Origin of the sequence: Streptomyces sp. NBC_01171, assembly GCF_045039805.1 — a bacterium.
GTDB lineage: Bacteria > Actinomycetota > Actinomycetes > Streptomycetales > Streptomycetaceae > Streptomyces.
In genome coordinates this window covers 1,305,671-1,536,356 of record NZ_CP108609.1, presented here as the reverse complement: position 1 = coordinate 1,536,356, position 230,686 = coordinate 1,305,671, and the positions used below count along the sequence as shown (strand labels likewise).

The window sequence follows — 230,686 nt, the reverse complement described above, 5'->3', positions numbered from 1 at the left end:
CCGTGCCAGGACGGGTGGCGGTTGGCCGCCGCGTAGGAGGCGAGGATCGGATCGCCCTGGGGGATGACCTGGCCGTCCGGGAGGGGGATGTCCCGGACCGCGTAGCGGAGAGGGAGGTGTTTCACCGCCGGCTCGTGGCGCAGGGTCTCCTCGACCACGTCGGCCCAGCTCGCGCGGCCCGCGCGGACGTGGGCGAGTTGGGTCGGGTCCGTCAGGAGGGTGGTGATCGCCTGGTCGATGACGTTCACCGTCGTCTCGTAGCCCGCGCTGATCACCAGGAGCAGGGTGTCGCGCAGTTCCTCGTGGGTCAGGGCGTCGCCGGCGCCTTCCTCGTCGCGGGCCATGATGAGGGCGGAGGTCAGGTCGTCGGCCGGAGTCACCCGTTTCGCCTCGATCAGCGAGTCCAGCCACTTGTACAGCGCCCTCGTGTTCCCGGTCGCCTGCTCCACGGTCAGCGTCGTGTCGAACACGCCGTCCACGGCCGCTCGGAACTCCGGCGTGTGCACCTCCGGTACGCCCATCAGCCTGCTGATCACCGTGATGGGCAACGGGTACGCGAGGTGCTCGCGCAGGTCCACGGCGTCGCCCGGAGGGCGGGCCGCCAGGGCATCCAGCAGGTCCGCCACGATCGACTCGATCACCGGCTCGAGCGCGGCGATCCGGCGGGCGCTGAACGCAGGGGCGACCATGCGGCGCAGCCTGCGGTGGTCGCCACCGTACGCCGTGAACATGTTGGTCACCGCCACCCAGAGCGCCAGCGGCCACGTCGGTGCCGTCTCGGCGAAGGCGGGCCAGTGGGCGCGGGGGTCCTTCGAGACGTCCGGGCTGGTCAGGAGGGATTTCAACAGGGCCGGGTCGCTCACCGACCAGGCCGTGACACCGAGGATGTCCACCCGCGTGGCCGGGCCCCGGGCGTGCAGCGCCCGGTGCTCGGCGTGGTGATCGGCGCCGGTGGGATCGAGGACCAGGGGCGGAGGCTGCTCGGACACGAAGGCTCCTTGGCGACGGGAGGACGGCGTTTTCAACGGTATGAGCGGCACTCCCGGTTGAACAGGCCACCTCACCAGCCCAGCACCCCCGCCCCCTGCTGGAACGTCCCGCTCACCCCCTCCTCGCACGCCAGCCGCACGATCACCTCCGCCCCCTCCTCCACACTCTGCGTCCCGGTGTTGTGATTCAGATCCGTCGCCGTGAACCCCGGGTCCGCCGCGTTGATGCGCAGGTTCGGGAACGCCTTCGCGTACTGCACGGTGAGCATGTTCAGGGCGGCCTTGGAGGCGGGGTAGGCGAGGTCCGGGTAGAAGTGCTCCGGGGCGGCCGGGTCGGCGAGGGCACGGGTGAGGGCGAGGCCGCTGCTGACGTTGACCACCACCGGGGCGGGGGAGCGGAGGAGGAGGGGGAGGAAGGCTTGCAGGACGCGAACCGGGCCGAAGACGTTCGTCTCGAAGACCGCCCGGACGTCGTCCGCCGTGACCGCCGCCGGGTCGACGAAGCCGCCGTCCGGGCGGCGCGGCTCGATGCCGGCGTTGTTGACCAGGACGTCCAGGCCGCCCGCCGCCTCCAGCGTGCGGACCGCCGCCAGTACGGACGCGTCGTCGGTCACGTCGAGCCGCACGAAGGTCGCGCCCAGCTCCTCGGCCGCCCGCCTCCCCCGCTCCGGATCGCGGGCGCCGACGTAGACGGTGTGGCCCTCGGCCAGCAGGCGGCGGGCGGTCTCGAAGCCGAGGCCCTTGTTCGCTCCGGTGATCAGTGTGTTCGTCATGGTTCCAGCGTCCGCCGAACGCCCGCCCGCAGCCAGAGGACCGGTTTTCCTGGGACTGGCGGTACCAGGCGGGCGCACGCCCCGCGCGGCACACTGGACCGTATGGCGAGCGCGGAACTCGGGACGGCGATCCACCGCTGGCGGGACCGGCTCCCGCCCGGCGCGGTGGGGCTGCCCCTGGGGGGCCGCAGGCGGGCCTCGGGGCTGCGCCGGGAGGAGCTGGCCCAGCTCGCCGGGATCTCCGTCGACTACGTGACGCGGCTGGAGCAGGGACGGGCCACCAACCCCTCCTCCCAGGTCGTGGAGGCGCTCACCCGGGCGCTACGCCTGTCGGCGGCCGAGCGGGACCATCTGTACCGGCTCGCCGGGCTCGCCCCGCCCGCCCCGAGGGCCGTGCCCACCTTCATCCCGCCCAGCGTGCACCGGCTGCTGGACCGGCTCGGCCGCACCCCGGTCGCCGTCTACGACGCCACCTGGACCCTGCTCACCGCCAACCCGCCCTACACGGCCCTCATGGGCGACTCCACCCATTGGAAGGGGCGCCAACTCAACGGCGTATGGCGGCACTTCGCCGGACCCGGCTCCGGTGTACGGCACACCCCCGAGTCGCTCGCCGCCTTCGAGTCCGCCCTCGTCGCCGACCTGCGCGCGGCCGCCGGACGCTACCCGGACGACCGCGCCCTGGGTGAGCTGATCGCAGAACTGCGCGGGGAGAGCGGCCGGTTCGCGGAACTGTGGGACAGCGGCACGGTCGGCGTCCATGACGCGGCGCGCAAGACCATCGACCATCCGGTGGTCGGCCCGCTGACCCTCGACTGCGACATCCTGTCCGTCGCGGGCAGCGATCTGCGGGTCATGGTCTACACCGCGGAGCCCGGCACCGAGGACGCCGAACGGCTTGCCCTGCTCATGGTGCTGGGGACGCAGGAGGTGACCGTCTGAGTCCGCCTGGGTACCCGTAACCGCATCCCGCCGAACGGAAGGGAAGCACCATGGCCTCCACCACACGCCCCCGCTCGGGCCGGCTTCGGGCCTGGCTGACCCTCGCCACCGACAACTGGCTCTCGCGCGGCTACCTCGTGGTGGCCGGTTCCGCGCTCGGGTTCTTCCTCTATGCCGTCTACCTCTCGCCCGACCCCGGCTTCGCCGCCATCTGGCCCTTCGCCGCCACCCTGCCGCTCAGCGTCGTCGCCTTCCTCGCGCCGTCGCCCGGACTGGACCCCTCTGTGGACTGGCTCAGCCCACTGCTCTTCGCCGCCTGGGTGACGCTGTGCGCGCTGGTCAACGCGGGGCTGCTCGGGATGGCGGTACGTGCGTTCCGTACCCGCTCGACGGCCTAGGGGGTGTCTCCCACCGGATACCGGTGCACCGGCGGCAGCCCCGTGAGCAGACCCGGCCACACCGTGTCGATGACGTGCGCGCTCGGCGTGAAGAGCGGCCGGGGCAGTACCGCCGGGTCGTGCCACTCCCAGCGGTCGATCAACTCAGGCTCACGCACGCTCGGTTCACCCTTGTACGCGCTCACCCGCACCGCGGCCGTAACCCGCGGAATGCCGTGCACGGAGTCCATCAGCAGCGCCAGCAGCCGGGCGTCCTCCGCCTCGGCCCGCAGCCCCGTCTCCTCCGCCAACTCCCGTACGGCCGCCTCCGCGAAGCCCTCACCGGCGTCGTTCTTGCCGCCCGGCAGCTCCCACACCCCGCGCTTCTTCGACCAGCCGAGCAGCACCCGGCCCGCCGCGTCGGTCACGGCGACCCCGGCACCGGTGAGCGCGTGCGGCGAGGGCCGCCCCTTGTCGGCGTAGGCGATGTCCTCCACCACTTCCCCTTCCGATCGGGCGGAAGGCCCCGTCACTCCTCCTTCCGCCATGCCTGGACCCCCAGTCTGCCCGTCGTCCCCAGGTCCAGTTCCGGCGTCACCATCACGGGCGCGGCGCCCGCCCTGGCACGGACGCGGAGGTAGGGGGCGTTCACGGCGCCGTCGAAGGCTTCCACCGTGTTGCGCCAGACGATGCCGGACAGCGCGCGCTCGCCGGGCCGCAGGGTGAGCGGGCGGGCCACGTCGGGCGGACCGCCGAGCTGGGCGACCTCGGCGGAGGGCAGCACCTTCACCCCCTCGACGCGCTCGTGCTCGGCGTCGATGATCTCCAACTCCGGGCGCCCCTCCACCGCGTACGGCTCCTTGCCGCAGTTCTCCAGATGCAGGCCCACCACCCGCAGCCCCATCGCCGCGTCCCCCTCGTCGGCGTACACCCGCACCCCGGACGCGGGGCAGGGACCGCCGGGGGCCGGGGCCTCGGCGCTCGGGATGCTGCGGACGGACATGAGCGACACGCTGGTGCCGCCCGCTACGTCCCCGTAGCTCCGGCTCATCCCCACCCGGCCGCGCAGGGTCTTGCCCGGCCCGACCGGGCCCACCACCCGGCTCGCCCCGGTGTACCCCTTGGCGTCGAAAAGGACGGTGTACGTCATGTCGTGCGGGGCCGGATTGGTCACCTCGAACTCCGCCGTCAGGGAACTCGACCGGCACACCCCGTCGTCGTCGATCGCACCGGCGTACAGGCGGGTGATCCGTACGCCGTCCTGGGCGGTCCCCGTGGTGGACGGCACCGGGGTGGGCGTGCCCGGCGGGCGCGGGGCGTCGGCGGTGGCCGTGGGGCGGCCACGCGGAGCCTCGCCGTAGCGCGGGGCCTTCGAGGGGCACAGGGCCTCCGCGCGCACTCCGCCCCCGCCCGGCTCGACGGTTCCGCACCCGGCGAGGACCAGGGCGGCGAGCGCCCACACACCTGCGAATGATCTGCGCATCAGGCGAGTCGATCAGGAGCGGCCCCCACCGGCTGTGGTGGAAGCCACACCTCCGGTCACAGGGCTGTCACAGCGTCCCGTCCCGCTTCTCGAACGCCCGCAGAATCCGGTCCGCCGCCAGCGTCGCCGTCAACGAGCCGTCCCTGACCTCCTGTTCGAGATCCGGCGCCAGCCGCCTGACCCCGGGGTCGGCATGCAGCTTGCCCAGCAGTTCGTCGCGCACCATCGCCCAGGTCCAACGCACCTGCTGGTCACGCCTCTTGGCGCTCAGCCGGCCCGTGGAGTCCAGCAGGGTGCGGTGCTGCTCCAGGCGCTCCCACACCGTGTCCAGACCGCTCGTCTCACGGGCACTGCAATGCAGCACGGGCGGCGTCCAGAAGGCGTCCTTGCCGTGCATCAACCGCAGTGCGCCCGCCAGTTCACGGGCCGCGGCCCGCGCGTCCTTCTCGTGCGGGCCGTCCGCCTTGTTGACGGCGATCACGTCGGCCAGTTCCAGCACGCCCTTCTTGATGCCCTGGAGCTGGTCGCCGGTGCGGGCCAGGGTGAGCAGCAGGAAGGAGTCCACCATGTCGGCGACCGCGGTCTCCGACTGGCCGACGCCGACCGTCTCCACCAGGACCACGTCGTAGCCGGCCGCCTCCATGACCACCATGGACTCGCGGGTCGCCTTCGCCACCCCGCCCAGCGTGCCCGCGCTGGGGGAGGGGCGGACGAACGCGTGCGGGTCCACGGCGAGGCGCTCCATCCGGGTCTTGTCGCCCAGGATCGAGCCGCCGGTGCGCGTCGAGGACGGGTCCACGGCGAGCACCGCCACCCGGTGCCCCTGCTCGGTCAGCATGGTGCCGAACGCGTCGATGAACGTGGACTTGCCCACGCCCGGCACCCCGCTCACCCCGATCCGCCGCGCCCGCCCGCTGTGCGGGAGCAGCTCGGTCAGCAACTCCTGTGCCAGCGCCCGATGTTGGGGACGGGTGGACTCGACCAGGGTAATGGCGCGGGCCACCAGGGCGCGCTTGCCGTCCAGCACGCCCTTCACATAGGTGTCGAGATCGATCGCGGCCATGCCGGGCTCAGAGGTCGTGGCCGAGGTCGGCGGCGAGCCGCATCACCAGGTCGTGCGCCGCGTCCGGGATGACCGTGCCGGGCGGGAACACCGCCGTCGCGCCCATCTCCAGCAACGTCGGCACGTCCTGCGGCGGGATCACTCCGCCCACCACGACCATGATGTCCTCGCGTCCCTCCTCGGCCAGCTTCTCCCGCAGCGCCGGGACCAGCGTGAGGTGACCGGCGGCCAGCGAGGACACCCCGACCACGTGCACGTCCGCCTCCACCGCCTGCCGGGCGACCTCGTCCGGCGTCTGAAACAGCGGGCCGACGTCGACGTCGAAACCGAGGTCGGCGAACGCGGTGGCGATCACCTTCTGGCCCCGGTCGTGCCCGTCCTGGCCCATCTTGGCGACCAGGATGCGCGGCCGGCGCCCCTCGGCCTCCTCGAAGGCGTCCACCAGCGCACGGGTGCGGTCCACCGAGGGGGACTCGCCTGCTTCGTTGCGGTACACCCCGGAGATGGTACGGATCTGGCTCGCGTGCCGGCCGTACACCTTCTCCAGCGCGTCCGAGATCTCGCCCACCGTGGCCTTGGCGCGGGCCGCGTTCACCGCCAGCTCCAGCAGGTTGCCCTCGCCGTCCGCCGCGCGGGTCAGCGCGTCCAGCGCGTCCCGGCACGCCGTGTCGTCCCGCTCCGCGCGCAGCCGCCGCAGCTTCTCGATCTGCTGGGCGCGCACCGAGGAGTTGTCGACCTTGAGCACGTCGATCTGCTCGTCGGTGTCCACGCGGTACTTGTTGACGCCGATCACCGGCTGCCGCCCAGAGTCGATACGGGCCTGGGTGCGCGCCGCCGCCTCCTCCACCCGGAGCTTCGGGATGCCCGCGTCGATGGCCTGCGCCATGCCGCCCGCCGCCTCGACCTCCTGGATGTGCTGCCACGCCTTGCGCGCCAGGTCGTACGTCAGCCGCTCCACGTACGCGCTGCCGCCCCACGGGTCGATGACCCGCGTGGTGCCCGACTCCTGCTGGATCAGCAACTGGGTGTTGCGGGCGATGCGCGCCGAGAAGTCGGTGGGCAACGCCAGCGCCTCGTCCAGGGCGTTGGTGTGCAGCGACTGGGTGTGGCCCTGGGTCGCCGCCATCGCCTCCACGCAGGTACGCGTGACGTTGTTGAACACGTCCTGAGCGGTCAGCGACCAGCCCGAGGTCTGCGAATGGGTGCGCAGGGAGAGGGACTTGGCGTTCTTCGGCTCGAACTGCTGGACCAGCTTGGCCCAGAGCAGCCGGGCCGCGCGCAACTTGGCGACCTCCATGAAGAAGTTCATGCCGATCGCCCAGAAGAACGACAGCCGGGGCGCGAACGCGTCCACGTCCAGCCCCGCCTCCCGGCCCGCCCGGATGTACTCCACGCCGTCCGCGAGGGTGTACGCCAGCTCCAGGTCGGCCGTCGCCCCCGCCTCTTGGATGTGGTACCCCGAGATGGAGATGGAGTTGTAGCGCGGCATCCGCTGCGACGTGTAGGCGAAGATGTCGGAGATGATCCGCATCGACGGCTTCGGCGGATAGATGTAGGTGTTGCGGACCATGAACTCCTTGAGGATGTCGTTCTGGATGGTCCCGGCCAGCTTCTCGGGCGGTACGCCCTGCTCCTCCGCGGCCACGATGTACAGCGCCAGCACCGGCAGCACGGCGCCGTTCATCGTCATCGACACGGTCATCTTGTCCAGCGGGATGCCGTCGAAGAGCTGCCGCATGTCGAGGATCGAGTCGATGGCCACGCCCGCCATGCCGACGTCGCCCATCACCCGCGGGTGGTCGCTGTCGTAACCCCGGTGGGTGGGAAGGTCGAAGGCGACCGACAGGCCCTTCTGGCCGGCGGCCAGATTGCGCCGGTAGAACGCGTTGGACTCCTCGGCCGTGGAGAAGCCCGCGTACTGCCGGATCGTCCAGGGCTGGTTGACGTACATCGTCGGGTAGGGGCCGCGCAGATACGGCGCCATGCCTGGATACGTGTCCAGGAAGTCCAGTCCCTCCAGGTCACGGCCGGTGTACAGCGCCTTGACCTCGATGCCCTCGGGGGTCTCCCACAGCGGCTCGGCACCTCCGGTGTCCCGCTTGACGGCGGCACGCCACTCCTCGGCGCCGCCGTCCACGGCCGGGGTGCCCAGCTCGATGCCGGAGAAGTCGGGGATTCCCATCAGGACACTCCCATGCGGTCGAGAGTCGCGGACAGGACGGCGACGGCGTCGCAGCCCGCGAAGACGTAACGGTCGACGCCCGCGAACTCGGCGGGGCGGCCCGCCAGGTGCACCTGCCGGGCGCCGGCCGTGCGCAGGGCCTCGGCGGCCTGTTCGGCCTCCTCGGCGTAGCGGGCGTCGCTGGAGCAGAGCACGGCCTCGGTGGCGCCGCTCTCCTCGAAGTTCCCGCCGGTGACCGCCTCGATGCCGCCCGCCTGGAAGAGGTTGGCGGCGAAGGAGGCGCGGGCGGTGTGCTCGGCGGCCGGTCCGAGCGTGGCGAGGAAGATGCGGGGACGGGTGCCGGTCGCCGCCAGGTGGGCGTCGGAGCGGGCCCGCAGCGCCTCGTACGCCTCGTCCCGGCGCACGCGCGGCAGACCGCCGGACGGGGGCTCGGGGGCGGGCTCGCGGCGCACCGGCTTCTCGTCCAGGAAGGGGAACTCGCTGACCCCGGTGATGGGTTCGCGGCGCTTGGCGAGCTTCGCGGACCGCTCCTCCCAGGTGCGCGCGAGGTCGTCGCGGAGCCGGCCGGAGCGCAACACGGCTGCCTGACCGCCGTCCTGCTCGATCGACCGGAAGAACTCCCAGGCAGCGTGCGCGAGTTCGTCGGTGAGCCGCTCCACGTACCAGGAGCCGCCCGCCGGGTCGACGACCCGCGCGAGGTGCGACTCCTCGACCAGGATCGTGGAGGTGTTGCGGGCGATACGGCGGGCGAACGCGTCGGGGAGGCCCAGCGCGTGGTCGAACGGCAGCACCGTCACGGAGTCGGCGCCGGCCACTCCGGCGGCCAGCGTGGCGACCGTCGTACGCAGCATGTTCACCCACGGGTCGCGCCGGGACATCATCACCGGCGAGGTCACCGCGTGCTGCACCTGCGCGCCCGCGCCCGGCGCCCCGCACACCTCGGCGACCCGCGCCCAGAGGCGGCGCGCCGCGCGGAGCTTGGCGATGGTGAGGAACTGGTCGGCGGTCGCCGCGTACCGGAACTCAAGTTGGGCGGCGGCCTGTTCGGCGCTCAGCCCGGCCTCGGTCAGCTCCCGCAGATACGCCACGGCGGTGGCCAGGGAGGCGCCCAGCTCCTGCGCGGCCGAGCCGCCCGCCTCGTGGTACGGCAGCGCGTCCACGGTCAGCGTGCGCAGCCCCGGGTATGCGGCGGCACGGGCCGCGAGCGCGGCCACGGGGACGAAGGCCGGTGGGGTACCGGTGCGGGCCTCGTACCCCAGCGGGTCGGCGCCCAGGCTGCCGCGCACGTCCTCGGGGGCGACGCCGCGCTCCTCGTACAGCTTCAGCAGCGCGTGCGCGGCCGCCTCCGTGTCCGCGCCCGCGTCCAGGACCACGGGGGCCAGGTCCAGGTAGACGCCGTCGAGCGCGCGGCCCAGGTCCGCGACCGGGATGCCGCCCTCGCCGAGCACCAGCCAGAGCGAGGTGACGCCGTTCTCCAGGTCGGCCAGCACCGAGCCGTCGGAGAGCGCCGCGTGCCGCTGCCGTACGTCCCAGCCGCCGGGCGTGTTGCCGACCGGGCGGCCGCCGCGGGTGAACGGCGCGAAGCCGGGCAGGCCGGGGTCGGGCGCGGCGTCGCGCGCGGTGTACAGCGGCCGGGTGCGCAGCCCGTCCTCCAGCGTCGTGGACAGGGCGTCCTCGACTGCCTCGCCGGAGACTTCCTTGCCGGACTTGCGCAGGACACCCTCGACCAGGCGTTGCCACTGCTCATGCGTCGCGTCAGGGAACTCGGCGGCCAGTGAGAGCCCGTCGTCAGGCAGGACCGTCATGCTCGGATGTTAGGACAGGGTGCTCAGGTGACAGCAGAACGATGGCCTGTGACGTTCCCCTCGTTGCGGTTGTGAGCCGGGCCTCCCGCGGGCCCTCCCGGCGCCGTGTGCACGGCAGATGGGCCGAACGCCGGATCAGGGCTGTGTCGCACAGTGTGTCGTTGTTGGGCCGAACGGGTGACTTGGCGTAAGAATTGGCTGGTGCAGGCATCGAAAGCGAGTCAGGTCAGGGGGAGCCGGTGAGCCGTTACGACGTCACCGATGAACAGTGGGAAGGGCTCGCCCAGGTCGTGCCGCTGCGGGGCCGGGACGCGTGGCCGTCCGCGGTCAGCCACCGGACGCTCCCGGACGCGGACACCGAGACGCGCCGCCGGTTCGTCGTCCTGCGGGTCAACATCTTCGCGGACGCCCGCGACGTCGCCGAGACCCTGATGGCGGGGGTGCCGGTGCTGCTGGACCTGTCCGGCGCGGAGGGCGATGTCGCGAAGCGGGTGCTGGACTTCAGTACCGGCGTGGTGTTCGGGCTGGCCAGCGGGATGCACCGGGTGGACCGCAACGTCTTCCTGCTGACGCCGCCGGGGACCGAGGTCAGCGGGCTGATGGGCATGGAGGCGTCGGGCTGAGAGCCGCTCTCCCGGCGTGCCGCCGCTCGTAGGTTCTTAGGACGGTTCGGCCGAGCGGGTGGCGCGCCGGGGGCCGCGGTGGTCGCCCGATCGTAGGAAGGTCCGGGGAGAAAACGGTTCGCCCCGCCAGGGCGGTCCTACGGTCCGCTCATGTCGGTCACCTCGCTCCCCACAGCCCCTCCGGCCCCGTTCCCCGACGGGTACGACGTGCGCGCCCGGATCACCGAGCTGCGGCTGTCCGCGTTCGCCGGGCACCGCCGGGCCCTATTTCCGCTGGGCGCCGTCACCCTGTTCGCCGGGCCCAGCGGCTCCGGCAAGTCCACCGCGCTCGCCGCCTACGAGGCGCTCGCCCGGCTGGGCGGCGGGGCCGCGCTGGAGGAGGTGTTCCCCGATCCGTCGGCCTGGGTGCCCGACCGGGCCCGGCCGGACGCCGAGGGGCGGCGCGGGTTCCGGATCGGCTGCACGGCCGACGGCGCCGGGGGCCCGGTCCAGCTCGACGTGGCGGTGCAGGCCGAACCCCGGCTGCGCATCGTGGGCGAGCGGCTCAGCGCGGACGGGGTCGTTCTGCTGGAGACCGCGCTGCGCGATCCGGGCCGCCGTACCGTGCAGGCCGCCTGGCACACCGCGGGCGCCGCACCGGTGACCCGCGCGCCGCTCCCGGACGACGTACTGGGTACGACGCTGCTGCCGCTGCGGGTGGCCGGGAAGACGGACGGGCAGCGCCGGGTGCTGGCGGCCGCCGAGCAGATGGTCGTCGCGCTGCGCTCGGTCTTCCCCTGCGACCCCGCGCCCGCCCGCATGCGCGTCCCGGTGCCGACCGGTTCGGGCCGGCTGCTGCCGGGCTGCGACAACCTGGCCGACGTGCTGAGCCGTACCCGCACCGAATGCGGGCGCAGACACGCCCAGTTGGTCGAGGTGGTGCGCGCCGGGTGCGCGGGCCCGGTGACCGACCTGACCGCCGAACGGCTGCGGGACGGCACGGTACGGGCGCTGCTCGACCGGGGCGACGGCCACCGCACCGAGCTGGCCCGGCTGGGCGACGGCGAGCTGCGGTACGTCGCGCTGGCCCTGGTCCTGCTGACCGGGCCGGGGGTGCTGGAGGTGGACGCGCCGGGGGAGGTGCCGGACGCGCTGCGCACCCTCACCGTGCTGGCCGACGGCTTCGACCGCTGCCTCGACCCCGGCCAGCGGTCCCAACTCCTCGCCACGGCGGGCCGGATGGGCGAGCGGGGTCACATCCGCTGGGTGGGCGCGATCAGCGATCCGGCCTGGGCCGCGGGGACACCGGGCGTCACGGTGGTACACCTGAGGCCGTGACCGAACACCCCGATCTGGCCGGACTCCAGCGCAGGCTCACCGAGTTCGCCGCCGCCCGCGACTGGCAGCCGTACCACACCCCCAAGAACCTCGCCTCCGCCCTCAGTGTGGAGGCGGCCGAACTGGTCGAGATCTTCCAGTGGTTGACCCCGGAGCAGTCCTCCGCCGTCATGGGCGATCCGGACACCGCGCACCGCGTCACGGACGAGGTGGCCGACGTCCTCGCCTACCTCCTCCAGTTCTGCGAGGTACTGGGCATCGACCCGCTGGCGGCTCTCGCGGCGAAGATCGAGCGGAACGAGGGGCGGTTCCCGGTGCCGGGAAGTGGGAAGCACCCTGAAGCATGAGGCCGAGGCCCTGGGCCGGGAGCGCGTCCTTCCGGTACCGGTGCCCGGCAGGGGACTCATCAACCGGGGGTAGTCGTGGAGCAGTTCGCGCTGGCGGCGGCAGCACTTATGGTCAAGGCCGTCGTGGAGGGGCTCGTCGAGGGCGCCGGCCGGGAACTGGTCGACCTGTTCCGGAACCGGGGCGGCCGCAACGGCCCCGTATTGACAGCCGCTCTCGATCAGTTGGCCCAGGACCCACGGTCCGTGGACCAGAGCGTGCTGGCCGCGCTGATCGACCGCGAGACCCAGAGCGACGCGGCTTTGGCGGCCGTGGTGCGCGACCTTGTCGCCGACTCGCAGGAGGAGACGGCCCGGCCGGGCACCGTACGGGAGACGGGCACGGCCAAGGCGCAGCAACGCGGCATGTTCTCCTTCCGCACCGTTTTCGGCTCCAACCGGAACTCCACCAGCGCCACGGCGGGTGACACGTCCGGGGACGAGGACGAGGGCGAAGGGCGGCGATTTCGCCGGCGCCGCGACTGAGCCGGGCCCGGCGAGGGCAGAAGCGTCGCTGACGGGCACAGTCAGTCAGCGGACGGTCTTCGGTTCGAACATCGTCCGTGTCACCGGGGTGAACATGGCGCTGTATCAGGACCGGGGAGCCGAACGGGCGGACCCTGCCAGGCAACGCGTACGCCGGTACACCCGGCGCGTGTGGGTCGACGGAGGGCTGCACCACCGCCTCGACGGGACGGTCAGCCTGGCCACCCCGCTGCGCGAGCGCCCTTATGCCGTGGACCGGGGCTGGCTCTCCGACGGAGGCGGGCGCGGGGCCGGACCCGAGGAGACCGGGCCGTCGCGCGGCATAGCCGAGTGGCACGAGGAGTTCGGAGGCAGGCTGCTGATCCTCGGCGAGCCGGGAGCCGGTAAGAGCACCCAGCTCCTGCATCTGGCCGAGGCCCTGCTGGACAGCGAGGCCCCCGAGGACACGGCACGATGCCCCGTCGTTCTGCTGCTGTCCACCTGGCAGCCGCGCACGGGCCCCTTCGACCAGTGGGTCGTCGCCGAACTCCGCGAGCACTATCAGGTCGCCGCCGCGCTCACCGAACGCTGGCTATGCGACGGTACGCTCACCCTGCTCCTCGACGGGCTCGACGAGGTGCCCGAGGAGGGGCGCCCCCAATGCCTCGCAGCCCTCAACGCCTTCCTCCGGGACCCGGCCCACGCCGACGTCCGGGTCGCCATGACCTGCCGCTCGACCGAGTACGACCGGCTGCCCGCCCGGCTGGCCCTCGACGGCGCGGTCTCCCTGGCCCCCGTCGATGTGGCGGAGGCGCAGCGGGCCTTCCGGGCGGCCGGTGAGACGCTGGACCCGCTGCTGCGGCTGACCGAGCGGAACGCCGAGGTGGCGGCCGTCTTCCGGACCCCGCTGATGGTGGTGCTGGCTGTTCTGGCCTACCGCGACGGCACCACCTCGTTGCCCCTGCCCGACGGCGACGCCGCGCAGGTGCGGCAGGAGATCCTGCGGCTCTACGTCGTGAGCATGCTCTACCGGCACCGCGTCCTCGCCCGCGCCGAACCGGGCTCACCCGCGATCGGCGAGCGGGGTTTCTCGCCCTCCGAGACCTACCGTTATCTGGCCTACCTGGCCCGGCTGATGACGCGGCGCGGGAGCCGTCTGCGCACGCTGCTCTATGTGGACGAGCTGACCCCCGAGTGGCTTCCCCGCAAGGGCGAAGAGAGGTATCTGCCGCAGGGCAGGCCCACCGGGTGGTTCGGCCGGTTCACCGCGCGCGTCGGGTTGGATCACGCCAGCACCGGATCGACCGGCGGCGTCCTCGCCACCTGCTTCTTCACGGTCTTCGTGGCGCCCTTGTCCGTCTATGCCTGGGGGCCGTTGCCGGGGCTGCTGAGCGCGGTCCCGCTGAGTCTGGCGGTCGGTCTGCTGGTATTCACACTGTTCGGCGTGACCCGGATGAAGCCCTTCGGCCGGGAGATCTCGTTCTTCCTCGACGACGAGGGGAGTGTTCCGCGAGCGGCCACCCGGTGGACCTGGGTGGCCTCCCGTGCCGCCCGCTGGGTCGTCCCGGCGGCCACGGGAGCCGCGGCCTGCGGGGCCGTGGTCGGGGTGAGCACGACAGCCGTCGCCGGACTGGTGGTCGCGCTCACCATCCTCGTGGGCGGCCTGCTGGGGCTCGGCCTGATCCCCGACTACCGCCGTGAGCCGGACTATCCGGGTGAGGCGCTCTCCGTCTCCGGCCGAGTGCTGCGGACCCTGTTGCTGGCCGCCCTGGCACTCGGCGGGGCGGAGAGCGCCGCCTACGCGCTCGCAGGCTGGCCCTGGCAGGCATGTCTGGCCGCCGTGCCGATGTCCACCTGCCTCTTCATGATCACGGGCCCCGGCCGTGCCTGGCTGCGGACCCGCGCCCTCGCATTCGGCGGCAGCAGGTCGGGCCTGCTGCCGAGTCGGCTCGGTCCCTTCCTGGAACATGCCACGGAACGCGCCCTGTTGCGCCGCGCGGGCGGTGGCTACGCCTACGCGCACGACGCGTTGCAGGAGTTCTTCGAGCGCGCCGACCCCCGGACGGTGCCCGAGGAGCCCTCCCGCTGATCCGGCCCGGAAGAATCCGCTCCACTATCACTCTATGGAGTCAATTCCCCTGTCGATTCCGAATTGTTGTCCACAGATTTCCGTCTTCCTCTGGCTTTTCGCACCAAGTGGCGTCACTCTGGGTAGTGAAGACATATGTGCGGTCGAACGGACGGACGGGGACGGGGCGGCGGATGGACGCGTTACGGCTCATCGAGGTCAGCAGAGAAGCGTTGGTGGCGGCTGCCGACGCGGCGGGGACTCTGAGGGAGGTGTGGCAGGCGCAGGCACTGTCGCAGGCGATCGGCAGCAGGCTGGCGGTGTCCGGGCCGCCGGAGCTGCGCGGGGAGGCGCTGGGGCTGATGGAGCTGGCGGGGCGTGGGTGCGGGGTGCTGGACCCGCCCGAGCTGGACACCGGGGACCTGCTCGCCGCCCGGCTCACCGAGCTGGCCGACGCGCGCCGGACCCTGCTGGGCCTGTGCGGGTTGCTCGGGGAGGTGGGCATGGCTCTGGTCGGCATAGCCAGCGGGGCCTCCGACGAGGCGGTGTACTGGCAGTGCATGGAGGCCATCGACGCGGCGGACGAGTCCCGCGACCGGGTGCTGGAGATGCTGCGCAAACTGGCGGCCAGGGAGGAGCTGCTGCCGGAGCGGGAGCGGGGCTGACCGGGCCAGGGTGTCCTGTCCGGGACCAGGCCCGCAGTGGTGCCGATGCGGCTCGCCGGGCCGATGGCGGGCAGGATGGAGGGCATGGACCTCCGTATCTTCACCGAGCCCCAGCAGGGGGCCACCTACGACACCTTGCTCACCGTGGCGAAGGCCACCGAGGATCTCGGGTTCGACGCGTTCTTCCGCTCGGACCACTATCTGCGCATGGGCGGCGCGAGTGGCCTGCCCGGACCCACCGACGCCTGGATCACGCTCGCCGGGCTCGCCCGTGAGACCAGCCGCATCCGGCTCGGCACCCTCATGACCGCCGGTACCTTCCGGCTGCCCGGCGTGCTCGCCATCCAGGTCGCGCAGGTCGACCAGATGTCCGGCGGCCGGGTCGAACTCGGCCTCGGCGCGGGCTGGTTCGAGGAGGAGCACAAGGCGTACGGCATCCCCTTCCCGAAGGAGAAGTTCGCCCGCCTGGAGGAGCAGCTCGAGGTCGTCACCGGTCTGTGGGCCACCGAGGCCGGCAAGACCTACGACTTCCACGGCACCTACTACGACCTCACCGAGTCCCCCGCGCTGCCCAAGCCCGCCCAGCACAAGATCCCGGTGCTCATCGGCGGCCACGGCGCCAAGCGCACCCCGCGCCTCGCGGCCCGCTACGCCGACGAGTTCAACATCCCCTTCGCGTCCCTGGAGGACACCGAGCGCCAGTTCGGCCGGGTCCGCGCCGCCGCCGAGGAGGCCGGCCGCGCACCTGACTCCCTCGTCTACTCCAACGCCCTGGTCGCCTGCGTCGGCCGGGACGACGCCGAGGTGGCCCGCCGCGCCGCCGTCATCGGCCGCGAGGTCGACGAGCTGAAGGCCAACGGTCTGGCCGGCACCCCGGCCGAGGTGGTCGAGAAGATCGGCCGGTACCAGGAGGTCGGCTCCGAGCGGATCTACTTCCAGATGCTCGACCTCGACGACCTGGACCAGCTCGAGCTGATCTCCGCCGAGGTCATGCCCCAGCTCTCCTGACGCCCGCCGCCGGGGCCCGCCGTCAAGCGTGCGGCGGGCCCCAACTCCTGAAAACCTGTGGTCAACGCGCCCGAGGACCGCGAGACTCGGACACGTGTTCCTGACGATCTCCACACGCGGCACCGCCGCCACCCCCGCCACCGACCTCGGGTTCCTGCTGCACAAGAACCCCGGCAACGCGCAGACGTTCAGCACGTCCCACGGGACCGCGCACGTCTTCTACCCCGAGGCGGAGGTCGAGCGCTGCACGGCCGCGCTGCTGCTGGAGGTCGATCCCATCGCGCTGATCCGGCGCGGCAAGGGCAAGGGCCGGGGCGGCGCCCCCGACGCCGCCCTCGGCCAGTACGTCAACGACCGCCCGTACGCGGCCTCATCGCTCCTCGCCGTCGCGCTCAGCGCCGTCTTCTCCACCGCCCTGCGCGGGGTGTGCAAGGCCCGCCCGGAGCGCGCCGCCGCCCCGCTGCCGCTGCGCATCGAGGTGCCCGCCGTCGCCGCGAAGGGCGGCCCGGACCTGGTGCGCGCCCTGTTCGCCCCGCTCGGCTGGGACGTCACCGCCGAACCGGTCGCGCTGGACCCCGAGTTCCCCGACTGGGGCGACTCCCGCTACGTCCGCCTGGTGCTGGAGTCCGAGAAGCTCACCCTCGCCGAGGCGCTGCGCCACCTCTACGTCCTGCTGCCGGTGCTGGACGACGCCAAGCACTACTGGGTCTCGCCCGACGAGGTCGACAAGCTGCTGCGCGCCGGTGAGGGCTGGCTCCCCGGCCACCCCGAACACCGGCTGATCACCAACCGTTACCTCTCCCGCCGCTGGTCACTGACCCGGCAGGCGATGGAGCGGCTGGAGCTGGTGCGCCTGGCCGAGACCGACGACAGCGAGGTCGAGGACATCGACAACGCCGTCGAGGCGGAGACCGAGGCCGAACCCCGGCCCACCCCGCTCGCCGTCCAGCGCCGGGAGGCCATCCTCGCCGGGCTGCGCGAGGCGGACGCCGCGCGGGTGCTCGACCTCGGCTGCGGCGAGGGCCACCTCGTACGGGAGCTGCTGCGGGACACCCGGTTCACCGGGATCACCGGCGTCGACGTGTCCGCGCGCGCCCTCGCCATCGCCGCCCGCCGCCTCAAGCTGGACCGCATGGGCGAACGGCAGGCGTCCCGCGTGCAGTTGCTCCAGGGCTCGCTCACCTACACCGACAAGCGGCTCGCCGGCTACGACGCGGCCGTGCTCAGCGAGGTGATCGAGCACCTCGACCTGCCCCGGCTGCCCGCGCTGGAGTACGCCGTGTTCGGTGCGGCCCGCCCGCGCACCGTCCTGGTGACCACGCCGAACGTCGAGTACAACGTCCGCTGGGAGACCCTGCCCGCGGGGCACGTCCGGCACGGCGACCACCGCTTCGAGTGGACCCGCGCGGAGTTCGCCGCCTGGGCGGCCGCCGTCGCCGAGCGGTACGGCTACACCGTCGGCCTCCGCCCGGTCGGCCCCGACGACCCCGAGGTCGGACCGCCCACCCAGATGGCCGTCTTCCACCGCGACACCACCGAGCAGGACAAGAAGGAGGCGAAGGCCGCATGAGCGCGACCAGCACGGGACGGGCGCTGCCCGTCACCGACCTCTCCCTCGTCGTCCTCGTCGGCGCCACCGGCTCCGGCAAGTCGACCTTCGCCCGCAAGCACTTCGCGCCCACCGAGGTGATCTCCTCCGACTTCTGCCGGGGCCTGGTCGCCGACGACGAGAACGACCAGAGCGCGACCGGTGACGCCTTCGACGTCCTCCACTACATCGCGGGCAAGCGGCTCGCCGCCGGCCGCCGTACCGTCGTCGACGCCACCAGCGTCCAGCCGGACGCCCGGCGGCAGTTGATCGAGCTGGCCAAGAAGTACGACGTGCTGCCCATCGCCATCGTGCTGGACGTGCCGGAGGAGGTGTGCGCCGAGCGCAACGCCGCCCGCCCCGACCGCGCGGGCATGCCCCGCCGGGTGATCCAGCGGCACACCCGCGAACTCCGGCGCTCGCTGCGGCACCTGGAGCGCGAGGGCTTCCGCAAGGTGCATGTGCTGCGCGGGGTCGCCGAGGTCGAGGGCGCCACGATCGTCACCGAGAAGCGGTACAACGACCTCACCCACCTCACCGGCCCCTTCGACATCATCGGCGACATCCACGGCTGCTCCGCCGAACTGGATTCGCTGCTGGCCAAGTTGGGTTACACCGACGGCGTCCACCCCGAGGGCCGTACCGCCGTGTTCGTCGGTGACCTGGTCGACCGGGGTCCCGACAGCCCCGCCGTGCTGCGGCGCGTGATGGGCATGGTCGCGGCCGGGAACGCGCTGTGCGTGCCGGGCAACCACGAGAACAAGTTCGGCCGCTACCTCAAGGGCCGCACCGTCCAGCACACCCACGGCCTCGCCGAGACCGTCGCCCAGATGGACGGCGAGAGCGAGGAGTTCAGGGACGAGGTCCGCCGCTTCCTCGACGGCCTGGTCAGCCACTACGTCCTCGACGGCGGCCGCCTCGTGGTCTGCCACGCCGGCCTGCCGGAGAAGTACCACGGCCGCACCTCCGGCCGGGTCCGCTCGCACGCCCTGTACGGCGAGACCACCGGTGAGACCGACGAGTTCGGGCTGCCCGTGCGCTACCCGTGGGCCGAGGACTACCGGGGCCGCGCCGCCGTGGTGTACGGCCACACCCCGGTGCCGGAAGCCACCTGGCTCAACAACACGATCTGCCTCGACACCGGCGCCGTCTTCGGCGGCAAGCTGACCGCGCTGCGCTGGCCGGAGCGCGAGATCGTGGACGTGCCCGCCGAGCGGACCTGGTACGAGCCGGTCCGGCCGCTGCGCGTCGACGCGCCCGGCGGCCACGACGGACGGCCGCTGGACCTGGCCGACGTCACCGGCCGGGGCGGTGTCGAGACGCGGTACCTGGGCCGGGTCGCGGTGCGCGAGGAGAACGCGGCCGCCGCCCTGGAGGTGATGAGCCGCTTCGCCGTGGACCCGCGCCTGCTGCCGTACCTCCCGCCCACCATGGCGCCGACGCCCACCTCCCAGGTGGACGGCTACCTGGAGCACCCGGCCGAGGCGTTCGCGCAGTACGCGCGGGACGGGGTCGAGCGGGTCGTGTGCGAGGAGAAGCACATGGGCTCGCGGGCCGTGGCCCTCGTCTGCCGGGACGCGGCGACCGCCGCCAAGCGGTTCGGTGTGGGGGAGGGGCCCACGGGCGCGCTCTACACCCGTACCGGGCGGCCGTTCTTCGACGACGGCGCGGTGACCGAGGAGATCCTGGGCCGGCTCCGGGCGGCGGTCACCGAGGCGGACCTGTGGGAGCGGCTCGACACCGACTGGCTGCTGCTGGACGCCGAGTTGATGCCGTGGTCGCTGAAGTCCGAGGGACTGCTGCGCCGCCAGTACGCCGCCGTGGGCGCCGCCTCCGGCGCCGTGTTCCCGCCCGCGCTCGCCGCGCTGGAGGCGGCCGGGGCCCGCGGCGCCGACGTGTCCGCGCTCCTGGCGCGGCAGCGCGAACGGGCCGCCGACGCGGCCGCGTTCACCGACGCCTACCGCCGCTACTGCTGGACCACCGAGGGCCTCGACGGCGTCCGCCTCGCCCCCTTCCAGGTGCTCGCGGTACGCGGCCGCAGCCTCGCCGGACTCCCGCACGACGAGCAACTCGCTCTGCTGGACCGCCTGGTGGAGCACGACGCCTCCGGCCTGCTCCAGACCACCCGGCGCCTGTACGTCGACACCGGCGACCCGGAGTCGGTCGGGGCGGGCATCGACTGGTGGCTGGAGATGACCGGCCGGGGCGGCGAGGGCATGGTCGTCAAGCCGCTCGGCGCGCTCGTCCGCGACGGGCAGGGCCGGCCGGTGCAGCCGGGCATCAAGTGCCGGGGCCGCGAGTACCTGCGGATCATCTACGGTCCCGAGTACACCCGCCCCGACAACCTGGCCAAGCTGCGCCGCCGCTTCCTCAACCACAAGCGCTCACTGGCGATCCGCGAGTACGCCCTCGGTCTGGAAGCCCTGGACCGCCTCGCCGACGGCGAGCCCCTGTGGCGGGTGCACGAAGCGGTGTTCGGCGTCCTCGCGCTGGAGTCGGAGCCGGTGGACCCGCGGCTGTGATCCACCGGCCGCCCTGGCGGGGGCTACCTCCGCCAGGGCCCGGTCACCGCGAACGTGGTGCCCGGGGTGTAGCAGTTGACGTACATCGTGTCGCCGTCGGGCGAGAAGGTGACGCCCGCGAACTCGCCCCACTCCGGCTCCTCCGGGGTGCCGGTGTTCTGCCGGCCGCGGGCCATCGCGTACACTTCGCCGCCGCGTGTGACGCCGAAGACGTGCTGGGCGCCGTTGCCGTCCTCGCACACCATCAGGCCGCCGCTGGGGGCGAGGCAGATGTTGTCCGGGGACTCGCCGGGCAGTCGGACGTCGGTGTCCGGGCCGAAGACGATCACCAGGGTGAGGCGGCGGCGCCGCGGGTCGTACCGCCAGATCTGACCGAAGTGGTCGGCGGCCGAGCCCTCCGCGCTGTGGGCGAAGGACGACACGAAGTACACGCAGGTGCCACCCCAGTAGCAGCCCTCCAGCTTCTGGGCGTGGGTGACGCCGCGCGGGCCGTAGTCCTGGAGCCGGGTCGGGGTGGTCGCGGCCAGCGGGTCGGGGACGTCCACCCACTCGATGCCGTCGAAGGACGCCCCCGTCTCCTGGACCGTGGACAGGTCCGGCACGCCCGGCACCCGCATCGCCTGGAGGCGGCCGCCCGCGCGGAGCGAACCGACACCGCCGAGCGGCTTCTCGGGCAGGAAGCGGTAGAAGAGGCCGAACGGCTTGAGGAAGGCGTCCTCGGTCTCGTAGACCACACCGCGCCCGGGGTCGACGGCGATGGCCTCGTGCTGGAAGCGGCCCATCGCGGTCAGCGGGACGGCGCCGGTGCGGTGGGGGTCGGTGGGATGGACCTCGAAGATGAAGCCGTGGTCCTTGGTGTGGCCGTTGTCGCCCGCCCGGTCCTCGGTCTCCTCGCAGGTCAGCCAGGTGCCCCACGGGGTGCGGCCGCCCGCGCAGTTGACGGCGGTACCGGCGATGGCGACGCGCTCGGCGAGCACCCGATTGTGGGAGTCCAGCGTCAGGGCCGTACAGCCGCCGTGCCCCTCCGGGTCGTAGGTGAGCCCCTCGACGGCCGGGACGCGGATCTTGGCGGTGGGGCGGTTCTCGTGGTTGCGGACGAGGTGGGTGCGGCCGTCGCGGCCCGCGAAGGCGGCCATGCCGTCGTGGTTGGACGGCACCGGACCCTCGCCGGAGCGCAGGGGGTCGCCCTCGCGGGAGAGCACCCGGTAGCGGAACCCCTTCGGCAGGTCGAGCAGGCCGTCCGGGTCGGGGACGAGCGGGCCGTACCCGGTGCGGCCCAGCGGCTGCGCGGCGGCGGTGCCGGCGAACAGCTCGGACAGGGCGCCGGTGAAGGCGATCCCCGCCCCCACGGCGCTCGCGGAGGCCAGGACCTGACGTCGTGATGCGGACATGCGGGAGCAACCTTCCTGCTGGCGGACAGGAACACGTGCATCCGCCGTGTGTACCACCAGCCACCGATCACGGGAACCACGCGTGCGTCACCTGTCACTGTCCGAGCACACGTCACGCGAGACCCCCGCCGTTTCCCGTCACTCCGCCGAACCCCGACGAAAGCCGCTTCGAAAGCCGCGTCGAAAACAAGGGCGCGGAAACGGTCGGGAGGCGCGTGAACCCGGTCGCGGGCGGCCAGGATGAAGGCATGGCATTCCACGTCGACTCCGAGGCCGGGCGGCTGCGCCGGGTGATCCTGCACAGACCGGACCTCGAACTCAAGCGCCTCACCCCCAGCAACAAGGACGCCCTGCTCTTCGACGACGTGCTGTGGGTACGCCGGGCGCGCGCCGAGCACGACGGGTTCGCCGACGTGCTGCGCGACCGCGGGGTCGAGGTGCACCTCTTCGGCGACCTGCTCACCGAGACCCTGGCCGTCCCGGAGGCCCGCGCCCTGGTGCTCGACCACGTCTTCGACGAGAAGGAGTACGGCCCCCTCGCCACCGACCATCTGCGCACCGCCTTCGACGCGATGGCCCCCGGCGAGCTGGCCGAGGCGCTGGTCGGCGGCATGACCAAGCGGGAGTTCCTGGCCGGCCACCCCGAGCCGGCGTCGGTCCGCTTCCACGTCATGGAGCTGGACGACTTCCTGCTCGGCCCGCTGCCCAACCACCTCTTCACCCGCGACACCTCGGCGTGGATCTACGACGGCGTCTCCATCAACGCCATGCGCTGGCCCGCCCGGCAGCGAGAGACCGTGCACTTCGAGGCGATCTACCGGCACCACCCCCTCTTCAAGAAGGAGGGCTTCAACATCTGGTCGCGGGGCCAGGCCGACTACCCCTCCACCATCGAGGGCGGTGACGTGCTGGTGATCGGCAACGGCGCCGTGCTGATCGGGATGAGCGAGCGCACCACCCCGCAGGCCGTGGAGATGCTCGCGCACAAGCTGTTCGCGGCGGGCTCCGCGCAGACCATCGTGGCGCTGGACATGCCCAAGCGGCGCGCCTTCATGCACCTCGACACCGTGATGACCATGGTCGACGGCGACACCTTCACCCAGTACGCCGGGCTCGGCATGCTGCGCTCGTACACCATCGAGCCCGGCGTCGGGGAGCGCGAGCTGAAGGTCACCGACCATCCGCCGGAGCACATGCACCGGGCCATCGCCGCCGCCCTGGGCCTCGGCGAGATCCGGGTGCTCACCGCCACCCAGGACGTGCACGCCGCCGAGCGCGAGCAGTGGGACGACGGCTGCAACGTCCTCGCCGTCGAGCCCGGAGTCGTCGTCGCCTACGAGCGCAACGCCACCACCAACACCCATCTGCGCAAGCAGGGCATCGAGGTCATAGAGATCCCGGGCAGCGAGCTGGGACGGGGGAGGGGCGGGCCGCGCTGCATGAGCTGCCCGGTGGAGCGGGACCCCGTATAGGCCGGGCACCGTGTGAGTCGGCGCATAGTCATGCCGCAGTCTGAATAGAAATGCCGAGGCTCGTATAGAATTACCGGAGTCAGTGCACCACGTACCCCTGGAGCGCCCCCATGGCGACAGTCCCGACCGCCCTCACCGGCCGCCACTTCCTCAAGGAGCTGGACTTCACGGCCGAGGAGTTCCGCGGGCTGCTCGCGCTGGCCGCCGAGCTGAAGGCGGCCAAGCGGGCCGGAACCGAGACGCGGTACCTGACCGGCCGCAACATCGCCCTGATCTTCGAGAAGACCTCGACGCGCACCCGCTGCGCCTTCGAGGTCGCCGCCGCCGACCAGGGCGCCCACACCACCTACCTCGACCCCTCCGGCTCCCAGATCGGCCACAAGGAGTCCGTCAAGGACACCGCCCGCGTGCTGGGACGGATGTACGACGCCATCGAGTACCGGGGGCACGGCCAGGGCGTCGTCGAGGAACTGGCCGCGCACGCGGGCGTCCCCGTCTACAACGGGCTCACCGACGAGTGGCACCCCACCCAGATGCTCGCCGACCTGCTCACCATGACCGAGCACAGCGACAAGCCCCTGGACCGCATCGCCTTCGCCTACCTGGGCGACGCCCGCTACAACATGGGCAACTCCTACCTGGTCACCGGCGCCCTGCTCGGTATGGACGTCCGTATCGTCGCGCCCCGGCTGCTCTGGCCCGACGAGACCATCGTCGCGCTGGCCCGCCGGCTCGCCGACGTCTCCGGCGCCCGCGTCACCCTCACCGAGGACGTGAAGGAGGGTGTGCGCGGCGCCGACTTCGTCGCCACCGACGTCTGGGTGTCCATGGGGGAGCCCCAGCAGGTCTGGGACGAGCGCATCGGCCTGCTCGGCCCGTACGCCGTGACGATGGACGTGCTGCGCGCCACCGGCAACCCGGACGTGCGCTTCCTGCACTGCCTGCCCGCCTTCCACGACCTCGGCACCAAGGTCGGCCGCGAGATCCACGAACGGTACGGACTGACCGAGCTGGAGGTCAGCGACGAGGTCTTCGAGTCCGAGCACTCGGTGGTCTTCGACGAGGCGGAGAACCGGATGCACACGATCAAGGCGGTGCTCGTCGCCACCCTCTGGGATACGTCACAAACCCTTGCGTGACCCACCTCACCTGGCCTTATCCTGACCGACGGCCTGGCCCCCATCCCGTGCCGCGCCGACGCAGCGGCCTGATCGGGCCGTCCGCACCACCAGAAACGAGCACCACCCGCATGCCCGCTCCCCGCATCAAGTCCCCGCACCTGCTCGTCGCCGAATCCGGCGCCGACCGCGAGGGCCACGGTCTGAAGCGCACCATGGGCCTCTTCCAGCTCATCTGCTTCGGTGTCGGCGCCATCGTCGGTACCGGCATCTTCGTCGGCCTCTCCGACTCCGTCGCGCAGGCCGGACCCGCCGTGGTCGTCTCCTTCGTCCTCGCCGCGATCACCTGTGTGTTCACCGCCTTCTCCTTCGCGGAGCTGGGCGGCGCGATACCGGTCTCCGGCTCCTCGTACTCCTTCGCCTACGCCGGTCTCGGCGAGTCCACCGCCTTCCTGGTCGGCTGGTGCCTGCTGCTGGAGTACGGCATCTCCATCTCGGCCGTCGCGGTCGGCTGGAGCCAGTACGTCAACGAACTCCTGCACAGCCTCACCGGCTGGCAGCTCCCCACCGCGCTGTCCGCCGGACCCGCCGACGGCGGCGTGGTGAACCTGCCCGCCGTGATCGTCATCGCCATGGCCGCCGTGCTGCTGATGCGCGGTGTGCGTGAGAGCGCTCGGGCCACCGCCGCCATGGCCGCCGTGAAGCTCGTCATCCTGCTCGCGTTCTGCGCCATCGGCTACAGCGCGTTCAAGGACGGCAACCTCACCCCGTTCTCCCCGGCGGGCCTGGGCGGCATCGGCGCGGGCACCACCGCGGCCTTCTTCTCGTACATCGGCTTCGACGCGATCACCACCGCCGGCGAGGAGGCGAAGAACCCGCGCCGGGACATCCCGGTGGCGATCCTCGTCTGCATGGGCCTGGTCACCCTGCTGTACTGCGCCGTCGCGGTCGCCGCGATCGGTGCCATCGGCGCCCCCCAGGTCGGCGGACGCCCCGCGGCGCTGTCGTACGTGGTCAACATGGTCACCGGCTCCACCATCGGCGGCGGTGTCATCGCCTTCGGCGCGGTCGTCGCCATCGCCTCGGTCGTGCTCGCCGTGATGTACGGCCAGACCCGCATCCTGCTGTCGATGTCCCGCGACGGACTGATCCCGCGCGTCTTCGAGAAGGTGTCCCCGAAGACCTCCACCCCGGTGGCGGGCACCCTCATCGTCGCGGTCGTCTTCGCCGTCCCGGCAGCCTTCGCCCCGCTCGACGCGGTGGTGAACCTGTGCACCATCGGCACGCTCGCCATCATGGCCGTCGTCAACATCGTGGTGATCGCCCTGCGCCGCCGCGAGCCGGGCCTGAAGCGCAGCTTCCGGGTGCCGCTGTACCCCGTCGCCCCGCTGCTCGGCGTCGCCTTCTGCCTCTACCTGATGTACGAGACGGGCTGGCAGACCTGGGTGCAGTTCGCGGTCTTCCTCGCGGTGGGCCTCGGCGTGTACTACGCCTACGGGCGCCGGCACTCCACGCTGGGCCGCGCCGAGGCGGCCGGCGTCACGCCGAACGCTGAGCGGGAACGACAGGCAGTCTGAACCACACCGCCTTGCCCGACGAGGTGGGGCGGTGACCACAGGACGAACTGAGGGCGCGGATCAGCAACAGGCCGCGCCCTCCCTCCTGCCAGGGGTCGGGCTCCTCGATCACCGGGCGGGTGAGATGGCCGGGCGGCTCCGGGTCGGGGTCGTGCACCTCGACCTGGCAGCCGGTCGGCCGCAGCTCCACCACCAGCTCGATCGGACCGCTGCCCGCGGTGTGCTCCACCGCGTTCGCGACCAGCTCGGCCGTCAGCAGCTCCGCCGTGTCGCAGTCGGCCATGTGCCCCACCTCGGCCAGGGCCGACCGCACCAGGGCACGCGCCACCGGCACCGCCGCGGCGGTGTGCGGCAGCGCGATGCGCCAGGAGGCCGATTCGGTGGGGCGTTCGTGCACGGTGAGTCCGTTCATGCAGCAGGCTGTCCTGCCTTCGACTGTAGGAAATGGTACGGGTCCGGCCATCGAAACCCCCGGCGGGCAGTGGCCGGAACCATGGGTCCCGATACCCGTCCGCGGAGCACGCCGAACGCCCCACCACCCCCTCCCGTAGCTGCTGTTACGTCCCTGTCGATCACCGGTGACACCGGTGACGGGACGGTCGCGCGCGCCGGGCCGCCACCCCCGTCGAGTGACCACAGTCACAGCCCGAGGGTGCCTCTTTCAGCCGTCCGGTGCCACGGAGCGAGCGCCTGGTCACCGGCTGCCGCGCTCACACCCCGACGAAGGCCGCGCCCGCGTCCCGCAGCCGCTCGTGCAGCGCCCGGAACACCCGCGCCGAGCGCGCCCCCGGCCAGTCGGCGGGCAGCAGCCGGGCCGGCAGACCGGGGTCGGTGCCGGGCAGCCTGCGCCAGGAGTCCAGGGCCAGCAGATAGTCCCGGTAGGCGTCCTCGGCCGGGGTGTCCGGCCGGTCCTCCCAGGCGCGCAGCACCGGCGCGTGCGCCGCGAGGAACCGCTCGTGCTCCCCGGCGATGGCCGGCAGGTCCCACCAGCGGCGGACCGCCTCGACCGTGGGGGCGAACCCCAGATGATCGCCCCGGAAGAGGTCCACGTAGGCGTCCAGCCCCAGCCGGCCCAGCGTGTGCCGGGCCTCCTCGTGCAGCCGGGCCGGGGCTATCCACACACCCGGAGCCGCCGCGCCGAAGCCCATCGCGGCCAGCCGGGACCGCAGTACATGCCGTTTCTGCCGCTCCGACTCGGGCACCGAGAACACCGCGAGCACCCACCCCGCGTCCTCGGCGGGCCCGGCGGCGTGGATACGGCGGTCGTCGGCGCTCAGTAACCGGTGCGCCTCCGCCGACAGCTCGTACCCCGCCGCGCCCCCGGCGGTGCGGGCCGGCACCAGCATGCCGCGCCGCTTGAGCCGGGACACCGAGGAGCGCACCGAGGGCGCGTCCACCCCGACAGCGGCCAGCAGCCGGATCAGCTCGGCGACGGGCACCGGGCCCGGTACGGAGCGGCCGTAGGCGCCGTAGAGCGTGACGATGAGGGACCTGGGGGCGTGCTGCTCGGACACGTTGATCATTTTAGGTCTTCGGCATACCTGCTGGTCACCATCGGTGCGCGGGCCCGGAGCGGGGGATACGGGGACGACTGCGCCCGGCCCATTGACGCGCCACCGCTGGGGTGACGGTCGCGTGCCGCACGGGGCGGCGCCGGTACCTGTGAGAGCCCCCACACCCCACACCGGGAGGCGTCCGATGCCCCTACGTCCCGTCCTCGCCGCCACGCTCGGCGGTGCCGCCCTGCTGTGCGCCCTCGCCGCCCCGGCCGCCGCGGCCCCCGGTGAGAGCGTCACCGTCGACTCCACCGCCCGCCTCGCGGCCGACGGCACCGTCACGCTCTCCGGCACCTACCGCTGCCTGCCCGGCACCGGGCCGGTCTTCGTCAGCTCCTCCGTCAGCCAGGCCGACCCGCGCGTCCGGCACGGTGTCGGGGGCGGCGCCGCCCGGTGTGACGGCATCGAGCACCGGTGGGAGAACTCCGGGAAGGTCTCCTCGGAGACGCTCGAGGCGGGGGCGGCGCACGTCCAGGCGAACGTGATGGAGCTGCGCCCGAGCGGACTGGTGCCGCTGCCCGTGTTCCACGCCACTCAGGACCGGGACATCACGCTCGTCCGGAGCTGACCTGCTGGGCCGGCGGCGGTGCCCCTAGGGAGGAGGCATCCGCCCGGTGTGCCGCCGCCACTCCAGCCGGGCGGCCTCCAGCTCGGTGCGCGCCTCGGCCAGGCGGGGGTTGTCCTTGTTGCGGGCCTGGATCTCGGCGTGCCGCTTCCGCGCCCGGTCCACGGCCTCGGTGTCCTGCTCCAGCAGCTCGCGGTCGTGCTGGGCCTGCTTCAACTGCTCCGGCAGAGTGGCGCGGAAGGTGTTCTCCTTGGCCACGGCCCGCTGCACCGCGTCGGCGAAGTCCCGCACCCGGTCCTCGGTGAACCCCTTCGCCTCCTCGCCCTCGCCGGTCCGGCGCGGGTAGTTGGTCCGGTCGGGGGTGCCGTCGGCCTCCAGGACGTAGAGGTAGTAGGCGCTGTCGCCGGAGTCGATCCTGACCCGGCGGTCGGCCAAGTGCAGCGTGCGGGTGGCGCCGTTGGCGGTGCGCTTCACCAACACGTGCTCGTACAAGGTGAGTTCGCCCAGCGCGTCGAGCCGCTTGCCGCGGCCGGGCTTCTCCAGGGAGGCGATCCGCCGCGCGGCGGCACGCAGGTCCTCCTCGCGCTTCTGCTCCTGCCGTGCCACCTCGGCCCGCGCGGCGGACTCCTCCGAGCGGGCGATCTGCTCCAGGCTGCGCACGTTCGCCCGGGCCTGGGCCAGCGGGCGCCGGTCCTCGGCATGCCTCGGCAGGACCGCGAGGGCGAGGCTGCCCGGGAACCTGCGCGCCCGGCCGTGCACCGCCCAGCCGGCCAGCGCCGTCGCGAACAGCACCACGATCACGTACGCCATGCGCCCCCCAAAGGCTGCCGTCACCGCCCGCTGTCTGTTACTGCTCAGCGGACGATGACGGCAAACTGCCCTGTGATGCCGAGGGGTTGGCGCCGTACGGATCGAGCCGCCGGTCAGTTGAAGGCGTTGCGCAGCGCGGGCAGCAGCGTCTTCTCCGACCAGTCGATGAAGGCGGGCTGGGACGGGCCACCGATCTGGACCAGGGCCACCTCGCTGAACCCGGCGTCCACATAAGGCCGTACGGCTTCCACGAAGGCTTCCGGGTCGTCGCCGCACGGGATGGAGGAGGCCACGTCGTCCTCGGTGACGAACTGGGTCGCCGAGTGGAAGGAATCCGGGTGCGGCAGCTCGGAGTTGACCTTCCAGCCCAGGCCGAACCAGCGGAACTGGTCGTGCGCGCGGCTGATCGCGGCGTCCCGGTCGGTGTCGAAGCTGACCGGGAGCTGGCCCACGCTGGGCCTGCCGGTGCCGCCGTGCCGGTCGAACGACTCCAGCAGCTCCTTCTTCGGCTCGGTGGCGATGACCAGGTCCGCGAGATGCCCGGCCAGCGCGCAGGACTGCTCGCCCGAGACGGCGATGCCGATGGGCGGCGGCGGCTCGGGCAGGTCCCACAACTTGGCCGACTCCACGTCGTAGTGCTTGCCGTGGTAGGTGACGTGGCCGCCCTCGAACAGGGCGTGGATGATCTCCACCGCCTCTTCCAGCATCTCGTGCCGCACGTCCACCGCGGGCCAGCCCTGGCCCACCACATGCTCGTTGAGGTTCTCCCCGGAGCCCAGCCCGAGCCGGAAGCGGCCCTCGGACAGCAGTTGCAGGGTCGCCGCCTTCTGCGCCACCACCGCCGGGTGGTAGCGGAAGGTCGGACAGGTCACGTACGTCATCAGCGGTATCCGCGACGTGGCCTGCGCGGCCGCCCCGAGGACGCTCCACGCGTAAGGGGCATGGCCCTGCGAGCGCAGCCAGGGGAAGTAGTGGTCCGACGTCACGGAGAAGTCGAACCCCGCCTCCTCGGCACGCACGACATGCTCGACCAGCTCACGCGGCCCGGCCTGCTCGGTCATCATCGTGTATCCGATTCGCACCATGAGCCACGAGTCCCCCTTCTGACGAGGGGAAAACAGCCGGGCTGTGCACGTCCGCTCACGCCGCCGGCGGGAACCGGTCCCGGACCCGGTGCTCGGTGAACAGCGTGGTCAGTTCGTCCAGGATCTCGGCGCCGCCGCCCCCGGTCACCACGCCGGACGCGCCCACCGTGCGGTGGCGTAGCTGCGCTGCACGTCGACCGTGCCGTCGGTCACGATGCCCACGACCCTGCCCTCCGGTGGCGAGGTGTCGCCCAACTGGGACAATGCGGGGGAGGGGTCGATGTCGTCGATCGGCACCATCGGCTCCGGCGCGGGCAGACCGAGCCCGGCCGCCACCGGTGCGCACAGCTCCGGGTCGATGTTGGCCGGCACCTGGAGACCGCGCGCCCCGGACACCGGCGCGACGGTGCCGTGCAGTCGTTCACCCGTCTGTGGGAACGCGCTGGTGGCGCACACCCTGGCCGAGGACACGGGGCGGTGACCCGCGTGATCACACCGTGGCGGTCGCAGGATCGCTCGTGCTGGGCGCGCCCGTCTCGACGTGCCCGGCGAAGCGGCGTACGAACGCGGAGTCGCCGCTCGCGGTGACCGTGACGTCGTACCAGCGGTTGGCGGCGGCCACGCCCCAGCCCTTGACGACGCGGGAGGCGCCGGGCTGCACGGTGTACGTGTAGTGCCGGGCCGGAGCGTAGGCGTCGGTCGCGGTGAAGGTGACGGCGGTGCCGCCCGCGTTGGTGAAGGTCAGGGTGACCTGCCCGGCGGAGTTGTCGTGCCGGGCGGTGACCTCGGGGCCCACGGCGGAGTTGGTGCCCGCCTGGCGGCGCAGGAAGCCGTTGGGGCCGTACACGGAGAAGTCGTAGCGGGTGCCCGGCAGCGCCCAACTGTCGGTCAGGCTCTTGCCCGCCTCCACGGTGTACGGCCAGGGGCCGTCGGTGCGGGTGGCCGAGGTGACGTGGAAGGCGGCGCCGGCGGTGCCGAGCGCGGCGAACGTGAACTGCATCCGCCCCCCGACCGCCTTGGTGTCCACGGCCAGGTCGTAGGGCAGCGCCCGGGCGCTCCGCGTACCGCGCTCCTGCTTGGGCAGGGTGCCGGCGGCCGGGGGCTTGGGCACGTAGTTGCCGGGGTTGGAGTGGTCCGGCGGCCGGTAGCCGCTGGTGTCGGGCAGGCCGGGCGCGGCGGTGTCGCCGCGGGAGAAGTCGAAGGCCGAGGTGAGGTCCCCGCACACCGCGCGCCGCCAGGGCGAGACGTTGGGGTTGCGCACCCCGAACCGCTTCTCGATGAACTGCACGATGGAGGTGTGGTCGAAGGTCTGCGAACAGACCCAACCCCCGGTGCTCCAGGGCGAGATGACGAGCATGGGCACACGCGGGCCGAGCCCGTACGGTCCGGCGGCGTACCCGGACGAGCCGCCGTGCAGGTCCGTCGTCACATCGGCGGTGGACAGCCCGCGCGCGGCGGAGGCGGGCGGGAAGGGCGGTACGACGTGGTCGAAGAAGCCGTCGTTCTCGTCGTAGGTCAGCAGCAGGACGGTCCGGCTCCAGACGTCCGGGTTGGAGGTGAGCGCGTCCAGGACCTGCGAGATGTACCAGGCGCCGTAATTGGCGGGCCAGTTGGGGTGCTCGCTGAAGGCTTCGGGGGTGGCGATCCAGGAGACCTGGGGGAGGGTACCGGCGGTCACGTCGGCGCGCAGGCGGTCGAAGTAACCGTCGCCGCCGGCTGCCTTGGTGCCGGTGCGTGCCCGGTCGTAGAGGGGGTCTCCGGGCTTGGCGTTGCGGTACTGGTTGAAGAACAGCAGCGAGTTGTCGCCGTAGTTGCCGATGAACGCGTCACCGGTCCACCCCCAGCCGCCGGCCGCGTCCAGTCCGGTGCCGGTGTCCTGGTAGACCTTCCAGGAGACGCCCGCCTGCTGGAGTATCTCCGGGAAGGTGGTCCAGGAATACCCGGCCTCCTCATTTCCGAGCACCGGACCGCCGCCCTTGCCGTCGTTCCCGGAATAACCGGTGTACATGTAGTAACGGTTCGGATCGGTGGAACTCAGCATCGAGCAGTGGTACGCGTCGCACACGGTGAACGCGTCCGCGAGTGCGTAATGGTACGGAATGTCCGCGCGTGTCAGATAAGCCATCGTCGTCGTGGACTTGGCGGGAATCCACTTGTCGTAGAGGCCGCCATTGAACGCCGCGTGCGTACCGGACCAACTGTGGTCGAGATCCTGGATGAACTGCATGCCGAGCCGGTCGGCATCCGGCCGGAACGGCAGTGTCTCGCGCCCCGACCCGTCGGCCTGGTGGAACACGCTCTTCCCCGACGGCAGCCCGAGCGGCCGCGCGTCCCCGAACCCCCGGACCCCCCTCAGCGTGCCGAAGTAGTGGTCGAACGACCGGTTCTCCTGCATCAGCACGACGACGTGCTCCACATCGGCGAGCGTCCCGCTCCCCGCCACGGGTGCGATGGCCGCGGCCCGCGCGATCCCGGCGGACAACTGCGTGGCGGCCGCGCTTCCCGCGGCAATCTGCAAAAACCTACGACGACTGACATCGGGCACGGAGTATTCTCCTTGAATTCATGCACCGTTCTCGCGCGGGGTATTTTTGCGAATTGCCGCGAGAGCTGAACAGTGCAGCGTATTCCGGCTCATCATGTCAATGAGTGAGAATGAATTGACATCTCTTTCGAGTCACTTCCGGCCGGCGCGCGCCGCGGGCGGTGGGACGAGGAGAGCGGCGCCGCCCACCCCCGTGCCGGAGTACCGCGCGGTTCCGCCCGGCGTGGGGCCGTCCGGCAGAACCTGCACGTCGGTGTGGCGTGGCGGCTTCGAAGTCGCTGTGGGACCCCGCGACACTCTTACCGTTCTTACCTCTTCGTCCACCACCGGGCCCTCGGCACACCGCATGTCGCCTACGGGTTCCACCGCGCCGTGGGCGCGATCAATCCCGCATTCGTCCCGTACTCGAAGGAGCCGTCCGGTGTCCATCGGCAAGGAGACAGCCACGTGTCCGTTCGACTTCAGTGAGGCACTAGAGTTCGATCCCGCGCTCGCCGACCTGATGGGACGGGATTCCCCTGCCCGCGTCAGGCTTCCCTACGGCGATGCCGAGGCGTGGATCATCACCGGCTTCGACGCCGTCAAACGGGTGACCAGCGATCCCCGGCTGAGCCGGGCCGCGATCATCGGCCACGACTACCCTCGGCTGACGCCGGAGCCCATCGTCTCGCCCGAGTCGATCAACGTCATGGACCCGCCGCACAGCAGCCGTGTCCGCCAGTTGGCCTCGCAGGCCTTCACCCAGCAGCAGGCCGATGAGATGCGGCCCCGGATCGTCGACCTCGCGGACCGTCTTCTGAACGAAATAGAGGAACACGGGTCGCCGGCCGACGTGGTGGAACTGCTGGCCGACCCGCTTCCCCAGCACACCGTCCTGGAGCTTCTCGGTGTCCCGCGCGAGGACTGGCCGCGCCTTCAGGAGTCCGTGCTCCGGCTGCTGGTCGTCGGTGCCGGCAACAAGGAGGCCGCCGCGGAAGCGAAGGCCGACCTCACGGACTACTTCGGCGAGCTCGTCGAACTGCGCCGGAAGTCGCCGGGCGACGACATCATCAGCCTGATGGCCGCGGCCCGGGACGGCGAGGACTGTCTCAGCGACAGGGAACTGGCGGTCACCGCCCTGACGCTGGCACTCAGCGGCCAGGACACGGCGACCTGCCAGATCAGCAACATCATCTACCTCCTCCTCACCCGTCCCGAGCTGGCGGACCATGTCAGGAACCGGCCCGAGGACCTGACCGACGTCCTGAACGAGATGCTCCGCTACATCCCGTTCCGCAACGGGGTCGGAATCCCCCGGCTGGCTCTCGAGGACGTGGAGCTGGACGGTGCGCGGATCCGGGCAGGGGACTTCGTCCACGTGTCGTACCTGGCGGCCAACCGTGACCCGGAGCGCTACCCCGACCCGGACACCATCGACATCGGCCGGCCGAACCGTCCGCACATGACGTTCGGCTGGGGCGGGCACCGGTGCATCGCGGTGCCCCTGGCCATGACGGAACTCGAAGTGGCCATCGGGCGGCTCCTGGAACGCTTCCCCGGACTACGGCTGGCCGTACCCCCGGAGGAAGTGCGCTGGGACACCGCGACGATCCGTCGGTTCCCCCTGAAGCTGCCCGTGACCTGGTGACACCGGCTGCTCACCACCCCCGCTGCTCGGCCTGAGGGTGGATCTCCGCCGTCACCGGCCGCCCGCCGGGGGTGCGATGGGCCGACCGGCTGCGCGGCCCGCGGACCGAGTCCGGTCCGCGGGCCGCTGTCGGCTCGTCCGGACTTCTGGCGCGGTCCGTTGCGGGTCCGTGGCTGACCGGCGTGTTCGGACTGGCGCTGCCCACGCGAACGACGTCGGTCTCCTCCCCGGGGGCTCAGGGGCGGCGCCCGAAGACGACCAGCCGGAGCAGGGTGAAGCGCAGCACGGTCACCAGGGCGAGGCTTGCCACCAGCACCCAGGTCTCCGCTGCGGGCGAGGCATGGGGCCGCAGGTGGCGGAAGAGCAGGATCGCGCCGGTGGTGACCAGGTAGGCCAGGACGAACAGGGCGCCCGCCGCGAGATGCGCTCGAAGGACGCTCGCGGGGGAACCGCGGAAGGTCAGCCGCCGGTTCGCCTCGGTGTTGAGGACGGTGACGACGGCGAGCGAGGCGAGATTGGCCACCGGCGGAGAGGCACCATGGCGCAGCGACCAGTAGAGCAGGGCCTGGCCCGCCGTGGAGGCGACGCCGATCAGGACGAACCAGCCGGCCTGCACGGTCAGCGTGGTGTCGCCGGTACCGGTGAAGCTCTTCCGCTCGGTGCTGAAGCGTCGCACCCGTCCATCATGAGGTCCCGGTGCGAGGACGCGCGGGATCACCCCGGGCAGTGCATCGGCCGTTCCGGCCACGGGCTGACACCCGTTCGCCCCTTACGGCCGGGCAGCCGCCCCCACCTGTGACAGCTTCTCCGGAGCGCTTCACCGAGTCGCCGAGGACATCGGCCTCCGCGACACGGACCAGTGGGCGAGCGGACGCCGCTGCTTCGCCGCCCTCGCTCACCGCACCCCTTCCTGACCCGCTGCATCGAAGGCCAGGAGGGGGTGCGACGGCTTCCGCGTATCAGATGTCCCGGAAGATCTCGATCTGTGCGCCGATCGAGTTCAACCGCTCCGCCAGATCCTCGTACCCCCGGTTGATGACGTACACGTTGCGCAGCACCGACGTGCCCTCGGCGGCCATCATCGCCAGCAGGACGACGACGGCGGGGCGGAGAGCAGGGGGGCACATCATTTCGGCGGCGCGCCAGCGAGTGGGGCCCTCGACCAGGACGCGGTGGGGGTCGAGGAGTTGGAGGCGGCCACCGAGGCGGTTGAGGTCGGTGAGGTAGATGGCCCGGTTGTCGTAGACCCAGTCGTGGATGAGGGTCTGGCCCTGGGCGACGGCGGCGATGGCCGCGAAGAAGGGGACGTTGTCGATGTTGAGGCCGGGGAACGGCATGGGGTGGATCTTGTCGATCGGCGCCTCCAGCTTGGAGGGGCGGACCGTGAGGTCGACCAGGCGGGTGCGGCCGTTGTCCGCGAAGTACTCGCGGCTTCGGTCGTGGTCGAGCCCCATCTCCTCCAGGACCGCCAGCTCGATCTCCAGGAACTCGATCGGCACCCGGCGCACCGTCAGCTCCGACTCCGTCACCACGGCCGCCGCGACCAGGCTCATCGCCTCGACCGGGTCCTCGGAGGGGGAGTAGTCGACATCGATGTCGATGTTCGGCACACCGTGCACCGTGAGCGTGGTGGTGCCGATGCCCTCGACCCGTACGCCCAGGGCCTCCAGGAAGAAGCAGAGGTCCTGGACCATGTAGTTCGAGGAGGCGTTGCGGATGACGGTCACGCCGTCGTGGCGGGCCGCCGCCAGCAGCGCGTTCTCCGTCACGGTGTCGCCGCGCTCGGTCAGCACGATCGGGCGGTCCGGGCGGACCGTGCGGTCCACCACGGCGTGGTACTGGCCCTCGGTCGCCGCGACGTCCAGGCCGAACCGGCGCAGCGCGATCATGTGCGGCTCGATCGTGCGGGTACCGAGGTCACAGCCACCCGCGTAGGGCAGCATGAAGCGGTCCATGCGGTGCAGCAGCGGGCCGAGGAACATGATGATCGAGCGGGTGCGGACGGCCGCCTCCGCGTCGATCGCGTCCATCTCCAGCTCGGCCGGCGGGACCAGCTCCAGGTCCACGCCGTCGTTGACCCAGCGGGTGCGCACGCCGATGGAGTTCAGGACCTCCAGCAGGCGGTACACCTCCTCGATCCGCGCCACCCGGCGCAGCACCGTACGCCCCTTGTTCAGCAGGGACGCGCACAGCAGCGCCACACACGCGTTCTTGCTCGTCTTGACGTCGATGGCGCCGGACAGCCGACGGCCGCCGACGACCCGCAGGTGCATCGGACCCGCGTAGCCCAGCGACACGATCTCGCTGTCCAGGGCTTCACCGATCCGGGCGATCATCTCAAGGCTGATGTTCTGGTTGCCGCGCTCGATGCGGTTGACCGCGCTCTGGCTGGTGCCGAGCGCGTCCGCGAGCTGCGCCTGAGTCCAGCCACGGTGCTGCCGGGCGTCACGGATGAGCTTACCGATGCGTACGAGGTAGTCGTCTGACATGAGGTTGAGGTTATCTCAGATATGAGATCGAGCCTCCTGGGGGGTCCGTTCGGGTGACACGGGGTCAGCGGCGCTTGGTCGTGGTCTTGCGCCAGCCGAACGGGCCGGGCAGGTCCATCGAGGTCGTACGGCGTCCGGTGCTGCTGTGGGTGTGACGGGGACCGTGCTTGCCGCCGCCGGTCGTGATGGACCAGGAGTGGCGGTTGATGTTCAGTCGCACGCCGGGAAGGATGCGGAAGCTCTTGCGGAACGTCAGGCCCATGGCTGTCTCCTCCGATTGTCGGCGCTCCTGAGTGGCGCACAACCCGGATACCCCCATTCGGGGAACTGATGGCCGACGGCCCGCGCGGGGCCGGCCCGGGATCGCACGCGCTGTGCACCGTTCGCGGCCTGTGGCAAGGGTGTGACGGGTACGAACTTGTTTCCGGCAATCGCAGTCGTGATGATGGCGGCATGTCTGAGAACGGGGACCGGGGGGCGGGTTCGGGCATCGCGCCCGCGCAGGTGGCGGAAGTGGCGGCCCGGAGAAGGGAGTTCGCCGAGCTGCTCGGTGAGTTTCGCCGTACTCCCGTTCTCGTGCCGCTGGGCGGTGATCCGGGTGGCGAACAAGCGCTGCTGACCGCCGACTTCAACGGCATCCGCTTCATCCTGGCCTTCTCCGACGAGCAGGCGCTCGCCCGGTACGCCACCGCGCGTGGGGAGTCGGCGCGGGAGTGGGCGTATCAACGCGTTTTGGGTGCACGCCTGTTGGATGTGGCGGTGCCCGCGGCGGGCGTGCCGTGCGGGGTGGCGCTGGACTGTGCGGACGGGTCGGAGGGGATGGTGTTCCCGCCGGTGGCGGGGATCGTGCCGGACGGCGCGGCGGTGGATCTGGACGACGAGACGCGGCACGGGGGTGCGGTATGAGCGGCGAGGGCGGGATGGATCTCCAGGCGCAGGGCCTGGAGGAGATCGCCAAGGGCCTGACGGAGGCGCTGGGTGAACTGGGCGAGCTGGGCATGGTCGGCCGGGCCGGTGAGAGCTGATGGGGCTGGGGGACATCACCAACTCGGTGCTGGGCGGCGCCGAGGACCTGTACGACAAGGGTAAGAAGAAGGTCGGCGAACTGGTCGACTCCGGCACGGACAAGCTGGGCGGCGGGTTGGACCGCGTCGGCCTGCACGACTGGGCCGACGGGGTGGAGGACTGGGGCGACGAGGTCGCCTCCGATCTGGGCGCGATGCCGGGCGAGCAGCAGCTCGGCCAGACCGAGCAGGCCGACGAACTCGTGCACGGCAAGCCGGAGAAGATCCGTGAGAGCGCGAAGCACCTGAAGGATTTCCACGGGGCGTTCGACAAGGTCGGCTCGGGCCTGAAGAAGATCGACTCGGCGGGCTGGAAGGGCGAGGGCGGCGACGCCTTCCGCGAGAAGTTCGGCGTCCATCCCACCAAGTGGGCCCACGCGGCCGAGGCGTGCGGGGCGGCGGCGGCCGCGCTGGAACGGTACGCCGACACGGTCACCTGGGCGCAGAAGCAGGCGGCGGAGGCCGTCGAGCTGTACAAGAAGGGCACGAAGGCGTTCGACGACGCGGCGGACGACTTCGAGCGGAAGGCCGCCGCCTACAAGGCCAAGGCCGACGCGGGCGAGGACCCCGGCACGGCCCCGAAGCAGGACATGCAGGCGGGCAAGTCCGACCGCGACGCCGCCGCCACCAAGCTGAACGAGGCCCGCAAGCAGCGCAACACCGCCGCCGCCGACGCCCAGGGCAAGATCAAGGCTGCCCTCGCCCACGCCCCCGCAGAACCCCCGCCCCTCGAACGTCTCGGCCACGACTTCACCGACGGTTACCAGGCGGCCAACACTGAACTGACCCACGTGGTCGGCGGCGCCCTCAAGGGCACGGCCGGCCTGGTCAACTTCGCCCGCGGCCTCAACCCGACCGACCCGTACAACCTGACCCACCCGGCGGCCTACCTCCAGAACGTCAGCATGACGCTGTCGGGGTTGGTTTCCACGGCTACGCATCCCGAACGCACGGTGCAGGCCGTGGTGGACGGCCTGAAGAAGGACCCGTCGGAGTTCGTGGGCCGGCTGATCCCGGAGCTGGTGGGCACGAAGGGGACGGGGCTGGCGCGCGGCGGGCTCCGGCTCGCCATGAAGGAGGGCGCGGAGGAGGCCGCGAGCCAGGGCATCCGCCGTACCGCCCGGAACGTGGTGGAGAAGGACGCGGACGACGTGGCCCGGCGTCCGGGCGAGAAGATCTGCGAGAAGGACCCCGTCGACGTCGCCACCGGCCGCATGGTGCTGCCGCAGACCGACGTGGCGCTGCCGGGTGTGCTTCCGCTGCTGGTCAAGCGGCAGTTCGAGTCGTCGTACCGGCTCGGCGGCTGGTTCGGCCCCTCCTGGTCCTCCACGCTGGACCAGCGGCTGGAGATCGACACCGAGGGTGTGGTGTTCGTCGGTGAGGACGGCCTGGTCCTGGCCTACCCGCACCCGGCGCCCGGCGTGCCGACTCTGCCCGCGCACGGCCCGCGGTGGCCGCTGGACCGGGTGGAGGGCGGCTACACCCTCACCGACCCGGAGTCGGGGCACACGCGTCACTTCGCCGACCGCTCCGACACCCTCGCGGTCCTGGAGCAGCTCGACGACCGCAACGGCAACTGGATCACCTTCGAGTACGACGCCGACGGCGCGCCGAGCGCGCTCGTCCACAGCGGCGGCTACCACCTGGGGATATCCACCGCCGACGGCCGCGTCACCGCCCTCCGCCTCACGGACGCCGACCAGGAGCTGATCCGCTACGGCCACACCGGCGGCCACCTCACCGAGGTCACCAACTCCTCCGGCCGCCCCACCCGGTTCACCTACGACGACTCGGCCCGCATCACCTCCTGGACCGACACCAACGACAGCCACTTCACCTACGGCTACGACGACCAGGACCGCTGCGTCCACCAGTCCGGCGCCGCGGGCCACCTGCGCTCCACCTTCACCTACGGCGATCCGGACCCGGCCACCGGCGACACGGTCACCGCCATCACCGACTCCCTCGGCCACACCAGCCACTACCGCGTCAACCGCCACTGCCAGGTCGTCGCCGAGACCGACCCGCTCGGCGCCACCACCCGCTACCAGCGCGACCGCCGCAACCGCCTGTTGTCGGTGACCGACCCCCTCGGCCACACCACGGAGTTCCACCGCGACGCCGACGGCAACCCGGTGAAGGTGATCCGCCCCGACGGCCGCGAGGCCCGCGCGGAGTACGACGTGCTCGGCCTCCCGGTGAAGGTGACCCGCCCCGACGGCACCACCGTCCGCCAGAGCTACGACGACCGCGGCAACCTCACCTCGGTCACGGACGCGGCCGGGCAGACCACGCACCTCGCGTACGACGACGCCGGCCACCTCGTCTCCGTCACCGACCCGCTCGGGCAGACCACCACCATCGACACCGACCGCGCCGGCCTCCCGCTGCGCGTCACCGACCCGCTGGGCGCGACCACGTCCTACGAGCGCGACGCCTTCGGCCGCCCGGTCACGATCACCGACCCCACCGGCGCGGTGACCCGCCTGGAGTGGACGGTGGAGGGCCACCTGTCCCGCCGTACGGCGCCGGACGGCACGACCGAGTCGTGGACGTACGACGGCGAGGGCAACCGCACCGCCCACACCGACGCCCTCGGCGCGGTGTCCCGCTTCGAGTACACCCACTTCGACCTCCTGACGGCCCGCACCGGCCCGGACGGCGTGCGTCACGCGTTCACGTACGACACCGAGCTGCGCCTCACCGAGGTCACCAACCCGCAGGGCCTGAAGTGGAGTTACACGTACGACCCGGCGGGCCGCCTCGCGGCGGAGACGGACTTCGACGACCGCACGCTGACGTACGCCTACGACGCCGCGAGCCGCCTCACCGCCCGCACCAACGCCCTCGGCGAGACCATCGCCTTCGAGCGGGACGAGCTGGGCCGCACCGTCCGCAAGGACGCGGCGGGCGCGGTCACCACCTACGCCTTCGACCTCACCGACCAACTGGCCGAAGCGGTTGGCCCGGACGGCAGCACCCTCCAGATCCTGCGTGACCGCTACGGCCGTACCGTCTCCGAGACGGTCGACGGCCGCACGCTGACGTACACGTACGACGCCCTGGGCCGCCGCACCGGCCGCACCACCCCCACCGGCGCCACGACCACCTGGTCCTACGACGAGGCGGGCCGCCGCACCGGCATGGTCGCCTCCGGCCACAGCATCGACTTCACCTACGACGCGGCGGGCCGCGAAGTCGGCCGCCGCATAGGCGAGTCGCTGTCCCTGGAGCACTCCTTCGACGTGCTCGGCCGCCTGAAGCACCAGTCGGTTCGGACCGAGCGCGGCGGCCTCCTCCGCCACCGCGCGTACGAGTACCGGGCGGACGGCAACGTCACCCGCATCGACGACGACCTGTCCTCCCGCACCTTCGACCTGGACGCCACCGGCCGGGTCACGACGGTCCACGCGGCCGGCTGGACAGAGCGGTACGCGTACGACGAGGCGGGCAACCAGACCGAGGCGAGCTGGCCGTCGACCCACCCGGGCGGCGAGGCCACCGGCCCGCGCGCCTACACCGGCACCCGCATCACCCGGGCGGGCGGCATCCGCTACGAACACGACGCCCTCGGCCGCACGGTCCTCCGCCAGAAGACCCGCCTCTCCCGTCGCCCGGACACCTGGCGCTACGAATGGGACACCGAGGACCGCCTGATCGCGGTCACCACCCCGGACGGCACCCGCTGGCGCTACACCTACGACCCCCTGGGCCGCCGCACGGCGAAGCTCCGCATGGCGGGCGAGACGGTCGTGGAACGGGTGGAATTCACCTGGGACGGCACGACCCTCTGCGAACAGACGACGACCTCAACGGAGTTGCCGCACCCGGTAACCCTCACCTGGGACCACCAGGGCCTCCACCCCGTCACCCAGACGGAACGCATCACCTCCGCCACGTCCGACGCGGACATCGACTCCCGCTTCTACGCCATCGTCACCGACCTGATCGGCACCCCGACCGACCTGATCGACGAACAGGGCGAAACAGCCTGGCGCAACCGCAGCACGCTGTGGGGAACGACGGCATGGGCGGCGAACAGCACGGCGTACACACCGCTGCGCTTCCCCGGCCAGTACTACGACCCCGAGACGGGGCTGCACCACAACTACTTCCGGCATTACGACCCGCAGACGGCGCGGTACCTGAGTCCGGACCCGCTGGGGTTGCAGCCGGCACCTAATCCAGCGACTTACGTCGACAATCCTTATTCCTGGTCCGACCCATTGGGCCTGTCGCCTTGTGCGCGAGGTGGGTGGTCGGAAAAAGCGGACTTCAGTAGTCAGAAAGTCATGAGTAAGAAGTTCCATGCGCACGCGAGTGATTTTGTTGACAATCCAGGAAATCTGAACAAGGCTAATCTGCAGCGATTCCAGGATGCTATGCGCGATCATATGACGGCAGATGGAACGAAAATATATCGCTTCGACTACAGGAATCAGGGGTCGGCGGTAGGATTTATCGACCCGGCCACCCAGAAAATGGTCATGCTGCACTCGGATGGTAGATTCTGGTCAGCCTGGAAGCTAGGCGACAAACAGTTCCAAGGGATCGTCGACAAAGGGTTTTTGTGGTGACACGCTCAGGACACGAGGCGTCGGACCTCTCGGTGGTGCTCGATGCAGACGGAGCCTTCGACCCGGCTTGGCTGAAAGGGAAGTCGGTCGCGCCCCTGGCGGCGGGCTCACGGTTGGATGCCGCTCTGGCGCACCGGATGACGGCCGGTTGCCGCGCTGTCGGGGCTTCGCGTGTCATGTGGGCGCCGCTCGACGTCGACGAGCCCGTGGCGCGTAGCTCCGGCCTGCCTCTTGAGGCAGCCACCTTGAATGTCCGTCCCCCGTCCCTTCTGTGGACCCCGGGGTTGGAAGGAGCCATCCTCTTTCCGGCGAGTGGGTACGTGCTTGCGGCCGGCACGGCACCCTTTATGGCATCCGCGGTGGGTGAGGGAATCGACGAGGCGCGTACACGCTTCGCCCGTTACGCGCGAACACGAGCTGATCAAGCCCCTGAGCTGAACTCTGTGGCGGCCACCCACGCCTCCGCGCGGCGTGCGTGGTCCAAGCCTGCCGATGTTGAGCAAGGCAGTGCTGCAGCGCGACAACTCGAACTGCTGGGCCAGTTCACCGAAGGTGATCTCAGTGCGCGGAGCTTCGCTCAAAGATGGTGGGAAGCGCGCCGAGCCTCCCAGGCTGACGGCGAGCGTATCCGAGGTCCGCTCGAGGAAGTCTTCGATCAGGTATTCATGCTGCTGGAGGACTACGAGGTCGAACCGGATCTCGCTGAACCAGGTGACCTGTCGGATATGGAACTCCATGCAGCGGTGGCCGAATTGTGGAATCGATTCAGCAGTCGATGATCATGCGTCTGCTCAAGTGGGCTGACGGTTCATGCCGAGTGTCTCATTGAACCGGCATCCGGTTTCAGGCTCGCGAACGCCTGCCTGAGTCACTTCGACCGCACCCGGTTCGCCACCGAAGCGGACTGGCGCGAGGCGCTGCGGGCGAGTCCCGTCCGGGTCCAGTGGGATCCCGAACGGGATCTGCGGTTCAACCCGTTGCCTCACCGGGCCATTCAGATCGGGTTGTCGGGGAGCGCGGTGGCCCGGTACGTGGGCGACTGGATCGTCTCGGTCAGGGACGTGACACCACTCGCCCACGAGGTGCACGCGGCCGTGCGCGCGGGGGACGACGAAGCGGCTCGCGCACTGCTTCCCGTCGAGCGGCCGTATCCGCTGTCGGACGAGCTGACGGCACGCATCGGCTGAAGGAAGGCGTCCGGAGCGCTCCGGGCCTCCCGGGCGGGCCGGGCGGGTTCATCGAGGTCGTACGGCGTCCGGTGCTGTCGTGGGTGTGACGGGGACCGTGCTTGCTGCCGCCGGTCACCCCGCTCGCCTGCGCTCTTTCCGGCGTAGCGCCCGGCGCTCCTTCCCGGGGCGGGTCTGCGCCAGTTCGCCCACATCGCACAGCTCGTGGCCCCCGCCGACCCGGCACCACCACACCGCCCGCTCGTCCGCCCCGGTCCCCGCGTGCACCCCGGTGCGGTGCTCCGGGCACACCGGCCACACCTGCCACAACACCGCCTGGACCGTCTCCTGGACCGCCTCGGCGACGTCGGGCGCGAGGGGGTCCGTCACGCCGCCGTGCCAGCGGCCGTCGGGCAGGGCCGCGTGATACTGGTCCGGGATGTCCGCGTCGTCGGACGGGGTGCACATCAGCCGCATCGGCCCGGCCTCCGGCAGGGTCGCCGTCAGGTCGCGGTTGACCGCGTCGAGCGCGGCCTCGAGATCCGGGCGGGTGGCGAGGACGACCGGGCGGGGGTCCGGCACGGAGTCTCCGGCCGGGCGGTACGAGAAGTGGCTCATCCGGTGATCGTCCCAGTCGCCCCCGTGCGTGCGCGGTTCAGCGCCTCCATGGCGCGCCACTGGCCGTACACGTCGCCGTAAGGCTGGTGCATCAGGTACAGGTCGAGGTGGTCCAGGCCCAGCTTGGTCAGCGACGTCTCGAAGGCGCGGCGGGTGTCGCGCAGGGCGGAAACCACCGGACGACAATCCCGCCGCGGCTGATGCCGTCGTAACGGCTACCCCACCGTCTCCCCGGACGGCGGGGCCACGACGGCCACTCGGCCTTCGCTGCGAGAGGTCACCCGACATCCGGGCATGACCATCCAGCCCCCATGTACTAGAGTTATCTCGACATCGAGATATCTGCCGAGGCGCACCGCGGCAGCCACCCCGGTAAGGGTTACCTAACTTAGCCTTACCTTAGCGGAATGCTGGACCGGCGTGGCGGCAGGATGCGGTGGAACGCGCACATCAATGAAGGAGACTGTCGTGTCGGCGAACAGCTTCGACGCCCGCAGCACGCTGCAGGTGGGCGACGAGTCGTACGAGATCTTCCGGCTGGACAAGGTCGAGGGCTCGGCCCGCCTGCCGTACAGCCTGAAGGTCCTGCTGGAGAACCTGCTCCGCACGGAGGACGGCGCGAACATCACCGCCGACCACATCCGCGCCCTCGGTGGCTGGGACTCGCAGGCCCAGCCCAGCCAGGAGATCCAGTTCACGCCGGCCCGCGTGATCATGCAGGACTTCACCGGCGTTCCCTGTGTCGTGGACCTCGCGACCATGCGTGAGGCCGTCGCTGCGCTCGGCGGCGACCCGGCGAAGATCAACCCGCTCTCCCCGGCCGAGATGGTCATCGACCACTCCGTCATCGCCGACAAGTTCGGCACCAGGGACGCGTTCAAGCAGAACGTCGACCTGGAGTACGGCCGCAACAAGGAGCGCTACCAGTTCCTGCGCTGGGGCCAGACCGCCTTCGACGACTTCAAGGTCGTCCCGCCGGGCACCGGCATCGTCCACCAGGTGAACATCGAGCACCTGGCCCGCGTCGTCATGGTCCGTGACGGCAAGGCCTACCCCGACACCCTGGTCGGCACCGACTCCCACACCACCATGGTCAACGGCCTCGGTGTGCTCGGCTGGGGCGTCGGCGGCATCGAGGCCGAGGCCGCCATGCTCGGCCAGCCGGTCTCCATGCTGATCCCGCGCGTCGTCGGCTTCAAGCTCACCGGTGAGCTGCAGCCCGGCACCACCGCCACCGACCTCGTGCTCACCATCACCGAGATGCTGCGCCAGCATGGTGTGGTCGGCAAGTTCGTCGAGTTCTACGGCGAGGGCGTCGCCGCCACCTCCCTGGCCAACCGCGCCACCATCGGCAACATGTCGCCGGAGTTCGGCTCCACCGCCGCGATCTTCCCCGTAGACGACGAGACCCTGAACTACCTGCGCCTGACCGGCCGTTCGGACCAGCAGGTCGCGCTGGTCGAGGCGTACGCCAAGGAGCAGGGCCTCTGGCTGGACCCGAAGGCCGAGCCCGACTTCTCCGAGAAGCTGGAGCTGGACCTCTCCACGGTCGTCCCCTCCATCGCCGGCCCGAAGCGCCCGCAGGACCGCATCGTCCTGGCGAACGCCGCCGAGCAGTTCAAGTCGGACGTCCTCAACTACGTCGACGTCGTGGACGAGGCGGGCAAGGAGTCCTTCCCGGCCTCCGACTCCCCGGCCGTCGCCCCCAACGGCGCCCCGTCGAACCCGGTCCCCGTGACCGCCCCCGACGGCACCACCTACGAGCTGGACCACGGTGCGGTGACGGTCGCGGCCATCACCTCCTGCACCAACACCTCCAACCCGTACGTCATGGTCGCCGCGGCGCTCGTCGCCAAGAAGGCGGTGGAGAAGGGCCTGACCCGCAAGCCGTGGGTCAAGACCACCCTCGCCCCGGGCTCCAAGGTCGTCACCGACTACTTCGAGAAGGCGGGCCTGACCCCGTACCTCGACAAGGTCGGCTTCAACCTGGTCGGTTACGGCTGCACCACCTGCATCGGCAACTCCGGCCCGCTGCCGGAGGAGGTCTCCAAGGCCGTCAACGACCACGACCTCGCGGTCACCTCGGTGCTCTCCGGCAACCGCAACTTCGAGGGCCGGATCAACCCCGACGTCAAGATGAACTACCTGGCCTCCCCGCCGCTGGTGGTCGCGTACGCCATCGCGGGCTCCATGAAGGTGGACATCACCAAGGACGCCCTCGGCGTCGACCAGGACGGCAACCCGGTCCACCTCGAGGACATCTGGCCCTCCGAGGCCGAGGTCAACGAGGTCGTCGCGAGCGCCATCGGCGAGGACATGTTCGCCAAGTCCTACGCGGACGTCTTCGCGGGCGACGCCCAGTGGCAGGCCCTGCCGATCCCGACCGGCAACACCTTCGAGTGGGACGCGGAGTCGACCTACGTCCGCAAGCCCCCGTACTTCGAGGGCATGGAGATGCAGCCGGCCCCGGTCACCGACATCACCGGTGCCCGCGTGCTGGCCAAGCTGGGCGACTCGGTCACCACCGACCACATCTCCCCGGCCGGCGCCATCAAGGCCGACACCCCGGCCGGCAAGTACCTCACCGAGCACGGTGTGGAGCGTCGTGACTTCAACTCCTACGGCTCCCGCCGTGGCAACCACGAGGTCATGATCCGCGGCACCTTCGCCAACATCCGCCTGCGCAACCAGATCGCGCCGGGCACCGAGGGCGGCTACACCCGCGACTTCACCGTCGAGGGCGCGCCGGTCTCCTTCATCTACGACGCCTCGCGCAACTACATCGACCAGGGCATCCCGCTGGTCGTGCTGGCGGGCAAGGAGTACGGCTCCGGCTCGTCCCGCGACTGGGCCGCCAAGGGCACCGCGCTCCTGGGCGTCAAGGCCGTCATCGCCGAGTCCTACGAGCGCATCCACCGCTCGAACCTCATCGGCATGGGCGTGCTGCCGCTCCAGTTCCCGGAGGGCGCCACCGCGGCCTCCCTCGGCCTGACCGGCGAGGAGACCTTCTCCTTCACCGGCGTCGAGGAGCTGAACAACGGCACCACCCCGCGCACGGTCAAGGTCACCACCGACACCGGCGTGGAGTTCGACGCGGTCGTCCGCATCGACACCCCCGGCGAGGCGGACTACTACCGCAACGGCGGCATCATGCAGTACGTGCTGCGCAACCTGATCCGTAAGTAGGCAGGCGAGCGACACAGTTGAGGGCCGCACTCCCGGTGACGGGGGTGCGGCCCTTCGCCGTGCTCGGGGAGGAGAGCGCGGGGGTGCTCCGGGCGGGGCCGGGGGGACGGGGTGCCCGCCCGGAGCGGACAGGGGTGGTGCGCGGTGCTGGGCGGCTTGGCCTGCGGTGGGGCGCGACAACGTTGTCTAGTGGGTCCGTTCCTGACTCTACCGGTCCAACGGACAACGATGTCAAGGTACTTGAGCCATTGAGGTGGCCCTCTTCCCTGGGGCCCGGGGCGCGCGTTACTGTCCCTGCGGCTTGTGCGACCCGTGGTGCGCGACCCGTCCGTAAGGAGGAAGGGCCGCGTGATGCGTTTCCGTCCCATGTCCCTGCTGCTGGCCGCCGCGCTCGCGGTGGGCGGCGCCACTCCCGCCCTCGCGGCGGGCACCGCACCACCCGGCCTGGTCAAGGACCCGACGCCGTACGTCGATCCGCTGATCGGCAGCAGCAACGGCGGCGACACCTACCCCGGCGCCGTGGTGCCCTTCGGCATGCTCTCCTGGAGCCCGGAGACCACCAGAGGCGACGCCACCCGCACCACCGCGCCCGGCGGCTACCACCACGACGCCACCCGCGTCCGGGGCTTCAGCCTGACCCACATGTCCGGCACCGGCTGCGCGGGCGGCAGCGGGGACATCCCCTTCTTCCCCTACGCCGGGGACATCGCCTCCTCCCCGGCGAGCGACACCAAGGACGCCGTCTACGCCTCCGACTTCAAGCACACCGACGAGACCGCCGAGCCCGGCCACTACAAGGTGGGTCTCGCCTCCGGAGTCACCGCCGACCTGACCGCGACCGCCCGCACCGGTTCGGCCCGCTTCTCCTACCCGGCCGACAAGCCCGCCTCGCTGCTGGTGCGTACCGCCAACTCCGAGGTGGGGTCGGAGGATTCGACGGTCAGCATCGACCCCGAAAGCCACACCGTTTCGGGGTCCGTCACCTCCGGCAACTTCTGCGGCTACCTCGACCCGGAGGGCCAGCGCTCGTACTACACCCTGTACTTCACGGCCCACTTCGACCGCGCCTTCAAGGCCACCGGCACCTGGCAGGACGACAAGCTGAACCCCGGCTCCACCAGCGCCTCCGGCGGCACCGGCGGCTTCTCCCACGGCGGCCGGCCCGTCGCGGGCAAGGGCGCCGGAGGCTACGTCGAGTTCGCGCCGGGCGAGGGCCCGGTGAACGTCAAGGTCGGCATCTCCTACGTCAGTCAGGACGCCGCCGAGGCCAACCTCCGTGCGGAGAACGGGCCGCGCCGCTCCTTCGACGCGGTACGGGACGCGGCCCGCGCGGCCTGGCGGGAGCGGCTCGGCGCCGTCCGGGTCGGCGGCGGCACCGACGCCGAGCGCACCACCTTCTACACCGCGCTCTATCACGCCCTGTTCCACCCCAACGTGATCAGCGACGCCGACGGCCGCTACCGGGGCAGCGACGGCGAGGTGCACCGGGTGGGACACGGCCACCGCGCCCAGTACGGCACCTTCTCCGGCTGGGACGTCTACCGCGACCAGGTCCAGTTGCTCACCCTGCTCGACCCGCGCACCGGCTCGGACATCGCCCAGTCGCTCTATGAGCTGGCCGGGCAGAACGGCGGGATCTGGGACCGCTGGCTGCACAACGCGGGCGGCACCCACGTGATGAACGGCGACCCCTCGCCCAGCGCGCTCGCCGGTATCCACGCCTTCGGCGGCACCGGGTTCGACCTCAAGGGCGCCCTGAAGTCCCTGGTCAAGGCGGCCACCGTGCCCACCGAGCAGGATCTCTCCGCAGCCGGCAAGCCGGTGCTGTCCGTCGGCCAGCGCCCCTCGCTCGACAAGTACCTGAAGCTGCACTACATGCCCAGCGTCTCCAACGCCTGGGGCGGCGCCGCCGAGACACTGGAGATGTCCGCCGCCGACTTCTCCCTCTCCCAACTGGCGTCAGCGGCAGGGGAGAAGCGGACCGAGAAGCAGTTCGCCGAGCGCGCCCAGTGGTGGCAGAACAACTTCAACATCGCGGCCGACCCCAGCGGCGGCTACATCGCCAACCGCAAGGCGGACGGCAGTTGGGTCACCGGCTTCACCCCGGACACCGGCAACGGCTTCGTGGAGGGCAGCGCCGCCCAGTACACCTGGATGGTGCAGCACAACCCGGCCGGGCTGTTCGCCGCGCTGGGCGGCACCGACAAGGCGCTGGCCCGGCTGGACTCCTTCTTCCACACCGCCGACGGCAAGTGGGCCTTCACCGGCCAGGGCGGTGCCAAGTCCGAGATGGACAACGAGCCCTCGATCAACGTGCCGTACCTGTACGCGTACGCGGGCGCTCCGTACAAGACGCAGGAGACGGTGCGGGCGGCGATGCGGCAGCTCTGGTCCACCGGGCCGGGCGGCATCCCCGGCAACGACGACCTGGGCGCGATGTCGGCCTGGTACGTCTTCTCGGCCATGGGCATGTACCCGCAGGTGCCCTCGCGGTCCGAACTGGTCCTGGCCTCACCGCTGTTCGAGCGGGTGGAGATCAACCGCCCGCAGGGCAACGACATCTCGATCCGGGCGGAGGGCGCGTCGGCCGACGCTCCGTACGTCCGGTCCCTGAAGGTCAACGGCCGCTCCAGTGACCGCGCTTGGCTGCCCGCCTCCTTCGTGCGGGACGGCGGCCGGCTCGACTACCGGCTGGGCACCACCCCGAACCCCACCTGGGGCGCCAAGAACCCGCCGCCCTCCTTCCGGCAGGGCGAGCAGCCGTACCAGATCGGCGTCGGCCCGACCACCGCGACCCTCGCCCCCGGCGACAGCACCGCGATCGACGTACGGGCGCTGTCGCTGAACGGCGGCGCCGGTCCCGAGGTCCGTTTCAAGGTCGAGACACCCGCCGGAGTCACGGCCACTCCCGCCGAGGGCACGGTCACCGGCGGCGCCCAGCGGATCACCCTCACCGCGGCCGAGGACGCCACCCAGGGCTTCTACACCGCCAAGGTCACGGTGACCTCGGGCGAGACCTCCTACGAGCAGCCCGTCTCCCTGACCGTCGCCGCGCCCGGCACTCTGCTCGCCGCGTACGACAACACCGGCGTCTCCGACGACACCGGCGACCACGACGAGGCGGACTACGACGGCGGCGGCTGGAGCTACTCGAAGCAGGCCCTCGCCGCAGCCGGGCTCACCGCGGGCAAGCGGGTCACCACCGGCGACCTCGCCTTCACCTGGCCCGACTCGCCCGCCGGCCGCCCGGACAACGCCTCCGCCCACGGTCAGAGGGTCGAACTGAAGGACGGGACCACCGCTTTGGCCTTCATCGGCAGCGCCGTCAACGGCAACCAGTCGGCCAAGGCGACCGTCACCTACACCGACGGCAGCACCGCCACCGCCGACCTCTCCTTCACCGACTGGACCGTCGGCGGCGGGGGCGGCACCGTGCAGTACGGCAACGAGGTCGTCGCCAAGGCCGCGTACCGCAATGTCGCGGGCGCGGACAAGGACCCGGTCGCCACCTATGTGTTCGCCACCAAGCCGTTCGGCGCGCCGGACGGGAAGGAGATCAGGAGCGTGAAGCTGCCGGACGACGGCGACCTGCACGTGTTCGCGCTCGCCGTCAAGTGATGCGGGGCGGTTTCGTCTCCTCGGTGCGGTGCGGCGGCAGTAGCATCGGTCTCCGCACCCAAACCGACACCGACAAGGCGGAACCGCCCGATGGCCGACGAGGCTTACCTCTTCCTGCTCCCCGACCGTCACCCGAGCCTCGGCGCGGCCATGGCCGCCGTCGCCCCGCTGGAATGCGACCAGACCCCGGCCGTCCGCGGCTGGATCTCCGCCCACGATGTCGCCCCGTCCTCCGAGCAGTTGAGGATTCTGCCCGCCGGGTCGGAGATCCTCATCCCCGAGGAGGCCGAGCGGCTGCCGATCCCGCTGACCGCGGAGGAGGAGGTCCGGGTCCAGCAGGAGTGCGCGCCGCAGTCGGTCACCGACATGGAGCGGGAGCTGCTGGACTTCCGGGACGCCACCCAGGGCTGGGAGACCCTGGTGCACCGGGCGCTGACCGCCGGGGTCCCGGCCCCGCGCATCGCCCGGCTGACCGGGCTCGACCCGCAGGAGATCGGCCGGCTGACGGGCGTGTGACGCGGCTCAGCGGGGGGTGGTGTCCGGCTCGGGGCTCGGGCCGGTCAGCTCGGGCTCCAGCCCCTCGGCGACGTGCGTGGGCCGTTGGCCCGTGTCGGACCGCCACGCCTCGAAGGCCCGGCTGGTCAGGACGACGACGGCCAGTCCGAGCAGCCACCCGCCGAGCACGTCGCTGAACCAGTGCACGCCGAGCGCGACCCGGGTGAAGCCGACCCCCACCACCGACAGCACCGCCACCACCCAGCAGGCGATCCGGGCCCGGCGCGGCACCAGGGGGAGCAGGACCAGCAGGAACACCGCGAACGAGGTGGTGGCGGTCATCGCGTGCCCGGACGGGAACGAGTAGCCCGGCGCGTGTGCCACGGGGTCCTCCAGCACCGGCCGCGCCCGCTCGACCACCGTCTTGACCCCGAGCCCGATCAGGCCCCCGGCAACCGCAGTCGCCGCCGCCCACGCGGCCAGCCGCCGGGCACCGCGCCACAGCAGCCAGCCGGTCAGCAGCGCCACGCCCACGCGCAGGGTGAGCGGGTCCCAGACGTAGTTGGAGAGCACGCGCAGGGTGCTCGTCCAGGCCGGATGGTCCACGGCGACGTGGTGCAGATCGTTCGCCGCGTCGCGGTCGAGGTCGCGCAGCGGCCGCCAGCGGCCCTCCACCAGGACCAGCAGCAGCGCGAACGGTACGGCGGCGGCCGCGGTGACCCCGGCCGCCGCCAGCAGCCGGATGCCGAACCGCCGGTCGGTGGCCCGCAGGGTCGTGGTTTTGTTCGGCATCAGACCCCCGGATCGGGTTGGATCGGTTCGGGCCGCCGCCCGCGCGCCGCTTCCAGTTGGGCCGCGAAGGAGAGCCCGAGGAACAGGGCGAGCGAGGTCAGGTAGGCCCACAGCAGCAGGGACATGAAGGCGCTGAGCGGACCGTAGACGGTGTCGAAGGAGCCGCTCAGGTCGAGGTACAGGGCGAGTACCCAGGTCAGCGTCATCCAGAGCACCAGGTACACCGCCGCGCCGAAGGCCAGCCAGGTGTAGCCCGGCTGTTTGCGGCGCGGGGAGCGCCGGAATATCGCGCTGGCGGAGATCAGGGCGAGCAGCAGCCCGACGGGCCAGCGCAGGATGTTCCACACCGTCTGCGCGGTCGAGCCGAGCCCGTAGACCGATCCCGCGGCCGAGGCCAGGTCGTCACCGGCGATCATGACGATGAAGCCCAGACCGAGCGGGAACCCCGCGCACAGCGCCATGACCAGCCCGCGTGAGTACTTGAGGTGGAAGGGCCGATCGCGTTCGTTGCCGTAGATCCGGTTGGCGCCGCGTTCTATCTGGCACATCGCCGTGGTGACGTTGACGATCGAGAAGATGGCGCCGAACCAGAGGGCGACCTGGGCGCCGTCGCCCGCCTTGCGCCGGCTGCGGTCGAGTGCGTCGTCGACCACCTCCGCGCTGGGTCCCTCGGCGATGCGGTGGATGGTCAGCTCGGCCATCCGGCCGATGTCCTCGGTGTGCAGGCTGGTGGAGAGGCCGACGAAGGCCAGGGCCAGCGGGATCACCGAGAGCACGGTCTGCAGGGCGAGCGCGCGGGAGTGGCTGAAGCCGTCGGCGTACCGGAAGCGGAGGAACGCGTCGCGCAGCAGCGACCAGCCGCCGTAGCGGCGCAGGGTCACCCACGCCTCGTCGGCGGAGAGTTCGTCACCGCTCATGTCCCGGGTCTCCGGGACCTTGGTGGCGCTGCCCATGTCAGTTCTCCCGGTTCGGGACCAGCACGGTCAGCGCGCCCGGTACGACCTCCACGGAGAGCCGGAGCCCGGTGCCGACCGGGTCGCCGTCGATCTCGCGGGGCTCCGGGGCGTCGAAGGTGAACTCGGCCCGCCGGAAGGTACGGAACTCCGGCCGCCCGTCGCCCTCCTCACCGTCCCGCTTCCGGTGCAGCAGCAGCGTGCTCACGGTGCGCAGCCAGCCGCCGGGACCCTGCGGGTCGAGGATCAGCAGGTCCAGCACCCCGTCGTCGGGCTGGGCGTCCGGGATCAGCCGCAGGCCGCCCTGGAGAGCGCCGGTGTTGCCGACGAGGGCCATGCGGGCCGTACGGCGCAGCGGCTGGCCGCCGTCCAGGCGGACGCTCAGGCCCATCCGGGGCCCGCGCATCGCCTTCGGGGCGGCGAGGACGTACGCGGGCCAGCCCAGCATCGCCTTGGCCCGGTCGTGCTCCTCCGCGTACTTCATCATCGCGGCGTCCAGGCCGACGCCGGACATCACGGCGAAGTGGGTGGCCGGGAGGCCGTCGCCCTCCACACGGGCGAGGTCCATGACGCGGGGCGCGCCGCCGAGGGCCGCGTCGAGCGCCTCGGCCGGGGTGAGCGGGAGGCCGAGGTTGCGGGCGAGGAGGTTGCCGGTGCCGAAGGGCACGACGGCGAGCGGGACACCGCTGCCGGCCAGCCGGTCGGCGGCCGCCCGGACCGTGCCGTCGCCGCCGCAGACCACGACCAGCGCGGCGCCCTCGGCGAGCGCCTGGGCGGTCTGGCCGCCGCCGGGGTCGGCGGCGGTCGTCTCGATGAACACCGGTTCCCGGTGGCCGTGCTGGGCGAGGACCCGGCGCAGCTCGTCGCGCGCGCTCTCGTCGACCGTCGTGGGGTTGACGACCACCGCGACCCGGCCCGGCAGCCGCTCGGCGCGGGCGGCCTCCGGAACCTCGGGCAGCGCGGCGGGCGCCGAGACGCGGCCGTCGCGGAGCAGGGCGTGCCCGACGATCAGCAGGGACAGCGCGCCGTTGATCATGCCGCCCGCCACGTCGGTCGGATGGTGCATGCCGCGGTACAGCCGGGAGACACCGACGATGACCGGCAGCAGGAACAGCAGCGCGGCCAGCACGCGCCGCCAGGGGCTCCGTACGCGGGACAGCACGAGGACGGCCAGACCGCCGTAGATCGCGGTGGCCGCGCCGGTGTGGCCGGAGGTGTAGCTGGAGGTCGGCAGGGAGCCGTCGAGCCGGTGCACATCGGGGCGCTGGCGCTCCACGGCGATGGTCACGACCAGGAACACCAGCGACTGGAGCGAGACCGCGAGCGCGAGGAACGACGCCTGGCGCCACATCGGCAGCCGGGGTATCAGGATCAGCGCCAGGCAGGCCGCCAGCGTCACCCCGATCACGGTGCCCGTGTTGCCCAGCTCGGAGCCGATCGAGGAGAGCGTGGTGAGGGTGGAGGTGCGCATCCGCTCCAGGCCCCGGTTGACGCCGTCCTCGGCCGTCATCGGCCACAGGTGCCGGGCGGGGCCGGTGATCAGGAAGCCCAGGCCGATCATCAGGGCGGCCTGGCACACCGCCAGTGCGCCGATGGAGGCCGCCGCCCGCGTCGTACCGCGCGGCAGCTTGCGAGGGCGTCCGGTGGGGGCCGTCCTGGTGGAGCGCGGCGCGTCCTCGGGCAGGCCCGTTGATCTCTCCGGTACGGCGGTCGGCATCGGTGCAACTCCTCGGCTCGGTCGGCTGGTCGGGCCGGACCGCGCGGGCCCGACCAACGGGCTAATGCCCCCTCAACGGCCGAGCAGACGGCATGAGCCCCGAGGAAGGGGCGGCCCCCGCGCGGGACCGCCCCTCCACCCCTCGAACCGGAGCCGTCAGGCCAGCAGTTCCACCTCCGCCAGCGTCGACTCCCCGTCCAGCACCAGCCGGTACTTGGTGTACGAGCCCGGCGCGGTCACGCTGAACGCCCGTGTCTGGCGGTCCCACGCGAAGGATTCACCGGAGCGCTTGTCCAGCGTCTGCCAGACCGTGCCGTCCGTGGAGCCCTGGAGGGTCCAGCCGGTGGGCGCCTTCGTACGGTCCGCCGACGAGGTCAGCGTGTACTGGACCGCCTTGGTGGCCTCCCCGGTCGGCAGGTCCACCGAAGTGACCGCCGCGCTCGTCGCCGAGGTGTTGTCGAACAGCGCGCCGTCGCCCTTCAGCACGTCCGCGCGCGGGGTCGGCACCTTGTCGTCCTCGGTGACCGACACCGGAGCGGCGTCCTTGCCCGAACCCCACGACGAGGGCCGCGGCCCCATCGAGAAGTCCAGCACCCCGCCCTTGGACAGCAGCGAGTGGGGGAGCGAAGTGGAGTTCCAGGAGCGGCCGTTGAAGCGGACGCCCTGGATGTACACGTTGCGGTCGCTGTTGTTCGGGGCCTTGATCACCAGGTCCCGGCCGTTCTCCAGGTGGACGGTGGCCTTCTTGAACTGCGGTGAGCCGATTGCGTACTCGCCGCTGCCCATGACCAGCGGGTAGAAGCCGAGCGAGGAGAAGAGGTACCAGGCCGACTGCTCGCCGTTGTCCTCGTCGCCGTGGTAGCCCTGGCCGATCTCGCTGCCCGTGTAGAGGCGGGACAGCACCTCGCGCACGTTCTTCTGCGCCTTCCAGGGCTCGCCGGCCGCGTCGTACATGTAGTTGACGTGGTGGGCGACCTGGTTGGAGTGGCCGTACTGGCCCATCCGGACGTCCCGCGCCTCGGTCATCTCGTGGATGACACCGCCGTAGGAGCCGGTGAACTCGGGCGAGGCGGTCTCCGGGGTGGCGAAGTATCCGTCCAGCTTGTCACCGAGGGCCTTGCGGCCGCCGTACAGGTTCGCCAGGCCCCGGCTGTCCTGCGGGGCGGTGAAGGCGTAGCCCCAGCCGTCGGTCTCCGTGTAGTCGTAACCCCACACGCGGGGGTCGTACTTCGCGGAGTCCACGCGCCAGTCGCCCTTGGCGTTCCTGCCCTGGAAGAAACCGGCCTTCGCGTCGAAGAGGTTCACGTAGTCGCGGGCCCGGTTGAGGAAGTACGCCGACTCCTCCCGGTACCGCTTCTCGCCGGTCTTCTTGTAGAGGGCCTCGCCCATCTTGGCGATGCCGTAGTCGTTGACGTAGCCCTCCATGGCCCAGGAGAAGCCCTCATTGGTGTCGGTGCTCGTGTAGCCGAGGAAGGGCGAGGTGGCCATGCCCTTGCGGCCGACACCCGAACTCGGCGGCACCACGGTCGCGTTCTTCACCGCCGCGTCGTACGCCGCCTTCGCGTCGAACTTCACGCCCTTGACGTAGGCGTCCGCGAACGCCACGTCCGAGGAGGTGCCGGTCATCAGGTCGGCGTAGCCGGGGGAGGACCAGCGGGAGGTCCAGCCGCCGTCCTTGTACTGCTGCACGAACCCGTCCACCATCTCGCCCGCCTGGGACGGCGTCAGGAACGAGTAGGCGGGCCAGGTGGTGCGGTACGTGTCCCAGAAGCCGTTGTTGACGTACACCTTGCCGTCGACGATCTTGGCGCCGGTGTGCGTCGGGGTGTCCGGGTTCGGCATCGGGGAGAACGGCGAGGCGTACTGGTCCTTGCCGCCGACCTTCTCGAAGCCCGAGTTCGGGTAGAGGTACAGCCGGTACATGCTGGAGTACAGCGTGGTGAGCTGCTCCGGGGTGGCGCCCTCCACCTCGACCTTGCCCAGGATCTTGTCCCAGGCCCGCTGGGCGCGCGCCTTGACGGTGTCGAAGGAGGTGCCGTCCGGGATCTCCTGGCGCAGGTTGTCCTTCGCCTGGTCCAGGCTGATCAGCGAGGTCGCCAGGCGCAGGGTCACCGTGCGGTCGGCGCCCGCGGCGAACCGCAGATAACCCTTGACCCCGCTGGAGGAGCCCTCGCTGACCGGCTTGTCGAAGGTGCCGTAGACGAACAGCCGGGTCGCGCCCGTGGACAGCCCCGACTTCACGTCGGAGTAGCCGGTGACGACGCCGTGCTCCTTGTCCAGCGTCAGCCCCGCCTGCTCGGTGACGTTGTCGAACAGCACGCTCGCGTCGTCGCCGGGGTAGCTGAAGCGCAGTACGGCCGCGTGGTCGGTCGGGGTCATCTCGGCCTTGAGGCCGTTCTCGAACTTGACCCCGTAGTAGTACGGCCGGGCCGTCTCGTTCTCGTGCCGGAAGGCCAGCTCACGGGCCTCGCGGCCGGTGTCCGGGGTGCCCTTGGCGGCCGACGGCATCAACTGGAAGGTCTGCCGGTCGCCCATCCAGGGGCTCGGCTCATGGCTCGCGCTGAACGCCTGGACCGTCGGCAGGTTCTCGTCGTTGTTGGCCCGCGCGTACTCGTACAGCCAGCTCAGCGAGGACGCGTTGGTCACCGGGGTCCAGAAGTTGAACCCGTGCGGCATCGCGGCGGCCGGGAAGTTGTTGCCGCGCGAGAAGCTGCCGCTGGAGTTGGTGCCGCGCGTGGTCAGCGCGTAGTCCGACAGATGCGCCTTGGGCCGCTCGGGGGCCACCCGCTTCAGCGCCACGTCGTCGACCCAGCCCCGGAACTTCGCCGGCCCCTTGGGGGAGTCGTACGCCACCAGAATCCGGTCGACGGTCTTGCCCGCCGCCACCGAACCGATCCGGGACGCCACGTCGTTCCACTGGTTGACGTACAGCACCTTGGCGTCGCCCTGGCCGCGCGGGGTCAGCGGGAACCCGTGCTGGTCGGTCGCGCCGAGCTGGCTGAGGTGGGTGCCGTCGGTGAAGGCCAGGTCCACGCTGACGTTGGTGGCGTCGTAGTCCCGGTCGCCGTCGGCCATCGACGGGAAGAGGCGGTACGACAGCCGGGTGTCGCGGGCCACCTTCACATCGACGTCGAAGACCTTGTTGTACGAGTAGCCCCGGCCGTCGGCGGTGTGCCGTCCGGCGTAGCGCAGCGCGCGGGTGCCGGTGAAGCCCGCCCGCGCCTTGGCGGTGGGGGAGCCGCTCGGACCCTTGTCGACGAGGGTCAGCATGTCCTGCGGCGCCGGTCCGTCACCGCCGCCGGTGGAGAACTGCACGTCGGCCAACTGGAGGGCGTCGGAGGCGCCGTTGTTCTTCGTCACCTCCAGCCGGAAGTGCCGGTACTCGGCCGGTGTGGTGAGCTGGTACGACTTGGTCCCGAACCGGTCCGGGAAGGTCTCGCCGGCACGGGTGTCGAGGGTCTTCCAGTCCTTGCCGTCCGCCGAGCCCTGGAGCTGCCAGTCCTTGGGGTCGCGCTCGGCGTGGTCGTTGGCCGAGGTGAGCGCGTAGGCGGCGATCTTGACCGGCTGGTCCAGGTCGAACTCCACCCAGCCGGTGGGTGCGAACGTCAGCCATTTGCTACCGGGATCGACATCGGTGAGGTTCTCCTTCACCTCGCCCCCGCCGGTGTTCTCACCGCTCGCCCGCAGATCCGTGACGTGGTCGGTGACATTGCCCGGAATGCCGGTGCTGTAGCCGCCGTCCACGCCCGAGGAGCGTTTGGCGCCGCCCGGTCCGGTCTCGACGGTGTTCAGCCAGTCCGGCGCCGGATCGCCGGACTCGAACGAGGACGCGAACTCCGTGGCGGCGGCCGGGGCCCTGGCCGGCACGGCGACCGCCGCTCCCTGCGCGCCGACGCCCATGACAAAGGCGGTCGTGAGGACGACCGCCGGAGTCCATCTGTGCCGAGATCTCCGCTGCATCTACGGATTCCCCTCCCGCGCTTACTGCGGACAACGTTGTCAACTTGCTGCGCAGGAACCAGTAGGTGGTCAAGTGGCCGGTGATGTCAAGGGTGTTGGCTGCGGCATTCAGGGGGCTATATCGGTAATTCATCCGGCAGGGTGTGCGGAGCCCGGCGATATTTCCACCAGGTCTCAACTCGGAAAAGACCGGCGGCCGACCTTGCTTTCGATCTTGCCCCCTTGGCGGGAAGTGGACTATACCTGTCGGCGTTTCCTGCACGAGCCAGCACAACCCGACCGCGGTGCCGGGGGGAGATCCGGTTCACCGCCTGAGTCCTGGAGAAGGCGAGGACTTGAGCATGGGTTCCACCGGACAGCATGGCAGCGACGGCGTCGGCCGTCGTGATCTGATCAAGCGCACCGCGGCGCTCGGCCTGGTGGCCGCCCCCGGAATGGGGCTGCTGTCGGCCTGCGCGAGCAGCGGCGGCGATGGGCAGGACAAGGCGAAGGCGGGCAAGAAGACCGAGAAGAACCCGCTGGGCGTCAACGACAGCGCCAAGCTGGACTTCGTCCTCTTCGACGGCGGCTTCGGCAAGGAGTACGCCGAGGACGCGGTGAAGCTGTATGAGAAGGCTTTCCCCAAGGCCCAGGTGAAGTTCTCCGCCACCCAGAAGATCCAATCCACCCTCCAGCCCCGCTTCAACCAGGGCAACCCGCCGGACCTCATCGACAACTCCGGCGCCGAGCAGATGGACATGGGCGTCCTGGTCGGCAAGAAGCAGCTCGCCGACCTCACCCCGCTGCTGGACGCGCCGTCCTACGACGACCCTTCCAAGAAGGTCCGCGACACCCTGCGCCCGGGCATCGTGGAGATGGGCCAGTTCGACGGCGAGCCGGTGTGGATCCTCAACTACGCCTACACCGTGTACGGCGTCTGGTACTCGCAGAAGGCGCTGGACGGGCTGGACGAGAAGTACCCCGAGACCTGGGACGACATGCTCAAGGTCTGCGCCAAGGCCAAGAAGAAGGGCATCGCGGGCTGGACCTACGCGGGCAAGTACCCGTACTACCTGCCCTTCTCGCTCTATCCGATGATCGCCAAGGTCGGCGGCCGCGAGGTGCTGGACGCGATCGACAACCTGGAGCCGAACGCCTGGAAGCACCCGGCCGTCAAGGCGTGTTTCGAGGCGTACTACGAGCTGTTCAAGAAGGGCTACATCCTGCGCGGCACGCCCGGCCTGGACCACATCCAGTCGCAGACCGCCTGGGCCAAGGGCAAGGCGCTGTTCATACCGAACGGCTCCTGGGTGGAGAACGAGTCGGCCAATGTCATCCCGGCCGACTTCGACCTGGCGGTGTCCGCGCCGTCCGGCCTGGACAGCTCCGACAAGCTGCCGTTCGGCACCATCTGGGCCTCCGGCGGTGAGCCCTTCGTCGTCCCGGCCAAGGCGGCCAACCCCGAGGGCGGCATGGAGCAACTGCGCGTCATGCTCTCCGAGGCGTCCTCGCGGAACTTCACCTCCAAGGTGAAGTCGCTCTCCGCGCTCAACGGCGGCATCGACGGCATCGAACTGACCCCCGGTCTGAAGGCGGGCGTCGCGGCGCTGGACAAGGCCGGGGACAACGTGGTGAACCCGCGCATCCCGGACTGGTACGTCCAGTTGGAGAAGGAGAAGATCGGGGTCGGCGGCCTGGGCGAGATGATGGCCGGCCGACTCACCCCGGCGGAGACGGTCAAGAAGATCCAGGGCTTCGCCGACGAGGCCGCCAAGGACACCTCCATCAAGCACTACAAGCACAAGTAACACCCCCTCACGGGTTCGTCACCAGCGGCAGCACGTGTCCCAGGAACGGGGTCGTCCGGCAATGCAGCACGGCAAGTACGGGTTCATCACGGGGTTCCTCGCGGCCCCGCTCGGGCTCTACGCACTCTTTGTGATCTGGCCGTTCATCCAGTCCATCTACTACTCCTTCACGGACTGGACCGGCCTGAGCCCCGAATTCAGCATGGTCGGTGTCGACAACTACACCCGGATGCTGCACGACGACATCTTCTGGAAGTCGTTGACGCACAGCCTGCTCTTCGCCCTGCTGCTGCCGCTGGTGACGCTCGGCATGGCCCTGTTCTTCGCTTTCATGATCAATGTGGGCGGCCGGCACCGAAAGGGCGGTCCGGTGGTCACCGGAGTGCGTGGTTCCGGCTTCTACAAGATCGTCTATTTCTTTCCGCAGGTGCTCTCGATCGCCATCGTGGCCCTGCTGTTCGCCTTCGCCTACAACCCGGACAGCGGCGCGATCAACTCGTTCCTGCGCGGCATCGGGCTGGACTCCCTCCAGCCGCTCTGGCTCGGTGATCCGGACCTCGCGCTGTGGTGCGTGATGGCGGTGCTCGTCTGGTCCACCACCGGCTTCTTCGTGGTGCTGTTCAGTGCCGGCATGGCCTCGATCCCGGCCGAGCTGTACGAGGCGGCGCTGCTGGACGGGGCCGGCCGCGCGACCACCTTCTTCCGGGTCACCCTGCCGCTGCTGTGGGACACCGTGCAGTCCGGCTGGGTCTACATGGGCATCCTCGCGCTCGGCGCAGAGTCGTTCGCGGTCGTGCAGATCATGACGACCGGTCCGGGCGGCCCCGACTACTCGACCACGGTGCTGGTCCTGTACGTGTACCAGAAGGCGTTCCGGGACGGTCAGGCCGCCTACGCCACCACCATCGGCGTCGCCCTGCTGGTCGTCACGCTCGCGTTCGCCGCGATCGTGATGCGGCTGGGCCGCCGCGAGCGGCTGGAGTACTGAGCCCCATGACAACCACCGACGCCCCCGTCCCGCCCCCCGCGCCCGTCGTGAAGACCGACGCGGTCCCGCCCGGCCCCGGCGCCCGCCGCCGCTCCGAGGGCTCCGTCCTGAACGTCTTCTCGCACGGCGTGCTGGTCATCTGGGCGGTCATGGTCGTACTGCCGCTGCTGTGGGCGGTGATGACCTCGTTCAAGGACGACAGCTCCATCTTCGGCTCGCCCTGGGCGCTGCCGGACAAGCTGCACTTCGACAACTGGTCGCGTGCCTGGTCCCAGGCCCACATGAGCGACTACTTCCTCAACACCGTGCTGGTGGTGGGGGGTTCGCTGATCGGCACCCTGGTGCTCGGCTCGATGGCGGCCTATGTGCTGGCCCGCTTCGACTTCCCGGGCAACCGCTTCATCTACTACCTGTTCGTCGGCGGCATGAGCTTCCCGATCATGCTCGCGCTGGTCCCGTTGTTCTATGTCGTGAACAACATGGGGATGCTGAACACGATCCACGGACTGATCCTGGTCTACATCGCCTACTCGCTGCCGTTCACGGTCTTCTTCCTGACCGCTTTCTTCCGTACTCTGCCCACTTCGGTGGCGGAAGCGGCCTTCGTGGACGGTGCCTCGCACACCCGGACCTTCTTCCAGATCATGCTGCCCATGGCCAGGCCCGGCCTGATCAGCGTGGGCATCTTCAACTTCCTCGGCCAGTGGAACCAGTACATGCTGCCGACGGTGCTGAACACCGACCCGGACAAGAAGGTGCTCACCCAGGGGCTCGTGCAACTCGCCGTCAGCCAGGGCTACAAGGGCGACTGGTCCGGCCTCTTCGCGGGCCTGGTGATGGCGATGCTGCCGGTGCTGGCGGCGTACATCGTCTTCCAGCGGCAGGTGGTCGCGGGGCTGACGGCGGGCGCGCTGAAGTAACCGTCCCCCGCACTGCTCCCGACCGGCCCCGGTGCGCCCCACCGGGGCCGGCGCACGTCCGGACATCGGCGGTCACTTTGCGATCGTTACCGGTCACCCCGTGCGAACCGCGCCGTCAGCCCATGAAGCCACTCCTGGTCACAGGCCGGTCACGCGATGAAACCCACTCGGGGGAGGGACGGCGGATCACGGCGAGTGTCGGCGATTTCCGTCAAGGACTTGACTGCGGTTACCCCTTCAGCGGAGCTTGGAGTTCATAACTTGTAAGTGGCCCGGTTCCGCAGATGTGACCTGGGCCACGGGCGGCGATGGGGCCGCCCGCCGATGTCGGGAGTGGATGGGTCGATGGAGACTCCGGGGTCGCAGTCGTCGCTGCACCGAGCCAACCTGGAACGAGTCGTACGGGCGGTGCGGCTGGCCGGGTCGCTCACGCAGGCGGAGATCGCCCGTACGACCGGCCTGTCCGCCGCGACGGTCTCCAACATCGTGCGCGAGCTGAAGGACGGCGGGACCGTGGAGGTCACGCCCACCTCGGCGGGCGGCCGCCGGGCCCGCAGCGTCTCGCTCAGCGGGGACGCCGGGATAGTGGTCGGCGTCGACTTCGGCCACACCCACCTGCGCGTGGCCATCGGCAACCTGGCCCACCAGGTGCTCGCCGAGGAGTCCGAGCCGCTGGACGTGGACGCCTCCTCGACGCAGGGGTTCGACCGTGCCGAGGAGCTGATCGACCGGCTGATCGCCGCCACCGGCGTGGACCGGGGCAAGGTGGCCGGGGTCGGCCTCGGCGTACCGGGGCCCATCGACGTGGAGTCGGGCACCCTGGGCTCCACCTCGATCCTGCCCGGCTGGGGCGGCACCCGGCCCGCCGAGGAGCTGCGCGAACGGCTCGGCGTGCCCGTGCACGTGGACAACGACGCCAATCTGGGCGCCCTCGGCGAGCTGGTCTGGGGCAGCGGCAAGGGCGTCCGCGACCTCGCCTACATCAAGGTGGCCAGCGGGGTCGGGGCGGGCCTGGTGATCAACGGGCAGATCTACCGGGGGCCCGGCGGGACGGCCGGGGAGATCGGGCACATCACCATCGACGAGGCGGGCCCGGTGTGCCGCTGCGGCAACCGCGGCTGCCTGGAGACCTTCACCGCCGCGCGCTACGTCCTGCCGCTGCTCCAGCCGAGCCACGGCAGCGCCCTGACCATGGAGGGCGTCGTCCGGCTGGCCCGGGACGGGGACCCCGGCTGCCGTCGCGTCATCGCCGACGTGGGCCGGCACATCGGCAGCGGCGTGGCCAACCTGTGCAACCTGCTGAACCCCAGCCGGGTCGTCCTGGGCGGCGATCTCGCCGAGGCCGGGGAACTGGTGCTGGCCCCCATTCGGGAGTCCGTGGGACGCTATGCGATCCCCAGCGCGGGACGTCAACTGTCCTTGCTGCCAGGGGCACTTGGCGGCCGGGCCGAGGTGCTCGGGGCGCTCGCCCTGGCGCTGAGCGAAATGGGCGATTCGACCCTGCTCGACGGCTCCGCCACGGCCTCGCTGCCCGTGGTCGCTCCTGCCTTCACTTAGATAACGGATGGCACCGTTGCCATCTCGTTAAGGATTTACTTCTTGACGCCGAACGCGTGGCCGAGTTGACTTCCAGCCACCTCGGCCGCAACGACGCGGCCTCGTCAGGGAGGTTTCTGAAGTGAACACGCGTATGCGTCGTGCGGCCTTCGCCGTTGCTGCTGGTGCCATGGCCGTCTCGCTCGCCGCCTGTGGCAGTGCCAAGGAGTCCGGTGGCGGTGCCAGCAAGTCCGCGGACAGCAAGAAGAAGGGCGACGCGATCACGGTCGGCCTGCTCCTTCCGGAGAACCAGACCGCGCGTTACGAGAAGTTCGACCGTCCGCTGATCGAGAAGAAGGTCTCGGAGCTGACGAACGGCAAGGGCAAGGTCGTCTACGCCAACGCCAAGCAGGACGCGACCCAGCAGAACCAGCAGGTCGACACCATGATCACCAACAAGGTGGACGTCCTGATCGTCGACGCGGTGGACGCCGCTGCGATCAAGAACTCGGTGCAGAAGGCCAAGGACGCCGGCATCCCGGTCGTCGCCTACGACCGCCTGGCGCAGGGCCCGATCGACGCCTACACCTCGTTCGACAACGAGACCGTCGGCAAGACGCAGGGCGAGGCCCTCCTGAAGGCCCTGGGCTCCAAGGCCAAGTCCGGCAAGATCGTCATGATGAACGGCTCCTCCACGGACCCGAACGCCGCGCAGTTCAAGAAGGGCGCGCACGACGTCCTCGACGGCAAGGTGAACGTCGGCAAGGAGTACGACACCAAGGAGTGGAAGCCGGAGAACGCCAACTCCAACATGGAGGGCGCCATCTCGGCCCTGGGCAAGAAGAACATCGTCGGCGTCTACTCCGCCAACGACGGCATGGCCGGCGGTATCATCACCGCCCTCAAGTCCGCGGGCATCTCCAACGTCCCGGTCACCGGCCAGGACGCCGAGCTCGCCGGTGTGCAGCGCATCGTCTCCGGTGCCCAGTACATGAGCGTCTACAAGCCGTACGCCCCCGAGGCCGACGCCGCCGCCGAGATGGCCGTCAACCTGGCGCAGGGCAAGTCGCTGGACTCCGTCGCCAAGGACAAGGTCGACAGCCCCACCACCAAGGCCGTCCCGTCGATCCTGGTCGCCGTCACCTCGCTGACCAAGGACAACATCAAGGACACCGTCATCAAGGACGGCGTCTACACGGTGGCCGACATCTGCACCGCCCAGTACAAGGCCGCCTGCGCCAAGGCCGGCCTGAAGTAACCGACGGACCCCTTCCCCGCCGGCCGGACTCCCCGAGGACTCCGCCGGCGGGCAGGTGAGGCCCGCTCAGGCTCCTCCGGCGCCCCGCGCACATACACAGCCCCGCAAGCTCGGCGCGGGGCGCCGGACGGAATTCCCCCAAACTTCTGCACAACCTCCCGCCGGGTCAGGCGGCGAAGGAGATGGTTCACGTGTCCGCTACGCCCGTGCTGGCGTTGCGCGGAGTCTCCAAGCGATTCGGTGCCGTCCAGGCGCTCACCGATGTCACGCTGGAGATCCACGCCGGTGAGGTGGTCGCCCTGGTGGGCGACAACGGTGCCGGAAAGTCCACGCTGGTCAAGACGATCGCCGGCGTGCACCCCATCGATGAGGGTGTCATCGAATGGGACGGCAAGACCGTCCAGGTCAACAAGCCGCACGACGCCCAGAACCTGGGCATCGCCACGGTGTACCAGGACCTCGCGCTGTGCGACAACATCGACGTCGTCGGCAACCTCTACCTGGGCCGGGAGATCCGCCGCGGCGGCATCCTGGACGAGGTCGAGATGGAGCGGCGCTCGCGTGAGCTGCTGGACCAGCTCTCGATCCGCATCCCCAGCGTCCGTATCCCGATCGCCTCGCTCTCCGGCGGTCAGCGCCAGGTCGTGGCCATCGCCCGGTCCATGCTCGGCGAGCCCAAGCTCGTGATCCTCGACGAGCCGACCGCCGCGCTGGGTGTCGAGCAGACCGCCCAGGTCCTCGACCTGGTCGAGCGGCTGCGGGAGCGCGGCCACGCCGTGATCCTCATCAGCCACAACATGGCCGACGTCAAGGCGGTCGCCGACAAGGTGGCCGTGCTGCGCCTGGGCCGCAACAACGGCGTCTTCGAGGTCAAGTCGACCTCGCAGGAAGAGATCATCTCCGCCATCACCGGCGCCTCGGACAATGCCGTCACCCGTCGTGCGGCGCGCACCAATGGGGAGATCAAGAAGTGAGCATCGAGAAGACCTCCACGCCTCCGGGCGACGCCGCTCCCAAGCCTTCCGGTGACGCCGCCGCGGTCAACCCGGAGGCCGCCCCCGGCGCCGGTGTCGCCGTCGACCCCCGGCTGCTCGTGCGCGAGCAGGGACTCGCGGGCTACGTGGGGGAGTTCAAGCGCAAGATGAAGGCCGGCGACCTGGGCTCGATGCCCGTCGTGGTCGGACTCATCGTCATCTGGATCATCTTCCAGAGCCTGAACTCCAACTTCCTCACCGCGGGCAACCTCTCCGACATCTCCGTCGCCATGGTCGGCACGGGCATGATCGCCGTCGGTATCGTGTTCGTCCTGCTGCTCGGCGAGATCGACCTCTCGGTCGGCTCCCTCTCCGGTGTCGCGGGTGCGACCTTCGCGGTCCTGAACATCACCAACGGCATGAACGAGGTGCTGGCCTTCGTGCTGGCGATCCTCACGGGCACCGTCGCGGGCGCCATCCAGGGCTTCTTCTTCGCCAAGATCGGTGTGCCGGCCTTCGCCGTCACCCTGGCGGGACTGCTGTTCTGGAACGGCCTGATGCTCAAGATCCTGGGCGACAACGGCACGATCAACCTGAACAGCGACGGCCTGGTCGCCAACCTGACCAGCTACTACTTCTCCGACGTGGCCGCCGCCTACGGCCTGGCCGCCGTGGTGACGGTGCTGTTCTTCGTCAGCTCCTTCCTCGGCAACAAGCGCCGTGACGCCGCCGGGGTGCCGTCGAAGCCGCTGAGCGAGATCGTCCTGCGCACCGTGCTGCTGGGCCTGGTCTCCTTCGCCGTGGCGATCGTCTTCAACCAGTACAAGGGTCTGCCGCTGGCGGTCGTGATCTTCGTCGCGGTCCTCTTCGTCACCGACTTCGTGCTGCGCCGCACGGCCTACGGCCGCAAGGTGTTCGCGCTCGGCGGCAGCGTCGAGGCGTCCCGCCGTGCCGGTATCAACGTGGACCTGGTCCGCATCTCGGTGTTCGCCATCTCCGGCACCTTCGCGGCGCTGGGCGGTCTGTTCATCGCCTCCAAGATCGCCTCCGCCAACCAGGGCGCGGGCGGCGGTGACCTGCTGATGAACGCCATCGCGGCGGCCGTCATCGGCGGCACCTCCCTCTTCGGCGGCCGCGGCCGCACCTGGAACGCGCTCCTCGGTGTGCTGGTCATCGTCTCGATCCAGTACGGCCTGGCCCTCCAGGGCATCCCCTCCCCGGTGCAGTACATGATCACCGGTGGCGTCCTGCTGGCGACCGTCGTCATCGACGCGGTGACCCGCAAGACCCAGAAGTCGGCCGGCCGCGCGTAAGCTCGGCAGGCTCGGGGGCCCGGCGCGACGGAGCGCCGGGCCCCTTTGTTTTCCCTGGCCACACCCCCGCTCGCCGGGGGTGCGGCCGTTCGTATGACCCGTGGGGGGACCCAGGGGGCACCGCCCGGCCATCGGCCGCCGGGGCGGAACATTAGACTCATCAAGCCCGGCAACAGCTCGATCAGCTCATACTTGCAAGGAGGCACGGGTGCCGCTGCTGACCCGCATCACGGGACCGCGCGATCTGGACCGGCTCAGCCTGGAGGAGCTGAACCAGCTTGCTGAGGAGATCCGGACCTTCCTCGTGGAGGCCGTGTCCAAGACCGGCGGTCACCTCGGCCCGAACCTCGGTGTGGTGGAGCTGACCATCGCCCTGCACCGGGTCTTCCACTCGCCCGCCGACAAGGTGCTGTGGGACACCGGCCACCAGTCCTACGTCCACAAGCTCCTCACCGGGCGTCAGGACTTCTCCCGCCTGAAGATGAAGGGCGGCCTCTCCGGCTACCCGGCGCAGAGCGAGTCCGAGCACGACGTCATCGAGAACAGCCACGCCTCCACCGTGCTGGGCTGGGCCGACGGCATCGCCAAGGCCAACGAGCTGAAGAAGTCCGACGACCGCGTGGTCGCCGTCATCGGCGACGGCGCCCTGACCGGCGGCATGGCCTGGGAGGCACTGAACAACATCGCCGAGGCCAAGGACCGCCCGCTCGTCATCGTCGTCAACGACAACGAGCGCTCCTACGCGCCCACCATCGGCGGCATGGCCAACCACCTGGCCACCCTGCGCACCAGCGACGGCTACGAGCGCTTCCTCGCCCGGACCAAGGACCTGCTGGACCGCACCCCGGTCGTCGGCCGCCCGCTCTACGACACCCTGCACGGCGCGAAGAAGGGCCTGAAGGACTTCATCGCCCCGCAGGGCATGTTCGAGGACCTCGGCCTGAAGTACGTCGGCCCGATCGACGGCCACGACATCGAGGCGCTGGAGTCGGCGCTGGTGCGCGCCAAGCGGTTCGGCGGCCCGGTCATCGTGCACTGCCTCACCGAGAAGGGCCGCGGCTACCAGCCCGCCCTCCAGGACGAGGCCGACCGCTTCCACGCGGTCGGCAAGATCCACCCGGACACGGGCCTGCCCATCGCCTCCTCCGGCGCCGACTGGACCTCCGTGTTCGGCGAGGAGATGGTGAAGCTCGGCGAGGAGCGCGAGGACATCGTCGCCATCACCGCGGCCATGCTCCAGCCGGTCGGCCTGGACAAGTTCGCCAAGCGCTTCCCCGAGCGGGTCTACGACGTCGGCATCGCCGAGCAGCACGGCGCCGTCTCCGCGGCCGGCCTCGCGCACGGCGGGGTGCACCCGGTCTTCGCGGTGTACGCCACCTTCCTCAACCGCGCCTTCGACCAGGTCCTGATGGACGTCGCCCTGCACAAGTGCGGCGTGACCTTCGTCCTGGACCGCGCCGGCGTCACCGGCACCGACGGCGCCTCCCACAACGGCATGTGGGACATGTCGATCCTCCAGGTCGTGCCCGGCCTCCGGCTCGCCGCCCCGCGCGACGCCGACCAGGTCCGCGCCCAGTTGCGCGAGGCCGTCGCCGTCGAGGACGCGCCGACCGTGGTCCGCTTCTCCAAGGGCGCCGTCGGCCCCGCCGTGCCGGCCGTGCGCCGGGTGGGCGGCATGGACGTACTGCGCGAGCCGGGCACCGAGCGCCCGGACGTGCTACTGGTGTCCGTGGGCGCGCTCGCCCCGATGTGCCTGGAGATCGCCACCCTGCTCGACAAGCAGGGCATCTCCACCACCGTGGTCGACCCCCGCTGGGTCAAGCCCGTCGACGAGGCGATGGCCCCGCTCGCCGAGCGGCACCGGGTCGTCGTCACCGTCGAGGACAACAGCCGCGTCGGCGGTGTCGGCTCCGCCGTCGCCCAGGCGCTGCGCGACGCGGGCGTGGACGTGCCGCTGCGCGACTTCGGCATCCCGCCCCGCTTCCTCGACCACGCCTCGCGCGCCGAGGTCATGGCCGAGATCGGGCTGACCGCCCCCGACATCGCCCGCCAGGTCACCGGTCTGGTCGCCAAGATCGACGGCCGCTTCGGCCAGGGCACGGACGCCATGGACTCGGTGGAGTCCGCCCGGGATTAGCCACCCGAACGCCACGACATCGGGCCGGTTCTGCTGCCTCCTCAGGTGGCGGAACCGGCCCGCTTGCGTGAACCTGCCATTGTCGGGGCACCCGCACCCCGTCCCTCTCGATCATGTCGAGGACGGCAAGCGTGGGAGGTAGGTACGTGAGCACGCTCTTCCGTACGAAGAACGTCGAGCAGTCCATCCGGGACACCGAGGAACCGGAGCACTCGCTCAAGAAGTCCCTCTCCGCCCTCGACCTGACCGTGTTCGGTGTCGGTGTCATCATCGGCACCGGCATCTTCGTGCTGACCGGCCAGGTGGCCAAGAACAACGCCGGTCCCGCGGTGGCCATCTCCTTCGTCGTGGCCGGTGTGGTCTGCGGCCTGGCCGCGCTCTGCTACGCCGAGTTCGCCTCGACGGTCCCGGTGGCGGGGTCGGCGTACACCTTCTCGTACGCCTCGCTCGGTGAACTGCCCGCCTGGACCATCGGGTGGGACCTGGTGCTGGAGTTCGCGCTCGGCACGGCGGTGGTGGCGGTCGGCTGGTCCGGGTATGTCCGCTCGCTGTTCGACAGTTGGGGCTGGCACCTGCCGGCGTACCTGTCGGGGCGGGACGGCGCGAGCGGGTTCGGCTTCGACATCCTGGCGGCGGCCCTGGTGCTGCTGCTCACCTGCGTGCTCGTGGTCGGCATGAAGCTGTCCGCGCGGATCACCTCGGCCGTCGTCGCCATCAAGGTGGTCGTCGTCCTCATCGTGATCGTGGCGGGCGCCTTCTTCGTGAGCGGCGACAACTACAAGCCGTTCATCCCGCCGGCCCAGCCGCAGGAGGCGGGCGCCAGCCTCAAGGCGCCGCTGATCCAGCTCATGTTCGGCTGGGCCCCGGCCAACTTCGGGGTGCTGGGCATCTTCACCGCCGCCTCGGTGGTGTTCTTCGCGTTCATCGGCTTCGACATCGTCGCCACCGCCGCCGAGGAGACCCGTAACCCGCAGCGGGACATGCCGCGCGGCATCCTCGGCTCGCTGTTGATCTGCACCGTGCTGTACGTGGCGGTGTCCCTGGTCGTCACCGGCATGCAGAAGTACACCGAGCTGTCGGTGGAGGCGCCGCTCGCGGACGCCTTCAAATCCCTCGGGCATCCCTGGTACGCGGGCATCATCAGCTTCGGCGCCGCCGTCGGCCTGACCACGGTGTGCATGATCCTGCTACTGGGCCAGACCCGGGTGTTCTTCGCCATGAGCCGCGACGGACTGCTGCCCCGCTTCTTCTCCCGTGTCCACCCGCGCTTCCGCACCCCGCACCGGCCGACCATCCTGCTCGGCGTGATCATCGCCATCATCGCGGGCTTCACCAGCCTCAGCGAACTGGCCGAACTGGTCAACATCGGCACCCTGTTCGCGTTCATCGTGGTGGCGATCAGCGTGATCATCCTGCGCCGGACCCGCCCCGACCTGCCGCGTGCCTTCCGCACCCCGCTGGTCCCGCTGCTGCCGATCGTGTCGGTGTGCGCCTCGCTGTGGCTGATGCTGAACCTGCCCGCCGAGACCTGGCTCCGGTTCGCCATCTGGATGGCGATCGGCTTCGTCGTCTACTTCCTCTACGGCCGCACGCACAGCCGCCTGGCCCGCGAGGAGCAGCCCAAGGAGACCCCGAAGGCGACCTGAGCCGGGTGCCGGTCCGCGTGCCCGGGCCCTCAGCCGAGGGCCGTACGCGGACCGGCCACGTCGGCACCCAGCGCGCCCACCCGGCGCCGCAGCTCGCGGTCGGCGGTCACCACGAGGCGGTCCCGGTCGGCGGAGCCGGCGACCAGCTCCACGATCCAGTCGTCCCCGCTGCCCGGCGCGGACTCCACCCGCACCCCCGGCACCGACTCGACCCCGCGTGCCGCGCCCTCCACCACCAGCACGATCTCCGCCGGGTCGGTCCGGCCCGGCAGCCCGTCACTGGCCAGCCGGTCCCGCAGCCGCTCGGCGGCCCCCTTGCGGTCCTTCCACCAGCCGTCCGGACGCGAGCCCATCACATTGGCGCAGTCCACGATCGCCAGCAGGGGATCGTCCTGACCCGGAACACCGTGTACGTCGTCCATGGGGCCAGGGTCCCACGGGAGCCGCGCGGGGGCGCGGTCCGGAGCCTTGAGCAGGCAGCTTATGGTGATCCGGTGAACGGCGACTGGCTCATACGCGGCCGCGACGGCCGGCTCGGTGTCTACCACCCCACGGACGACGGTGTCCTGTCGCGGGCGGAACACCGGCCGGGCGGCGGCTGGACCGCCCCGCGCAGGGTGGGCGGCGAACAGAAACTGCGTCCCGGCCTCGGAGTGGGCCAGGGCGCGGACGGCTATGCCCACCTCGTCTCCTGGCACCCGGCGGCGGGCGGTGAGGCGGTCCTGACGCACTCCACCCACTACCGCCCCGACCTCACCGCCATGGACTGGACCCCGCTCGGCCACCCCAACCGCACGGGACCGGCCACCTCCGACCCCGCGGTCGCGGTGGACCACCAGGGCCGGGCCCATGTCTTCGTGGTCAACGGCGGCCAGGGCCTGAGCATGGTCGCCCAGCGGGAGAAGGGCGGCTGGGCCCCCTGGCGCGACCTGAACGGCTCACGGGTCCAGAACGGCCTGGCCGCGGTGACGGGGGAGACCGGCCTGGTCGGGGTCTACGGGGCGGTGCCCGGCGGCATCGTGCACTGGACCCAGGAGAAGCCGGGCAAGCAGATCACCATCACCGAGTCGCTTCAGGCGCGGGTCAGGCCCGGCACCCTGGCCGCGCTCGCCACCTCCGAGCAGAGCACGACCCTGTTCTTCGCCGACACCGAGGGCATGCTCTGGGCCTGGCGTCCCGGCTGGGCGCCCGTGGCACTGCTGCCGGCGGCCGGTCCCGGCCCGGTGAGCGCGGTGCGCTGCCGGCTGGACGGCCACGACTGCACCGTGCTCGCGCAGCGGGCGGCGAGCGGCCGGGTGGCCATCGCCGCGTACCCCACGGAGGCGGAGTCGGCGGGGGCCTGGTGGGCCGAGTCGGGGCCGGTGCTGCCCGAGGACGCGCGGGTCTTCCTCGCGGGCGACGCGGACCTCGGCCGGCTGACCGCGGCCGCGCTGTCCCCGTCGACAGGGCGGCTCGTCCTGACCCACCGCAAGGACGAGCCGGGTCTCGCGCTGGAGCCCTGGCGGGAGGTCTGACCTCCGCCGTCTCGTGACGGTGCCGCCCCTACGGGGTGGCGCCACCGCGCGCGGGCGACTTCTTGGCGGAGTCGGGGATGGTCCCGTCGGAGCGCAGGGCCGTCCAGAGCTGCTTGGCCTGGGGCTCGGCGGCCACGACCCGGTTGGGGTCCTGGGTGTCGTACTGGACCGGCAGCATGATCGTCTCCATGGTGGAGGTGTCGACGCCGTTCATGCTGCGGCTGAACTCGGCCAGCTTGGTGAGGGAGGCGAGCCCGGAGTCGGTGGTGAGCGCGGTGGTGAGGTCGTCGGCCACGGCGTACGCCTTGGTGGGGCTGCCCATCAGGTCCTGCTTCTTGATCTCGGCGAGCAGGGCCATCAGGAACTTCTGCTGCATCCCGATCCGGCCCAGGTCGCTGCCGTCGCCGATCCCGTGCCGGGTGCGGACGAACTGGAGCGCCTGGGTGCCGTTCAGTCGGTGGGTGCCGGCGGCGAGGTCGAGCCCGCTGGAGGAGTCGTGGATGTCGCGGTCGACGGTGACGGGCACGCCGCCTATCGCGTCGACCAGGCCCTTGAACCCGGCGAAGTCGATCTCCACGAAGTGGTCGAGCCGTATGCCCGACATCTTCTCGACCGTCTTGACCACACAGGCCGGACCGGCCGAGGAATAGACCGAGTTGAACATGACGCGGTCGGCCACGGGCAGCTTCGTCCCGTCGTCCTTGACGCACTCGGGGCGGGTGACGAGGGTGTCGCGCGGGATGCTGACGGCGACGGCCTGCTTGCGGCCCTCGGGTATGTGGATCACCAGCGCGGTGTCGGAGCGGGCTCCGGCGACATGCCCGGTGCCCAGCCCGGCGTTGGCTCCGGCGCGCGAGTCGGAACCGAGGACCAGCACGTTCTGCCCGGAGGTGGGCAGCTTCGCGGGGCGGTCGTCACCGAGGGATTGGTCGAGGTCGACGCCCTTGATGTTGCCGTCGAGCCGGCTGTACAGCGCGTAGGAGACACCGGCCGCGGCGACCGCGAGCACCAGGACGCCGCCGCCGATCCAGCGCAGCCGCCGACGGGGGCGCCGCTTCGCCGGCGGGGCCGCCTGCGCGTCCGTTCCGTGATGGCCCGGACCCACCGGGGTGTGCGTCATGCTCGGTCCTCTCGCTCGTCGGCTCGGAGCCTTGTTCCATCAGTGGCTCGGGCGCGAGTGGGGGGAGAGGTTCGGGCCCGTACGACGCTTCGCGTCGTGGTCCGCCGAACTATAGACCGAATGTCAGATCACATACGTTGTGCGTCCACTGCCCGGCGTTCACCTGGACTTCACTTGGAGGCCCCGCCTTCCAGCGTGTTTGCCTGACGATCCGTTCATTTGACAGTGATGTGAACATGCGGTGATGATTCGCAAAGAGCGTGAAGCTTAAAGCATCATCGGCCCGGCCCGATGATCCAACAGGGGGAGAGTGGCGTGACGGCGGTATCCGAACACGCCGCCGCGCCGACGGCCCTCCTGGAGCGCGCCGCACGCGCCGCCACCGAGCCGGCCACGACCGGCGAGCCGGCCGCCACCGCGCACGACGACGTCTACGTCATCCAGCGGATCACCCCGCTCGCGGCTCGCGAGGCCAACCGCGCGGCCCTGTCCCGGCTGCTCTCCATGGTCGGTGTCGACCACTTCGCCGTCCGGGGCAACGACGACCACGGCACCGTGCTCGCCGTCGCCGAGGACACGCGGCCCCAGGTGCTGGACGTACTCCGGCGCGGCCTGGGACAGTTCCCCGGCCTGCTGAGTGTGATCGACCCCGACGCGCCCCGCCCCGCCAAGCCGCTCTCCACGCGGGAGTCCGCCGCCTGGCGCGAGGTGGCCGGCGCCCGCGTCCTCCAGGTGAGCTGGACCCGCGCCGACCCGGACCGGCACCTGGTGCTGGGTCACGAATACGGCTGCGCCATCGAGTTCTGGCGGCGCGAGGGCGACCGCCTGGTGGCCCCGCGTGCCAACCGCGTCGCCTGGAGCGTGCGGGCCGACGGCCCCGGAGTGCGCGGCGCGGCCCGGCTGTTCAGCCGGTACGTCTCCGACTGGACCCCGGCCGACCAGGCGCCCCCGCTGCTGACCCGGCCCGAGTTCCTCGTCCCCTGTGCCGACGACATCGACTTCCCCGTGGACGCGGTCTACACCTGGGTGGACGGCAACGACCCGGCGTGGCAGGAGCGCAAGGCCACGGCCAAGGGCGAGGTCTACCACGCCGAGTCGGCGAGCGACGCCCGCTTCATCAGCCGGGACGAACTGCGGTACTCGGTGCGTTCGTTGCACCTGTTCGCGCCCTGGGTGCGCAACGTCTACGTGGTCACCGACGACCAGACCCCCGCCTGGCTGCGGGACGACCTCGCGGACGTGCCCGGACTCCGGATCGCCACGCACCGCGAGATCTTCCGCGACCAGGCCGACCTGCCGGTGTTCAACTCGCACGCCATCGAGAGCCAGTTGCACCGCATCGAGGGCCTCGCCGAGCACTTCCTGTACTTCAACGACGACATGTTCATGGGCCGCCCGGTGGCGCCGCACGCCTTCTACACCCCGACCGGCGTCGCCCGTTACTTCCCCTCGCGCAACCGCATCCCGCAGGGCCCGGTCGTCCCCACGGACAGCCCGGTCGACGCGGCCTGCAAGAACAACCGCGCGCTGCTGAAGGAACGTTTCGGCAGAGTGATCACGCAGCCCATGGAACACATTCCGTACCCCCTGCGCCGCTCGGCGATGGAGGAGGCGGAACGGGACTTCCCCGAAGCGTGGGCGCGTACCTCGGGCAGCAGGTTCCGCGCGATGACGGACATCTCGCCGACCTCCTCCTTCGTCCTCTACTACGCCGCCCTCACCGGCCGGGGACAGCCGGGCTCGATGCCCTTCACCTACCTCCAGCTCTCGGTGCCCGACCTGGCCGACCGGCTCCAACGCCTGCTGGACGGACGGGACAAGGACTCCTTCTGTCTCAACGACGCCTTCTCCACACCGGAGGACATCGAGGCCCAGCAGGAACTGCTGGACGGATTCCTCAACGCCTACTTCCCCACCCCAAGCCCTTACGAACGATGAAGCGGAGTTCATGACGTGTCCGATCCGACGTCCATGAACTCAGCGGTTCAGGTCTACAAGCGCTTGGTACCGGACCCCCTCCGCGCCGCCGCGGCCACCACCCTGCCCGAAGGGATGCGCCGCACGGTCAAGCGGAGCCTCGCCCAGACCCTGCGCCGCCGCGAGGCACGGCTGCACCAGCGTGCGCTGCGCCGGGTGCGCCGGGCCGGACTCGGCCGGTCCGAGCGCCGGACCCTCGCCCCGGACGGCCGCGTCGGCCATGTGCACACCGGGCTCACCATCGACCTGGCCCGCCGGTTCGACCACGACCTGGTGACCCGCGCGCTGGACGCGGCCGGTATCTGCTGGTTCGCCGTCCCGGCGCTGGACGACCGGCGTATCTGCCTCGCCGTGGAGAGCCGCGACAAGGGAGCCGTGCGCCGGGTGCTCCGCGCCCTGCTGGAGGAGCACACCGGGTACGTCACCTCGGTCTCGCCCGCCCAGCCCGACACCCCGGAGGAGCCGGGCAGCCATGTGAAGGCGTGGAAGCACTACGCCAAGGCGCGGGTCATCCGGCTCGTCTGGCTGCGCACCGAACCCACCGAGAACCTCTGGACCAGCGACGACCAGGGCATCGAGATCGAGTTCTGGACGCGCAACACCAACCTGCCCACCGAGCGCCTCATCGGGCCCCGGCCCAACCGCGTCCAGCGCGCCGTGCCGAGCGACGCCCCAGGAGTCGAGATCGGCTTCGACCGGCTGTGCGGCTACAGCGACGCCGACGGCGAACTCGAGCCCACCGTCACCCTGGAGACCTTCGACGTCGTCCGGCTGGACGAGGTGGACTTCCCCGTCGACGCCGTCGTCCTCTTCGAGCACGCCACTTCCTGGGGCGAGGAACTGCTGCGCGCCGCGCTGCGCTCCCTGTACCAGTACGCGCCCTGGACCGCCGCGATCCACGTCGTCGCGCAGGCGGCACCGCCCGCCTGGCTGACCGACGCCGAGGGGCTGAACGTGGTCCGGGCCCGGCCCGGTGCCGAGGCGCTGCTGCATCAACTGCCCGGCCTTTCTCCGCACTTCCTGCTGCTGCGGCCCGGGGCGGTCGTCGGCCGCCCGGTGCGGCCCTTCGACTACTTCATGCCCGGCGGCGCGGCCCGCCCCCGGCGCGGCCGCTGGACCGCCGAGGAGTCCACCGCCCCCTGGGCCCGGGCCGCGTTCTCCGCGACCGGCCGCGCCGTCGGCCACGGCTACACGGGCGGCCCCCAGCCGCACCGGGTCGAGGCCCTCGCCCGCCTCGCCGGGGAAGGCATCCCCCTCCCCGAGGCGCCGGACGCCCAGCGGGCGGCCACCGTGCCCGGCACCCATCCTCTGGACGGCGTTGCCCACCACTTCGGCCAGATCCACGCCCTCGCCGACCCCTCCGGCGAGGCATCGGTCACCCTGCACGCGGCGCTGCCCACCCTCCCCGTCCATCTGCGGCGGCTGCTGGCCCGCCGGGACACCCAGCAGATCCAGTTGACCGGACTCGGCACCGACGCGGCGCTGGCCGACGGCGGCACCGCGGCCGTCGTCGACTTCCTGCACCGCTACTTCCCCGTACCCAGCCCCTTCGAGCGCGGCCCCGAAGCACCTTCGGCTGCCGCCGACTCCCCGCGGAAGGCGGTCCGTCAGAGGTGAGCACGGCCAATCCCGAGGCGTCGGCGCCGCTCCAGGCGTACCGTGCCGTCGTCCCCGCCGTGGTCAGGCGCCGGGTCGCGCACAAGGTCCCGACCGGTCTGCGCGCCGCGCTCAAGCGGCTGCTGCGCCGGCTGCACGCCCTCGGCTTCCTCACCCGGCGGTTCCGCGCCCTGCGCGCCCGGCGCCGCTGGCCCCAGCTCCGTACCCTCGAGCGGGGCCCCGGACTCGCGGCCGTGCCCGGCAACCGGATCGCCGTGGTGCGGTCCGCCGTGTCCCCGCTGGAGCTGCGCGAGGACAACCTCGAACGCGTGGTGACCGCCCTGGAGCGGGCCGACGTCGACCACTTCGTGATCCGGGGCACCAGCGACCTGCGCTCCTGCGTCGCCGTCTCGGCGGCCGACCGCGAGCAGGTCGCGGAGCTGCTCGGCCGGTTCGGCGCCGAGGGGCCTGTCTACGTACAGCCGCGCCGGGGCGAGTCCGCCGCCGGCCAGGCCGTGCTGTGCGGCTCGCGGCAGGCGGCGCGGCTGGCACGGGAGGCGGACGTGCTGCGCGTCGGCACGGTGTGGAGCCACCCGATGGGGACCCTTGTGCTGGGCCTGGAGCACGGCTGCGACCTGGAGTTCTGGCAGCCCGGCGAGGACCGGCTCGTCGCCCCGCGCCCCAACCGGATCACCGAGGAGGTCGCGTTCGGCGAGCCCCTGGTCACCCTGCCCGCCAGCAGGCTGACCAGCTTCGCCGCGCCGCCCACCCGCCGCACCCGGCCGGTGCGCACCCTCGCGGCCGGCGCCGAGCGCCTCCCCGAGGACGTGCGGTTCCCCATCGACGCCGTCTACACCTGGGTCGACGGCAGCGACCCCGCCTGGCTGCGCCGCCGCGCCGCCCACGGGGACCAGGGCTACCACGCGGAGTCCGCCAACGCCGCCCGGTACATCAGCCGCGACGAACTGCGCTACTCGCTGCGCGCGCTGGAGCAGAACGCGCCCTGGATCAGGCGTGTCCACCTGGTGACGGACCGGCAGCGCCCGGCCTGGCTCGACGACAGCCACCCCCGGATCACCGTGGTCGACCACTCCGAGATCTTCGACGACCCCGCCGCGCTGCCCACCTTCAACTCGCACGCCATCGAGAGCCGGCTGCACCACATCAAGGGCCTGTCCGAGCACTTCCTGTACTTCAACGACGACATGTTCCTCGGCCGCCCCGTCACCCCGCAGGACTTCTTCCTCTCCAACGGGATGAGCCGCATCTTCTTCTCCCCGTCCCAGGTCCCGCACTGGGGGAACCCGACGGGGGACCGGCCGGTGGACGCCGCCGGGAAGAACAACCGACGGCTGCTGCGGGAACGATTCGGCACCGCCATCGTCCACAAGCTGCGGCATGCCCCGTACGCCCTGCGCCGCAGCGTGCTGCACGAGATCGAGCGGGAGTACGCGGCGGAGCACCGGCAGACCACGTACAGCCGGTTCCGCAGCGCGGCCGACCTGTCCATCCCGTCCTCGCTCTACCACTACCACGCGTACCTGACCGGGCGGGCGGTGCCGTCACAGATCGCGTTCGCCTACCTCGACCTCGCCAAGCCCGAGATCCAGCGCCGCCTCGGCATCCTGCTGGCCCGCCGCGACCGGCAGGCGTTCTGCATCAACGACACCCTCTCCGACGGCCTCGACGTCGACCGGCAGACGGTCATGCTCCGCACCTTCCTGGACGCCTACTTCCCGGTGCCGAGCCCCTTCGAGCGGAAGGAGGGTGAGGTCCGATGAAGATCTCCTTCCTGATCAACAACATCTACGGCATCGGCGGCACCAACCGCACCGTCATCAACCTCGCCGAGGCCCTCTCCGTCCAGCACGACGTGGAGATCGTCTCCGTCTTCCGGCGCGCGACCGCCACCAAGTTCGAGATCTCGCCGCGCGTCACCGTGCGCGCCCTGGTCGACCTGCGCCCCGGCGGCCCCGACCGGGGTGCCCCCGGCAGCGACGAACCGAGCGAAGTGGTGCCGCGCCAGGAGGAGTTCTACGCCCAGTACAGCAAGTTCACCGACGCCCGCATCATCCGGGAACTGAGCCGCACCTCCGCGGACGTCGTGGTCGGCACCCGGCCCAGCCTCAACCTCTTCGTCGCCGCCCACACCCGCGACGGCGCCCTGCGGGTGGCCCAGGAGCACATGACCCACCTGGCCATCCCCCCGGCGGTCCGCGCCGAGATGGCCCGCGTCTACCCGAGGCTGGACGCGATCACCACGGTCACCGACGCCGACGCCCGCTCCTTCCAGGAGAACACCCCGATCCCCGGCATCCCGGTCATCGGCGTCCCCAACAGTGTGCCCAACCCGGCCGGCCGCCCCTCCGACTGCACCCGCAAGGTCGTCGTCAGCGCCGGCCGCATGCACCACGTCAAGCGGTACGACCTGCTCATCAGCGCCTTCGCCGCACTCGCCGGGGACTTCCCCGACTGGCAGTTGCGCATCTACGGCGACGGCGGCGAGGCCGGCAAGCTGCGCGCCCAGGTCACCGAACTCGGCCTCAACGGCCAGGTGCTGCTCATGGGCGGCTTCTCGCCCATCGAGTCCGAGTGGGCCAAGGGCTCCATCGCCGCCGTCACCTCCAGCGCCGAGTCCTTCGGCATGACCCTGGTGGAGGCGATGCGCTGCGGACTCCCCGTGGTCTCCACCGACTGCCCGGTGGGCCCGCGTGAGATCCTCAAGGACGGCGAGGACGGCTTCCTCGTGCCCAACGGCGAGGCGCAGGGCGTCACCGCCGCGCTGCGCCGCCTCATGGCCGACCAGCAGCTCCGCCGCACCATGGGCGCCAACGCCCTGCGCAACGCCGAGCGGTACGACCCCTCCGCCATCGCGGAGCGGTACGTGGCGATCTTCGAGGACGCCGCCCGGCGCCGGGCCGCCACCGAGCGCGGCTACCGCCCGCCCGCCGCCCGCAAGGCCCGCTCCGCCCCGCTCACCGTGCCGCCCGTCTCCCTCGGCGCGGCCACCGTCGACATCACCGCGGCCGACGCCGGCTGGCTGCGCCTGACCTGCGAGGCACCCGACGAGGGCCGCAGACGCCACCAGTTCGTGCTGCGCCACAAGCCCTCCGACGGCGACCGCCGCCCCGACCTCCCGCTGGAGACCACCCGCGCCACGCTCGACAACGGCGGCATCCGCTACACGGCCGTCCTCACCCCCGAGGCCATGGACCGACTCGGCGACGGACGCTGGCAGGTGACCATGCGCGCGCCCCGGGGCCCGGCCATCCGCATGAAGGCCGGCCTGCGCGACACCCGCGCCCTCATCGACGCCCGCGCCCGCCTCATGACCCGCCCGCCCGCACGCCCCGTCATCTGGAACCTGCCCTACGCCCAGCCCAACGGCCGCCTGATGCTGCGCACCGTCGTGCGCGACCTGCACGCCGAGTGCACCCGGGTACGCGTAGGCGACGGGCGCATCACCGTGGAGGGCGTGCTGTGCGGGGACGGCCGCCTGGAGCCGGGCGCCCGGTTCGTCGTCAGCAGGCGCGGCCGGCACGCCCAGAACGTCGCCGTGGCCGTGGAGGCGCGCGGCCCGCGCCAGTTCCGGGCGGACATCCCGCTGCGCGCGGTGGTGGACCACCGGCTGGACCGCTGGGAGGACTGGGACTGGTGGCTCCAGCCCGACCCCGCCGAGCGGCGCAAGGTGCGCGTCTGCCGCCTGCTGGAGGACTTCCCCGACGTCAAGGCCGCCCTGTCGTACTCCTCCCTGCCCCTCGTCGGCGACGAGCCCTCCGACCTCGCCGTGGTCCACCCGGCCCGGCCGGTCTGGATACGGCCCTACTGCTCGGCCTCCGGAGCCATGGCGATGAACGTGGTGGACCGGTGAGCCCCCTCACCGCCCCGCCCGCACGACACGCGACCACCTTGGACACCACATGACCCCGCAGCCCCGCTCCGTACTTCACGTCGTGGCCCACCAGGACGACGATCTGTACTTCATGAACCCCGACCTCCTGCGCTCGCTGGAGAACGGGGACCAGGTCACCACCGTGGTCCTCACGGCGGGCGAGGGCGACGGCGTCAACATCGACACCGGCGATGCCCGGCGGGCCGGGGCCGTGCCGGACTTCACCGGCTACAGCACCGCGCGCGGCTGCGGGCTGCGCTCGGCGTACGCCCTGATGGCGACCGGGGACCGCGACCGCCCCTGGCACCGCCACGCGGTCCGCCTGGCACCGGACTTCGTCGCCGAACGCTTCGTCCTGGACGGCGCCGACCGGGTGTCCCTGTACTTCCTCCAGCTCCGCCAGGGAGCCCCCACGGACCAGGGCACCCGCACCCGCATCGTCCATCTGTGGGGCGGCCTCCTGCCCGCCCAGCCCACGCTCCCGGTGCACGGCGGCACGGCCGGCGAGGCGCAGCCGGTCGGCCGGGAAGACGTGATCACCGCCCTGACCACCCTGCTCGACCACCACCGGCCGACCACCGTGCGTACCTTGGACCCCGACCCGGAACACGACGGCGGCAAGGCCGAGTTCGTCTGCTCCGACCACGAGGACCACACGGTCACCGCCGAGTTCGTGCTCGCGGCGCTGGAGCGGTACCGCGAGGCGGGCCACTCCCCGGTCGTCGAGCACTACCGCGCCTACGCCAACCGGTTCTGGGGCGGCAACCTCGACCCCGCCGCCCTCACCGAGAAGGGCGCCTACCTCGCCGCCTACGCGGGCATCGGCGCCCCCGACATCTGCCCCCAGGGCACCTGCGAGCGCTGCGGCGACCGGCAGCTCGGCACCGACCCGTTCCGCAGCACCCACATGCGCAGCACCGCCTACCGCTACTCCCCGGCCACCGACTGGCTGCGCCTCGGCCCCGGCGGCCGGCTCAACGCCTTCGCGGTGCTCGGCGGCAGGCTCGCCTTCTGGACCGAGACCGCCCCGGCGGGCGGCCGCTGGGCCGGCCCCTACGTCCTCGGCGAGGGCTGGGTCGCCCCCACACTCGCGGTCGGCGGCGTGCCCGGCGGACCGGCCGAGGTGGTGGCCCTGCGCCGGAGCGGGAGCGCCGAGCGGGGGACCGTGGTGGACGTGGTGCACACCGTGCAGCACGCCGACGGCAGCGGCTTCAACGGCTGGCGCAGTCTCGGCAACCCGGACGAGGCCCACCCGGACCAGCGCAGGCAGCGGGAGGTCGGGGTGCCCTCGGTCACCGTCGACCAGGACGGCCGGCTGTACGTCTTCGTCCGCGACTTCGCCCAGGGCGTCAGCGTGCGCCGCCGCGAGACCAACGGCGAGTGGACGCCGTGGGAGTCCCTCGGCGGGCGCTTCCTCCAGGACGCGGGCACCGCGCTGACGACCGGGCGCGGGACCGTCGAACTCTACGTACCGGGCAAGCAGAAGATCTGGCGCTGGTTCCAGAGCGAGCCGGGCGGCGCGTTCCAGCTCGACGAGACCCTGAGCACCGGGCGCCCCGCGACCGGCGGGGTCACCGCCGTGGACTCCGGCGATGGCCGCACCTGCCTGTACTTCAGGGAGGCCGGGACCCAGCAGGTCATGGCCTACCGCCAGCACGCCGACGGCAGTTGGCCCGGTGCGGGCGCCGGGCTCGGCGGCCACGGCGGCACGGGCGCCGTCGCCGCGCTGTGGGTGGCCGAGCGCGGCGCCCGCGAGGCGTACCTGGCCCACCGGGGGAGCACCGGACGGCTGGTGCTGTCGCTGCCCGACCGGGACCGGGAGGTCACGGGCACCCACTGGAACGAGTCCGGCGAGATGTTCGCGCACGCCCCGGCGATGGCGCGCGACGCCTCCGGCACGGTGGTCGTGGCGGTCGTCGGCACCGACGGCCGCCTGCACGTCCGCCGCCAGCTCTCGCCCGGGGCGGGCAGCCCGATGGGCCCCTGGCTCGGCTGACCCGAGCCTCGTCCGGCACACGAAGGAGGGCCCCCGCGCCGCAGCGCGGGGGCCCTCCTTCGTACAGCCGGGACAGTCAGGTGTTACGCGGGCACGCTCGCCACACCCTGCTCCAGGAACCGCTTGCCGTTCACCCGCTCGGAGACGCCCTCACGGTCCAGGTACGGCGTGATGCCGCCCAGGTGGAAGGGCCAGCCGGCGCCGGTGATCAGGCACAGGTCGATGTCCTGGGCCTCGGCGACGACGCCCTCGTCCAGCATGAGGCCGATCTCCTGGGCCACGGCGTCCAGGACGCGGTCGCGGACCTGCTCCTCGGTGAGGACGGAGTCGCCCTGCTTGAGCAGCGCGGCGACCTCGGGGTCCAGCTCCGGCTTGCCGCTGTCGTAGACGTAGAAGCCGCGCTTGCCGGCCTCGACGACCGCCTTCAGGTTCGGGGAGACCGTGAAGCGGTCCGGGAAAGCCCGGTTGAGGGTCTCCGAGACGTGCAGGCCGATCGCGGGGCCGACCAGCTCCAGCAGCACCAGCGGGGACATCGGCAGGCCGAGCGGCTCGACGGCCTTCTCCGCGACCTCGACCGGGGTGCCCTCGTCGATGACGTTCTGGATCTCGCCCATGAAGCGGGTCAGGATGCGGTTGACGACGAACGCCGGGGCGTCCTTCACCAGCACCGCGGTCTTCTTCAGCTTCTTGGCCACGCCGAACGCCGTCGCCAGCGCGGCGTCGTCGGTCTGCTCGCCGCGCACGATCTCCAGCAGCGGCAGGATCGCGACCGGGTTGAAGAAGTGGAAGCCGACGACCCGCTCGGGGTGCTTCAGCTTCGACGCCATCTCCGACACCGACAGCGAGGAGGTGTTGGTGGCGAGGATCGCGTGCGCCGGGGCGACCGCCTCGACCTCCGCGAACACCTTCTGCTTGACGCCCATCTCCTCGAAGACGGCTTCGATGACGAAGTCGGCGTCCGCGAAGCCCTCGGCCTTGTCCAGGACACCGGTGACCAGCGCCTTGAGGCGGTTGGCCTTGTCCTGGTTGATCCGGCCCTTGCCGAGCAGCTTGTCGATCTCGGCGTGGACGTAGCCCACACCCTTGTCGATGCGCTCCTGGTCGATGTCGGTCAGCACGACCGGCACCTCCAGGCGGCGCAGGAAGAGCAGCGCGAGCTGGGAGGCCATCAGACCGGCGCCGACGACGCCGACCTTGGTGACCGGACGCGCCAGCGACTTGTCGGGTGCACCCGCCGGACGCTTGCCGCGCTTCTGCACCAGGTTGAACGCGTAGATGCCGGAGCGCAGTTCGCCGCCCATGATCAGGTCCGCGAGGGCCTGGTCCTCGGCGTCGAAGCCCTTCTGGAGGTCGCCGTCCTTGGCGCCCTCGATGATCTCCAGCGCGCGGTAGGCGGCCGGGGCCGCGCCGTGCACCTTGGAGTCCGCGACGAAGCGGCCCTTGGCGACGGCCTGGTCCCACGCCTCGCCCCGGTCGATCGCCGGACGCTCGACGGTGATGTCGCCCTTGAGGACCTGCGCGGTCCACAGCAGCGACTGCTCCAGGAAGTCGGCACCCTCGAACAGGGCGTCGGCGATGCCGAGTTCGAAGACCTGCTTGCCCTTGAGCTGGCGGTTCTGGTTGAGGCTGTTCTCGATGATGACCTGGACGGCCTTCTCGGGTCCGATCAGGTTCGGCAGCAGGGCGCAGCCGCCCCAGCCGGGCACCAGGCCGAGGAAGACCTCGGGCAGCGAGAACGCCGGGATCGCCTTGGAGACGGTCCGGTAGGAGCAGTGCAGGCCGACCTCGACGCCGCCGCCCATCGCCGCGCCGTTGTAGTAGGCGAAGGTCGGGACCGCGAGGCCGGAGAGGCGCTTGAAGACTTCGTGGCCGCCCTTGCCGATGGCGAGCGCGTCCTCGTGCCGCTTCAGCAGCTCGACGCCCTTGAGGTCGGCGCCGACCGCGAAGATGAACGGCTTGCCGGTGATGCCGACACCGACGATGTCACCGTCCGCGGCCTCCTTCTCCACCTGGTCGATCGCGGCGTTCAGGTTCGCCAGCGAGGCCGGGCCGAAGGTGGTCGGCTTGGTGTGGTCGAAGCCGTTGTCCAGCGTGATCAGCGCGAACCTGCCCGCGTTGAAGGGCAGTTCGAAGTGACGTACGTGGGCCTGGGTGACGACCTCGCCGGGGAACAGCTCGGCAGCACCCTTCAGCAGCTCGGTGGTGTTGCTCACTTGTCCCCCTCGAAGTTCGGGTTCTCCCAGATGACCGTCGCGCCCATGCCGAAGCCGACGCACATGGTGGTCAGGCCGTAGCGGACGTCCGGGTTCTCCTCGAACTGGCGGGCGAGCTGCGTCATCAGCCGCACACCGGAGGAGGCCAGCGGGTGGCCGAACGCGATGGCGCCGCCGTACTGGTTGACGCGGCTGTCGTCGTCGGCGATGCCGTAGTGCTCCAGGAAGGCGAGGACCTGGACGGCGAACGCCTCGTTGATCTCGAACAGGCCGATGTCGGAGATCGACAGGCCGGCCTGGGCGAGGGCTTTCTCGGTGGCCGGGATCGGGCCGTAGCCCATCACCTCGGGCTCCACGCCGGCGAAGGCGTAGGAGACCAGGCGCATCTTGACCGGCAGGCCGTTCTCGCGGGCGAAGTCCTCGGACGCGATGAGGGAGGCGGTGGCGCCGTCGTTCAGACCGGCCGCGTTGCCCGCGGTGACCCGGCCGTGCACGCGGAACGGCGTCTTGAGACCGCTCAGGTTCTCCAGCGTGGTGCCGGGGCGCATCGGCTCGTCGGCGGTGACCAGGCCCCAGCCCGTCTCACCGGCCTCCTCGTTGGTGCGGCGCACCGAGATCGGGACCAGGTCCTGCTGGATCTTGCCGTTGGCGTACGCCTTTGCGGCCTTCTCCTGCGAGCGGACCGCGTACTCGTCGGCGCGCTGCTTGGTGATCGTCGGGTAGCGGTCGTGCAGGTTCTCGGCGGTCATGCCCATGAACAGCGCCGACTCGTCGACCAGCTTCTCGGAGACGAAGCGCGGGTTGGGGTCCACGCCCTCGCCCATCGGGTGCCGGCCCATGTGCTCGACACCGCCCGCGATGGCGATGTCGTACGCGCCGAAGGCGACCGAACCGGACACCGAGGTCACGGCGGTCAGCGCGCCCGCGCACATGCGGTCGATGGAGTAGCCGGGCACCGACTGCGGCAGACCCGCGAGGATGCCCGCGGTACGGCCGAGGGTGAGGCCCTGGTCACCGATCTGGGTGGTCGCGGCGATGGCGACCTCGTCGATCTTCTTCGGGTCCAGGCGGGGGTTGCGGCGCAGCAGCTCCCGGATCGCCTTCACGACGAGGTCGTCGGCGCGAGTCTCGTGATAGATGCCCTTCGGGCCCGCCTTGCCGAACGGGGTGCGGACGCCGTCGACGAAGACGACGTCCCTGACGGTACGAGGCACGATGGCTCTCCTCCAGGGTGCGGGACGCTGAGCGCTTGCTCAACCCCATGCTACTTATGAGTAACGTAGCTGCACAGCCCCACCCCGGCTAGCGGTGAACGTCACACCGCGGCCCCGCCCGGCCGGACGGATTGTGGCGTGAAATCGCCTACTCCGGGGTGGCCGACAGCACCGCGACCAGTACCGGGGTCACCTGCTCCACCTGCCAGGCCCGGGCGCCGTGGCCAGTGAGCGCGGCGGCCACGGTCCGCTCGTCGGCGGGAACCGGGGGCTCCCAGCAGATCCGGCGCACGGTGTCGGGGGAGATCAGGTTCTCCTGCGGCATCTCCAGCCGCTCGGCCAGCGCCGAGACCCCGGCGCGGGCGGCCGACAGCCGGGCCGCGGCGGCCGGGTCCTTGTCCGACCAGGCGCGGGGCGGCGGCGGACCGGTCATCTGCTGGCCCTGCTGCGGCAGCGCCGACTCCGGCAGCGCCTTGGCCCGGTCGACCGCGGCCTGCCACTGTTCGAGCTGACGGCGACCCACACGATGGCCGAAACCGTTCAGTGCGGCCAGTGCGTGCACATTGGCCGGCACCGCGAGCGCGGCCTCCACGATCGCCGCGTCACCGAGCACCTTGCCGGGCGAGACGTCCCGGCGCTGCGCGATCCGGTCCCGCGTCTCCCACAGCTCCTTGACCACGGCGAGCTGCCGCCGCCTGCGCACCTTGTGCATCCCGGAGGTACGGCGCCACGGGTCCTTGCGGGGCTCGGCGGGCGGCGCGGCCGCGATGGCGGCGAACTCCTCCAGCGCCCACTCCAGCTTGCCCTGCCGCTCCAGCTCCTTCTCCAGGGCGTCGCGCAGGTCGACCAGCAGCTCCACGTCGAGCGCGGCGTAGCGCAGCCACGGCTCGGGCAGCGGGCGGGTGGACCAGTCGACGGCGGAGTGGCCCTTCTCCAGCACGAAGCCGAGCACGTTCTCCACCATCGCGCCGAGTCCGACGCGGGGGAATCCGGCGAGCCGCCCGGCCAGCTCGGTGTCGAACAGGCTGGTGGGCACCATGCCTATCTCGCGCAGGCACGGGAGGTCCTGGGTGGCGGCGTGCAGTACCCACTCCACGCCGGACAGCGCGGCGCCCAGGTCGGAGAGGTCGGGGCAGGCGACGGGGTCGATCAGCGCGGAGCCCGCGCCCTCACGGCGCAGCTGCACCAGATAGGCCCGCTGGCCGTACCGGTAACCGGAAGCGCGTTCGGCGTCCACGGCCACCGGACCGGTGCCGGCGGCGAACGCGGCGACGACCTCGGCGAGCGCGGCGGCGTCCGCCACGACCGGCGGAATCCCCTCGCGGGGTTCGAGCAGGGGGGTGGGCGCCGCCGCCTCAGCAGGCCCCGCGTCGGGGGGCGTGCCCCCGTTGATGCGCCGGGAACTGTCTGCTGCGGTCTCTTGGGCGTCCGTCACATGCCAAGGGTATCCGCATGCCCGCGCCGCTGGCCTGCACGTTCGACCGACATCCCCGCTGACCGGCCAAAACGCGCCGCGCGCGGGCGCACGCCGCGCGCCGTACGGCGCACCCGGCCCGGCGCGCACGCCGGTGCCCGCCGACGGAACGTTCCGCCGACGGGCACCGGGGGTCGGAAGGGCGCGGAGTAGGGGCCAGGAGAGTCAGGAAGGGGGGGACTAGTGGATGATGCCGGTGCGCAGCGCCACCGCGACCATGCCGGCGCGGTCGCCCGTGCCGAGCTTGCGCGCGATGCGGGCCAGGTGGCTCTTGACGGTCAGCGCGGACAGGCCCATGGAGACGCCGATCGCCTTGTTCGACTGGCCCTCCGCGACGAGGCGGAGCACCTCGACCTCGCGGCCGGACAGTTCGCGGTAGCCGCCGGGGTGGCTCGGGGCGCCCGGCGGACGCCGGTGCCCCATTCGGGCCGCGGCGGAGCCGATGGGGGCGGCGCCGGGGCGGGTGGGCAGGCCGATGTTGGTACGGGTGCCGGTGACGACGTAGCCCTTCACGCCCCCGGCGAGGGCGTTGCGGACGGCGCCGATGTCATCGGCCGCGGACAGGGCGAGGCCGTTGGGCCAGCCCGCCGCGCGGGTCTCGGACAGCAGGGTGAGCCCGGAGCCGTCGGGCAGGTGGACGTCTGCGACACAGATGTCGCGGGGGTTGCCGATGCGGGGACGAGCCTCCGCGACGGACGAGGCCTCGATCACGTCGCGCACACCGAGGGCCCACAGATGGCGGGTGACGGTGGAACGGACGCGGGGGTCGGCCACGACCACCATGGCGGTCGGCTTGTTCGGGCGGTAGGCGACCAGGCTTGAGGGCTGCTCGAGGAGAACGGACACCAGGCCTCCTGGGTGGGGGGACGGGGCCGGCTTGTGGGGAAGAAGCCGGGAGGAACCGTGCTTTCAAGGTCACAGTCGTCTTCGGCAGCAAACCCGTCCGCCTTTAGAGAATGATCACGATCTAGTGAGTCACAATCTGTGCAATTCGGACACGCGATCGATCATCCGAAGATCGAATCGGCTCCGGGGTGAGGCGATTCGAGTACGGAAAGTGGCCGTATCGACAAAGTGATGGTTCGAGAAGTGATCACAAAGCAGCGCCCCGCCGATCCGGCGGGGCGCTGAGAAGATGATCAGCCTGAGGGGCTAGCGGGACTGCGGCCCCCTGCGCTGCGGCAGGGTCACCACCGAGCCGTCGCCCGGCGCGGCCGGGGGCAACCCGCCGACCTGGGCCAGCAGATCGCACCAGGAGGCGAGGTGCGCGGCGGTGTCCGGAACGCCGCCCAGCCCTTCGAGCGGAGTCCAGGAGGCGCGGATCTCGATCTGCGAGGCGGGCGGCCGCTCCGACAGCCCCCCGAAGTAGTGGGAGCTGGCGCGGGTGACCGTGCCGCTCGGCTCCCCGTAGGTCAGTCCGCGCGACTGGAGCGCACCGGTCAGCCAGGACCAGCACACCTCAGGCAGTAGCGGGTCGGCCGCCATCTCGGGCTCCAGCTCCGCCCGTACCAGCGTCACCAGGCGGAAGGTGCCGTGCCAGGCGTCGTGTCCGGCCGGGTCGTGCAGCAGTACCAGCCGGCCGTCGGCCAGCTCCTGCTCGCCGTCGGCCACCACCGCCTCCAGCGCGTGCGCGTAGGGTGCCAGCCGCTGCGGGGCGGGCGTCGCCTCCACCTCCACCTGCGGCCGCAGCCGCGCGCTCCGCAGCGCCTCCACCGCGCTGCTGAAGGCAGGGGGGACCTCTGGCACCCCGGCGCCCCCTCTCTTCTTCGCCTGCGTGTCCTTCACGTCGTCCATTCCGCCGGTGCCGTCCGACGATCGTCCCTGAGCCGCAGCCATGCGGGGAAGAGTAAGGGGAAGCGGGCCTTCGTGCAGGGCATGACACCCCCCGAGGGCGGCGGCACTTCTCCCGCGCGGGCCGTGCGAGACTTGCCGACGTGAGTGCCAACGCGATCCCCACGGGCCAGCAGCCCACAGCGACGTACGACAGCGCCTTCCTCAAGGCGTGCAGGCGTGAGCCCGTGCCGCACACCCCGGTGTGGTTCATGCGCCAGGCCGGCCGGTCCCTGCCGGAGTACCGCAAGGTACGCGAGGGCATCCCGATGCTGGAGTCCTGCGCGCGGCCCGAGCTGGTCACCGAGATCACGCTCCAGCCGGTGCGCCGGCACGACGTGGACGCGGCGGTCTTCTACAGCGACATCGTCGTCCCGCTCAAGGCCATCGGTGTCGACCTCGACATCAAGCCCGGCGTCGGCCCGGTCGTCGCCGAGCCGGTGCGCACCCGCGCCGACCTCGCCCGGCTGCGCGACCTCACCCCGGAGGACGTGTCCTACGTCACCGAGGCGGTCGGCATGCTCACCCGTGAGCTGGGGTCCACCCCGCTGATCGGCTTCGCGGGCGCCCCCTTCACCCTCGCCAGCTACCTGGTCGAGGGCGGCCCCTCGCGCACGTACGAGAACGCCAAGGCGATGATGTACGGCGACCCCGAGCTGTGGGCCGACCTGCTGGACCGCCTCGCGGACATCACGGCCGCGTTCCTGAAGGTGCAGATCGAGGCCGGTGCCTCGGCGGTGCAGCTCTTCGACTCCTGGGCGGGCGCGCTCGCCCCCGCCGACTACCGCGCCTCGGTGATGCCCGCCTCCGCGAAGGTCTTCGACGCCGTCGCGGGATACGGCGTCCCGCGCATCCACTTCGGCGTCGGCACCGGTGAGCTGCTGAAGCTCATGGGCGACGCGGGCGCGGACGTCGTCGGCGTCGACTGGCGGGTCCCGCTGGACGAGGCCGCGCGCCGGGTCGGCCCCGGCAAGGCGCTCCAGGGCAACCTCGACCCGACGGTCCTGTTCACCGACCGCAAGACGGTGGAGACCAAGGCGCAGGAGGTGCTGGACACGGCCGCCGGTCTGGAGGGCCACGTCTTCAACCTCGGCCACGGCGTCATGCCCAACATCGACCCGGACGCGCTGACCCACCTGGTCGACTACGTCCACACGGCGAGCGTCCGCTGACCGGGTCCGCTCACCACGCCTGACGGTGCCGCGCCCGCCTGCCGAACAGCAGGCGGCCCGGCTCCGGCGGGGGCGGGGTGCCCGCCTTCAGCGGCCAGGCGAGCAGCATCCCGGCCACGAAGCCGACGACGTGCGCCGCGTACGCCACCGTGCCGGTGCCGGCCTCGACGCCGCGCCCCGAGGAGTACACGGCCTGGAGGCCGAACCAGAAGCCCAGCACGATCCACGCGGGCAGCCGGAGCGGCAGGAAGATCAGGAACGGGACCAGCACCCACACCCTGGCCTTCGGATACAGCACGAGATAGGCGCCGAGCACCCCCGCGATCGCGCCGGACGCGCCGATCAGCGGGTCACCGGAGTCGGCGTTCAGCAGGGCGAAGCCGTAGCTCGCCGCGTAGCCGCAGACGAGGTAGAAGAGCGCGAAGCGGACGTGGCCCATGCGGTCCTCGACGTTGTTGCCGAAGATCAGCAGGAACAGCATGTTGCCCAGCAGGTGCAGCCAGCCGCCGTGCAGGAACATCGCCGTGACCACCGACAGCGCCGGCGACTTGTCGTACCCCGGCACCCCCATCACACACCCCGGCCCGGCCGCCCCGGTCCCGACCTGCCCGGTCGGCACCAGCCGGGGAAGCTGATGATGGATCATCTCCCGCGGAATCGCCGCGTAATGATCCATGAACGCATGCAACTGACAGAGCTGCGCCACATGACTCTCCCCGCCCGCCGCCCCGGCCGCACCGGGCGTCAGCAGGAAGGCCAGCACACTGGCGGCGATGAGCGCATACGTCACATACGGCGTGCGACGCGCGGGATTGACGTCATGGACGGGTATGACCACACAGAAGTAGTGCCCCGGTTGAAGCACGCGAACCCGTGAAGGCCACCGGGCCCGGCCCCTCGGCCACCGCGCGGTACCTTGCCGCCATGTGCATCTAGACCGGCGCCGCCGACTTCTCCGGGACGATCGTGTACTGCGGGCGGCGGGAGCATCCCGAACACGGCCTCATTGGGAGGCGGAGACCGTTCAGGTCTTCGAGCACGACGTGTACACGGTCCTGCTGGCGGCCGACCCGACCGCGGTGCCGGCCGCGCTGGGGCGGGTCCCCGTACATCGACGGCCCCGGCTCGACCCGGACTTGTTGCGGTTCTACGCCGAGCACTTCCCCGGCCACACCTTCGCCGTGTGCTGCTTCGACCACGCCGACGCACAGCGGGCCAAGCCGTTGTTGCTCTGGTATCCGCCTCTTGATCCCGACCGGCTGACCGTGCCCGCCCTGGACAGTCATACCGGTGGGGCGCCGGATCTCGACGCGGTCGTGCCGGTGGATCACTGGGTGCTGTTCTCCAGTGATCAGGCGCCCGACGGGTGGGGTGCGCCCGTCGAGTACCCGGCGAACATGCGGCACCGGCTGCGGGCGTTTCTGCCCGGTGCCGTGGTGGGGCGGAAGTACGGGGACGGGCTGGCGCTGCGCAACGGGGACTTCTCCATCAGTCACCGGGATCTGCTGGAGGGGGACCTCGACCGCGTCGAGCGGTTGCGGCCGGGGCCGCGTCAGCGGGTTGCGCGCACCTTTCGGACCGCCTTGCGGGCCGCGACCAGGATCGGGTCCCAGACGGGGGAGAAGGGTGGGGCGTAGCCGAGGTCCAGGGCGGTCATCTGTTCCACCGTCATGCCGGCGGTCAGGGCGACGGCCGCGATGTCGACGCGTTTGCCCGCGCCCTCGCCGCCGACGATCTGGACGCCGAGGAGGCGGCCGGTGTTGCGTTCGGCGATCATCTTGACGGTCATGGGGGAGGCGTCGGGGTAGTAACCGGCGCGGCTGGTCGACTCGATGACGACCGCCTCGTACTGGAGGCCGACCCGGCGGGCGTCGCGTTCGCGCAGGCCGGTGCGGGCGATCTCCAGCTCGCAGACCTTGCTGACGGCGGTGCCGACGACCCCGGGGAAGGTGGCGTAACCGCCGCCGACGTTGGTGCCGATGACCTGCCCGTGCTTGTTGGCGTGGGTGCCCAGCGGGATGTACTGCTCCTGCCCGGAGACCAGGTTCAGCACCTCCACGCAGTCACCGCCCGCCCAGATGTCCGTATGGCCGCGCACCCGCATGGCGAGATCGGTGAGGAGTCCGCCGTGCGCGCCCAGCGGGAGTCCCGCCTCGCGGGCGAGGTCGGTCACGGGCTCCACGCCGATGCCCATGACGACCACGTCGGCCGGATACTCCGCGTCCCGCGTGACCGCCGCGCGCACCCGGCCGTCCTCGCCGGTCCGCAGGGCGGTCACCTCGGTGTCGTCCACCATGGTGATCCCCATGCCCTCCATGGCCCGCCGCACCAGCCGGCCCATGTCGGGATCGAGCGTCGCCATCGGCTCCGCGCCCCGGTTGATCACCGTCACCTCGAAGCCCCGGCGGAGCAGCGCCTCGGCCATCTCCACGCCGATGTAGCCCGCGCCGACGACGACCGCGCGCCGGCCCTCCGTACGGGTCAGCGTGTCGATCAACGACTGGCCGTCGTCCAGGGTCTGCACCCCGTGCACCCCGGCCGCGTCCGCCCCCGGCATGTCCGGCCGGATCGGCCGCGCCCCGGTGCCGATGACCAGCTTGTCGTACGAGGTCCAGTACTCGTTGCCGGTCTCCAGATCGTGGGCGCGCACCTGGCGCCCCGACACGTCGATCTCCGTCACCTCGGTGCGCAACCGGAGGTCGATGTCCCGCTCCCGGTGCGCCTCGGGGGTACGCGCGACGAGCTGGTCGCGGTCCTCGACGGCCCCACCCACCCAGTAGGGGATGCCGCACGCCGAGTACGAGGTGAAGTGGGTGCGCTCGAACGCCACGATCTCCAGCTCGTCCGGTTTCCGCAGCCGGCGGGCCTGCGACGCCGCGGCCATTCCCGCGGCGTCGCCGCCGATCACGACCAGCCGTTCCGGCCCTTCACGCTTGTCCATGTGAACAAACTACGGGGCTTGCGGCGCTGACACCCCGTCACTTCCGCTCGCCGGAGACCGGCGCGCCACCCTCCGACACCGGACGCGCCTGCGGCAGCGAGCCGGAGACCGGAGCGGGCGCCGGGCGGCGCGGGAGCCGGGGGCGGACCACCCGGCGCCACAGGAACACCAGCAGCGCGAGCAGCGCCGCGAACGGCAGCACCGCGCCCACCACCAGCGCGATCCAGCGCAGCATCGTCAGGAACGCGTGCCAGCCACCCGACAGGGCGTCCAGGAAGCCGGGCGTGTCGTCACCGGCGCTCGGGTGCGCGCCCCTCCCGGCCAGCGACAGGGTGATGGTCGCCAGACCCGTACGGTCCTTCAGCGACGCCTGCTGGGCCAGCAGCGCCTCCAGGTCGGCCTCGCGGCTGCTCAGCTCGCCCTCCAGGGCGACCACGTCGGTCAGCTTGTCCGCCCGGTCCATCAGCTCCCGGACCCGGGCGACGCTGGCCCGCTGCGACTTGATCCGGCTGTCCACGTCCACCACCTGGTCGGTGACGTCCCGCGCCCGCGCGGTGCGCCGCAGCAGCTTGCCGGTGCCCTGGAGCGAGCCGAGCACCTCCTCGTACCGCTCCGAGGGAACCCGCAGGACGACACGGGTGCGCTCGCTGCCGTCGTCGTCCCGGTCGGTGCTCTCCTCGCCGACGTAGCCACCCGCGTCCTCGGTGACCTGGCGCGCCTTGGCCAGCGCGCCGGGCACGTTCCGCACCTCGACCTCCAGGGAGGCGGTGCGGATGACACTCGGCGCGAGCCGGGGTGAACGGCGGCCGGACTTGGCGCCCTCGGCCGCGTCGCCGCCCGCGCCCGGAGCGGCGGTCGGGGCGTCGGCGCTCGACGCCTTGGAATCGCCGCCCGCTTCACTGCACCCGGCAAGCGCGAGCGAGGCGGCGAGCAGGATCCCCGCCAAGATCCGGGTCTGACGCGTTGTACGCATGAGCGGTACCCCCCGATGAGTTGCGACGCTGTCCCTCATTGGACGGCCCGGCCTGCGGGAACGGCCGCGTTTTCCGGTCCCGATGCGGTCACGGTCCGGTGACGTACCGGGCACCGGGACGCCCCGCGCGGTCTGAGAGAGTGGGGGCATGAGCGCAGCGAGCAAGGGCCATGTCGTCGTCATCGGAGCCGGTGTCGCCGGACTGGCCGCCGCCCACCGGGCGCTGGCGCGCGGCGCGCGGGTGACCGTGCTGGAGGCCACCGACCGGGTCGGCGGCAAACTGCTGCCCGGCGAGATCGCGGGCGTCCGGGTCGACCTCGGCGCCGAGTCGATGCTCGCCCGCCGCCCCGAGGCGGTGGGCCTCGCCCGTGAGGTGGGCCTCGGCGACCGCCTCCAGCCCCCGGTCACCGCGACCGCCTCGATCTGGACCCGGGACGCCCTGCGTCCCATGCCCAAGGGCCATGTGATGGGCGTACCCGGCACCGCCGCCGCCCTGTCCGGCCTGCTCTCCGCCGAGGGCCTGGCCCGGATCGAGCGGGACGCCGAACTGCCGCCCACCGAGGTCGGTGACGACGTGGCGGTGGGCGAGTACGTCGCCGCCCGCATGGGCCGCGAGGTCGTCGACCGGCTGGTGGAACCCCTGCTCGGCGGGGTGTACGCGGGCGACGCCTACCGTCTCTCGCTGCGCTCGGCCGTCCCCCAGCTCTACCAGGCCGCCCGCACGCACGACACCCTCACCGCCGCCGTCCGGGCGCTCCAGGCCAAGGCCGCCGAGGCGGGGCAGACCGGCCCGGTCTTCCTCGGCATCGAGGGCGGGGTCGGCACCCTCCCGCTCGCCGTCGCCGAGTCGGTACGGGCACGCGGCGGCGAGATCATCACCCGCACCCCGGTGAGCGAGCTGCGCCGGGACGGCACCGGCTGGCGCGTCACGGCAGGGGACCGCACGCTGCGTGCCGACGCGGTCGTGGTCGCCGTACCCGCCCCCGCCGCGGCCGGGCTGCTGCGTGCCGAGGCCCCGGCGGCCGCCGCCGAGCTGGCCGCCGTGGAGTACGCCTCCATGGCCCTGATCACCCTCGCCTACCGCCGCGCCGACGCGACCCTGCCCGAGGGCAGCGGGTTCCTGGTGCCGCCGGTGGACGGCCGCACCATCAAGGCCGCGACCTTCGCCTCCCAGAAGTGGGGCTGGGTCGGCGCGGAGGACCCGGACCTGCTCGTGGTGCGCACCTCGGTCGGCCGCCACCACGAGACCGAGATCCTCCAGCGCGACGACGCCGGCCTCGTCGGGGTCGCCCGGCACGACCTGCGCGCCGCGACCGGGCTGGACGCCGAGCCGGTCGCCACCCGCGTCACCCGCTGGACCGACGGGCTGCCGCAGTACCCGGTCGGCCACCACGCGCGCGTGGCCCGCGTCCGCGAACACATCGCCAAGCTGCCCGGCCTCGCGGTGTGCGGCGCGCAGTACGACGGTGTGGGCATCCCCGCCTGCATCGCCAGTGCCTACGCGGCCGTCGACCAGCTCGGCGGCGACCTCGCCGGTGTGCGCGAGCTGACGGCCAACCCGGTGCAGAGCCTGCACGGCGGAGCGGGAGAATAGGGGGCATGAGTGACGACGCCCCCACCATCGAGCCCGGCCGCATCCCGAACAAGGGCAAGCTGGCCAAGGACCTGAACGAGGTCATCCGCTACACCCTGTGGTCCGTCTTCAAGCTGAAGGACGTGCTGCCGGAGGACCGCGCGGGCTACGCCGACGAGGTCCAGGAGCTGTTCGACCAGCTCGCCGCCAAGGACGTCACGGTCCGCGGCACCTACGACGTGTCCGGCCTGCGCGCCGAAGCCGACCTGATGATCTGGTGGCACGCCGAGACCGCCGACCAGCTCCAGGAGGCGTACAACCTCTTCCGCCGCACCAGGCTGGGCCGCGCGCTCGAGCCGGTGTGGTCGAACATGGCGCTGCACCGCCCGGCCGAGTTCAACCGCTCGCACATCCCGGCGTTCCTCGCCGACGAGACGCCCCGCAACTGGGTGAGCGTCTACCCCTTCGTGCGCTCCTACGACTGGTACCTGCTGCCCGACGAGGACCGCCGTCGCATGCTCGCCGACCACGGCAAGATGGCCCGTGGCTACCCGGACGTGCGCGCCAACACGGTCGCCTCCTTCTCGCTGGGCGACTACGAGTGGCTGCTCGCCTTCGAGGCCGACGAGCTGTACCGCATCGTCGACCTCATGCGTCACCTGCGCGCCTCCGAGGCCCGCATGCACGTCCGCGAAGAGGTGCCGTTCTACACCGGCCGCCGCAAGTCGGTGGCGGAACTGGTCGCCGGGCTGGCCTAGGCGCCCTTGCCCTTCAGCGCGTCCCGGTCCGGGATGCCGCGTCCCGCCGGCTCGGTGGGGCGCGGCTCCGGGCGCGGGGCGCAGGCGGCACGGCGGCCGGGCAGGCGGCCTTCGAGCAGGTAGGCGTCCAGGTGGGCGTTGACACACTTGTTGGGGCCGCCGCCGATGCCGTGCGTGCCCGCGTCCCGCTCGGTGACCAGCGTGGACCCGGCCAGCCGCCGGTTCAGCTCCAGCGCCCCCTCGTACGGGGTGGCCGCGTCCCGCTCGGCCGCGAGGATCAGCACCGGCGGGGTCTCACCGGGGCCGGTGCGCACGTCGAGCGGAACCTGACGGCGCGCGGACCAGTAGGCGCACGGCAGGTTCATCCAGGCGTTGTCCCAGGTCTCGAAGGGGGCGGTGCGGGCGAGGCGGGTGTTGTCGCGGTCCCAGACGCGGAAGTCGGTCGGCCAGGGCGCGTCGTTGCACTCCACGGCCGCGTACACCGCGCTGCCGTTCTCCGCCTCGGCGGCCGTCTCGGGGCTGGGCGCGCCCAGCCGGACCAACGGTTTGGCGTCGCCCTTCAGATAGGCGGCGAGGGCGGCGGCCCGGCTGGGCCAGTAGTCGTCGTAGTACCCGGCCATCAGGAACGTGTTCTGGAGCTGGCCCGGACCCACCTTGCCGTCCGCCGGCTCCGCTTCGAGTTTGTCGCTCGCGGTGTCGTAGGAGCGCTGGACGGCGGCCGGGGTCGCGCCGAGGCCGTACACGTCGTCGTGGCGGGCCACCCAGTCGCGGAAGTCCGCCCAGCGGTCCTCGAACGCGGCCGACTGGTCCAGGTTCTCGCGGTACCAGACCTTCGCCGGGTCCGGGTCCACCGCCGAGTCCAGCACCATCCGCCGCAGGTGGCCAGGGAAGAGGGTGGCGTACAGGGCGCCCACGTAGGTGCCGTACGAGGCGCCCATGAAGGTCAGCCGGGACTCGCCGAGCGCGGCACGCAGGACGTCCAGGTCACGGGCGTTGTTGAGCGAGTTGTAGAACTCCAGCCCGCCGCCCGACCGTTCGGCGCAGCCGCGCGCGTACGCCTTCGCCCGCGCGATCCGCTCCCGCTTGTACGCCTCGGTGGGGTGGACCGGGGCGAGCGAGGGCGCCTTGAAGAACTCCTCCGGCTTCTCGCAGGACAGCGGGGCCGAGGGCGCCACCCCGCGCGGGGCGTAGCCGACGAGGTCGTAGGCGGAGGCGATCCGCTGCCACTCCGGGACCACGCCGATCATCGGGAAGTTCAGGCTGGAGGCGCCGGGACCGCCCGGGTTGTAGACGAGGGCGCCCTGCCGGGGCACCTTGCGCTTGCTGTTGGCCGGGTCGCGCTGGGTGGCGGGCATCCGGCTGACGGTCAGCTTGATCTTCCTGCCGCCGGGGCGGGCGTAGTCCAGCGGGACCCGGACGATGGCGCAGCGCATCCCGGCCGGGGTCTCGTCGGGGCAGGCGCCGAAGTGGAGGCCGGCCGCGCGGGCCCGGGCGGCGGCGACGGCGGTGCCGCGCAGCTCGGCCGCGCCCGGTGTGCCGGGGGCGCCGTCGGCCGGGGCCACGGCGAGGCCGGTCAGCAGCAAGGAACCGGCGGCCGAGCACAGGGCGGCAGCTCTCATCGGACATCCCTTCGGTGCGCGGCGGCGATGGCACGGCTGCCACGGCCCGGCGGCGACAGAAGGGATGTTTCGGAAGGGGCGTCGGGGAAGGCAAGCACCGGCACGCGGGTGTCGGCGTCAGTGCTCCCTGTGCGCCCCCGGCGCATCGCGATGGGTGAACGCGGCCCGCAGCTCGGGCTCGTTCAGCGCGCGCACGCCCCGCATCGCGAGCCGGGTGAGGAAGGAGCCCTCGTCGCCGTCCCCGGCCGGACGCCGGGCCACCTCCCCGAGGAGCCGTTGCCCGGTGGGGGAGGCCCAGCGTGGGTACGGGTGCACCTCGACGCGGGCAATGGCCAGACAGCTCAGGGTGAGGACGAGGGGCAGTGCGAACCACATCGCGATCTGGGAGCGAGGCAGGTCCACGGGGGTCGGCATGAGCAGCGCGGTCGTGCCCAGCGCGAGCACGGCCGCGGCGGCGGCCCGCACCTGGCGCACCCCGGCGGCCACGGTCGTCCCGGTGTCGAAGGGGACCGCGAGCCCGGCTGCGATCAGCCGGTCCGCGAGCCGCTGCACGGCCTCCGCACCGGCCGCGGCCGCCCGTACGGGGGCGATCCGGGACTGTCCCTGCGGGCCGATCGCACCGATGACGGAACGTTCCATCTCGTCCTGCCCGCGCGGGTCCACGACGGTGGCCCAGCCGGTGTGCGCGAGCAGCAGCCGGCGCTGCCGGGCCATCCGGACCATGGCGAGGTCGGCGACGCGCGAGGGGCCGCCGGACAGGAACGCCGTCTCGTACAGCGTCAGATCGCGGTCGTGGCCGTTCGCCCGCGCCGCGCGGTCCGCGGCGGCCGCGCGGACGGCGGCCAGGCAGAGCCGGGTGCAGGCGATGGCGGCGAAGGCCCAGGCCGGAAGCAGGAGGAGGACCCAGAACATGAGGTTTTTCTATGTCAACGGCCCCTGAAAAACCATGGCTTGTTCACTATCCGGACAGAGCGTTGCCGGTATGTGACGTTCCGCTTTTCCCGCAGGTCAGGAAGTGCGGTCAGCGCCTCCCCGACAGCACCCGCTTCGCCAGCCGTGCGGCCGGGCCGGGCGTACGGGGGGCCGGGCCCGCGCGATCGAGCCACCACTCCCGCAGCCTCCTGCGCGCCCGCGCGTCGGCGGGGTGGCCCGTCTTGAGGAGCTGGGCGGCGAACTCCAGCGCGTCCTGCCGGTATCCGCCGCGCATCGGCCGGGTACGCGCGTAGCCGAGGAACGCCTCCCGGTACCCGGCGCCGAGGATCACCGGCAGTTCGGGCGCCACCTTGGCCACCACGTCCGCCCGCTTCGCCGCGAGCGACCGCGCCTGTACGCCCATCCGCCCCCGGTCGAACCCCTCGGGCAACGGCGTCCGCGCCACCAGTGCCGACAACACGGCCGTCTGCGCGACGGCCACCCGCTGCCGGGCCTCGGCGGAGGCGTCCGGCGGGGCGGGGAGGGTCTGCTCGGCCTTGGCCCGCGCGGCCCCGCCGCCCTTCCGTACCGCCTCCCCGATGGCCGTCAATTCCCGCTCCAGCTCGGCCGGTTCGGGGAAGTTCTCGTCCCGCTCCAGCAGGACGCCGGGCGGTGCGACGCGGGACGCCAGGTCGGTCAGGATGTCCAGCACCGGAGGCGGCACGGGGTGCGCGTGGCTGTCGTGCCAGACGCCGTCGCGCTCGAAGCCCCCCGCGACATGCACATAGGCCAGCGCCTCCAGCGGGAGCCGGTCCAGCGCCTCGGCCGGGTCCTCGCCCCGGTTGACGTGGTTGGTGTGCAGGTTGGCCACGTCGATCAGCAGCCGTACGCCGGTCCGCTCGACCAGCTCCGCCAGGAACTCGCCCTCGCTCAGCTCCTCGTCCGGCCAGGAGAACAGGGCGGCGATGTTCTCCAGCGCCAGCGGCACCGGCAGCGCCTCCTGCGCGATGCGCACGTTCTCGCACAGCACGTCGAGCGCGTCCCGCGTGCGCGGTACGGGCAGCAGGTGGCCCGCCTCCAGCGGCGCCGACGCGGTGAGCGGTCCCCCCGCGCGGACGAACGCGATGTGCTCGGTGACCAGCGGCGCCCCCAACGCCTCGGCCCGCTCGGCCAGCGCCCGCAGCCGCCCCTCGTCCGGTCGCTCCGCACCGCCGAGGCCGAGGGAGACCCCGTGCGGAATCACCGTCACCCCACGCTCCCGCAACCGCTCCAGCGGCTCCGGCAGATGGCCGGGACAGACGTTCTCCGCGACGACCTCCACCCAGTCGATCCCGGCCATCCCCGCCACGGCCTCAGCGATCTCCGGCCGCCACCCGATCCCCGTCCCGAGTCGCATCTCCGTCCCCCTCCATCGTCTGCCGGGGGTATGGCCCCGGCGGGGGCGGGTGAACCGCCGGGGCGGGGGGTTCAGAGCAATATTTGAGGTTCGCCGGTCAGCGCAGCGCCGGGTGGTCCGCGACGACCGTGGCCGAGCCCGGCGCGATCTCCGTGAAGCCCGCGTCGCGGACCAACGGGAGGCCGCTGGTGGTGAGTTCGCGCCAGTGGGCGGGGGTGGAGGTGCGGACGGTGAGGGGGTAGCCGGCGGTGCGCCAGGCTTCGCGGGCCGCGTCGGGCAGGGCCCACCAGGCGAGCTGGGCGCCGTGGCCGACCTGGGCCATCTCCTTGCCGGCCGACATCTCCAGCTCCGGGTTGAGCCAGAGCACGGGGGCGGTGCGGTCGGGGGCGGCGGGCGGTTCGGGGTCGTCCAGTTCGGTGCCGGAGACCTGGAGCTTGGCCAGCTCCTTGGGCCAGCCGTCCAGCGGGATCGGCGGGAAGACCCGTACCTCGGCGGCGGCGCCGGTCACCGTGATGCCGGGCAGCTCCTCCGCGCGGCGCCACTCCGCGCCCCGCGCCCGCCGGACCACCTTGCGGATGCGGGCGTCCTCCCAGTCCCGTACCGCCTCGGCCCACTCGCCGTCGCCGCGCGCCCGCTCGTCCCCGAGCAGGACGAGCACGGCGCGTGCGGCGGTCTCCAGCGCGTCGGTACGGGCGGGCGGCGCGCTCTTCTCGATCCGTACGACGAGGGGCAGCACGAACTGCGGGGCCTCGTCGCGCGGGGTGGGCTCGGTCTGGAAGGGGCTGTCGCCGGGGGCGGCTGGAACATGGGTCACGTGAGCCAACCCTACGAGCAGTCCGGCGCCGGTCAGCGCGGGGTGCCGGACTCCCGGATCAGCTCCGAGACCTTCACGAACCGGTAGCCCTGCTTGCGCAGCTCCGGCACCACCGAGCGGACGACCTTCTCGGTCGTGGGGGCGGCGCTGCGGGTGCAGTGCATGACGACCACCGAACCGGGCTTCACCCCGTCCAGCACCTGGCGCACGACCGCGTCCGCGTCCGTGGCGAAGGCGTCGCCGCTGATCACGTCCCACTGGATGGCCGTGACACCGGCACCGCTGATGGCGCGCAGCGCGTCCCGGTCGTAGCAGCCGCCGGGGAAGCGGAAGTACGGCATCGGATTCGGCACGCCCGCCTTGCGCAGGGCGGCGTAGGTGCGCTGGACCTCGGTCAGCTCGGCGTCCGGGGCGACGGTCGGCAGGCCGTAGCAGTCACCGGTGAACGAGTAGTGGCTGTAGGAGTGGTTGGCCACCTCGAACTGGGCGTCGTGCCCGAGGGCGCGGGCCTGGTCCGGGTACTCCTCGGCCCAGCGGCCGGTCATGAAGACGGTCGCCGGGACCTTCAGCGTGCGCAGGGCGCTGATCAGACCGGGGTTGTCGAAACGCTCACCGGCTGCGGCGCGGGGCCCCTCGTCGGCGGTCATGTCTGCGTCGAAGGTCAGCGCGACGGTCTTGCCCTTGTCACGCCGGCCATGCTCGAACACGGGGGTGAGGCCGCCCGGACCCGCCGCCATGGTGGGGGTACCGGCCGGGGACGGGGAGGCGGAGGCATGGGGCTCGGCGTGGGCCGGGCGGACGGGTGTGGCGGGGTCCGCGGTTCCGCAGGCGGCGAGGGCCGCGCCGAGGACGCAGACGGCGGTGATACGGCGTGCGAGTGCAATCACCGTATGAAAATAGGGCTGCCTGGCTGGTCATATGTTCATCCGCCAGGCGACGCGGCGCTGCGGTCACCCGCGCGGCGGTCCGGCCCGGCAGCCGCTTTTGCCGCTCTTTACGGTTGCCCGGGCCGCCCCTCCGCATGGGTGACCCGCTCCGGGGGCTGGTCGAGTACGGCGCCCAGATCCGGTGGGCCGGTCAGGGCGTCCAGGTAGGGGGACGCCGGCTCCTCCGCCGGTGCGATCTCCGGTACGGGCTCCTCGGTTGTCTGCGGCTTCTCGGGCTTCTCGGCCCTGCGGTCCGTGGGCTGCCCGTCCCGTGCGCCCCGCTCCAGGAAGTGGAGCAGTTCGACCGGGATGGGCAGGACCAGGGTCGAGTTCTTCTCGGCCGAGACAGCCATCACGGTCTGGAGCAGCCGGAGCTGGAGGGCGGTCGGGGTGTCCGCCATCTGCTGTGCGGCCTGGGCGAGCTTCTTCGACGCCTGGTACTCGGCGTCGGCGTTGATGATGCGGGCCCGGCGCTCCCGGTCGGCCTCGGCCTGGCGGGCCATCGAGCGCTTCATGGTGTCCGGCAGGGACACGTCCTTGATCTCCACCCGGTCGATCTGGACGCCCCAGCCCACGGCCGGGCTGTCGATCATCAGCTCCAGGCCCTCGTTGAGCTTCTCCCGGTTGGACAGCAGATCGTCGAGGTCGCTCTTGCCGATGATCGACCGGAGCGAGGTCTGCGCCATCTGCGAGACGGCGAACCGGTAGTCCTCCACCCGCACCAGCGCGTCCGTCGGCTCGACCACCCGGAAGTACACCACCGCGTCCACCCGCACGGTGACGTTGTCCCGCGTGATGCCTTCCTGGGCCGGGATCGGCAGCGTGACGATCTGCATGTTCATTTTGTGCAGCCGGTCCACGAACGGGATGATCAGCGTCAGTCCGGGCGCCCGCGGCTCACCCGTGATCCTGCCCAGCCGGAAGAGGATTCCCCGTTCGTACTGCTTGATGACACGCATGGCAGCGGCCAGGCAGATGAGGCCCAGCGCGCCGAACACCGCAATGAGCGTGATCACGATTTCCAACATGGTCGCCCCCCTCACCGAGAGGTCCGTTTGTCCCTTACTCAACAGTACGTCCGATATATGGCGGTAAGCCATGGCCTGTGGACAAGCACCTGTGGACGAACAAGGGGCCGGGGTGACGGGATCGCTCCCCTCACCCCGGCCCCCTCAGCGGCCTTCGTACGTCAGCCGGCCCGTACGCCGGCCTTGGCCGACGAAGTCAGCCTTACCGGTTCCGTCCCCTCCGCGCTGTGCCGCTCGGCCCAGTTCTCCAGGGCGGTACGGCAGGCGTGGTCCAGGTGTGACAGGCCGGAGAGGTCCAGCCGGACCGGGCGGTCCTTGGGCAGCGCCTCCAGGCTGTCCAGTATTTTCGGCAGCCGCAGGAAGGTCGCGTTGCCCGAGAGCTGGGCGTCGACCGGGCCCGCTCCCTTGTCCATGACGGTCACCTTGATGTGCGACGCCTCCCAGGCGGTCTTGACGATCGCCAGCGCCAGCCCGATCAGCACGCCCTCGAACATGCCGACCGCCACGATGGACACCGCCGTCACCGCCAGCACCAGCGCCTCGCCACGCTGCTCGCGCCACAGCCCCGCCAGTGACTTGACCGGCACCAGCTTGGCCCCCGAGTAGATCAGGACGCCCGCCAGCGACGGCAGCGGGATGTGGGCGAGGACGCCCGGCAGCAGCGCCGCGAACAGCAGCAGCCAGACACCGTGCAGCACCCGGGACGCCTTGGTCCGCGCGCCCGCCTGCACATTGGCCGCGCTGCGCACGATCACCGCCGTCAGCGGCAGCGCGCCGAGCAGACCGCACACCGTGTTGCCGACGCCCTGGGCGGTCAGCTCACGGTCGTACTCGGTGCGCGGGCCGTCGTGCAGCCGGTCCACGGCCGCCGCGCTGAACAACGACTCGGCGGACGCGATCAGGGTGAACGCGACGATCGTGCCGAGCACAGCGAGGTCCGCGAACTCGGCGAAGGCGCTCAGCGGCGGCGGCTGGACGGCGCCCAGCAGCCCCTGCACCTCCACCATCGCCACCGGCATGCCGAACACCGGCACGGCCAGCGTGGCCAGCCCGACGGCGGCGAGCGGACCGGGCACCGTACGCAGCTTCGCCGGGAGGTGCTTCCACCCCACCATGACGGCGACGGTGCCCGCGCACAGGACCAGGGAGGCCAGCGCCCTGCCGTCACCGACCGCGCCCGCGAGACCGCGCGGCAGACCGAGCATCTTGTCCAGCCCGGCGTCCGGCGCCTTGGCGGCCATCGCCGGATACAACTGGCCGGCCACCAGGACCAGACCGATTCCGGCCAGCATGCCCTCCACGACCGCCAGCGATATGGCCCGGAAGTACCGGCCGAGCCGAAGCACGCCCATCGCGGTCTGGAGCAGCCCGGTGGCGAGCACGATCGCGCCCAGTACCGGCAGCCCGAACTCCTTGACCGCCTCGAAGACCAGCACGGTCAGCCCGGCCGCCGGGCCGGACACCTGGAGGCTGCTGCCGCGCAGGACGCCGGTGACGAGACCGCCCACGATGCCGGTGATCAGTCCCAGTTCGGCCGGGACCCCCGAGGCGACGGCCACGCCCACGCAGAGCGGGAGCGCGACCAGGAAGACGACGAGGGACGCGGTGAAGTCCCGCCGCAGGTGCGGAGCGCGCGATATGAGCCCTTGCCCGGTCATCGGCGCGCTCACAGGGCTTCGAAGGTGTCGGTGTCGGGCCGGTGCGTGCGCACGGCCCCGGTGTGGACCTCGTAGTACCAGGCGTGCAGGGCGAGCGTGCCCTCGGCCGTCCGGCGCTCGACGCAGGGGTACGAGCGCAGGCGCAGCAGTTGGGTCAGCGCGTGGCACTGCACGCCCTCGGCGACCTCCGGGTCCTCGGCCGCGCCGGCCGGGCGCGGGGCGGCGTGTGCCAGCCAGTCGCGCACGGCGGGTACGGCGGTCAGGTCGTCGCCCCGCACCAGCGCGCCGACCGCGCCGCAGTGCGAGTGACCGCAGACGACGATGTCGCGGACGCCGAGCACCTCGACGGCGTACTCGATGGTGGCGGCCTCGCTGGTGGGGTGCTCGGAGTTGTGCGGCGGGACGATGTTGCCCGCGGTGCGCAGCTCGAACAGCTCGCCGGGGCGGGCGCCCGTGATCAGGGCCGGGACGACCCGTGAGTCGGAGCAGGTGATGAACAGAACGTGGGGGGACTGGCCCTCGGCGAGGCGGGCGAACTCCTCAGGGCGCCGGCCGAACGTGCGGGCGTGGTCGATGAGGGGCTGCATGATGTCTGGACTCCTCCTGGCGCGCCATGACGGCGCGTCGGGCTTGCACGACTGTGGTGGGGGGAGCGAGCCCGCCCGTCAGCAGCGGAAGACCTGAAGGACTGCCGGGGAGTGGGCTCCGGAGGATCTCGTGACGCCGGCGTCCGGCGCGCCGGACCGCGCGGGCGGTGCGGGCTCGGCCGGCCGCCGGGATATGAGCGGGCGCTCCGGCGCGGGGGTGGGCGCGGCGCCGCGCTGGCGGTGCCGGTCGGCATGGGCGGCGACCGGCGGCGTCCTGGGGCGGGGTTCGCGGACGGTGTCCGCGCCTTCGCCCGCGGGCGGGGCGACGAGGACGATCCCCGGCGCGTCGTTGGCCTTTGCATCACCGAGCGTATGTGCGGTGGCGAAGGGTCCGGAGGGCGCGAAGAGCTGGAGGGAGAGCAGCGCGACCGCGCACAGGGCGAACACCGCGCCGAGCGTCCTGCCTCGGGACATACGCACCCCCCTGCGGAATCCCACGTCTCTTGTACGCACCAAGCATTGGTCAATGGATGGTCAAGAAACACGTTAACCCCGCGAGATGCTTTGCAGGGTTAACGGCGGGTTACGTGCGGCAGGAAGCGTGAAAAAAGCGGGTCAAGCGGCTGAAATCAGCTCTTGACCCGCATAAGTTGATGGGATATCAGAAACAGGGCGACCGGTTTGTCACTCCGTCACCAGAGTCTTGGCGTCCCGCGCCAGCGCGGTGAGCCGGGAGATCGCGCGGAAGTACTTCTTGCGGTAACCACCGTTCAGCATCTCCTCGCTGAACAACCGGTCGAAGGGCAGCCCCGAGGCCAGCACCGGGACCTCGCGGTCGTAGAGCCGGTCGGCCAGCACCACCAGGCGCAGCGCCGTCGACTGGTCCGGCACCGGCCGCACATCGGTGAGGCAGACCGCGCGCACCTCGTCGGTCAGCGCGCCGTACCGGCTCGGGTGCACCTTCGCCAGGTGCTCCAGGAGCCGCGGGAAGGCGTCCAGCGAGGCGCCCTCGGTGCGGTACGCGGCCTTGGTCACCTGCTCGTCGGTGTACGGCGCCGGGGCCTCGGGCAGACCGCGGTGGCGGTAGTCCTCACCGTCGATGCGCAGGGCGCGGAAGTGGGCGGACAGGCCCTGGATCTCGCGCAGGAAGTCGGCCGCCGCGAACCGGCCCTCGCCCAGCTTGCCGGGCAGCGTGTTGGAGGTGGCGGCCAGCGCCACGCCCGCCTCGACCAGCTTGCCGAGCAGGCTGGAGACCAGCACCGTGTCGCCGGGGTCGTCCAGCTCGAACTCGTCGATGCACAGCAGGGCGTGGCCGGACAGCGTCCTGACCGTCTGCTGGAAGCCGAGGGCGCCCACCAGGTTGGTCAGCTCCACGAAGGTGCCGAACGCCTTGCGGGAGGGCTCGGCCGGGGTGGCGTGCCAGAGCGAGGCGAGCAGGTGGGTCTTGCCTACGCCGTAGCCGCCGTCCAGGTAGACACCGCGCGGGCCGGCCGGGGCCTTGGCCTTCGCGCGGCCGAAGCCGAACAGACCCCGCTTGCCCTCACCGGGCCGGGCGCCGCCGAGTCCCGCCGCGAAGCCCTCCAGCACGCCCACGGCGTCGGTCTGGCTGGGCTGGTTCGGGTCCGGGATGTAGGTGGCGAAGCGCACCGAGTCGAAGCGGGGCGGCGGCACCATCTCGGCGACCAGACGGTCGGCCGGGACGTGCGGCTCACGCGCGCACAGGGACAGCGGACCGGCGTCGGTCAGCGGGGTGGAGCCGGAGGCTGCGGTGGAGGACACGGTTACCCATGCTAATCGCCATGTCACACTGCACGAATGCGACGCCTGTTCCCTGTGACCGACGAAACAGCAGCTCGGGCCGTCGACCAGGAGGGTGCGGGACCGGACGGGACCGGTGAGTGGAGTCTCGCCGAACTGGCCGCCGCCTACGCCTACCCCACCTCTGGCGACGGCGGTCCCCACACCTGGCTGCGGGCCAACATGGTCTCCACCCTCGACGGCGCGGCCCAGTACGACGGGCGCTCCCAGCCCATCTCCTGCGCGGCCGACATGCGCATCTTCGGCACGCTTCGGGCGCTCGCGGATGTCGTACTGGTCGGTGCGGAAACGGTTCGGCAGGAGGGGTACCGGCCCGCTCGCGCCCGCACCGAGTTCGCGGCGGCGCGGGAGGCCGCCGGGCAGGGGCCGGCGCCTGCCGTCGCCGTGGTGTCGGGCAGCCTCGACCTCGACTTCTCGCTTCCGCTGTACACCTCGCCGCTGGTCCCGACAGTCGTCCTCACCGGTACGGACGCGCCCGCCGACCGGGTGACCGCCGCCGAGCGGGCCGGGGCGCGGGTGATCGTCGCGGGGGAGGGGCGGCGGGTCGATCCCGTACGGGCCGTGGAGGCGCTCGCCGGACTCGGGTACGTCCGGCAGCTCACCGAGGGCGGGCCGCGGCTGCTGGGGCAACTGGTCGCCGCGGGGGTGCTGGACGAGCTGTGTCTGACGCTGTCGCCCATGCTCACGGCGGGGGACGCGCAGCGCATCGCGGGCGGTCCCGGGGTTTCGGTGCCGCGCCGGTTCGCGCTCGCGTCGCTGCTGGAGGAGGACGGATTTCTGTTCGGGCGGTACCGCCGACCCTGAAAACACCGGAATCTACCGTTCCGTTTAGCCCCCGGAGGGCACACTTAGTCCCGGTACTCCCCGTGCGGTAACGGGGCAGGATGGTTTCCGCAGGCCCTGTTCGGGCCAACGGGAGAACAGAGGGTCATGAGGGCTCTCTAGGGAGAAGAGGCGGCTGGTGTTCACAAGCGTTCTGATGATCGAGAAAGCCCTGACGTCGGCCGACGTGGAGTTCGTGACGACCTTGCACGGCGACGAGCCGGTCTTCTTCCATGTGCTGCTCCAGCCGCGCGGTGACCAGGCGGACCGGCTGCTGCGGGCCATCGACGACATCGCCCTCGGCGAACTGGACGAGGCCGTCCACGAGGGCGAGACGCCCGAGGGCTCGGACGCGCGGAGCGTGGGGGAGAAGGCCCTGGAGGTCTCCCTCCAGGCGCTGCGCGCCGCCGGGAGCCGGGCCGAGGGAAGGCTCGTCGAGAACCATCCGCTGGAGGCGCTCAAGTCCCTCGTCGCGGAGGTCCACGCCGACGAGGTCATCGTCCTGACCGACCCCCACTACGTCGAGGAGTTCTTCCACCGCGACTGGGCCTCCCGCGCCCGCCACAAGGTCGGCGTCCCGGTCCTGAAGCTCTTCAGTCACAGCAAGGCGTAGCCCTGCGGGGCTTCGGCGACTGATCGGCAAGGGGTACGCGGCGGGGCGCCCGGTGTGTGTGGGCGCCTCGCGTCCGCTTGCCGCTCCCTGGCGCCAGGCCCCGCACCCGTGACCGGTCGGCACGCCCGTCGACCGGCGCGCCCCCGGCCGGGGTGCGGGGCGGGGCGGATCTGCGCATAGGGTGGGCATCCTCTGGCTCGCTCGTATATGGGAGAAGAACGCATGGCACCCGGCCTTCCTACCGCCATGGACCGACCGCACTTCATCGGGATCGGGGGGGCCGGGATGTCGGGGATCGCCAAGATCCTGGCTCAGCGTGGGGCGCGGGTGGCGGGGAGTGACGCCAAGGAGTCCGCGACCGCCGAGGCGCTGCGGGCGCACGGGGCGACCGTGCACATCGGGCACGCCGCCGGGCACCTGGCGGACGACGCGAGCTGTGTCGTCGTCTCCTCGGCGATCCGGCAGGACAACCCCGAGCTGGCCCGCGCCGCCGAGCTGGGCATTCCCGTGGTGCACCGCTCCGACGCGCTCGCCGCGCTGATGGAGGGCCTGCGGCCGATCGCGGTGGCCGGTACGCACGGCAAGACCACCACCACCTCGATGCTCGCGGTCTCCCTGACCGAGCTGGGTGCCCGCCCGTCGTACGCCATCGGCGGTGACCTGGACGCGCCCGGTTCCAACGCCCTGCACGGCGAGGGCGAGATCTTCGTGGCCGAGGCGGACGAAAGCGACCGCAGCTTCCACAAGTACGCCCCCGAGGTCGCCATCGTCCTCAACGTCGAGCTGGACCACCACGCCAACTACGCCTCGATGGACGAGATCTACGAGTCCTTCGAGACCTTCGCCCAGAAGATCGTCCCCGGCGGCACCCTGGTGATCTCCGCCGACCACGAGGGCGCCCGCGAACTGACCCGCCGGGTGACCGGTGTGAAGACGGTGACCTACGGCGAGGCCGAGGACGCCGACGTACGGGTCCTCAAGATCGTTCCCCAGGGGCTCAAGAGCCAGGTCACCGTGGTGATGGACGGCCGCGAGCTGACCTTCGCCGTCTCCGTGCCCGGCCGCCACTACGCGCTCAACGCCGTCGCCGCGCTCGCCGCCGGCGTCGCCCTCGGCCTCCCCGCCGACGAGCTGGCCCCCGCCCTCGCCGCGTACACCGGGGTCAAGCGGCGCCTCCAGCTCAAGGGCGAGGAGGCGGGCGTCCAGGTGATCGACTCCTACGCCCACCACCCCACCGAGATGACCGCCGACCTGGAGGCCATGCGCGGCGCCGCCGCGGACGGCCGCCGCATCCTCGTCGTCTTCCAGCCGCACCTGTTCTCCCGCACCCAGGAGCTGGGCAAGGAGATGGGCCAGGCGCTCGCCCTCGCCGACGCCTCCGTGGCGCTCGACATCTACCCGGCCCGCGAGGACCCGATCCCCGGCATCACCAGCGCCCTGATCATCGAGGCCGCCCGCGCGGCCGGCGCCGATGTCACCGCCGTGCACGACAAGGCGGACGTCCCCGAGGTCGTCGCGGGAATGGCGAAGCCCGGTGATCTCGTTCTCACCATGGGCGCGGGTGACGTCACCGACCTGGGCCCGCTGATCCTGGACCGCCTGTCGCAGAAGTAAAGGGGCTGATCCTCATGGCGTACGACGTCGAGAAGCCGGACGAGCAGTGGCGGGCGGAGCTGAGCCCGGCCGAGTACACGGTGCTGCGCCAGGCGGGCACCGAGCCCGCCTTCACCGGTGAGTACACGGACACCAAGACCGAGGGTGTCTACTCCTGCCGGGCCTGCGGCGCCGATCTGTTCACCTCCGACACCAAGTTCGCCTCGCACTGCGGCTGGCCGTCCTTCTTCGACCCGAAGGACACCGACGCGGTCGAGCTGATCGAGGACCGCTCGCACGGGATGGTCCGCACCGAGGTCCGCTGCTCCAACTGCGGCTCCCACCTCGGTCACGTCTTCGAGGGCGAGGGCTACCCCACGCCCACCGACCAGCGGTACTGCATCAACAGCATCTCGCTGCGCCTCACCCCCGAAGAGGGCTGATCCCGTTCTCAGACGATGCCCACCCGCCGGAGACGGCGGGTGGGCATCGTCGTACGGGCGGAGCCGTATGAGCGGTGTCACATGATCGTATGAATGGGACGGCCGTGACTGGGTAGCAGCATCCCGATTCATGGGACCGTCCGGCCGTGGCACGACCACGGGTGCGCGCGCCCGCACCCGGCCCGGTCGCCCTTTCGCGCTCTCCGGGGGGCGTGGCTCGTGCCGTCTAGACTCGGCCGGCACTGGTCCAGGCACTCCTGCCAACCGAAGGGCGCGCGGCGTTTTGATACGGATAGATTCAGTCACCAAGCGATACCCGGACGGGACGGTCGCGGTCGACCGGCTGTCGCTCGACATACCGGACCGCGCGATCACCGTCCTCGTCGGCCCCTCCGGCTGCGGCAAGACGACCACCCTGCGGATGATCAACCGGATGGTGGAGCCCAGCGAGGGCAGCATCCTCCTCGACGGTGCCGACATCCGGCAGCAGCCCGTCAACTCCCTGCGCCGGTCCATGGGCTACGTCATCCAGAACGCCGGGCTCTTCCAGCACCGCACCATCATCGACAACATCATCACCGTGCCCCGGCTCCTCGGCTGGAGCAAGGGCAAGGCCCGCGAGCGCGCGGCCGAGCTGATGGAGCGGGTCGGGCTGGACAGCTCTCTCGCCAAGCGTTACCCCTACCAGCTCTCCGGCGGCCAGCAGCAGCGCGTCGGCGTGGCACGGGCGCTCGCCGCCGACCCGCCGGTCCTCCTCATGGACGAGCCGTTCTCCGCCGTCGACCCGGTGGTCCGCAAGGGACTCCAGGACGAACTGCTGCGCATCCAGGACGAGTTGGGCAAGACCATCGTCTTCGTCACCCATGACATCGACGAGGCCGTGAAGCTCGGCACCATGGTCGCGGTACTGCGCACCGGCGGACACCTCGCCCAGTTCGCGCCGCCCGCCGAACTGCTCACCGCGCCCGCCGACCCCTTCGTGGAGGACTTCCTCGGCGCCGACCGGGGCATCCGCCGGCTGTCCTTCTTCCCGTCCGACGCGCTGGAGCTGGAGACCGAGCCGGTCGTCCCGCTCGACGCCGACGCCACCCGGCTCACCCCGCGCGGCAGCGCCCCGTACCTGCTCGTCACCGACGCCGACGGCCGTCCGCTCGGCTGGGGCGAGCCGGGCGCGCTCACGGCGGGTGCCATCGACCCGGCCCGGCTCCTGTCGCACGGCAGGCCGTTCCGGCTGGGCAAGGACTCGCTGCGCACCGCGCTCGACGGCGCCGTGCTGTCGCCGACCGGCTGGGCCGTGGCCGTCGACGGCGAGGGGCGCGCGGTCGGCGTGGTCTCGCAGGCGGCGATCGGCGAGGCCATCCGCACCGCGCACACCGAGGACCGTCCGGAGGTGACGGCGGCCGGATGAACGGCTTCTTCGACCTCCCGAGCGACCTCCAGCACAGCTACTTCGGCCTGATCGGCCTGCACCTGCGCGAAGCGCTGCTGCCGGTGCTGGCCGGGCTCCTGCTGTCACTGCCCGTCGCCCAGCTCTGCGCCCGCTTCCGCTGGCTGTACCCGCCGGTCCTCGGCGTCACCACGGTGCTGTACGCGATCCCGTCGCTGGCGTTCTTCGTCATCCTCATCGACTACACCGGCCAGAGCGAGATGACGGTGATGATCCCGCTCGCCGTGTACAGCCTGGTCGTGCTCGTCCCCGCCATCGTGGACGGCGTCCGCTCGGTGCCCCCGGAGACCCTGGCCGCCGCCGAGGCGATGGGCCTCGGCGCGGTACGGCGTTATCTCCAGGTGCAGTTGCCCATCGCCGTGCCCGCCATCATCGCGGGCCTCAGGGTCGCCACCGTGTCCAGCATCTCGCTGGTCAGCGTCGGCATGCTCATCGGTAACCAGGGCGCGCTCGGCAACATGCTGAACGACGCCAACCTCTACCACCGGCCCGAACTCGCGGTGAACTCCGTGGTGACCACGGCCCTGTTGGCGATCCTCGTCGACGCGGCACTGGTGCTCACCCGCACTCTGCTGACTCCGTGGATGCCGAAGAAGGGTGCCGCCCGGTGAACGTCCTGGACTTCGCGCACTCCTTCTTCGCCGACTCCGCCCGCTGGCACGGCTACGACGGCATCCCCACCCGCCTGCTTGAGCACGTGGGTTACTCCCTGGAGGCCCTCGCCATCGCCGCGCTCATCGCGCTGCCCGTGGGCCTGATCGCCGGGCATCTGCGGCGCGGCGGCAACGCCCTGTCGATGGTCGCCACGGCCGGCCGGGCACTGCCCAGCTTCGGTCTGCTGGTGCTGCTGTTCATCTGGTTCGGCTTCGGCACACTGCCCGTGATGGTGCCGCTCGTCGTGCTCGCCGTACCGCCGATCCTCGTCACCACCTACGAGGCGATCCAGACCGTCGACCCGTCCCCGGTGGACGCGGCGCGCGGGATGGGCATGACCGAGCCGCGCATCCTGTTCCAGGTCGAACTCCCGGTCGCGCTCCCGGTGATCCTCGGCGGACTGCGCACCGCGGCCGTCCAGATCGTCTCCACGGCGACCATCGCCGCGTACGTCAGCTTCGGCGGGCTCGGCCGGTACATCATCGACGGGCTCTACCAGAAGGACTACGAGAAGGTCGTCGGCGGCGCCACCCTGGTCGCCGGACTCGCCCTGGTGACGCTCCTGGTGTTCTGGGCGCTGTCGAAGCTCACCGTCTCGCCGGGGGTCCGGCGCAGTGGGTGACGGCTTGACGGGGGCGTTCATACCCCCGACACAAACGGGCGCGATCGAGGCCAATCGGTGACCTCGCTTCCCTTGACTGACAAATCACGAACTGGCTTGGATCAACAGGTGACTTACAACAACCGCATCAGCAAGTCCATCCGGGGGAACCGAGGGGCGGCGCTGGTCGCCCTCGCGGCGGCGACGACGCTGCTTGCGGGCTGTGGCTCCTCCGACGGCAAGTCCGACAACCCGCTGACCGGGGGCGAGGCGAGCGGTGACACCGTCGTCGTCGGCTCCAACAACTTCGCCGAGAGCATCCTGCTCGCCGACATCTACGGCGAGGCCCTCAAGGCCAAGGGCGTCAAGGTCAAGTACCAGCCCAACATCGGCAGCCGCGAGACCACCTACGGCCTGCTGAAGAACGGCTCCGTGACGCTGCTGCCCGAGTACAACGGCGCGCTGCTGGCCTACCTCGACCAGAAGGCGGCCCCGAAGTCGGCCGAGGAGACCACCAAGGCCATCGAGGCCAAGCTGGACTCCAAGCTGACCCTGCTGGCCCCCTCCCCGGCGGAGGACAAGGACTCGGTCACGGTCAACGCGGCCACCGCCAAGAAGTACAACCTGACCGCCAAGTCCTCCATCGGTGACCTCAAGGGCATCGCCAAGGACCTGGTCATCGGCGGCTCCCCGGAGTTCCAGACCCGCCACCAGGGCCTGAGCGGCCTGAAGTCCCTGTACGGGCTCGAGTTCAAGTCCTTCAAGTCCCTGGACGCGGGCGGCCCGCTCACCCAGGCGGCGCTGAAGAAGGACTCCGTACAGGCCGCGGACCTCTTCACCACCGACCCGGTGATCGCCAAGGAGAAGTTCGTCGTCCTGAGCGACCCGAAGAACCTCTTCGGCTTCCAGAACGTCCAGCCGCTCGTGCGCAAGAACGCGGTGCCGCAGAAGGGCGTCGACGCCCTCAACGCCGTCTCCGCCAAGCTGGACACCAAGGCCCTGCTCGACCTGGACACCCAGGTGCAGGTCCAGCACAAGGACCCGCTGGACGTGGCCAAGGCATGGCTGAAGGCCAACGGCCTCGGCTGACCCCGCCCGCACCACGCAACCCGGACCGCCCGGCCGACGCAACCCCGTCGCCGGGCGGTCCGCGTGTGTGCGCACGGCACCTGGGGCGTGTCTCGCCGACCAGGCCGGGCTCGCGACGCCCGGCACCGCCGGCCTGACCGACGAGACACCCTAGACTGACTGGTCGGACAGCGACCGAACACGGCCGAGACGCGGCGAGGAGGAGAGCAGTGGCGACAGGGCCCGGCACCGGCCGGCAGGACCCCTCCCCGCAGGTCCTCGCCGAGGCGGCGGCCGCCTTCGGGCTGCTCGCCTCCCCGGCCCGGCTGCACCTGGTGTGGGCGCTCGCGCAGGGCGAGAGCGATGTCACCGGGCTCGCCGAACGGGTCGGCGGCGCGCTCCCCGCCGTCAGCCAGCACCTCACCAAGCTCAAGCTCGCCGGACTCGTCCGCTCCCGCCGCGAGGGCCGCCGCCAGGTCTACTTCGTCGACGCCGGCGAACAGGCCGCGCTCGTGGACGTCGTCCACCTCCTGGTCGGCCGGCTCACCGAACAGACGGCTCCCGCCGCCCCGGCCCGCCGCCTGCGCGGACTGTGACCGAAGTGCCGGACACCTCGCTGCGGCTCCTGCGGCGCCTGGAGACCGGCCCACGCGGACTGACCGACACCGAGGCCGCCGCCCGGCTGGCCGAGCACGGGGAGAACACCCCGGCCGCCGCACCGCCCGCGCCGTCCTGGCCGCGCCGCTCCGTACGGGCCCTGCGCGACCCGTTCACCGCCGTACTGCTCACCCTCGGGCTGGTGTCCGCGTTCGTCGCCTCCTGGGGCACCGCCGCCGTGATCCTCGCCCTGGTCGCCGTGAGCTGCGCGCTGCGCGCCGCCGGGGAACGCCGCGCCGACCGCTCCCTGGCCGCGCTGCGCGGCCTGGTCACCGGCACCGCGACCGTACTGCGCCGCGCCGACCGCGCCGACGAGCCGCGCGCCCGCGAGGTCCCGGTCGCCGACCTGGTGCCCGGCGACATCGTCCGGCTCGGCCCCGGCGACCTCGTACCGGCCGACGTCCGGCTGCTGCGCGCCCGGGGGCTGACCGTCCGGCAGGACACGCTCACCGGTGAGTCGGCGCCGGTCGCCAAGCAGGCGGCCGACGCGCCGAGGCGGTTCGCGGAGTCCCATCTGTGCTTCCAGGGCAGCCAGGTCGTCTCGGGCAGCGCGAGCGCCGTGGTGGTGGCGACCGGGGCGCGCACCCGGTTCGGTGCCGCCCAGCGGGCCCCCGTGCGGCGCGGTCCGAGCGCCTTCGACAGGTCCGTGCACGGCATCTCCTGGGTGCTGGTCCGGTTCATGCTGCTCACCCCGCCGCTCGTCCTCATGGCGAGCGCCGCCGTGCACGGCCGGGTCCTCGAGACGCTGCCGTTCGCCGTCGCGGTGGCCGTGGGGCTCACCCCCGAGATGCTCCCGGTGATCGTCACCACCTGCCTGGCGCGCGGCGCGGCCCGGCTGGCCGACGCCCACCGGGTCGTCGTACGGCGGCTGCCCGCGCTGCACGACCTCGGCGCGGTCGACGTGCTCTGCCTGGACAAGACCGGCACCCTCACCCAGGACCGGCCCGTCCTCGCCGCCACGCTCGGGCCGGACGGCCGGGACGACCCCGAGGTGCTGCGCTGGGCCGCCGTCGCCGCCTGGTGGGGGCTCACCCTCTCCGAACTCCCGGCTCCCGACGCCCTGGACGAGGCCCTGCTCACCGCCGCCGGACCGGTCGGGGAGGAGTACGACGGGGTCGCCGCGTTCCCCTTCGACCCCGCCCACCGAGTGGCCACCGCCGTGGTCACCGGTGCTCTCGGCCGGCATGTGCTGATCACCAAGGGCGCCGCCGAGGCCGTGCTGGAGCGATGCGCGCTGGCCGACGCCGAGCGCGACCGGTTGCTCGGGCTCGCCGCGCGGCACGCGGAGTCCGGGATGCGCGTGCTCGCCGTCGCCACCGCCGAACTCCCGGCCCGCACCCGGCCCTACCGTGCCGAGGACGCCCGCGGCCTCACCTTCCGCGGCCTGCTCACCTTCCGCGACGACCTGGCCCCCGGCGCCGCCGACGCCCTGCGCACCCTGACCGGGCTCGGCATCGAGGTGCGCGTCCTGACCGGCGACCAGCCGGCCACCGCCGTACGTGCCTGCCGTGACCTGGGGCTGACGGTGGGGGAGGTGCGCACCGGCGGCGCACCGGAGGCGGCCGGGACGCCGGGCGCCGTCACCGTCGTGGCCCGGTGCACGGCCGAGGACAAGGCGCTTGTCGTGGCCGGACTCCGCGCCGCCGGGCACACGGTCGGGTTCCTCGGGGACGGTGTCAACGACGTGCCCGCGATGCTCGCCGCCGACGTGGGCGTGGCACCGCGCGGAGCCGTCGACGTGGCCCGCGAGAGCGCGGACGTGGTGCTCGGCGAGAAGGACCTCGGCGCGCTCGGGCACGCCGTGCTCGCGGGACGGCACAGCAGCGCCAACATCGCCTCCTACCTGCGCGTCACCCTCTCCTCCAACCTCGGCAACGTCCTCGCCATGCTCGCCGCCGGACTGCTGCTGCCCTTCCTGCCGATGCTCCCGGCCCAGGTTCTCGCGCAGAACCTCTGCTTCGACGCCTCCCAGCTCGCCTTCGCCGACGACCGCCCCGACCCCGAGGCGCTGCGCCGGCCGACCAAGCTGCGGCCGCCCGCCTTCCTGCGCTTCCTCACCGGCTTCGGCCTGCTCAACGCGGTCGCGGACCTGGCCACCTTCGCCGTGCTCACGCTCGCCCCGCGGGGCGGCGCCGGTCTGGACGACGAGGCGCTGTTCCACTCGGCCTGGTTCACCGAGAACCTGCTCGCCCAGGCGCTGGCGATGCTGCTCCTGCGTTCGGGGCGCCGCATCGCGGGTGGCCGTCCCGGCCCGGTCGGCTGGGCCTCCGCCGCGCTCGCCGGGGCCGGGCTGCTGCTGCCGGCGACCCCGCTGGGCGCGGTCCTCGGGCTGACCGCGCTGCCCGCCGACCGCTATCTGCTGCTGGCCGCCGTCCTCGTGCCGTACGCGCTCGCGCTGGTCGTGGCGCGGGTGCGCCACGACCGGCGTCAGCCGTAGGTGAGGTTCGCGCAGGGGTTGTCGTCCGCCGAACGCGCCCCGTTGGCCACCTCGCTGGGCACCGAGGCCGACGTGGAGGACGGCGTCGGGTCGGTGGCGTACGCCTGGCCGAGGACCACGTTGATCCGGGGCGCGCCGATCTGCTCCAACTGGGCGCCGGGGAAGACCTTGGCCACGGTCTGGGCGCGGTCCGCCATGCCGGGGCCGTACTGGACGACCGTCGCCAGATGGTTCTGGGAGAGCGCGGTGGCCGTGCCGGTGACCGTGAAGCCGGACGCGGTGAGCGCGGCCGAGCCCTTGGCGGCGAGCCCGGTCACCGTGGTGCCGTTGTAGACCGCCACGGCGATGCCCTTGCCGGAGACCGGGGCGGGGGAGTGCGTGGCCGGGCCGGGCTTCTTCGTCGCATGGCCCTTCCCGCCGCTGGCGTCGGCGCCGTCGATCGTACGGTCCGCCTTCAGCGCGGCCCACAGCTCACCGGCGTCCGGCTCCACGACCGCCACCCGCGCGCCCGCGTACCGCCAGGGCACGGTGACGAACTTGGTGTTGTGCAGGTCGACGTTCTTCAGCGACATGGCGAACGACAGCAGCTTGTCGGCGCTGCCCAGTCCGGGGTCGACGGTCATCGACCGGGTCGCCGCGTCGGCCAGCGGCAACAGCTTGGTCGGGGTGAACCCCTTGTCCTTGACCTCCTTCAACAGGCTGCCCACGAAAGCCTGTTGACGCTTGATACGTCCTATGTCGGAGCCGTCCCCGATGCCGTGCCTCAGGCGCACGTAGTCCAGCGCCTGCTGGCCCGCGACCCGCTGCTCGCCCTGCCGGAAGAGCAGCGTGCCCTGGGTGGTCCGGTTGGGGTTGAGGTCCTTCTGGTAGATGTCGTTGGGCAGGCAGACCTTCACCCCGCCGACGACCTGGGTGAGCGCGGCGAAGCCCTTGAAGTCCACGACCACCGTGTGGTCCACGCGGAGCCCGGTGAGCTGCTCCACGGTGTTCTGCGTGCAGGCCGGGTTGCCCTTGTCGGTCTCGCCGACCGAGAAGGCCGCGTTGAACATGGTGTTCGGCTGGGCCTGGGTCCAGCCGCCGGTGGGCAGCTTGCAGGGCGGGATCGTCACCAGGGTGTCGCGCGGTATCGACACGGCCAGCGCGTGCTTGTGGTCGGCGTATATGTGCAGCAGCAGCGTGGTGTCGGAGCGGCCGATGCCGTCCTTGTCCCCGCCGCCCAGCGCCGCGTTGCCGTCGGTACGCGCGTCCGAGCCGATCACCAGGACGTTCTCACCCTTGGACGAGCCCGCCGGGCGGTTGTCGGAGAGGCCGCCCGCGTCGAAGGTCTGGATGTTGCCGTTGAGCTTCAGATACACCCAGCCGGCCCCGGCGCCGCCGAGGACCACCAGCGACAGACAGACGAGGAGCGCCACCCGTGCCCTGCGCGCACGGCGACGCCGCCGGTCCCGCGCGTCGGACCGGGTTCCGCGCCCCGCGTCGCCGGAACCGCCCTCGCCCTCGGGGGAGCCCCGGCCGCCGCCGCGTCGCCGTGACGGTGCCGTCCCCCGGCTGCTCGTGATGCTCATCGCCCGCCCTCTTGTGCCTCTCCCTGGGTTGTACAGTTGCGCAATGTAGCAATCATCGCTGAACGGGCCGGAGGCGCGGGAGCCCTCGGCCGTCAGGAACCGCGTGAGAAAAGGGAGGGTGACCGTGCTCCGCAATGGACTGGAACCCTGGCATCTGCTGGTCGTGGCGATCGTCTTCATCGTGCTGTTCGGCTCCAAGAAGCTGCCGGACACCGCCCGCTCGCTGGGCAGGTCCCTGCGCATCCTCAAGAGCGAGGCGAAGGCGATGAAGGACGAGGGAGCCGCCCCCGCCGCCCACACGCCGGTCGCCCCGGCCGCCGGTGCCACCGCCGACGCGGGCCTGATCCCGGCCGACGCCCGCGTCTCCCCCTGACCGCACGCCCCCTTTCTCCCGTCTTCTCCCGCCTGTTCCCGCGACACGGATCGCGGGCGCCCGAGCGGTGCCCGCTGCCCGGTGAACTCGGCACGCCGGGGGAGAGGTTCCCGTATCACCTGAAAGAGGGAGAACCCGGCAGCAGGGTGCCGCCGGGTCCGAGGAAAACCGGTGTTCAGGCGCGGGCGCGCTCCCGGCGCCGCTGCCGTCGGGACACGCGGGCCTCCTGGTCGGGCAGCCATCCGAAGGCGAGGCAACCGCCGACGACGCCGAGGAGCAGGCCGATGAAGAAGCCGCCCAGGTTGGACGTGAGCCAACTGCCCAGCGAGACCAGGACGCCGACGATCGAGTAGAACAGCCGCTGGGCCGGGTTGAAGAGGACCAGCAGCCCGAGCAGCAGCATCAGGGTCGGCAGCAGATAGCCGGCGAGCCCCTGCATGCCGATGTGCATGACGACCTTCAGCGACGCCTTCTCGGTGAGCAGGATCTCGGCCCCGCCCAACGCGAGCAGCAGCCCGCCCCAGAACGGCCGCCGCCCCCGCCAGTCACGGAAGGCCGCCCGCGCTTTCCGGCGCCCAGGCTCCGCCATCGGCTCAGCAGCCCGAGTCGCTGAAGCCCAGCTTCAGACCGGGCAGCTTGAACACGCCCGCGGTGGTCGCGTAGTTGGTCTGGCGCAGGTTGGCGATGTGCACGGTGTCGGCCTGCTGGGAGAAGACGCCGATCGGACCTTTGGCGTTGGCCTTGTTCAGGGTGCTGGCGTCGTTGCCGATCTCGATGTGGTCGAAGGCTGCGTCACCCGACAGCTCGGTGGAGTCGGTGGTCAGATCGGTCGCGGTCACCTTCTTCTCGCCCTGGCCCGCCTTGATCAGCAGGTTGGTGCCGCCCAGGTCGACGCTCTGGCACAGCTTGGTGAGGGTCGCGCTCTTGATCGCGGAGGTGACGACGAGCACCTGGCCGCCGGTGTCACCGGCGTTCGGGCTGCCGTCCGCCATGTTGTCCAGGCCGCCGAACTGCTCGAAACCGGTGCCGTTCAGATCGGTCGCGGTGACGGTGAACGGCATGCCGGAGATGGCGAACTGCACGCCCAGCGCGCCCTCGGCGGTCAGGATCCCGAGCCCGGCAGCCACGAGGGTGGCGGGGATCGCCAGTACGGCGGCCCGGCGGTACCGGACGCGCCCGCGCCGTGCGCCGCCGGCCGGCTCGGGCGCGGGGGTGGGGTCGGTGGACGAGAGGTCCGGGGACGAGGCCATGTCTGCTCCCATGGGCGTAGATCCATGCGGTTTCAGGTGGCGCGTTGTCCTGGCGCGGACAAGGGCGACCGCGTGGGCCGCCTCGCTGTTCCCGGTGGACGCGAGGGCTCTGGCCGGTTACGCGACGGTAGCCTTCTCGGAAGTTACCGCCGGTTACATTGAAGGGTCAAGAGAGTTGTGAAAAGTAGGTGTCGGCCCTGCGCAGACGACCGCCGCTGACCTCCAACTCCCTTGCGCCGTATTGACGTTGGCGTCACATCAGGTCTACAACTCTGCCTGATCTCCTCGGGACCGTGGCGCCGGGCCCGACCCGCGGCACGCGCCGGTTCCCGGCTTCTCCGGGCGGCCGTCCCGGATACGAAATCCCGCACGAACTCGCATCGCATCCCGGCGCACCCTGCTCTCCGCCCCCCACCTCGGAAGAGAGGCACCCGCATGCGCACCTTCCTCGCCCTTGCCGGAACCGTCACCGCGCTCACCGTCGCGGCGGCCGTCCCCGCGTCCGCCGACGCGGGCACCGTCCTCACCACGGGCGGTGTCGGCGGCACCGCCGTGGCCGTCGGCGACACCCTCACCGCACCGCTGGCCGCCGGCACCTCCGCCACCCTGTACTCCAGCGCGACCGGCACCAGCGGCGTCACCTGCAAGGCGTCCCAGTTCACGGCCCAGGTCACCGGCAACCCGTCGGCTCCCGGCGCCGCCACCGAGTCGGTCACCGGCCACACCTTCGACAGCTCGACCTGTACCAGCAACGTCACCGGTGTCCTCGGCGTCAACGGCATCACCGTCGACCACCTGCCCTACACCGCCTCGGTCGCCTCCGACGGCACCCTCTCCGTCGCCCCGGCGAGCGGCTCGACCATCCAGACCACGGTCAAGCTGCGCACCCTGCTGGGCTCGGTCACCTGCGTCTACCAGGCGCCGAGTCTGACCGGGAAGGCGGACAACGCCGACAACAGCATCACCTTCACCAACCAGCAGTTCACCAAGGTGTCCGGCTCGTCGCTGTGCTTCGCCAGCGGCTACTTCACCGCCAAGTACGCCCCGGTCACCGACGCGGGAGCGCCGGTGTTCGTCAACTGACCCGCTGACGAAGCCTCGTTCAGCGTCGGCGCAGGCGCGGGACGAGGGCGGCGGCCGCGGTGACCACCAGCACCGCGGCCGCACCGCCCGCCAGCAACGGAGCCGAGGGGCCCGACTCCGCACGGGTGGCCTCGGCCACCGGCCTGCCGTCGTCCGGCACGGCGGCGTACGAGGAGTCCTTGCGCGGCACGGGAGTCGAGGCTTCTGCCGAGGGGTGCGCGGACGCCGGGTGCGAGGCGTGCGCCGAAGGTGAAGCGGCCGGCGCCTTCGAGGCCGGCTTCTTGGCGGGCGCGGGTCGCGTGGTGCTTCCGCCGCCGCCCGAGGCCGCGCTCTTGCCCGCGAGCACCACGTCGGAGCACGAGTAGTAGGTGTCCGGCGTGCTGGTGTTCTGCCAGATCGTGTACAGCATCTGACGTCCCGTCCGGTCCGAGGGCAGCGTCGCCCGAAGGTGGTAGGCCCCGTTGCTCAGCGGCGGGTTCCTGATCTCGGCGAACGGGCGCTCTGGCAGGTCGGACCACTTCAGCGGCTTCGCCGGGTCGTAACCGGGCTTGGTCAAGTACAGCCGGAACGTGCCCTCGTGGGCGATCGTGGAGGCGTACGTCAGTGTCATCCGGGCGCCCGGAGTCAGCCGGGTGGAGGGCCAGTCGGTGCGGGCCAGGTCGAGACCCCGGTAGGCGGGGAGGTTCCCGCTGCACAGCTTGCCGTCCGGAATCACCTGCCGGTCGCGGCCGTTGACGCCGGGGACCCGCAGGTTGTCCCACGCGGTGAAGGGGGCGCCGTTCGCCGCGATCGCGGCCCGGCAGGCGGGCGACCGGTCGGCACTGCCGCCCTGCGGCGAGCAGGCGTAGACCCGGCTGACCGGATCGGTGGGGGCGCCGTGCGCCTGGGCCGGGCCCGCCGTCCACGGCAGCAGCAGGAGCGGGGTCGCGGCGGCGGCCGCCAGAGTGCTCAGGCGGGCGGTCATCCGAGTCATCCGGGACGTCTCCTCGGCGGGGCGGTGAAGGGGCTCTACGCCCCCAATACGGGTGACACCACTGGGGTGTTCACGCCCCCGGTTGACCGAAGAAGTCGATTCACAGACCGCATCGGCTGTTTTTGCCGCACCCTTCACCGCCCGGGAATCTTCGCGTAAGCGACGCAGTGCACCCGGAAGCCCCCGGAGCCGGATAAAAGCGGAAGGCCCAGTTCACCCCGGTCGAGCAGGGGAGGAAGTGTGGAAGAGCACGGAATCTCGGTGTGTCCCGCGTGACTCCCGTTGCGGCGCGGTGAGTTATCGTATGCGAGGGGTCAAAACAAACCGCGTGTCCCGTTCGTGCAGGAGAGGGGTCGGCCGATGGCGAGGCAGTTGCGCGCTGAACAGACCCGGACGACGATCATCACGGCCGCGGCCGACCTGTTCGACCGGCAAGGGTATGAATCGACGAGTCTGAGCGACATCGTCGGACATGCGAACGTGACCAAGGGCGCCCTGTACTTCCACTTCGCCGCCAAGGAGGATCTGGCCCACGCCATCCTCGAACTCCAGTCGGTGGCCGCCCGGCAGGTGGTGGCCGAGGTCGAGAGCCGGGGCTGCTCCTCGCTGGAGGCGTTGATGCGCGCCACGTTCGCCCTGGCCCGCCTCGCCGTGCACGACCCGGTGCCCCGCGCCGGACTCCGCCTGGTCACCACCGACCTGCCCATGCGGCCACCGCTGCGGCACCCCTTCACCGAGTGGCTGGAGTTCGCCTCCCGCAAGCTCCACGGCGCGGTCCGGGACTGCGATGTGCACGCCGAACTGGACGCCGGGATCGTCGCCCACTCCCTGGTCTGCTTCTTCGTCGGCACCCGGGTCGCCGGGCGCACCCTGGAACCGCCGGCGCGGCTGCCCCGCAGGGTCGCCGAGATGTGGTACCTCATGCTCCGCAGCCTGGTCCCGGTGCACCGCCGCCCCCGCTATCTCGCCCTCGCGGCACAACTGGAGCGGGAGGCCAGGACCGGCTGACCTGCGGGGTACGGTGACGGCATGTCCGACGCCGCCCCCACCGCGCCCGTCATCCGCGCCGACGAACCCGGCTCCTTCCCGCACCGCACGCTGGCCGAACGGCACCCCGCGATCATCCGCCAGGTCAGCGACGGCCTCCCTTACGAGCCCCCGCAGCGGCGCGCCCTGGACGCCCTGCTGAAGAACTGCACCGAGGGTGTCATCGAGCCCCTCCCCGCCGACGCCCCCGACCGCGAGCGCTGGCACGGCTGGGGCATGGACACCTACGTCGGCCAGTCCTGGTTCGACGTGCCGTGGCTGTGGGCGGAGAGCTACTTCTACCGCCGGCTGCTCGGTGCCGTCGGCTACTTCGGCCCCGGCGCCTGGCGGGGCATCGACCCGTTCCGCCCCTCCAAGACCGGCGAACTCGACTCCGTCGAGACCGACGACGAGCTGTCCGCGCTCGACGCACTCCGGGACCGCCCGGCCGTCGACCGTGACCGCGCTCTGCTGAGCGGCTCCCTCTGGGGCAACCGCGCCGACCTCAGCTTCCGGTTGTCCTCGGAGGGCGGCGAGCGGCGCGAAGCGGCCCCCGGGCTGGTCGCCGACGACAGCGACCTCTTCTGGTCGCTGCTCCCGCCCGGCGGCACCGGCACCCTCTGCCTGGTCGCGGACAACGCCGGCCGCGAACTCGTCCCCGACCTGCTGCTCATCGCCCAGCTCCTCACCGAGCCCCGCATCGGCCGGGCGGTCCTGCACATCAAGCCGAACCCGTACTACGTCTCCGACGCCACCACCGCCGACGTGATCGACGCGCTGCACCGCCTGCGCTCGGCCGGCGGCCTGGCGGGGGAGTACGGCGACACCCTCTGGTCGGCCCTGGGGGACGGCCGCCTCACCCTCCGCGCCCACCCCTTCTCCTGCTCCCCGCTGCCCTACGCCGACATGCCGGACGACCTCCGCGCCGACTTCGCGGCGGCCGACCTCACCCTGTTCAAGGGCGACCTCAACTACCGCCGTCTGGTGGGCGACCGGTACTGGCCGGCCACCACGCCGTTCGACGAGGTGACCGCCTACTTCCCCGGCCCGGTGGCCGCGCTGCGCACCCTCAAGTCCGAGGTCATCACCGGGCTCCCCGCGTCCACCGAGGCCGCGCTGGACAAGGCCGAGGGGAAGAAGTGGCTCACCAGCGGCTCTCACGCCCTCATCCAGGTCAACCCGTCAACCGGCCCGGACGGGCAGTGACGCGACCCCGTTGGTGACGCCGGAGCCGGACGGCGGCACCGGCCCGGCGAGCCGCAGCTCCGGCAGGGCGCGCAGCACCTCCTCGTAGAGGACGCGCAGTTGCAGCCGGGCGAAGTCGGCGCCCAGACAGAGGTGCGGGCCCGCGCCGAGGGAGAGGTGCGGGTTGGGCGTGCGGGCCAGGTCCAGCCGGTCGGGGGCGGTGAAGACCTGGTCGTCGTGGTGGGCGGCCGCGAGGGAGACGACGACCTTGTCTCCGCGCCGGATGCGCCGACCGGACAGCTCGGTGTCCGTGGCGGTGGTGCGGCGGACGGTGAGCAGGGGCGGGTGTCGGCGGAGCAACTCCTCGACCGCCAAGCCCAGTTCCGCTGTTCCTTCGCGTAGCTCCCGGTACGCCTCGGGGTGCTCTGCCAGCACCGCGAGTCCGCCCGCCGCCGCGTCGCGCATGGGGGCGAGGCCGGTGGTCAGCATGAGTGGGACGAGCATTTCCAGCTCGTCGGAGGTGAGTTGCGCATTGTGGACGAGCACTGTCGTGAGGTCGTCGTCCGGGTAGCGGCGACGGTGGACGATGAGGTGGCGGGCGTAGCCGGTCGTGTCCGTGAGTGCGTGCGGCCCGGTCCAGCCGGGCAGGCGGCGCCGGTCGGCGTGCGGGATGCCCAGCAGGTCGGCCAGGTTGAGCGAGGTGTACGGGTCGGACACGGCGGTGGCGAGGTCGAGGACGCCGTCGGCGGCGCGGGCCGTGTCCAGTGCCTGGGTGAGCAACGGTGCGGGCGCGCTCGCGGGCGGTTTCCGTGAAGCGCTGGACGCGCTCGGGGGTGAGGGCACGGGCCGCGTGGTCTCTGAGGCGGGTGTGCTGGGGCGGGTCCTGGTGGGACAGCAGCCGTCTCAGGAGCGGGGGTTCGCCGGGGCCGGGGAGGGAGGAGTACGTCGCCGGGTCCTGGAGTACGCGGAGGGCGTCGGCGTGCCGGGTCACCGCCCAGAAGCCGGGGCCGGGCGGCCGGTCCGGCGTGCCGGGCTTGTCCTGCCAGGACACCGGGGCGGGCGCGTGCGGTAATCGGTGCGGGGGAGGCGGGGAGGGGATCATGGCCCATACCGTGGCCCCGGCCCGAGGGGCGGACAAGGGGAGGGACGGCCTCCGGTGCCGGACTGTCCGGATGCCGTCGGCAGGGCCGGAAAACGGGCCACGGGCAGGGGTCTGGCTGTGACGGTCAACGCCACATCGTGCGGTGCGAGTTCCCGGTTTCGGCACTGGTTCACGCGATGGTGTGATCATCCCAGTCGCGGCGGATGACCCATTTGCCCGGCGGGTAGCCCCCCGCCATGACGCAGCCGTTCGAACTCCCGCACTTCTACATGCCGTATCCCGCGCGGCTCAACCCGCATCTCGACGAAGCCCGTGCCCACTCCACCGCGTGGGCGCGCGAGATGGGCATGCTGGAAGGCTCCGGGGTCTGGGACCAGGCCGACCTGGAGGCGCACGACTACGGTCTGCTGTGCGCCTACACCCACCCCGACTGCGACGGGCCGGCACTCTCGCTGATCACCGACTGGTACGTGTGGGTGTTCTTCTTCGACGACCACTTCCTCGACATGTTCAAGCGCACCCAGGACCGGGCGGCCGGCAAGGCCCACCTGGACCGGCTCCCGCTGTTCATGCCGCTCGACCCCGCCACGCCCGTCCCCGAGCCGGAGAACCCGGTCGAGGCCGGCCTCGCCGACCTGTGGGCGCGCACGGTTCCGGCGATGTCCGCGGAGTGGCGGCGCCGCTTCGCCGTGGCGACCGAGCACCTGCTCAACGAGTCGATGTGGGAGCTGTCCAACATCAACGAGGGCCGGATCGCCAACCCGGTCGAGTACATCGAGATGCGCCGCAAGGTGGGCGGCGCCCCCTGGTCGGCGGGGCTCGTGGAGTACGCGACCGCCGAGGTGCCCGCCTCGGTCGCCGAGTCCCGGCCGCTCCGGGTGCTGATGGAGACCTTCTCCGACGGCGTCCACCTGCGCAACGACCTGTTCTCCTACCAGCGCGAGGTGGAGGAGGAGGGCGAGAACAGCAACGGCGTGCTGGTGCTGGAGCGGTTCTTCGGCTGCTCCACCCAGGAGGCCGCCGAGACCGTCAACGACGTCCTCACCTCACGGCTGCACCAGTTCGAGCACACCGCGCTCACCGAAGTGCCCGCCGTCGCGCTGGAGAACGGGCTGCGGCCCGACGAGGTCGCGGCGGTGGCCGCCTACACCAAGGGGCTTCAGGACTGGCAGTCCGGCGGCCACGAATGGCATCTGCGCTCCAGCCGCTACATGAACCAGGGCGCCCGCTCCGACACGCCCTGGCAGGTGCCGAGCGGCCCCGGCACCTCCGCCGCCGACGTCCGCGCCCTGCTGGCCTCGGCGGGCGCCGAACGCCTGCGCGCGTACACGCACGTCCCGTACCAGAAGGTCGGGCCGTCGCTGCTGCCGGACTTCCACATGCCGTTCCGGCTGGAGCTGAGCCCGCACGTCGACGCCTCCCGGCAGAACCTCGTCACGTGGTGCCACGCCATGGGCATCCTGAGCGAGGGCGTCTGGGACGAGGACAAGCTCGCCGCGTACGACCTCGCGCTGTGTTCCGCCGGACTCGATCCCGACGCGACCCCCGAGGCGCTCGACCTGAGCGCGCAGTGGCTCGCCTGGGGGACGTACGGCGACGACTACTACCCCCTGGTGTACGGCCACCGCCGCGACCTGGCCGCCGCCCGGCTGACCACGGCCCGGCTGTCCCAGTGCATGTCCGTGGACGGCGAACCGGGCATCGTCCCGGCCAACGCCATGGAGCGCGGGCTCCTCGACCTGTGGAAGCGGACCACCGCGCCCCTGAGCGTCGAGCAGCGGCACACCCTGAAGGCCGCCGTCGACGTGATGACCGAGAGCTGGGTGTGGGAGCTGTCCAACCAGCTCCAGCACCGCGTCCCCGACCCCGTCGACTACCTGGAGATGCGCCGCGCCACCTTCGGCTCCGACCTCACCCTGAGCATGTGCCGGATGGGCCAGGGCCCGGCCATCCCACCCGAGGTGTACCGCAGCGGGCCCGTCAGCTCCCTGGAGAACGCGGCCATCGACTACGCCTGCCTGCTCAACGACGTCTTCTCGTACCAGAAGGAGATCGAGTACGAGGGCGAGATCCACAACGCGATCCTCGTCGTGCAGAACTTCTTCGGCATCGACTACCCGGCCGCGCTGGCCGTCGTCCACGACCTGATGACCCAGCGCATGCAGCAGTTCGAGCACGTGGTCGCGCACGAACTGCCCGTGCTCTACGACGACTTCCAGCTCTCCGAGGAGGCGCGCGCGGCGATGGGCAACTATGTCCTCGACCTCCAGAACTGGATCGCGGGCATCCTCAACTGGCATCGGGAGGTCGACCGTTACAAGGCCGAGTGGCTGGGCAGCCGGGCCCACGGCTTCGTCCCCGGCCAGGCACCGGGGCGGCTCCAGCTGACCGGCTGACGGCGCCTGCGCGGCGCGCAGGGGGGGCACGAGGGCGCCGTCCCCCCCCGGCGACCACCGGAAACCCGGTGGTCGCCGTATGTCCCGCGCGTCATGATGGCCTCATGCCGACCGCCCGCCCCCAGCCACGCCGGGTGGCCCCCCGCGCCCCGCGTCCGGTCGGCCGCACGCACCGCCGCCACGACCACGCCCGGAGGCCCGGATGACCGGCAGCACGCCCGCGATCTTCACCGCCGAGGACTACCGCGCCCGGATGGCGCGCGCGACCGGCGCCGCCGCCGAGGCGGGGCTCGGGGGGCTGCTGGTGGCGCCGGGACCGGATCTGGTCTGGCTGACGGGATACGCGCCCCCCGTCACCGAGCGGCTCACCCTGCTGGTGCTCGTGCCCGGCCGCGAGCCGGCGCTCGTGGTGCCCGCGCTGGAGGCGCCCGACGCCGAGCGGGCCCCGGGCGCGTCCGCGCTCACCCTGCTGCAGTGGACCGACGGCGAGGACCCGCACTCCCTCACCGCCGAGCTTCTCGACCCCAAGGGGGGCGTCGGCGTCAGCGACAACGCGTGGGCGCTGCACCTGCTGGCCCTCCAGCGGGTCCTGCCCGACCTCTCCTGCGCCGCGCTCACCGACGCCCTGCCCATGCTGCGTGCCGTCAAGGACGCGGCCGAGCTGGAGCTGCTGGCCGCCGCCGGGGCCGCGGCCGACGCCGCCTTCGAGGAGATCCGCGAGCTGCCCTTCGCCGGGCGCCGCGAGGACGAGGTGGGGCGCGACCTCGCCGACCTGCTGCGGCGCTTCGGACACTCCCAGGTGGACTTCACCATCGTCGGCTCCGGTCCCAACGGCGCCAACCCGCACCACGAGGTCGGCGAGCGGGTCATCCAGCGGGGCGACATGGTCGTCCTCGACTTCGGCGGGCTCAAGGACGGCTACGGCTCCGACACCACCCGCACGGTCCACGTGGGTGAGCCGACCGAGGAGGAGCGCCGGGTGCACGACGTGGTGCGGGCCGCGCAGGAGGCCGGGTTCCGGGCCGTCCGGCCGGGCGCGACCTGCCAGGACGTCGACCGTGCCGCCCGCGCGGTGATCGAGGACGCCGGGTACGGGCCGTACTTCATCCACCGCACCGGGCACGGCATCGGCGTCACCACGCACGAGCCGCCGTACATGATCGAGGGCGAGGAGCAGCCGCTCGTGCCCGGCATGTGCTTCTCGATCGAACCCGGCATCTACCTGCCCGGCCGGTTCGGGGTCCGGATCGAGGACATCGTGACGGTGACGGAGGACGGCGGACGCCGCCTGAACAACACCACCCGTGAGATGGTCGTGGTGGACTGAGAAGACCTCCGCGACGACCCTCCGGAACGGCGAGACACGACCCATGACCCGGCCACCGACCCCCACCCCGGACACTGTGCGCGCACTGGTCCGCTCGCTGCTCAGGAGCGGTACGGCCAAGGGGCCCGAGGTACGGCCCGTCGCGCCGGAGCACCCGTACACCTGGTGGGTCGGGACCCGGTACGTGCTGCGGCTCGCGCCCGACCGCGAGGCGTCCGTCCGGCTGCGGCGGGAGACACGGCTCCGGGATCTGGTGCGGCCGCATGTGCCCGTCGTCGTCCCGTCCGCGGTGGCGCACGGCGACTGGACGCCCGGTCTCGCCTGCACACTCGACGCCCGGCTGCCGGGCGACTACGGCGGCGGGCACGAGGTGTCCGCGCTGGGGGAGGCCGACCTCGCCGGGCTGTTCACCGGGCTGCGCGCGGTGCCGGTGCGGCAGGCCGAGACCCTCGGGGTGCCGCGCGTGGCCCCGCGGTCGCTGGGGGCGCTGCGCCGTATCGCCGCCCACGCGGCCGAACGGCTCGCCGCCGCCGAGGAGTTCGACGCGGGGCGGCTGCGCCAGCTCACGCCGTCCGGGGCCGCGCAGCTCGCCGCCCAGCCCGGCTCGGCCGTCCTCACCCACCACCGGCTCACCGACGAGCACGTGATGATCAGCGCCGACGGCAGGGTCCGCGCGGTTCTCGACTGGACCGGCGCGGCCCTGGGCGACCCGGCCGAGGACATCGCCGCCCTCGCCACCTCGGTCGGCGCTCCGGCGGCCGTCCGCGCCGCCACCCTCGCCGGGTACGGCCCCCGCCCCTGCCTGCGCGGCCTCTGGCTCGCCCGCTGCGACACGGTGATCGCCCTGACCGAGCACCTGGACACCCCGGCGGCGGGGCCGCTGCACTCGGCCCTGCTCAGGGCGTGGGAGCCGATCATGCTGGAGCGGGTCACCGAGCTGAAGGGCGAGGAGTAGAGGGTCCGGGCGCGACTTGGGCGCGTGGCGTTCGTGCGCCTGCCGGGCACCCGGCGCCCTGTCCGGCCGGGGCCTCCCTTATGGGGGCGGGCAACCCCCGCCCCCCTCGCCGGCGGCGGCCTACGGCTGCGACAGCACCACGCAGGACTCGCCCGGCACCTGGAGCATCCCGTCCGGTCCGGGCGGTTCCACCGACTCGTCCCACGCGGCCAGGATCTCCAGGTGGCCCGTACCCAGCGGGATGGCGGCGGGCTCCTTGCCCAGGTTGACCGCGACGCGGATGTCACCCCGGCGGAAGGCCAGCCAGTGGGCGGGCTCGTCGTAGGCGACCTTGGTGTCCGCGAGGTCGGGCACGGTGAGGTCGGGGCGGTCGTGGCGGAGGGCGATGAGGCGGCGGTACCAGGCGAGGACGCGGGCGTGGGGGTCGCGCTCCGGCTCGGACCAGTCCAGGCAGGAGCGGTCGCGGGTGGCGGGGTCCTGCGGGTCGGGGACGTCCTCCTCGGCCCAGCCGTGGGACGCGAACTCCCGCCGCCTGCCCCGCCGTACGGCCTCGGCCAGCTCGGGGTCGGTGTGGTCGGTGAAGTACTGCCAGGGGGTGCCGGCCGCCCACTCCTCGCCCATGAACAGCATCGGGGTGAGCGGCGAGGTCAGGGTGAGCGCGGCCGCGCAGGCCAGCAGGCCGGGGGAGAGGGTGGCGGCGAGGCGGTCGCCCTGGGCGCGGTTGCCGACCTGGTCGTGGGTCTGGCTGTACCCCAGGAGCCGGTGCCCGCTCAGCCGGGCCCGGTCCAGCGGGCGGCCGTGGGCCCGGCCCCGGAAGCTGGAGTAGGTGCCGTCGTGGAAGTAGCCGCCGGTCAGGGTCTTGGCCAGCGCGGCGAGCGGGGCGCGGGCGAAGTCGGCGTAGTAGCCCTGGGACTCGCCGGTCAGGGCGGTGTGCAGGGCGTGGTGGAAGTCGTCGTTCCACTGGGCGTGCAGCCCGAGGCCGTGCTCGGTGCGCGGGGTGATCATCCGGGGGTCGTTGAGGTCGGACTCCGCGATCAGGAACAGCGGGCGGCCCACCTCCTCGCCCAGGGCGTCGACCGACTCCGACAGCTCCTCCAGGAAGTGCCGGGCGCGGTCGTCGTGCAGGGCGTGCACGGCGTCCAGGCGGAGTCCGTCGAGGCGGTAGTCCCGCAGCCAGGCCAGGGCGCTGTCGCGGAAGTAGGCGCGCACCTCGTCCGAGCCGGGCGCGTCCAGGTTCACGGCGGCGCCCCAGGGGGTCTGGTGCGTGTCCGTGAAGTACGGTCCGAAAGAGGGGAGTTGGTTGCCGGAGGGGCCCAGGTGGTTGTGGACCACGTCCAGGACGACACCGAGGCCCAGTTCATGTGCCCGGTCCACGAACCGCTTCAGCGCCTCCGGCCCGCCGTACGGCTCGTGCACCGCCCACGGCGCGACCCCGTCGTACCCCCAGCCGTGCCGACCGGGGAAGGAGCACAGCGGCATCAACTCGATGTGGGTGATGCCCAGTTCCTTCAGATGGCCGAGCCGGTCGGCGGCCGCGTCCAGCGTGCCCTCGGGGGTGTACGTGCCCACGTGCAGCTCGTACAGCACCGCGCCCGGCAGCCCGCGCCCCGGCCAGTCGGCGCGCCACTGGTACCGGTCCTGGTCCACGACCGCGCTCAGCCCGTCCGGGCCGTCCGGGAGGCGGCGCGAGCGCGGGTCGGGCAGGACGGGGCCGTCGTCCAGCGCGAAGCCGTACCGCGCGCCGTCCGCCGCGTCCGCCTCCGCCGTCCACCAGCCCGCCCGCTGCGGATCGGGTTCCATCGCCCGCGTGGCGCCCTCGCACTGGAGCGCGACCCGGTCTGCCTGTGGTGCCCACACCTCGAACTTCACGGACGGTTCCCCTTCGTCTGCTCACCGTGATGCAGTCGGTCCATCGTGCCGCGAATTCGATCAATCCGCTTTCGAATCGGGGCTTTCCGGTCTGGTGTCGCGGAAGTGGACGCGTGCGGGCGCCGGTTGCCTCTTCTGGACACCTCGGGGTGCGCTGCCCGACAATCACGAACGTGACGTCGTCCTTCGAATTCCCCGTGTATCCCGTACGGGTCTCCGACGCGGAACGCGACAAGGCGCTGCGGGTACTGCGGGACGGCGTCGCCCTGGGCAAGCTGTCGCACGACACGTTCGTGCACCGCATGGAGCTGGCCCTCGCCGCGCGCAGCCCCCGCGAACTCGCCGTGCTCACCGCCGACCTGCGGGACGGCAACCGGCTGAGCCGCGCGCTGTTCGGCACCGTGGAGGCCGTGTCGGGCTTCGGGGTCCGGCTGAGCCGGGCCTGGCGCGCCGAGCGGCTGCCCAAGCTGCTGCTGCCCCACCCGACGCACGGCCACCCGCTGCGCATCGGCCGCGACCCCGCCAGCGGGCTCCGGCTCAACCACGACACCGTCTCCCGCGTGCACGCCGAACTCCGCTACCAGGGCGGCATGTGGGTGCTCCGCGACCTCGGCTCCACCAACGGCACCACCGTGAACGGGCGCCGGGTGCTGGGTGCCGTGGCGGTCCGCGAGGGGGACCTCGTCGGCTTCGGCACGGTCGCCTACCGGCTCGCGGCGGACTGACGCGCCGGGACCGAACTGGTGTGCCGTGCCCGATGTCATGGCTGCCGTTCGGGTGAGGCGGGCTGGCGCGGCCCGGCCGACGTGCCGATGCACCGGGCATGAACCGTCTGACTCGCACGGCGGCGCTCGCCGCCGCCCTCATGGCCACCTGTCTGCTCGCCCCCGGCACCACGGCGCACGCGGCGTCCGGTGACTGGCTCTCCCTCACCGTCACCCGGCCGGGCACCACCGGCGGCGGCACCCGCGCCGCGCTGCTGCTCTGCGACCCACCGCAGGGCCACCCGAAGGCCGCCGAGGCGTGCGCGGAACTCGCCGCCGCGGACGGCGACTTCAGCCGCCTGGGCGACAGTGACGCCCTCTGCCCGCTGATCTACGCACCGGTCCGCGCCCGCGCCCACGGCCGCTGGAACGGCCGGCAGATCGACCACGAGCGGACGTACGGCAACGCGTGCGAGCTGCGCGCCGAGACGGGTGACGTGTTCGCCCTGGAGGGCTGACAGCGAGGCCGGGTGGCGGCGCCCCTGGGTCACGCGCCACCCGGCCCCGCCCCGCCCGCTCAGACCACGTCGCCCGCTTCGTCCACCCGCTCCAGCAGCCCCACCGGCAGCGCGGAGAAGAGCTCCTCCGTGCGCACCGCGCCGGTGAACTCGCGGTCCGGGGCGAGGACGTCCCGCCAGCGGCCGGGCGGCAGCGCGAGGTGGGTGTCGTGCCAGCCGCCCGCCTCCTCCAGGTGCACCGAGAGCCGGGTCACCGCCGTGATCACCTCGCCGGATCGGGAGAACGCCAGCACATGCTCGGCCGACGGCCCCTCGGCGAGCAGCGGTGCGTACGTCCCCGCCGTGCCGAAGATCTCCGGCCGGCGCGCCCGGAGCTGGAGCGCGGCCCTGGTCAGCGCCTCCTTCTCGCCCGGCGCGGGCGGCGGGAAGGGCACCGGACGCCGGTTGTCGGGGTCCACCAGCGCCCGGTACTCGCTCTCCGTCCCCTGGTACAGGTCGGGCACGCCCGGCATCGTCAGGTGGACCAGCGCGGTGCCCAGCACGTTGGCCCGGATGTGCGGCTCCAGCGCTTTGCGGAAGGCGGCCACCCGCTCACCGGGCGGCCCGCAGGGACCGGCGGCGACGAACGCGGCCACCGCGTCCTCGTACGGCGGCTCCTGCTCGGTCCAGCTCGTGTACATGCCCGCCTCGCGGACGTGCTTCAGCAGCGCCTCGCGTACCCGCTCCTCCTCGGCCGGGCCGAGTCCGAACACCGTCTGCCAGGCGGCCCAGGCCAGTTGGCCGTCCGGGACCACCTCCGGTTCCCGGCTCACCTCGGCGAGCAGCTTGGCCCAGCGGCCGGGGCACTCGGTGAGCACGTTCAGCGCCGCCCGGACGTCCGCGCTGCGCTTGGTGTCGTGCGTGGTGACCACCGTGCCGGTGTCCGGCCAGTGGCTCGCCAGCCGGGCGCAGTAGGCGTGGAACTCCGCCGGGGAGACCCCCGCCCTGCCCGGATCGCCGCCGACCTCGGTCGCCGACAGCAGCGGGACGTAGCGGTAGAACGCCGTGTCCTCCACGGACTTGGCCCGCAGCGCCGACGCGGTCTGCGCGAACCGGCTGCGGAACTCGGTGAGTTCGGGCAGCGTGCCGTTGTCCGGACCGATCAGCAGGCCACGTACCAGGTCGACCGCGTCGGCCTCCTCCGCCACCGCGAACGCCCGCCGGGCCTCCGCCGCGGCCTCCTCCGTGACGACGGCGGCGGCGTCCTCGGAGGTGTACGGCCGGTAGACCGGCATCCGGACCAGCAGCTCCTCCAGCGCCGTGCGCAGCGCCCAGGGCGCCCGGTCGCGCAGCGCCAGGTCCGGGGAGGCGGCGCACAGCCGGACCGCCGAGCGGGTGAGCCGGTCGGCCTCGGCGGCCAGTTCATGGGTGAGCACCTTGTACGCGGCCCGGCGCACCGTGGCGTCCCAGTCGCCGCCGCGGTCGAGCTGCGGGGCCGCGAACGCCCGGTAGTGGGCTTCGAGCTCGGCGGCACCGGCCGGACCGGTGAAGACCCCGTCGATGCGGCGCAGGGCGTCGTAGCCGGTGGTGCCGGCGACGGGCCAGGAGTCGGGGAGCTGCTCCTCGTCGGCGAGGATCTTCTCCACCACCGTCCAGCGGCCCCCGGTCGCCTCGTCGAGCCGGGCCAGATAGGCGTCCGGGTCGGCGAGGCCGTCCGGGTGGTCGATGCGCAGGCCGTCGATCACGTCCTCGGCCAGCAACTGGAGGATCTTGCCGTGGGTGGCGTCGAATACCTCGGGGTCCTCCACACGCACTCCGATCAGCTCGGAGATGCTGAAGAAGCGCCGGTAGTTCAGCTCGGTGCGGGCCAGCCGCCACCACACCGGGCGGTACCACTGGGCGTCCAGCAGCTCGGGCAGCGGCAGGCCCTCGGTGCCGGAGCGCAACGGGAAGAGGTGGTCGTGGTAGCGCAGCAGTTCGCCGTCGGCCACCAGGTGCTCCCGCTCGGCGGCGATGGGGCCGCCGAGCACCGGCAGCAGCACCTGGCCGCCGCGCGAGGCCCAGTCGACGTCGAACCAGCGCGCGTACGGCGACTCGGGGCCCTCCCGGAGCACCTCCCACAGGGCGCGGTTGTATCGGGGGGCCATCGCCATGTGGTTGGGCACGATGTCCACCACCAGGCCGAGCCCGTGCTCCCGCGCGGTGCGCGACAGCGACCTGAGCCCGTCCTCGCCGCCCAGCTCCGCGCGCACGCGCGTGTGGTCCACGACGTCGTAGCCGTGGGTGGAGCCGGGGACGGCCTCCAGGACGGGGGACAGATGCAGGTGCGAGACGCCCAGCGACGCCAGATAGGGCACGGCCGCCTCGGCGGCGGCGAAGGGGAACGAGGGCTGGAGCTGTAGGCGGTAGGTGGCCGTGGGCACCCCTGGTCCGGGTCGCACTGAAGTCATGCAGAGCTACGTACCCCGCGAGCCGCTCTTCGTGTCATCCACCGGGGCATCCGGCCCGGGACGGCCCATGCGAACCGGACACCGGCCGGGGACACGGCGGTGTGTCCCCAGCCGGTACACGTCAAGCCGGGCGCTGGAGCACGGTCAGGCTGCGGTCCGGCAGGGTCAGGCGCTCACCGGCCGCCACCTTCGGGCCGGTGCCCGGCGGCACCCCCTCGGGCCGGGCGGTGTCCACCACCACCTGCCACTGCCTGCCGTGGTCCACCGGCACCAGGAAGTCCAGCGGCTCGTGCGAGGCGTTGAACATCAGCAGGAACGAGTCGTCCGCGATCCGCTCCCCGCGCGGGCCGGGCTCGGAGATGGCGTTGCCGTTCAGGAACACGGCCAGCGCGGAGGCGGGCGCCGAGTCCCAGTCGGCCTGGGCCATCTGCTCGCCCTCCGGCGTGAACCAGGCGACGTCCGACAGCTCGTCCTGCGTGCCCTCCACCGGGCGCCCGTGCAGGAAGCGGCGGCGCCGGAACACCGGGTGCTCGCTGCGCAGCCCCACCATCGCGCGGGTGAACTCCAGCAGCGCGGCCCGCTCGTCCTCCCCCTCCGTGTCCTCCAGGTCGGGCCAGTCCACCCAGGAGATCTCGTTGTCCTGGCAGTAGGCGTTGTTGTTGCCCCGCTGGGTGCGGGCGAACTCGTCGCCGTGGCTGATCATCGGCACGCCCTGGGACAGCATCAGGGTGGCGATGAAGTTGCGCATCTGCCGGCCGCGCAGCTCGCGCACGTCCGCCTCGTCGGTGTCGCCCTCCACCCCGCAGTTCCAGGACCGGTTGTGACTCTCGCCGTCCCGGTTCTCCTCGCCGTTGGCGTCGTTGTGCTTGTCGTTGTACGAGACGAGGTCGTGCAGGGTGAAGCCGTCGTGGCAGGTGACGAAGTTGATCGAGGCCAGCGGGCGGCGCCCGTCGTCCTGGTAGAGGTCGGAGGAGCCGGTGAGCCGGGAGGCGAACTCCGCGATCGCGCGCGGCTCCCCGCGCCACAGGTCCCGCACCGTGTCCCGGTACTTGCCGTTCCACTCGGTCCACAACGGCGGGAAGTTGCCCACCTGGTAGCCACCCTCGCCCACGTCCCACGGCTCGGCGATCAGCTTCACCTGGGAGACCACCGGGTCCTGCTGGACCAGGTCGAAGAACGACGACAGCCGGTCCACCTCGTGGAACTGCCGGGCCAGCGTGGCCGCCAGGTCGAAGCGGAACCCGTCGACGTGCATCTCGGTCACCCAGTACCGCAGCGAGTCCATGATGAGCTGCAGGACGTGCGGCGAGCGCATCAGCAGGCTGTTGCCGGTGCCGGTGGTGTCCATGTAGTAGCGCGGATCGTCGGTCAGCCGGTAGTACGACGGGTTGTCGATGCCCTTGAAGGACAGCGTCGGTCCCAGGTGGTTGCCCTCGGCGGTGTGGTTGTAGACCACGTCGAGGATGACCTCGATCCCGGCCTCGTGCAGCGCCCGGACCGCCGACTTGAACTCCAGCACCTGCTGGCCCCGGTCGCCCCAGGAGGCGTAGGCGTTGTGCGGGGCGAAGAAGCCGATGGTGTTGTAGCCCCAGTAGTTGTTCAGGCCCATGTCGACCAGGCGGTGGTCGTTGACGAACTGGTGGACCGGCATCAGCTCCAGCGCGGTCACCCCGAGCCGGGTCAGATGCTCGATGACGGCCGGGTGGGCGAGCCCCGCGTAGGTGCCGCGCAGCTCGTCCGGCAGCCCCGGATGGCGCATGGTCAGGCCCTTCACATGGGCCTCGTAGATCACCGTGCGGTGGTAGTCGGTGCGTGGCGGGCGGTCGTCGCCCCAGTCGAAGTAGGGGTTGATCACCACCGAACTCATGGTGTGCGGCGCGGAGTCCAGGTCGTTGCGCCGGTCGGGGGCGCCGAAGTGGTAGCCGTACACCTCCTCGCCCCACTGGACCGACCCGCTGACCGCCTTCGCGTACGGGTCGAGCAGCAGCTTCGCCGAGTTGCAGCGCAGCCCCCGCTCGGGCGCGAAGGGTCCGTGCACCCGGAACCCGTACCGCTGGCCCGGCATCACGCCGGGCAGGTACGCGTGCCGGACGAACGCGTCGCTCTCGCGCAGTTCCACCGCCGTCTCGGAGCCGTCGTCGTGCAGCAGACACAGCTCCACTCGGTCCGCGGCTTCGGTGAAGACCGCGAAGTTGGTACCGGCACCGTCATAGGTGGCGCCGAGGGGGTACGCCTCTCCAGGCCAGACCTGCATGCGCTCGACTCTTCCAGGTGCGGGGCCCCGGTGGGGGCGCGTTGGCGGCGAGTCTCCCCGAAAGTGAGGGCACCTGACGTCTACCGCCCTCCGCTGCCGGCCGACCCGTGGTCACGGATGACCTCTACCCGCACCCGAAGGAGGGAAGCCGCGCACACCCCGGCGAGCCCGACTCGATCCGGGCCGGCCGGGGCACTCCGGGCGGGAGCCACCGGCACACGGGCCGCTCACCAGCGGCGCGCCGCCCTCGGCACCGGTTCGCGCCGCTATGACTCCGCTCACTCCCTGCGCTCCCGAAGGCCCGGAACGGCCACTGACGGCAGGCAAGTTGAGAAACCGACCTGTCCATCCGGCTGCACCGCCGACCGCTCCCGGAGTACCCTTCCTTGATCGTTGGGACGGGGAAGGTCCGGGGGACGGAAGGCGGTACAGGGTGGGCTCGGGAGGGCTGGAGCTGCCCCCTGGTGGCGAGGGTCACGAGGGGAGCGGTTCCACGGACGTCCCGCCCGGCGCGGTGTCCCTGGCACGTCCGATGGGCGCGGGGTCGATCGGACCGGAACTGGACTGGGACGCGGGCGCCTGGCTGGAGGTGCGCACCCGGGCCCAGCGGGCGGGCCGCGCCTACATCTGGCTCAACCTCGTCGAGCAGCGGCTGCGCGCCGTCGTGTCCGCCGTGCTGCGCCCCGTCTACGAACCCGTCCACGGCGACGACTGGGTGGTGGCCGCCGCCGGACCGGCCGGCCAGGAGTGGGTGCAGCGGGCCGTCGCGGTGCGCGAAGTCAGCCGCCGCAAGGGCTACTTGCTCGACCCGGCCGACGACAACGTGCTCAGTTTCCTGACGTTGCCGCAACTGCGCGAGCTGATGGTGCAGCACTGGCCGTGCTTCGAGCCGTACTTCGACGAGCGCCGGGACCTCGAACTCGCCCTGGACGAGCTGGAGGTGACCCGCAACGTCGTCTCCCGCAACCGGGCGCTGTCCGCGGCGGTGCTGAACCAGGCCGAGCGCGCCTCCGCCCGGCTGCTGGAGCTGCTCGGCGCCGCCGGTGACGTGCCCTCGGCGGGCCGGCTCCCGGTGGACGCGGTCGAGGATCTGGTCGGCGACCGGTACGCGGACGTGGTCGCCGTGCACTCCGACCGGGTGCGGCTGATGGGCCAGTTCCCGGCCGAGGACCTGTTCGGCGGGGCCCGTCGGCTGGACGCCATCGGTATCGGGCTCAACCTGCTGGTGCAGAACTTCTCCGGCCGCCGCCTGGTCCGGCTCGCGGAGTCCGGCTGCCGGGTCCGGCTGCTGTTCCTGAACCCGGCCTCCAGTGCGGTCAAGCGCCGGGAGCGCGAACTCGGTATGAGGCGCGGTGAGTTGGCCCGCTCGGTCGAGATGAACATCCTGCACATGCGCCGGGTGCGCTCCCGGCTGCGCGACCCCGGCGCCTTCGAGATCCAGGTGTACGACGAGACCCCGCGCTTCACCGCCTACCTGGTGGACGGCGACGGCGCGGACGGCATCGCGGTGGTGCAGTCCTACCTGCGCGGGGCGCGCGGCATGGAGTCGCCGGTGCTGGTGCTGCGCGGCGGCAGCCGGGTGGTCACGTCGGACCAGTCGGGCGATTCCGGACTCTTCCCCACCTATCGGGAGGAGTTCGAGCTGGCCTGGGCGGACTCGCGGCCGGTGTCCTGAGGTCCGCCGCCGACGGGCGGCCGGGGGCGTTGTCAGTGCCCCGTGTCATGGTGGAGCCACTGGGGGAACGCACCACCAAGAAGGGGGGCCGCCCATGGGCTGGCACCGGGAGCCGCTGATCGGCTTCGACCTGGAGACGACCGGGACCGATCCGCGGCAGTCGCGCATCGTCACGGGCGCCGTGCTGGAGGTCAGGGCCGGCGAGGCCATGGGGCGCCGGGAGTGGCTGGCCGACCCGGGCGTGGAGATACCGGCCGACGCGGTCGCCGTGCACGGCATCAGCAACGAACGCGCCGCGGCCGAGGGCCGCCCGGCCGACCAGGTCGCCGACGCCCTGGCGAACGCGCTGGTCTCCGCCTGGGATTCGGGGATGCCGGTGGTCGCGTACAACGCCGCCTTCGACCTCACCCTGCTTTCCGCCGAGCTGCACCGGTACGGCCTGCCCTCGCTGGCCGAGCGGCTGGGCGGCCGCGTCCCGGCCCCGGTCGTCGACCCGTACACGATCGACCGCCGGGTCGACCGCTACCGCCGGGGCAAGCGCAACCTGGAGGCGGTCTGCGCGGAGTACGGGGTGGTGCTCGACGCGGCCCACGACGCCTCGGCCGACGCGCTGGCCGCCGCCCGGCTCGCCACCGCGATAGCCGAGCGGTACCCGAAGATAGCCGGGCTCGGCCTGGCGGAGCTGCACCGCTGCCAGGTCGAGTGGTACGCCGAATGGGCCGCCGACTTCGAGGCGTTCCTGCGGCGCAAGGGGGAGGCGGACGCGGTGATCGACCGGGTCTGGCCGGTGCGCGAGCTGACGGACGCCGTCGTGCCGTAGTCCGTACCGGGCAGGCTCAGAACGGGTACCAGCGCACCGACTCGTCCCCGTCACGCAGGGACGCGACCCGCCGCTCGAACTCCGCGAGCGCCTTGGGGTTGGCCGGGGCGTGCTGGGCGACCCAGGCGCAGCTCGCCGTCTCGCGGGCGCCGCGCAGCACCGAGCAGCCGTCCCACTCGCGCACGTCCCAGCCGTAGGCCGCGGTGAAGGCGTCGTACGCCTCGGCGGGCAGGCCGTAGCGGTCGCGGGAGAGGGCCATCACCACGAGGTCGTGCTCGCGCAGGTCGGCGGAGAAGGTCTCCAGGTCCACCAGGACGGGACCGTCCGGACCGATGTGCACGTTGCGGGGCAGCGCGTCCCCGTGGATCGGGCCGGGCGCCAGACGGGGGGTCAGCGCGGCGGCGGCCGAGGCGAAGCCGTCGCGGCGGGCGCGCAGATAGGCCGCGTCCTCGGGGTCGATGGCGTCGCCCGCCAGCCGCAGCCAGCGCTCCACCCCGCCCAGCAGCTCGCGGGGCGGCAGCGGCACCGGGGGAGCGGGCAGGGCGTGCACCAGCCGCAGCAGCGCGGCCAGGTCGCGGGGTTCGGCGGGGCGCAGGGCGTCGGGCAGCCGGTGCCAGACGGTCACCGGGTGACCGTCCACCAGCAGGGGTTCGGGCTCGGCCGCGCGCACCGCGGGCACCCCGGACTCGGCCAGCCAGGAGGCCACGGCCAGCTCGCGGCGGGCCCGGTCCAGCAGTTCGGCGTCCCGGCCGACCTTCACGACCAGGTCCCCGGCGGCGAACACGGCGTTCTCGCCCAGGGCGAGGAGGCGCGCGTCCGTCGCCGGGGGCAGCACCTTCGCCCCGGCCAGTACCGCCCGCGCCCGTGCCTCGTCCATCGTCCGCCTCCGTGCCCTGTGCTGGTGATCCATGCCGTGCCGAATGGCTCGGCTCTCGGCCAGTCTCGCATTCGCACAGGTCGGGCGGTGTGCGGTCCCTTGACGGGGCGCGCTGGGTTCACGACCATGAACACGCCAACCGAGCCAGGCAAAGGGGCTGATTCCATGACATCGCCGGTCGAAGCGCGGCGCCCGCCCGCGCGCACCGGCGGCCGCGACCACGCCGTCTGGTTCCTGGTGCTGCCCGCCCTGATCCCGATCCTCGTGCTCAGCGTCGGCCCGCTGCTCTACGGCGTCCTGCTGTCCTTCACCGACGCCCAGTCCGGCCGCACCGCGCCGACCCGCTGGATCGGCGCGCTGAACTTCCAGGACCTTCTGCACGACACCTTGTTCTGGGAGTCGTTCCGGATCGGCCTGGTGTGGGCGGTCGGCGTGACCGTGTCCCAGTTCCTGCTGGCGCTCGGCCTCGCCCTGCTGCTCAACCAGGACCTCCGGCTGCGCTGGCTCGCCCGCGCCCTCGCCATCGTGCCCTGGGCGATGCCCGAGGTGGTCGTCGGCATCATGTGGCGCCTGGTCTACAACCCGGACGCGGGCATCCTCAACGAGACGCTGCGCGACCTCGGCCTCGGCGACGGACGGGACTGGCTGAGCGGTCTCGCCACGGCGCTGCCCGCCGTCATCGTCGTCGGGATCTGGGCCGGGATGCCGCAGACCACGGTCGCCCTGCTCGCCGGGCTCCAGAACACCCCGCGCGAACTCCACGAGGCGGCCGCCGTGGACGGCGCCGGCGCCTGGCGGCGGTTCCGCACGGTCACCTGGCCCGCGCTCAGACCCGTGGCCCTCTCCATCACCGCGCTCAACCTGATCTGGAACTTCAACTCCTTCGCCCTGGTGTACGTGCTCACCAGCGGCGGACCCGGCGGAAAGACCCGGCTGCCCATGCTGTTCGCCTACGAAGAGGCATTCCGCTACGGCCAGTTCGGCTACGCGGCCGCGATGGGCTGCGTCATGGTCGCCGTCATCTCCGTCGTGCTCGCGGTGTTCCTCGCGGGCCGGCTGAAGGGAGGCGAGGACGCGTGAGGACCCGGCCCGCGGCCCGCGCGGGGCAGTACGCCGCCCTGCTGGCCTACCTGATCTTCCTGGCGTTCCCGTTCCTGTGGCTGCTGTCCACCGCGTTCAAGCCGCCGCGCGAACTCGGCAGTCTCCATCCCACCTGGGTTCCGCGCCACCCCACCCTCGCCAACTTCCGGCAGGCGTTCGACGAGCAGCCCCTTCTGCACGCCGCCCTCAACTCCCTGCTCGCGGCGCTCGGCGCGGCCGTCGTCGCCGTACTGATCGCCACCCCGATGGCGTACGTCATGGCCCGGCACCGCACCCGGCTCGCGCGGGCGGCGAGCGGCTGGGTGGTGGTCAGCCAGGCGTTCCCGTTCGTGCTGATCATCATCCCGCTGTTCCTGGTGCTGAAGAGGCTGCGGCTGATCGACTCCCTGGCCGGGCTGACCCTGGTCTACGTGGTGTGGTCGCTGCCGTTCGCGCTGTGGATGCTCGTCGGGTACGTGCGGGCGGTCCCCGTCGAACTGGAGGAGGCGGCCGCCGTCGACGGCGCCGGGCGGCTGCGGACCCTGGTGTCGGTGACGGCGCCGCTGCTCGCGCCGGGCATCGCGGCGACCGCCCTGTTCGCGTTCGTCACGGCGTGGAACGAGTTCTTCTTCGCGCTCGTGCTGCTCAAGAGCCCCGGCAACCAGACCCTGCCGGTCGTCCTGACCCATTTCATCGGCGCGGAGGGCGTCGCCGACCTCGGCCCGCTGGCCGCGGCCGCGTTCCTCGCCACCCTGCCCTCCCTCGTGGTGTTCGCCCTGCTCCAGCGGCGGATCACCGGGGGCCTGATCGCCGGAGCGGTGAAGAGCTGATGCGGACCAGGATCACCATGGCGGTCGCCGCCCTCCTCCTGCTCCTCGCGGGCTGCTCCTCCGGCGGCCACAAGGACGGGCCCATCACCCTGCGCTTCCAGTCCCTCGCCTGGCAGCAGGAGTCGGTCGCCGCCAACAAGGAACTCGTGCGGGAGTGGAACGCCGCCCACCCGGACGTCCAGGTCGAGTACGTGCAGGGCAACTGGGACGGCGTGCACGACCAGTTGCTCACCTCCTTCGAGGGCGGTGAGGCCCCCGACGTCATCCACGACGCCTCCGACGACCTGGCAGACTTCGCCTACGGCGGCGACCTCGCCGACCTGAGCGGCCTGCTGCCCGCCCGGCTCAAGTCGGACATCCCGCGGCGCAGTTGGCAGGCGACCACCTTCGGCAAGGGCGTCTACGGCGTGCCCTTCCTCCAGGAACCCCGCGTGCTCATCGCCAACTCCGCCTGGCTGCGCAAGGCGAAGGTGCGCATCCCGACGCCCGAACACCCGTGGAGCTGGGCCGAGTTCCGCCAGATCACCGCACAGCTCAGCGGCGACGGCAAGTACGGGGTCGCCTGGCCGCTGAAGGAGCCCGTGTCCGTCACCCTCAACCTCGGGCTCTCGGCGGGCGGCACCCTCTTCCAGCGGGGCGGCGACGGCAAGGTGAGCGTGCGGTTCGGGGCCGGTGACGCCGTCGTACCGCGCACCGTGCACGACCAGGTCGCCCGCGACCGCAGCGCGCCCACCTCGACGCTCGGCAGCGGGGGCTCGGACACCCTGCCCGGCTTCTTCGGCGGGCGGTACGCGATGGTCCCGCTGGGCTTCTCCTACCGCCAGCAGATCGAGCAGCAGGCCCCCAAGGGCTTCGAGTGGCAGGTGCTGCCCGCCCCGGCCGGCGCCGACGGGCTCACCCAGGGCGTCAGCCCGCAGACCCTCTCCATCGCCCAGGACTGCCCGCACAAGAAGGAGGCCGCCCGGTTCATCGACTTCCTGCTGCGGCCCAAGAACATGGTCCGTCTGGCCCTCGGCGACTGGATGCTGCCCACCGGCGCCGAGGCCCTCGCCGACCCGTCCCTGCACACCACCGACCACGGCTGGGCCACCGGCACCGCCCTGGCCGCCCACCTCCGCCCGGCGCCCGCCCAGTCGGTGCGCGGCTACCCGGAGTGGAAGGACAAGATCGCCACCCCGGCCTTCCAGGAGTACTACAGCGGGGCCATCGGCCTCGCTGAGCTGCGGAAGCGCTTGGAGGCGGACGGCAACCTGGTCCTCGCCCGCTACCAGCGCTGAGCGGGCCGGGCGAAATTCGCTGGAGCGGGCCACCGGGCTCCACCTAGCCTCAAGGTCATGACCCTCCAGCGCCCCGCCCACATCGCCATGTTCTCCATCGCCCAGCACGGCCATGTGAACCCCAGCCTGGAGGTGATCAGGGAACTCGTCGCACGCGGCCACCGCGTCACCTACGCCATCCCGCCGCTCTTCGCCGAGAAGGTCGCCGCCACGGGGGCCGTACCCGTGCCGTACACCTCCGTCCTGCCCGGACCGGACGACGACCCCTCGGCGTGGGGGACCACGCTGCTGGACAACGTCGAGCCCTTCCTCGCGGACGCCATGCAGGCGTTGCCCCAGCTCATCAAGGCCTACGAGGGAGACGAACCCGACCTCGTCCTGCACGACATCGCCTCCTACCCCGCCCGCGTCCTGGCCCACCGCTGGGGCGTGCCCGCGGTCTCCCTCTCCCCGAACCTCGTCGCCTGGGAGGGCTACGAGGAGGAGGTCGCGGAGCCCATGTGGGCCGAGCCGCGGAAGACCGAGCGCGGCCAGGCGTACTACGCCCGGTTCGCGGGATGGCTCGCGGAGAACGGGATCACCCAGCACCCGGACCCGTTCGCCGGCCGCCCCGCCCGCTCCCTGGTCCTCATCCCCAAGGCGCTCCAGCCGAACGCCGATCGGGTCGACGAGCGCGTGCACAGCTTCGTCGGCGCCTGCCAGGGCGACCGCACCGACCAGGGCGACTGGCAGCGGCCCGAGGGCGCCGAGAAGGTCGTCCTCGTCTCCCTCGGCTCGGCCTTCACCAAGCGGCCCGACTTCTACGCCGAGTGTGTACGCGCCTTCGGTGACCTGCCCGGCTGGCACCTGGTCCTCCAGATCGGGCGGCACGTGGACCCGGCCGAACTCGGTGAGCTGCCCGGCAACGTCGAAGTGCACTCCTGGGTACCGCAGTTGGCCGTGCTCCGGCAGGCCGACCTGTTCGTCACCCACGCGGGGGCGGGCGGCAGCCAGGAAGGGCTGGCCACCGCGACCCCGATGATCGCCGTCCCGCAGGCCGTCGACCAGTTCGGCAACGCCGACATGCTCCAGGCGCTCGGCGTGGCCCGCACCCTGCTCACCGAGGACGCCACCGCCGACCGCCTCCGCGAGACCGCCCTCGCCCTGGCCGACGACCCCGAGGTGGCGGCCCGGCTGAAGGAGATCCAGGCCGACATGGTGGGCGAAGGGGGCACGATGCGCGCCGCCGACCTGATCGAGGCGGAGCTGCCCGGGCGCTGACCTCGGTGGAGAAACGTTGTTGAACCAGTCACAAGATCGTGGAGGAGTTGCTCCGCGCCCGCTCGATCCGACAGAGTTTCCCGCAACCGGCGTACCGTCCGGTACGGCCGTCGTGCCCGCCCCCACGGGGCACGACGGCCGTTCTATCGTGGGCGGATGACGACGACGTACGCGGCGCTGCTGCGCGGGATCAACGTGGGCGGCAACAAGAAGCTCCCGATGGCCGACCTGCGAACTCTCCTTGCCGAGCTGGGTCATGGCGACGTGCGCACCCATCTCCAGAGCGGACAGGCCGTTTTCACCGCCTCCCAGGGCGACGAGGGCGTCCTGGCCGGGGAGTTGAGCACGGCCATCGAGAAGCGCTTCGGCTTCTGGGTCGACGTGATCGTGCGGGACCACGCCTATCTCACGGCGGTCGCGGAAGCCTGCCCGTTCCCCGCCGACGCGCTGGAACCCAAGCAGTTGCACGTCACCTACTTCTCCGGCCCGGTGGACCCCGAGCGTTTCGCCGGGATCGACACCGCCGCCCGTCTCCCCGAGGAGTTCCGCCTCGGCGACCGGTGTCTGTACCTCTACGCACCCGACGGGCTCGGCCGCTCCAAGCTCGGTGATGAGCTGGGCCGCCCGCGCGTCACCAAGGGTCTGATCGCGACCACCCGGAACTGGAACACCGTACGGAAACTGGTCGAGCTGACCGGCTGACGGCGCCCTCTACCGGACAGCCGGGGAATGTCAACCCCCTTTCACTCCAAAGGGGTTGATTGCTGGTGCGGTCGGCCGCTTCGTGGGTAACGTCGCCGACCGAGCCGACCCGGCACGCTTCCCTCGCCGCAGCCCGGCCCCGTAAGGCCCCCGGATCAGGAGTGAGGACGAAAGACGTGAACGCGTACAACCATCCCGGCAGCACCTCCGGCCGCCCGGTACCGGGCGGTGACGGGACCGACCTGGAGACCCTGATCCAGCTCGCGGACGGACTCGTCGCCGCTCTGCACGCCGAGTACCCGGTGCTCCTCGAGCACGGCGAGATCATCCAGGCCGAGCTGGCCCTCGCGGCCGACGACGGCTTGCCGCCCAACCGCGGCCGCATCCGCCACCGGCTCGACGACCTCTGCATCGGCGCCGCCGCCGGTACCGGCACCCTCGAGTACACCCGGCGCCTGACCACCGCGCTGAACCTCTAGGGGGTGTCCTGGCGCTCAGGCGCCCACGGCCACCGGGACCGACCGCAGCGCCTCGGTGTAGCGGTCGAGCAGCACCCGCGCCACCTCCGGCGCCGGGCCCAGCACATCGGCCAGGACGTCCGCGCCGGCCGCGCCCCGCGCGATCCGGTCGGGCAGGAAGCCCGGCGCCAGCACGTACGGCGCGACGGCGACCCGCTGGCACCCCTGGGCACGCAGCTCCCGCACGGCGTCCTCGGTGCGCGGGAGCCGGGCGGAGGCGAACGCGGGTCGCACGGCGCACCAACCGGTGCGCCACCACTCCCGCGCGATGTCGGCGATCACCGCGATCGCCTCCGCGTCGGAGGACCCCGCCGAGGCCAGTACGACCCCGGTCGAGGACTTGTGGGCGGGGCTCAGCCCCGCCTCGTACAGGCGCCGTTCCAGCGCCGAGACCAGCAGCGGCGACGGGCCGAGCACCTCCGCCTGCCGGACCCGCATCCCGCGTGGGGCCTCCCGCAGCACGGCCGGGATGTCGGCCTTGGCGTGGAAGGCGCGGGTCAGCAGCAACGGCTGCGCCACCACCTCGCGCACCCCGTCGGCCGCCAGCGACTTGAGCACGCCACCGACCGAGGGCACGTTGAAGTCGAGGAAGCCGGTCACCACCCGCAGGTCCGGGCGCATCGACCTCACCCGCGCGACCAGGGCGTGCACGGTCGCGGCGTGCCGGGGGTCACGGCTGCCGTGGGCGACGATCAGGAGAACGGGTTTGTGATGCATGGGAGTTCAGCTCTTCACCAGCAGGCCCCGGCTGCGCAGCACCCACCGCTCCAGCGGACTGAAGATCAGCAGATCGACCGCGATGCCGACGAACAGGATCAGCAGGATGGCCTCGAACACCATCGCCATGTCGAGGGCGTTGCGGCCGTTCTCCAGCAACTGGCCTAGGCCGACGCCCAGATCGGGGAAGGACGCGATGATCTCGGCCGCCATCAGCGAGCGCCAGGAGAACGCCCAGCCCTGCTTCATCCCGGCCACATAGCCGGGCAGCGCGGCGGGCAGCGTGATGTGCCAGACCCCGCGCAGCCCGCCGGCGCCCATGGTGCGGCCCGCCCGCAGGAACAGCGGGGGCACCTGGTCGATGCCGGAGACCAGGCCGTTGGCGATGGAGGGCACCGCGCCGAGCAGGATCACCGCGTACATCATCGAGTTGTTCAGGCCCAGCCAGATCACCGCCGGGGGCACCCAGGCCACCGAGGGCAGCGACTGGAGGCCGGACAGGATCGGGCCGATGGCCGCGCGCACGAACCTGACCCGCGCCACCAGCAGCCCCAGCGGGGTGCCGATGAGCAGGGCCAGGCCGAAGCCGAGCAGGCCGCGCGAGACGCTGGTCCAGATGTAGCCGAGGAGCTTGCCCTCCAGCCAGTCCCGCTGGACCGCGTCCCACACCGCCCTCGGCGCGGGCAGCTTGGTGGGGTCGGAGACGACCCCGAAGGACACCAGGGCCTGCCAGACCAGCAGCACCACCAGCACGGCGGTGACCGGCGGCAGGACCTTGGTGACCAGGGTCTGCTTCAGCGGTACCCGTGCGCCGCGCGGGGTCTCCAGGGCGTCGAGGCCCGCCTCCACGCTCCCCGTGTCGGGAGCCGGTGTCGTCTCAGTGCTGGCCATGGCGGCGGATCTCCCCTCGCAGCGCCTCGGTGATCTCCAGGGACAGTTCCGCCACGGGGGCGTCCTCGATGCGGCGGGGCTGCGGGATGTCCACCGTCCACTCGTGCGCCACCTTGCCCGGCCGGGAGGAGAGCAGCACGACCCGCTGGGCCAGCCGTACCGCCTCGCGCACGTTGTGCGTCACGAAGAGCACGGACAGGCCGGTCTCCGTCCAGACGCGGGTCAGCTCGTCGTGCAGCACGTCGCGGGTGATGGCGTCGAGGGCCGCGAACGGCTCGTCCATCAGCAGCAGTCCGCTCTCCTGCGCCAGCGCGCGGGCCAGCGCCACCCGCTGCCGCATACCGCCGGACAGTTCGTGCACCCGCTTGCCGTACGCGCCCTTCAGCCGGACCAGTTCGAGCAGGGACTCGGTCTTGTCGCGGCGGTCGCCCTTGGGCACGCCCCGCAGGCGCAGGGCGAGTTCGATGTTCTTGCCCGCGGTCAGCCACGGGAAGAGGGCGTGCTCCTGGAACATCAGGGCCGGGCGCCCATCGGTGTCGATGGACCCGGCGCTCGGCCGGTCCAGGCCCGCCACCAGGTTGAGCAGGGTCGACTTGCCGCAGCCCGAGGCCCCCAGGAGGGTGACGAACTCGCCGGGCGCGACATCGAGACTGATGTCGTCCAGCACGAGCTGCTGCCCGCCCGGGCCCGGATAGGACTTCGAGACGTGGTCGAGACGGGCGGCGTAATCGACCGCCGGGCCGGCCTCGGCGAGGGTGGTGGCCATGGTCGTCACCTCCTGGGGACTCATCAGTTCGCGTCGGTCAGCTGGTGCCGAGCCCGGCGGCGTCGACCTTGGAGGCGCCCTCGGCGCCGAGGACCTTGTTGAGCAGGGTCAGGTCGTAGATGCCCTTGAGGTCGGGCTCCTGCAGCAGGCCCGCCTTGACCGCGTGGTCGGCCTCGGTGTTCAGGGTGGCGGCCAGCGGGTCGTCGGTGGTCTGGATCGACTTCCACGCCGGGTCCAGCACGGCCGGGGGCAGCGCCTTGCCGGAGTCGGCCTCCAACTGCTTGTTCGCCGACTCCTTCGCCGCGTCCGGGTTGGCCTTGATCCACTTGTTGGTGCGCACCGAGGCCCGCAGGACCGCCTCGACGGCCTTCGGGTGTGCCTTGAGGAACTTCTGCGACACGATCACGTTGGTGATCACGAACTTCTTGTCCGGCCACAGGTCGGACTCGTCCAGCAGCACCTTGCCGCCCTCGGCGACCAGCTTTGACGCGGTCGGCTCCGGCACCCACGCGCCGTCCACGGAACCGGCCTTGAAGGCGTCCGGGGTCACCTTGTTGTCGCTGCGGACCACGGTGACGTCACCCTTGCCGCTCTGCGCGTCGACCTTGTAGCCCTGCTCCGCCGCCCAGTTGAGGAAGGCGACGTCCTGGGTGTTGCCGAGCTGGGGCGTGGCGATCCGCTTGCCCTTGACGTCCTTGACCGACTTGATCTTCTTGGGGTTCACGACCAGCTTCACCCCGCCGGACGCCGAACCGCCGATGATCTTCAGGCTGCGGCCGCCGGACTTGGTGTAGCCGTTGATCGCGGGGGAGGGGCCGATCCAGCCGATGTCGATGGAGCCGGAGTTGAGCGCCTCGATCTCGGAGGGGCCCGCGTTGAAGGTGGCGTAGTCGGCCTTGGTAGCGCCCAGTTCCTTCTGGAAGAGGCCCTGCTGGCGGCCGACCAGCGCGGTGGCGTGGGTGAGGTTGCCGAAGTAGCCGATCTTGACGGAGTCCAGGCCGTCGATCTTCTTGGCTCCGGAGGCGACCTTCTGGTTGGTGGCGTCGTCCTTGGCCTCGGACCCGTAGCCGCAGGCCGCGAGGGCCAGCAGGGGGAGTACGGCGAGGACGGTGAGACCGCGGCGCGGCAGCGGCGAACGGTTGGCAGGCACGGGAGGCGTTTCCTCTCGTCGGCCCGGCGGTCACGGCTGTCGGGCCGTGGCCGGGAGGTCGATGGGTCTTCGTCGTCGCAACCGGGACGTCGTCGGGTGGGAGGAGGGGTCTACGTGGGGGAGCAGGGCGCGCGAGCGGTGCGCGTACGTCAGCGCGCACATCGCGCGACCCCGCCCTGCCCGGAGCCGAGCGCGCCGCTGCCGATGCGGCCGCCCTCCTTGGCGAACGTCGAGAAGACCTCGGTGTGCTGCATGGTCAGAAGTCCCAGCCCTCGTCGTCGGGGTCCGTCACCGGCTCGGGCGCGGCGAAGGACTCGCCGACCATGCCCGCGGTGAGGGTGGTGCCGTCGCTGGGGTCGATCAGGATGAAGGAGCCGGTGCGGCGCGAGTCGGCGTAGGAGTCGACCGGCAGCGGCTCGGCGGTACGGATCTTCACCCGGCCGATGTCGTTTGCGGCGAGCGTCCCCGGATGCGGGTGCAGGGACAGGTCGGCCAGGGTGAGCCGGGACGGGATGTCCTTGACGATCGCCTTGACCGTGCGGGTGCCGTGCTTGAGCAGCACCCGGTGGCCGACGGTCAGCGGCTGGTCGGCCACATGGCAGACCGTCGCCTCCACGTCCTGTGTGGTCGCGGGCGCGTCCTTGCTCGGCACGATCAGGTCGCCGCGCGAGACGTCCACGTCGTCCGCCAGCAGCACGGTCACCGACTGGGTGGTCCAGGCCACGTCCACCGGCTCGCCCAGCAGGTCGATCCCGGCGATGCGGCTCGTACGGCCGGACGGCAGCACCGTGACCTCCTCGCCCACCCGGAAGGTGCCGGCCGCGATCTGCCCGGCGTACCCCCGGTAGTCGGGGAGTTCGGCGGTCTGCGGGCGGATCACGTACTGCACCGGCAGCCGGGCGTGGCAGTGCGCCAGGTCGTGGCTGACCGGCACCGTCTCCAGGTGCTCCAGCACGGTCGGGCCCCCGTACCAGTCCATCCGGGCGGAGGCGTCGACCACGTTGTCCCCGGCGAGCGCCGAGATCGGGATCGCGGTGACCTCCGGGACGCCCAGCTCGGTCGCGTACGCCGTGAACTCCTCGGCGATGGCGGCGAAGACGTGCTCCTCGTAGCCGACCAGATCCATCTTGTTCACGGCGAGCACGACGTGCGGGACGCGGAGCAGGGCCGCGATGGCCGCGTGGCGTCGGGTCTGCTCGACCACGCCGTTGCGGGCGTCGACCAGGACCACGGTCAGCTCGGCGGTGGAGGCGCCCGTGACCATGTTCCGGGTGTACTGCACATGCCCCGGCGTGTCGGCCAGGATGAAACGGCGGCGCGGGGTGGCGAAGTAGCGGTAGGCCACGTCGATGGTGATGCCCTGCTCCCGCTCGGCCCGCAGGCCGTCGGTGAGCAGCGCCAGGTCCGGCGCCTCCTGGCCCCGGCTCGCTGACGCCCGCTCCACGGCCTCCAGTTGGTCCACCAGGACCGACTTGGAGTCGTGCAGCAGCCGTCCGACCAGGGTGGACTTGCCGTCGTCGACGGAGCCCGCGGTGGCGAACCGGAGCAGGGTGGTGGCCGACAGCGCCTCGGCGGTGATCGTGCTCATGGTCAGAAGTACCCCTCGCGCTTGCGGTCTTCCATCGCGGCCTCGGAGAGTTTGTCGTCGGCGCGGGTGGCGCCGCGTTCGGTGAGCCGGGATGCGGCGATCTCGGTGATGACCGCCTCCAGCGTGGTCGCGTCGGAGTCGACGGCGCCGGTGCAGGACATGTCGCCGACCGTGCGGTAGCGCACCAGCCGGGTCTGGACCGGCTCGGTCTCCTTCGGGCCGCCCCACTCGCCGGCCGTCAGCCACATGCCGCTGCGGGAGAAGACCTCGCGTTCGTGCGCGAAGTAGATCTCCGGCAGCTCGATGCCCTCACGGGCGATGTACTGCCACACGTCCAGCTCGGTCCAGTTGGACAGCGGGAACACCCGGACGTGCTCACCGGGGGCGTGGCGGCCGTTGTACAGGTTCCACAGCTCCGGGCGCTGGCGGCGCGGGTCCCACTGGGAGAACTCGTCACGCAGCGAGAACACCCGCTCCTTGGCGCGGGCCTTCTCCTCGTCGCGCCGGCCGCCGCCGAACACCGCGTCGAACCGCTCGCTCTGGATCTTCTCCGTCAGCGGCAGCGTCTGCAGCGGGTTACGGGTGCCGTCGGGACGTTCCCTGAGCACACCACGGTCGATGTAGTCCTGTACGGAGGCCACATGGAGGCGCAGCCCATGTGCGGCCACCACACGGTCCCGGTACTCCAGCACCTCGGGGAAATTGTGCCCGGTGTCCACATGAAGCAGCGCGAACGGCACCGCGGCCGGCGCGAACGCCTTCAGCGCCAGATGCAGCATCACGATCGAGTCCTTGCCCCCGGAGAACAGGATCACCGGGTTCTCGAACTCACCCGCCACCTCACGGAAGATGTGCACCGCCTCCGACTCCAGCGCATCCAGGTGGGAGAGGGCGTACGGGCTGTCCGTGCCCTCGCCGCCCCCCGTCACCTTGGCGACGGTCGTCATGCCAGTCCCCTCTCGCCGAGCAGGGCGTGCACCGTGGCCGCCGACTGCGTGACGCTCTGTCCCTGCGTCTCGATCCTGAGGTCCGGCGTCTCGGGCTCCTCGTACGGGTCGTCCACCCCGGTCAGGCCGGAGATCTCGCCCGCGGCCTGCCGGGCGTACAGCCCCTTCACGTCCCGCTCGCCACACACCTCGACCGGGGTCGCCACATGGACCTCCAGGTACGGGGTGCCGTTCGCCGCGTGCCGCTTGCGCACCGCCTCGCGGCTGTCCGCGTAGGGCGCGATCACCGGGACCAGCGTCAGCACGCCGTTGCGAGCCAGGAGTTCGGCCACGAAGCCGATGCGCTGGACGTTGGTGTGCCGGTCCTCGCGGGCGAAGCCGAGTCCGGCCGAGAGGAACTCGCGGATCTCGTCGCCGTCGAGCACCTCCACGCGCCGTCCCTCGGCACGTAGCCGGCCGGCCAGTTCGGTGGCGATGGTGGTCTTGCCGGCGCTCGGCAGACCAGTGAGCCAGACGGTGGCTCCGGTCGTCACGTGTTCTCGCTCCTCAGTCCGGTCGGTCGTCATCCGTGCAGCCCGCATTCGGTCTTGCCCCGCCCGGCCCAGCGGCCGGCCCGCGCGTCCTCGCCCTCCAGGACCCGCCGGGTGCACGGGGCGCAGCCGACCGAGGCGTAGCCGTCCATCAGCAACGGGTTGGTCAGCACGCCGTGTTCGGCGACGTAGGCGTCCACGTCGTCCTGGGTCCAGCGGGCGATGGGGGAGACCTTGACCTTGCGGCGCCGGGCGTCCCAGCCGACGACCGGGGTGTTCGCCCGCGTCGGCGACTCGTCCCGGCGCAGCCCGGTTGCCCACGCCTGATACCCCGTCAGGCCCGCTTCCAGCGGCTGGACCTTGCGCAGGGCGCAGCACAGGTCGGGGTCGCGGTCGTGCAGCCGGGGCCCGTGCTCCGCGTCCTGCTCGGCCACCGTCTTCTCGGGGGTGAGCGTGATGACGTTGACGTCCATCACGGCGTCGACGGCGTCACGGGTGCCGATGGTCTCGGGGAAGTGGTAGCCGGTGTCGAGGAACACCACGTCCACACCGGGCCGCACCCGCGCGGCCAGGTGGGCCACCACGGCGTCCTCCATGGAGGAGGTCACGCAGAACCGGTCGCCGAAGGTGTCCACCGCCCAGCGCAGCACCTCCAGCGCGGGCGCGTCCTCCAGCTCACGGCCCGCACGCTCGGCCAGTTCCCTCAACTCGTCCTCGGTACGCTCGTCCTGAGTGGTCGTCATATCCGGTCGTCCCCTCCGTCGTCGCCCCGCTTCAGCCCTCGGGCGAGCAGCCCGAGGAACTTGAGCTGAAAGGCGCGATTGCAGGCTCCGCATTCCCAGGCGCCGTGGCCCTCCTCGCTCGGGCGCAGGTCCTCGTCCCCGCAGTAGGGGCAGTGGAACGGTGCGGCACGCTCGCTCACGACAGCGCCTCCTCACTGGCCCGCGCGGCCCACACGGCGAACCGCTCGCCGTCGGCTCGCTCGGCCTCGAAGCGGCGCAGGACGCGCTCGACGTAGTCGGGCAGCTCCTTCGACGTCACCTTCAGACCGCGCACCTTTCGGCCGAAGCCCGCCTCCAGACCGAGCGCGCCGCCCAGGTGCACCTGGTAGCCCTCGACCTGGTTGCCCTCCTCATCCACCACCAACTGGCCCTTGAGGCCGATGTCCGCCACCTGGATACGGGCGCAGGCGTTCGGGCAGCCGTTGAGGTTGATGGTGATCGGCTCGTCGAACTCGGGCAGGCGGCGCTCCAGTTCGTCGATGAGGGCGCTGCCGCGTGCCTTGGTCTCGACGATGGCCAGCTTGCAGAACTCGATACCGGTGCAGGCCATCGTGCCCCGCCGGAACGCCGACGGGCTGACCCGGAGGTCCAGCGCCTCGAGACCGGCGACCAGCGAGTCGACCTGATCTCCCTCGACGTCCAGCACGATCATCTTCTGCTCGGTGGTGGTGCGGACCCGGCCGGAGCCGTGCTCCTCGGCGACACCGGCGATCTTCGCCAGCGTGGCGCCGTCGACCCGGCCGACGCGCGGGGCGAACCCCACGTAGAAGCGGCCGTCGCGCTGGCGGTGCACGCCGACGTGGTCGCGCCAGCGCTCCACCGGCTGCTCGGGGGCCGGGCCGTCGAGCAGCTTGCGGCCCAGGTACTCGTCCTCCAGCACCTGCCGGAACTTCTCCGGGCCCCAGTCCGCGACCAGGAACTTCAGCCGGGCGCGGTTGCGGAGCCTGCGGTAGCCGTAGTCACGGAAGATCGAGATGACGCCCTCGTGGACGTCCGCCACCTCGTCGAGCGGCACCCAGGCGCCCAGCCGGACGCCGATCTTCGGGTTGGTGGACAGGCCGCCGCCCACCCACAGGTCGAACCCCGGCCCGTGCTCGGGGTGTTCGACGCCGACGAGCGCGATGTCGTTGATCTCGTGCGCCACGTCCAGCAGGGGCGAGCCGGAGATCGCGGACTTGAACTTGCGGGGCAGGTTGGAGAACGCCTTGTTGCCGATGACCCGGCGCTGGATCTCCTCGATGGCCGGCGTGCCGTCGATGATCTCGTCCTCGGCGATGCCCGCGACCGGCGAGCCGAGGATCACGCGCGGGGTGTCACCGCACGCCTCGGTGGTGGACAGCCCGACGTCCTCCAGGCGCCGCCAGATCTCGGGCACGTCCTCGATCCTGATCCAGTGCAACTGGATGTTCTGCCGGTCGGTGATGTCGGCGGTGCCGCGCGCGAACTCCTGCGAGATCTCGCCGATCACCCGCAACTGGGCGGTGGTCAGCCGGCCGCCGTCGATGCGGACCCGCAGCATGAAGTACTTGTCGTCCAGCTCCTCCGGTTCGAGGACCGCGGTCTTGCCGCCGTCGATACCGGGCTTGCGCTGGGTGTACAGACCCCACCAGCGCATGCGGCCGCGCAGGTCGTTGGGGTCGATGGAGTCGAAGCCCCGCTTGGAGTAGATCGTCTCAATGCGCGTCCGCACATTGAGACCGTCGTCGTCCTTCTTGAACTGTTCGTTGCCGTTGAGCGGGGTGTGGTGTCCCACCGCCCACTGGCCCTCACCACGGTGACGACTCACCTTGCGGCGGGGCGCGGCGGCAGCGGGGTCCTGGGGACTGGGGGCCATGGTTCTACGTCCTTAGAAACAGGCGGCGAATCTGAGACAGGCGGAAAATCGGCTCTGGCCTGCGCGCATGGGCGCACACGGGCAGCCGTGCGCGGCGCTGCGCTGAACGGGGTGGAGAAGAGGTCGGCGGTGCTGGAGTGCTCAGCTCGCCCGACACATGGCGCTGGACATGCGGCCGAGGTCGACGTGGCGTCGACTCACCAAGGCGATTCCAGTTCCAGACATGACGGAAGCGTGTCACGCACGTCTCCGGGCAGTCCACCATTGTCCGTCATCTGGACGGATCTATTCTGAATGCCGAGACGCCGTGAGGGGTCGGGTGTCTTCAGTCGCCCAGGAACGCACCCGGCCACGGTCCGGGGGTCGGGAGGTCCGCCTCCAGCTCCACCTTCGTGTCGAACAGCGTGAAGCCGCGCCGCAGATAGTTGTCCAGCGCGTACGGGCCGTCCTTGCTGCACGTGTGCAGCCACACCCGCTTCACCGGGGTGAGATCCGGCCACCGCGTCGCCAGATCCCAGGCGCGGGCCGTGCCCACCGACAGCAGATGCCCGCCGATCCGGCGCCCCCGGAAGGCGGGCAGCAGCCCGAAGTAGGCGATCTCCACCACGCCCTCCTCCGTCGCCTCCAGCTCGACGTACCCGGCGGGCGTGCCCCTCTCGTACGCCACCCAGGTCTCCACGCCGGGCCGTCCCAGATACTCCCGCCACCGCGCGTGGGTCCAGCCGAGCCGGTCGGTCCAGCGGATGTCGCCGCCGACCGAGGCGTACAGGAACCGGCTGAACTCGGGGGACGGCACCTCGGCCCGTACGATCCGCACCGCGTCGTCCTCGGGCGCCGCGGCGGGCAGGAGGTCGGACGGCGAGGTCTGTTCCAGGGACCAGGTGGTGACAGGGACGCTGCTCATGGGCTCAGGGAATCATCCCGCCCACCGGACTGTCGATCGTCGTCCGCGAGATCACGGCTCAGTCCAGCGAGCGTTCCAGCGCGGCCAGCGGGACGGAGAACAGCATGCGGTCCGACAGGGACCACACCTCGCCGGTCTCCTGCCAGTACGACAGCGACACCGCCGACTCCGTCCAGCAGTGGTGCGAGCCGTCCGCGCCGCAGCGGGCGCCCTTCGCGCCGTCCACGTCCTGCCGCCACAGCCCGCCCCGGCCGTCCTCGGCGCCGGGCAACTGGCCGGTGTACCAGGACGCGCCCGCCGCCCCGGCGTGCCGGTACGAGAGCACGCCCCGCACCCCCCGCGCCTTGGTCCGGAACACCTCGACGGCGTCGGTGTGCCCGGCGGAGTCGGTGGCGAGCAGGCCGGCCCGCGCCGGGGCGGAGCTGAACGCGTACCGCCACAGCCGGGCGCGGCGGGCGCCGTCCGGGGAGGTGCGCTCGGCCGCGACCAGGCTGTTCGGGACGGTGCTCCGGTCCAGAGCCAGCGGGCCGGGACAGGGCGGGCGGCCGCCTGCGCAGCGACCCCGGGTGTAGCGGTAGGAGCCCACGGCGGGCAGCACGTACCGGTACCCGGCGGCCGACCAGCCGTGCGGCACCCGGCCGACGGCGGGTTCGTTGGTGGTGGTGCGCTGGATGCGGTCCAGGTCGTAGACGTAGAGCGCCTCGGCGCCGCCGTCGGACGCGGTGACCAGCAGCTTGCCGTGGTTCCAGACCATGCCGGAGACGCCCGAGGTCAGGGCCCGGTAGTCCCGGCCGCCGTCGACCGGCACCACCAGCAGGACCCAGCGGTAGACCGGGCGGGCGGGGTCGTCGAGGTCGGTGAAAGCGACGCGGGTCAGGCCGCGTTCGGCCGCGCGTCCGGTGTCGGTGGCGTGCGTCCAGCCGGTCAGCACCACCCGGTGGCTGCCCCAGACGCCGTCCTCGTCGGCGTCGCCGGAGGTGGTCACGGCGGCGGGGCGCCAGGCGGTGTCGGCGGTGTCGGCCGGGTCCCAGCAGTAGGAACGGGTGGCCTCGGGGGTCAGGGGCAGGGAGGAGCGGTCGTCGCCCGTACAGTCGGCGCCCACCCGCATCCGGCGGTCGGCGTCGCCGAGCACGGCGTCCACGCCGACCGGACGGCCCATGGCCGCGGAGAGCCGGTTCAGCACGGGGGCGGGCGCCAGACGCTCCTGGAGGCGCAGCGGGGCGGTGTCGGAGGCGGTGGTGAGCGGCTTGAGCGCGCCGGGGCTGCCGGCGACCTCGGCCTGGGAGGTGCTGATCAGCGTGGCCGCCGCGGTGAGCGCCAGCCCGGTCCCGGTGAGGGCCGCGCGCAACGCCACCCCCCGTCGGCGCCTGCGGTGTCTGCCGCGTTGCTTCATGTCTCCTCCCGAGGCGGGCCAACTGCGCCCGGCGATCGTCATGTTGATCACCCGGCACGGGGCGGACCCGCCTCGGATGCTACGGCAGCAGGCGGTGCGCCGGGGCCAAGAGGCCGCAAATACGCGGAAGGTGCCCGGTGTGCGGCAGGAGGCGCCCGGCGTGAACGGGGGCGCTCAACGCGTCCCGGGTGCCGTACGACGCAGCGCCACCCCCGGTGCCGTCGAACGCGGCAGCAGGTCACGGGGGTCGTCCGGGAGCAGCACCTCGGCCTCCGCGTCCTCCCGCAGCCGGTACGGCCGATGCAGGAGGAGCGCCCCGAGATATCGGCGTACCCGCGACATCTCCGCTCGGACGGTGACCGTGCGGGACGGGTCGCCGAACACGTCCTCGGCCAGCCCCGCCGCACTGCGCCCCGCGCGCTGCGCCATGAGCAGGTACAGCAACTCCGCGTGCCGCTGGCTGGGTTCACGGGTCCAGGTGCCGCCCGCGTCGGACACCGTGAGCAGCCGGCGCTCCGGCCGGGACAGGTCGAGCACCAGCCTCCCGGTGCCGCCCGGTGTCTCGCCGGACGCCCGCAGCAGCCAGCCCCCGGCCAGCGGCTCGACCGCGCACGTGCCCAGCCCCGGCAGCCAACGCCTGCCCGGCGACAGCGACTTGGGCAGCGTGACCCGGCGTACGTACGGCATGCCCGTCACCGCCGCCGACCAGCCGTCGCGGTCCACCGCGAGGGCCCGTCCGTCCAGCCGGGCCAGCACCGGCGCGGCCACCGACCGCAGTTGCTCCAGGGAGCCGAGGTGCAGCTCGCGCAGCCGGGCCTCGGCGAGCCGGGCGACCGACTCCACCCAGGCGAGGGTCGCCGGATGCATGCTCTCCAGCGGGCCGCTGATGTCCACCACGCCGATGAGCCGGCCGTCCCTGGGATCGGTGACGGGTGCGCCCGCGCAGGTCCAGGAGGCGTGCGAGCGCACGAAGTGCTCGGCGGCGAACACCTGGACCGGCCGCCGTACCACCGCCGGGGTGCCGACCCCGTTGGTGCCCACGACCGCCTCGCTCCAGTCCGCGCCGATCTCGAAGCCGAGCCCGTCGGCCCGGCGCAGCACCGCGGGCGAGCCCTCCCGCCACAGCACCCGGCTGTCCGCGTCCGCGACGACCATGATGTGCCGGGCCACGTCCGCGACCGAAAGCAGCCCCTCGCGCAGCACCGGCAGGACGTGCCTGAGCGGCGACTCCTCCCGGCGGCGGCGCACCTCCTCGGGCGTCAACAGACCCGCTCTGACGTCCCGGTCGGGGTCGACGCCGTCGCGCAGCATCCGTTCCCAGGACTGTCCGATCACCGGCCGGGGCGCCATCGGCGCACGTCGCCCGGCGAGCGTCGCCTCGCGGAGCTGCGCGAGCATCCGCGCCGTGCGCGGCGCGTCGGCGGCGGGCGGACGCGCCTCGTCCCTCGGCGGGTTCACCACGGGGGTCCTTCCCTGTCCGGACAGCGCGCATGGCTCTGTCAAGCTGTCCGGACGGCGGTTTCCGGTCGGCCGACGCCCCCATACTGCCGTCGGTCCGGGGTCGGGGAACACCCTCCGCGCACTGTCGGCGACAAGTTGCAACCCCCTGCAACCCTGGTGAACCCGGAGGGGCGGCAGGAGACTTGAGTCCCGCGCCGCCCGAGAGCGGCGTTCGCGCCCCGTCGCGGGCCCGTGTCGCGGGGGCGGTGCCGAGTCGGCGCGGCACCACCCCCGCGGCGCCGCACCGCCCGTCGGCCCGCCGCGAAGCGTGCCCCCGCGAGGTGAGGGGCGCGCGGTGCGGCGGATACCGTTAGGACGTGCAGTCAGCAAGCGAATCCCCCCAGCGGCCCCACGGTCGCCTCCACCGGGCCAAGGCTCTCTACCGGAACGTCTCCAAACGGAGGACGGCCTGGCTGCTGCTGACGGACACCGTCAATTCCTGCATGGAGTACCGCATCCTGGGCCTCGCCGCCGAGGCCGCGTTCTTCACGCTGCTGTCCGTGCCCCCGCTGCTGCTCAGCCTCATCGGCCTGCTCGGCTACGTCGACGACTGGACCGGCGCCGACACCATCCACAGCCTGGAGACCAACCTCCTCGAAGCCTCCCGCACCGTCCTGTCCGACAAGGGCGTGAAGGAGATCGCCGAGCCGATCCTGGACGACGTGATGAAGGGCGGCCGGCCCGACGTCATCTCCATCGGCTTCCTGTTCGCCCTCTGGTCGGGCTCGCGCGCGGTGAACGTCTTCATCGACACCATCACCGTGATGTACGGCCTCGACGGCGTCCGGGGCATCGTCAAGACCCGGATCATGGCGTTCCTGCTGTTCGTGGTCGCCCTGCTGATCGGCTCGGTGGCGTTGCCGCTGATGGTGGCCGGGCCGGACGCGGTGGTCGGGGTGCTGCCCTGGTCGGCGACGGTCGTCCAGGTGCTGTACTGGCCGGTCGTCATCGTGCTCTCCATCATCTTCCTGACCACGCTCTACCACGTCTCCGTCCCGGTCCGCTCGCCGTGGATCGAGGACGTGCCCGGCGCACTGGTCGCCCTCGCCATGTGGGTGCTCGGCAGCCTCCTGCTGCGCGTCTACCTCACCCACACCATCGAGGGCGCCACCATCTACGGCTCCCTCGCCGCCGCCGTCGCGGTGCTGCTGTGGATCGGCGTGTCCGCCTTCGCCGTGCTGGTCGGCGCCGCCGTCAACGCCGCCATCGACCGGGTCTGGCCCGCCGCCGCCACGGCCGCCGCCCGCGAGGCCAACGAGCGCCAGCGGGAGGCCCAGGTCGCGGACTACGTCGCCTGGGCGGCCGGGCTGCGCGACGCCGACCCGGACGACCCGGACATGCCGTCCGAGTTCCCCGAGCGCTGGTCCCGCTTCCTGCCCCCGGAGGACATCACCGGGCGGCTGCGCGGCCACACCCGGAACGGCCACCAGCCGCCCAGGGCCTCCGAGGACGACTGACCGTACGGACGGTCGGTGCGCCGGAATAGATCCACTCCGTGCGGCGCTCTGAGAGACAGATGTGGTGCGCGCCGCCACGGCGGCCGCACCGGCGACGAAGGGCTGGTGGGCGATGACGGCTGACCGGACGGGCCCGGTGGCCCGAACCCCGTACGGCGCGGTACGCGGCCGGTACGAACACGGGAACGCGGTGTTCCGTGGCATCCCGTACGCGGCACCTCCCTTCGGTATCCGGCGCTTCCGCGCCCCCGAGCCGCCCGAGCCCTGGGACGGCGTGCGCGACGCCGGGGCCTTCGGGCCGACCCCGCCGAAACCGCCGTACTCCGAGGCGTTCGCCCAGTACCTCTCCGACCCCTCCATCCCCGGCGACGACTGCCTGAACCTCAACGTCTGGACCCCGGAGCCCGGCCCCGGCGCCCGCCTCCCGGTGCTGGTCTGGCTGCACGGCGGCGCGCTGACCAGGGGTTCGTCGGCGGTGCCGGTGTACGACGGGCGGGCCTTCGCCCGCGACGGCGTCGTCCTCGTCTCGGTCAACTACCGGCTCGGCGTCGAGGGCTACGGACTCTTCCCGGACGCCCCAGCCAACCTGGGCCTGCGCGACCAGCTCGCCGCGCTGCGCTGGGTGCACGAGTCCATCGCGGCCTTCGGCGGCGACCCCGGCAACGTCACCCTGGCCGGGCAGTCGGCCGGCGCCATCAGCACGGGCGTCCTCATCGCGGCCCCGCAGGCGCGCGGGCTGGTCCGGCGGGCCGTGCTCCAGAGCGGGGCGCCGGAGGTCTCGGACCGGGAGAAGGTACGGCGCATGGTCCGCCGGATGGCGACCCGCCTGAAGGTCCCCGCGACCGCCGCCGCCTTCGCCGACGTCGACCGCGACCTGCTGCTGCGCACCCAGGCCGAGGTCAGCCGGCGCAGCAGCCCGATCCTGGGCGGGCCCGGCTTCGGCATCGTCGTCGACGGCGACCTCGTCCCCACCGACCCGCTGCGCACCCTCACCGACGGGGACGCGGCGCCCGGCGTCGACCTGCTGATGGGCTGGACCCGCGACGAGTACCGGCTCTGGCTGGTGCCCGGCGGCCTGGTCGAGCACGTCGACCGGCTCGGCGCGGTCGCCCTGGCCGGCGCGATGGCCCGCTGCCACGTCGGCTCCGAGGTCCCGCGCGGTTACCGCGCCCTGCGCCCCGCCGCGGGCGCCGCCGAACTGGTCGGCCAGATGGTCACCGACCACATGCTCCGCCTCCCCCTGCACCGCCTGGCCGACGCCCGCCCGTCCCGCTCCCACGTGTACGAGTTCGCCTGGCCGTCCCTCCGCCCCGCCCTCGGCGCCTGCCACTCCCTGGAACTCGGCTTCGTCTTCGACACGGGCGAGGTCGAGGAAGCGGTGAAGCTGGCCGGCAAGGGCGCCCCCCAGTCCCTGGCCGACACCGTGCACGCCTCCTGGGTCGACTTCGCCACCACGGGAAACCCCGGCTGGCCCACCTGGGACCCGTCCCACCCCACCCGCGTCTTCGACACCACCGGCCCTCACCTCACCCGCGGCCCCCGCGACCCCGAGCTCGCCCTCTGGACCCGCCCCCTCGTCCCCAGCCAGCCCTCTTCACCGGACCGGCTCGCGGCGGTACGGCGACTGCGGAGGTCCCCGGTGCTGCGGCGGCGCTGACCGGCGGGTCAGACGCGGCCCAGCGCCCGGGCGATCCCGGTGATCGTCTCCGGGCCCACACGGCAGCAGCCGCCGATCAGGCGGGCGCCCGCTGCCGACCAGGTGGGGGGCTGGGACGAGGCCAGGGTGGGGGTGTCGTCCCAGGCGCGCGCCTGGGCGTTCCAGGTCTCGCCGCTGTTCGGGTAGGCGATCACCGGCTTGCCCGTCACCCGGGCCGCCGTCTCCACCGCTCGCGGGACGTCCTCGGGGGCGCAGCAGTTCACGCCCACCGCGATGATCTCCTCGGCGTCGGCGGCCAGGGCGAACGCCTCCTCCAAGGGCTGGCCGGCGCGGGTGCGGCCGCCGTCGACGCTGTAGGAGAGCCAGGCGGGGACGCCCAGCCCGCGTACCGCGCGCAGCAGGGCCTCCGCCTCGTCGGTGTCGGGGATGGTTTCCAACGCCAGAATGTCGGGCCCGGCCTCGGCGAGGACCTCCAGGCGGGGGCGGTGGAAGCGTTCCAGCTCGGCTCGGGTCAGGCCGTAGCGGCCCCGGTACTCGGAGCCGTCCGCGAGCATCGCGCCGTACGGGCCCGCCGAGGCGGCCACCCACAAGGGGCGGGAGACCCCGGCGCGCCGGGCGGCCTCGCGGGCCAGTTCCACGCTGGATGCCAGCAGGCGCGCGGCCTCCGCCCGGTCGATGCCGCGCCCCGCGAAGCCCTCGAAGGTGGCCTGGTAGCTGGCGGTGATCGCCACGTCGGCACCGGCCGTGTAATAGGCGAGGTGGGCCTCGGTGATCGCCTCCGGGGCCTCCGCGAGCAGGCGCGCGGACCACAGCTCGTCGCTGAGGTCGTGCCCGGCCGACGCCAACTGGTTGGAGAGCCCGCCGTCCAGGACGAGCGGCGGGCCCTCGGTGAGGGCGGTGGCCAGGTCGGTGTTCATCCCTCGACGCTAACCGAGGTGAGGGCCTCGGCGAGCCGGTCCGCGAACTCCTCCGGGTGTTCCAGGGTGCCGAGGTGGCCGCCGGGGAGTTCCAGCAGGGGGCCTTCGGACAGGAACTCCGCCGTGCGGTAAGGGAGTTGGCCGCGTGAATCCACTCCTGCGGCGAGCGTCAGCCGGGCGAGCCCGGGTGCCGGGACGTACTCGGTGAAGGGGCGCAGGACGTGCGCGAGGAAGACGCCCATCGGGGTCGCGTCCGGGCCCTCGGCGGGCGGCCGCTCGGGACCGTCCAGCGCGGCGATCAGCTCCGGCCGCCGCTCCGCCCCGTCCGGCAGCACCAGCGCGCACGGCGGCTCGTGCGCGACCACGTGCGCCAGCCGCGCCGGATGCCGCGCGGCCAGTGCGAGCGCCGCGATCCCGCCCGAGCTGGTCCCGAACACGTACCCCCGCTCGCCGGGCGGCAGCACGGCGGCCAGTACCCGGTCCGCGCCGTCCGCCCAGTCCTCCGGCCGCTGGTCCGGCACCGGCTGCCCGAGGCGGCCGTGCGCCAGGCCCAGCGGGTCGTACGTCACCACGGTGAACCGGCGTGCCAGCCGCGCCGTCAGCGGGCCCAGCCCCATCGGATGCCCGGCGCCGCCCGGCAGGAGCAGCAGCACCGGACCGGTGCCGGTGACGTCGAAGTCGGGTGTCATCGTTCGCTCTCCCTCGGCCAGTGTTCGAGCGCCCGGTGCAGCGCCTCGACCCCTTTTTCCCAGGAGGCGTCCACCGCGCGGTCGGCGCCGAAGCCGCCCGCCGATTCGAGGACGCAGTACCCGTGGAAGGTGCTGCGCAGCAGGCGTACCGCGTCCGTGAGGTCGGGCTCGGAGAGGCCGTAGGCGCGCAGCATCCCGTAGGTGATCTCGGCGGTGCGGCGCAGAGCGGGGGAGTCCGCGATCAGGGACTGGTCGACGCGGATCTGGGTGGCCGCGTACCGGCCGGGGTGCTCCAGGGCGTAGGCGCGGTAGGCGTCCGCGAACGCGGCCAGCGCGTCCCGGCCCGCGCGTCCGGCGACCGCCGCCGCGATGCGGTCGATCAGCTCGCCGCCCGCGTACAGCGCCAGCCGGGTGCGCAGGTCGTTCAGATTCCGGACGTGCGAGTACAGGCTCGCGTCCTTCACCCCGAAGCGCCGGGCCAGCGCGGAGAGGGTGACGTGCTCGAAGCCGGCCTCGTCCGCGAGTTCGGCGGCGGCCGCCACCAGCCGGTCGGCCGTGATTCCCGCACGCGCCATGGACCCACCTCCTTGGGTGCTTAGCCCACATCCTAGAGGCTCTAGGAAAGAATCTCCCGTACGAATTCATTGGCGAACTTGCCTGCGGGGTCCAGCTCTGCCGCGAGCACCCGGAAGTCGGCCAGCCTCGGGAACCGCTCCCGCACCACCGCCGACGGCATCTCGAACACCTTCCCCCAGTGCGCCCGGGCGTCCAGCGTGCCGAGCGCGGCCTCCACCGCGCGTACGACGGGGAGTACCCTCGCCGCGTCCTCGATCCAGGTGAAGTGCAGCGCCACCGAGTCCCGCCCGTACGCAGGGCTGAGCCACTGCGCGTCGGCCGCGACGGTGCGGACCTCGCAGGTCAGCACCACCCCGGCGAGCATCGCCCGGATCGCGTCCAGGGCGTGCAGCGCGGCCGTGGCGTCCGCCCTCGGCAGCAGGTACTCCGACTGGAGCTCCGAGCCGCTGCTGGGCGTGAACTCGGCCCGGAAATGCGGCAGTCGCTCGTGCCAGGGGCCGGGTACACCGCCCTGCTCGGTGCAGTTGACCGCGGGCATCCCCGGCACCGGATGCATCGCCCCGGCCGCCGGCGCCGCCCACGGGAAGTACACCGGCGCCTGGTCGGTGCGCCGCTTCAGCCACACCTGCCGGAACCCCGGCGCCCGCCAGTCGGTGAACAGGCTCACGCTGTACGCCGACGCCGCGACCGTCTCGTACTCCAGCCCGTCCAGGGGGAGTTCAACGAAGACGTGCTGCTCGACCTCGTACGCCGGTTCCAGGTCGAGGGTGAGCGCGGTGACCACGCCGAGCGCGCCCAGCGAGGTCACGGCACCGTCGAAACGGGCGTCGTCGCGGGCGATCCGCAGCGTGCCGCCGTCCGCCGTGATCAGCTCCACCTCGCGCACCGCCGAGGCGAGCGGCCCGTTGCCCACGCCGGAGCCGTGGGTGCCCGTCGCCACCGACCCGGCGACCGAAATGTGCGGCAGGGACGCCATGTTGGCGAGCGCCAGCCCGTGCGCGTGCACCGTGCGGGCCAGCTCCGCGTACCGGACCCCGCCCCCGACGCGTACCGTCCGGGCCGTCGTGTCCACGTCGATCACCGGGGGCAGCCCGGCCACCGACAGCAGTACGCCACCGGCGCCGGGGTCCGCGATCCGGTTGAAGGAGTGCCCGCTGCCCAGCACCCGTACCCGCGCGCTGCCCGCCACCAGCGCCCGCAGCGCGTCCGGTGAGGTGGGCCGGTGGAACTCGTCGGCCGTGTACGTGATGTTCCGCGCCCAGTTGGTGACCGCCCGCGCCGACTTGGTCATCCCTGCCGTCCCTCCCCGAGAGTGCCTGTGCCCAGACCCTCTCATCACTCCCGTGACCTGGGGAGACCCGGACCGCGGGGCAACACGTCACGTGCCTCACAGCCCCCCGGGAGGGCTTGCCGGGAAGTGGGGGCATACGGTGTGAGATGTACGTGTGAGCCGGGAGGAGACAGGGATGGGCAGCCGCACCGCGCTGGTCGAAGATCTGATGGAGCGGTTCCCGCATGTGCCACGGGAGGCCGTCTTCAAGGAGGACCTGCTCCGGGGCGGAGTCGCCTTCGACGCCTCGGCCCTCAGCGACAACGAGGACGGCGAGGTCAAGCCGAAGTCGTACTTCATCTTCTCCTTCGACCACGGCACCCTCCCCGAACTGGGCGAGGCCGCGCTCCGCAGGCCCCCGGAGGAGATCATCCTCACCGGCGGCCCCTACGACCTGCGCCGTACGGTCGTCTCCGTACGGGTGAACCCCGCCTCCCCCTACCGGGTCGCCGCCGACGAGCACGGTCAGCTCGGCCTCTACCTCGACGGCAAGCGCATCTCCGACGTCGGCGTGCCGCCGATGCCGGAGTACTACCGGCACAAGCTCTCCAACGGGAAGTCGGTCATGGAGGTGGCCCCGACCATCCAGTGGGGCTACCTGATCTATCTGACCGCGTTCCGCGTCTGCCAGTACTTCGGCGCCAAGGAGGAGTGTCAGTACTGCGACATCAACCACAACTGGCGCCAGCACAAGGCGGCGGGCCGGCCGTACACGGGTGTGAAGGACGTCGACGAGGTCCTTGAGGCGCTGGAGATCATCGACAAGTACGACACCGCCAAGATCTCCACCGCGTACACGCTCACGGGCGGCGCGATCACCACGAAGGTCCAGGGGCTGGACGAGGCCGACTTCTACGGGCGGTACGCCAAGGCCATCGAGGAGCACTTCCCGGGCCGCTGGATCGGCAAGGTCGTCGCGCAGGCGCTGCCCAAGCCGGACGTGCAGCGCTTCAAGGACTACGGCGTGCAGATCTACCACCCCAACTTCGAGGTGTGGGACGAGTACCTGTTCAAGATGTTCTGCCCCGGCAAGGAGCGGTACGTCGGCCGGGACGAGTGGCACAAGCGCATCCTGGACTCCGCCGACGTGTTCGGCGCGCGCAACGTGATCCCCAACTTCGTGGCGGGCGTGGAGATGGCCGAGCCCTTCGGCTTCACCAGCGTCGACGAGGCCATCGCCTCCACCACCGAGGGGCTGCGCTTCTTCATGTCGCACGGCATCACGCCCCGCTTCACCACCTGGTGCCCCGAGCCCACCACCCCGCTCGGCAAGGCCAACCCGCAGGGCGCGCCGCTGGAGTACCACATCCGGCTGCTGGAGGCGTACCGCAACACCATGGACGACTTCGGCCTCTCCTACCCGCCCGGCTACGGCCCGCCCGGCCCCGGCAACGCGGTGTTCTCCGTCAGCTCCTTCATGGACAGCCTGTCCGCCGAGGAGCGGGTGGAGGTCTGAACCCGCTTGTGACGCCGGGGCTTTGAACCGCTGAGCGCCCGCTTCCGTATCCCCTGACGGAGTGGCGGGCGCGCGGCGGGCAGTCACGGTCACGCCGGGCGACGAGTCCCTCACCCGATCCGCCGGGGCCGCTTGTCAGCCCGGCGGCGGCGTGAAAGGCTCCTGCCTCCGCGAGGCCCCAACTCCACCATCGCTGTGGTGAGTTGCCCCTCGCTCGTGGACGCTGGAGACCGATGCCCGATCTGCCGCCCCCTCAGGAAGCCGCCGAGGCGGCGCTGTTCGCCGAGTGCTGGGACGCGGTCCTCTCCTACGCCGACCTGTGCACGGCCGGAGCGGGAACGGCACACCAACTGGCCGACGAAGCCTTCACCTTGGGGATGCGCGAGCTGCGGGCCGCGCAGGGCGCCGTGCGCGGCCGTACCGCCCGGCTGCCGGTCATCCCCCAACTCCTCACCGCCGTACGGGAAACCGTGGTCGAGTGGGAGAGCGCGGGCAAGGGCCACAAGCTCGACCCCGACCTCCGCCTCTGGCTCAACTCCGATGCAGCCGCCCGTTATACGGGCCCGCCGCTGGGCCGACCCATCGCGCTGCGCGGCCTGCGGGACATGCCCGAGGCGGACGCCACGCTGCTCTGGCTCGCCGAGGTGGAGTCGCTTCCGCTGCCCACCGTCGCCCGCCGGCTGGGCCTGGACCCGCTGACCACGGGCGCCGAACTCGACCAGGTCCGTGTCCTGTTCCACGACCGCTGCCACCGCGCCCACCGCGACACCCCGCTGGACGCCGAGTGCCGCAGCTACGCCCGCCTGCTGGACGCCGTCACCCGCTCGCCCGGCGCGGAGACCCCCGAGGACCTCTCCCGCCACCTCGCCACCTGCGTCCCGTGCGCCGAGGCCGCCGCCTGCCTGCGCCTGCACGGTGGCGGCATCCCGGCCGCGCTCGCCGGAGGCGTCATCGGCTGGGGCGCCCACGCCTACCTGGAACGCCGCCGCCGCGCCGCCGAGGTCCGCCTGGGCGTGGGCGCGCCCTCGGGGCCGGGGGCGCGTACGGACGACGAGGCGGCCCGGGGCCGCGTACTGCGCGGCAGCCTCCTGGCGGCGGCCGGCCTGCTGTCGGCGGTGGCCCTGGGCGTCTCCCTCATGCCCTTCGGTACCCCGGACGACGCCGACGTGTCCGCCCGCGACGACCAGAAGCCGATCGCCGCCCCCGACACCCCCTACCCCGACCCCACCCCGGCCCCCTCCCGCTCGGCCGCCCCGGCCACCACCCGCACCCTCCCGGTCCCCGCCTCCCCGATCCCGACCCCCACCCGCAAATCCGCGCCCCCCGCCCCGAAGCCCTCCGCGACCCCCTCCCCGACCCCTACCTCGACCCCCACCTCGAGCACCCCCACCACCTGCCACGTCGCCTACCACCTGGACGACGAATGGAGCGACGGCTTCCAGGCCAGCCTCCACATCACCACCGACGCCCCCCTCTCCGACTGGCAGCTCACCTGGAACTTCCCCGACGGCCAGCACATCGGCCAGACCTGGGACGCCACCCCGCACCAGAACGGCGCGCAGGTCACGGCGGAGGCCAAGAGCTACAACCGCGAGGTCGCCGCCCACGGGACGATCGCCTTCGGCTTCGTGGGGACGCGGGACGGGGGGAACGGGGCACCACGGGCGTTCAGGCTCAACGGGGAGCCCTGCGCGAACGGTTGACCGAAGCCGCTCGCCGGCGGGGGAGGATGGCCGGCATGACGGGTAGCCATGGTGAACTGCGTGAACTGCTCCATCGCGCCGGCCTGGAGAAGACCGGGTCCGGCGAGGTCTCCGACGCGCGGCCCTCGCGGGCCGCCTGGCGCCCGGTGATCGCGGCGAGCACGGAGCCCACGCTCGCGGTGCCGGACGACCACCCCTGCCTGGTCGCCGAGTTGAACCGGCAGTGGCACCGGCTCGCCGTCGAGCACGGTGTGATCGACGGGGAGGGGGAGTTCCTGATCAGCGTCGCCGATCAGGGCTGCACCTGCTGGACCAGAGTGCGGCTGGCGGAGCAGTGGGATCTGGCCGGTCTCCTCGGCTCTCGGGCGGGCCAGCCGGAATTCGTGGCGATGTCCCTGGACGGAGAGAGTGTCCTGGGCGTCACCTGTGAGGAGTACGCCGTCTGGTTCGTCGCCGTCGCCCCGTTCACCGCCTGGCTTGAGTCGTCGGCGCGGGAGGGTGCCGTGGAGAGCCCGGAGGAGCGGGAGGCCGGCTGGGACATCGTCCTGCGACCGAAGACCGCCTTGGACCGGCTGCGGGGCGCATGGCGCGAGGGGCTGGCCAGAAACCCTTCCGCCTCCCCGGCCGTACTGCGCCGTCTCCTCGATGTCGCCCCTGAGGAGCGGCTCTCGTCCTGGCTCAATAATTCATTGGTGCCGGCTGCCCGTCGCCTCTAGTGTCGTCCGTGTTCGCGCGGCGGCTCGTCGAGTTGTCGTGGTGGTTCGGCGTGGTCGAGGAGGTGTGACCGATGGCTGTCTCTGTGGTGGGTGCTGCGCGCGTCCGGACATTCATCCATTTCACCTCCGTGGCTTCCGGCTGACCTTTCCCTTTCCGCGCCACAGCGCGTGTGCCGGGGCCACCCTTCGAAGGGTCACCCCTTGTCTTTCTCGTCCTCCATGAGTTCGTCGTCCTCTTCGCATCCGCTCGTGCCGTACGGCTGGGATGCCGACTGGGAGACGGCGTTCGCCCCCTACGCCGAGCAGGGGCTCGTACCCGGCCGTGTCGTACGCGTCGACCGTGGCCTGTGCGATGTCGTCACACCGGGCGGCACTGTTCGTGCAGACACCGAGTTCGTCGTCCCGCGTGACCCGATGAAGGTCGTGTGCACGGGGGACTGGGCCGCCGTCGACCCCGAAGGCTTCGACCCGCGGTTCGTGCGGACGCTGCTGCCCCGCCGGACCGCGTTCGTACGGTCCGCTTCCTCCAAGCGGTCCGACGGGCAGATCCTGGCCGCCAATGTGGACCACGCCGTCGTCGCCGTGTCCCTCGCCGTCGAGCTTGACCTCGGGCGGGTCGAGCGGTTCCTCGCGCTGGCGTGGGAGTCCGGGGCGCAGCCGGTGGTCGTGCTGGCCAAGGCCGACCTCGTACCGGACCCCGTGACGCTCGCGCACCTCGTGCAGGACGTCGAGACCACCGCGCCCGGCGTCCCCGTGCTCACCGTCAGCGCGCTGCACGGCGAGGGGCTGGACGTGCTCCGGGCGCTGATCGGCTCCGGTACCGCCGTGCTGCTCGGGCAGTCCGGCGCGGGCAAGTCCACGCTGGCCAACGCGCTCGTCGGCGCGGACGTGATGGATGTCCAGGCCGCGCGGGACGTGGACGGCAAGGGCCGGCACACCACGACCACCCGCAACCTGCTGCCACTGACCGGCGGGGGCGTCCTCATCGACACCCCCGGTCTGCGCGGCGTCGGCCTGTACGACGCGGAGAGCGGGGTCGGCCAGGTGTTCTCCGAGATCGAGGAGCTGGCGGCGCGCTGCCGGTTCCACGACTGCTCCCACGCCTCCGAACCCGGCTGCGCGGTCGTCGCCGCAGTGGACTCCGGCGAGCTGCCCGTCCGCAGGCTGGAGAGCTACCACAAGCTGGTCCGCGAGAACCAGTGGATCGTCGCCAAGACCGACGCCCGCCTGCGCGCCGAGATCCGCAGGGACTGGAAGCGCAAGGGCGCCGAGGGCCGCGCGGCGATGCGGGCCAAGCGGGGTCCCTGGACCTGACCCGCCAGGGGGGCCGGGCTGCATGTCCGTTTTCCGCTGGCCCGGCCCCCCTCCCACATCCGACACTGGACGCATGACGGACGATGACAGCAGGTACGAGGCGGTGCGCAGCCGCGACGGGCGGTTCGACGGCGTCTTCTTCTTCGCCGTCCGGACCACCGGCATCTACTGCCGTCCGAGCTGCCCCGCGGTGACCCCCAAGCGGTGCAACGTCCGGTTCTTCCGCACGGCCGCCTCCGCGCAGGGCGCCGGGTTCCGGGCCTGCCGCCGCTGCCGGCCGGACGCCGTACCGGGGTCGGCCGAGTGGAATGTCCGCGCGGACGTCGTCGGCCGGGCCATGCGGCTGATCGCCGACGGCGTCGTCGACCGCGAGGGCGTCACCGGCCTCGCCGCCCGCCTCGGCTACAGCGCCCGCCAGGTGCAGCGCCAGCTCACCGGCGAGGTCGGCGCGGGGCCCGTCGCGCTCGCCCGCGCCCAACGCGCCCACACCGCGCGGACCCTGCTGCGGACCACCGAACTCCCCGTCACCGAAATCGCGTTCGCGTCCGGCTTCCGCAGCATCCGCCAGTTCAACGACACCATCCGCGAGGTCTACGCCCACACCCCCACCGAGGTGCGCGACGCCGCCCCCCGCTCCCGCCGCAGCGCCCCCGGCACCGGCATCCCGCTGCGCCTCGCCCACCGGGGCCCCTACCAGGCCGGCGCCGTCTTCGACCTGCTGGTCCGCGAGGCCGTACCCGGCGTCGAGGAGGTGACCGGCACCCCCGGCGCCCGCGTCCACCGGCGTACCCTGCGGCTGCCGTACGGCACCGGAGTCGCCGTCGTCCACGAGCGCGCCCACACCCCCGAGCCGCGCGGCGGTACCCGGCCCGGCGGTTGGCTCGACGCCCGCCTGCTGCTCACCGACCCCCGCGACCTCACCACCGCCGTGCACCGGCTGCGCCGGCTGTACGACCTGGACGCCGACCCTTACGCCGTCGACGCCCGCCTCGGCGCCGACCCCCGGCTCGCCCCGCTGGTCGCCGCCCGGCCCGGACTGCGCTCACCCGGCGCCGTCGACCCGCTGGAGATCGCCGCCCGCGTCCTGACCGGGTCGCCGGAAGCGGTGGCACGGCTGGTCCTCCGGTACGGCAAGGCGCTCGACGCGCCCAGCGGCACCCTCACCCACCTCTTCCCCGAACCCGCCGTCCTCGCCGAGGCCGAGGCCGGGACCCCGCTCGGCACGCTCGCCGCCGCCCTCGCCGACGGCCGCCTGCGCCTCGACCCCGGCGCCGACCGGGACGAGACCCGGCGCACCCTGGCCACGCTGCCCGGCATCACCCCGGCCGCCGTCGCCGCTCTCCGGGCGCGCGTGCTCGGCGACCCGGACGTCACCCCACCCGGTACGGACCTGCCCGAAGCCTGGCGGCCCTGGCGGTCCTACGCCGTCCACCACCTACGGGTCGCCGAGGAGCTGACCGACTGATGGCGATCATGGACAACCCCTACTGGACCGAACTGGCCTCCCCGGTCGGCCCCCTGCTGCTCACCGCCGACGCCGACGGCGCCCTGACCTCGGTCTCCGTGCCCGGCCAGAAGGGCGGCCGGACCGTCCAGGAGGGCTGGCGGCACGACGCCGGGCCCTTCCGGGAAGCCACCGAACAGCTCACCGCCTACTTCGCCGGAGACCTCAAGGAGTTCGACCTGCCGGTCCGTGTGCGGGGCACCGAGTTCCGCGAGCGCGTCTGGGCCGCCCTGGACGCCGTCCCTTACGGGGCCACCACCACCTACGGCGCCCTCGCAGCCGAGGTCGGTGCTCCCCGCGCCGCGATCCGCGCGGTGGGCGGCGCGCTCGGCGCCAACCCCCTGCTGGTCGTCCGCGCCTGCCACCGGGTCATCGGGGCCGACGGCACGATGACCGGGTACGCGGGCGGGCTCGAGCGGAAGATGTGGCTGCTGCGCCTGGAGGGGGTGCTGGGCGAGGCGTAGCCCCTAGGGGTCGCCCGCGCTGCGCCGTGCGGGTGGGCCCCCGGCGCTGGCGCCCCCTCCGGGACCGCCGCGTGTGACACCGTCGCCTCCGGCGGGCCCGACACGCGGACGGGCCCGGTGCGAAAGGGCGGACATTGGGCTACGTCGTACGGTTCCTCGCGGCCATACTGCTCGTCCTCACCCCGGCTCCGGCCTGGGCCGCCGGGGGACAGCAGTCCTGGACCGGCACCTGGGAGGCCGCCCCCTCCGGCACCGCCCCCTCCCTGCCCGGCGCCGCGATCCGCAACATCGTCCACCTCAGTGTCGGCGGTCACGAACTGCGGGTACGCGTCACCAACCGGCTCGGCACCGCCCCGCTCCACCTCGGCGCGGTCACCGTCGCCCTCCGGCAGGGGAAGGGCCCGGACGCCGTGCCCGGCACCCTGCGCACCGCCACCTTCCGGCACGCGACCACCGCCACGATCCCGCCCGGCCGGGACCTGCTCACCGACCCGGTCCGGCTCACCGTCCCGGCCGCCGCCGACCTCCTGGTCACCGTCCTCACCCCGGACGACTCCGGTCCCGCCACCCAGCACGGCACCGCCCTCCAGACGAGCTGGGTCGCCCTGGTCGGCGCCGGGCACGCGGCCGACGAGGACGGGTCGGCGTACCGCACCCCCATCAGCAACTGGTACTACGTCGCCGGTGTCGATGTACGCGGCGCCGCCACCGGCAGCGTCATCGCCTTCGGTGACTCCCTCACCGACGGCCACGGCTCCACCCACGACGCCAACCACCGCTGGCCCGACCTGCTGGCCGAACGCCGCCGGCACCTCGGCGTCCTCAACGCGGGTATCGGCGGCAACCGCCTGCTGCGCGACGGCACCGGTCCCGGCGCACTCGCCCGGCTCGACGTGGACGCGCTGGACCGGGCCGGGGTCCGCGTCCTCGTCGTGTTCGAGGGCGTCAACGACATCAACGGCAGCCCCACCGCCGACGACGTCAGCGTTTACGCCGACGCCTACCGCACCCTCGTCGCCCGCGCCCACGCCCGGCACGTGCGGGTCGTGGGCGTCACCCTCACCCCGTACGCCGGCTATCCGGCGCACACGGCGGCCCGCGAGACGGTACGGCAGGGGGTCAACGAGTTCATCCGCACCGGCGGCGCCTTCGACGCGGTCTGCGACGCGGACGCGGCGCTGCGCGATCCCGCCGAGCCGGTGCGGCTGCTGCCGCGCTACGACCCGGGCGATCATCTGCACTTCGACGACGACGGGATGCGGGCGGTCGCCGACTGCGTGAGCCGCGTCCTGCTGTGAGGGGTCTTGCTGCGGGGGGTCAGCCCCACACCACCGCGCCCAGCCACGCGGCCGCGATCAGCAGGCAGGCGAAGAGCTCCGTGAACACGCTGGAGCCGCCCGAGCGCATCGCCGTACGCAGCGCGGCCATCGCCTCGCCGTGGCGGCCGAGCCGGAGCCGCTCACCGAGGTAGATCCCGCCCATGAAGCCGGGCAGCGCGCCCACCACCGGCAGCAGCACGAAGCCGAGGAGCGCGCCGACACCCGCGTACACCGCCATCCGGGGCGTCGCACCGCTCGCCCGCAGCCGGCGCGCGGGCAGCGTCCAGCGGACGATCTGCGCCAGCAGCAGGACGACGGTCGCGCCGACCAGGAGCGCCCAGGCCAGGCCGGACGGGTTCGTCAGCGCCCACCACAGGACCCCGGCCCACACCAGCCACGACCCCGGCACACCGGGCACCAGCACTCCGCACAGGCCCAGCGCGATCACCAGGCCGACCAGCAGGAGTTCCCACGCTCCCATCTGCCCAGCGTGCCCGAGCCCGGACGGAACCGCAGATCTCGTACGGCCGTTCGTCCCGTCCCTCGATGCGCTGGGCGAGGAGGGCCCGATTTCGCCGATGCCCCGTTTCCGCGCGGCTCGCGTGGTGACAATTACCGGCATGAGTCAGCAGGGGGGCGGGCCCACTCGCCAGGACGACGACTGGTGGGGGCAGCTCTACGACGAAACGGCCGACGACACCGGACCGACACCGGCCCCGGATTCCCTGGACGACCGGTACGCCTCGGCGAAACGGACGACAGTGCCTGGCGGCGCCGAGGACCAGGGCACGCCGCAGGGGGGTTCACCGCCCCTGCCGGCCCAGAGAACCGACGACGAGGCTTCCGAGCAACGCCCGCCCTACCCGGCCCAGCGGGCCGCCGAGCCGCCCGGGGGAGGGGAGCCGACCGTCCCTCCCTCGCCGGGTGCTCCGGTGCCGCCAACTCCGCCTCCCGTGCCGGACGCGCGGCGGACCCCGCCGGTCGGACCGACGATCCCTCCGGTGCGGGATGCCCCGGTTCCGCCCACCGCGCCCCCTGCGCCGGACCCTCGGCGGGCGACGCCCACTGCTCCCACGGAGCCTCCCGCTCCGGGGCGGACGCCGGTCCCGCCAAGCGCCCAGGACATACATGCAGACGGCACCCCGGTTTCACCGGCCGCCCCGGGCCCGCAGCCGGACCGACCTCCCGCCGTCCCGGACCCGCGGGCCGGCCGACCCCCCGCCGTTCCGCCCATGCCCGGCTGGCCCGCGCCCGCGGCGGAGCCACCGCCCGCACCCGGCACCCCCCGAGGCCCCGTCGTCACCGGCGTAGCCCACTTCACCCCCGCGGCTCCCCCCACCCCCGACTACGTCGGTTCCCGGCCGCCGACGTACGCGCCGGAGCCCACCGCACTCCCCGCCGCCGATCCCGAGGAACTCGGCGAGCTGGTGTCGGACACCGTGTTGGAGGGGGCGCGGTACGGGGCGTGCACGTTGCGGGCGGTGTCGTTGCGGGGGGACTCGGCGCGGTACCGGGGGGAGGCGCGGCGGGACGCGCTGCTCGTCGCGCGGTTCGGCGCGGGCGAGCAGGCGCTCGTGCTGGTGGCGATGGCCACCGGCGCGCGGGCCGCGCCCGGTGCGCACCGGGCGGCCGCCGAGGCGTGCCGGTGGATCGGGCAGGCGGTGGGACGCAGCCACGAACGGCTGGTCGAGGACCTGCGGGCAGGCCGGCGCGGCGACCTCAAGTCCGGGCTGAACCGCCTCACCGACCGCACCCTGGGCAAACTCCGCGCCGCCTCCGGGGAACCCACCGCGAGCCTGCGCTGCCTGCTGCTGCCCGCCGACCCCGACTGCCGCACCCGCGTGTTCTTCGGCGCGGGGGAGGGCGGCCTGTTCCGGCTCCGGGACGGGGAGTGGCAGGACATCGAACCGGCGGTACCGGGCGAGGGCGCCTCCTCCGGCGCGCTGCCCGCCGAGACCCCGGACGGCGACCGTCTCACGATGGACCTCGGCATTCCGGTCCCGCCGAGCCCGTACGAGCCCGCCGAGCCGCCGCAGATGCCGTTCCGGTTCCGGGCCGCCATAGCCCGGCCGGGTGATGTGCTGATGATGTGCACCTCCGGCCTCGCGGACCCGCTGCGCGGGGAGGCGGCCCTGCGCGCGTTCCTGGGCCGCCGCTGGTCGCGCGCCGCCGCGCCCGGTCTCGCAGGGTTCCTCGCGGACGCCCGGACCCGGGTGAAGGGGTACGCCGACGACCGTACGGCCGCCGCCGTTTGGGAGGCGTAACCGGGGCCCCTGTGACTTGATGGAAGCGCAGGGGCGTATCCCGGGACCGCGAAGGGGCGGACGACCGTCATGGCCAAACAGAACGTCGCCGAGCAGTTCGTCGACATCCTCGCCCGCGCCGGCGTGCGCCGTATGTACGGCGTCGTCGGCGACAGCCTCAACCCGGTCGTGGACGCCGTGCGCCGCAACGCCGCGATCGACTGGGTGCATGTGCGGCACGAGGAGGTCGCCGCCTTCGCGGCCGGTGCCGAGGCGCAGATCACCGGCAAGCTGACGGCCTGCGCGGGCTCCTGCGGCCCCGGCAACCTGCACCTCATCAACGGCCTCTACGACGCCCACCGCTCCATGGCGCCCGTACTGGCCCTGGCCTCCCACATCCCGTCCAGCGAGATCGGCCTCTCCTACTTCCAGGAGACGCATCCGGAGCGGCTGTTCCAGGAGTGCAGCCACTACAGCGAGATGATCTCCAACCCGCAGCAGATGCCCCGGCTGCTCCAGACCGCCATCCAGCACGCCATCGGCCAGCGCGGCGTCAGCGTGGTCACGCTGCCCGGCGACGTCGCCGACCAGCCCGCGCCCGACCAGTCCTTCGAGAGCGCCCTGGTCACCTCCCGGCCCACGATCCGCCCCGGCGACGCCGAGATCGACCGCCTGGTGGAGATGATCGACCAGGCCGACAAGGTCACCCTGTTCTGCGGCGCGGGCACGGCGGGCGCGCACGCCGAGGTGATGGAGTTCGCCGGCCGCATCAAGTCCCCGGTGGGGCACGCCCTGCGCGGCAAGGAGTGGATTCAGTACGACAACCCGTACGACGTCGGCATGAGCGGGCTGCTCGGCTACGGCGCGGCCTACGAGGCCACCCACGAGTGCGAGCTGCTGATCCTGGTCGGCACCGACTTCCCGTACAACGCGTTCCTGCCGGACGACGTGAAGATCGCGCAGATCGACGTACGGCCGGAGGTCATCGGCCGGCGTTCGCGGCTGGACCTCGCGGTGTGGGGGGACGTCCGCGAGACGCTGCGGTGTCTGATCCCGCGCGTGCGGGAGAAGACGGACCGCCGCTTCCTGGACAAGATGCTGAAGAAACACGCCGACGCGCTGGAGGGCGTGGTCAAGGCGTACACCCGCAAGGTGGACAAGCACGTCCCCATCCACCCCGAGTACGTGGCGTCCGTGCTGGACGAGATGGCGGACGACGACGCGATCTTCACCGTCGACACCGGCATGAACAACGTCTGGGCCGCCCGCTACATCTCGCCCAACGGCCGCCGCAGGATCATCGGTTCGTTCTCGCACGGCTCCATGGCCAACGCGATGCCGATGGCCATCGGCGCCCAGCTCGTCGACCGCGACCGGCAGGTCGTCGCCATGGCCGGTGACGGCGGATTCACCATGCTGATGGGCGACTTCCTGACGCTGGTGCAGCAGGATCTGCCGGTCAAGATCGTGCTGTTCAACAACTCCGCTCTCGGCATGGTGGAGTTGGAGATGCTGGTCGCGGGCCTGCCGTCGTACGGCACCACCGACGTCAACCCCGACTTCGCCGAAGTCGCCCGTGCCTGCGGGGTGTTCGGCGTGCGGGTGGAGAAGCCCAAGCAGTTGGCCGGGGCGCTGAAGGACGCCTTCAAGCACAAGGGTCCGGCGCTGGTGGACGTCGTCACCGACCCCAATGCCCTCTCGATCCCGCCGAAGATCAAGGCCGACATGGTCACCGGGTTCGCGCTGTCCGCCTCGAAGATCGTGCTGGACGGCGGTGTCGGCCGGATGCTCCAGATGGCCCGCTCCAACCTCCGCAACGTGCCCCGGCCCTGAACTCGCCCTGGGAAGCGGTGATTTCCGGTCAGTTTCACCGCGTGTGACCGGTTGGGGGCGCAGGGTGCGCGGATGGGCCCCCAGGGGCCGTCAGACGGCTCCTGCGGTGTCTTCCGGCCGCCTCGGCGCTTTCGGTACGGCTGTCGAGGTGGCGGATCGACGGCCCGTACGGCCGCCGCGCGTGGCCGAACACCCGGCGGTCGGGCGGCGGCCATGACTGGCCGTTGGTCCACTGGGCAACCATCCGTCGTGGACGCGGTCGACCAGGAGGGGGAGGGCCGGCGACGTGTGGGCGGGGGTCATGACGAGGCAGGCGCGAGGGGGTGGTCCCATGACGGTGGGGGCCTCTCCGGCGGACACGGGGGACGGCGAGACCGGCGGCACACGTGAGGCGCACCGGCTAAGACGCGAGCTGGCGCGGGCCGACCTCGCGGCGGTGCCCGCGGCGCGGCGCGAACTGCGCGCCCTGCTGCGGCACTGGGACCGGCCCGACCGGTCCGACATAGCGGAACTGCTCACCAGTGAACTCGTCACCAACGCCCTGGTGCACACCGACGACGACGCGGTCCTCACCGCCGTCGTCTCCCCACGCGGACTCCGCGTGGAGGTGCGGGACTTCATGCCCCGGGGGCCCCTGATGCGCACTCCCACCCCGGACGAGGACACCAATGGCCGGGGCCTGGTCCTGGTGCGGTCCCTCGCGGACGCCTGGGGGGTACGGGCGCACGCGGTGGGCAAGTCGGTCTGGTTCGAGCTGGGTTCGCAGGCCGCCTAGGCGGAGACGACGACGGGGTGGGGACGCGCTCCTGACGAATCGCGTCCCCACCCCGTCGCCGCTCGGGCTCAACCGAACTGCTGCTCAAGGTCCTTCAGCTTGCGCTCCAGCGAGTCGAGCCGGGGCAGCGCCATCGTGTCGTCCTCCGCGGTGAGGTCGACGGTGACCGGTTCGGTGCCCTTGCGGACCGACTGCAGCGAGGGCCGTGAGCGGGCGGTCAGCTTCTCCGCCGCTATGGCCGGCTCCCCGGTCGCCGGGGCGGGGGCGCGGTCCATCTGCACCTCCACCGTCCGCGCGGGCGTCCGGCTCACGAAGCCCCGGGCGCCACGGGTCAGCGCCTTCAACTGGGCGCGCTCCACCCGCTGCTGGTCGCGCCGACGCTGACGGGCCTCGCTCTTCTCCCGCTTGTCGTCGCGCACCTCCTCGACCGCCTCGTCCAGGCTGCGCACGCCCTCCAGGAGCATGAGCGACCAGGCCCCGTAGGTCTCGCGGGGTGCCCGCAGCCAACGCACGATGCGGATCTGGGGCAACGGGCGCGGCACCAGGCCCTGTTCGCGCAGGGCCGCCCGGCGGGTCTGCTTCAGCGCCCGGTCGAACAGCACCGCCGCCGACAGGGACATGCCGGAGAAGAACTGCGGCGCCCCGTCGTGGCCGATCCCCCGGGGCGCGTGCACCCAGTTGAACCAGGCCGCGGCGGCGGCGAACATCCACACCAGCATCCGGGAACCCAGTGCGGCGTCGCCGTGGCTTGCCTCGCGCACGGCGAGGACCGAGCAGAACATGGCCGCGCCGTCCAGGCCGAACGGCACCAGGTACTGCCAGCCGTCGGTGAGGCCGAGGTTCTGCTCGCCGAAGCCGACCAGGCCGTGGAAGGAGAGGGCCGCCGCCACCGCGGCGCAGCAGAACAGCAGGACGTACGAGGCGGTGCCGTAGACCGCCTCCTTGCGCCTGCGGCGCTCCTCGCTGCGTTCCCAGGAGTCGTCCGCACCCGCCTTCTCCCCGGAGGAGCGCTTGCCGCGCGCGAGCACCGCGATCGCCGCCAGCACGCCCAGGAGCAGCACGGCGCCCGGAAGCAGCCAGTTCAGCGATATGTCGGTCATTCGCATCAGGGGTCCCTTGCCTTGGGATAGGGCGTATCGCCCGTCATAGTGACCCATTCCCGGCGCCCGGCCGGGGATTTCGAGGCAACGGTCCTTCAAAGGGGCGCGAGGGTGGCGCGATGGCGCTGTTCTTCTCGAACTGTATTTTGCGAAGGGGTAGTTGAGTTCGATTTCCGCTGCTCGAACGAGTGGTTCCGGCTCGCTCAGGCCGCCGTGGCCGCCGTCAGCTTGGCGACGCGATCGCTGTCGCAGGTGCGGGGGCAGGTGACGCAGGTGTCCTCGGGGCGCAGCGTGTAGAACATGCAGCAGCTCACCCGGTCCCGGGTGGGCAGCGGGGCGCCGTCCGGACCGGTCAGCTCACGGAACGCGGCCGAGCCCGCGTAGGGGCGCGTGGCGCCCGGCAGTAGTAGTTCCAGCTCGCCCATCGCGCGCCGCTCCTCGCCCTCGCCGAAGAGGGAGGCGAGGTACCACAGGCCCTCGACGATCTCGTCCGTCGCCATGCCCCACAGCGCGCGGCCGCGCCGCCGCATGCGCGGGCCGAAGCCGCCCAGTACGGGCTCCAGGTGCTCGGCGACGGCCGCGCGCACCTCGGCCCGCAACGCCTCCTCGTCGGCCACCACGACCGCCTCCGGCAGCCCGGCCGCCGGGTCGTCCGGCAGGCAGGCGAAGGTGCCCGGCCGTACGGCCATCCGGCCCTCGGTGCGGTGATAGGCGACGTGGGCCGCGGGCAGGCGGGGGACCCGGCGGTGCAGGAACCAGGGGACGGTGATCAGGAGGCAGGCGGGCCAGGCGTAGCGGTGCAGGCCGAAGCCGGCGATGACGTCCGGGCGGCCGTGCTGTCCGTAGTCCCGCACCACCTGGGCGTCGTCCCATGCGAGGAAGGAGTCGAGCTGGGCGCCGCCCGCCGCGAGCCCGTCGGCGGTGACCCAGCCGTCGCCCACGGGCAGGGGGTGCGCCGGGTCCTCCATGACCGTCACGCTCAGTCCCGGATAGACCTCGCCGAGCCGGGCGTACGCTGCGGTGAGCGGCGAGGCCGTAGCGAGCATGGCGGGACCACCGATCCTTCGAACACGGGGGCGGGCGTACAGGTAAGGCTAACCTTACCCATCTTTCCGGGAATTTGAAGTGCCGCCTCCTGCGCCTAAGGTGCTTGACGGACATGTGACGGTCCGTCGTCCGTGTCCGGGGCCGGCCGCGGCCGCCGAACAGCCCGAGGAGGACCCGTGAAGCAGGGCCTGCACGACGTCTCCGGGACGGGGCTGCCCTGGCACGCCGCGCAGCCCGCCGCCACGCGGGTACCGGCCCAGGCGGCCCGCGAGCGGGCCGAGGGCACCTCCGGGGTCCGGGGTGAGCACACCCACAGTGAGCCGCCGCTGTCCCGGCCGCGTGCGGTCGTGCAGCGGGCCTCGGTGCGGGGGCAGATCCTCGACGCGCTGCGCTCCGCGCTGACGACCGGCGAACTGTGTCCCGGCGAGGTCTATTCGGCGCCGGTGCTCGGGGAGCGTTTCGGGGTCTCGGCCACGCCGGTCCGCGAGGCCATGCAGCAGCTCGCGCTGGAGGGCGCCGTCGAGGTCGTCCCCAACCGGGGGTTCCGGGTCGTGCGGCGCGGGGCCCGCGAGCTGGCCGAGCTGGCGGAGGTACGGGCGCTGCTCGAAGTCCCCGTCCTGCTGCGGCTGGCCGGCACCGTCCCGCCCGCCCGCTTCGCCGAGCTGCGCCCGCTCGCCGAGGACACCGCCCGCGCGGCCGCCTCCGGCTGCCCGGCCCGCTACGCCGAGGCCGACCGCGCCTTCCACCGCGCCCTCCTCGCCCTCGCGGGCAACGAACAGCTCCTCCGCATCGCCGAAGACCTCCACCGCCGCGCCCAATGGCCCCTCGCCACCACCCCACCCCGCCAACACCGAGCGGTCCTCCTGCGGGACGCGGCCCAACACACCGCGCTGCTGGACGCGTTGGCCTGTGGCGACGTGGACCTGGTGGGGAACTTGGTGGCGGAGCACTTCGCACAGCGGGATTGAGGGAGCGCCGCCCCCCTCAGGCCGTAGCCGCCCCCGGTGCCGGGGGGCTCAAGTGGTCCGCGAGCCAGGTCGGGAGTCCGCCCAGGAGGCGGAAGAGGCGGCTCGCTTCCTCGCGGAGGCGGGTCGCTTCGGGTTCGGGTTCTGTTTCGGCGAGGGAGACCAGGGCGGGGGCCGTGCCGATCAGGTAGCCGAGGTCTTCGCGGAGGCGGAGGGATTCGGCGAAACCGTGTCGGGCCTCGGCCAGTTCGCCCTCGCGGAGGGCCAGTTGGGCGAGGTGGCGCCAGGTGCAGGAGAGCAGGAGCGGGTCGGACTGGGCGGTGGCGCCCGCGTGGGCCCGGCGGTAGGCGGCACGCGCGGCCTGCGGGGAGTGGGTCAGGTTCTCGGCGAGCAGGCCCCGGCGGAAGTCCAGCAGGGCCCGCCCCGGAGCCCCCGGCGGGATCAGTGCGGCGGCGCGGCCGAGCGCGGCCCGCGCCTCGTCGGCCCGGTCCCGTACGCGGTGGAGCGTGGAGGTGTAGGCCAGCCGGCCCCGCTCGCAGGCGGCCGCCCCGCGCTCCTCGTCGCTGTGGGCCCGCGCCTCGGCGGTGCGCAGCGCGTCCTCGGCCGCCTCCCAGCCCCGCTCGGTGTACAGGCAGCGCTCCACCAGCAGCGCGGCCCGCTGGAGCGCCGCCCGGGGGGTGTCCGTGGGCAGGAGGGCCGCCGCGTCGGCCCAGCAGGCCCGTGAGCGCAGCCGCCACACCGCGGTCTGGAGCGGATCGTCATCGGCGGTCGTTCCGTCACCAGACATGGCGGGATGCGCCACGTTGCCCTCCCCGAGCACGCCGTCGAGCTGTTGAGTGCGTGCATTCCAGCACCGATCACCGGGCCGGGCCAAGAGGGTGGGTGAAACTTTTCACAAAGTTGCGGACCGGGGGCCGAACGGCCGTCCCGTGGCGCCGGAAGATCGAATTCGCTCCTCGGCGCCGACCGCCGCTGATCACGCCCGTGAGGCGGTACTCAGCTCATCCGCAGCGCGAGGAAGAAGTCCAGCTTGTCCTCCAGCCGGGACAGATCCCGGCCCGTCAACTGCTCGATGCGCCCCACCCGGTATCGCAGGGTGTTGACGTGCAGATGGAGCCGGCTGGCGCATCGCGTCCAGGAGCCGTCGCTGTCGAGGAACGCCTCCAGCGTCGGGATCAGCTCGGCCCGGTGGCGGCGGTCGTACTCGGTGAGCGGGTCCAGCAGCCGGGCGGTGAAGGCGCGCCGCACGTCGTCCGGGACGAACGGCAGCAGCAGCACGTGCGAGGCCAGCTCCTGGTGCCCCGCGGCGCACACCCGGCCGGGCCGGGCCGCGGCGACCCGGCGGGCGTGCCGGGCCTCCTCCAGCGCCCCGCGCAGCCCCTCCGCCGAGTGCACCGCGGCGGACACCCCGAGGGTGAGCCGTCCGTCGCCCTCCAGGCCCGCCGACAGCGCCTCGCGCACCGAGCGCAGCAGCGCGTCGGCGTGCAGGCCGGCCTCGGAGCCGTCGTGCTCGGCGGAGACGGCGGGCAGCGGCACCAGCGCCACGGCCTCGTCCCCGGTGTGCGCGACGGCGACCCGGTCGGCCGGCTCCGGGCCGGTGGCCAGCGGGTCGACGAGGACCTCCTCCAGCAGCGACTGGGTGACCGGCCCGTCCGCCACCGCGCCGTCCTCCCACTCGACACGGGCCACGACCACCTGCCAGTGCGGCGCCGCCCCGAGCCCCGGCAGCAGCACGGGCGCGGCGACCCTCAGGCGCGCCGCGATCTCGGCGGGCGCGGCGCCGCTCTGCACCAGCTCCAGCACCTCCTGCGCGAGCCGGCGCCGCACCGTGCGGGCGGCGTCGCGGCGGTCACGCTCGACGGCGATGAGCTGGGTGACGCCCCGGAGCAGGTCGAGCCGCTCCTCGGGCCAGTCGGCGGCGTCCGCCTCGACGGCCAGCAGCCAGTCCGACAGCACGGTCTCCCGCGCGTCCCGCACGGCCTGCGGCGCGCGGCCGGAGGAGCGGACCGGGAACAGGGAGTACGTGGTGCCGTCGAGCTGCACCCGGTGCGGACCGCGCCGGCCGGTGCGTACGGCGGTGAGGTGCTCGGCGGCGAGCCGGGCGCAGGTCTCCGGCGGCAGCGCCGGGCCCGCGACCTTTGACCCGGCGATCAGGCGGCCCGTGGGGGAGAGCACCCAGGCGCGCAGGTCGAGGTCGCTGCCGAGGAGGTCGAGGACCACGTCGGGGCCGCCGCCCGCCGGACCGGAGGTCATCATGCGCCGGTGCCGGTCCACCACGGCGGCGAGGTCACCGGCCCGCTCGCCGGAGACCTGGCGCACCACATGTTCGGTGATGGTGGCGAAGGCCACCGACTCGTGCACGGCGAACAGCGGCATCCTGTGCTGGGCGCAGGCCACCATGAGGTCCTCGGGTATGTCCCCCAGCTCGGCCTCCCCGGCCGCCAGGGCGGTGACCCCGGCCTGCACCAGGAGGCGGACGAACGGCTCGGAGTCGGCGGCGTCCCGGCGCCAGGCCAGGCCGGTGAGGACCAGCTCGCCGCCGGAGAGATACCGGCTCGGGTCGCGCAGGTCGGTCGTCATGACCCCGCGGACCGTACGGTCCAGTTCGTCCTCGCCGCCGAGCAGCCGCAGCCCCAGCGCATCGGTGTCCAGCAGTGCGCGCAGCCGCATCTCGTCGCCGCCGTTCTGTGTCGAAACTCTTCTTGATCTGGATGGGTGACGGAGGCGGAGCCGGCGCGGGGCGCGCGGCCCGTGCCCCGCACCTGCGGTGTCTCCTGTGTTTCCGGAGGAAAACGGAGGGGTTGCCGAGGGCCTTCGTTCATACGAATCTACAAGATGACCGCCGTGGCCAGCCAACTCCTTCGGGTTTTCGGTGACTGACACCGTTGGAAGAAGGACCGGTGTACTGGGTTCACGACCCCCGTGTCATGAGACGGAAGAAGAGAGCCGGGCCATGGAATTCCTTCGCCCCGCAAGCTGGCAGGAGGCGCTCGCCGCGAAGGCCGAGCACCCCACCGCCGTGCCGATCGCCGGGGGCACCGATGTGATGGTGGAGATCAACTTCGACCACCGCCGACCCACCCACCTCCTCGACCTCACCCGCATCGGCGAGCTGACCGAATGGGAGACCGGCGCGGACTCGGTACGCCTCGGCGCCTCCGTCCCGTACGCCCGGATCATGCGCCACCTGCGCGCCGAGCTGCCCGGTCTCGCGCTCGCCGCGCACACCGTCGCCTCCCCGCAGATCCGCAACCGGGGCGGTGTCGGCGGCAACCTCGGCACCGCCTCGCCCGCCGGGGACGCCCACCCGGCGCTGCTCGCGGCCGGGGCCGAGGTCGAGGCCGAGTCGGCGGCGCGCGGCACCCGGCTCATTCCCATCGACGCCTTCTACACCGGGGTCAAGCGCAACGCCCTCCAGCCCGACGAGCTGATCCGCGCCGTCCGCATCGCCAAGGCGGACGGCCCCCAGCAGTACTCCAAGGTCGGCACCCGCAACGCCATGGTCATCGCGGTGTGCGCCTTCGGCCTCGCCCTGCACCCCGAGACCCGTACCGTCCGTACCGGCATCGGCTCCGCCGCACCCACGCCGATCCGGGCGGAGGTGGCCGAGGAGTTCCTCAACTCGGCTCTGGAGGAAGGCGGGTTCTGGGAGAGTGGTCAGGTCGTCGCGCCCTCGGCCGTGAAGCAGTTCGCCGCCCTGTGCGCCGCCGCCTGCAACCCCATCGACGACGTGCGCGGCACCGCCGACTACCGGCGCCACGCCATCGGCGTGCTGGCCCGCCGCACGCTGATGTGGGCCTGGGAGTCCTACCGGGACGGGCGCCGAGCCACCGAAGGAGCCGCGTGATGCGCGTCAGTCTGACCGTCAACGGACGCCCGCAGCAGGCAGACGACGTCTGGGAGGGCGAGTCCCTGCTCTACGTGCTGCGTGAACGGCTCGGCCTGCCCGGCGCCAAGAACGCCTGTGAACAGGGCGAGTGCGGTTCCTGCACCGTCCGTCTGGACGGCGAGCTGGTCTGCTCCTGCCTGGTCGCGGCCGGCCAGGCCGAGGGGCGCGAGGTCGTCACCGTCGAGGGTCTGGCCGACCACGCCGAACGGCGCCGGACCGCCGCGCCCGGCGTCGGCCTGGACGAGGCCCGGCGCTGGCAGCCGGTGCCGGGAGAGGACGCCCAACTCGCCCCGATCCAGCAGGCGTTCATCGACGCCGGCGCCGTCCAGTGCGGCTTCTGCACCCCCGGCCTGCTGGTCGCCGCCGACGAACTGCTGGAACAGAACCCGGAGCCCACCGACGCCGACATCCGCGAGGCGCTCTCCGGCAACCTGTGCCGCTGCACCGGCTACGAGAAGATCATGGACGCGGTCCGCCTCGCGGCCGCCCGGCAGGCCGAGGAGGTCTGACATGCCCGCACCCGGACCGGCCGGCGTCCCCACGAAGATCACCCAGGGCGCCCAGGCAGCGGGCGGCATCGGGGAGTCCACACTCCGCCCGGACGGCATCCTCAAGGTCACCGGCGAGTTCGCCTACTCCTCCGACCTGTGGCACGAGGACATGCTCTGGGGCCACCTGCTGCGCTCCACCGTCGCCCACGCCGAGATCGTGAGCGTCGACGTCTCCGAGGCCCTGGCGCTGCCCGGTGTGCACGCCGTCCTGACCTACGACGACCTTCCCGCGGACGTGCGCACCTACGGCCTGGAGATCCAGGACACCCCGGTCCTCGCCCACGGCAAGGTCCGCCACCACGGCGAACCCGTCGCCGTCGTCGCCGCCGACCACCCCGAGACGGCCCGCCGGGCCGCCGCCAAGATCCGCGTCGAGTACCGCGAACTGCCCGTCATCACCGACGAGTCGTCCGCCACCGCCCCTGACGCGGTCCTGGTCCACGAGGGCCGCACCGACCACCACGCGCCCTACGTGGACCACCCCAACATCCTGCACCGCCAGCCCATCGTGCGCGGCGACGCGGCCGCGGCCGCCGAACGGGCCGACGTGATCGTGCGCGGCGAGTACACCTTCGGCATGCAGGACCAGGCGTTCCTCGGCCCCGAGTCCGGGCTCGCGGTGCCCGAGGAGGGCGGCGGGGTCCACCTCTACATCGCCACCCAGTGGCTCCACTCCGACCTGCGCCAGATCGCCCCCGTCCTGGGCCTGCCCGAGGACAAGGTCCGCATGACGCTGGCCGGGGTCGGCGGCGCGTTCGGCGGCCGCGAGGACCTGTCGATGCAGATCCACGCCTGCCTGCTGGCCCTGCGCACCGGCCGGCCGGTGAAGATCGTCTATGACCGGTTCGAGTCATTCTTCGGCCACGTCCACCGCCACCCGGCCAAGCTGACCTACGAGCACGGCGCGACCCGGGACGGCCTGCTCACCCATGTGAAGTGCCGGATCGTCCTGGACGGCGGCGCCTACGCCTCCGCCTCCCCGGCCGTCGTCGGCAACGCAGCCTCCCTCGGCATCGGCCCGTACAACGTCGGCGACGTCGACATCGAGGCCGTCGCGCTCTACACCAACAACCCGCCCTGCGGGGCGATGCGCGGCTTCGGCGCGGTACAGGCGTGCTTCGCCTACGAGGCCCAGATGGACAAGCTGGCCAAGGAACTCGGCCTGGACCCGGTGGAGTTCAGGCAGCGCAACGCCATGGAGCAGGGCAGCACGCTGCCCACCGGACAGGTGGTGGACTCACCCGCGCCGGTCGCCGAACTCCTGCGCCGCGTCAAGGCGATGCCCATGCCGCCCGAGCGCCAGTGGGAGTCCAGCGAGGGCGCCGACGTACGTCAGTTGCCCGGCGGGCTCTCCAACACCACCCACGGCGAAGGGGTGGTGCGCGGGATCGGGTACGCGGTCGGCATCAAGAACGTCGGTTTCTCCGAGGGGTTCGACGACTACTCCACTGCGCGCGTCCGCATGGAGGTCGTCGCCGGGGAGCCGGTCGCCGTCGTGCACACCGCGATGGCCGAGGTCGGCCAGGGCGGGGTCACCGTGCACGCGCAGATCGCCCGCACCGAACTCGGCGTGGAGAAGGTCACCATCCAGCCCGCCGACACCCGTGTGGGCAGCGCCGGTTCGACCTCCGCCTCCCGGCAGACCTACGTCACCGGCGGCGCCGTCCGCAACGCCTGCGCGCTGGTGCGGGAGCGGGTGCTGGAGATCGGGCGCCGCAAGTTCGGTACGTACCACCCGGCCTGGGCGACCGCCGAACTCCTGCTGGAGCGCGGCAAGGTGGTCACCGACGGGGGTGAGGTGCTGGCCGACCTCGCGGACGTGCTGGAGGGGGAGAGCGTCGAGATCGAGCGGGAGTGGCGGCACCGGCCGACCCAGCCCTTCGACCGGCGCACCGGCCAGGGCGACGGACATGTGCAGTACTCCTTCGCCGCGCACCGCGCCGTCGTCGAGGTCGACACGGAACTGGGCCTGGTCAAGGTGGTCGAGCTGGCCTGCGCCCAGGACGTCGGCAAGGCCCTCAACCCGCTCTCCGTCCTGGGCCAGATTCAGGGCGGCACCGTGCAGGGGCTCGGGGTCGCGGTGATGGAGGAGATCCTCGTGGACCCGGTGACGGCGAAGGTGCGCAACCCGTCCTTCACCGACTACCTGATCCCGACCATCCTCGACACCCCGACCATCCCGGTCGACGTCCTCGAACTCGCCGACCACCACGCCCCCTACGGGCTGCGGGGCGTCGGCGAGGCCCCCACCCTGTCGTCCACCCCGGCGGTGCTCGCCGCCATCCGCGCCGCGACCGGACTCGAGCTGAACCGCACCCCGGTCCGGCCCGAGCACCTCACCGGCACGGCATGAGAGCGATGCGTCAGGAGGCCGTCAGATGCTGGACATCGCCGAGGAACTGAGCGCGTGGGCCGCCGAGGGCCGGGACTTCGCGGTCGCCACCGTGGTCGCCGTCAGCGGCAGCGCCCCGCGCCGCCCCGGCGCCGCCCTCGCGGTCGACGCCGGGGGCACGGCCGTCGGTTCGGTCTCCGGGGGCTGCGTGGAGGGCGCGGTGTACGAGCTGTGCCAACAGGCGCTGGCGGACGGCCGGCCCGTGCTGCAGCGGTTCGGGTACGACGACGAGGGCGGCCTGGGGGTCGGGCTGACCTGCGGCGGAGCCATCGACGTCCTGGTGGTCCCGGTCCGCGCGGGCAGCCCGGACCGGCCGGTGCTCTCCGCCGCGCTGGAGGCCGCCGCCGGCAGCCGGGCCGTCGCGCTCGCCCGGATCACGGCGGGCCCGCCCGAACTGCTCGGCGGCGCCCTGCTCATGGACGGCGACGGCACCCGGCACGGCGGTTTCGGCGGCCACCCGGATCTCGACCGTACGATCGCCGCCGAGGCAGCCGCCTTCCTGGACGCGGGCCGCACCGGAACCGTGGAGGTGGGCGCACGCGGCGCGCGCTGCGGCTCCCCGGTCACCGTGCTGATCGAGTCTGCCGTGCCGCCGCCCCGGATGATCGTGTTCGGCGCCGTCGACTTCGCGGCCGCGCTGGTCCGGGTCGGCAAGTTCCTCGGCCACCACGTCACGGTGTGCGACGCCCGGCCGGTGTTCACCACCCGCGCCCGGTTCCCCGAGGCCGACGAGGTGGTCGTGGACTGGCCGCACCGCTATCTGGAGCGCACCGCGACCGACGCCCGCACCGTGCTGTGCGTCCTCACCCACGACCCCAAGTTCGACGTACCGCTGCTCCGGCTGGCCCTCGGCCTGCCCGTCGCCTACGTCGGCGCGATGGGCTCCCGGCGCACCCACCTCGACCGGCTGGAGCGGCTGCGCGAGGCGGGCGTCACAGACCGCCAACTCACCCGGCTGCGCTCGCCGATCGGGCTCGACCTCGGCGCCCGCACCCCGGAGGAGACGGCGCTGTCCATCGCGGCGGAGATCGTCGCCGCCCGGCGCGGCGGCACCGGCGTCTCGCTGACCGGCGCCCACACCCCGATCCACCACGACCTCGCCGTACGGGTGGGCTCGCCCGCCTGAGCGCGCGCGGAAAACCCGTTACGGACCCTGCGGCGGGCGTGCTTGCATGACGGCATGCTTTCCGCCGACCGGCTCCTTGCCTTCGCCGCGCTGTCCCTGCTGCTGATCGTGGTGCCGGGGCCGAGCGTGCTGTTCGTCGTCGGGCGGGCGCTGGCCCACGGGCGCCGGGCGGCCCTCACCACCGTCGTCGGGAACACGCTGGGCGCCTATGTGCTCGTCGCGGCCGTGGCGCTCGGCGTCGGGTCGGTCGTGGAGCGCTCAGTTCTCGCCTTCACCGTGCTCAAGCTCGCGGGCGCCGCCTACTTGATCCACCTGGGGGTCACGGCGTGGCGGCGGCGCGGCTCGCTACGGGCCGCGTTCACCGGGGGAGCCCCGGCGCACAGCGGGCCGCGCACTCTGTGGGACGGGTTCGCGGTCGGGGTGGCCAACCCCAAGACGATCGTGTTCTTCGCCGCCGTCCTGCCCCAGTTCACCGACCCCGCCGAGGGGAGGGTGCCGGTCCAGATGCTGCTGCTCGGGCTGGTGTTCAACGCCATCGCGCTCGTCTGCGACAGCGTCTGGGGGCTGGCCGCCTCGGCCGCGCGGGACTGGTTCGCCCGCTCACCGCGCCGGCTGGCGGCGGTCGGCGGCGCGGGCGGCCTCGCCATGGTCGGTCTCGGGGTGACGGTCGCGGTCACGGGCCGTACGGACTGAAGACCCGGGCTCACTCGCGCCTGAGCAGACCGTTCACCACGCGTCCGAACATCCACTGGGCGGCGCTCGTCACCACGCCGTCGAGGGCGCGGGGCAGGAAGGACACGCGCAGCTCCTCCCGCCACACCACACGGGCCCGCCCGCCGGGCCCCGGCCGCACCTCGATCTCCGCCCAGCCGAGCACCACCCGGCCGCGCTTCTCCAGTCGGCAGAACCCCGGTTCGCCGTCCAGCGGGGGGCGCCACACGGTGATGTCCATCGGGTCGTCGAAGAGCAGCGGGCCGACCCCCGTACGGGCGAGGACGCGGGTGCCCACCCCGGTCGGCGGGGGCGTGACCACCGTCATCCGGGTGAGCGGCACCAGATCCCCGTGCCGGGGCCAGTCGGTGAGCCGGCGCCACGCCTCGTCGAGGGAGAGGGGGACCGTGCGTTCGAGCGTGAAGAGAGACACGCCTCGATCGTAGGGAATCACCGTCCGCCACCTGGGGGTTCACCCCGGCGGGTCACCTGCCCGGCGGATGGACCGGAGCGCCACCGGCGCACGCCAGGCCGCGCACGCCCATGGGCACGCCCCCGGGGAAGTTCCCTGGGGGCGTTGGATAGGGAGGCGCTGCGGGCCGCTCGTGGTGGCTCGCAGCGCCCCCCTGGTCATGCACCCGAGCGAGCTCGGGAGATCTTCCGGGTCACGAGTTGACCTGCGCGGTCACCAGGCTGGAGAAGGTGGTCAGCCGGGTGTAGACCCCCGGGTAACCGGCCTCCGCGCAGCCCTCGCCCCAGGAAGTGATCCCTGCCAGGACGCCCCCGATGATCAGGGGACCGCCGCTGTCGCCCTGGCAGGTGTCGACGCCACCGGAGGTGAGTCCGGCGCAGACCATGTCGGACTGGACGAAGTCCGAACCGTAGGAGCTACGGCAACTGGAGTCGGACACGATCGGCACGGTCGCGGTCCGCAGTTGGTTGGAGGAGCTGCCGTTCTCCGAGGTGGTGCCCCAGCCGAGGATGCGGGCCGTGGTGCCGGCCGCGTAGACACTCGTCTGGGAGGAGGAGACGTAGGACACCGGGGTGTACGGCATCGACGTCGACAGGGTCAGCACGGCCACGTCGTCGCCCCGGGTGGCGTCGGTGTAGTCCGGGTTGATCCAGATCTTGCTGACGCGGCTCACCGTGCCGTTGGTGCCGTTCAGGTAGGTGCGGCCACCGACCACGCGGACGCTGCTCGTCGACTCGCCGACCATGCAGTGGGCCGCCGTGACCACCTTCTTGGCGGACACCAGGGTGCCGCCGCAGAACTGGTTGCCGGACGCGTCCGTGATCTGCATGACGTACGGGTACGCGGTCGTGGTGGTGGTCGTGCCGCCCACGATGGGCTGGGGCGCGGCGCTCGCCGAGGGGGCGGCCACGAGCGCGGTCGCCGCGGCGGCGGCGGTCGCCAGCACGGTCACGGCGGTCTTTCTGGCACGTCTGAGCCCGAACATGAGTCTCCTCAGTGGGGGTTGCCGGTGGGGGTCGCGCGGGTGTGGGGGGTGGTGCACGGGGACGGGGCACCCCCGACTCCGGTGGAGCGGAGACGGATGGGGTTCCGAACTCGTGTGCCCGGCGAGCGGCACGCCCCTCACGCTAGGACCCGGAACTCCCGCCTCCCAATGAGGGAACCCCCTAGGGGGTCAGGGGAGGGAAAACCCTCGGTCCGGCTCAGTTAACCGGGGGCCCCGTCACTTCGCGCGGCGACCTGCGGCCAATCGGACGATGTCCACCCGCGAACGGATGCCCAGCTTCCGGTAGACCCGGGTCAGGGTCGCCTCCACGGTCTTCACGCTCACGAACAGCCGTGCGGCTATCTCCCGGTTGGTGGCGCCCTCCATCACCAGCGCGGCCACCTGACGCTCCATCGCGGCCAGCCCCGCCAGCGCGTCCAGCGCCTCCGGGGCGTCCGGCACCGGCACCGGCGGCGCGGGCTCGGGCGCGCTGCGGGCCTCGTCCACCTGGCCCAGCCACGGCAGCGCCCGGCAGCGCCGGAACAGCCGGGTCGCCTCGTCGTACGCCGTGCCCCGGCGGCGGGCCCCCTCCGGGGAGCGGGCGCGGAGCTGGGCCAGGGCGAACGCGGCGCGGGCCGCCTCCAGCCCGTAGCCCAGCTCGGTGAGCCGGTCCTGAGCGGACGTCAGCCGGGCCAGCGCGCCCTCCTGGTCGCCGCGGGCCGCCCGCACCAGGGCCTCCGCCCGGTCCAGGACCGCGAGCACGCTCGCCCGGCCCAGGCGTTCGGCGTGCTCCCGGCTGGTGTCGATGAGGTCCTGCGCCTCGGCCGGTTCACCGATCCGTACCAGCGCCTCCGCGAGGTCTCCCTGCCAGCGGCCGCGCGCCGGGTCGGTGATGCCGAGGTCCTGCTCCAGACGGCGTACCCGGCGCAGCGAACGCACCGTCCCCACCGCGTCCCCGGCCACCAGTTGGGCGTACCCGAGGGCGGCGAGCGCCCGCGAGAGGTACATCTGGTCGCCGTCCTGCTCGGCGTGCTCCACCGCCTCGTGGGCCAGCGACAGCGCCCGGCCCACGTCCCCGCCGGACGCCTCGGCCAGCGAGGTCAGCATGGCGGAGGCGGTCTCCCCGATCCCCGAGTCCCGCGCCAGCCGGAGGGCCTCGCGCGCCAGCTCCAGGGCGCGCCCGCAGTGCCCGGCGTGCAGCTCGGTCTCCGCGAGCCCGCGCAGGAAGTGCACCTCGCTCTCCACCGAGCCCCGTCGCCGCACCTCGCCCAGCAGCGCGGTCACCGTGCCGCGCGCCTCGGCCAGCCGGTCGCCCATGACCAGCCAGCGGAAGCGCGCGCTGCCCGCCCCGTTGTGATGGCACGCCACCGACGCGTCCTGCGGCTCGCGCAGCGCCCGCTTGATGGTGCGGGGTGCCTCCGGATGACCCATCAGGGTCTCCGTCTGCGCCTGGAAGGCCAGCGCCAGCAGCTCGGTGCGCCGGTCCCCGCCGTGCTCGGCCAGCGCGGCCGCGTGCGCGGCGGCGGTACGGGCCTCGGTGAAGTCGCCCTGCACGATCAGCGCGCGCCAGGCGAGCTGGTAGTTGACCAGGGCCAGCAGCCGGGGGTCCTGCCCGGCGTCGGCGAGCGCCTGCGGGAAGACGGCGTCGACCTCGGCCATGGTGTGCCCGGCGGTGTCGATGACGACGATCCAGGCCCGCACCCGCTCGGCGGCCACGGCGGTACGGCTCAGCACCTCGCGCGCGATGTCCCGGGCGAGGTCGACCTCGCCGGCCGTGATCGCGTCCTCGGCGGCCGTCAGCCGCCGCTCCTCGGCACCGGGCACGCCGTCGGCCGGGGTGCGGCGCGCGGCCAGCAGGCCGAGCTGGGCGGCGACGGAGGGCGCGCCCCGGTCGCGGGCGAGGGTCGCGGCCCCGGCGAGCTTCGCGGCCACCTCCGGGTCGGTGCCGGTGGTGGCGAGCGCCAGGTGCCGGGCGCGCTCGATCGGGTCGGAAGCGGCGGTGGACAGCGCCGCGTGCGCGGCCCGCCGCTCCGGCGCGGGTGCCTCGGCGTACAGGGCGGCGGAGATCAGGGGGTGCGCGAACCGTACGGCCGGGGCCTCCGGCTCGGTGGCGAGCAGGCCGAGTTCGGCGGCCTGGGCGCACTCCGCCTCGGCGTTCTCCCGGCCGGCCGCGTGCAGCAGGGCCGGGGTGGGGCGGGCGCCCGCGCTGGCCACCAGCAGGGTGCGGCGGGCCTCCACCGAGAGCATGTCCAGCCGGCTGAGCACCAGGGCGCGCAGCGAGGTCGGCACCGGCAGCGGTTCGCCGGGCCGGGGCGGGGTCGGGCTGTCGGCGAGCGCGCGGCTCAGTTCCAGCGCGAAGAGCGGGTTGCCGCCGCTGGTGCGGTGGATCTCGCGCACCGTGGAGCGGGGCAGCGCGCCGTGTCCCCGGTGGTCCAGCAGCCGGGCCACCTGGGTGCGGTTGAGGGGGCCCAGCCGGACGGCGGCGGTGTCGGGCGGGCAGGCGCGCAGGTGGCGGTCGTACTCCTGGCTCTCCGGGCCCTCGGTGCGTACCGCGCACAGCAGTTGTACCGGGGTGCCCTCCAGGCGGCGGGCGGCGAAGCCGAGCAGTTCGGCGCTGGCCGGGTCGAGCCACTGGAGGTCGTCGGCGACCAGCAGGACGGGGCCGCGCGCGGCGAGGGCGCGCAGGGCGGAGAGCACCGCCAGGCGCAGGGCGAGGCCGTCGCGCTGGAGGCTGGACTCGCCCCGGCCGGTGAGCGCCGACTCCAGCGCGGTCAACTGGGCCGAGGGGAGGTGCGGCGCGATCTCGTCCAGGACCAGCCCGAGGAGGTCGGCCAGGGCGAGGAAGGGCAGATGCGATTCGGACTCGGTCGCCGAGCAGCGCAACACGGTGTGCGCGGTGGCGCCGTATTCCTCGGCCAATGCCCGCAGGAAGGTCGATTTCCCTATTCCGGCCGGGCCGTGCACCAGCACACTGCCGCCCGAGGCGAGCTGTTCCTTCGCGCCGGCGAACAGTTCCTCGCGGCCGATGAGCAGGTCGGGGCGGCATCGGGCAGGCTCCTGGAAGTCCCGTCGCACGGTTCGCCCGCTCCCCTCGTGTGTCGTGTCCGGGCCAAATTCTAGGCAACGGAGCCCGGAATTCGGCGAGAAGTCGTGGTGAGGGAAATAACAGCCCGTCAAGCATCGTCAAATTCAAAGCGGGCCTATGTGAATGGCATGTTTCGCCGGCGGTTGCCGGGGACCGGAGTGTCCGGTTCCGGCCCCTAGGGGAGGACCCCGGCCCGGCGAGCCGCCGTCACCGCCTCCCCCCGGGTGTGCGCGCCCAGTTTGCGCATCGCGGCGCGCAGATAGCCCTTCACCGTCTCCGGGCGCAGGCCCAGCCGGTCGGCGACGGCCGCGTTGGTGGCGCCGGTCGCCACCCAGGTCAGGACGTCCAGCTCGCGCGGGGCCAGCGCCGGGCTCCTGCCCGTAGGGGGTGCGGTCAGCAGCTCGCAGACCGCCAGCAGTTCGGCCCGCAGCTCCGGGTCCGCGATGCGCGGGGCCAGCGCCCGCAGCGCCGCGTGCGCCTCCCGTACGTGCTCCTGCCCGGCCCCCGGCTCCGGTACGGCCGCCGTAGCGGGGCGGAGCGCGGCCAGCAGGCCCCGCGCCTCGTCCCGTACCGCGAGCGCACGCTCGACCTCCCGCGCCGCCGCCACCGCCCCGTCGAGCGCCCGGTCGCCCAGGGGCTGGGCGGTGCGCAGCGCGCCGTAGAGCACCCCGCGCACCCGGTGCCGTACCACCACCGGCACCGCGAGCACCGAGCGCAGGCCCTCGGCGGCCACCGGGGCGTCGTACTCGTGGCTGATCCGGCGGGAACTGGAGTAGTCCGGCACCGCGCACGCCCGGCCCAGCGCCACCGCCCGGCCGCCCAGCCCGGTGCCGGAGGTCACCACCAGCGAGCGCAGCGCGGCCGTGGCGGTGCCGCTCAGCTCGCTGATCCGGATCTGCGCCGCGCCGGGGCCGACCGCTCCGCCGAACGCGACCGGCAGTCCCGTCGCGCGCCGCAGCCCGGCCAGCGCACCCCGAATCTCCGCCGTCGCCACGGCATCTGCTGCCACCTTCTCGCTCCTTCGTGCCGCCACCCCCGTTCGGGGGTGGTGAGACCCGCATCACGGATTAGACGATGGGGGAGAGCCGCCCGGCAATGGTCCGGGACGCGGGAGTGCGCCGGCGGTGGACGACCGCGGCAGCGAGGAGGACACGGATGACGACCCCGACGGAGCTGTTCCGCAGCGCCCGCGATTTCCTGCTGGAGCACCGGGAGGACTACCAGGGCGCCCACGAGGGCTTCCGCTGGCCCGAGTTCGAGCACTTCAACTGGGCGCTGGACTGGTTCGACGTGATCGCGGAGGGCAACGACCGCACCGCCCTGCACATCGTCGAGGAGGACGGCACCGAGACCCGGCTCTCCTTCGCCGAACTGTCCGACCGCTCCGACCGGGTGGCCAACCACCTGAAGGCGCTGGGCGTCGGCGCCGGGGACCGGGTCCTCGTCATGCTCGGCAACCAGGCCGAGCTGTGGGAGACCATGCTCGCCGCGATGAAGCTGCGGGCCGTGGTCATCCCGGCCACCCCGCTGCTCGGCCCCGCCGACCTGCGCGACCGGGTCGACCGCGGCGAGGTCGCGCACGTGATCGCGCGCGCCGAGGACACCGCCAAGTTCGAGGAGGTCCCCGGCACCTACACCCGCATCTCGGTGGGCGGGCTGCCCGAGGAGGCGTGGGAGCCGTACGAGGACGCCTACGCGGTGCCCGGCGGGTTCCTGCCCGACGGGCCGACCCTCGCCGACGACCCGCTGATGCTGTACTTCACCTCCGGGACGACCGCCCGCCCCAAGCTGGTCGAGCACACCCACACCTCGTACCCGGTCGGCCATCTCGCCACCCTGTACTGGATCGGGCTCCAGCCCGGTGACGTGCACCTCAACATCTCCTCGCCCGGCTGGGCCAAGCACGCCTGGTCCAACCTGTTCGCACCCTGGAACGCCGAGGCGACCGTCTTCGTCGTCAACTACGCCCGCTTCGACGCCGCCCGGCTGATGGCCGAGATGGACCGGGCCCAGGTCACCACGTTCTGCGCGCCGCCCACCGTGTGGCGGATGCTGATCCAGGCCGACCTGACCCAGCTCGCCACCCCGCCCCGCGAGGCCGTCGCCGCCGGGGAACCGCTCAACCCCGAGGTGGTCGAGCAGGTCCGGCGCGCCTGGGGCGTGACCGTCCGGGACGGGTTCGGGCAGACCGAGACGGCCGTGCAGATCTCCAACAGCCCCGGCCAGGAGCTGCGTCCGGGCTCCATGGGCCGGCCCAGCCCCGGGTACCGCGTAGAACTCCTCGACCCGGTCACCGGCGCGCCCGGCGCCACCGAGGGCGAGATCGCGCTCGACCTCTCCGCGCGGCCCGTCGGCCTGATGACCGGCTACCACGGCGACCCCGAGCGCACTGCCGAGGCGATGGCCGACGGCTACTACCGCACCGGCGACATCGGCTCCCGCGACGCCGACGGGTACGTCTACTACACGGGCCGCAGCGACGACGTCTTCAAGGCCAGCGACTACAAGATCAGCCCCTTCGAGCTGGAGAGCGCGCTGCTGGAGCACGAGGCGGTGGCCGAGGCGGCCGTCGTCCCCGCACCCGACGAACTCCGGCTCGCGGTGCCGAAGGCGTACGTGGTGCTCGCCGAGGGCTGGGAGCCCGGACCCGGCACCGCCAAGGCGCTCTTCGAGCACTCCCGTGAGGTGCTCGCGCCCTACAAGCGGCTGCGCAGGCTGGAGTTCGGGCCGCTGCCCAAGACCGTGTCCGGCAAGATCCGCCGCATCGAGTTGCGCGAGGCCACGGCCGCGGGCTCGGCGGACGAGTACCGCGAGGAGGACTTCCGGTGACCCTCTCCTACACCCACGGCACCGGCGACACCGCCCTGCTCGGTGACACCATCGGCACCAACCTCGCCCGTACGGCGGCCACTTGGCCGGACCGGGAGGCCCTGGTCGACGTCCCCGCCGGGCGCCGCTGGACCTACGCCGAGTTCGCCGCCGACGTCGAGCGGCTGGCGTGCGCGCTGCTCGTCGCCGGGGTGGCCAAGGGCGACCGGGTGGGCGTCTGGGCGGTCAACCGGGCGGAGTGGGTGCTGGTCCAGTACGCCACCGCGCAGGTCGGCGCGATCATGGTCAACGTCAACCCGGCCTACCGCACCCACGAGGTCGAGTACGTCCTCCGGCAGGCCGGTGTCTCCCTGCTGTTCGCCTCCACCGAGCACAAGGGGAGCGACTACCGGTCGATGGTGGACGAAGTGCGCCCGAAGCTCCCGGAGTTGACGCGGACGGTGTACTTCGGCGACGCGAGCTGGGAGGAGTTCAACGCGCTCGGCGTCGAGGGTTCGCGCGAGGAACTGCGCTCCCGCGAAGCCGAGTTGTCCTGTGACGACCCGATCAACATCCAGTACACCTCGGGCACCACCGGCTTCCCCAAGGGCGCCACCCTCTCCCACCACAACATCCTCAACAACGGCTTCTTCGTGGGGGAGTTGGTCGCCTACACCGAGCAGGACCGCATCTGCGTGCCCGTGCCCTTCTACCACTGCTTCGGCATGGTCATGGGCAACCTCGCGGCCACCTCCCACGGCGCCTGCATCGTCATCCCGGCCCCGTCCTTCGAGCCCAGGGCCACCCTGGAGGCCGTCCAGCGGGAGCGGTGCACCTCGCTGTACGGGGTGCCCACGATGTTCATCGCGGAGCTGAACCTCCCCGAGTTCGCGGAGTACGACCTCTCCACCCTGCGCACCGGCATCATGGCGGGCTCGCCCTGCCCGGTGGAGGTGATGAAGCGGGTGGTCGCCGAGATGCACATGGCCGAGGTGTCCATCTGCTACGGCATGACCGAGACCTCCCCGGTCTCCCTCCAGACCCGCGTCGACGACGACCTGGAGCACCGCACCGGCACGGTCGGCCGCGTTCTGCCGCATCTGGAGGTCAAGGTGGTCGACCCGGCCACCGGCGTCACCCTTCCCCGCGGCGAGGCCGGCGAGCTGTGCACCCGCGGCTACAGCGTCATGCTCGGCTACTGGGAGGAGCCCGCGAAGACCGCCGAGGCCATCGACACCGGCCGCTGGATGCACACCGGCGACCTCGCCGTCATGCGCGAGGACGGCTATGTGGAGATCGTCGGTCGCATCAAGGACATGATCATCCGGGGCGGCGAGAACATCTACCCGCGCGAGATCGAGGAGTTCCTCTACGCCCACCCCAAGATCCGGGACGTCCAGGTGGTCGGCGTACCGCACGAACGGTACGGCGAGGAGGTCCTCGCCTGTGTCATCCCGCTCGACCCGGCCGACCCGCTCACGCTGGAGGAACTGCGCGCCTTCTGCCGGGACCGGCTGGCCCACTACAAGATCCCGAGCCGGCTCCAGCTCCTCGACGCCTTCCCCATGACGGTGTCGGGCAAGGTCCGCAAGGTCGAGCTGCGCCGGGCCCACGGCTCCTGACGTGCCTGTGGGGCGCGGTCGCCCCCGTTGCCTTCCGGCCGAGACCGCGCCCCACAAGTCCCCCGTACGCAAGGCCCGCCACCCCCGTCCCGGCGGGACCTCGCCCCCTCAATCTGCCCTCGTTCGAGGGCGGTTGAAGCCTTTCGGGCGGTCTTCAGAGGTTGATTTGAGGTTGGCCCGGTGACCAGGCGCCTCACAGTTCGTGTTCGGACAGTCCCGGCCAGTCGTCCGGGCCGCCGCCCTGCCAGTCGATCAGATCGCTCACCTCGACCTCGATCCGGTCCAGGTCGGCCATGCGCAGGATCTCGACCACGTCGTCCAGGTGCGAGGCGAGGCCGAGCGTCACGTCGCCCTCGGTGACCCGGCGCGAGCCGTCGAGCGCCGGGGAGTGGACCACGATGTGCGGGTGCGGTGTCGGACGCTCCATGTCTTCAGCGTCCTGCGGATCGCCCGGCGCCGCTACTCGGACCGGTGGGGGGCGGCCCGAGAGTTCGCCCAGGTTTCACCGCGCGCGGCCCCCGGCCCTCTTCCCCCGCACCGGCCGGGCTTCTAGCCTCGCCGCGCCCGATGTCCCCCATGGAAAGGCAGATCCGACGCATGCGCCACGCCCTCCTACGCGCCGCGAGACGGCTCGGCACCCGAGCGGCCGTCACGGCCGTCACCACAGCGCTCACCGTGGCGGCCCCCTTCCCGGCCGTCGCGGCGAGCGGGCCGGAGCGGCTGTCGTCGCTGGTGGACCCGCTGATCGGCTCCGCGAACGGCGGCAACACATTCCCCGGCGCCACCCTGCCCCAGGGCATGATCGCCTGGTCGCCCACCAGCACCGCCGGGGACCAGACCAGCACCGGCGCGGCCAACGGGTACGCGTACAACACCACCCGGATACGCGGTCTGAGCCTCACCCATGTCAACGGCGCCGGCTGCCACCCAGGCGCGGCCGGGGACGTCCCCATCATGCCGTTCACCGGTGACATCACGTCCTCCCCGTCCGCCGACACCAAGGACGCCGTCTACGCGGCGGACTTCTCCCACGCCGACGAGAAGGCCGTACCCGGCCGCTACACCCTCGGCCTCGCCTCCGGCGCCTCGGCCGACCTCGCGGTGAGCAGGCGGGCCGGGGTCGCCGACTTCGCCTTCCCGGCCGGCCGCCCGGCGAGCCTGCTCTTCCGCGTCTCCAACTCGCTGAACGGCAGCGAGGACGCGCACATCGACATCGACGCCGCCCATCGCAAGGTGACCGGCTGGGTGCTGACCGGCGCGTTCTGCGGCCGCCGTGCCAACGGCGGGACCAACAACCGCAAGAGCTACTACCGGCTGCACTTCAGCGCCACCTTCGACCGCGCCTTCGCCACCACCGGCACCTGGCACGACGGCACCCTGTCGCCCGGCTCCACCACGGCCTCCGGCGGCGAGGGCTACGCCACGGGCGCCGACCGCGCCGGACGCGGCTCCGGCGGCTGGGTCGGCTTCGACACGGCGTCTGACAACGATGTCCACATGCGTCTCGGCATCTCCTACGTCAGCCTCGCGGGCGCCGAGGCCAACCTCCGCCACGAGATCCCCGCACGGGCGAGCGTCGCCGACGTGGCCGCCGCCGGGGCGCGCGCCTGGGACCGCGAGCTGAGCACCGTACGCGCCGAGGGCGGGAGTACGGCCCGGCGTACCGCGTTCTACACCGCGCTCTACCACTCCCTGATGCAGCCCAATTTGATCAGCGACACCGACGGCCGCTACCGAGGCATGGACCAGGCCGTGCACCGGCCGGCGCGCGGGCAGCGGGCGCAGTACAGCAACTTCTCCGGCTGGGACCAGTACCGGGCGCAGATCCAGTTGCTCGCGCTGCTGCGGCCCACGGTGGCGGGCGACTTCGCGCAGTCGCTGTACAACTTCGCCCGCCAGAACGGCGGGGTCTGGGACCGCTGGGTGCACATCAGCGGCGCCACCCACGTGATGACGGGGGACCCGTCCGCCGCCACCCTGGCCACCTTCTACGCCATGGGGGTACGGAACTTCGACTACCGGGGTGCCTACGCCTCACTTGTCCGCCAGGCGACCGTCCCCACCCCGGACGACCTCTCCGACGCGGGCTGCCCCGGCCAGTGCGAGGGTCAACGCCCGAACCTGGCCCAGTACTTGGTGTCCCACTACGCGCCCCAGGACGCCTGCCACTGCTGGGGAGGCGCGGCAGAGACCCTGGAGGACGCGGTCGCGGACTTCTCCCTGGCCCAGTGGGCGCGCGGGCTCGGCCGGGACGAGGACGCGAAGGTCTTCACCGACCGCGCGGCTTACTGGCGCAACGTCTTCGACCCCGCCACCGGCTACGTCCAGGCCCGCAAGCTCGACGGCTCCTGGGTCACGCCGTTCAACCCCGCGAGCGACCTCGGGTTCGCGCAGGGCACCAGCGCCACCTACACCTGGATGGTGCCCCACGACGTCCAGGGGCTCGCCGACGCGATGGGCGGCCGGAGCGTGGCCGCGACCCGGCTCGACGGCTTCTTCCACAACCCGGACGGCTCCTGGTCCGTACGCGGCGGCGACCCCCTGCGCTACGACCCGACCAACGAGCCCGGCATCCACGCCCCCTGGCTCTACAACGCGCTCGGGCAGCCCTGGAAGACCCAGGCGACGGTGCGCCGGATCCTCGACACCGTCTACGGCACCGGCCCCGCCGGCCTCCCCGGCAACGACGACCTCGGCACCATGTCCGCCTGGTACGTCTTCTCCGCCCTCGGCATCTACCCGCAGACCCCCGGCAGCGCCACCCTGCTGCTCGGCGCCCCGGTGTTCCCGAGGGCGACCGTGGACCGCCCGGGCCGGGCCGACCTCGTCATCACCGCCCCCGAGGCCGACGACACCCACGTCTACATCGGCGCCGTACGCCGTGACGGGCACCCGGTGACCCGCTCCTGGCTCACCCCGGCCCAGGCGCGCGACGGCGGCAGACTGGACTTCACCCTGACCACGGCACCCGACACCGACTGGGCGACGGGGGACCTGCCCGAGTGACCTCACCGGCCCCGCGGGAGCAGCCCGCGGGGCCGACCTGTGCTCTCGGGGGCGTCCACTAAGGTCGTACGACCTAGACCTGGGGGCAGAGTTGAGACTGCGAGTGGAGTTCACCACCGAACCCTTCGACCTGGACGTCCCGCCCGCGCACGCCGTGGCGGCCCGCGAGGTCGTCGAGGGCGGCGGTCTGGACACCGTGGACGTGGGACCGTTCGGCACCATGGCCGAGGGCGGCGCGGACGGGGTGCTCACTGCCGTGGACGCGCTGCTGCGGCGGAGTCTGGAGGCCGGGGCGACCCGGATATCCCTCCAGGTCAACGTCGTCGGGGAGGAGCGGTAGGTGACCGCCGAAGAGCCCTTCCTCGCGGCCGTGCGACCCCTCGTGGACGCCATGGGCGGCGAACTCCTGCCGCCGGGCGAGGCGGGCCCGGACGACGTGGTGCTGGCCTGGGAGGGCGCCGACGTCGTCGCCGTACGGCTGCCGCAGCTCGCGGAGTCCCTCGACCACATCCTCACCGCGCTGGAGCGCCGGGAGGGGCGGCCGCTGGCAGAGCTGGACCGCAAGGCCAAGCAGGAGATCGTCCGGACGCTGGAGGCGCGCGGCGCCTTCGCCGTCAGGCACGGAGTCGAGACGGTGGCGGGGGCGCTCGGCGTCAGCCGCTTCACCATCTACAACTACCTCAACCGGGAGAAGGGCCGCTGAGCCCGTCCGGGGCAGGTAACCCAGAATTTTCAACAAAGTGTTGACGTGTCGTCGCGGTGAGGCGTTAGCTGACGGCACCCCGTCCGGCACGACGGCCCTCGCGGCCACGGAGGCGCCCGTGACATCGCCCGCCACCCCCCTGGGCCTGGCCCGGTTCAACGCCCTCGGGGACGAGGCCGCGCTCGCCGCCCTGCACGAGGTGTGCGCCTCCACCGCCTGGGGCCGCCTGCTCCTGGTCGCCCGCCCGTACGCCACCCCGGACGACCTCTACCTCGCCGCCGACGCGGCCCTCGCCGGACTCGGCGCCGACGACCTGGCCGAGGCGATGGCGGGCCACCCCCCGATCGGCCGTCCCAAGCCCGGCGACCCCGCCTCCGCGCGGGAGCAGCGCGGCATGGCGGACGCTTCCGACGCCCTGCGTGCCGAGATGCTCGAACTGAACCTCGCCTACCAGGACCGCTTCGGCCATGTCTTCCTGATCTGCGCCACCGGCCTGACCGGTGAGCAGATGCGCGACGCACTGACGGAGCGGCTCGGCAACACGCCGGAGCGGGAACGGGAGATCGCCCGCGCCGAACTGGGCAGGATCAACCGCATCCGCCTGGCCCGACTCGTCGCCTGAAGGACGCCCGCACCATGACCACCACCGCCTCCGTGTCCACGCACATCCTGGACACCTCGCTCGGCCGCCCCGCCCAGGGCGTGACCGTCCGCCTCTCGGCGCGCACCGGTTCCGGCGCCGAATGGCGGCCGCTCGGCGAGGGGACCACCGACGCCGACGGCCGCTGCCGGGACCTGCCGGCCCCGCCCAGGGAAACCGCGCAGGTGCGGCTCGACTTCGCCGTGGAGCCGTACCTGAGCGGGAGAGGGGACGCGTTCTTCCCGGAGGTGACCGTCACCTTCGCCGTCCGGGCCGGGGAGCACTACCACGTCCCGCTGCTGCTCAGCCCGTTCGGCTACTCCGTATACCGAGGGAGCTAGCTTTCATGGCAGAAACGTCCCGTCCGGCCGGGCCCGCGATCCTGGCGCAGAACCAGTACGGCAAGGCCGAGAACCGGGTCGTCCGGATCACGCGCGACGGCGCCACCCACCACATCAAGGACCTCAACGTCTCGGTCACCCTCAGCGGCGACATGGACGACGTCCACTACTCCGGCTCCAACGCCCACGTCCTGCCGACCGACACCACCAAGAACACGGTGTACGCGTTCGCCAAGCGGTACGGCATCGAGTCCGCCGAGCAGTTCGGCATCCACCTCGCCCGGCACTTCGTCACCTCCCAGGAGGCGATCCGCACGGCCCGCATCCGGATCGAGGAGTACGCCTGGGACCGGATCGGCGCGGAAGACGGCGGGCACTCCTTCGTCCGCAAGGGCCAGGAGGTCCGGCTCACCCAGGTCTTCCACGACGGCACGTCCTGGCAGGTCGTCTCCGGCCTGCGCGACCTGGTGGTGCTGAACTCCACCGACTCCGAGTTCTGGGGCTACGCCAAGGACGAGTACACCACCCTGCCCGAGGCGTACGACCGGGTGCTGGCCACCGAGGTGAGCGCCCGCTGGCGGTACGGCTGGACCGGCGAGGGCGACGCACCGGACTGGGACGCCTCCTACGCCGAGACCCGGCGCCACCTGCTGGAAGCCTTCGCCGGAACCTACTCGTACTCCCTCCAGCAGACCCTGTACGAGATGGGCGCGCGGGTGATCGGGGAGCGTGCCGAGACGGATGAGATCCGGCTCTCCCTGCCGAACAAGCACCACTTCCTGGCCGACCTCACGCCCTTCGGGCTGACCAACGACAACGAGGTGTACCTCGCCGCCGACCGGCCCTACGGCCTGATCGAGGCGACCGTCCTCCGCGAGGGCCGCGAGGCGGCGATCCCGGTGGACCTCACCAACCTCTGAGAGCGAAGGACGAACCGTGGCAGCAGCCGAGCGCATCGTCATCGAGAACTGCGCGATCGCCACCGTGGACGCCGACGACACCGAGTACGCCACGGGGCACCTCGTCCTCGCGGACGACCGCATCGAAAGCGTGGGACCGGGCCCGGCCCCCGAGGGGCTCACCGGGGTCACCCGCCGGATCGACGCCACCGGGCACCTGGCCACCCCCGGCCTGGTCAACACCCACCACCACTTCTACCAGTGGCTCACCCGGGGCCTGGCCACCGACCACAACCTCTTCGACTGGCTGACCGCGCTCTACCCGACCTGGGCGCGCATCGACGAGGACATGGTGTCCGCGGGTGCGCGGGGCTCGCTGGCGATGATGGCCCGCGGCGGTGTCACCACCGCGATGGACCACCACTACGTCTACCCGCGCGGCACCGGAGACCTGTCCGGCGCCATCGTGCGCGCCGCCCGCGACACCGGCGTCCGCCTCACCCTGGCCCGGGGCTCGATGGACCGGGGCGAGTCGGACGGCGGGCTGCCGCCGGACTTCGCGGTGGAGAGCCTGGACGAGGCGCTGGCCGCCACCGAGGCCACCGTCCGCGAACACCACGACCCCTCCTTCGGCGCGCTGACCCAGGTCGCGGTCGCGCCCTGCTCACCCTTCTCCGTCTCCACCGAACTGATGCGGCAGGGAGCGGAGTTGGCGCGGCGGCTGGGGGTGCGGCTGCACACCCACGGCTCGGAGACGGTGGAGGAGGAGAAGTTCTGCCACGAGCTGTTCGGGGTGGGCCCGACCGAGTACTTCGAGTCCACCGGCTGGCTGGGTGAGGACGTGTGGATGGCGCACTGCGTCCACATGAACGACTCCGACATCGCCGCCTTCGCCCGCACCGGCACCGGCGTCGCCCACTGTCCGTCCTCCAACGCCCGGCTGTCGGCGGGGATCGCGCGGGTGCCGGACCTGCTGGCGGCGGGCGTCCCGGTCGGCCTGGGCGTGGACGGCACGGCCTCCAACGAGTCCGGCGAACTCCACACCGAACTGCGCAACGCCCTCCTCGTGGCCCGCCTCGGCCCGCACCGGGAAGCCGCGCTCACCACCCGTCAGGCCCTCCGCCTCGGCACCTACGGTGGCGCCCAAGTCCTGGGCCGGGCACGGGAGATCGGTTCCCTGGAGCCCGGCAAGCTCGCCGACGTGGTCCTCTGGCGCATGGACACCCTGGCCCACGCCTCCATCGCCGACCCGGTGGCGGCCCTGGTGCTCGGCGCGCCCGCCCCGGTCACGGCCTCCTTCGTGGGCGGCCGGCAGATCGTGGCGGACGGGGGGCTGCTGCACGTGGACGAGGACGCGATCGCCCGCACCACCCGCGAGCAGGCGCAGCGGCTCGCGCGGAGCTGACCGGGCTCTCACACCCGGCGTGGGGACGCGAGGAGGTGGCGGGTTCTGGTGCGGGCATCGGTGTATTCGCCGCACTGCCAGCCCGCCGCCTCCAGCGTGGCCGTGTACGGCTGGAGTGCCGGGCCGTACACCGCGACCGCCTCCGGCTGCGGGGTCGCGCGGACGCGGTAGCCGGGGGTGCCCGCGTTCTCTGGGTGGTGGCCGGCCGCCTCCAGGGCGAGGGCGGCGGCGCGGACCAGGTGCGTGCGCTCCCAGCCGCAGGGGCGGTCGGTGGCGCTGTCGGGGTTGGTCATGCGGCGCAGTTCCATGAGGCCCTGCCAGGCGTCGCGCACCTCGCGTGCCCGGGAGGGGCCGGGCGGTGCCTCCTCCGCGCCGCCGACCCGGGCGGCGAAGACACCGGCGGAGGCGGCGGGGGCGGCGGGTTCCGGTTCGGCTTCGCGCAGGCGGTGGCCGGCCGGGGTCAGGAAGTGGTCGTGGGGCGGCCGGGGGTGCCGGAAGGCGAGGCCGAGCCGGACCAGCGCGGCGAGCTGGGCGTCCGTGCCCCGCAGCCGCCCGGTGCCGGGGTCGGCATCCTCGATGACGCGGCGCTGGGCGGCGGTGGGCGGTCGTGCCACGGCGGTGCTCCCTCCGGTCCGCTACTGGTCCTCGAAGCGTACGGCCGGGCACTGACAGCCCCCCGCCGAGCTACTGCCGGTACCCGCTCAGGAAGCGGCCGATCCGGCCGATGGCCGCCTCCAGGTCGTCGGCGTAGGGGAGGGTGAGGATGCGGAAGTGGTCGGGGGTGGGCCAGTTGAAGCCGGTGCCCTGGACGACCTGGATCTTCTCGCGGAGCAGCAGGTCGAGGACGAACTTCTCGTCATCGTGGATCTTGTGCACCTTGGGGTCGAGGCGCGGGAAGGCGTACAGCGCGCCCTTGGGGCGGACGCAGGAGACGCCGGGGATCTCGTTCAGCTTCTCCCAGGCCACGTTCCGCTGCTCGTACAGCCGGCCGCCCGGCGCGGTGAGTTCGTGGATGGACTGGCGGCCGCCGAGCGCGGCCTGGATGGCGTACTGGGCGGGCGCGTTGGGGCACAGCCGCATGGAGGCCAGCATGGTCAGGCCCTCCAGATAGCTCTTGGCGTGCTGCTTGGGCCCGGTGACCACCAGCCAGCCGGAGCGGAACCCCGCCACCCGGTAGGTCTTGGACAGTCCGCAGAAGGTGAGGACGACCAGGTCGGGGGCGAGGGAGGCGGCCGAGTGGTGGACGGCGTCGTCGTAGAGGATCTGGTCGTAGATCTCGTCCGCGAACACCATCAGGCCGTGGCGGCGGGCCAGGTCGAGGATGCCCTCGACGATCTCCTTCGGATACACCGCGCCGGTCGGGTTGTTGGGGTTGATGATGACCACGGCTTTGGTGCGCTCGGTGATCTTCGACGCCATGTCGGCCAGGTCGGGGGCCCAGTCGGACTGCTCGTCGCAGAGGTAGTGCACGGCCTTGCCGCCGGCCAGCGTGGTGACCGCCGTCCACAGCGGGAAGTCCGGGGCCGGGATGAGGACCTCGTCGCCGTCCTCCACCAGCGCCTGTACGGCCATGGACACCAGCTCGGAGACGCCGTTGCCCAGGAACACGTCGTCGACGTCCACCTCCAGGCCGAGGGTCTGGTAGCGCTGGGCCACCGCCCGGCGGGCCGAGAGGACGCCGCGCGAGTCGGTGTAGCCGTGGGCGCGGGGGAGCATCCGGATCATGTCCTGGGTGATCTCCTCCGGCGCCTCGAAACCGAAGAGCGCCGGGTTGCCGGTGTTCAGGCGCAGCACACTGTGCCCCGCCTCCTCCAGCGCGTCCGCGTGCTGGATCACCGGACCGCGGATCTCGTAGCAGACCTCGCTGAGCTTGTTCGACTGCCGGAACTCCATGCGCCGCGACCCCTCCGGTAACTGGTGTTGCTTGGTTTTACCAAGTAGGAGCTTGGAAAGTCCAACAACATGTCTAGACTGCGTCGCATGCCACCTCGCCGACGCTACGACCAGTACTGCTCCGCGGCCCGCGCCCTGGACCTCGTCGGGGACCGCTGGACCCTGCTGATCGTCCGGGAGTTGCTGGCGGGACCCCGCCGCTACACCGACCTCCACGCGGACCTCCCCGGCGTGAGCACGGACGTGCTCGCCTCCCGGCTCAAGGACATGGAGCGGGACGGACTCACCGCCCGGCGGAAGCTGCCCCCGCCCGGCGCCGCCTACGTGTACGAACTCACCGGGCGTGGGCGGGACTTGCTGCCCGTGCTGCACGCCCTGGGGGAGTGGGGAAGCCCCGAGCTGGCGGAACTGCGGCCCACCGACGCGGTACGCGCCCACTGGTCGGCGCTGCCGCTGCTTGCGGCGCTGAGCGCGGCGGAGGCGGGGGCCGGGGTGGTCGAAGTCGCCTTGGAGGAGGGCGATTTCCATCTGTACGTCGGTGCGGAGGACGGGCCGGTGTACGGACACGGACCGGCGCCGGGGGCCGCGGACGCCCGGCTGGTGATGGACGCGGCGACCTGCGCGGAGGTCTGCCGGGGCGAGTCGGGGATCGCGGACGCGGTGCGGGCGGGGCGGGTCACGGTGACCGGCGACGGCGCCCTCGCCAAGGCGCTGCGGGAATGACGAAGGCCCGCCGTTTCGGCGGGCCTTCGTCCGGGTCAGGCGCCCGGTGGGACGTACGTCGGGCGTCCCCGGCCCCGGGTCAGGGCGTAACCGCCGATGCCCGCGAGCGCGGCCAGGACACCGCCGACGGCGGTCCACACCCAGCGGCTGGACCACCAGTGCGAGGACCAGCCGTCGTCGGGCTCGATCGCGGAGAGCACGGCCGACTTCGAACCGTCCTTCTCCGCCTCGGACTTGACCGCGACACCGGGGACGAGCGGCTTGCCCAGCGAGCCGTCCACCGCCGCCGCGCCGCCGATGTCCTTCGAGTCCGCGCGCACTTCGGCCCGCACCGGCAGGCCGAGGTCGGCGGAGCCGAGGTTCAGCACCGTCAGCCGCACGTAGTACGTGCCGGGCAGCGGGTCGTTGGCCCACGGCTCGGACCAGGCGCGCACCGTGCGCAGCACACAGGCCAGTTCGACCGTGGCCGTGCCCTGCTCGGCGGTGCGGGTGGCGGCGCCGTACTGGCAGGACTGGTGGCGCCGCAGGCCGTCGTAGACGTCGAGCTGCCAGGTCTGCGCGGCGTGCGAGTCCGGCAGCTTCACCGTCGCCTTGACCGTCGGGCGCTGCCCGGTGTCGGCCGGGAACGACCAGTACAGGTAGTCACCGGTGGACGCGGACGCGGTGGCCGTCTGGCCCTGGTCCATCTCGGCCGCCGTACGGAAGGACGTACCCGCCTGGGTGGGGGCCTTGCCGTCCGCCGAGGCGCTCGGGGAGGGGGAGGAGTCGGCCGCGGCGGGGGCGGCGGCCAGGCCCAGCGTCAGCAGGGCCGCGCTCAGCACACGTGTCGCACGCATCAGTTCGTCCTCCAGACCGCGACCCGCCAGCGGGACAGCCAGCCCCACAGCAGACCCGCGACGAAACCGGTCAGCACCAGCGCGGCCAGCAGCCACCAGCCTCGGCCGAGGCCGAAGGAGGCCACGTCGGAGGCGGTCGAGGGACCGTCCACCACGTCGACCGTCAGCTCCAGCGGCATGCCCGGGGTGGTCTTCACGCCGGGGGTGGCCGAGAAGGAGTTGGTCACCTGCAGGCACACCGTCTCCGGGGTCGCGTTGTCGTCGTCGGACTCGGGCCTGGGGTAGCGCAGACCGGTGGAGATGGCGTCGGTGCGGCCGGTGCCGGCGCCCTCGCCGCGTACGATCTCGCGGCCCTGCTGGGTCACCGCCCGCAGCAGTACACCATAGTTGGGGTTGGTGGCGCGGTCGTCGGCGACGCTCACCGAGGCGCGCAGCTCCTGGCCGGGCTGGACGTCGACCTTGTACCAGCGCTGCTTGCCGAACTCCTCGCGGTCCGTGTACAGACCGGACTTGAGCGCGGGGGCCCCGGCGCACGCGTCGGCGCCCTCGGTGGCCACCGGCGTCACCACCGGATCGGCGGCCCGTTCGACCAACTGGCCGACGCGGTCCGTCAGTTCCTCCTTGTGCTGCACGGAGGTGTAGGTGCCGCCGGTGGCGTCCGCGATGCAGCTCAACTGGTCACGGGTCTTGGCGTCCGGCACCAGGCCCAGGGTGTCGATGGTCAGGCCGATGCCCTTGGCGGCCATCTCGCGGGCCACCTCGCACGGGTCGAGGGGCTGGCAGGTGTCCTCGCCGTCGCTGATCAGGACGATCCGGCGGGTGCCGTCACCGTTCCCGAAGTCGCCGGCCGCCTTCAGCAGCGCCGGGCCGATGGGGGTCCAGCCGGTCGGGGCCAGGGTGGCCACCGCCGTCTTCGCCTCGGTGCGGTCCAGCGGGCCGACCGGGTAGAGCTGCGCGGTGTCCTTGCAGCCCTCCTTGCGGTCGTTGCCGCGGTAGTTGGCGCCCAGGGTGCGGATGCCCAGCTCCACCTCCTCGGGCGTCGCGTCGAGCACCTCGTTGAACGCCTGCTTGGCCGCCGCCATCCGGGTACCGCCGTCGATGTCCCGGGTGCGCATGGAACCGCTGACATCCAGGACGAGTTCGACCTTCGGAGCGGGCTGCGGCTCGGTCTCGTCCGCTGCGGCCCCGCCGGGACACGCGATCCCGGCCGCCAGGGCGGCGAGCAGGGCGCAGACGCCCGCCGCCAGCCGTTGTCTTCTGATCATCGGCGGATCTTATTGATCGTACGTGTCGGGCTCCAAAACGAAGGGGCTGGGCAGCTCCGTCCACAGGTCGCCTGGAGTCTCCGGAGACAGCCTCATCAGGGTCAACGCCTTGACGGGCAGCGGATTTTCACACAGCGCCGCCAGGTCGGGCGTACGGGGCAGATCCGGCAGCGCGGCCCGCAGTGCGGCACCCAGCGCCGGGCCCGAACCGGCCGTCGCCGCGAGCGCGCCCCCGACCAGCGAGCCGAACAGCTTGCGGCGCAGGGTGAGTTCGTCATCCGTGACCAGGCGTCCCGTCAACTCGGTTGCACGTATGCCGTGTCGGGCCAGCCGGGCCGGGCTCACGCGGATGTCGGCCAGGTCGCGGTAGATCAGCCGCAGCGGGGTGTCGTCCGGCGCGAGCACCACCAGGAGGTTCTGGCCGTGCGCCTCCAACGCCACTCCCAGGTCCAGCAGCCGCAGCCCCGCCGTGAGCGCGAGCCGGGTGAACGCGGCCAGCCAGTCGGGGGATTGGGGCAGCGCGGTGGTGGCCAGCGCGGCCACCGGCAGCACCCGCTCGCCCGGAGTCAGGTACGTCTCGGGCGACTCGCGCAGCAGCACCGCCAGATCCGGCGAGTGGGCCGTGGCCGCGCCGATCGTGTGCGTGACCTCCAGCAGCCCGTCCATCCGCCCGACCAGCTCCGCCGCCAGCACCGACAGCGCGGCCGACGCCCGTACCGAGTACGCGGAGATGTCCCGCACCGAGGAGGTCAGCCGGGCGCTCAGCGCGGTCTTCACATGCGGTCCGCCGGGCAGCGCCAGCGTGCGCAGCGACATCAGCGGATGCGCCGGACGCCACGGCTCGGCGGCCCGCTTGAGCACATGCGCCGCCTGCCAGGGATGCACCGGCAGCAACAGATCGCCACCGGAACGGAGTTCGCCCGGCCACTCGCCCGACACCAGGCACTCGTCCACCGGCGCCGCGACCGTGCCCAGCTCCACCACCGGCCGGTGCTCCGGCCCGTACGCCAACTGGTCGGCCACCGAGAAGCCGGGCCGGGAACGGCAGTTGGGATGGAAGGGGTGGCCGTCCACCACCCGCTGCTCCCACTCCCAGTCCCGCTCCGGCCACCGGGCACCCGGTTCGGCCACCCCGGCGCGGGACAGCGCCAGCGAGGCCGCGCTGTTCGCCAACTCGGCGGCGAACGCGGCCGCGTGCGGCACCGCGAGGTCCGTCATCAGCCGCGCGGGGTCCGCGTACCGCTCCCGGTCGAGGCGGACCTCGGTGACGCGGTCGCCGGTCGCGTACGGGTCCGAGCGCGGGCCGTGCAGCGCCCGGCCGTCCGCCAGCCGTACCGTCAGCCCGTGTGCCCCCCGCGTCCGGGACGCGACCCACGGCAACGGCTCGTGCGCCAGCGCCCGCCACAGCCGGGTCAGCACCGCCGCGCGGGCTCCCGGCAGCGCGGCCGTGTAGCGGTCGCGCAGGGCGGGCCGCACGGCGGCCAGCTCCTCGGCGACCTCGGCCTCGGCGGTGGGGGAGTGGTACACGGTCGGCTCCTCGGGGACTGGCAGCTCAGGGCACGATTGTCGGATACCGCAGACATACTGAGCACGGTCGGCCCCTCCGAGGCCGGTCAGCACGACGAGAACGAGTGGAACGCGTGGACCTCAAGCCCCCGACCGACGCCGCCCGGCGCGCCGACGCCTACGCCTCGGCGCCGCTGCTGAACTGCCTGCTGCGCGAGGTGGCCCGGCCGGTCCCGGAGAGCGGGGACCGGGCCGTGTACCGGCTGCCCGGCACCGGTCGGCTGCTCCGGGTGCGCCCCGGCCGCCGCCCGGCCGACCCCGAGGTGCACGCGGACGGCGCCTGGCACCGGCTCACCCACGCCGAACTGGTCAAACTCGTCGCCGAGGAACTGCGCGCCCACACCGGACTGCCCAACGACGACCTGCCCGCCGAGATGCTGGACAGCCGCGACACCGTCGCCGCCCTGCTCACCGGCCGCGCCCGCACCCTCGCCCCCGAGGACCCGTATCTGCGCTCCGAGCAGTCGCTGATCACCGGCCACCCCCACCACCCGGCGCCCAAGGCGCGCGGCGGCGGGCCGGTCGCGGCCTGGCTGCCGTACGCCCCCGAGGCGCACGCCCGGTTCCCGCTGGTGCTGCTCGGGGTGCGCGAGGACCAGGCCGTGGAGGAGGGCGACACCGGTGCCCTGGACGCCCTCGGCACCGCCCCGCCCGGCTACCGCCTGCTGCCCGCCCACCCCTGGCAGCTCGACCTCCTCGCCGGCGACCTCGCCCCCGCCTTCGCCGACCGGCGTCTGATCCGGCTCGGCACCACCGAGTCAGTGGTCTGGCCGACGGCGGCCGTGCGCACGGTGTACGAACCGGCCCGCGACCTCTTCCTCAAGTTCAGCCTGGACGTCCGCATCACCAACGACATCCGCCGGCTGTGGCGCCACGACCTGGAGAAGCTCGACCGCACCGACACCGCGACCCGTGAAGCGTTCGCCGCCATGGAGCCGCCCGCGGCCTGGCTGAGCGACCGCGGCTACCGCACCGCCGCGTTCGCCTTCGAGGAACTCGCCGTCCTCGTCCGTGACGGCCTGCGCGGCCACCTCCTGCCCGGCGCCACACCGCTGCTCGCCGCCGGGCTCGCGGAGGGTTTCGACGGCAGCCCGCTCGCCGCCGCGCCCGATCCCGACGCCTGGTGGTCCGCGTATCTGCGCCAGGTCGTCCCGCCCGCGCTCCGCGCCTTCGACGAGCACGGGGTGGTGCTGGAGGCGCACCTCCAGAACACCCTCGTCGCCGTCGACGCCACCGGAACGCCCGTGCAGGCGCTGTTCCGGGACGCCGAGGGCGCCAAGCTGCTGTCCGACGTGAGCCGCGAGGCCGGGTGGGAGCGGCTGGTGTACTGCCTGCTCGTCAACCACCTCGGCGAGATCGCCGCCGCCCTCGCCGAACACCACCCCGGCCTCGACCCCTGGCCGGCCGTCCGCGCCGAGCTGTCCCGCCACCCGCTCCCGGAGATACCGGCCCTGCTCGCAGCTCCCGCCCTGCCCGGCAAGACCAACCTGCTGCTCCGCTGGACCGGCGCGGACGGGGCGGACGCCCGTTACCTGCCGCTGCCGAACCCGCTGTACGAGGGCGGCGCCCGGTAACGGGGACGCGGTCAGGCGTCCGGCGCCTCGGTCACGCCCTTGCACGCCGGGTTGTTGTCGGCGGTACCGGGGCTGGCGGCGGCCCGCACGGCGTTGTAGCGGGTGACATAGCTCGCGTAGATGCCCGGGTCGTCGACCTTCAGCAGCGCCTCGTCGTTGTTGGTCAGCGCGGGCCCGCTGTAGTTGTGGCTGCCGGTCCACATCACCTTGCGGCCGGTGTCGTCCCCGTACTTGCCCTCGATCAGCAGGAACTTGGAGTGGATGATCTGGCGCTGGGTGGGCTTCGTGGTCCCCTCGTCGCCGTCGTCGTCGAAGTTCACGCACCGCACGGCGGGCCCGCCGCTGTAGTGCAGCGCCTCCCAGGTGCCCGCGCTGCCGGTGGAGTCGGCGCTGTCCATCTGCGTGTACACGATGTCGACATTGCACCCGGCGTTCCTGAGCGCCTTCAGCTTGTCGGCCACGCCCTGCCGGGTGATCTTGTACATGCCGACCCGCACGGTGGAGTGCTTGGTGGTGCCGCCCTCGGTGTAGGTGCAGCCGATGTTGTCCAGCACGTTGACGATCGTGTCCCCGGGGCGCGGATCGTCCTTCGGGCGCGGGAAGAAGTAGTACGTGTACGGGCTGTGCGGGGTGGGCGTCAGATAGGCCCAGCCGGCCGCGTTCTTCGCCTTCAGCTTGGCGAAGTAGGTGGTGTACGCCTGGTACACGCCCTGGTCGTTCTGCACGACCATCGCGTCGTTCCAGAACTTGGAGTAGTTCGAGGGCGTGAGGTTCGACGACGACTGGATGACGGTGGAGGTGGCGCCGTTGTCCACGTCGTAGATCAGGAACTTGTTGTGGTTGATCGACGGCGTCACCGTGGAATTGCAGGCGTGGTCGGCGCCGCACAGCGTCACGAAGGAGGGGGCCGAGGTGTCGGTGCCGAGGGCGGCGGTCAGCAGGGGGTAACTGGTGCCGTCACCGTCGCTGGAGGTCTCGGTGCTGTCCATGATGACCTGCACGTTCACCCCGCGGTCGTGCGCGTCGGCCATGGCCTGCGCCACGGTCGCGTCCCACAGGTGGTACATCGCCATCTTGAGGGTGGAGCCCGGTACGGCGTTCTGTATGACGTTCAGGAACTGGGTGCGTATCGCCTCCTTCTCCGCCTGGCTGCTGTTCGGACCGGGAACGTTGAAGACGGGCCCGCTCCCCGCCGCGAAGGCGGGGGTGACACCGCCCATGGCGTTCAGCCCGGCGGTCAGCAGCGTCACCGTCAGGACCGTACCCGCTCGCCGCACTCCGCCGACTCTGTCCCCGCGCATGTGAACTCCCCTGTGAAGAACGGTGACCGGACGAGTCGTGATCTTGGCAGAGAGGCGGGGTCCTTTCCAGGGCCCCGAGCGGGCTTTCGCGATCGCATAACCTGGGTGAATGCTGACCGAGGTCACCGCAACCCGCTACATCGAGCCACTGCGCACCGGCGGCTCCGTACCCGCGGTCGTCGAGGCCGACGACCTGGGGACCTACGTCGTGAAGTTCACCGGCTCCGCGCAGGGCCGCAAGGCGCTCGTCGCCGAGGTGATCGTCGGCGAGCTGGCCCGCGCCCTGGGCCTGCGCTTCCCCGAGCTGGTGCTCGTCCACTTCGACCCTGCCGTGGCCGCCGACGAGCCGCACCAGGAGGTACGCGAGCTGCACGGCGCCAGCGCGGGCGTCAATCTGGGCATGGACTACCTGCCGGGCGCCCGCGACCTCACCCCCGAGATCGCCCGGCACTTCCCCGTGGACCCGCTGGAGGCGGGCCGGATCGTCTGGCTGGACGCGCTCACCGCCAACGTGGACCGCACCGTCCACAGTTCCAACCTCATGGTCTGGCCGACCTTCGGCACCGCGCCCCCGCGCCTGTGGCTCATCGACCACGGCGCGGCCCTCGTCTTCCACCACCGCTGGGACACCACCGACCCCGGCCGCAAGTACGACTTCCGCCACCACGCCCTCGGCCAGTACGGCCCCGACGTGCGCGCCGCCGACGCCGAGCTGGCCCCCAAGGTCACCGAGGAGCTGCTGCGCGGCATCCTCGCCGAGGTGCCCGACGCCTGGCTCACCGACGACCCCGCCTTCGCCACCCCGGACGAGGCCCGCGCCGCATACGTCGACCACCTGCTGGCCCGCGCCCGGCTCTCCGCCGAGTGGCTGCCCACCGACTTCCCCGACCGCGCGGAACTCGCCGCCGAGGAGGCCGCCCGCGCCGAGCGGTCCCAGCGGGGGCGCCCGGACTGGCTCAAGCGGGTCCCCGACCTGCACGGCCGCCCGGCGGCGGAACAGGACTGGTCGGTTCACCTGGGATGAAAGGATTTTCGTGAGTCACCGAGTCGAGATCGAGTACTGCACCCAGTGCCGCTGGCTGCCCCGCGCGGCCTGGCTGGCGCAGGAGCTGCTCACCACCTTCGAGACCGAGCTGGAGGCACTCGCGCTCAAGCCCGGCACCGGCGGCGTCTTCGTCGTCCGGGTGGACGGCGAGCCGGTCTGGGACCGCCGTGAGCAGGGCTTTCCCGAGCCCACGGCGGTCAAGCGGCTGGTACGCGACCGGGTGGCGCCGGAGCGGTCCCTCGGTCACTCCGACAAGTGAGCGAGTTCAGCCGGTGAGGTGCCGGTAGGCCGGAAGGGTGAGGAAGTCGGTGTACTCCTCGTCCAGCGCCACCGTCAGCAGCAGGTCGTGCGCCTCCTGCCAGTGGCCGGCCGCGAACGCCTCCGCGCCGATCTCCGCGCGCACCGCCTCCAGCTCGGCCGCCGCCAGCCGGCGGGCCAGCTCGGGGGTGGCGCGCTCGCCGTTCTCGAACTCGACGCCCGCGTCGATCCACTGCCAGATCTGCGAGCGGGAGATCTCGGCGGTGGCCGCGTCCTCCATCAGGTTGAAGATGGCCACCGCGCCGAGCCCGCGCAGCCACGCCTCGATGTACCGGATGCCGACCTGCACCGCGTTGACCAGCCCCGCGTACGTCGGTTTCGCGTCCAGCGAGCCGATGTCGATCAGGTCGGCCGCCTCGACGTGGACGTCCTCGCGCAGTCGGTCCTTCTGGTGCGGGCGGTCGCCGAGCACCTTGTCGAAGGACTCCATGGCGATCGGCACCAGGTCCGGGTGGGCCACCCAGGAGCCGTCGAAGCCGTCGGCCGCCTCGCGGTCCTTGTCCGCCCGCACCTTCTCGAACGCCACCTTGTTCACCTCGGCGTCCTTGCGGGACGGGATGAACGCGGCCATCCCGCCGATCGCGTGCGCGCCCCGCCTGTGGCAGGTGCGGACGAGGAGTTCGGTGTACGCGCGCATGAACGGCGCCGTCATCGTGACCAGGTTGCGGTCCGGCAGCACGAACTCCGGTCCGCCGTCACGGAAGTTCTTCACGATGGAGAACAGGTAGTCCCAGCGGCCCGCGTTCAATCCGGAGGCGTGGTCGCGGAGTTCGTAGAGGATCTCCTCCATCTCGTACGCCGCCGTGATCGTCTCGATCAGTACGGTGGCCCGTACGGTGCCCTGGGGGATGCCGAGTTGGTCCTGTGCGAAGACGAACACGTCGTTCCACAGGCGGGCTTCGAGGTGGGACTCGGTCTTCGGCAGGTAGAAGTACGGGCCCTTGCCCAGCTCCAGCAGGCGGGCGGCGTTGTGGAAGAAGTACAGGCCGAAGTCGACCAGGGCACCCGGGATCGGTGCCCCGTCGGCCCCCTTGAGGTGCCGCTCGTCCAGATGCCAGCCGCGCGGCCGCATCACGACCGTCGCCAGCTCCTCCTGCGGGCGCAGCGCGTACGACTTGCCGCTGCGGGCGTCGGTGAAGTCGACCCGGCCGGCGTAGGCGTCGGTCAGGTTGAGCTGGCCGAGGATCACGTTCTCCCAGGTGGGGGAGGAGGCGTCCTCGAAGTCGGCGAGCCAGACCTTGGCGCCCGAGTTGAGGGCGTTGACCGTCATCTTGCGGTCGGTCGGGCCGGTGATCTCCACCCGGCGGTCCTCCAGCGCGGGCGGCGCGGGGGCCACCCGCCAGGAGTCGTCGGCCCGCACCCCGGCCGTCTCGGGCAGGAAGTCCAGCGTGCCGGTACGGGCGATCTCGGCGCGGCGCTCGGCCCGGCGGGCCAGCAGTTCGTTCCGGCGCGGCGTGAACCGCCGGTGCAGCTCCGCGAGGAAGTCCAGCGCCGGGCCGGTGAGGACCTCCTCCTGCCGGGGGAGCGGCTCGGCGTCGACAACGACCGGCGGGGACGCGGGTGCGGACATGAGCGGTCACTTCCTCCGTGGCGGGCTGGTCGGACTGGGCAGCGTAATTTCCTGATCGCCGAACCTCAATGGGCCCCGCCGGGGCGCAGCCTGCCGAGGTCGGCCCCGGTGTCGATGTCGTACGGCTCGGCCACGTCCCCGCACTCCACGAGCCGGATCTCGGCGGAGTGCTGCCGCAGATGGTCGCGGGCGCCCCGGTCGCCCTCGGCGGTCGCGGCCACACCGGGCCAGTGGGCGGCGCCGAGCAGCACCGGGTGCCCGCGCTTGCCGTCGTACGCTGCCGACACGAGGGAGGTCTCGTCGGAGAACGCGGCCAGCACCCGGGCGTGCGCCTCGGGGCCGATGCCCGGCTGGTCGACGAGGCTCACCAGGACGCCCCGCGCGTCCGTGTCCGCGAGGGAGTGGAGCCCAGCGCGCAGGGAGGAGCCCATCCCTTCGCCCCAGCCGGGGTTGTCCACGAGCACGCATCCGCTCAACTCGGCTTGTGCGCGCACCTCGTCGGCCCCCGCTCCGAGCACCACGTGCACGCGGGTACACCCGGCCGCCCGCAGTGCGCGGGCCGCCCGCTCGACCAGCAGGGCCCCGTCGTGCCGCAGCAGGGCCTTCGGGCGCCCGCCGAGCCTCCGCCCGCCTCCGGCGGCGAGCAGGAGCCCGGCGACTTGGGGGTGGCGGGGGGCCTGGTCGGGTGTCATGGGACCAGCATGCCGGGATGCGGACCGGGGCGAGGGCAGGCGCGGGGCATCTGGCGACGGGGCGTCCGCTTCGGCGCCAGCCGCACCTCGGCGTCCGGCGAACCGGCCCGTGGCGTGCGGCGACATCTGGGGCCAAGCCCCGTGAACACCCCCTCGCCCGCTCAGGCCGCGCGGCCCCAGCGCCTGGCACCCTTGACTCGTGCCCGAGCGTCCGGCGAGACTCCTTCAACAGAACGTTGAAGTCCGTTACATGGGTGTAAATACCGTTTCCTGGGCGTGAACGGCGGAGAGGGGTTCGGGTGTCCGACGACGTCGAGCTGGCGCTGCGGTCCACGCGGGTCGTCACCCCGGAGGGGGTGCTGCCCGCCACGGTCACCATCGTCGACGGGACGATCGGGGCCGTGCTGCCGTACGAGGTGGGGGTTCCGGCCGTCGACCTGGGCGACGACGCGCTGCTGCCCGGTCTGGTCGACACGCACGTGCACGTCAACGATCCCGGCCGGGCCGAGTGGGAGGGGTTCTGGACGGCGACCCGTGCTGCGGCGGCCGGGGGTATCACCACACTCGTCGACATGCCGCTGAACTCCCTGCCGCCGACCACCACGGTCGACCACCTGCGGGTGAAGCGGGAGGCGGCACAGGGTCGGACTCACGTCGACGTCGGCTTCTGGGGCGGTGCGCTGCCCGGTAACGTCAAGGACCTGCGCCCGCTGCACGAGGCCGGGGTGTTCGGCTTCAAGGCGTTCCTCTCGCCGTCCGGCGTGGACGAGTTCCCGCACCTGGACAACGCCCAACTGGCCCGCTCGCTGGGCGAGATCGCCGGGTTCGACGGCCTGCTGATCGTGCACGCCGAGGACCCGTCCCACCTCACGGACGCCCCCGCCGGACCGGCGTACGCGGGCTTCCTCGCCTCCCGCCCGCACGCGGCCGAGACCGACGCCATCGCCCAACTGCTGCAACAGGCGCGAAGGTTGCACGCCCGCGTACACGTACTCCACCTCTCGTCCGCCGCCGCGCTCCCGCTGATCGCCGCCGCCCGCGCCGACGGTGTCCGCGTCACCGTCGAGACCTGTCCGCACTACCTCACCCTGAGCGCCGAGGAAGTCCCGGACGGGGCGAGCGAGTTCAAGTGCTGCCCGCCCATCCGTGAGGCCGCCAACCGGGACCTGCTCTGGCAGGCGCTCGCGGAGGGCACCATCGACTGCGTCGTCACCGACCACTCGCCCTCCACCGCCGACCTCAAGACGCCGGACTTCGCCACCGCCTGGGGCGGCATCTCCGGCCTCCAGCTCAGCCTCCCCGCGATCTGGACCGAGGCACGCGCACGCGGGCACCAACTGACCGACGTGGTGCGCTGGATGTCCGCCCGGACCGCGGCGCTCGCCGGTCTCGCCCGCAAGGGCGCCATCGCGCCCGGCCGGGACGCCGACTTCACCGTCCTCGCCCCGGAGGACACCTTCACCGTCGACCCGGCCCGCCTCCACCACCGCAACCCGGTCACCGCGTACGCAGGCAAGACCCTGCACGGCGTGGTGCGGTCCACCTGGCTGCGCGGTCAACAGATCTACACCGAAGGCGAGTTCACCGAGCCGAAGGGCCGCCTGCTCACCCGGACCGGTTGAGCCCACCCCTGCCGAGAGGACCCCCGATCACCGTGACGGCGCAGCAACCCCCCACCCCGCCCCGCTTCACCGGCGACGCGGCTCCCTACGGCGGCGGCGACCCCTACGCGGACTACCGCACCGCCGACTTCCCCTTCACCCACCACCCCGACCTCGCCGACCGGCGCCTGGGGGCCGGGGTGATCGCCGCCAACGACGAGTTCTTCGCCGAGCGGGAGAACCTGCTGCTGCCCCACCGCGCCGAGTTCGAGCCCGGCCGCTTCGGTCACAAGGGCAAGATCATGGACGGGTGGGAGACCCGCCGTCGGCGCGGCCCGAGCGCCGAGGACCCCTGGCCGGGCGCCGACGACCACGACTGGGCGCTGATCCGCCTCGGCACGCCCGGCGTGATCCGGGGCATCGTCGTCGACACCGCGCACTTCCGGGGCAACCACCCGCAGGCCGTCTCCGTCGAGGCCACCTCGGCGCCCGGCAACCCGTCCCCCGAGGACCTGCTCGGCGACGACGTGAAGTGGACGACGCTCGTCCCGATCACCCCGGTCGGCGGCCACGCGGCGAACGGCTTCCTCGTCACCGCGCCCCAGCGCTTCACCCACCTCCGGCTGAACCAGCACCCGGACGGCGGCGTCGCCCGGCTGCGCGCGTACGGCGAGATCGTCCCGGACCCCGAGTGGCTTGCCACGCTCGGCACCTTCGACGTGGCCGCGCTGGAGAACGGCGGCCGGGCCGAGGACGCCTCCGACCGCTTCTACTCCCCGGCCGCCAACACCGTCCGGCCGGGCCGCTCGCAGCGGATGGACGACGGCTGGGAGACCCGGCGCCGCCGCGACCGGGGCCACGACTGGATCACGTACCGGCTGACCGAGCAGGCGCTGGTGCGTGCGGTGGAGATCGACACGGCGTATCTGAAGGGGAACAGCGCGGGCTGGGCGTCGGTGTCGGTGCGGGACGGCGAGAGCGGCGAGTGGACCGAGATCCTGCCGCGCACCCGGCTCCAGCCGGACACCAACCACCGCTTCCCGCTCCCTGCGCCCGCCGTCGGCACGCACGCGCGCCTGGACATCCATCCGGACGGCGGGATCTCCCGGCTGCGTCTCTTCGGCTCTCTCACCGAGGCCGGCGCGAGCCGCCTGGCCGCCAGGTACCGGGAGCTGGACGGCTGAGACGTCCGGGGGACCGATGAGTTGCGGTCCCACGCGGGGTCTGCATCGTTGACAGCACGACCCCGCACCCGGAAGAAGGCACCCCATGGGCAAGCTCGTCTCCACCGTGTTCGTCTCGCTCGACGGCGTCTACCAGGCCCCCGGCGGCCCCGAGGAGGACACCAGCGGCGGCTTCGGCCAGGGCGGCTGGACCTTCCCGTACGCCGACGACGACTTCGGCGGCTTCGTCGGCGAGAGCTTCGGCCGGGCCGGCGCCTTCCTGCTCGGCCGCCACACCTACGACATCTTCGCCGGCTACTGGCCGAAGGTGACCGACCCCGAGAACCCGGTCGCGGCCAAGCTGAACGCGCTGCCGAAGTACGTCGTCTCCGCGACCGTCGAGGACCCCGAGTGGGCCGGGACGACCGTGCTCTCCGGCGACCTCGGCAAGGAGGTCCAGGCGCTGAAGGAGCGCACCGAGGGCGAGGTCCAGATCCACGGCAGCGGGGCGCTGGTCCGCTCACTGGTGAACCTCGGCCTGATCGACACCCTGCACCTGCTCACCTTCCCCGTGGTGCTGGGCGAGGGGCGCCGGCTGTTCGTGGAGGGTGCCGTCCCCACCCGCTTCCGGCACGCGGGCGGCACGGTCACCGGCAAGGGCGTCTCCATCCAGTCGTACGACCTGGCGGGCAGCCCCGAGTACGGGTCGTTCTGAGCGCTCGACGACACGCCAACAGGAGCCCGAACGGCTCCTGTTGGGGCAGGTTAACTCCGCGAGAACTCATCGGACCTGCCGGGAAAATCCACATCTCCGTCATTGACATGAACGCGTCTACGCGCGTCATCATGAACCCATGAGATTCCCCCCACGCACCACTCACATCGGCGCTGCGGCGGCCCTCCTCTCCGCCCTCCTCGTCGGCGGCACCGTCTCCGCCGGCACCGCGGACGCGGCAACCGCGTCGGTCGGCAGCATCTGCTACGGCTCCCTGCCGTCGCAGGCGTACGACACCCTCGACCTCATCGCCCAGGGCGGCCCGTACCCGTACTCCCAGGACGGCGTCGTCTTCCAGAACCGCGAGGGCGTCCTCCCCAGCCAGTCCTCCGGGTACTACCACGAGTACACGGTCAAGACCCCCGGCGAACCGACCCGCGGCGCCCGCCGCATCGTCACGGGCCAGCGGACCCAGGAGGACTACTACACCTCCGACCACTACGCCACGTTCAACCTCATCAACTACGGCTGCTGACAAGCCGGTTCAACCCGCCCCGCGACTCTTCCCCCCACGTCAGGGGTCGCGGGGCGGGGCCGTGTCCGGGGCGGCTCAGACGTAGGAGGACTGCACCCGGTCCGGAACCTCCGCGAGCGCGACCGCTCTTCGTTCGCGCCGGGAGATCTCGCACGCCTCCGCGATGCGGAGGGCCTGCAACGCCTGCCAGCCGTCGCAGGGGTTGGGGTGTTCGCCGCGGACTACCTCGACAAAGGTGCAGAGTTCGGACTCGTAGGCGGAGCCGAAGCGTTCGAGGAAGCCGGGCCAGGGTTTGTCGGCCGGGGGAGGGCCCGTCGGTTCGGTGGAGGCGATCGGGGTGCGGTCGTCCAAGCCCACGACGACGGTGTCGAGTTCGCCGGACAGCTCCATGCGTACGTCGTAACCGGCGCCGTTCAGGCGGGTCGCGGTGGCCGTGGCGAGGGTGCCGTCGTCCAGGGTGAGCAGGGCCGCGCCGGTGTCGACGTCGCCGGCCTCGCGGAACATCGGGGGACCGGCGTCGGAGCCGGTGGCGTACACGTCCACCACCTCGCGGCCGGTGACCCAGCGCAGGATGTCGAAGTCGTGGATCAGGGTGTCCCGGAACAGCCCGCCGGACAGCGGCAGCCACTCGGGCGGGGGCGGGGACTGGTCGGAGGTCAGGGCGCGCACGGTGTGCAGCCGGCCGAGCCGGCCCGAGCGCACCACCTCACGGGCGCCCACGTACCCCGCGTCGAAGCGCCGCTGGAAGCCCATCTGGAGCACGGTCCCCGCCGCCGCGACCTCGGCGAGGGCGTGCAGCGTGCCGGGCAGGTCCAGCGCGATCGGCTTCTCGCAGAACACCGGCAGCCCGGAGCGGGCCGCGCGGCCGATCAGCTCCGCGTGCGCCGCCGTCGCGGTGGTGATCACCACCGCGTCCACGCCCCACTGGAAGACCTCGTCCACGCCGGGCGCCGCCGTCTCGCCGAGCCGGTGCGCCAGCTCCTGTGCGCGTAACGGATCGGAGTCCGTCAGGATCAGCGATCCGACCTCCCGATGGCGGCTCAGCGTGTTGGCGTGGATGGCCCCGATGCGGCCTGTCCCGATGACCCCGATGCGCATGAGGACACATTGAGGGGGAACAACGTGCACCTGTCAATCAAAATGTCAGGACAACCGGACTTCACGACTTCCCGTCATCCGGGCACCGGACTACGCTCGGGCCCGTGCCGAAACCTGATGTGGACCCGACCGCGCCGCTCGGCCTCCGCGTGGACCGAAGCTCCCCGGTGCCGCTGTACTTCCAGCTCGCCCAGCAGTTGGAGGCCGCCATCGAGCGCGGCGCCCTCACCCCCGGCAGCCTGCTCGGCAACGAGATCGAGCTGGCCGCGCGGCTCGGGCTGTCCCGGCCCACCGTCCGCCAGGCCATCCAGTCCCTCGTCGACAAGGGGCTGCTGGTGCGCCGCCGGGGCGTCGGCACCCAGGTCGTGCACAGCCAGGTCAAGCGCCCGCTGGAACTGAGCAGCCTCTACGACGACCTGGAGGCGGCCGGACACCGGCCCGCCACCAAGGTCCTGGTCAACACGGTCGTCCCGGCCACCGCCGAGATCGCCGCCGCGCTCGGCGTCACCGAGGGGGGCGACGTGCACCGCGTCGAGCGGCTGCGGCTGGCGCACGGCGAGCCGATCGCGTACCTGATCAACCACCTGCCGCTCGGCCTGCTGGACCTCGACACCGCCCGGCTGGAGGCCACCGGCCTGTACCGGCTGATGCGCTCGGCCGGCATCACCCTGCACAGTGCACGCCAGTCCATCGGAGCCCGCGGCGCCACCCCCGCCGAGGCCGACCGGCTCGCCGAGACCGAAGGCGCCCCGCTGCTCACCATGAGGCGCGTCACGTTCGACGACACCGGCCGCGCGGTCGAGCAGGGCGACCACACCTACCGTCCGGCCCGGTATTCCTTCGAGTTCCAGCTCCTCGTACGCCCCTGAACCGCCCTCTGCCGCGTCACATTGTCCGGACAAATACCCTGTCAGGTGTGCCCCGGACAGGTAACGAGTGTTCCGTGTGTTCGATACTGAAGTGTTTGGGGCAGGTGGAGGCACCGTCGAGTCGTACGGATCGGCGCGCTCGCCCGCCCCTCTCGCACGTTGGAGCACGTCAGAACACGGCAAGTCAGAACACGGCAAGAAGGGGCATGTCCTCGTGGCACGGTTTCAGAACCGGGTAGGCATGACGGTGGCAGGAGCGTTCGCACTGCTCGCCTGCGTCTCGCTGACCGCCTGCAGCAGCACCGGCGGCAAGAAGGCCGAGGACGCCCGCAAGGCCGCCACGGCCCAGGGCAGGGCAGCGGTGACCACCCCCCGCTGGACCATCGCGATGATCACCCACTCCGGAGACGGCGACACCTTCTGGGACATCGTGCAGAGCGGCGCCAAGCAGGCGGCGGTCAAGGACAACATCAACTTCCTGTACTCGCACGACGACGAGGCCCAGCAGCAGGCCCAGCTCGTGGACGCCGCGATCGACAAGAAGGTCGACGGCATCATCGTCAGCCTGGCCAAGCCCGACGCCCTCAAGGCGGCCGTGGCCCGCGCCCACAAGGCCGGCATCCCGGTGGTCACGGTCAACTCCGGCTCGGCGCAGTCCAAGGCGTTCGGCGCGCTCAGCCACATCGGCCAGGACGAGACCATCGCCGGCGAGGCCGTGGGCGAGGAGCTGAACAAGCGCGGCCGCAAGAACGCCCTGTGCGTCCTGCACGAGCAGGGCAACGTCGGCCACGAGCAGCGCTGCGACGGCGTGGAGAAGACCTTCAAGGGCAAGGTCCGCAAGCTCTACGTCAACGGCACCAACATGCCCGACGTCCAGTCCGCCGTCGGCGCCAAGCTCCAGGCCGACCGGGACGTGGACGCCGTCGTCACCCTGGGCGCCCCCTACGCCGACACGGTGGTGAAGGCCAAGGAGGACGCGGGCAGCAAGGCCGAGGTCGACACCTTCGACCTCAACGCCAAGGTCGCCGACGAGCTGAAGGACGGCACCCTCGGCTTCGCCGTCGACCAGCAGCCCTACCTCCAGGGCTACGAGGCGGTCGACCTGCTGTGGCTGTACAGGTACAACGGCGACGTCCTCGGCGGCGGCAAGCCGGTCCTGACCGGCCCGCAGATCATCACCAAGGACCAGGCGGGCGCGCTCGCGGCGTACACCGATCGGGGCACCCGATGAGCACCACCACCGACACCCGGCCCACCGGCGGCCCGGCACCGGGCGGTGAGCAGCCCCGCGACGAGCGGCTGCTGCGCACCTCCCCGCTGCGCAAGCTGCTGTCCCGGCCCGAACTGGGCTCGGTCGTCGGCGCCCTCGCGGTCCTGGTCTTCTTCGCGGTCGCCGCCGACGGCTTCCTGCGCCCGGCCAGCATCAGCACGGTGCTGTACGCCTCCTCGACCATCGGCATCATGGCCGTTCCCGTGGCCCTGCTGATGATCGGCGGCGAGTTCGACCTCTCCGCGGGCGTCATGGTCACGTCCTCCGCGCTGATCTCCTCGATGTTCAGCTACCAGATGACGGCCGACATCTGGGTCGGCGCGGGGGTGTCCCTGCTGGTCACCCTGGCCGTCGGCGCGTTCAACGGGTTCATGCTGACGCGCACCAAGCTGCCCAGCTTCATCGTCACGCTGGGCACGTTCCTGATGCTCACCGGCATGAACCTGGGCTTCACCAAGCTGATCGACGGCACGGTCTCCACCAAGTCGATCGGCGACATGGAGGGCTTCCCGAGCGCGCACGCCGTGTTCGCCTCGACGATCAGCCTCGGCGGGGTCGACCTCAAGGTCACGGTGCTGTGGTGGCTCGGGCTGGTCGCCCTCGCCTCCTGGGTGCTGCTGCGCACCCGCGTCGGCAACTGGATCTTCGCGGTCGGCGGCAACGAGGACGCGGCCCGCGCGGTCGGCGTCCCCGTCGCCAAGACCAAGATCGGCCTCTACATGGGCGTCGCCTTCGGCGCCTGGGTGTCCGGTCAGCACCTGCTGTTCTCGTTCGACACCGTCCAGTCCGGCGAAGGCGTCGGCAACGAGCTGATCTACATCATCGCGGCCGTCATCGGCGGCTGCCTGATCACCGGCGGCTACGGCAGCGCCGTCGGCTCGGCGGTCGGCGCCTTGCTGTTCGGCATGACCAGCAAGGGCATCGTCTTCGCCGAGTGGAACCCGGACTGGTTCAAGTTCTTCCTCGGAGCCATGCTCCTCCTGGCGACCCTGCTCAACACCTGGGTCCGCAAGCGCGCGGAGGCCACGAAATGACCGTCACCGAAGAGCGCACGCCCCTGGTCGAGCTGACCGACGTCAGCAAGCACTACGGCAACGTCCGCGCCCTGGAGGGCGTCTCCCTTCAGGTGCACGCCGGGGAGATCACCTGTGTCCTCGGCGACAACGGCGCGGGCAAGTCCACCCTTATCAAGACCATCGCGGGGCTCCACCAGCACGACGGCGGCACCCTGCGCATCGAGGGCGAGGAGACCCGGCTCGCCTCCCCGCGCGACGCCCTGGACCGGGGCATCGCGACGGTCTACCAGGACCTCGCCGTCGTCTCCCTCATGCCGGTCTGGCGCAACTTCTTCCTCGGCTCCGAGCCCCGCAAGG

Annotated in this window: 196 protein-coding genes and 2 pseudogenes (2 of these 198 cut by a window edge); 109 read left to right on the top strand and 89 right to left on the bottom strand. The window is 72.2% G+C overall.

The features are described 5' to 3' along the window. Positions 1-989 carry the 5' portion of a cytochrome P450 gene (locus OG448_RS07030; RefSeq protein ID WP_405552052.1) on the bottom strand. It extends 247 nt beyond the left edge of the window, so the window shows 989 of its 1,236 coding nt (coding positions 1-989); its start codon is at positions 987-989; its stop codon lies off the left edge, out of view. Positions 990-1,060: 71 nt separating this feature from the next. Beyond that, positions 1,061-1,762 (bottom strand): SDR family NAD(P)-dependent oxidoreductase, encoded by a 702-nt coding sequence (locus OG448_RS07025; protein ID WP_405552050.1) that lies wholly within the window; start codon positions 1,760-1,762, stop codon positions 1,061-1,063. Between the two features lie 102 nt (positions 1,763-1,864). Here OG448_RS07025 and OG448_RS07020 point away from each other — a divergent pair, with 102 nt between their 5' ends. Together OG448_RS07020 and OG448_RS07015 are read left to right on the top strand one after the other, a co-directional pair. Further along, the gene (locus tag OG448_RS07020; RefSeq protein WP_405552048.1) at positions 1,865-2,704 is read left to right on the top strand and encodes a helix-turn-helix transcriptional regulator; all 840 of its coding nucleotides are present in this window, start codon (positions 1,865-1,867) and stop codon (positions 2,702-2,704) included. Positions 2,705-2,754: 50 nt separating this feature from the next. Beyond that, positions 2,755-3,102 (top strand): SCO4225 family membrane protein, encoded by a 348-nt coding sequence (locus OG448_RS07015; RefSeq protein ID WP_405552046.1) that lies wholly within the window; start codon positions 2,755-2,757, stop codon positions 3,100-3,102. On the opposite strand, the gene OG448_RS07010 is transcribed toward OG448_RS07015, so the two are convergent. From OG448_RS07010 to OG448_RS06990, 5 genes are all read right to left on the bottom strand, one after another. After that, the gene (locus tag OG448_RS07010; RefSeq protein ID WP_405552045.1) at positions 3,099-3,578 is read right to left on the bottom strand and encodes an NUDIX hydrolase; all 480 of its coding nucleotides are present in this window, start codon (positions 3,576-3,578) and stop codon (positions 3,099-3,101) included. The genes OG448_RS07015 and OG448_RS07010 overlap by 4 nt on opposite strands. A gap of 32 nt (positions 3,579-3,610) precedes the next feature. Further along, a complete protein-coding gene (locus OG448_RS07005; RefSeq protein ID WP_405552044.1) occupies positions 3,611-4,564 on the bottom strand; it encodes a DUF4232 domain-containing protein in 954 nt (317 codons plus the stop codon). Between the two features lie 67 nt (positions 4,565-4,631). Further along, positions 4,632-5,627: a methylmalonyl Co-A mutase-associated GTPase MeaB gene (gene meaB, locus OG448_RS07000; RefSeq protein ID WP_405552043.1), complete on the bottom strand. Its 996-nt coding sequence runs from the start codon at positions 5,625-5,627 to the stop codon at positions 4,632-4,634. Between the two features lie 7 nt (positions 5,628-5,634). After that, on the bottom strand, positions 5,635-7,809 hold the full coding sequence (gene scpA / locus OG448_RS06995; RefSeq protein ID WP_405552042.1) for a methylmalonyl-CoA mutase: 2,175 nt from the start codon (positions 7,807-7,809) through the stop codon (positions 5,635-5,637). Further along, positions 7,809-9,614, bottom strand: a complete 1,806-nt coding sequence (locus OG448_RS06990) for a methylmalonyl-CoA mutase family protein (RefSeq protein ID WP_405552041.1) — start codon at positions 9,612-9,614, stop codon at positions 7,809-7,811. Before OG448_RS06990 ends, scpA begins: the two co-directional genes overlap by 1 nt. Before the next feature lie 239 nt (positions 9,615-9,853). Between OG448_RS06990 and OG448_RS06985 the strand changes: the two genes are divergently transcribed. The 9 genes from OG448_RS06985 (at position 9,854) to OG448_RS06945 (ending at position 20,253) form a co-directional block, all read left to right on the top strand. Further along, entirely contained in the window at positions 9,854-10,237 is a 384-nt protein-coding gene (locus tag OG448_RS06985; RefSeq protein ID WP_130337162.1) for a cell division protein SepF, read from the top strand. 150 nt (positions 10,238-10,387) lie between these two features. Continuing rightward, positions 10,388-11,554, top strand: coding sequence for an ATP-binding protein (locus OG448_RS06980; protein ID WP_405552040.1), 1,167 nt, complete (start codon positions 10,388-10,390; stop codon positions 11,552-11,554). Further along, entirely contained in the window at positions 11,551-11,901 is a 351-nt protein-coding gene (locus tag OG448_RS06975; protein ID WP_405552039.1) for a nucleotide pyrophosphohydrolase, read from the top strand. The genes OG448_RS06980 and OG448_RS06975 overlap by 4 nt, the downstream gene beginning before the upstream one ends. A gap of 75 nt (positions 11,902-11,976) precedes the next feature. Continuing rightward, positions 11,977-12,423 carry a hypothetical protein gene (locus tag OG448_RS06970; RefSeq protein WP_030802923.1) on the top strand — a complete coding sequence of 149 codons (447 nt, stop codon included), beginning with the start codon at positions 11,977-11,979 and terminating at the stop codon, positions 12,421-12,423. A 169-nt stretch (positions 12,424-12,592) separates the two neighbouring features. After that, a complete protein-coding gene (locus OG448_RS06965) occupies positions 12,593-14,491 on the top strand; it encodes an NACHT domain-containing protein (protein WP_405552038.1) in 1,899 nt (632 codons plus the stop codon). A 173-nt stretch (positions 14,492-14,664) separates the two neighbouring features. Further along, positions 14,665-15,135, top strand: a complete 471-nt coding sequence (locus OG448_RS06960; RefSeq protein ID WP_405552037.1) for a DUF6099 family protein — start codon at positions 14,665-14,667, stop codon at positions 15,133-15,135. Between the two features lie 84 nt (positions 15,136-15,219). Next, on the top strand, positions 15,220-16,143 hold the full coding sequence (locus tag OG448_RS06955; RefSeq protein WP_405552036.1) for an LLM class F420-dependent oxidoreductase: 924 nt from the start codon (positions 15,220-15,222) through the stop codon (positions 16,141-16,143). A gap of 94 nt (positions 16,144-16,237) precedes the next feature. After that, a complete protein-coding gene (locus tag OG448_RS06950; RefSeq protein ID WP_405552035.1) occupies positions 16,238-17,713 on the top strand; it encodes a 3' terminal RNA ribose 2'-O-methyltransferase Hen1 in 1,476 nt (491 codons plus the stop codon). Further along, on the top strand, positions 17,710-20,253 hold the full coding sequence (locus OG448_RS06945) for a polynucleotide kinase-phosphatase (RefSeq protein ID WP_405552034.1): 2,544 nt from the start codon (positions 17,710-17,712) through the stop codon (positions 20,251-20,253). Before OG448_RS06950 ends, OG448_RS06945 begins: the two co-directional genes overlap by 4 nt. Positions 20,254-20,276: 23 nt before the next feature. On the opposite strand, the gene OG448_RS06940 is transcribed toward OG448_RS06945, so the two are convergent. Then, entirely contained in the window at positions 20,277-21,644 is a 1,368-nt protein-coding gene (locus tag OG448_RS06940) for an alkaline phosphatase PhoX (RefSeq protein WP_405552033.1), read from the bottom strand. A 248-nt stretch (positions 21,645-21,892) separates the two neighbouring features. Between OG448_RS06940 and OG448_RS06935 the strand changes: the two genes are divergently transcribed. The 3 genes from OG448_RS06935 to OG448_RS06925 all read left to right on the top strand — a co-directional run bounded on the left by OG448_RS06935 (position 21,893) and on the right by OG448_RS06925 (position 25,811). Beyond that, positions 21,893-23,116 carry an arginine deiminase gene (locus OG448_RS06935; protein WP_405552032.1) on the top strand — a complete coding sequence of 408 codons (1,224 nt, stop codon included), beginning with the start codon at positions 21,893-21,895 and terminating at the stop codon, positions 23,114-23,116. Between the two features lie 110 nt (positions 23,117-23,226). After that, positions 23,227-24,255 carry an ornithine carbamoyltransferase gene (gene argF, locus OG448_RS06930; RefSeq protein ID WP_405552031.1) on the top strand — a complete coding sequence of 343 codons (1,029 nt, stop codon included), beginning with the start codon at positions 23,227-23,229 and terminating at the stop codon, positions 24,253-24,255. A 110-nt stretch (positions 24,256-24,365) separates the two neighbouring features. Next, positions 24,366-25,811 (top strand): amino acid permease, encoded by a 1,446-nt coding sequence (locus tag OG448_RS06925; RefSeq protein WP_405552030.1) that lies wholly within the window; start codon positions 24,366-24,368, stop codon positions 25,809-25,811. Here OG448_RS06925 and OG448_RS06920 read toward each other — a convergent pair. Together OG448_RS06920 and OG448_RS06915 are read right to left on the bottom strand one after the other, a co-directional pair. After that, positions 25,774-26,223, bottom strand: coding sequence for an ATP-binding protein (locus OG448_RS06920; RefSeq protein ID WP_405552029.1), 450 nt, complete (start codon positions 26,221-26,223; stop codon positions 25,774-25,776). The genes OG448_RS06925 and OG448_RS06920 overlap by 38 nt on opposite strands. Before the next feature lie 298 nt (positions 26,224-26,521). Continuing rightward, the gene (locus tag OG448_RS06915; protein WP_405552028.1) at positions 26,522-27,334 is read right to left on the bottom strand and encodes a PaaX family transcriptional regulator C-terminal domain-containing protein; all 813 of its coding nucleotides are present in this window, start codon (positions 27,332-27,334) and stop codon (positions 26,522-26,524) included. A 175-nt stretch (positions 27,335-27,509) separates the two neighbouring features. Here OG448_RS06915 and OG448_RS06910 point away from each other — a divergent pair, with 175 nt between their 5' ends. Continuing rightward, positions 27,510-27,935 carry a DUF6299 family protein gene (locus OG448_RS06910; RefSeq protein ID WP_405552027.1) on the top strand — a complete coding sequence of 142 codons (426 nt, stop codon included), beginning with the start codon at positions 27,510-27,512 and terminating at the stop codon, positions 27,933-27,935. A 24-nt stretch (positions 27,936-27,959) separates the two neighbouring features. Here the strand turns inward: OG448_RS06910 and OG448_RS06905 are convergent, their stop codons facing one another. From OG448_RS06905 to OG448_RS06890, 4 genes and pseudogenes are all read right to left on the bottom strand, one after another. Beyond that, positions 27,960-28,742, bottom strand: coding sequence for a hypothetical protein (locus OG448_RS06905; RefSeq protein ID WP_405552026.1), 783 nt, complete (start codon positions 28,740-28,742; stop codon positions 27,960-27,962). 113 nt (positions 28,743-28,855) lie between these two features. Then, on the bottom strand, positions 28,856-29,827 hold the full coding sequence (locus OG448_RS06900; RefSeq protein ID WP_405552025.1) for an LLM class F420-dependent oxidoreductase: 972 nt from the start codon (positions 29,825-29,827) through the stop codon (positions 28,856-28,858). A gap of 189 nt (positions 29,828-30,016) precedes the next feature. After that, positions 30,017-30,211, bottom strand: a pseudogene (locus OG448_RS06895) (hypothetical protein); the annotation flags it as partial. Between the two features lie 106 nt (positions 30,212-30,317). After that, positions 30,318-32,372: a phosphocholine-specific phospholipase C gene (locus OG448_RS06890; protein WP_405552024.1), complete on the bottom strand. Its 2,055-nt coding sequence runs from the start codon at positions 32,370-32,372 to the stop codon at positions 30,318-30,320. 421 nt (positions 32,373-32,793) lie between these two features. Here OG448_RS06890 and OG448_RS06885 point away from each other — a divergent pair, with 421 nt between their 5' ends. Further along, positions 32,794-33,999 (top strand): cytochrome P450, encoded by a 1,206-nt coding sequence (locus OG448_RS06885; RefSeq protein ID WP_405552023.1) that lies wholly within the window; start codon positions 32,794-32,796, stop codon positions 33,997-33,999. 235 nt (positions 34,000-34,234) lie between these two features. Here the strand turns inward: OG448_RS06885 and OG448_RS06880 are convergent, their stop codons facing one another. From OG448_RS06880 to OG448_RS06870, 3 genes are all read right to left on the bottom strand, one after another. Further along, positions 34,235-34,675 carry a GtrA family protein gene (locus OG448_RS06880; protein ID WP_405552022.1) on the bottom strand — a complete coding sequence of 147 codons (441 nt, stop codon included), beginning with the start codon at positions 34,673-34,675 and terminating at the stop codon, positions 34,235-34,237. Positions 34,676-34,958: 283 nt separating this feature from the next. After that, entirely contained in the window at positions 34,959-36,488 is a 1,530-nt protein-coding gene (locus OG448_RS06875; protein ID WP_405552021.1) for a helix-turn-helix domain-containing protein, read from the bottom strand. 64 nt (positions 36,489-36,552) lie between these two features. Next, positions 36,553-36,750 (bottom strand): DUF4236 domain-containing protein, encoded by a 198-nt coding sequence (locus tag OG448_RS06870; protein ID WP_030802793.1) that lies wholly within the window; start codon positions 36,748-36,750, stop codon positions 36,553-36,555. Between the two features lie 191 nt (positions 36,751-36,941). On the opposite strand from OG448_RS06870, the gene OG448_RS06865 reads away from it, so the two are divergent. The 5 genes from OG448_RS06865 to OG448_RS06845 are packed head-to-tail and all read left to right on the top strand — an operon-like array spanning position 36,942 to position 43,316. Next, positions 36,942-37,394 carry a hypothetical protein gene (locus OG448_RS06865; protein WP_405552020.1) on the top strand — a complete coding sequence of 151 codons (453 nt, stop codon included), beginning with the start codon at positions 36,942-36,944 and terminating at the stop codon, positions 37,392-37,394. Continuing rightward, on the top strand, positions 37,391-37,513 hold the full coding sequence (locus tag OG448_RS06860) for a hypothetical protein (RefSeq protein ID WP_405552019.1): 123 nt from the start codon (positions 37,391-37,393) through the stop codon (positions 37,511-37,513). Before OG448_RS06865 ends, OG448_RS06860 begins: the two co-directional genes overlap by 4 nt. Then, complete coding sequence (locus tag OG448_RS06855) at positions 37,513-42,129, top strand: putative T7SS-secreted protein (RefSeq protein WP_405552018.1); 4,617 nt, start codon at positions 37,513-37,515, stop codon at positions 42,127-42,129. The genes OG448_RS06860 and OG448_RS06855 overlap by 1 nt, the downstream gene beginning before the upstream one ends. Further along, the gene (locus OG448_RS06850; RefSeq protein WP_405552017.1) at positions 42,126-42,908 is read left to right on the top strand and encodes a colicin immunity domain-containing protein; all 783 of its coding nucleotides are present in this window, start codon (positions 42,126-42,128) and stop codon (positions 42,906-42,908) included. The genes OG448_RS06855 and OG448_RS06850 overlap by 4 nt, the downstream gene beginning before the upstream one ends. Before the next feature lie 21 nt (positions 42,909-42,929). Next, positions 42,930-43,316 carry a DUF4291 family protein gene (locus OG448_RS06845; protein WP_405558711.1) on the top strand — a complete coding sequence of 129 codons (387 nt, stop codon included), beginning with the start codon at positions 42,930-42,932 and terminating at the stop codon, positions 43,314-43,316. A 114-nt stretch (positions 43,317-43,430) separates the two neighbouring features. Here OG448_RS06845 and OG448_RS06840 read toward each other — a convergent pair whose 3' ends face one another. Together OG448_RS06840 and OG448_RS06835 are read right to left on the bottom strand one after the other, a co-directional pair. Then, positions 43,431-43,913, bottom strand: coding sequence for a hypothetical protein (locus tag OG448_RS06840; RefSeq protein ID WP_405552016.1), 483 nt, complete (start codon positions 43,911-43,913; stop codon positions 43,431-43,433). A gap of 32 nt (positions 43,914-43,945) precedes the next feature. Beyond that, positions 43,946-44,071, bottom strand: a pseudogene (locus tag OG448_RS06835) (aldo/keto reductase); the annotation flags it as partial. A gap of 310 nt (positions 44,072-44,381) precedes the next feature. Between OG448_RS06835 and acnA the strand changes: the two are divergent. From acnA to OG448_RS06820, 3 genes are all read left to right on the top strand, one after another. Further along, positions 44,382-47,099: an aconitate hydratase AcnA gene (acnA, locus tag OG448_RS06830; protein ID WP_405552015.1), complete on the top strand. Its 2,718-nt coding sequence runs from the start codon at positions 44,382-44,384 to the stop codon at positions 47,097-47,099. A gap of 351 nt (positions 47,100-47,450) precedes the next feature. After that, positions 47,451-50,717 (top strand): GH92 family glycosyl hydrolase, encoded by a 3,267-nt coding sequence (locus OG448_RS06825; protein WP_405552014.1) that lies wholly within the window; start codon positions 47,451-47,453, stop codon positions 50,715-50,717. 90 nt (positions 50,718-50,807) lie between these two features. Further along, positions 50,808-51,233 (top strand): DUF6003 family protein, encoded by a 426-nt coding sequence (locus tag OG448_RS06820; RefSeq protein WP_161188648.1) that lies wholly within the window; start codon positions 50,808-50,810, stop codon positions 51,231-51,233. Between the two features lie 6 nt (positions 51,234-51,239). Here OG448_RS06820 and OG448_RS06815 read toward each other — a convergent pair whose 3' ends face one another. The 4 genes from OG448_RS06815 to OG448_RS06800 all read right to left on the bottom strand — a co-directional run bounded on the left by OG448_RS06815 (position 51,240) and on the right by OG448_RS06800 (position 58,634). Continuing rightward, complete coding sequence (locus OG448_RS06815) at positions 51,240-52,004, bottom strand: phosphatase PAP2 family protein (protein WP_405552013.1); 765 nt, start codon at positions 52,002-52,004, stop codon at positions 51,240-51,242. Then, a complete protein-coding gene (locus tag OG448_RS06810; RefSeq protein WP_405552012.1) occupies positions 52,004-52,957 on the bottom strand; it encodes a YihY/virulence factor BrkB family protein in 954 nt (317 codons plus the stop codon). Before OG448_RS06810 ends, OG448_RS06815 begins: the two co-directional genes overlap by 1 nt. A gap of 1 nt (position 52,958) precedes the next feature. Further along, positions 52,959-54,674, bottom strand: coding sequence for a diacylglycerol kinase family protein (locus tag OG448_RS06805; RefSeq protein ID WP_405552011.1), 1,716 nt, complete (start codon positions 54,672-54,674; stop codon positions 52,959-52,961). Positions 54,675-54,830: 156 nt separating this feature from the next. After that, positions 54,831-58,634, bottom strand: a complete 3,804-nt coding sequence (locus OG448_RS06800) for a GH92 family glycosyl hydrolase (protein WP_405552010.1) — start codon at positions 58,632-58,634, stop codon at positions 54,831-54,833. Positions 58,635-58,975: 341 nt separating this feature from the next. Here OG448_RS06800 and ngcE point away from each other — a divergent pair, with 341 nt between their 5' ends. From ngcE to OG448_RS06755, 9 genes are all read left to right on the top strand, one after another. Continuing rightward, entirely contained in the window at positions 58,976-60,421 is a 1,446-nt protein-coding gene (gene ngcE / locus OG448_RS06795; RefSeq protein ID WP_405552009.1) for an N-acetylglucosamine/diacetylchitobiose ABC transporter substrate-binding protein, read from the top strand. Between the two features lie 61 nt (positions 60,422-60,482). After that, on the top strand, positions 60,483-61,409 hold the full coding sequence (locus OG448_RS06790; RefSeq protein WP_381093617.1) for a carbohydrate ABC transporter permease: 927 nt from the start codon (positions 60,483-60,485) through the stop codon (positions 61,407-61,409). Between the two features lie 5 nt (positions 61,410-61,414). Beyond that, positions 61,415-62,329, top strand: a complete 915-nt coding sequence (locus tag OG448_RS06785) for a carbohydrate ABC transporter permease (protein ID WP_405552008.1) — start codon at positions 61,415-61,417, stop codon at positions 62,327-62,329. Between the two features lie 345 nt (positions 62,330-62,674). Continuing rightward, a complete protein-coding gene (locus OG448_RS06780) occupies positions 62,675-63,886 on the top strand; it encodes an ROK family protein (protein ID WP_405552007.1) in 1,212 nt (403 codons plus the stop codon). 133 nt (positions 63,887-64,019) lie between these two features. Further along, the gene (locus tag OG448_RS06775) at positions 64,020-65,123 is read left to right on the top strand and encodes a sugar ABC transporter substrate-binding protein (protein WP_405558710.1); all 1,104 of its coding nucleotides are present in this window, start codon (positions 64,020-64,022) and stop codon (positions 65,121-65,123) included. A gap of 182 nt (positions 65,124-65,305) precedes the next feature. Next, positions 65,306-66,097, top strand: a complete 792-nt coding sequence (locus OG448_RS06770) for an ATP-binding cassette domain-containing protein (RefSeq protein ID WP_405552006.1) — start codon at positions 65,306-65,308, stop codon at positions 66,095-66,097. Then, complete coding sequence (locus OG448_RS06765; protein ID WP_405552005.1) at positions 66,094-67,410, top strand: sugar ABC transporter permease; 1,317 nt, start codon at positions 66,094-66,096, stop codon at positions 67,408-67,410. The genes OG448_RS06770 and OG448_RS06765 overlap by 4 nt, the downstream gene beginning before the upstream one ends. Before the next feature lie 208 nt (positions 67,411-67,618). Next, positions 67,619-69,547 carry a 1-deoxy-D-xylulose-5-phosphate synthase gene (gene dxs / locus OG448_RS06760; protein ID WP_405552004.1) on the top strand — a complete coding sequence of 643 codons (1,929 nt, stop codon included), beginning with the start codon at positions 67,619-67,621 and terminating at the stop codon, positions 69,545-69,547. A gap of 146 nt (positions 69,548-69,693) precedes the next feature. Further along, on the top strand, positions 69,694-71,193 hold the full coding sequence (locus OG448_RS06755; RefSeq protein WP_405552003.1) for an amino acid permease: 1,500 nt from the start codon (positions 69,694-69,696) through the stop codon (positions 71,191-71,193). A 29-nt stretch (positions 71,194-71,222) separates the two neighbouring features. On the opposite strand, the gene OG448_RS06750 is transcribed toward OG448_RS06755, so the two are convergent. Beyond that, complete coding sequence (locus OG448_RS06750) at positions 71,223-71,615, bottom strand: hypothetical protein (RefSeq protein ID WP_030802734.1); 393 nt, start codon at positions 71,613-71,615, stop codon at positions 71,223-71,225. A gap of 72 nt (positions 71,616-71,687) precedes the next feature. On the opposite strand from OG448_RS06750, the gene OG448_RS06745 reads away from it, so the two are divergent. Then, positions 71,688-72,707, top strand: coding sequence for a hypothetical protein (locus OG448_RS06745; protein WP_405552002.1), 1,020 nt, complete (start codon positions 71,688-71,690; stop codon positions 72,705-72,707). Positions 72,708-72,735: 28 nt separating this feature from the next. On the opposite strand, the gene OG448_RS06740 is transcribed toward OG448_RS06745, so the two are convergent. Next, positions 72,736-73,827, bottom strand: a complete 1,092-nt coding sequence (locus tag OG448_RS06740) for an LCP family protein (protein WP_405552001.1) — start codon at positions 73,825-73,827, stop codon at positions 72,736-72,738. A gap of 291 nt (positions 73,828-74,118) precedes the next feature. On the opposite strand from OG448_RS06740, the gene OG448_RS06735 reads away from it, so the two are divergent. The 5 genes from OG448_RS06735 to OG448_RS06715 are packed head-to-tail and all read left to right on the top strand — an operon-like array spanning position 74,119 to position 83,288. Beyond that, positions 74,119-75,765, top strand: coding sequence for a stealth family protein (locus OG448_RS06735; protein WP_405552000.1), 1,647 nt, complete (start codon positions 74,119-74,121; stop codon positions 75,763-75,765). Positions 75,766-75,780: 15 nt separating this feature from the next. Beyond that, positions 75,781-77,421, top strand: coding sequence for a sugar phosphotransferase (locus OG448_RS06730; RefSeq protein WP_405551999.1), 1,641 nt, complete (start codon positions 75,781-75,783; stop codon positions 77,419-77,421). After that, positions 77,418-79,181, top strand: coding sequence for a stealth family protein (locus tag OG448_RS06725; RefSeq protein ID WP_405551998.1), 1,764 nt, complete (start codon positions 77,418-77,420; stop codon positions 79,179-79,181). Before OG448_RS06730 ends, OG448_RS06725 begins: the two co-directional genes overlap by 4 nt. Continuing rightward, complete coding sequence (locus tag OG448_RS06720) at positions 79,178-81,271, top strand: glycosyltransferase family 4 protein (protein ID WP_405551997.1); 2,094 nt, start codon at positions 79,178-79,180, stop codon at positions 81,269-81,271. Before OG448_RS06725 ends, OG448_RS06720 begins: the two co-directional genes overlap by 4 nt. 49 nt (positions 81,272-81,320) lie before the next feature. Next, positions 81,321-83,288 (top strand): PIG-L family deacetylase, encoded by a 1,968-nt coding sequence (locus OG448_RS06715; RefSeq protein ID WP_405551996.1) that lies wholly within the window; start codon positions 81,321-81,323, stop codon positions 83,286-83,288. Between the two features lie 83 nt (positions 83,289-83,371). Here OG448_RS06715 and OG448_RS06710 read toward each other — a convergent pair whose 3' ends face one another. From OG448_RS06710 to OG448_RS06690, 5 genes are all read right to left on the bottom strand, one after another. After that, on the bottom strand, positions 83,372-85,501 hold the full coding sequence (locus tag OG448_RS06710) for a 3-hydroxyacyl-CoA dehydrogenase NAD-binding domain-containing protein (protein WP_405551995.1): 2,130 nt from the start codon (positions 85,499-85,501) through the stop codon (positions 83,372-83,374). Next, entirely contained in the window at positions 85,498-86,715 is a 1,218-nt protein-coding gene (locus OG448_RS06705; protein WP_405551994.1) for a thiolase family protein, read from the bottom strand. The genes OG448_RS06710 and OG448_RS06705 overlap by 4 nt, the downstream gene beginning before the upstream one ends. A gap of 148 nt (positions 86,716-86,863) precedes the next feature. Beyond that, positions 86,864-88,150, bottom strand: coding sequence for an HRDC domain-containing protein (locus tag OG448_RS06700; RefSeq protein WP_405551993.1), 1,287 nt, complete (start codon positions 88,148-88,150; stop codon positions 86,864-86,866). Between the two features lie 219 nt (positions 88,151-88,369). Next, complete coding sequence (locus OG448_RS06695; protein ID WP_164196023.1) at positions 88,370-89,035, bottom strand: response regulator transcription factor; 666 nt, start codon at positions 89,033-89,035, stop codon at positions 88,370-88,372. Between the two features lie 306 nt (positions 89,036-89,341). Then, on the bottom strand, positions 89,342-90,025 hold the full coding sequence (locus OG448_RS06690; RefSeq protein WP_405551992.1) for a DUF3000 domain-containing protein: 684 nt from the start codon (positions 90,023-90,025) through the stop codon (positions 89,342-89,344). Positions 90,026-90,123: 98 nt separating this feature from the next. Here OG448_RS06690 and hemE point away from each other — a divergent pair, with 98 nt between their 5' ends. Further along, positions 90,124-91,191: a uroporphyrinogen decarboxylase gene (gene hemE, locus OG448_RS06685; protein WP_405551991.1), complete on the top strand. Its 1,068-nt coding sequence runs from the start codon at positions 90,124-90,126 to the stop codon at positions 91,189-91,191. 10 nt (positions 91,192-91,201) lie between these two features. Here hemE and OG448_RS06680 read toward each other — a convergent pair whose 3' ends face one another. Beyond that, complete coding sequence (locus tag OG448_RS06680; RefSeq protein ID WP_405551990.1) at positions 91,202-92,029, bottom strand: rhomboid family intramembrane serine protease; 828 nt, start codon at positions 92,027-92,029, stop codon at positions 91,202-91,204. Positions 92,030-92,234: 205 nt separating this feature from the next. Here OG448_RS06680 and OG448_RS06675 point away from each other — a divergent pair, with 205 nt between their 5' ends. After that, the gene (locus OG448_RS06675) at positions 92,235-92,828 is read left to right on the top strand and encodes a hypothetical protein (RefSeq protein WP_405551989.1); all 594 of its coding nucleotides are present in this window, start codon (positions 92,235-92,237) and stop codon (positions 92,826-92,828) included. Here the strand turns inward: OG448_RS06675 and OG448_RS06670 are convergent. Then, positions 92,744-94,132 carry an FAD-dependent oxidoreductase gene (locus OG448_RS06670; protein WP_405551988.1) on the bottom strand — a complete coding sequence of 463 codons (1,389 nt, stop codon included), beginning with the start codon at positions 94,130-94,132 and terminating at the stop codon, positions 92,744-92,746. The genes OG448_RS06675 and OG448_RS06670 overlap by 85 nt on opposite strands. A gap of 37 nt (positions 94,133-94,169) precedes the next feature. After that, positions 94,170-95,105, bottom strand: a complete 936-nt coding sequence (locus OG448_RS06665) for a DUF4349 domain-containing protein (protein WP_405551987.1) — start codon at positions 95,103-95,105, stop codon at positions 94,170-94,172. Between the two features lie 148 nt (positions 95,106-95,253). On the opposite strand from OG448_RS06665, the gene hemG reads away from it, so the two are divergent. Further along, a complete protein-coding gene (gene hemG / locus OG448_RS06660; RefSeq protein ID WP_405551986.1) occupies positions 95,254-96,699 on the top strand; it encodes a protoporphyrinogen oxidase in 1,446 nt (481 codons plus the stop codon). A gap of 5 nt (positions 96,700-96,704) precedes the next feature. Then, positions 96,705-97,436: a hydrogen peroxide-dependent heme synthase gene (gene hemQ, locus OG448_RS06655; RefSeq protein ID WP_405551985.1), complete on the top strand. Its 732-nt coding sequence runs from the start codon at positions 96,705-96,707 to the stop codon at positions 97,434-97,436. On the opposite strand, the gene OG448_RS06650 is transcribed toward hemQ, so the two are convergent. The 10 genes from OG448_RS06650 to zapE all read right to left on the bottom strand — a co-directional run bounded on the left by OG448_RS06650 (position 97,433) and on the right by zapE (position 108,155). Beyond that, positions 97,433-99,055 (bottom strand): alpha/beta hydrolase, encoded by a 1,623-nt coding sequence (locus tag OG448_RS06650; protein WP_405551984.1) that lies wholly within the window; start codon positions 99,053-99,055, stop codon positions 97,433-97,435. The genes hemQ and OG448_RS06650 overlap by 4 nt on opposite strands. A gap of 117 nt (positions 99,056-99,172) precedes the next feature. Continuing rightward, a complete protein-coding gene (locus tag OG448_RS06645; RefSeq protein WP_405551983.1) occupies positions 99,173-99,967 on the bottom strand; it encodes a TIGR04222 domain-containing membrane protein in 795 nt (264 codons plus the stop codon). Between the two features lie 109 nt (positions 99,968-100,076). After that, on the bottom strand, positions 100,077-101,363 hold the full coding sequence (locus tag OG448_RS06640; RefSeq protein WP_405551982.1) for a DUF692 domain-containing protein: 1,287 nt from the start codon (positions 101,361-101,363) through the stop codon (positions 100,077-100,079). Positions 101,364-101,460: 97 nt separating this feature from the next. After that, a complete protein-coding gene (locus tag OG448_RS06635) occupies positions 101,461-102,177 on the bottom strand; it encodes a peptidyl-tRNA hydrolase (RefSeq protein ID WP_405551981.1) in 717 nt (238 codons plus the stop codon). A 32-nt stretch (positions 102,178-102,209) separates the two neighbouring features. Further along, positions 102,210-103,064, bottom strand: a complete 855-nt coding sequence (locus tag OG448_RS06630) for a polysaccharide deacetylase family protein (protein ID WP_405551980.1) — start codon at positions 103,062-103,064, stop codon at positions 102,210-102,212. Positions 103,065-103,171: 107 nt separating this feature from the next. After that, positions 103,172-104,131, bottom strand: coding sequence for a slipin family protein (locus OG448_RS06625; protein ID WP_405551979.1), 960 nt, complete (start codon positions 104,129-104,131; stop codon positions 103,172-103,174). A gap of 161 nt (positions 104,132-104,292) precedes the next feature. After that, positions 104,293-105,789 (bottom strand): SulP family inorganic anion transporter, encoded by a 1,497-nt coding sequence (locus tag OG448_RS06620; protein ID WP_405551978.1) that lies wholly within the window; start codon positions 105,787-105,789, stop codon positions 104,293-104,295. 8 nt (positions 105,790-105,797) lie between these two features. Next, the gene (locus tag OG448_RS06615) at positions 105,798-106,376 is read right to left on the bottom strand and encodes a carbonic anhydrase (RefSeq protein ID WP_405551977.1); all 579 of its coding nucleotides are present in this window, start codon (positions 106,374-106,376) and stop codon (positions 105,798-105,800) included. A 78-nt stretch (positions 106,377-106,454) separates the two neighbouring features. Next, positions 106,455-106,850: a hypothetical protein gene (locus OG448_RS06610; protein WP_405551976.1), complete on the bottom strand. Its 396-nt coding sequence runs from the start codon at positions 106,848-106,850 to the stop codon at positions 106,455-106,457. Positions 106,851-107,060: 210 nt separating this feature from the next. Continuing rightward, positions 107,061-108,155 carry a cell division protein ZapE gene (gene zapE / locus OG448_RS06605; protein ID WP_405551975.1) on the bottom strand — a complete coding sequence of 365 codons (1,095 nt, stop codon included), beginning with the start codon at positions 108,153-108,155 and terminating at the stop codon, positions 107,061-107,063. 36 nt (positions 108,156-108,191) lie between these two features. On the opposite strand from zapE, the gene OG448_RS06600 reads away from it, so the two are divergent. The 10 genes from OG448_RS06600 (at position 108,192) to mgtA (ending at position 118,529) form a co-directional block, all read left to right on the top strand. Then, on the top strand, positions 108,192-108,998 hold the full coding sequence (locus OG448_RS06600) for a pyrimidine reductase family protein (protein WP_405551974.1): 807 nt from the start codon (positions 108,192-108,194) through the stop codon (positions 108,996-108,998). Positions 108,999-109,173: 175 nt separating this feature from the next. Then, on the top strand, positions 109,174-109,629 hold the full coding sequence (locus OG448_RS06595) for an indole-3-glycerol phosphate synthase (protein ID WP_405551973.1): 456 nt from the start codon (positions 109,174-109,176) through the stop codon (positions 109,627-109,629). Between the two features lie 222 nt (positions 109,630-109,851). After that, positions 109,852-111,243, top strand: a complete 1,392-nt coding sequence (gene murC / locus OG448_RS06590) for a UDP-N-acetylmuramate--L-alanine ligase (protein ID WP_405551972.1) — start codon at positions 109,852-109,854, stop codon at positions 111,241-111,243. Between the two features lie 14 nt (positions 111,244-111,257). Next, positions 111,258-111,665 carry a peptide-methionine (R)-S-oxide reductase MsrB gene (gene msrB, locus OG448_RS06585; protein ID WP_135786298.1) on the top strand — a complete coding sequence of 136 codons (408 nt, stop codon included), beginning with the start codon at positions 111,258-111,260 and terminating at the stop codon, positions 111,663-111,665. A 283-nt stretch (positions 111,666-111,948) separates the two neighbouring features. Further along, positions 111,949-113,073, top strand: a complete 1,125-nt coding sequence (locus OG448_RS06580; RefSeq protein ID WP_405551971.1) for an ABC transporter ATP-binding protein — start codon at positions 111,949-111,951, stop codon at positions 113,071-113,073. Continuing rightward, a complete protein-coding gene (locus OG448_RS06575) occupies positions 113,070-113,723 on the top strand; it encodes an ABC transporter permease (RefSeq protein ID WP_030802631.1) in 654 nt (217 codons plus the stop codon). The genes OG448_RS06580 and OG448_RS06575 overlap by 4 nt, the downstream gene beginning before the upstream one ends. Further along, positions 113,720-114,388 carry an ABC transporter permease gene (locus tag OG448_RS06570; RefSeq protein ID WP_135792359.1) on the top strand — a complete coding sequence of 223 codons (669 nt, stop codon included), beginning with the start codon at positions 113,720-113,722 and terminating at the stop codon, positions 114,386-114,388. The genes OG448_RS06575 and OG448_RS06570 overlap by 4 nt, the downstream gene beginning before the upstream one ends. A 108-nt stretch (positions 114,389-114,496) precedes the next feature. Continuing rightward, a complete protein-coding gene (locus tag OG448_RS06565) occupies positions 114,497-115,456 on the top strand; it encodes an ABC transporter substrate-binding protein (RefSeq protein ID WP_405551970.1) in 960 nt (319 codons plus the stop codon). 209 nt (positions 115,457-115,665) lie between these two features. Continuing rightward, complete coding sequence (locus OG448_RS06560; RefSeq protein ID WP_405551969.1) at positions 115,666-116,031, top strand: ArsR/SmtB family transcription factor; 366 nt, start codon at positions 115,666-115,668, stop codon at positions 116,029-116,031. A gap of 5 nt (positions 116,032-116,036) precedes the next feature. Beyond that, a complete protein-coding gene (gene mgtA / locus OG448_RS06555) occupies positions 116,037-118,529 on the top strand; it encodes a magnesium-translocating P-type ATPase (RefSeq protein WP_405551968.1) in 2,493 nt (830 codons plus the stop codon). Here the strand turns inward: mgtA and OG448_RS06550 are convergent. Further along, positions 118,520-120,094 carry an LCP family protein gene (locus OG448_RS06550; RefSeq protein WP_405551967.1) on the bottom strand — a complete coding sequence of 525 codons (1,575 nt, stop codon included), beginning with the start codon at positions 120,092-120,094 and terminating at the stop codon, positions 118,520-118,522. The genes mgtA and OG448_RS06550 overlap by 10 nt on opposite strands. A 124-nt stretch (positions 120,095-120,218) precedes the next feature. Here OG448_RS06550 and tatA point away from each other — a divergent pair, with 124 nt between their 5' ends. Next, entirely contained in the window at positions 120,219-120,467 is a 249-nt protein-coding gene (tatA, locus tag OG448_RS06545; RefSeq protein WP_405551966.1) for a Sec-independent protein translocase subunit TatA, read from the top strand. Positions 120,468-120,642: 175 nt separating this feature from the next. Here the strand turns inward: tatA and OG448_RS06540 are convergent, their stop codons facing one another. Continuing rightward, complete coding sequence (locus OG448_RS06540; RefSeq protein WP_405551965.1) at positions 120,643-121,056, bottom strand: DUF6114 domain-containing protein; 414 nt, start codon at positions 121,054-121,056, stop codon at positions 120,643-120,645. A gap of 4 nt (positions 121,057-121,060) precedes the next feature. Beyond that, positions 121,061-121,717: a DUF6230 family protein gene (locus OG448_RS06535; protein ID WP_405558709.1), complete on the bottom strand. Its 657-nt coding sequence runs from the start codon at positions 121,715-121,717 to the stop codon at positions 121,061-121,063. Between the two features lie 435 nt (positions 121,718-122,152). Here OG448_RS06535 and OG448_RS06530 point away from each other — a divergent pair, with 435 nt between their 5' ends. Beyond that, positions 122,153-122,800, top strand: coding sequence for a Tat pathway signal sequence domain protein (locus tag OG448_RS06530; protein WP_405551964.1), 648 nt, complete (start codon positions 122,153-122,155; stop codon positions 122,798-122,800). Between the two features lie 19 nt (positions 122,801-122,819). Here the strand turns inward: OG448_RS06530 and OG448_RS06525 are convergent, their stop codons facing one another. Then, complete coding sequence (locus OG448_RS06525) at positions 122,820-123,773, bottom strand: lytic polysaccharide monooxygenase (RefSeq protein WP_405551963.1); 954 nt, start codon at positions 123,771-123,773, stop codon at positions 122,820-122,822. Between the two features lie 360 nt (positions 123,774-124,133). Between OG448_RS06525 and OG448_RS06520 the strand changes: the two genes are divergently transcribed. Then, a complete protein-coding gene (locus OG448_RS06520; protein ID WP_405551962.1) occupies positions 124,134-124,781 on the top strand; it encodes a ScbR family autoregulator-binding transcription factor in 648 nt (215 codons plus the stop codon). 21 nt (positions 124,782-124,802) lie between these two features. Then, positions 124,803-126,005 carry a damage-control phosphatase ARMT1 family protein gene (locus OG448_RS06515; RefSeq protein ID WP_405551961.1) on the top strand — a complete coding sequence of 401 codons (1,203 nt, stop codon included), beginning with the start codon at positions 124,803-124,805 and terminating at the stop codon, positions 126,003-126,005. On the opposite strand, the gene OG448_RS06510 is transcribed toward OG448_RS06515, so the two are convergent. Further along, the gene (locus tag OG448_RS06510; RefSeq protein WP_405551960.1) at positions 125,982-126,827 is read right to left on the bottom strand and encodes a cytochrome P450; all 846 of its coding nucleotides are present in this window, start codon (positions 126,825-126,827) and stop codon (positions 125,982-125,984) included. The two genes, OG448_RS06515 and OG448_RS06510, sit on opposite strands and share 24 nt — an antisense overlap. A 495-nt stretch (positions 126,828-127,322) precedes the next feature. Here OG448_RS06510 and cyc2 point away from each other — a divergent pair, with 495 nt between their 5' ends. From cyc2 to OG448_RS06495, 3 genes are all read left to right on the top strand, one after another. Beyond that, positions 127,323-129,482, top strand: a complete 2,160-nt coding sequence (gene cyc2, locus OG448_RS06505) for a germacradienol/geosmin synthase Cyc2 (RefSeq protein ID WP_405551959.1) — start codon at positions 127,323-127,325, stop codon at positions 129,480-129,482. 202 nt (positions 129,483-129,684) lie between these two features. Further along, a complete protein-coding gene (locus tag OG448_RS06500) occupies positions 129,685-130,809 on the top strand; it encodes a M24 family metallopeptidase (protein WP_405551958.1) in 1,125 nt (374 codons plus the stop codon). Between the two features lie 43 nt (positions 130,810-130,852). Further along, positions 130,853-131,764 (top strand): aminoglycoside phosphotransferase family protein, encoded by a 912-nt coding sequence (locus tag OG448_RS06495; RefSeq protein WP_405551957.1) that lies wholly within the window; start codon positions 130,853-130,855, stop codon positions 131,762-131,764. Between the two features lie 120 nt (positions 131,765-131,884). Here the strand turns inward: OG448_RS06495 and treZ are convergent, their stop codons facing one another. Continuing rightward, entirely contained in the window at positions 131,885-133,633 is a 1,749-nt protein-coding gene (gene treZ / locus OG448_RS06490; protein ID WP_405551956.1) for a malto-oligosyltrehalose trehalohydrolase, read from the bottom strand. Positions 133,634-133,806: 173 nt separating this feature from the next. Here treZ and OG448_RS06485 point away from each other — a divergent pair, with 173 nt between their 5' ends. Both OG448_RS06485 and OG448_RS06480 read left to right on the top strand, forming a co-directional pair. Beyond that, entirely contained in the window at positions 133,807-134,358 is a 552-nt protein-coding gene (locus OG448_RS06485; RefSeq protein WP_391292684.1) for an FHA domain-containing protein, read from the top strand. Between the two features lie 98 nt (positions 134,359-134,456). Further along, complete coding sequence (locus tag OG448_RS06480; protein WP_405551955.1) at positions 134,457-134,855, top strand: SSI family serine proteinase inhibitor; 399 nt, start codon at positions 134,457-134,459, stop codon at positions 134,853-134,855. Between the two features lie 59 nt (positions 134,856-134,914). Here the strand turns inward: OG448_RS06480 and treY are convergent, their stop codons facing one another. Further along, entirely contained in the window at positions 134,915-137,284 is a 2,370-nt protein-coding gene (gene treY / locus OG448_RS06475) for a malto-oligosyltrehalose synthase (protein ID WP_405551954.1), read from the bottom strand. A 121-nt stretch (positions 137,285-137,405) separates the two neighbouring features. Beyond that, positions 137,406-139,538 (bottom strand): glycogen debranching protein GlgX, encoded by a 2,133-nt coding sequence (gene glgX / locus OG448_RS06470; RefSeq protein WP_405551953.1) that lies wholly within the window; start codon positions 139,536-139,538, stop codon positions 137,406-137,408. A gap of 433 nt (positions 139,539-139,971) precedes the next feature. Here glgX and OG448_RS06465 point away from each other — a divergent pair, with 433 nt between their 5' ends. Both OG448_RS06465 and OG448_RS06460 read left to right on the top strand, forming a co-directional pair. Continuing rightward, positions 139,972-141,213, top strand: coding sequence for an SAV2148 family HEPN domain-containing protein (locus tag OG448_RS06465; RefSeq protein ID WP_405551952.1), 1,242 nt, complete (start codon positions 139,972-139,974; stop codon positions 141,211-141,213). 94 nt (positions 141,214-141,307) lie between these two features. Then, positions 141,308-142,033, top strand: a complete 726-nt coding sequence (locus OG448_RS06460; protein WP_405551951.1) for an exonuclease domain-containing protein — start codon at positions 141,308-141,310, stop codon at positions 142,031-142,033. Positions 142,034-142,049: 16 nt separating this feature from the next. Here the strand turns inward: OG448_RS06460 and OG448_RS06455 are convergent, their stop codons facing one another. Continuing rightward, positions 142,050-142,910, bottom strand: coding sequence for a phosphotransferase enzyme family protein (locus tag OG448_RS06455; protein WP_405551950.1), 861 nt, complete (start codon positions 142,908-142,910; stop codon positions 142,050-142,052). A gap of 165 nt (positions 142,911-143,075) precedes the next feature. On the opposite strand from OG448_RS06455, the gene OG448_RS06450 reads away from it, so the two are divergent. The 6 genes from OG448_RS06450 to OG448_RS06425 all read left to right on the top strand — a co-directional run bounded on the left by OG448_RS06450 (position 143,076) and on the right by OG448_RS06425 (position 148,538). Then, positions 143,076-143,990 (top strand): carbohydrate ABC transporter permease, encoded by a 915-nt coding sequence (locus tag OG448_RS06450; RefSeq protein WP_405551949.1) that lies wholly within the window; start codon positions 143,076-143,078, stop codon positions 143,988-143,990. Continuing rightward, the gene (locus tag OG448_RS06445) at positions 143,987-144,820 is read left to right on the top strand and encodes a carbohydrate ABC transporter permease (protein ID WP_405551948.1); all 834 of its coding nucleotides are present in this window, start codon (positions 143,987-143,989) and stop codon (positions 144,818-144,820) included. The genes OG448_RS06450 and OG448_RS06445 overlap by 4 nt, the downstream gene beginning before the upstream one ends. Next, entirely contained in the window at positions 144,820-146,097 is a 1,278-nt protein-coding gene (locus tag OG448_RS06440; RefSeq protein ID WP_405551947.1) for an ABC transporter substrate-binding protein, read from the top strand. The genes OG448_RS06445 and OG448_RS06440 overlap by 1 nt, the downstream gene beginning before the upstream one ends. 57 nt (positions 146,098-146,154) lie before the next feature. Continuing rightward, positions 146,155-147,357: a macrolide-inactivating glycosyltransferase gene (gene mgt / locus OG448_RS06435; protein WP_405551946.1), complete on the top strand. Its 1,203-nt coding sequence runs from the start codon at positions 146,155-146,157 to the stop codon at positions 147,355-147,357. A gap of 156 nt (positions 147,358-147,513) precedes the next feature. Further along, positions 147,514-148,059 carry a DUF1697 domain-containing protein gene (locus OG448_RS06430; protein ID WP_405551945.1) on the top strand — a complete coding sequence of 182 codons (546 nt, stop codon included), beginning with the start codon at positions 147,514-147,516 and terminating at the stop codon, positions 148,057-148,059. A 176-nt stretch (positions 148,060-148,235) separates the two neighbouring features. Beyond that, on the top strand, positions 148,236-148,538 hold the full coding sequence (locus OG448_RS06425) for a hypothetical protein (RefSeq protein WP_405551944.1): 303 nt from the start codon (positions 148,236-148,238) through the stop codon (positions 148,536-148,538). A 15-nt stretch (positions 148,539-148,553) separates the two neighbouring features. On the opposite strand, the gene OG448_RS06420 is transcribed toward OG448_RS06425, so the two are convergent. The 14 genes from OG448_RS06420 to OG448_RS06355 form a co-directional block, all read right to left on the bottom strand. Further along, positions 148,554-149,294, bottom strand: a complete 741-nt coding sequence (locus OG448_RS06420) for a sirohydrochlorin chelatase (RefSeq protein WP_405551943.1) — start codon at positions 149,292-149,294, stop codon at positions 148,554-148,556. A 6-nt stretch (positions 149,295-149,300) separates the two neighbouring features. Next, a complete protein-coding gene (locus OG448_RS06415) occupies positions 149,301-150,185 on the bottom strand; it encodes an ABC transporter permease subunit (protein WP_391292715.1) in 885 nt (294 codons plus the stop codon). Next, positions 150,172-150,975, bottom strand: coding sequence for an ABC transporter ATP-binding protein (locus OG448_RS06410; RefSeq protein ID WP_405551942.1), 804 nt, complete (start codon positions 150,973-150,975; stop codon positions 150,172-150,174). Before OG448_RS06410 ends, OG448_RS06415 begins: the two co-directional genes overlap by 14 nt. A gap of 13 nt (positions 150,976-150,988) precedes the next feature. Further along, positions 150,989-152,101 (bottom strand): aliphatic sulfonate ABC transporter substrate-binding protein, encoded by a 1,113-nt coding sequence (locus OG448_RS06405; RefSeq protein WP_405551941.1) that lies wholly within the window; start codon positions 152,099-152,101, stop codon positions 150,989-150,991. 256 nt (positions 152,102-152,357) lie between these two features. Further along, the gene (locus OG448_RS06400; RefSeq protein WP_405551940.1) at positions 152,358-153,689 is read right to left on the bottom strand and encodes a sulfate adenylyltransferase subunit 1; all 1,332 of its coding nucleotides are present in this window, start codon (positions 153,687-153,689) and stop codon (positions 152,358-152,360) included. A 2-nt stretch (positions 153,690-153,691) separates the two neighbouring features. Then, complete coding sequence (gene cysD / locus OG448_RS06395; RefSeq protein WP_391292724.1) at positions 153,692-154,636, bottom strand: sulfate adenylyltransferase subunit CysD; 945 nt, start codon at positions 154,634-154,636, stop codon at positions 153,692-153,694. After that, positions 154,633-155,217, bottom strand: a complete 585-nt coding sequence (gene cysC / locus OG448_RS06390; RefSeq protein WP_405551939.1) for an adenylyl-sulfate kinase — start codon at positions 155,215-155,217, stop codon at positions 154,633-154,635. The genes cysD and cysC overlap by 4 nt, the downstream gene beginning before the upstream one ends. Continuing rightward, a complete protein-coding gene (locus OG448_RS06385) occupies positions 155,199-155,909 on the bottom strand; it encodes a phosphoadenylyl-sulfate reductase (RefSeq protein WP_405551938.1) in 711 nt (236 codons plus the stop codon). Before OG448_RS06385 ends, cysC begins: the two co-directional genes overlap by 19 nt. Further along, a complete protein-coding gene (locus tag OG448_RS06380) occupies positions 155,906-156,088 on the bottom strand; it encodes a hypothetical protein (RefSeq protein ID WP_030802517.1) in 183 nt (60 codons plus the stop codon). Before OG448_RS06380 ends, OG448_RS06385 begins: the two co-directional genes overlap by 4 nt. Next, entirely contained in the window at positions 156,085-157,782 is a 1,698-nt protein-coding gene (locus OG448_RS06375) for a nitrite/sulfite reductase (protein ID WP_405551937.1), read from the bottom strand. Before OG448_RS06375 ends, OG448_RS06380 begins: the two co-directional genes overlap by 4 nt. 141 nt (positions 157,783-157,923) lie before the next feature. Next, a complete protein-coding gene (locus OG448_RS06370) occupies positions 157,924-158,007 on the bottom strand; it encodes a putative leader peptide (protein ID WP_350748019.1) in 84 nt (27 codons plus the stop codon). A 100-nt stretch (positions 158,008-158,107) separates the two neighbouring features. Then, positions 158,108-158,686 (bottom strand): GNAT family N-acetyltransferase, encoded by a 579-nt coding sequence (locus OG448_RS06365; protein ID WP_405551936.1) that lies wholly within the window; start codon positions 158,684-158,686, stop codon positions 158,108-158,110. A 58-nt stretch (positions 158,687-158,744) separates the two neighbouring features. Then, positions 158,745-160,079, bottom strand: a complete 1,335-nt coding sequence (locus tag OG448_RS06360; protein WP_405558708.1) for a hypothetical protein — start codon at positions 160,077-160,079, stop codon at positions 158,745-158,747. Between the two features lie 174 nt (positions 160,080-160,253). Further along, complete coding sequence (locus OG448_RS06355; RefSeq protein ID WP_405551935.1) at positions 160,254-161,540, bottom strand: GAF domain-containing protein; 1,287 nt, start codon at positions 161,538-161,540, stop codon at positions 160,254-160,256. Positions 161,541-161,896: 356 nt separating this feature from the next. Between OG448_RS06355 and OG448_RS06350 the strand changes: the two genes are divergently transcribed. Together OG448_RS06350 and OG448_RS06345 are read left to right on the top strand one after the other, a co-directional pair. Further along, complete coding sequence (locus OG448_RS06350) at positions 161,897-163,036, top strand: YihY/virulence factor BrkB family protein (protein WP_405551934.1); 1,140 nt, start codon at positions 161,897-161,899, stop codon at positions 163,034-163,036. Between the two features lie 112 nt (positions 163,037-163,148). Next, positions 163,149-164,693, top strand: coding sequence for a carboxylesterase/lipase family protein (locus OG448_RS06345; RefSeq protein ID WP_405558707.1), 1,545 nt, complete (start codon positions 163,149-163,151; stop codon positions 164,691-164,693). Between the two features lie 8 nt (positions 164,694-164,701). Here the strand turns inward: OG448_RS06345 and mmuM are convergent, their stop codons facing one another. From mmuM to OG448_RS06325, 4 genes are read right to left on the bottom strand one after another with little or no spacing between them, the layout of a single operon-like run. After that, positions 164,702-165,610, bottom strand: coding sequence for a homocysteine S-methyltransferase (gene mmuM, locus OG448_RS06340; RefSeq protein WP_405551933.1), 909 nt, complete (start codon positions 165,608-165,610; stop codon positions 164,702-164,704). Next, positions 165,607-166,299: an alpha/beta fold hydrolase gene (locus tag OG448_RS06335; protein ID WP_405551932.1), complete on the bottom strand. Its 693-nt coding sequence runs from the start codon at positions 166,297-166,299 to the stop codon at positions 165,607-165,609. Before OG448_RS06335 ends, mmuM begins: the two co-directional genes overlap by 4 nt. Continuing rightward, positions 166,296-166,874, bottom strand: coding sequence for a TetR/AcrR family transcriptional regulator (locus tag OG448_RS06330; RefSeq protein ID WP_405551931.1), 579 nt, complete (start codon positions 166,872-166,874; stop codon positions 166,296-166,298). Before OG448_RS06330 ends, OG448_RS06335 begins: the two co-directional genes overlap by 4 nt. Before the next feature lie 41 nt (positions 166,875-166,915). After that, positions 166,916-168,166 carry an FAD-binding protein gene (locus OG448_RS06325; protein WP_405551930.1) on the bottom strand — a complete coding sequence of 417 codons (1,251 nt, stop codon included), beginning with the start codon at positions 168,164-168,166 and terminating at the stop codon, positions 166,916-166,918. A 175-nt stretch (positions 168,167-168,341) separates the two neighbouring features. Between OG448_RS06325 and OG448_RS06320 the strand changes: the two genes are divergently transcribed. From OG448_RS06320 to OG448_RS06290, 7 genes are all read left to right on the top strand, one after another. Then, the gene (locus tag OG448_RS06320) at positions 168,342-169,661 is read left to right on the top strand and encodes a radical SAM protein (RefSeq protein WP_405551929.1); all 1,320 of its coding nucleotides are present in this window, start codon (positions 168,342-168,344) and stop codon (positions 169,659-169,661) included. Positions 169,662-169,894: 233 nt separating this feature from the next. After that, positions 169,895-171,364: a cellulose binding domain-containing protein gene (locus OG448_RS06315; protein ID WP_405551928.1), complete on the top strand. Its 1,470-nt coding sequence runs from the start codon at positions 169,895-169,897 to the stop codon at positions 171,362-171,364. Between the two features lie 35 nt (positions 171,365-171,399). Further along, positions 171,400-172,080: a hypothetical protein gene (locus tag OG448_RS06310; RefSeq protein ID WP_405551927.1), complete on the top strand. Its 681-nt coding sequence runs from the start codon at positions 171,400-171,402 to the stop codon at positions 172,078-172,080. A gap of 219 nt (positions 172,081-172,299) precedes the next feature. Further along, positions 172,300-173,394 carry a ribosome small subunit-dependent GTPase A gene (gene rsgA, locus OG448_RS06305; RefSeq protein WP_405551926.1) on the top strand — a complete coding sequence of 365 codons (1,095 nt, stop codon included), beginning with the start codon at positions 172,300-172,302 and terminating at the stop codon, positions 173,392-173,394. Positions 173,395-173,467: 73 nt separating this feature from the next. Continuing rightward, a complete protein-coding gene (locus OG448_RS06300; RefSeq protein ID WP_405551925.1) occupies positions 173,468-174,859 on the top strand; it encodes a bifunctional transcriptional activator/DNA repair enzyme AdaA in 1,392 nt (463 codons plus the stop codon). Positions 174,860-174,867: 8 nt separating this feature from the next. Further along, a complete protein-coding gene (locus OG448_RS06295; RefSeq protein ID WP_405558706.1) occupies positions 174,868-175,362 on the top strand; it encodes a methylated-DNA--[protein]-cysteine S-methyltransferase in 495 nt (164 codons plus the stop codon). Between the two features lie 134 nt (positions 175,363-175,496). Beyond that, the gene (locus tag OG448_RS06290) at positions 175,497-176,660 is read left to right on the top strand and encodes an SGNH/GDSL hydrolase family protein (RefSeq protein WP_405551924.1); all 1,164 of its coding nucleotides are present in this window, start codon (positions 175,497-175,499) and stop codon (positions 176,658-176,660) included. A 19-nt stretch (positions 176,661-176,679) separates the two neighbouring features. Here OG448_RS06290 and OG448_RS06285 read toward each other — a convergent pair whose 3' ends face one another. After that, positions 176,680-177,162, bottom strand: a complete 483-nt coding sequence (locus OG448_RS06285) for a DUF456 domain-containing protein (protein WP_405551923.1) — start codon at positions 177,160-177,162, stop codon at positions 176,680-176,682. A 139-nt stretch (positions 177,163-177,301) separates the two neighbouring features. Here OG448_RS06285 and OG448_RS06280 point away from each other — a divergent pair, with 139 nt between their 5' ends. From OG448_RS06280 to OG448_RS06270, 3 genes are all read left to right on the top strand, one after another. Next, complete coding sequence (locus tag OG448_RS06280; protein WP_405551922.1) at positions 177,302-178,945, top strand: protein phosphatase 2C domain-containing protein; 1,644 nt, start codon at positions 177,302-177,304, stop codon at positions 178,943-178,945. Positions 178,946-179,014: 69 nt separating this feature from the next. Next, positions 179,015-180,757, top strand: a complete 1,743-nt coding sequence (locus OG448_RS06275; protein WP_405551921.1) for a pyruvate dehydrogenase — start codon at positions 179,015-179,017, stop codon at positions 180,755-180,757. Between the two features lie 331 nt (positions 180,758-181,088). After that, entirely contained in the window at positions 181,089-181,532 is a 444-nt protein-coding gene (locus OG448_RS06270; RefSeq protein WP_405551920.1) for an ATP-binding protein, read from the top strand. A 68-nt stretch (positions 181,533-181,600) separates the two neighbouring features. Here OG448_RS06270 and OG448_RS06265 read toward each other — a convergent pair whose 3' ends face one another. Both OG448_RS06265 and OG448_RS06260 read right to left on the bottom strand, forming a co-directional pair. Further along, complete coding sequence (locus tag OG448_RS06265; protein ID WP_405551919.1) at positions 181,601-182,638, bottom strand: DUF2637 domain-containing protein; 1,038 nt, start codon at positions 182,636-182,638, stop codon at positions 181,601-181,603. A gap of 197 nt (positions 182,639-182,835) precedes the next feature. Beyond that, positions 182,836-183,678, bottom strand: a complete 843-nt coding sequence (locus OG448_RS06260) for a (2Fe-2S)-binding protein (RefSeq protein WP_405551918.1) — start codon at positions 183,676-183,678, stop codon at positions 182,836-182,838. A 177-nt stretch (positions 183,679-183,855) separates the two neighbouring features. On the opposite strand from OG448_RS06260, the gene OG448_RS06255 reads away from it, so the two are divergent. Further along, entirely contained in the window at positions 183,856-184,647 is a 792-nt protein-coding gene (locus tag OG448_RS06255) for a GntR family transcriptional regulator (protein ID WP_405551917.1), read from the top strand. A gap of 16 nt (positions 184,648-184,663) precedes the next feature. Here OG448_RS06255 and OG448_RS06250 read toward each other — a convergent pair whose 3' ends face one another. Then, the gene (locus tag OG448_RS06250; RefSeq protein WP_405551916.1) at positions 184,664-185,431 is read right to left on the bottom strand and encodes a hypothetical protein; all 768 of its coding nucleotides are present in this window, start codon (positions 185,429-185,431) and stop codon (positions 184,664-184,666) included. Between the two features lie 209 nt (positions 185,432-185,640). Continuing rightward, positions 185,641-187,314 (bottom strand): PucR family transcriptional regulator, encoded by a 1,674-nt coding sequence (locus tag OG448_RS06245; protein ID WP_405551915.1) that lies wholly within the window; start codon positions 187,312-187,314, stop codon positions 185,641-185,643. Positions 187,315-187,597: 283 nt separating this feature from the next. On the opposite strand from OG448_RS06245, the gene OG448_RS06240 reads away from it, so the two are divergent. From OG448_RS06240 to OG448_RS06220, 5 genes are read left to right on the top strand one after another with little or no spacing between them, the layout of a single operon-like run. Further along, entirely contained in the window at positions 187,598-188,491 is an 894-nt protein-coding gene (locus OG448_RS06240; protein WP_405551914.1) for an FAD binding domain-containing protein, read from the top strand. Beyond that, positions 188,491-189,042: a (2Fe-2S)-binding protein gene (locus OG448_RS06235; RefSeq protein WP_405551913.1), complete on the top strand. Its 552-nt coding sequence runs from the start codon at positions 188,491-188,493 to the stop codon at positions 189,040-189,042. Before OG448_RS06240 ends, OG448_RS06235 begins: the two co-directional genes overlap by 1 nt. A 1-nt stretch (position 189,043) precedes the next feature. Beyond that, on the top strand, positions 189,044-191,437 hold the full coding sequence (locus OG448_RS06230) for a xanthine dehydrogenase family protein molybdopterin-binding subunit (protein WP_405551912.1): 2,394 nt from the start codon (positions 189,044-189,046) through the stop codon (positions 191,435-191,437). A 25-nt stretch (positions 191,438-191,462) separates the two neighbouring features. Further along, the gene (locus tag OG448_RS06225; protein WP_405551911.1) at positions 191,463-192,602 is read left to right on the top strand and encodes an XdhC family protein; all 1,140 of its coding nucleotides are present in this window, start codon (positions 191,463-191,465) and stop codon (positions 192,600-192,602) included. A gap of 54 nt (positions 192,603-192,656) precedes the next feature. Then, on the top strand, positions 192,657-193,295 hold the full coding sequence (locus OG448_RS06220; protein WP_405551910.1) for a LysE family translocator: 639 nt from the start codon (positions 192,657-192,659) through the stop codon (positions 193,293-193,295). A 10-nt stretch (positions 193,296-193,305) separates the two neighbouring features. On the opposite strand, the gene OG448_RS06215 is transcribed toward OG448_RS06220, so the two are convergent. From OG448_RS06215 to OG448_RS06200, 4 genes are all read right to left on the bottom strand, one after another. Continuing rightward, positions 193,306-193,746, bottom strand: coding sequence for an SRPBCC family protein (locus OG448_RS06215; protein ID WP_405551909.1), 441 nt, complete (start codon positions 193,744-193,746; stop codon positions 193,306-193,308). Between the two features lie 232 nt (positions 193,747-193,978). Further along, positions 193,979-194,770, bottom strand: coding sequence for a trypsin-like serine protease (locus OG448_RS06210; RefSeq protein ID WP_391292793.1), 792 nt, complete (start codon positions 194,768-194,770; stop codon positions 193,979-193,981). 237 nt (positions 194,771-195,007) lie between these two features. After that, positions 195,008-197,845, bottom strand: coding sequence for an ATP-binding protein (locus OG448_RS06205; RefSeq protein WP_405551908.1), 2,838 nt, complete (start codon positions 197,843-197,845; stop codon positions 195,008-195,010). A gap of 185 nt (positions 197,846-198,030) precedes the next feature. Beyond that, positions 198,031-198,864, bottom strand: a complete 834-nt coding sequence (locus tag OG448_RS06200) for a LuxR C-terminal-related transcriptional regulator (protein ID WP_405551907.1) — start codon at positions 198,862-198,864, stop codon at positions 198,031-198,033. 146 nt (positions 198,865-199,010) lie between these two features. Between OG448_RS06200 and OG448_RS06195 the strand changes: the two genes are divergently transcribed. Together OG448_RS06195 and OG448_RS06190 are read left to right on the top strand one after the other, a co-directional pair. Beyond that, entirely contained in the window at positions 199,011-200,684 is a 1,674-nt protein-coding gene (locus OG448_RS06195) for an AMP-binding protein (RefSeq protein WP_405551906.1), read from the top strand. Next, a complete protein-coding gene (locus tag OG448_RS06190; RefSeq protein WP_405551905.1) occupies positions 200,681-202,285 on the top strand; it encodes an AMP-binding protein in 1,605 nt (534 codons plus the stop codon). Before OG448_RS06195 ends, OG448_RS06190 begins: the two co-directional genes overlap by 4 nt. Positions 202,286-202,478: 193 nt before the next feature. Here the strand turns inward: OG448_RS06190 and OG448_RS06185 are convergent, their stop codons facing one another. Further along, positions 202,479-202,712, bottom strand: coding sequence for a hypothetical protein (locus OG448_RS06185; RefSeq protein WP_030816483.1), 234 nt, complete (start codon positions 202,710-202,712; stop codon positions 202,479-202,481). 170 nt (positions 202,713-202,882) lie between these two features. Here OG448_RS06185 and OG448_RS06180 point away from each other — a divergent pair, with 170 nt between their 5' ends. The 7 genes from OG448_RS06180 to OG448_RS06150 all read left to right on the top strand — a co-directional run bounded on the left by OG448_RS06180 (position 202,883) and on the right by OG448_RS06150 (position 209,279). Continuing rightward, complete coding sequence (locus OG448_RS06180; RefSeq protein WP_405551904.1) at positions 202,883-205,291, top strand: GH92 family glycosyl hydrolase; 2,409 nt, start codon at positions 202,883-202,885, stop codon at positions 205,289-205,291. Positions 205,292-205,382: 91 nt separating this feature from the next. Next, complete coding sequence (locus OG448_RS06175) at positions 205,383-205,631, top strand: hypothetical protein (RefSeq protein ID WP_405551903.1); 249 nt, start codon at positions 205,383-205,385, stop codon at positions 205,629-205,631. Positions 205,632-205,682: 51 nt separating this feature from the next. Further along, positions 205,683-205,994 (top strand): helix-turn-helix domain-containing protein, encoded by a 312-nt coding sequence (locus OG448_RS06170; protein ID WP_366569918.1) that lies wholly within the window; start codon positions 205,683-205,685, stop codon positions 205,992-205,994. A 118-nt stretch (positions 205,995-206,112) separates the two neighbouring features. Next, the gene (gene uraD / locus OG448_RS06165) at positions 206,113-206,616 is read left to right on the top strand and encodes a 2-oxo-4-hydroxy-4-carboxy-5-ureidoimidazoline decarboxylase (protein ID WP_405551902.1); all 504 of its coding nucleotides are present in this window, start codon (positions 206,113-206,115) and stop codon (positions 206,614-206,616) included. Between the two features lie 14 nt (positions 206,617-206,630). Beyond that, positions 206,631-206,975, top strand: coding sequence for a hydroxyisourate hydrolase (gene uraH / locus OG448_RS06160; RefSeq protein WP_405551901.1), 345 nt, complete (start codon positions 206,631-206,633; stop codon positions 206,973-206,975). Positions 206,976-206,980: 5 nt separating this feature from the next. Next, positions 206,981-207,895 carry a factor-independent urate hydroxylase gene (pucL, locus tag OG448_RS06155; protein WP_405551900.1) on the top strand — a complete coding sequence of 305 codons (915 nt, stop codon included), beginning with the start codon at positions 206,981-206,983 and terminating at the stop codon, positions 207,893-207,895. 16 nt (positions 207,896-207,911) lie between these two features. Next, positions 207,912-209,279: an 8-oxoguanine deaminase gene (locus OG448_RS06150; protein WP_405551899.1), complete on the top strand. Its 1,368-nt coding sequence runs from the start codon at positions 207,912-207,914 to the stop codon at positions 209,277-209,279. 8 nt (positions 209,280-209,287) lie between these two features. On the opposite strand, the gene OG448_RS06145 is transcribed toward OG448_RS06150, so the two are convergent. Together OG448_RS06145 and OG448_RS06140 are read right to left on the bottom strand one after the other, a co-directional pair. Continuing rightward, positions 209,288-209,893 (bottom strand): hypothetical protein, encoded by a 606-nt coding sequence (locus tag OG448_RS06145; protein WP_405551898.1) that lies wholly within the window; start codon positions 209,891-209,893, stop codon positions 209,288-209,290. Positions 209,894-209,963: 70 nt separating this feature from the next. Then, positions 209,964-211,172 carry a pyridoxal phosphate-dependent aminotransferase gene (locus OG448_RS06140; protein ID WP_405551897.1) on the bottom strand — a complete coding sequence of 403 codons (1,209 nt, stop codon included), beginning with the start codon at positions 211,170-211,172 and terminating at the stop codon, positions 209,964-209,966. Between the two features lie 87 nt (positions 211,173-211,259). Between OG448_RS06140 and OG448_RS06135 the strand changes: the two genes are divergently transcribed. After that, positions 211,260-211,895, top strand: a complete 636-nt coding sequence (locus OG448_RS06135; RefSeq protein WP_405551896.1) for a winged helix-turn-helix transcriptional regulator — start codon at positions 211,260-211,262, stop codon at positions 211,893-211,895. Positions 211,896-211,930: 35 nt separating this feature from the next. Here OG448_RS06135 and OG448_RS06130 read toward each other — a convergent pair whose 3' ends face one another. Genes OG448_RS06130 through OG448_RS06120 form a run of 3 tightly spaced genes read right to left on the bottom strand, consistent with a single transcriptional unit; the run spans position 211,931 to position 215,523 of the window. Further along, the gene (locus OG448_RS06130; protein ID WP_405551895.1) at positions 211,931-212,731 is read right to left on the bottom strand and encodes a hypothetical protein; all 801 of its coding nucleotides are present in this window, start codon (positions 212,729-212,731) and stop codon (positions 211,931-211,933) included. Continuing rightward, positions 212,731-213,996 (bottom strand): VWA domain-containing protein, encoded by a 1,266-nt coding sequence (locus tag OG448_RS06125; RefSeq protein WP_405551894.1) that lies wholly within the window; start codon positions 213,994-213,996, stop codon positions 212,731-212,733. Before OG448_RS06125 ends, OG448_RS06130 begins: the two co-directional genes overlap by 1 nt. 9 nt (positions 213,997-214,005) lie before the next feature. Continuing rightward, positions 214,006-215,523, bottom strand: coding sequence for an IucA/IucC family protein (locus OG448_RS06120; protein WP_405551893.1), 1,518 nt, complete (start codon positions 215,521-215,523; stop codon positions 214,006-214,008). A gap of 104 nt (positions 215,524-215,627) precedes the next feature. Here OG448_RS06120 and OG448_RS06115 point away from each other — a divergent pair, with 104 nt between their 5' ends. Continuing rightward, positions 215,628-217,136, top strand: a complete 1,509-nt coding sequence (locus tag OG448_RS06115) for an IucA/IucC family protein (RefSeq protein WP_405551892.1) — start codon at positions 215,628-215,630, stop codon at positions 217,134-217,136. Between the two features lie 11 nt (positions 217,137-217,147). Here OG448_RS06115 and OG448_RS06110 read toward each other — a convergent pair whose 3' ends face one another. Then, on the bottom strand, positions 217,148-218,437 hold the full coding sequence (locus tag OG448_RS06110) for a phospholipase D-like domain-containing protein (RefSeq protein WP_405551891.1): 1,290 nt from the start codon (positions 218,435-218,437) through the stop codon (positions 217,148-217,150). A gap of 109 nt (positions 218,438-218,546) precedes the next feature. Between OG448_RS06110 and OG448_RS06105 the strand changes: the two genes are divergently transcribed. Together OG448_RS06105 and OG448_RS06100 are read left to right on the top strand one after the other, a co-directional pair. Further along, positions 218,547-219,461, top strand: a complete 915-nt coding sequence (locus tag OG448_RS06105) for a HipA family kinase (protein ID WP_405551890.1) — start codon at positions 218,547-218,549, stop codon at positions 219,459-219,461. A gap of 10 nt (positions 219,462-219,471) precedes the next feature. Next, a complete protein-coding gene (locus OG448_RS06100; RefSeq protein ID WP_130336800.1) occupies positions 219,472-219,741 on the top strand; it encodes a SelT/SelW/SelH family protein in 270 nt (89 codons plus the stop codon). A gap of 6 nt (positions 219,742-219,747) precedes the next feature. Here OG448_RS06100 and aceB read toward each other — a convergent pair whose 3' ends face one another. Further along, positions 219,748-221,370 (bottom strand): malate synthase A, encoded by a 1,623-nt coding sequence (aceB, locus tag OG448_RS06095; protein ID WP_405551889.1) that lies wholly within the window; start codon positions 221,368-221,370, stop codon positions 219,748-219,750. A gap of 65 nt (positions 221,371-221,435) precedes the next feature. Beyond that, positions 221,436-222,062: an NTP transferase domain-containing protein gene (locus OG448_RS06090; RefSeq protein WP_405551888.1), complete on the bottom strand. Its 627-nt coding sequence runs from the start codon at positions 222,060-222,062 to the stop codon at positions 221,436-221,438. Between the two features lie 299 nt (positions 222,063-222,361). Here OG448_RS06090 and allB point away from each other — a divergent pair, with 299 nt between their 5' ends. From allB to OG448_RS06070, 4 genes are all read left to right on the top strand, one after another. Continuing rightward, a complete protein-coding gene (gene allB, locus OG448_RS06085; RefSeq protein ID WP_405551887.1) occupies positions 222,362-223,684 on the top strand; it encodes an allantoinase AllB in 1,323 nt (440 codons plus the stop codon). 26 nt (positions 223,685-223,710) lie between these two features. Then, the gene (gene alc, locus OG448_RS06080) at positions 223,711-224,847 is read left to right on the top strand and encodes an allantoicase (protein WP_405558704.1); all 1,137 of its coding nucleotides are present in this window, start codon (positions 223,711-223,713) and stop codon (positions 224,845-224,847) included. Between the two features lie 85 nt (positions 224,848-224,932). After that, positions 224,933-225,541, top strand: coding sequence for a dihydrofolate reductase family protein (locus OG448_RS06075; protein WP_405551886.1), 609 nt, complete (start codon positions 224,933-224,935; stop codon positions 225,539-225,541). A 139-nt stretch (positions 225,542-225,680) separates the two neighbouring features. Next, a complete protein-coding gene (locus OG448_RS06070; RefSeq protein WP_405551885.1) occupies positions 225,681-226,076 on the top strand; it encodes a ribonuclease domain-containing protein in 396 nt (131 codons plus the stop codon). Between the two features lie 75 nt (positions 226,077-226,151). Here the strand turns inward: OG448_RS06070 and OG448_RS06065 are convergent, their stop codons facing one another. Further along, on the bottom strand, positions 226,152-227,174 hold the full coding sequence (locus tag OG448_RS06065) for a Gfo/Idh/MocA family oxidoreductase (protein WP_405551884.1): 1,023 nt from the start codon (positions 227,172-227,174) through the stop codon (positions 226,152-226,154). A gap of 119 nt (positions 227,175-227,293) precedes the next feature. On the opposite strand from OG448_RS06065, the gene OG448_RS06060 reads away from it, so the two are divergent. The 4 genes from OG448_RS06060 to OG448_RS06045 form a co-directional block, all read left to right on the top strand. Continuing rightward, a complete protein-coding gene (locus OG448_RS06060; protein WP_405558703.1) occupies positions 227,294-228,043 on the top strand; it encodes a GntR family transcriptional regulator in 750 nt (249 codons plus the stop codon). Positions 228,044-228,257: 214 nt separating this feature from the next. Further along, positions 228,258-229,274: a sugar ABC transporter substrate-binding protein gene (locus OG448_RS06055; protein WP_405551883.1), complete on the top strand. Its 1,017-nt coding sequence runs from the start codon at positions 228,258-228,260 to the stop codon at positions 229,272-229,274. Then, the gene (locus OG448_RS06050; RefSeq protein WP_405551882.1) at positions 229,271-230,347 is read left to right on the top strand and encodes an ABC transporter permease; all 1,077 of its coding nucleotides are present in this window, start codon (positions 229,271-229,273) and stop codon (positions 230,345-230,347) included. Before OG448_RS06055 ends, OG448_RS06050 begins: the two co-directional genes overlap by 4 nt. Continuing rightward, positions 230,344-230,686: the start of an ATP-binding cassette domain-containing protein gene (locus OG448_RS06045; RefSeq protein ID WP_391292857.1), read on the top strand. 449 nt of this gene lie beyond the right edge of the window; 343 of the gene's 792 nt are visible here — the first part of the coding sequence; it begins with the start codon at positions 230,344-230,346; its stop codon lies off the right edge, out of view. The genes OG448_RS06050 and OG448_RS06045 overlap by 4 nt, the downstream gene beginning before the upstream one ends.

Excerpts from the sequence above, each read along its gene's own strand:
- OG448_RS07025 (WP_405552050.1), bottom strand. The coding sequence starts at position 1,762 with ATGACGAACACACTGATCACCGGAGCGAACAAGGGCCTCGGCTTCGAG.
- OG448_RS07020 (WP_405552048.1), top strand. The coding sequence starts at position 1,865 with ATGGCGAGCGCGGAACTCGGGACGGCGATCCACCGCTGGCGGGACCGG.
- OG448_RS07015 (WP_405552046.1), top strand. The coding sequence starts at position 2,755 with ATGGCCTCCACCACACGCCCCCGCTCGGGCCGGCTTCGGGCCTGGCTG.
- OG448_RS07005 (WP_405552044.1), bottom strand. The coding sequence starts at position 4,564 with ATGCGCAGATCATTCGCAGGTGTGTGGGCGCTCGCCGCCCTGGTCCTC.
- meaB (WP_405552043.1), bottom strand. The coding sequence starts at position 5,627 with ATGGCCGCGATCGATCTCGACACCTATGTGAAGGGCGTGCTGGACGGC.
- scpA (WP_405552042.1), bottom strand. The coding sequence starts at position 7,809 with ATGGGAATCCCCGACTTCTCCGGCATCGAGCTGGGCACCCCGGCCGTG.
- OG448_RS06990 (WP_405552041.1), bottom strand. The coding sequence starts at position 9,614 with ATGACGGTCCTGCCTGACGACGGGCTCTCACTGGCCGCCGAGTTCCCT.
- OG448_RS06980 (WP_405552040.1), top strand. The coding sequence starts at position 10,388 with ATGTCGGTCACCTCGCTCCCCACAGCCCCTCCGGCCCCGTTCCCCGAC.
- OG448_RS06960 (WP_405552037.1), top strand. The coding sequence starts at position 14,665 with ATGGACGCGTTACGGCTCATCGAGGTCAGCAGAGAAGCGTTGGTGGCG.
- OG448_RS06955 (WP_405552036.1), top strand. The coding sequence starts at position 15,220 with ATGGACCTCCGTATCTTCACCGAGCCCCAGCAGGGGGCCACCTACGAC.
- OG448_RS06945 (WP_405552034.1), top strand. The coding sequence starts at position 17,710 with ATGAGCGCGACCAGCACGGGACGGGCGCTGCCCGTCACCGACCTCTCC.
- OG448_RS06940 (WP_405552033.1), bottom strand. The coding sequence starts at position 21,644 with ATGTCCGCATCACGACGTCAGGTCCTGGCCTCCGCGAGCGCCGTGGGG.
- OG448_RS06935 (WP_405552032.1), top strand. The coding sequence starts at position 21,893 with ATGGCATTCCACGTCGACTCCGAGGCCGGGCGGCTGCGCCGGGTGATC.
- argF (WP_405552031.1), top strand. The coding sequence starts at position 23,227 with ATGGCGACAGTCCCGACCGCCCTCACCGGCCGCCACTTCCTCAAGGAG.
- OG448_RS06925 (WP_405552030.1), top strand. The coding sequence starts at position 24,366 with ATGCCCGCTCCCCGCATCAAGTCCCCGCACCTGCTCGTCGCCGAATCC.
- OG448_RS06920 (WP_405552029.1), bottom strand. The coding sequence starts at position 26,223 with ATGAACGGACTCACCGTGCACGAACGCCCCACCGAATCGGCCTCCTGG.
- OG448_RS06915 (WP_405552028.1), bottom strand. The coding sequence starts at position 27,334 with ATGATCAACGTGTCCGAGCAGCACGCCCCCAGGTCCCTCATCGTCACG.
- OG448_RS06910 (WP_405552027.1), top strand. The coding sequence starts at position 27,510 with ATGCCCCTACGTCCCGTCCTCGCCGCCACGCTCGGCGGTGCCGCCCTG.
- OG448_RS06905 (WP_405552026.1), bottom strand. The coding sequence starts at position 28,742 with ATGGCGTACGTGATCGTGGTGCTGTTCGCGACGGCGCTGGCCGGCTGG.
- OG448_RS06900 (WP_405552025.1), bottom strand. The coding sequence starts at position 29,827 with ATGGTGCGAATCGGATACACGATGATGACCGAGCAGGCCGGGCCGCGT.
- OG448_RS06875 (WP_405552021.1), bottom strand. The coding sequence starts at position 36,488 with ATGTCAGACGACTACCTCGTACGCATCGGTAAGCTCATCCGTGACGCC.
- OG448_RS06870 (WP_030802793.1), bottom strand. The coding sequence starts at position 36,750 with ATGGGCCTGACGTTCCGCAAGAGCTTCCGCATCCTTCCCGGCGTGCGA.
- OG448_RS06865 (WP_405552020.1), top strand. The coding sequence starts at position 36,942 with ATGTCTGAGAACGGGGACCGGGGGGCGGGTTCGGGCATCGCGCCCGCG.
- OG448_RS06860 (WP_405552019.1), top strand. The coding sequence starts at position 37,391 with ATGAGCGGCGAGGGCGGGATGGATCTCCAGGCGCAGGGCCTGGAGGAG.
- OG448_RS06855 (WP_405552018.1), top strand. The coding sequence starts at position 37,513 with ATGGGGCTGGGGGACATCACCAACTCGGTGCTGGGCGGCGCCGAGGAC.
- OG448_RS06840 (WP_405552016.1), bottom strand. The coding sequence starts at position 43,913 with ATGAGCCACTTCTCGTACCGCCCGGCCGGAGACTCCGTGCCGGACCCC.
- OG448_RS06825 (WP_405552014.1), top strand. The coding sequence starts at position 47,451 with ATGCGTTTCCGTCCCATGTCCCTGCTGCTGGCCGCCGCGCTCGCGGTG.
- OG448_RS06820 (WP_161188648.1), top strand. The coding sequence starts at position 50,808 with ATGGCCGACGAGGCTTACCTCTTCCTGCTCCCCGACCGTCACCCGAGC.
- OG448_RS06815 (WP_405552013.1), bottom strand. The coding sequence starts at position 52,004 with ATGCCGAACAAAACCACGACCCTGCGGGCCACCGACCGGCGGTTCGGC.
- OG448_RS06810 (WP_405552012.1), bottom strand. The coding sequence starts at position 52,957 with ATGGGCAGCGCCACCAAGGTCCCGGAGACCCGGGACATGAGCGGTGAC.
- OG448_RS06805 (WP_405552011.1), bottom strand. The coding sequence starts at position 54,674 with ATGCCGACCGCCGTACCGGAGAGATCAACGGGCCTGCCCGAGGACGCG.
- OG448_RS06800 (WP_405552010.1), bottom strand. The coding sequence starts at position 58,634 with ATGCAGCGGAGATCTCGGCACAGATGGACTCCGGCGGTCGTCCTCACG.
- ngcE (WP_405552009.1), top strand. The coding sequence starts at position 58,976 with ATGGGTTCCACCGGACAGCATGGCAGCGACGGCGTCGGCCGTCGTGAT.
- OG448_RS06790 (WP_381093617.1), top strand. The coding sequence starts at position 60,483 with ATGCAGCACGGCAAGTACGGGTTCATCACGGGGTTCCTCGCGGCCCCG.
- OG448_RS06785 (WP_405552008.1), top strand. The coding sequence starts at position 61,415 with ATGACAACCACCGACGCCCCCGTCCCGCCCCCCGCGCCCGTCGTGAAG.
- OG448_RS06780 (WP_405552007.1), top strand. The coding sequence starts at position 62,675 with ATGGAGACTCCGGGGTCGCAGTCGTCGCTGCACCGAGCCAACCTGGAA.
- OG448_RS06775 (WP_405558710.1), top strand. The coding sequence starts at position 64,020 with ATGCGTCGTGCGGCCTTCGCCGTTGCTGCTGGTGCCATGGCCGTCTCG.
- OG448_RS06770 (WP_405552006.1), top strand. The coding sequence starts at position 65,306 with ATGGTTCACGTGTCCGCTACGCCCGTGCTGGCGTTGCGCGGAGTCTCC.
- OG448_RS06750 (WP_030802734.1), bottom strand. The coding sequence starts at position 71,615 with ATGGACGACGTACACGGTGTTCCGGGTCAGGACGATCCCCTGCTGGCG.
- OG448_RS06740 (WP_405552001.1), bottom strand. The coding sequence starts at position 73,827 with ATGACGCACACCCCGGTGGGTCCGGGCCATCACGGAACGGACGCGCAG.
- OG448_RS06735 (WP_405552000.1), top strand. The coding sequence starts at position 74,119 with ATGATCCAACAGGGGGAGAGTGGCGTGACGGCGGTATCCGAACACGCC.
- OG448_RS06720 (WP_405551997.1), top strand. The coding sequence starts at position 79,178 with ATGAAGATCTCCTTCCTGATCAACAACATCTACGGCATCGGCGGCACC.
- OG448_RS06715 (WP_405551996.1), top strand. The coding sequence starts at position 81,321 with ATGACCCCGCAGCCCCGCTCCGTACTTCACGTCGTGGCCCACCAGGAC.
- OG448_RS06690 (WP_405551992.1), bottom strand. The coding sequence starts at position 90,025 with ATGGCTGCGGCTCAGGGACGATCGTCGGACGGCACCGGCGGAATGGAC.
- OG448_RS06670 (WP_405551988.1), bottom strand. The coding sequence starts at position 94,132 with ATGGACAAGCGTGAAGGGCCGGAACGGCTGGTCGTGATCGGCGGCGAC.
- OG448_RS06665 (WP_405551987.1), bottom strand. The coding sequence starts at position 95,105 with ATGCGTACAACGCGTCAGACCCGGATCTTGGCGGGGATCCTGCTCGCC.
- hemG (WP_405551986.1), top strand. The coding sequence starts at position 95,254 with ATGAGCGCAGCGAGCAAGGGCCATGTCGTCGTCATCGGAGCCGGTGTC.
- hemQ (WP_405551985.1), top strand. The coding sequence starts at position 96,705 with ATGAGTGACGACGCCCCCACCATCGAGCCCGGCCGCATCCCGAACAAG.
- OG448_RS06650 (WP_405551984.1), bottom strand. The coding sequence starts at position 99,055 with ATGAGAGCTGCCGCCCTGTGCTCGGCCGCCGGTTCCTTGCTGCTGACC.
- OG448_RS06645 (WP_405551983.1), bottom strand. The coding sequence starts at position 99,967 with ATGTTCTGGGTCCTCCTCCTGCTTCCGGCCTGGGCCTTCGCCGCCATC.
- OG448_RS06640 (WP_405551982.1), bottom strand. The coding sequence starts at position 101,363 with ATGCGACTCGGGACGGGGATCGGGTGGCGGCCGGAGATCGCTGAGGCC.
- OG448_RS06625 (WP_405551979.1), bottom strand. The coding sequence starts at position 104,131 with ATGTTGGAAATCGTGATCACGCTCATTGCGGTGTTCGGCGCGCTGGGC.
- OG448_RS06620 (WP_405551978.1), bottom strand. The coding sequence starts at position 105,789 with ATGACCGGGCAAGGGCTCATATCGCGCGCTCCGCACCTGCGGCGGGAC.
- OG448_RS06615 (WP_405551977.1), bottom strand. The coding sequence starts at position 106,376 with ATGCAGCCCCTCATCGACCACGCCCGCACGTTCGGCCGGCGCCCTGAG.
- OG448_RS06610 (WP_405551976.1), bottom strand. The coding sequence starts at position 106,850 with ATGTCCCGAGGCAGGACGCTCGGCGCGGTGTTCGCCCTGTGCGCGGTC.
- OG448_RS06600 (WP_405551974.1), top strand. The coding sequence starts at position 108,192 with ATGCGACGCCTGTTCCCTGTGACCGACGAAACAGCAGCTCGGGCCGTC.
- OG448_RS06595 (WP_405551973.1), top strand. The coding sequence starts at position 109,174 with ATGATCGAGAAAGCCCTGACGTCGGCCGACGTGGAGTTCGTGACGACC.
- murC (WP_405551972.1), top strand. The coding sequence starts at position 109,852 with ATGGCACCCGGCCTTCCTACCGCCATGGACCGACCGCACTTCATCGGG.
- msrB (WP_135786298.1), top strand. The coding sequence starts at position 111,258 with ATGGCGTACGACGTCGAGAAGCCGGACGAGCAGTGGCGGGCGGAGCTG.
- OG448_RS06575 (WP_030802631.1), top strand. The coding sequence starts at position 113,070 with ATGAACGGCTTCTTCGACCTCCCGAGCGACCTCCAGCACAGCTACTTC.
- OG448_RS06550 (WP_405551967.1), bottom strand. The coding sequence starts at position 120,094 with ATGAGCATCACGAGCAGCCGGGGGACGGCACCGTCACGGCGACGCGGC.
- OG448_RS06540 (WP_405551965.1), bottom strand. The coding sequence starts at position 121,056 with ATGGCGGAGCCTGGGCGCCGGAAAGCGCGGGCGGCCTTCCGTGACTGG.
- OG448_RS06535 (WP_405558709.1), bottom strand. The coding sequence starts at position 121,717 with ATGGCCTCGTCCCCGGACCTCTCGTCCACCGACCCCACCCCCGCGCCC.
- OG448_RS06530 (WP_405551964.1), top strand. The coding sequence starts at position 122,153 with ATGCGCACCTTCCTCGCCCTTGCCGGAACCGTCACCGCGCTCACCGTC.
- OG448_RS06525 (WP_405551963.1), bottom strand. The coding sequence starts at position 123,773 with ATGACTCGGATGACCGCCCGCCTGAGCACTCTGGCGGCCGCCGCCGCG.
- OG448_RS06520 (WP_405551962.1), top strand. The coding sequence starts at position 124,134 with ATGGCGAGGCAGTTGCGCGCTGAACAGACCCGGACGACGATCATCACG.
- OG448_RS06515 (WP_405551961.1), top strand. The coding sequence starts at position 124,803 with ATGTCCGACGCCGCCCCCACCGCGCCCGTCATCCGCGCCGACGAACCC.
- cyc2 (WP_405551959.1), top strand. The coding sequence starts at position 127,323 with ATGACGCAGCCGTTCGAACTCCCGCACTTCTACATGCCGTATCCCGCG.
- OG448_RS06500 (WP_405551958.1), top strand. The coding sequence starts at position 129,685 with ATGACCGGCAGCACGCCCGCGATCTTCACCGCCGAGGACTACCGCGCC.
- OG448_RS06495 (WP_405551957.1), top strand. The coding sequence starts at position 130,853 with ATGACCCGGCCACCGACCCCCACCCCGGACACTGTGCGCGCACTGGTC.
- OG448_RS06480 (WP_405551955.1), top strand. The coding sequence starts at position 134,457 with ATGAACCGTCTGACTCGCACGGCGGCGCTCGCCGCCGCCCTCATGGCC.
- treY (WP_405551954.1), bottom strand. The coding sequence starts at position 137,284 with ATGACTTCAGTGCGACCCGGACCAGGGGTGCCCACGGCCACCTACCGC.
- glgX (WP_405551953.1), bottom strand. The coding sequence starts at position 139,538 with ATGCAGGTCTGGCCTGGAGAGGCGTACCCCCTCGGCGCCACCTATGAC.
- OG448_RS06460 (WP_405551951.1), top strand. The coding sequence starts at position 141,308 with ATGGGCTGGCACCGGGAGCCGCTGATCGGCTTCGACCTGGAGACGACC.
- OG448_RS06455 (WP_405551950.1), bottom strand. The coding sequence starts at position 142,910 with ATGGACGAGGCACGGGCGCGGGCGGTACTGGCCGGGGCGAAGGTGCTG.
- OG448_RS06450 (WP_405551949.1), top strand. The coding sequence starts at position 143,076 with ATGACATCGCCGGTCGAAGCGCGGCGCCCGCCCGCGCGCACCGGCGGC.
- OG448_RS06440 (WP_405551947.1), top strand. The coding sequence starts at position 144,820 with ATGCGGACCAGGATCACCATGGCGGTCGCCGCCCTCCTCCTGCTCCTC.
- mgt (WP_405551946.1), top strand. The coding sequence starts at position 146,155 with ATGACCCTCCAGCGCCCCGCCCACATCGCCATGTTCTCCATCGCCCAG.
- OG448_RS06430 (WP_405551945.1), top strand. The coding sequence starts at position 147,514 with ATGACGACGACGTACGCGGCGCTGCTGCGCGGGATCAACGTGGGCGGC.
- OG448_RS06420 (WP_405551943.1), bottom strand. The coding sequence starts at position 149,294 with ATGCATCACAAACCCGTTCTCCTGATCGTCGCCCACGGCAGCCGTGAC.
- OG448_RS06415 (WP_391292715.1), bottom strand. The coding sequence starts at position 150,185 with ATGGCCAGCACTGAGACGACACCGGCTCCCGACACGGGGAGCGTGGAG.
- OG448_RS06410 (WP_405551942.1), bottom strand. The coding sequence starts at position 150,975 with ATGAGTCCCCAGGAGGTGACGACCATGGCCACCACCCTCGCCGAGGCC.
- OG448_RS06400 (WP_405551940.1), bottom strand. The coding sequence starts at position 153,689 with ATGAGCACGATCACCGCCGAGGCGCTGTCGGCCACCACCCTGCTCCGG.
- cysD (WP_391292724.1), bottom strand. The coding sequence starts at position 154,636 with ATGACGACCGTCGCCAAGGTGACGGGGGGCGGCGAGGGCACGGACAGC.
- cysC (WP_405551939.1), bottom strand. The coding sequence starts at position 155,217 with ATGCGGGCTGCACGGATGACGACCGACCGGACTGAGGAGCGAGAACAC.
- OG448_RS06385 (WP_405551938.1), bottom strand. The coding sequence starts at position 155,909 with ATGACGACCACTCAGGACGAGCGTACCGAGGACGAGTTGAGGGAACTG.
- OG448_RS06375 (WP_405551937.1), bottom strand. The coding sequence starts at position 157,782 with ATGGCCCCCAGTCCCCAGGACCCCGCTGCCGCCGCGCCCCGCCGCAAG.
- OG448_RS06370 (WP_350748019.1), bottom strand. The coding sequence starts at position 158,007 with ATGTCTGGAACTGGAATCGCCTTGGTGAGTCGACGCCACGTCGACCTC.
- OG448_RS06365 (WP_405551936.1), bottom strand. The coding sequence starts at position 158,686 with ATGAGCAGCGTCCCTGTCACCACCTGGTCCCTGGAACAGACCTCGCCG.
- OG448_RS06360 (WP_405558708.1), bottom strand. The coding sequence starts at position 160,079 with ATGAAGCAACGCGGCAGACACCGCAGGCGCCGACGGGGGGTGGCGTTG.
- OG448_RS06345 (WP_405558707.1), top strand. The coding sequence starts at position 163,149 with ATGACGGCTGACCGGACGGGCCCGGTGGCCCGAACCCCGTACGGCGCG.
- mmuM (WP_405551933.1), bottom strand. The coding sequence starts at position 165,610 with ATGAACACCGACCTGGCCACCGCCCTCACCGAGGGCCCGCCGCTCGTC.
- OG448_RS06335 (WP_405551932.1), bottom strand. The coding sequence starts at position 166,299 with ATGACACCCGACTTCGACGTCACCGGCACCGGTCCGGTGCTGCTGCTC.
- OG448_RS06330 (WP_405551931.1), bottom strand. The coding sequence starts at position 166,874 with ATGGCGCGTGCGGGAATCACGGCCGACCGGCTGGTGGCGGCCGCCGCC.
- OG448_RS06325 (WP_405551930.1), bottom strand. The coding sequence starts at position 168,166 with ATGACCAAGTCGGCGCGGGCGGTCACCAACTGGGCGCGGAACATCACG.
- OG448_RS06320 (WP_405551929.1), top strand. The coding sequence starts at position 168,342 with ATGGGCAGCCGCACCGCGCTGGTCGAAGATCTGATGGAGCGGTTCCCG.
- OG448_RS06315 (WP_405551928.1), top strand. The coding sequence starts at position 169,895 with ATGCCCGATCTGCCGCCCCCTCAGGAAGCCGCCGAGGCGGCGCTGTTC.
- OG448_RS06310 (WP_405551927.1), top strand. The coding sequence starts at position 171,400 with ATGACGGGTAGCCATGGTGAACTGCGTGAACTGCTCCATCGCGCCGGC.
- rsgA (WP_405551926.1), top strand. The coding sequence starts at position 172,300 with ATGAGTTCGTCGTCCTCTTCGCATCCGCTCGTGCCGTACGGCTGGGAT.
- OG448_RS06300 (WP_405551925.1), top strand. The coding sequence starts at position 173,468 with ATGACGGACGATGACAGCAGGTACGAGGCGGTGCGCAGCCGCGACGGG.
- OG448_RS06295 (WP_405558706.1), top strand. The coding sequence starts at position 174,868 with ATGGACAACCCCTACTGGACCGAACTGGCCTCCCCGGTCGGCCCCCTG.
- OG448_RS06285 (WP_405551923.1), bottom strand. The coding sequence starts at position 177,162 with ATGGGAGCGTGGGAACTCCTGCTGGTCGGCCTGGTGATCGCGCTGGGC.
- OG448_RS06280 (WP_405551922.1), top strand. The coding sequence starts at position 177,302 with ATGAGTCAGCAGGGGGGCGGGCCCACTCGCCAGGACGACGACTGGTGG.
- OG448_RS06275 (WP_405551921.1), top strand. The coding sequence starts at position 179,015 with ATGGCCAAACAGAACGTCGCCGAGCAGTTCGTCGACATCCTCGCCCGC.
- OG448_RS06270 (WP_405551920.1), top strand. The coding sequence starts at position 181,089 with ATGACGGTGGGGGCCTCTCCGGCGGACACGGGGGACGGCGAGACCGGC.
- OG448_RS06265 (WP_405551919.1), bottom strand. The coding sequence starts at position 182,638 with ATGCGAATGACCGACATATCGCTGAACTGGCTGCTTCCGGGCGCCGTG.
- OG448_RS06260 (WP_405551918.1), bottom strand. The coding sequence starts at position 183,678 with ATGCTCGCTACGGCCTCGCCGCTCACCGCAGCGTACGCCCGGCTCGGC.
- OG448_RS06250 (WP_405551916.1), bottom strand. The coding sequence starts at position 185,431 with ATGTCTGGTGACGGAACGACCGCCGATGACGATCCGCTCCAGACCGCG.
- OG448_RS06245 (WP_405551915.1), bottom strand. The coding sequence starts at position 187,314 with ATGCGGCTGCGCGCACTGCTGGACACCGATGCGCTGGGGCTGCGGCTG.
- OG448_RS06240 (WP_405551914.1), top strand. The coding sequence starts at position 187,598 with ATGGAATTCCTTCGCCCCGCAAGCTGGCAGGAGGCGCTCGCCGCGAAG.
- OG448_RS06235 (WP_405551913.1), top strand. The coding sequence starts at position 188,491 with ATGCGCGTCAGTCTGACCGTCAACGGACGCCCGCAGCAGGCAGACGAC.
- OG448_RS06230 (WP_405551912.1), top strand. The coding sequence starts at position 189,044 with ATGCCCGCACCCGGACCGGCCGGCGTCCCCACGAAGATCACCCAGGGC.
- OG448_RS06225 (WP_405551911.1), top strand. The coding sequence starts at position 191,463 with ATGCTGGACATCGCCGAGGAACTGAGCGCGTGGGCCGCCGAGGGCCGG.
- OG448_RS06220 (WP_405551910.1), top strand. The coding sequence starts at position 192,657 with ATGCTTTCCGCCGACCGGCTCCTTGCCTTCGCCGCGCTGTCCCTGCTG.
- OG448_RS06210 (WP_391292793.1), bottom strand. The coding sequence starts at position 194,770 with ATGTTCGGGCTCAGACGTGCCAGAAAGACCGCCGTGACCGTGCTGGCG.
- OG448_RS06195 (WP_405551906.1), top strand. The coding sequence starts at position 199,011 with ATGACGACCCCGACGGAGCTGTTCCGCAGCGCCCGCGATTTCCTGCTG.
- OG448_RS06185 (WP_030816483.1), bottom strand. The coding sequence starts at position 202,712 with ATGGAGCGTCCGACACCGCACCCGCACATCGTGGTCCACTCCCCGGCG.
- OG448_RS06180 (WP_405551904.1), top strand. The coding sequence starts at position 202,883 with ATGCGCCACGCCCTCCTACGCGCCGCGAGACGGCTCGGCACCCGAGCG.
- OG448_RS06170 (WP_366569918.1), top strand. The coding sequence starts at position 205,683 with ATGGGCGGCGAACTCCTGCCGCCGGGCGAGGCGGGCCCGGACGACGTG.
- uraH (WP_405551901.1), top strand. The coding sequence starts at position 206,631 with ATGACCACCACCGCCTCCGTGTCCACGCACATCCTGGACACCTCGCTC.
- pucL (WP_405551900.1), top strand. The coding sequence starts at position 206,981 with ATGGCAGAAACGTCCCGTCCGGCCGGGCCCGCGATCCTGGCGCAGAAC.
- OG448_RS06140 (WP_405551897.1), bottom strand. The coding sequence starts at position 211,172 with ATGGAGTTCCGGCAGTCGAACAAGCTCAGCGAGGTCTGCTACGAGATC.
- OG448_RS06135 (WP_405551896.1), top strand. The coding sequence starts at position 211,260 with ATGCCACCTCGCCGACGCTACGACCAGTACTGCTCCGCGGCCCGCGCC.
- OG448_RS06130 (WP_405551895.1), bottom strand. The coding sequence starts at position 212,731 with ATGCGTGCGACACGTGTGCTGAGCGCGGCCCTGCTGACGCTGGGCCTG.
- OG448_RS06125 (WP_405551894.1), bottom strand. The coding sequence starts at position 213,996 with ATGATCAGAAGACAACGGCTGGCGGCGGGCGTCTGCGCCCTGCTCGCC.
- OG448_RS06110 (WP_405551891.1), bottom strand. The coding sequence starts at position 218,437 with ATGCGCGGGGACAGAGTCGGCGGAGTGCGGCGAGCGGGTACGGTCCTG.
- OG448_RS06105 (WP_405551890.1), top strand. The coding sequence starts at position 218,547 with ATGCTGACCGAGGTCACCGCAACCCGCTACATCGAGCCACTGCGCACC.
- aceB (WP_405551889.1), bottom strand. The coding sequence starts at position 221,370 with ATGTCCGCACCCGCGTCCCCGCCGGTCGTTGTCGACGCCGAGCCGCTC.
- OG448_RS06090 (WP_405551888.1), bottom strand. The coding sequence starts at position 222,062 with ATGACACCCGACCAGGCCCCCCGCCACCCCCAAGTCGCCGGGCTCCTG.
- OG448_RS06075 (WP_405551886.1), top strand. The coding sequence starts at position 224,933 with ATGGGCAAGCTCGTCTCCACCGTGTTCGTCTCGCTCGACGGCGTCTAC.
- OG448_RS06070 (WP_405551885.1), top strand. The coding sequence starts at position 225,681 with ATGAGATTCCCCCCACGCACCACTCACATCGGCGCTGCGGCGGCCCTC.
- OG448_RS06065 (WP_405551884.1), bottom strand. The coding sequence starts at position 227,174 with ATGCGCATCGGGGTCATCGGGACAGGCCGCATCGGGGCCATCCACGCC.
- OG448_RS06050 (WP_405551882.1), top strand. The coding sequence starts at position 229,271 with ATGAGCACCACCACCGACACCCGGCCCACCGGCGGCCCGGCACCGGGC.